A 225742-nucleotide genomic window follows, 5' to 3' on the forward strand; every position below is an offset into this window, starting at 1 on the left:
CGACGGCGGGCAGTGCGGGGGTGATCGTCTTGGGCAGGGCGAATTCACCCTGCAGCGCGGCGGGCCGCCGGCCGTAGCCGCCCGAGCGGCTCGGGGCGGAGGAACGGCTCGGGGCGGAGGAACCGAAGCGGCTGCCGCGGCCTGAACCGGCGGCGGAACCGGAGGTGAAACCGCCGGTGCGGCTGCGGGTGCGGGCGGAGCGGTTGTTCGTACGTACGGGGTTCATTCAGAACCTTCCTCGATACGGCGCGCATCAAGGAATTCCGGCAGCCGAAGAACAGCGCGGGGAATCGCAAGAACGGGCCGAATGGAATGCGAAAGCGAAGCCGTCCGCAGGGAGTCCGTGCGGGCGCCGCTATGAAAATGGGTGACGCTGGACGTGAAATCCCCGAGGTCGACTCGGGTGCAGGTCCGAAGTGGTCCGCATGCCGGAGCAGGGTCTCCGGCCGGTGATGGGCATCCCGTAGGTGAACCCACTGCGGGAGGTGCCTGCAGCTGGGGCCCGCACCCCGAAGGATGCGGGCCCCAGCTACGAAGTGCGCGTCAGCGTCAGGCGGGAACGATGTTCTCGGCCGTCGGACCCTTCTGTCCCTGCGCGATGTCGAAGGTGACCTTCTGGCCTTCAGCCAGCTCGCGGAAGCCCTGGGCGGCGATGTTCGAGAAGTGGGCGAACACGTCGGCGCCGCCACCGTCCTGCTCGATGAAGCCGAAACCCTTTGCCGCGTCGAACCACTTGACGGTGCCAGATGCCATGTCAGATCTCCTCAGGGGCAGTACACCGGCATCCGCACTGCACGGACACCGTGTCGCCGCGATGATGCCCCGCCCGGAAAACGACCGGGAAATACGAAGCACACCCATATGGCACGGAGACCGACTGGAGGCACTTGAAGTTTTGGGAACCACGACTGCAACTGAGATCGACAGTAGCATGCCGTACCGATCGGCGTACGAATAACAATTCACCATGGCCGCCGCACTAAAAACCCTCTCCACATGGACCGCTAAATCCTTGCATCGCGGTGACAGATATTGGCAGCCCGGGCTGGGCGCTTTCCCGGCAGAGGATCCGGAGACCACCTCACCGCTGTGTACAGTCGGCTCGCCCCAGCGGTTGCCGGACGTGTGGGGCGGCGTCCCCGACCGGTCAGGTGGAGTCATGACGAGTACAACCAGCGGGTCGCGACTGTCCGGCGGGGCGGCCATCGCCCCGGCGCTGTCGGTGGCCGAGCGCAAGCAGCGGATGCGGCGCCGTCTCGAGCGGCTGATCGGCATCGCCGCCACCGAAGGAAACTCGTTGCTCGCCCTGCGCAACGGCGACGAGATCTTCACTGCGATGCTGGACAGCGTCCGCGCCGCCGAACACACCGTCGACATGATGACGTTCGTGTACTGGCGCGGCGCGATAGCCCGGCAGTTCGCCCAGGCGCTGGCGGACCGGGCCCGAGCGGGCGTCCGGGTGCGGCTGCTGCTGGACGGCTTCGGCAGCCGGCTCATCGAGCAGGAGCTGCTCGATCTGATGGAGGACGCCGGGGTCGACGTCGCATGGTTCCGAAAGCCCCTCTACCTCTCCCCGCTCAAGCAGAACCACCGCTGCCACCGCAAAGTGCTCGTCGTCGACGAACAGACGGCGTTCACCGGTGGAGTCGGCATCGCCGAGGAATGGTGCGGCAACGCCCGCAACGAGAACGAGTGGCGCGACACCCACGTCCGGCTGCGCGGCCCCGCCGTGGACGGCGTAGCCGCCGCCTTCGCACAGAACTGGGCGGAGTGCCACGACACCCTGTTCGACGACCGCGACCGCTTCACCGAGCACGCACCGCAGGGCGGGGCAGTGGTGCAGGTGGTCCGGGGATCGGCCAGCATCGGCTGGCAGGACATGCAGACCCTGATGCGGGTCGCCATCGAATCCGCCCAGCAGCGCTTCCGCCTGTCCACCGCCTACTTCGCCCCGGACGCCTACTTCATCGGGCTGCTGTGCGCGGCGGCACGCCGGGGCGTCGAGGTCGAGATACTCCTGCCCGGCCCCCACACCGACAAGCGCGTCTGCCGGCTGGCCGGTCAGAACTTCTACGCAGACCTCCTCGCCTGCGGGGTGAGGATCTTCGAGTACCAGCCGACGATGATGCACGCCAAGGTCATCACCGTCGACCGGATCGCGGCACTCATCGGCTCGACCAATTTCAACCGTCGCTCCCTGGACCATGACGAAGAGGTCATGCTCGCCGTCCTGGACGAAGACTTCACCGCAACCCTGGACCGCCACTTCGACGAGGACGTGCAGGTCAGCGAGCCGATGGATCCAGCGCGCTGGAACCGCCGCTCGGCGGGGCAACGTCTGCGCGAGCTCGCGGTCACCCCCATCCGCCGGTTCCTGTGACTCCCGCACGGCGACGGAAGGCGTCCACGCTCCGGCACCTCCCCTAGCAGAGCCGGAGTTCCACCCTGCCTCCGTCCAACGGGTTCACTCCTGACGGGGACGGCCGGTGCGGGAGATGACGGCGCCGGGTAGGGCGGGATCATGCCCACCCCGGGGCACGCCGCGGGCTCCGTCTCCGTTCTCACCGAGGACGGGGACCTCGCCGCCGGTGACCTCGTGGCCAACTCCTTCATGGGCCTCATCCCCGGCAAACCGTCGAACCCGCCCTTCCCGTGCCGGAGACGGAGGCGGAGGCGGAGGCGGAGACGAGTGAACGACGGGCTACGGACGTGTGCGCGCAGCGCATGGTCGCCCCGTGGGCGGATGGACGTCGCTCGCGCTCGGGGCCCGGACTCGTCGAGTCCGGGCCCCTCCCTCATGGCGCGTCAGGCGAACGGGCCGCCGAACGGGCCGGCGGGACCGTAGTAGAGGGCCAGCTGCTCGCGGTAGCCCGCGTCGCCGAGGTGCGTGTCCCGGTGGAACTCCGGGGAGTCCTTGATCTGTTCCTTGGTGCGCTCCACGTGGATCGTCCGCTGCTCCGGGTCGATCGAGATCACGGTCCCGGCCGGCAGGAGTACTTCCTTGCCGAAGATCCACACCCCTGTATCGACGACCAGGTAGGCGTCACCGACCTCGTCGGAGTGCTTGTCGACCTTGCCGATGCTTCCGTCGACCGCCTCGACCTTGTAGCCGGTGAGATCGGTACCGGCCAGGTGGCCCGACGTCGACTTGTAACTCCACACATGCTCGGTCACGTGAGAACAACTCCTCCGGTGTGAATGAAAGGATCAGCGAACCTCTTGAACGGCGTCTGCCCCGGCTTTCCCGTTGTGCACGTACGGTTTTCCCCTCGCACCCGATCACGGGAAGAACGGACGGTTGCTCGCGGGCGTTTCGTGGTCGGCCGGCGTCCTGCGGTGGCCGTCAGCCTTCACGGCCCGGCAGGAGCTCCTTGGCCTTGGCCACGGCGAAACCCCAGCCCTGGGCCACGGTCGGTTTGCCGGGCACGGCCACTTCCTCCGGGTTGGTGAGCACGTCCAGCAGGACCGGCCCCGGCGTCTCGAAGGCCCGGCGCACGCCCTCGTGGAGCTCGGCCGGGTCGGTGATCCGGATCCCCGTCAGGCCCAGGGCCGTGGCGACCGCGGCGAAATCGGGGTTGTCGAGTTCCGTGCCGAATTCGGGCAGGCCCGCCTGTTCCTGTTCCAGCTTGACCATGCCCAGGCGGCGGTTGTCGAAGACGACGAGCTTCACCGGCAGCCGGTACGTCTTGATGGTCATGAGGTCGCCGAGCAGCATGCTCAGCCCGCCGTCCCCGCAGAGCGCGACGATCTGCCGGTCGGGTGCCCACAGCTGGGCACCGAGGGCCTGGGGCATGGCGTTGGCCATCGAGCCGAGGTTGTACGAGCCGATCAGGCGGCGGTCGCCCCGCATGGTGACGAAGCGGGAGAGCCAGACGGTGGCCATGCCGGTGTCGGAGGTGAAGACGGCGTCGGCGTCGGCGTAGGCGTCCACCGCGGCGGCCAGGGCCTCGGGGCGGATGGCGTGCTCGCGGTTGTCCAGGACGGCCCGCAGCTTCCCGGTCCAGCGGTGCTCGTGTGCGGGGTCGGCCAGCCGCTGCTGTCCCTCCTGCCAGTGGAGGAAACGGTCCCGGGCGTCGTCGAGGTGCGCGCGGTCGGGGACCGCCTTCAACAGCGGCAGCAGGGCCCGCAGCGTGGCGCCGACGTCGCCGGCCAGGCCCACGTCCACGGGGGTGCGTCGTCCCAGGTGGTCCTCGCGGGAGTCGACCTGGATCACCTTGGCGTCCTTCGGGTACCACTCCCGGTAGGGGAAGTCGGTCCCCAGCATGAAGAGCACGTCCCCGCTGTCGAGCGCGTGGGCGGCGGCGGGGTTGCCGATGAGGCCGGTCTGGCCCACCTGGAAGGCGTTGTCGTCCTCGAAGCCCTCCTTCGCCTTCAGCGTGAGCACCATGGGGGCCGCCAGCAGCTCGGCGGTCCGCAGGACCTCGGTACGGGCCTCGCGGGCGCCCTGGCCGACGAGGAGGGTCACCCGGGACGCGGCGTTCAGCAGCTCGGCGGCCCGGGCGAGGGCCGGGTCGTCGGGCCGGGTGACGGCGCGGTCCAGGGCGAACCGCGTGGGCCTGTCGTCGCTCAGCTCCTGATCGCCAAGGTCGCCGGGGACGGTCAGGACGGCCACTCCGCCCTGGGTCACGGCGGCGCGTACGGCCGATTCGAGCAGGCGCGGCATCTGGTCCGGGGAGGTGACGGTGGCCCGGTGGACGGCGACGTCGCGGAAGAGGAGGTCGTTGTCCACCTCCTGGAAGTAGTCGCTGCCGATCTCGGCGAGGGGGACCTGGCCGCAGATGGCCAGGACGGGCGTGCGGCTCTTGGCGGCGTCGTAGAGGCCGTTGAGCAGGTGCACGGATCCGGGTCCGACCGTGCCCATGCACACCCCGAGGGTCCCGGAGAGCTGGGACTGCGCCGAGGCGGCGAAGGCCGCGGCCTCCTCGTGCCGGCAGCCGATCCAGTTCAGGCCGGCGGATGTGCGGATGGCCTCGGTCAGCGGGTTCAGGGCGTCTCCGACGACGCCGAAGACGTGCTGGACGCCGAGTTCCTCGAGTGCGTCGACGATGACGTGGGCGACGGTACGTGCCACGGGACTGCCCTTCGTTAGCCGGTTCAGGCGGTGGTTCAGGGGGTGGTTCAGCGGGTGGTTCAGGGGGTGGAGTGGGTGAAGCGGCCGGGGTCGGCCGCCTTCCAGTCGGCTGCCCAGCTTTCGGGGGGCGAAGCGATCAGTTCTCCGGGGGCGAGCCAGGCGTGCAGTTCGGCGTACGAGCGGACGGTGTGCGGGTCCACCCGCTGGAGCAGCATGTGGGGGCGCAGTCCGCGCGCGTCGTCGACGCCCATGGCCGCCATGATCTGCAGCGCGCTCTTGACGGTCGCCTCCTGGTAGCGCCGTACGCGCTGCGCCTTGTCACCGACGTCCAGGGCCCGGGCGCGCCGCTCGTCCTGGGTGGCGACCCCGACGGGGCAGGTGTTGGTGTGGCAGCGCTGGGCCTGGATGCAGCCGATCGCGAACATCATGGCGCGGGCCGAGTTGGTGTAGTCGGCGCCTTGGACCAGGCGTTTGACGAGATCGCTTCCGGTGGCGATCTTTCCGGAGGCTCCGATCCGGATGCGGTCGCGCAGCCCGGAGCCGACGAGGGCGTTGTGGACGGTCATCAGGCCGTCGCCGAGCGGCAGGCCGACGTGATCGGCGAACTCCAGGGGTGCCGCGCCCGTTCCGCCCTCCGCCCCGTCGACGACGATGAAGTCGGGGGTGACGTCCGCCTCCCGCATGGCCTTGCACACGGCGAGGAACTCGCGGCGCGAGCCGACGCACAGCTTGAACCCCACGGGCTTGCCGCCGGCGAGCTCCCGCATGCGGGCCAGGAAGCGCACCAGCTCGCGCGGGGTGGAGTACACGCGGTGGAACGGCGGCGAGATGACGGTCTCCCCCTGCGGCACCCCGCGCACCTGCGCGATCTCCGCGTTCACCTTGGCACCGGGCAGGACACCGCCGATGCCCGGCTTGGCGCCCTGACTGATCTTCAGCGACACGCATTTGACCTGCGGGTGCGCGGCCTTCTCGGCGAACTGCCGCTCGTCGAAGCCCCCGTCGCCGGTACGGCACCCGAAGTATCCGGTGCCGATCTCCCATATGAGGTCGCCGCCGGGGCGCCGATGGTACTCGGACACGCCGCCTTCGCCGGTGTCGTGGGCGAAACCGCCCAGCTGTGCCCCGGTGTTGAGGGCGAGGACGGCGTTGGCGGACAGGGAGCCGAAGCTCATCGCCGAGACGTTGAGCAGGGACATGTCGTACGGCTGGGTGCAGTCGGGTCCGCCGACCCGGACCCGGGGCGGATCGGCGCGCACCGGGTGTGGGGCCATGGACGGCGTGAGGTATTCGCTGCCGGGCCGGAGGAGGTCGCGTTCGGTGCCGAACGGCTCCTCCGCGTCGGTGCCCTTGGCCCGCTCGTAGACGATGCTGCGGGTGTCTCGGTCGAAGGGGCTGCCGTCGATGTTCCGCTCGATGAAGTACTGCTGGATCTCCGGCCGCAGCGCCTCCAGGGCGAACCGGAGGTGACCGAGCAGGGGGTAGTTCCGCAGGAGGGAATGCCGGCGTTGCAGGAGGTCGTGCGAGGCCACCAGGACGAGCAGCAGCGACGGCACGGCCACGGCCCACCACCAGGGCGAGGAGGCGACGGCGGCGACCGCGGCGAGCGCCGCTGCGGCGCCGGGCAGGATCAGGGTCAGTGTCTTCAGCACACCCCGCTTGTGTCCCGAAGACCGCGCGCCAAGCCTTCCCGGGAGTGCAGGGGTCGCTCCCGCGCGTGGGAGGCGTGGTTCGTCCCGCCGCCTGCGGGGAGCGCGCGGCTCCGCCGGCGCAAGAGGTCCGGCTTTCTTTCCGCAGTGACTCATGATCCGGCCCGCGCGGGGAACACGGCCGTCACCGACCGAAAGGGGCATGGACATGCTCGGCATCACCGCCGCAGTGCTGTTCTTCATCGCGTTCCTGATCAACGCCGCCACCATCAGCACGAACGAAGTGTTCAGCTCCACCAACTTCATGCTGATCGGTCTCGCCGCGCTCGCCCTCCACGTCGCCGGCATCGGCCACGGATGGGCGGTCCGCGGACGGGGCCGGGGCCGTAGGCGCTGACCCCGTGGCATCGAGGGTAAGCAGGAGCGGGGTCCCGCGGCGCGGCGCCACGCTCGGGCGCGATCTGGTGCTCGCCGTGGGACTCGCCGGTACGACCGTGGGCGGACTGGCCGTCTTCGTCAAGGCCGCCTCGGCGGCCGGGACGCGGATGCCGGTCCTGCCGGTGGCCGCGGCGGTGGTGCTGCTGATCGGCGTGGCGTTCGCCGGATGGAGCATGTCCCCCGTCAGGCGTCGTCCCACGGCACCGCCCGACCCGGGCGTGCGGCCCGCGACGGATCCGCCGGATGTGGGACCCGACGCGCTGGACCATGGCGCGGTCGATGCCGACGGCTTCGAGCACACCGTCGCCGCTCTCTGCGTACGCGACGGCTGCACACCGGTGGAAGTGGTGGGCGGTGCGGGCGACCTGGGCGCCGACGTGATCGCCACGACCCCGGACGGGCTGCGCGTCATCGTGCAGTGCAAGCACTACGCCGAGGACAACCGGGTCGGCTCGCAGGACCTGCAGCGTTTCGGCGGGACGTGCTTCGCCGTCCACGACGCCGACGTCGCGATCATCGTCACCACCGGCTACTTCACCGCACCCGCCCTTGAGTACGCCGCCACGTGCGGCATCGTCTGTGTCGACGGCGAGGCTCTGGCGGCCTGGACCGAGCCGGGTGTGCGGCCGCCGCCCTGGGAATCGGACGCTGTCCACTCCGGCGGCTCCGCCGACGGCGCCCGGGCCGGCCGTTGAGGGGAGGTCCGACGGGCCGACAGGATCCGCGCCGCGTCGTGGCTGAACGGCGCCAGGTGGTGGTCATGGCGGCGCCCTTGGGAGGGAGCCGCCGGTCCTGGTGGTCCGACCACTGCTGATGGCGGTCTCGCTCGCCGGAACTGTCAGCCCCCGTCGGTCGCCGTGCGGGCTCGTACCTCCTGCGGGGTGAGGTAGTGGTCCGTGTACTCGAAGTCGCGCAGCGTCCCCGGCTTGTACGTTTGGAAGCCGGTCCGGACGAAGTCGTCGCCGGCCACGGCGTTCAGGAGCCAGTTCGTCATCACCCGGGTCTTCGCGGCCCCGGTGCGCAGCGCCGCCCAGTGGTAGCCGCGGGCCACGGCCTGGGCGGGCATCCCGCGCAGGTCGATGCCGAGCGGCCGGGAGACGCCGTCGCGGCCGCCGAGGTCCACGACCAGTCCGAGGTCCTTGTGGACGTAACGACGCAGCGGCGTGCCCCGCAGCGTGGCGACGACGTTGTCGGCGGCGACCCTGCCCTGGCGCTCGGCGTGCTGCGCGGTGGGCGGGCACACCGCACCGTCCCCGCCGCCGGCGAGGTCGGGCACGGCGGCCGCATCACCGAGCGCGAACGCCCCGTCCGCCCCCGGCACCCGCAGGTCCGGAGCGACGACGAGCCGGCCGCTCTTCGCGGTCTCGGCGCCCAGCGTGGCGATGAGCGGGCTCGCGGCGACGCCGGCGGTCCAGATGAGGGTGCGGCAGGGCAGCACGCGCCCGTCGGTGAGGGTGACGTCCTCGGGGCCCGCCTTGGCGACGGAGGCGCCGAGCGAGACCTCGATGCCGCGGCGGCGCAGCACGTCGAGGGCTGCCCGGCCCAGCCGGTCGCCGAGCTCGGGCATCAGCTTCGGCGCCACGTCCACGAGGTGCCAGCTGATCTCGCGCCGGTCCAGCCGGGGGTAGCGGCCTGCGGCGTTGGTGGTGAGCCGCTCCAGGGCGGCGGCCGTCTCGGTGCCCGCGTAGCCGCCGCCCACCACGACGAAGCCGAGCCGTGAGACCCGTTCCGCCGAGCCCGGTGCGGCGGCGTCGGCCAGGTCGAGCTGGGCGATCACGTGGTCGCGCAGATGGGCCGCCTCGGCCAGCGTCTTCATGCCGCGGCCGTGCTCCGCCAGGCCTGGGATGTCGAAGGTGCGGGTCACACTCCCCGGCGCGAGCACAAGGTGGTCGTACGGCTGGTCCACCAGCTCCCCGGTGATCTTCCGGATGACGCAGACCTTGGCCCGGGTGTCGACGCCCACGGCCCCGCCGGGCACGATCCGGGTCCGGTGGCGGCGGCTGCGGCGCAGCGACACCGCCACGGACTGGGGGGTGAGTACCCCGGAGGCCACCTGCGGCAGCAGGGGCAGGTAGAGCTGGTAGGAGAACGGGGTGACCAGCAGGATCTCCGCCTCCCCGGGTGACAGCGTCCGCTCCAGGCGGCGTACGCAGGAGACGCCGGCGAAGCCCGCGCCGACGACCACGATCCTCGGTCGTGCCATGTTGTCCGTCCCTTCTCAGGTGTACGGGTCCCCGGCACGCCTTCCCCGTCCTGCCGCGCCCACCCGCACGGGGCAGGCTTTTCCTTGCCTGCATGTCAGCCGGCGAAGAACTCGTCGCTCCAGGAAGCATGCGATCGCGCGCATCTGCCGGTCGAGGTACCAACGGGCCAGGGCTGTGGGGCGAGATGGATGCTGACGATCTGTACAGAATGGAACGGCCCCGGTGGGGCCGTTCCATTTCCGTCGGGCGCGGTGGCGGAGGGCTGCCCGGCTTCCTCGCGGAACCCGGTCTTCGTATCAGGTCAGGTGTTCAGGAGCCGGTTGAAGAACGACCGGTAGTGCTGCAGCGCCAGCCGCAGTTCTTCTGTCGCTACCTGCCCACCCTGGCTCCACTGCCCCTCCAACCCCTGCTTGTGGGCGGAGAAGGTACGCGCGAGGCTCTGCATCACTTCCGCCACGAGGGCGTCCGCCGACCTGACCGCTTCCTGCGGGTCGTCGACGAACCGGCCCTGTATCTCACTCCACCTCTTGTGGTACTCCGCGGCGTCCTCCGCACCCAGCAGCGGCTCGTCGGTGCCCGCCTGCGCCGGTCCGGTCCCCGCCTCGCGGTCCGTCGGGCCTTCGTCCCCGCCTTCGCGGGTCCCGTCCTCCCCGGCGGCCGCGTCCCTGGTTGCCTCCCCCGGGTACACGGGTGCCCTCGGGCCGTCGACCGCCCCTTCGCCGGATTCGGTCGTCGTGCCGGTGTCCGTACCGTCGCCCGCGGCCGGCGCCGGATGGGCTATGTCCTCCGTCGTGATGCCGGCGTCGCCGGCTCGCTCGTCACTGCTCGCGTGGTTCCGCATGTCACCGGCTCCTCTGGTCACTCAGCAGGTCGTCGAACAGGGCGCGGTAGTGCACCATCGCCCCTCGCAGTTCCTCGGTGGTCGTCTTCTGATCAGTGCTGCGCACCTTGACGTCGTGGGCAGCCCGGTAGTGCTCCAGGGTGCGGCCGTGTTCGACCGAGAGATCTCGCAGCTGACCGCGGTAGTCGTCCGTGGGATAGCCTCGCTCGCGCATCAGCCGCGAGACCAGTTCGTCAGCCTCCTCCACGGAGCCTTCCGGCCGGTCCACGAAGTGTTCCTGAACACTGCTCCATTCAACGGCGTACTGGTCGCGCCGTTCGGCAGGGAGCTCCTTGATCTCAAGCTTGTCGTGGCGTTCCTCGCGGGCTCGCAGCTCGCGTTCGGCGGCCATGCGGCCGCCCTCCGCCTCGACCGTGCGGTTGTACTCGGGGCCGAACTTGTTCTGGAGACGACGTCGGCGGGCCGCCATCCACAAGCCGACCGCGAGCGCGATCACGATGACCGCGGCGATGGCAACGATTGCTATGAGCGTGCTGGTTGACATGGTTGGCCTCCAACTCGGAGCCCTCACTGGGCGGCACTCACGCGGCTACCCCGGTCCGCCGGGGCCATTCCCGACCGGGCCCTCCCGCGAAGACTTCGAGCGCCGCCACGAACGGTGACGGGGCTCGGTTTCATTTCCCCGGTCGGCTCGTACGGGCTCAGTCGGGAGGTTCCGGCACCGTCGGCCGTTCGGTGGTGGAAGGCTGCTCCGCCGGCTCGACCGGGGGCGGCTTGTCTTCGGGACCGGCGGGGTGCGGGTCGCGAGGGACCGGATCCGGGCCTTCCGGAGTGGGCCCGGGGCCCTCGGGTTCCGGCTCGGTGGATCGTTCCATGTAGCTCACCTCGTGGTACGGCTCGTTCTCGTACGCTGCGCCTACCCAGCGGGTCATCGCTCAAGCGGTGGGGTCCGGCGGTCTTCACCTGTCGGCGAACGGACTGGTGTCGATGTGCGCGAGCAGATCGGCGGGGTGCCGGTAGACGGCGCGCGCCCCGGCCTCTTCGAGGTCACGGCGCGGAATGCCGCCACAGAGCAGCCCCACACATGCGACGTGGGCCCGGGAGCCCGCTTCCATGTCCCACACGGTGTCACCCACGAACACGGAGTCACGGGCAGTGGCGCCGACGAGGCCGAGTGCATGGTGCAGTGGTTCCGGCGCGGGCTTGCCCTCGCTCACGTCCTCGGAGCTCGCCGTCGCGGTGATGGCGTCGTCGGCGTCGACGGCCCGCCTGAGCGCGTCGAGCTCGGCGTCCGTAGCAGAGGTCACGAGCACGACCCGCCAGCCCCGTCGGTCCAGCTCGCGCAGCAGATCCGCCGCCGCGTGCAACGGGGGCAGCCGGTCGAAGTACGTGCCGTAGAGGGTGCTGTGCGCGGCATTGAGCGCGTCGTCCTCGCTCGTATCCCGGTGCTCGCCCAGCAAACGGGCAAGGAGGTCCTCGCCGGGCAGTCCGATGGCGCGGTGGATGTCGTGCATCGCGACGTCGTGGCCCGCCTGCCGCAGGGCCTCCCACCAGCAGACCACGTGCAGGTGATTGGTGTCGGCGAGGGTGCCGTCGACATCGAACAACGCGGCGCGGTTCATGTCCGCCTCCCGCAAGGCTCGGCAACCGAGCTCTCGCCTGAACCCGGCCCGTGCACTGGGGAGGCCGTTGTCACAGCTCCTCCAGAGCCGGCAGCAGCCTGGTCCGGGACCAGTCTAGGAAGGGCTCCTGCTGGCCGCCGCCGATCTGGATCAGGGCGACCTCGGTGAATCCCGCGTCGACGTAGGGGCGTACCGCATCGACGAAGGCGTCCACGTCATCGCCGCAGGGCACGGCTTCCGCGACGTCCTCGGCTCTGGTGTGCTGCGAGGCCTGGGCGAAGGCCGCGGGGCCGGGGAGTTCCGCATTGACCTTCCAGCCGCCGAGCGCCCAGCGGAACTGGTCGTGCGCGCGGGCCACCGCCGCGTCGCGGTCGGGGTCGTAGGAGACCGGGAGCTGGGCCACACACGGTTTGCCGGAGCCTCCGTAGGCGCCGAATGAGGTCAGCAGCTCCTGCTTCGGCTCGGTGGCGATGAGCAGGTCGCCGTAGTTGCCCGCGATCTCGCAGGAACGGTCTCCGGAGACGGCGATCCCGATCGGGGGCGGGTCGTCGGGGAGGTCCCAGAGCCTGGCGTTGTCGACGTCGAAGTGGGTGCCGTGGTGGGTGACGTACCCGCCGGCGAACAGGGAGCGGATGATCCCCACGGCTTCCTCGAGCATGTCCAGGCGGACGTGGGCGGCGGGCCAGCCCGCGCCGACGATGTGCTCGTTGAGGTTCTCTCCCGAGCCCAGCCCCAGCCGGAAGCGCCCCTGGGACAGGAGCTGCATCGTGGCCGCCTTCTGGGCGATCACGGCGGGGTGGTACCGGAACGTCGGGCAGGTCACGTACGTCATGAGCGGGATCCGGGAGGTCGCCTGTGCGGCGGCGCCCAGGACGCTCCACGCGTAGGGCGCGTGCCCTTGGGCCTCCAGCCAGGGGAAGGAGTGGTCGGAGATGACGGAGAAGCCGAAACCCGCCCGCTCCGCTGCCACCACGTGGTCGACCAGTTCCCGGGGCCCGGCCTGCTCGGTCATCATCGTGTACCCGATTCGCACCATATTGGGCGGCTTACCGTTTCGGCCCCTTTGAAACCTGCCCGGCTGAAACCTGCCCGGCCCCGGCAAACGAGGCGGCGGCGGGGCTCACAGGCCCAGGCGAACCAGCGCTCCGGCCGGCCTACGAGGCCCGAAGCAGCCGGTGCGCCCCGAAGGACGCCGGCGTCAGCGGTCCTCGGAGTTCTTCTCCTGCCGCTCGTCATCGGGGTGGGTCTGCTCCTCACGGCCGATGCCCGGACGGTGGCGCTTGGCACGGTGGCCTCCGGCATCCGTGTCGTCCTCCGCCGCACCCGAGCGCTGGACGACGGCGTCGTCCGCCTGCTGCCGGGCCTCACGGTCACCGCTCTCGCCCACGGCCTGGGACGGCGTGGTCCGCCGCGCGTGCTGCCTGGACTTTTCGTGGTCCGTCATCGTGTCCTCCCTCGGTGGTGCCTATGTCCCGCGGCTACCCCGTCGTATCGCCTGTAGTCCGTCGGTGGCCCCGCACCCGGTGCCCGTCGTCACCGGGCAGGCCGGGGCCGCGTCCCGGTCGCCCGCGGGCGACCGGGCCGATTCGGCGTGGCGCTCACCAGGCATGGCACGCCGACAGCGCGGGACACGCCTAGGCTGAAAGGAGAGTCACAGCGAAATCGGAGGTGCCCATGATCATCCTCGGCGTCATTCTCCTGGTCATCGGCTTCGTCGCGGGAATCAGCATCCTGTGGACCATCGGCGCCATCCTCCTCGTCATCGGAGTCATCCTCTGGATCCTGGGGGCCGTCGGGCACTCCGTCGGCGGACGCAAGCACTACTGGTAACCGCATCTGGACGCGCTGGCCGCGGGCGGGCTGCTGCAGCAACATGCACACCACCGCGCTGTGCTCGCCGTGCCGTCGCGTCCTGCGCCATCACGGGCCGCAACCCCACCGGATCGCGGCCCGGATCCGGGCGGAGGCCCCGCAAGGTCGCTCGTGTCATCGGCTCACGCCCAGGTATTTCTGGGAGCTTGGAGGGCATGGCGAAAACCGCACTTGTCATCATTGACATGCTGAACACGTACGACCATCAGGACGCGGATGACCTGGTCTCCTCCGTCGAGCAGGCCCTGCCCGCTGTGGCCCTCCTGCTGGAGGAATCGCGCCAACGCGGACTACCGGTGATCTACGTCAACGACAATTTCGGGAAGTGGCGTTCCCACCACGGGGAGATCCTCGAAGCCGCCCTCGCCGGCCCCCACGCCAACCTGGTCGAACCCGTACGGCCGGACGAGAACTCCTACTTCATCGTCAAGGCACGCCATTCCGCCTTCTACGAAACCCCCCTCGCATATCTGCTGGGAACACTGGGGGTCAGCGACCTGATCCTGTGCGGGCAGGTGACGGAGCAGTGCGTGCTGTATTCCGCACTCGACGCCCACATCAGGCACCTGTCCGTCACCGTCGCTCGCGATGCCGTCGCCCACATTCGCTCGGACCTGGCAGACGCCGCCCTGAGAATGATGGAAATCAACATGGGGGCCCGCATCGTTCTCGCGGCAGAGGCCTTCAGCTGAAGAAGCACCGCCGGCACGCTTCGGCGGTAGCGTCTCCCGCCGGAGTGGTCCTGGTCGTCCTTCTGATCGGCTGCGTTCTGGTACGGGAGTCGACGCAGGCGCCGCGAGGCCCCCCAGCCCAGCAGAACCCCGCCGCGCAACGCCGCGAGGACTCCTGGCAGACCCCCGGAGAGCATGCGCGCGATCAAAAGGACCAGGAATATCCCCACCATGAACCGGACGCGCAGGACCGGCTGATCCGTCGAGTCATTTGCGTTCGGCCGCCGACGATCAATGAGGCCCTTTCTGCGGTCTGCTGCTTCATGACGGCCTTCTTCTCCTTGAGCTGGGCCTTGATGTCGGCCTCGGTGGTCAGTACCTCGATGCTCTGGCCGAGAACGTCGCGGGGACGCCCTACCTTCTTGCTCAGCTCTGCGGGGGTGGTCGTCTCGGAAGGAATGCCGGGTGCGGGTCGAAATTGGTCGATGACCGGTGTGCCTCCTCGTTGACCTCGGCCAGGTCGGCCTCGTTGCTGTCCAGGGCCTGCTCGGGAATCGGGGCGGCGGCCCTTGCGATCCGACGCTTCCCGCCCAGTACGGTCACTGCGGCTACGGCCACCAGTACTCCGGAGATGGAGAGCGCGGCCGCTCCATGGGCAGGATCGGGCGATGGCGGTTCCTCCGCATGAGATGTGCATTCTGTGGTCCAGGCGCGCTTACCCGGCATCGCCTCAGCACCCACCCCACGAGGGAGGGCTCTGCGCAGGTTGGCGCAGCGGCAGGTCAGGGGGCCAGCCGGAGCAGCACGGCTGTTGAAACCGCGGCTCGGCGGCCTGTCGTTCGGGTGCAGTCGAAGCCAAGGCGGGATGGCCGCGGGGCAGCGGGTAGGCGTCGTGTATGAACTCAAGCGCTCTCGACGCCTCACCCGCGGGCGGGCACACCACAGCACTCGCCACCGCCTCGGCATGCTGGCTGCACACTCTGGACCGGCTCGAGCGGACAACAGCGGCCGACCCAGCCATCAGGTTGCTGCAGGGGGGAATCCGCTCACTTCCCCTGGGCAACATTCGCGATCTCCTGCGCGGCAGACCCCTGGGCCACCCGGTGCACCCCGTCCTCGTGCAGCTTCCTATTGGCTGCTGGCTGTCGGCCTCGGTCCTCGACTTCGTGCCCGGTACACAGCATGCGACAACCACCCTGACCGCCGTCGGACTGGTCGGCGTCGCCCCGGCAGCGGTCGCCGGCTGGGCGGACTGGGCGGACCTGCCACCCGAGCAGGCCCGGGTCGGCCTGGCCCACGCGGTCTCCAACCTGGCTGCGGTGGCCTGCTACACCGCGTCTTTGACGGCGCGGGTCCGCGGCCGCTCGGCTAAGGGTCGATTGTGGGCCCTGGGCGGGATGGCTGCCGTAGCCGTCAGCGGTGCGCTGGGCGGCCACGTGGCCTACCGACAGGCCGTCGGAGCCCACGCCGCAGCATGACAAGCCCCTGCGCGCCTGCTAGTGGCGTGTCAGCCCTCCTGGAATTCAAGCACCTCAGCCAACGCCGCGTCCTGTTCCTCCACGTCCCCAGCACTCCTGGCGATCACGGCATATCGCCAGGACCGGCCGTCGGGCGGTGCGTCCGCGTACAGAACCACGCCCTCGCCGCGCTCCGGGTCGAACGCCAGGCGGGAAGCGCGCAGCCGGACGAGGGCTGTTTCGAAGTCCATGGGGCTGCGCGTCCAGCCCTTCGACACCGACCATGCCGGGTGGGGCTCGGCCGATCCCGAGGTCAGTCGCGTGACCATGGCGTGGGGGGTGGTGGTCGCCGTACGACGGATGTTGCTCTCACTCGCGTACACGATGCCGTCCGTGTCCACCAGCCCGTCGAGCCCGAAGGGCCCGGCGTAGCCGTGTTCGGCCAGATGGCGGCCCAGGGCCGTGCCCCACTCCTCCAGCTCGCCGGCCACATGCGCGCAGGACGGTGGCAGTGGAGAGGCGTATCCGGTGAAGGAACCCTGAAGCGTCCGCATCGCACCGCTGAAGAGCGCGCGCGTTCCGGATGCGGTCACCTCCATCTGGATACTGACCGACTCCGCCACGTCGAGGCACTCCTCCACCACCCACAGGCCCTCGGGCCCGCCGACCGTATCGAGCCGCAGGTTCGCCCCGCCCCTCAGCTCGTCGCGGGACACGAAACGCATCCCGTGCCCTCCCGCCGAACGGTCGGGCTTCACCACCACGCCCTCGTGGTCCCGCAGGAGCTCGCGCACCACGCTTTCGGTCTCCGGGCGTCGGCACATCCGCCCCGCGGGCAGCCGCATGCCCAGTCGTCCGGCCGTCTCGCGGAAGCCGGTCTTCGTGTTGAGCAGCATGGTCATCCTCAGGGCGGCCTCGGCGGCCTCGACCGTGGGGTACGGGTGCACCGCGATGCCGATGTCGCGGGCGAACGCGATCGCCGACGCGTCGAGCGCCGTCGGCAGCAGCGCCGCACCCCGGTCACCGGCAAGAGCCCGGACCTGCTCGACGAGGCCGGCCTCACGCACCGCCCGCGCCAGCGGGACGGCTCCGGCAGGCGGAACCTCCACGACCGCCACCGAATCCGGAGGCACCCCGGTCAGGTCGTACACGTACCGCAGGAACTCCCGGCTCAGCGGCACGGGAGTGACGAACACATCTCCCGGCCGGAGCAGCCACGCCTTCCGCGGCGCCTGCTGGGCCCACGTCGTCAGGATCTGACCCTCGTCGAGATCCACCGCCAAGTCCGAGAGGAAGTTCGCGAACACGACCATGGGTACCGTCTCAGTCACCACTCTGCTCCTCCGGTCGCCGCGCAGCCGTCCACGGTCAGCGCGGGTTCACCCGCTCAGCCCCTACCCGGCGCGCTGGACGTGGAACACGAAGCCACGTCCCCCGGGAGGTCCGGGCAGCAGCTCCCTGGTTCTTGCCGCCCGGCGCGAACGGCATCGCGCGACCCGCTACGGTCGCCCTCCCAGGAACCGACCGCCGAGCACACCCCCGGCCGGAGTCCCCACGAGGCGTCGCCACCTGGAACGTGGAGCCGGTCAGGGAAACGGTTCCCACGCCTCGGGGCCGGCCCCCCTCCACTCCACGAAGTCGGGGTCGGTGAGGTCGACGTCCTCGGCGTTCTCCATCCCGGCAGCGGCGAGGAAGGCCCGAACATCTGCTGGACGGTGTGCCACTCCGATGGCGACGCCGTCATAGCGGACACGGCGCCAGCCCTGCTGGTCCGGCGGGTAGATGATCAGCTTGGCGGCCATGGGCCCAGCCTCTGCCGCACCAGCCGGATCGGCACTCCTTCGCATCCGATCGGGTGACCTTCACCGGGCGGCATCGCCTGGGCGACGTCCGCGGTCGGTCCACGCCGAACACGACCGCACCCACCACTTGTCCTTACGTCCTTCCCTGCACGACCGTAGGCAGACGGTCAAAGCCGGACAGCTCCGCGGGAACCACGGGCTTGTCGCCGAGGAGTCGCGCGGGAGGCGCCCTGCCCCGCGCGGGCCCCAAGCACGGCAGCAGCGAGGATCAGTGGTTCGGGCCGGCGGGGGTGGTGCGGGACCGGTGAGCCGGTGGGGCGATCAGCTGTTCGGCAGCGGTCAGAGGGTGGTGGACGCTGCGGTGGCCGAGCAGAACGCGCTCCGACTGCTCGCTCTCCCCGCCCAGCAACCGCCAGCTGGCGTCTATCGCTGAGTAGCTACGGTGCTCGCGGAGGGAGGCTGACGTGCGGGTCTTGTTCGTCGCGTGTCTGGTGACGATTTTTCCCGTGTTTTCAGGGCGTGGAAGCATCAGGGGCCACCGCCTGGGAATACGAGGTCCATGTCCGGAGACCACGCACGTTCCGCGAGCGCCCTCTTCCGTTCGACCCCCCGTCTCGTCGCGCCACCGCATGCCGCGAGGCACGGGCGCCGCGAAGGGCTCGGTAGGCGGCTGCGCCGCAGGATCCGCGCCTACCGCTACGTCGAATTCCTCTCCACCCACATCCCTGGCGACCCCGATCCAGGGCAGGAGTGCCTGCTCCTCGTCCACGGCCGTAAGGTCGTCGGCCAGGTCCGCTATCAGATCTGCACGGCCTGCCGCGACGGGGTGATCACCGGCGTCGACATCGACGAGTACTTCCTCTCCAGCGGCCTCGGCAACCGTGCCCTGTCGCACCTGAGGGCCCGCCACCCGGGCATCACCTGGCGCAGCACCCTGACTCTGCGGACCACACGCGACCTCCTGCGGCGCATGCGCATCCCCGCCGCCCCGGCCGACATCGCATGTGTCCACGGGCTCGCCACAACGGCATCGGTGGCAGCAGGCTGAGGCAAGGGCAGTGGTGCGGTGTCTCCTCCGGGGCCTGCTCCTCCCACGTCATGCGGTGACCAGCCCCGGGGTGCTGCGGAACCGCCACCGCTCGACCATGACGTAGCCACTAGCTCGGGAACCCTGCGGCCGCTGAGCCAGCTCGTCCTGTCGTCCTGGCCCCACGCCCCCCCCGGGGGCGCTGCGTGCCGGCCGCCATGGCAGGTCGGTTCGCGGTCCGTGCCGAGAGGGAGGGGCACTGCAGGGTCCGGCCCAGCGGTACGCCTGGCCGCGTCGGCAGACGGTATGCCCGGCCGCGACGTTGGGGGCAGGGACCCGACCCGACCCTCGTTGTCGCCACAGCGGGTTGGACCACACTGCCGTGCCTCTACGCCGGCCGGGGTGCAGGGTCAGAGAGCCAGCACGATTCCGTAGACGAGGAAGAAGAGCGCCACGAGGACCGCGACGGTGAGGATGAGCGCGAGCGGCCCTTTGGACCAGCCGCGCTTGAGCGGGCGGTACGGTCCGGCGCCGGAGGTGGTGCTCGCCTCGGCGGGAGGGGTCTCGCCGGGCGGCACCGAGCCTCCGTGATCCAGGCCAGGAGTGGTGCGGGGATCAGGATCCGGATTGTTGATACTCATGTCTGGCGGGTCCCCACAATCGGGGCAAGTATGCCCAACCGGACGGCCCCCACGATGTTGCGCTCGGTGAGCATCCCGTTTCTACGGGTGCGGCGGATCAGGACAGTCCGGCGCCCTGGACCTCCAGCCGTTGCAGCAGCTGGGGCCGGTGCAGCACCGCGATGCCTTCCAGGAGGTCGGGGTGGCGCAGCAGGGCTGCGGCTTCGCTGTCGAGGACGCTGGGGTGCGTCAGTCGTTGCAGGCTGCCGGTTTCACTGTGGTGCTCGGTGGTGGCCAGGGCCTGCTGGGCACGTGTGGCCAGGGCGGGATCGGCCAGGAGGCAGGCTGCCCAGCTGACAACGGTTTCGTCGACCCAGGTACGCCAGGCGGTGTCGGTGTCGTCCTCGCGCGGTTCGCATCCGGTGAGCCAGTCCAGCCGGTGGGATCCGCTCGGGGCGAGCAGGTGGAGGAGCTGGACGTCCACGCTGGTCGGGTAGCACAAGGATGCTGCCAGGGTGGTGGCCTGCCGGGCCTGGGCCTCGGCCAGCGCGCGGCTCAGCGCGCCCGTCGGGGGCTGGTAGGCCGCCAAGAGCCAGCGGGCGGAAGCGGCTATGAGCGCAGTCAGGTCGGAGGGCACGGGCGATCGGTCCTCAGGGGCGAGCTCCCCGGGATCGGCTTGCCGGCGGTGAGCTGTTCTGTGCGGAGCCGCGCTGCCCCGCTCGTGACCGACCAGTGTAGGCGGGAGTCACGCCGCGGGTGGTGACCCGCGTCACACCGCCCGACCGGGCTGCGTGGGGGCGGCAGCATTCGCCGGCCGCCCCCACGTGCCGGGGATCCCCGCCGGGTCGGTCAGGACTTTCCGCGGCCGGTGACGAAGTCTCGGGCCCGGTCGACCAGACCGACGCCAGGGGCGAGGAGCTTGTTCGCAGGCGGGGTGCTCGGCGCGGAGGGGTGCGGGCGGGTCGGAGCCATGGCCTTGGCCCGCCGGACCTTGCCCCCGAGCTCATCGAGCTTCTCGGCGGAGCAGGTGCGCCGCAGCATCGGGAAGAGGTTGTTCTCCTCGTCCTGCACGTGGGCGGCGACCTCGTTCATGAGCTGCTGCAGCACCGGGCTCATCTGCGCATCGCCGGTGTCCATCTTCTCCAGCTGCTTGAGGATCTTCTCGACCCGGCCGTGGTCCTCGATCTCCTTGTCAGCCAGCCGGTCACCGCCTTCGACATACTCGCGGACGGCCGGGTACAGGTACTGCTCCTCGGCAACCGAGTGCCTCACCAGCTCGATGGTGACCTCGTCGACCAGGTCACGCAGTTCCTGTCCCTCGCCGGCCATGGCCTGGATCCGGGCGAAGATCTCCTCGACCTCCCGGTGATCCGCCATCAGCTCCTCCAGCACATTCCCGCCATGTCCCATCCCTCATCTGCCTCTCACTGGTTATGGTTCAGGACCGGGCTATTCCGCCCGGCAGACAGTGATCCCCCACAGGGCAGCGCATGAGCGCCGGACCGGTCCACCCCCACCCGATCGAAGACTGTTGCCGGTCCGAATGGCTCCAGCCACGGCCCCATGGCGTTTCGGGCCGCGCGTCGCAATCGCCCCCACCCGATCACGCGATCGTCGCGGAACCTGGCAGGCAGGAGGGGTACCCAGGGGCGTGCCAGGGGGTACCAGGGGTACCTCACCCGGGTGGTACGTACGGGACCACGCAGACCAGTGTCCGCGAGCCGTCTGCGGCAGTGGCCTACGGCGAAGATCGCACCCTTGCAGTGCGAGTGGCGTCTGGGGCCCTGATACGCCTACCCCACAACCCGGCCGTCACCCGCTCCGCCCCGCAACGCTACCGGCCTCACATGCGAAGTCCTGCGGAAGGGGGTTCGCCGCCGCCGAGCCTGTTCCTGAGATTCCGCTTCTCGTGCCTCCGCTATGCATCCGGCCGCCCCCGGCGGTCCTGCTCTTCAAGGACACCGGCCACCTGTCCACCGAGCTCCACTGGACCGGCCTCGGCATCAACCACGCCAATGCGACCTTCACCGTCCCACGCTCACTGCCGCATCCGGTTGCATCGCGCAGGCGGCGGAACACGCCCTGCACCTCGGCGAACACATCTCCGTGGCCCGGCAGTTCCAGGAAGCCATGCTCACGGCGGCGACATGATCGCGACGGCGCACCTGGGCCCCGGAGACGACGTCGTCGTGTCGGCCCCGCGTGTCCCCTGACATCGCTACCAGTAGTGTCGGCGGCCGCCGACGGCGTGACCGGCCGCTCCCATGATCCAGAGAATGGCCCCGATGATGACAAGAATGATCCCTATCGTCCATAGGATCGAAATTCCGGTCAAGAAGCCGATGACGAGAAGAATGACGCCAAGGATGAGCATCACGCCCTCCATTTCGGTTGGCGGTTCATAACCAGGATAGGTGCCAGCGGTGTCGCCAGCTTGCCGGGCGGGGATCCGAGGAGCACTGTTCTCCTCGTACTCATTTTTCTGATCCGCCGCCGTCAACCTGGCCGGAATTTTCGGCAACATCAAAGCAGGGCACAAGCTCGATGTGGGCGTTGCTTCCCAGTTCTCGGCTACTACGCCACTGCTTCACCTTGATCTCTCCTCTGCCCGGACGATCGGGAACGTGGCCTTCCCGGGCCTGAGCCTGGTCATGATCGGCGGTCCACAACAGGCGCCCCTGCAGCGCAGCGTCGATTACAGGCGGTGCACGATGCGATTCCCCTTCCGGTTCCGGTCCCCCCGGCCCGCGCCCCCGAGGCGCGGCCGACGGCCGGCCTACGGTTCCTGGCTGGCGGGCACGCTCAGTGGGGCGGGCGTGACTCTGTTGCCTGACCGTGGGGACGGCGCCGTGGTTCTCGTCCTCGCCGGGGAGTTCGACAGCGGAACCATGGCGTCATTCCGCAGCGCCTTGCGCGATGCCCGCCTGGCCCGCGCCACGCGGACGATCATCGACGTGTCCGGGGTCGTCTACGCGGACTCCTGTCTGATCCGGCTCCTCGTGCATGCCCATCACCGACTCCCCCGCTTCATGGTGGCAGGCCCTCTCCCGCCTCAAGTGCGCCGACTCCTGGAACTCAGCGGAGCAGCGGCGATCCTGCGAATTACGCCGGGCATCGAAGCGGCGCGCCGGGCCTAAGGCCTCCGCTCCCCTGTCCCGTAACCGGCGGCCGCCCCTCTCTGGTCAGGCACCGCGCTACGTACGGATGCGGCCGCAGGCTCACACCCCGGCCAGAAGCGGTGCGAGCGGACACGCAGGACGGGGCCCCACGACACAGAGGCCCCCTCCGCCACCCGTCCCGCGGTCCCAGGCGTGGCCGTAGGGCTCACCGTGTCTTTGCTGCGCCCGAGTGGAGTAGAGCACCAGCTCGGCGCCGGGAATCCAGCCATTCGACGCGCAATCATCACAGCAGGGGTCCTTCGACCACTGGCTCACTCCGAGGAGCGGGGGGGCCAGCTCGTCGGCGTACCTGAGCGCACCAGCAACGAAGCCGCGGCCGTGACGGCCGGGATGGAGAGCACACCGATGACCAGCCAGCAAGACGGTAACGAGTCCTCTTCCCCTTCGAGAGAGCCGACAGAAGCCCAGGTCACACAGAGCGAAGCCGGCCAGGCTGACGAGCCATCGGCCGGAGCCGACGGCAAGACCAAGGCCAAAGAGAAGGCTGCCGCGGTCAAGGAACACACCATCGCCAAAGCCAAACAGGCCACGGCCCAGGCCCGTGAGAAGGCTGGCCGTACGACTGAGCTGGCGAAAAGCAAGGCACCCGAGCCGCTCCTGCACACAGCCGCCCAGACCGCAGAGCACGTCCGTGACGCCGCATCGCGGGCCGGACACCTCGCAGCCGACAAAACCCCCGATGCAGTCCGTGAAAAGGCTGCTCGCGCAGCGCACGCAGCAGGATCCAAGTGGACCCCACTGCTTTCAGCGGGGATCGCGCTCGTCGTCTTTCTCCTCATGCGCCGCATGCGGCGGAACCGCTGAAGCATCGAGAGGAGCCGGGCGTGGGTAATGTCGGCACAGCTCGCCGGCTGGGCCGAACTGCAGAACAGGAGCCCGCCGCTGGCGGCAGTGAGGACCATGGCCTTGACGGCGTACTGCGTGGTCTTGCCGAAGATGAGCTTCTCCCGGTCCTTGCAGCCGACGGCGCCCGCGGACCCGGATCTCGGTGCCGTTGCCTCGCCGCATGACCGTGATCATGTACGCGCCCCGCGGAAACTGAACCGCCGGAACCGCGTCGCAGCCTTCTCAAGGCTTCCGGATCACGGGGGGGCAACTCCCACGATTCCCAACGAGGGCCGCAGGGCCGCGCAACGGGCACGGGAGCCGGTACCGACGGCCAAGAGGACCTCCACGCCACCGGCCAAGATCCGGGCCTTGGTCGCCGGCGCCGACGCCGGCGACCATGGTGTAACCGTTTCAGCATCTCCGAGCTCCCGCCGCGCCTCCGGGCGGCCACCCACAGAGTGAGACCCAGCAGCCACACAGGCCGCCGAGGTCGCGGGCCACCGAGGTCGCGGTCACAGCCGACGAAGGCCGGTGGCTATGCCCCAACCACCGGAGAGGGTTCGGCGAGAAGATGGACGCGATCGGCAACAAGAACTGACCGTCGGCGCGTCCAGTCTGGAGCTCCCCCTACAGGGCGGCCCGCCCTCCTGGCGGAGGGTGCCTTTCATCAGCGGCGTGCGCAGGTCCAAGCCCTCATGCCCTGGATCTTGGCGAGTCTCCTCGCTGTCGCGATCTGCTCCGCCTTGGTGGCGAGGTCCGCGCGTGGTGCGTACTTGCGGCCCCCTGCCGCGTTCCAACTCGACTGGGTGAACTGCAATCCGCCGTAATGGCCGTTGCCGGTGTTCGCCCGCCAGTTTCCACCGGATTCACACCGTGCGATGGCGTCCCAGTCACGGTTCGGTCTGGAGTGCACCGTAGCGGCGTCAGCCTCGGAGGCATTCAGCAAAGCCACAGTCAACAAGACTGCAGAGGCCAGTAGTTGGCCGATCGTGCTCCGGCTTCGCCGGTCCTTGCGTTGACGTGACATCAGTCCTCCTTCGCTGTTGGGGGCGGGCCTGCCGCAAACAGCGGGCGGGCCCGCGAACGACCACCTTCGGGCCGTGGCCACAGCACAGCACGGACAGACTCACCTTCAGCGGCACTTACCGTCGGCGAAGGAGTAACGCCACCCGAACGGACGCTCCGCAGCCCCCTCGGGAGGTCGCCCCTGGGCAGAGAGAACCCGCCCAGAAACGTGACACGTCGAGGTGACGGCTCCAACCAGCGCGCCCCCTCCACGCCGACCCCGGCACCGCCATCGCCGTCACCGGCGAGCACAACGCCCGCAAGAGGACCCTGCTACGCACCCGCCCTCCTCGGTCTCACCCCCAGCCGCTCGCCGAACTCCGGCTCGGCGGAACCGAGTTGCTGCACCTGCCCCCGCACCAGCGCTGCATTGTCCGGCCTACCGCAGGGCGGGACCTGTTGCGCCACGCCGTCGGCGTCAACCGCGCCTGGCCTCACCGATGATCGTGACGGTCAGTCCGCTCCTGCGGACATCTCCTCGACCAACGCCACCAGTTGAGGTCCGGCAAACATCGGGCGGCGACAGTCACTTTGGCTGCAGAGGGCACGTACCCAGGAGACGCTTCACGATCCAGTCTCGATTCCGCTGACGCCTGAGGCAGTCCCTGATCCCCGCCGCAGGGACATCGTCCTGCGGCGACGTTTCGCGGCCGCCTCGCCGATCGTCCTGGCTCGCTCCGGTACGCATGGCGGCCGGGGATCGGGAAGACGTATCGTGCAGGAAGATACCATTACCCACCCAATTGGTGTATATACACCAAATCGGACGAGGGAGCGGGGATACTGTCATGAACTTCTCGGTTCGACGGAGTTCCGGCGACACCACGTGGCGCCGCCCCAGCCCGGGCTGGTTGGATCCCCGGCATCCTTTCGGGTCCATGCGGCACCAAATGGGCCACTTCCTGGAGCAGGCGACCCTCGCCCAGGCCAGTCAGGGGTGGACACCCTTGACCGAAGAGGAGGAGACCGAGGACGCGTACGTGATCAAGGCCGAGATGCCTGGTATTCCCCGCGAGAACATCACCGTGGAGATGAACGGCAACGATCTGTGCATCACCGGCGAGCTCGACAAGAGGTCCGACAAGGTGCTCACCCAGCGCAAAGGCAGGTTCTGTTACCGCGCCAGCCTGTCCGGGGGTATCGACGGCGACAAGACCGAGGCCACTCTCGACAGGGGCGTCCTGACGGTCCGGATCTCCAAGGCAGGTGAATCCAAGCCGCGCCAGATCCCCATCGCCGGCGGTGACGACCAGCGCGCCTAGGCCCAGCGCAGCAGGAAAGAAGACCGACGAGTTCAAGTGTCCTCGTCACTCCATGATGGTGATCGGAGCCCTGAAGCTGTCCTCGGTGAGCAGGTCCAAGTCGAATACTCCGTCATTGGCCTGCTGCCAGACGCGTACGTACTTGGTTCTCGCCGCCCAGGTGCCGAGGTCGGCGGTATCAGCGCTGTACTGCTGCCAGGTCGTTCCGTGCTCGTCCAAGTGATCCGGCCAGGCGTCGGGCCTGTACGCCCACACGGTGACATGGGTGACGCAGCCGATGGCCTGGCGGAACGGGTTGTCGGAGTCAGCGGCCTCGAGGGGGGCTTGCAGGGAGCCGAGGCGCCGCAACCCGAGGTAAGCGAGGGAGTACACGACGGCGCCCTCACCCGTGTCCCATCCATCGGGGCGCACCGTGACAGCGTTCCCCTGGTAGTAGGTCGCGTCGTACAGCCTCGCTCCGATCTTCAGGCCGGGGTTGTTCGGCATGTCGTACTCCCGCGCCTCCGGGCTTGCGGTCCGGTGTCTCTGCCGTCGCCGATCCCTGGGGACTGAATCGTCGAAATGCCGAGATTCGGCCGCATGCAGGGTGGTCGCTCCTCCTCGTCGGCGTGCATGGGGAAGTGGCCGAACCAGCTTCCCACGTATTGGGCACACTGCCGTGATCCGCCGACTGTCGGCCCTCGTATGTCGTATTCCGGCTCGGTCGCCAACGCACAAGTTCAAGCGCTGAATCCTGGGGCAATCCCGCCCGTCCGGCTCGTGCGCGCCTCCTCGGACCGGTGGCGTCCGACGGGACGAGAACCCCTGGAGGCGGGGCTGTTTTCCTTGCCACAGCACTCCCTCGCGAGCGATAGGGTGTAACTCGCGAGGAGGAGGCTGTCATGGGTGAAGCAGCTTCGACGACTACCCCCCGTGAGCGGTACCGCCAGCAGGTTCGTTCAGAGATCAAAAATCGGGCCTGGGAGCAGATCACTGCTGCCGGAACGTCCGCGCTCTCCCTCAACGGGATCGCCAGGCTCATGGGCCTGAGCGGCACAGGACTCTACCGATATTTCACGAGCCGCGACGAATTGCTCACAGAATTGGTTCATGACGCCTACCAGAGCCTGGTGGGGGCACTCAGGAATGCGGCTGCCCAGGGAAAAGGGGATCTTGCGGGCCTCGGACAGGCTCTGCGTATATGGGCGCTCGAAGACCCGCAGCGGTATTTCCTCGTCTACGGACCTCCGGTGCCGGGATACCGCGCCCCCGCTGACGTCGCCGCGTTGGCGGCGGAGATCATGGGCATACTCACCGATGCCTGTGCCGATGCACCGGACGCGCCCGCGAGTACGCCCGAGAACCCACTGGCGGATGGCCCTGAGCAGTCGGCAGGGCGGGCCGAGACGGCGTCGGCGCAGCGCCTGGCCATCTCCTTCCGCACCCGGCTGCACGGGGTGCTCTCCCTGGAACTCAGCGGTCACTTCGCCGGCATGGCATGCGACCCCGCCCTGCTGTACCAGGCCGAGCTGGACCTGCTCGTGTCCCACTGAGCGCGAGGCCGCCCGCAGCCCGCCCGTTCAGCTTTCAGCTCGGGTGCCGAGGAAGGGGCACTGCTGGGCCGCCGTGCGTGCAGGTGGTCGGGGGGCATCAGGCGCGGGGCGGAAGGAGGGGGCCGAGGGGGCCGAGGTCGAGGTTGAGGTCCTCCAGTGCGTAGCCATGTTCTTCGCAAAGGTCGGCGAGGCTGTCATGGAGGGCGAGGAGGGTGGCGCCGAGTTCTTCTTCCTGTTCGTCGGTGAGATCGCCGGCATCGACGCGGCGCAGGGCTTGGCGTTCGATGAGCTGGCGCAGCAGCTCAATGATGGTGAGGACAAGCTTCAGGAGGTCTTCTCCGACGGCGTCCGGGTCGGTTGTCAGGCGGTGGGCGGGGCGGGCGGGTTTGTCGTGAGGGTCGGGGGGTGCCTGGATGAGCCGGAAGGCCTGGGACAGGCTGTCACCGAGGTCTTGGACTCGGCCGGGCCGGGGGTGCGGGGGCGGGGGGTGTTCAAGGCTCATCGCGTCCGCCCTCCTGTGCCCCGGCGGGGGCGATCTCGGAGCTGACGGAGACGATGAGGGCGCGCAGGGAGATACGGACGAGGTCGATGTCGGCGATGGACAGGACGATGTCGCCGGTGAGGACGACTCCGCCGCTCAGGAGCCGGTCGAGGAGGTCGACGAGGGCGACCTGGCGGCCGGGCAGGGGCTCGCCGTGTTCGCTGACGGTCATGGTGGCGGCTCGGGGGCGTCGGTCGGGCCGGGTGCCGTCATGGCGAAGGAGTAGGGAGCCCAGGGGCCGGTGACGTCGATGCGCAGGTCGGGAAAGCGCAGGGCGGCGTCGGCGATGGCAGCCTGGAACTGCCCTGCCTGGTCGTCGGGGATGAGATAGGCGTCGTTGAAGACGTTCTCCTGGGGACCGGTGAGTCCGCCGCGCTGGGGTGCATGTCGTACACGCTGGGTGGCATGGCGGGAGGCGATGGCCTCGATGGTCTCGGCAGCCCGCTCTGCCTGCTGATAGACGGCGTCCCGGGAGTGGCGCTGGGCCCTGCGGGCCTGCAGATAGGCCTTGCCCGGGCTGGCGGCCGGGGCGGGGGCCTCGGGAGGGGGCTGGGTGGCCTCGGGCGTGAGGTAGATCTTCACCCCGTACTCGGTGTGGGCGCGCAGCTGGTCGAGACGCTGACCGAAGACGCCCTGTCGGGCAGAGAGCGCTAGCCGGGCCCGGTGGTCGTCCTGGTAGACGGTCGCCATGCGCAGGGGCAGGACGGGGGCCTGGGCGGCGACGGCCTGGACTACATCGTGATGGGTGCGCGCGACGTACTCGAGCCAGTCCAGGTCCTCGAAGTGGTTCTTGAGGGCGGTCTCGTTGAAGTCCTGTTCGGGTACGTCGCTGGCCACGAAGACGAGCGACGCGAGCGAGGGACTGGGGGCGGGATCGGTGGTGTCGGTGGTGAGCGGAAGAATCCTGAGCGGCGCCTGGCCGATGCCGTGCAGGCCGGCGAGGGCGTCGCCCAGCGGGCCCGTCCGGTGGGTGACCGCGTAGACGTACGTGAGGCTGCCGGGGGTGTTCACGAAGGGCCCTTCCGCCGTCGGCTGGCCGGTCGGCCACCCGGTTCCTCGCCCGGGACCTCTTCTTCGTCGTGCGCACCGGGTTCGAGTCGGCCACGGAGGGCGTCGAGTTCGGCACGCAGCCGACGATTCTCCTGTTCCAGCGGACTGCCCGTGTGCCGGGACGACAGGGAGGGGTCGTGCTCCCACCAGTCGATGCCCATCTCCTTGGCCTTGTCCACGGAAGCGATCAGGATGCGGAGTTTGATGGTCAGTAGCTCGATGTCGAGGAGGTTGATACGGATGTCGCCGGCGATGACGATCCCCTTGTCCAGGACTCGCTCGAGGATGTCGGCGAGGCTGGAGGTGGAGGACTGCCCGTATGGCATCGGCGCGCGGGAGGCGAAGCTTCCGGGTCGGCCGGGCAGAGGTTCGGTCACGGTGGCCCCTCATTCTTCGACTGAGGGCAGCTGCTGCCGGTACGCTGCGATCTCTTCCAGGCGGTCGATCAGCTCGTCCTCCTGGCGGTCGAAGGTCTCCTGATCGATCTCTCCGCGCAGCAGCTGCTGCTCCAGCTCCGCCAGCCCGCGCCAGATCGGAGCGGGGTCGTAGTACTCCTCCTCCGCCTGGTCGACCACGCGCTGGGCGACCCAGGTGACAGCGCGTACCGGTGCGACGGGGAGCGTCAGCAGGTGAGTCAGGAGTCCCATAGCGTTCCCCTTCCGTGGGTGTGGTGATCACTGAACGAAGCTGTAGGGGGGCAGCGGTCCAGAAAAGCGCAGGTCGACGTCGCTGCCGATCTCCCGTGCCAGGTTTGCTTCCGCGGTACTCAGGGCCTTCTTGTGCTCGTCGGGCACGAGGAGAGAGAGGTTGAGGAAGTCGCTCCCCGAGGGCGGGTGGGCCAGGTATTCGCGGGAGAAGGGGACGAGCGCCTCGGTCAGTCCGGCCGCCAAGGCCTCCTGCCGTACCTGCACCTCGCGAGCGACTATTTCGCCCAGGGCGAGCGGCAGGCCCGGATCCCGGTCTCCGCCGCGGATCCGGTCATTGAGGTCGCTCGCCTCGGGCACATCCTGAAGGATCTGCTGCAACAGGGGTGCCTCATCGGCCTGCGAGGCCCTGACGTGGTACTCGGCACACCCCTCCAGACGCCCCAGGGCCCCGAGGTAGCTCTCCGCGTTGGACTCGAGGGCCTGGCGGACCGCGAGGTCGTCGGTGGCGATGTAGCCGAATTGCAGCGGCAGGATCACCCCGTCGGCCATCAGCCGCTCTTGGACCTGTTGGTGGGCGTTCAGGTCGCGGCGTTTGGGCCGGATCTCCTCGGCGATGTCGCTGACCACCGCGCACAGGGGGCCGGCAGTGACCGTGCGCAGCGGGGAGGGATCGGAGCCGACGCCGCTTATGCCGTCCAGCTGGTGGGGGTGGTCCTTCGCGGCGATCGAGTACACGTAGAGCGGCATTGGTTACTCCTTCTCCCGCCGTACGGGACGCCGGGCGGCAGGGCGGCGCCTCCTGGGTGCCTCTTCCTCCGCCTCTTCCTCTTCTTCCGGCTCCTTGGACTTGGAGGACTTACCCGTCAGGGAATCGGTGACGGCATCAACGGCTCCGCTGATGGCTCCCTTGCTCTTCCCGCGCGCCCCTCCTTCCATCATGTTCCCCATGACGTCGGGAAGCTGGGCGGGGGCCTTGCGGCCTGCTTCCAGGTCGAGGCGGTTGCAGGCCTCCGCAAAGCGGAGGTAGGTGTCGACGCTGGCGACGACGATCCGCGCGTCAATCTTGATGAGTTCGATGCCCACCAGGGAGACGCGGACGAAGACGTCGATGACCAGCCCGCGGTCGAGGATGAGTTCCAGGACGTCGTAGAGGCTGCTCGTGCCCCCTCCTTGCCCTCGGGCGACGGGGCCACCGCCCTGCGGCACCATGGTCATGGCGCCTCCTTCCGCCGGCCGGCCTGCGCTCAGGTCGGCCGGTCGATCATGCCGCGGGTGTAGCGGCGGGTGCGTGCGTAGGAGATCAACTCGCCGTCCTCGTCCAGCGCGACCCGATAGCTGGCCATCACGCTGGTGGTGTCCGGGATGCGTTCCAGCTCCACCACTTCCACCTGCGCCTCCCAGCCGTCCTCGGTCGGCTTGAGCGAGGAGACAGAATCCGGAAGCCGACCCAGCAGTTCAGCGAGCTGCTGCGCCGCGGCACGCATCGCCGCCGCCGCGCCCGTCTTTCCGGAACGGCGCCGGGGCGCAGCGCGCCTGGGCCCTTCCCTGTCCTGCCCTTCGCCGGCGACGCGCGAAGAGCCCCGCCGGGGGCGTGCAGGTTCCGCTGCGGCCATATGGCCCTCCCTTGGGGAGACGGCCTCACAGAAACTAGAATGTCACCAAAGCCAGGTATAAGCCCCATATCGGGGCAGAAGCCTTTTCGGGGACGGCCTCCGGCCGGACCTCCTTCTCGTCGGCGGGCAGTGCGTACGCGCCGATCCACTGCCCCCGGGCGACACCACCCAGACCGAAAGCGCCCTGGCAGGGGATGATCATGGAGGACACCACCAAGATCGCGCTAGCAGCCGCTGTGGCTGGCGGATACATGCTCGGCCGAACGAAGAAGGGCCGCTTGGCCTTCACCGTGGCGACCTATCTCGCCGGTCGCCGCTTCGGGCTCGAACCCGGACAGCTGCTCAAGGAAGGCGCCTCCCGGCTCAAGGAGATGCCACAGTTCGAAGAACTTGCCGAGCAGCTGCGCGGAGAAGCTCTCGACGCCGGCAAGCAAGCGTTGGCTGTCGCGGCCAACCGGAAGCTTGCCGACCTCGCCGGCGTACTGCACGAGCGCACCCTCGAGCTCACCCGCAGCGGTCAGGACGAGGATGAGCAGGGCGAGGACGAGGACGAGGAACCGTACGAGGACGAGGAGGAGGAAGAGGGCGAGGACGAGGAGGCCTACGCCGAGCCCGAGGACGAGCCCGAGGACGAGGTCGAGGAGGAGGACGAGGAGGAAGAGGGCGAGCAGGGACCGGAGGCCGAGGAGGAGGAACCCGAGGAAGAGGAAGAGGAGGAGGAAGAGGAAGAGCCGGAGGAGGAAGAAGAGGAGGAGCCTCCCCCGCCACCGCGCCGGACTCGCACCTCGGCACGGGCACGCAGCGGCAAGACCGCGGCACCCGCCCGAAGGACCGCGCGGCGCCCCACCCCGGCGAAGAAGTCAGCACCTGCGAAGAAGGCGGCACCCGCAAAGAAGGCCGCCCCTGGAAAGAGGACGCCCGCGAAGAAGACAGCGCCCGCCAGGGAGGCCGCACCCGCGAAGAAGGCCGCGGCGAAGAAGTCCTCCCCCGCCAGGAAGACGGCGGCGAAGAAGACCGCCGGCGCCCGGCCGGCAAAGAAGGCCGCGCCCGCCAAGAAGAGCGCCCCGCGCAGGGCGGCCGCGAAGAAGACCAGCGCCCCGCCGCGCAAGCGGAGCACAGCCCAGAGCCCGGCACGCAAGAGCGCTGCCACCAAGGCCACCGCCAAGAAGACCACAGGCCGCAGCCCGGCACGCAAGACGGCCGCCAAGAAGACGGCGGCGCGCAAGCCGTCCACGCGGAGGTAGGCCATGGCAACCTCAGACCGCACAGGCTCGTCGGAGTCCCTCTCCGGGATGGACAAGCTGCTGAAGGAACTCACGGGATACCTCGCCGCCCAAGCCGACCAACTGGCCGACAAGGCGACCGACAAGCTCTCCGACGTCACCGGCCAGCTCTACGACGTCGCCGACAACAACGGCAGCCTCTCGGACGTCGCCGGCATCGGGAGCCGGATGTTGCAGGGCGACTCCCCCCTGAAAGCGTTCGCCGGCCAGAAGCTCGGCAACCTCAAGGACAAGGTCACTGAAGCGTTCGGTGGCGGCAAAGGCCGCGGCCGCAAGAGCAGTGGCGGCAAAATCGTCAACATCGTCGAGGCCCTCGACGTCGGCCTGCCGTTGCGCACGGTCTACGACCACTGGACGCAGTACGAGGACTTCAGCGGATTCACCAAAGGCGTCCGCGACGTCTCCCGCGACGACGACACCACCAGTGACTGGAAAGTCAAGGTCGGTCCCTCAACGCGAAGCTTCAAGGCAACCGTCCAGGAACAGGTACCCGACGACCGCATCGTGTGGACCTCTCAGGGCGCCAAGGGAACGACCCGCGGCTGCGTCACCTTCCACGAACTCGCCCCGTCGCTGACCCGCATCGTCATCGTCGTCGAGTACTACCCCTCAGGACTGTTCGAAAAGACCGGCAACCTGTGGCGTGCCCAGGGCCGCCGACTGCGCCTGGATCTGAAGAACTTCCTGCGCCACGCCATGCTCACCACCGACGAACCGGAAGGCTGGCGTGGCGAGATCCGCGACGGCGAGGTCGTCAAGACACACGAAGAAGCCCTCGAAGAAGAAGAGGCCGAAGAGCCGGAGGAAGGCGAGTACGAGGAAGGCGAGTACGAGGACGGCGCCTCCGAGGAGGACGAGGAGGAGGACACGGACGGCCAGGAACAGGGCGAAGACGGGGACGCCCAGTACGGCGACGAGGAACTGGAAGACGAAGAAGAGGAACCTGAGGAAGAGGAAGAAGAGGAACCTGAGGAGGAACTGGACGAGGAGGAAGGGGAGGAGGAAGAGGAGGAGGACGACGAGCCAGCTCCGCCTCGCCGACGCCGGCACCGGCAGCCCGCGTGAAGCCGTCCCTCGACAGCAGCGATCGACGCGTGTGAGGGCCGGCGGGAGATCTCCCGCCGGCCCTCACCCCCATATCACCTCGCGCACCAGCTCACCTCGGCGTGTCAGTGCTTCAGTGTGTCTTTGGCTTTCTGGGCTGCCTGCTTCGCGTCACCCAGCATCTGCTCCCTCTGCCCCTTGGCCTCCAGGCTCTCGTTCCCCACTGCTTTGCCCGTGGCTTCCTTCACCTTGCCCTTGGTCGTCTTGCCGACGTTCTTGACCTTCTTACCTGCGCCCATTTGCCTCACCTCCCGGCCGCTCGCGCTTGGCAGTGCAAGACTGCTCAGCTCCTACCCCCCGCAAGAGCAGATACGCATTTCGTGGCATTGCAGCATAAAGAGGGACGATACGGCGGCTGCACGGCCCACCCAGGTGCCCGCCGGTTCCTGTGATGTCCGGTGAGAGCCCCACGCGCCACCCCGCTGTCAGCTCGCGCTCTGGACCGCGGGCAGGATTCCTATTCGGCACGGTGGGGTTTGTGCGGGGTCAACCGCAGGTGCGCCTTTGCAGGCAGGGTCCGACCCGTGGACTGGCCGGCCCGTTCCAGCGGCCCGTCGCGCAGCGCCTGCAGGACGGGGCCGGGCTCGGCGTCGGGCGTGAGGGTGAGGGCGACATGGGCTTCGGGATGGCTCGACGAGCCGTCCATCCGTGCGTGGGCCTGGTGCACACCGGGCAGGTGCCGGGTGTCGGCGGCCAGAGCGTCGCCGAGGGCGCCCTCGCGCAGTTCCACTCCGTCCACGGGGTGGGCTCCTCCGACGGACAGGGCGCCGGGGTGAGTGCGGCGCACCTGCGCCAGCAGCCACCACACGGCGAGCAGGGTGACGATGGCCAGGACGGCGATGACTGCGGGCCACCACCATCCTTCGTCTGTCCAGCGGGTGCGGTCGGCGTCGGCGAGCAGGATGTCGTCGGGAGAGGTCAGGGGCCACCCGCCGGGTGGTGTCAGTGACCCGCGTCGGTACAGGTCGAAGCCGCCCGCCAGGATCATGAGGCCTCCGCCGAGCAGGACGATGCCTGCCAGGGCCAGCAGAACTCGATTGACTGCGGATTTTCTTTTCATCGGATCCCCTTCTGCCTTCTGCTCGGCGGCGGACGGCCCAGGCGTGACTACTTGCGACGTGGGCGTACCCGGACGTCGAGCGTCGGAGGGCGTGCGAGGGCGAGTCGGTCGAGGGCCTCTTGCAGGGCGGCCAGGAGATCGGCCTTGACGTCGACGGGGGCGCGGAATCGCACATCCGCGCGCGCCTTGACGCGGTGCTGGAAGACCCGGATCTTGGCAGCGCTGACCCCGGGGACGCGCATCGCGGCATCCCGCAGCTTCAGTTCAGCGGCCTCGCGGTCCAGTACGGCGCGCATCTGCGCGTCGGGAGTCTCAAGGGGCAGCTGGTGGCGAAGGCCCGGGCTCAGGGCCAGGATGATCAGCCAGAGGCCGATAACGGCGATGGCGGCGGCCCCGATCTGCAGCGCCGGGTCATCCAGCGGGCGGGCAGCCAGTTCGTCGGCCAGGCGTATGCGCCAGCCTGCGGCAGCCTGGCCGGCACGGACCCTGATGACGTCGAACAGGAGGGTTCCCGCCGCGCCCGCGATGATCAGGGCTGTGAGTGCCGCGGGTATACGGCGCGCGGACCAGGGGCGCCGAGCAGCCGTGCGCGGTCCGGCCGAAGGACGCTCGTCCGGCAGCCCCGACGTGCGGGAGGTGGCCTCGTCCGTCGCGGTGGGCTCCTTCTCGGCCAAGGGGTCTTGCTCGCGTTCCATGCCGGCTCTCCTTCCCGGTGGGAATGCGGTCCGGTTCACTGCACGCGGCGGCGCTCCAGGCCGTCGGCGGGAATCAGGTGCTCGATGGCAAGGGTGACTTCCGTGACGCGCATACCGGTCAGGTGAGCCACCCGCTCACTGACGTATTGCTGTAGCCGGCGGGAGACGCCGGCGAGGTCCACCGGGTAGGGCAGGTCCAGAGTCAGTCCCAACCGGGCCATGCCGCTGCTGACGGTGACCGAGGCGCGCGGACCGGCCAGTTTCGCGTGAGCGCCCGAGGTGTCCGTGGCCGTGGCCAGGGCCTCTTTCGCGGCGCGGGCCGCGATGCGGGCGACCACCTTGTCCGGGATCACCGTGGCCCCGCGTTCGGCCGCCGGCAGCGCCAACCGGGTGGGAGCTGCTGCACCGCCCTGCGGCGCAGCCTCGGGTTGCGGGGTCACTGCCGGTTCCGGGAACGCGTGAAGTCGGACAGCTCCAGGTCACCCTGCAAAATGCGGCCGATGATCAGACCCACCAGGCCCAGGAACGCCACGAGCAGGAACGCCCAGAAGCCGCCGAAGAATGCGGCGAAGCCCAGGGCCATGCCGGCAATCAGCCCCACGGTTGCTGCGCTCATTTCACTCACCTGAATTTCACATCGGTTGTTTCGCGGCCCGCTGAGTCCGGGGGCTGCGAGGAGTCACTGCACACGTCCCTCGACTTCGTCCTCGTCCTCCTCGTCGGGCAGGTGGACGTCGTCGACGGCGATGTTCACCTCGACAACTTCAAGGCCGGTCATGCGTTCGACAGCGGTGATGACGCTGGTGCGTACCTCGGCGGCGATGTCCACGATGGCTACGCCGTACTCCACGACCACGTCGAGATCGACGGCGGCCTGCCGTTCGCCCACCTCGACCTTCACGCCGCGGCTCACGCTGGGACGGCCGCCGGGGACCTTGTCGGTGACCGCCCCGAGCGTCCGGGCCATGCCGGAGCCGAGGCTGTGGATGCCCGGCACCTCGCGAGTGGCCATTCCCGCGATCTTCTCGACCACGCTGTCGGCGATGGTCGTCCGGCCCCGCGACTCGGGCGCGGTTCCGGCGCCGGTGGGGCCCGTGAGGGTCTTGCCCGCAGGACGGGACGCGCCTCCGCCTGAGGTGGGGTTGATGGTGTCCGACATGAGGGCCTCCCCAGGGTGGATGTCGGGCGCCGATGCGGCGCCCCTCATGCTTAGGACACCTCGCGTGGACATTCCTCACGCGGCTCGCGCGGGGCGGCCCGCCTACCATCGAGGAGTACGTACGCAGCCCGCAACGAGCGTCTTCGGAAGGAAGCGAGCGGCGGATGCGCAACCGGACCGACCCCTCCCCCCAGCGTGGCGCAGACCTCCCTCTGCGATCGGCAGCGCTGCCGATCGCCGGCGTCACCGCGGAGCAGGACGGTGTCGGCGCACTGGACGACGGCGTCCTGGCCATACGAGCCTCGGAAGGCGACGAAGACGCCTTCGCCGTCCTGGTCCGCCGGCACAGCAGCCGCCTGCTCGCCCTCGCCCAGCATCTGCTCGGCAACCGGGCGGACGCAGAGGACGCGGTCCAAGATGCCTTCATCAGTGCTTGGCGGCGGCTGCCGGAATTCCGGCACAGCGCCTCGTTCAGCACCTGGATGTATCGCATCGTGACGAACCGCTGCCTCAACGCTCTGCGCCGCCGGCCCCGTCCGTTGTCCCTGGACACCGTCCCCGAACCCGCTGCCGCGGATGCGAGCAGCTCACCGCCCAAGGTGGCCGAGACGGACGCGGCGACGGCCGCCCTGACCCAAGCGCTCCTGGCACTGGGCCCCGAGCTCCGGGTGTGCTGGGTGCTGCGGGAACTGCACGGCCTGCACTACGAAGAGATCGCCCACGTGGTGGGCAGCAGTGAACAAACAGTGCGCGGCAGACTCTTTCGCGCACGACGCGCTCTGATGGAGGCGATGCGCCCATGGCGCTAGACGACCCGCATCCGGCCTCCGGCGACGAGCCCGCGGGCGTGAGTGCCATAACGGCCGAAGCGCCGCTGCATTCCGACGCGGAACTGCTGGCGGGTGCGGAACTCCTGCCCTGCGGACGCCCCCTCGGCCGTGTCTGGCAACAGGCCCGCGGCGCGGGCGGCACCTCGGACCCGCACAGCAGCCGCTGTCCCCACTGCCTCGAGGCCATCGAAGGGCTGACAGCCCTGGACCGGGCGACCCGTGCTCTGCGCGCCGAGGAACAACCCGACGGGCGCAGCCTCGCCACCCGGGTCATCAACGCGGTCCGCAGCGAGGTACGGCTCGGCACCATGCTGCTGCTCGACGACGCCGGTCACGACCTGCGCATCGCCGAGAGCGCGGCCGCGAAAGTGCTGCGCCGGGCCGCCGACACCGTCGCCGGCATCCGCGCCGCCAGCTGCCGCGTGGCCGCGGCGAAGGACGACCGCGCCGTCCATGTCGTGGTCATCACGGTGGCAGCCACGCTCGACCAGCCGCTGCGAGGGCGAGCCGAGGCAGTACGCCAAGCCGTCCTCCACGCGGCCGAACACGTGCTCGGCCTCGCCGTCACCACCGTCGACGTGGAAGTCAGCGCCGTGCTGGGACACCCCCGCGTACCTGGTGACGCGTGGTCCGAACTGAGCGGACCATGAACGTCTCCCACTGCGAGAACATCCACCGAGCGGCAGCCCGGGCCGCCCTCGACGTTCCCGGCGTGGTCGCCCTCCAGCCCGCGCTCGCCGACCGGCTGGCACTCGCGGCCTCCCGCGTGTACGAAATCGTGGCCGCAGGTACCACCGGGCGCCAGCAGGCGACCGGCGTCCACTGCGAACTCACCCCGGTCGGGGCTTGGTACCTGGAGGTGCGCTGCATTTTGGACAAGGACCACCGCGTCGTCGACGTCGCCCGACGGGTCCGCGAAAGCGTGCGCACGGCCGCCACCTCCTACCTGGCCCAGCACGGCAGGGCGGCGCCCGTCACCGTCGTGGTCACCGTCACCCGCACCGTGTAGCCCGCCGGGCATGCCATCCGCGAGGGTTTCCCTTATGCGCGCTGCTTCGCCCATGCGGTCGTCGGCACCCTGGTTGGCCTGCTCGCGTTCCCGCTGTTTGAAACCGGGTAGGTGGCACACAGGGACTTACAGAGGGTTCTCCCATTGATTCGGAATTGGTCCTGCCGACGACACGAGGCGCCGGCCCGTAGCTGCGGGAGGCAAGCGTGAAGTTCACCCCGGGGCGGCACCGAAATAGATGGAGACGGGGTTGGGCGCTTGTTCGCTGGATGCGACGACCTCTCGTGGGTCGGATCCTCTTGCGACTGACAGCATGGGGTTTGCGAGTGACGGTGTGGGCCGCTCGACGGGCACTGCGCCGCAAGATGAAGCGCGTCCTGCATGGGTTACAGACGCCCGCGACACGCTCGGGCGGGGATGCCGGGTTCGATTGCGTCCGCCGGCAGGGGGCAACCGCTCGCAGCGCTGACCTCACCCGGCTCGGACCACAGTCAGCCGTGCGTGCGGTGAACGCAGGAAACGGCTTCGCCCGCTCGCGCAGGGAAGCCGTTTCGCGTATCAAAGGGACCGGCATAGGGACCGGCATACGGTTGCCGTTTCCTGCTAGTGCCTAGCACTCCTGAAGAGGCGGAAGATGCCGAGGAGGATGAGGGAGCCGACGATGGCGGCGACCCACGTCGAGATCTCGAAGAAGCCGTCGATGGAGTCAACTCCGAAAATCACCTTACCGAGCCACCCGCCGAGCAGGCCGCCCGCGATTCCTATCAATATGGTGATGATAATACCGCCCGGGTCCTTCCCGGGCATCAGCATTTTGGCGATGATGCCCGCGAACAGCCCGATAAGAATCCAAGCAATTATGCCCATAATTCCTTCCTGTCTCTTTCCGCGTCATCGCGGCGGAGCCAACGCCTGCGAGCCGCTACCCGCGTCAACACCTTCGACCACGTCCAACGACCAACGATCCGACGCCGTCAACTCAACGCATCCTTGCCCTTCTCCTTGACGCGCCGGGCATTGCCCCGGGCTTCCAGAGCGGCGCCCTTGGCGGCCAGCGTCTCCTTGCCCATGGCATGGGCTGCCTTCTTCACAGCCCTTCCCGCAACTCGTTCTATCTCAGCCTTCGCTTTCTCACCAGCGCCCATATCGTCCCCTTAAACGCCTTACGCTATGCATATGTCCGCACCGAGGGCTCCCAAACGATTCACGCGAACCCGTTCTCGGTGGCCTCAACACCAGGCGACGAGATCACAGGTCCAGGGGCGCCTTACCTGCTCGTCCCTACGGCGCGCTGCGGCCTTCATCTCCGCGTTCGACCCGCGAAAGCGCCCCGTTGCCGCCGGTAGCGCCGCTGCTGGAGCTGTACGGGTTCCACGCGGAGGTGGTGCAAGTGCCGGCCGAACGCGGCGTGCCGGTGGCGCGGGCGCCCGTCGGAAACTACGTCACGTCGCTGGACATGGCGGGTGTTCGGTGACGCTGCGCCGGGCCGGCGAGGAGGTGCTGCGGCTGCGGGACGCGCCCGTCCGGACCGCGGCGCTGCGCTGGGGTCTGTGAACGTATGGTGTCGGTGGGACTGACCAGACGGGTGCGAGGCGAGGAGATCCGGTGCGTGACGCAGAGTTCTTCCGGCGCTGGATGGCGGCCGCCGCGGCCGCGGTGGAGCGGGAGGCGGACCGGCTGACCGAGCTCGACTCCCCCATCGGCGACGCCGACCACGGGAGCAATCTGCTGCGGGGCTTCACGGCCGTGCTCGCCGCCCTGGAGGCGGAGCCGACGGCGGCGACGCCGGGCGCGGTGCTCCAGCTGGCCGGCAGGACGCTGATCTCGACGGTCGGCGGGGCATCGGGGCCGCTGTACGGGACGCTGCTGCGGCGCACGGGCAAGGCGCTCGGCGAGTCGGCCGAGGTGTCCGACGAGGAACTGCGTGAGGCCCTGTCCGAGGGGGTCGGGGCAGTGGCGCAGCTGGGCGGGGCGGCGCCCGGCGACAAGACGATGCTGGACGCGCTGGTGCCGGGGGTGGCCGCGCTGGGTACGTCGTACCGGGCGGCCGGGAGCGCGGCGGAGAACGGGGCGCTGGCGACGGTGCCGATGCAGGCGCGCAAGGGGCGGGCCAGCTATCTGGGCGAGCGGAGCATCGGCCACCAGGATCCGGGGGCGACCTCATCGGCGCTGTTGCTGGGGGCGCTGGCCGACGTGGCGGAATCGGCGGGTGCGCGATGACGGGCGGGCACGCGGCGCCTGGCACCGGCTCCCACTCCGATTCAGGCTCCGACTCTGGCTCCGGCCCGGCCCCGGTCGGCATCGTGCTGGTGTCGCACAGCGCGCGGGTCGCGGAGGCGGTGGCCGAGCTGGCGCGCGAACTGGCGGCCGGCGGACCCGTGGCCCCGGTGGCCGCGGCGGGCGGCACGGCCCTCGGCGGGCTCGGCACGAGCACGGAGCGGATCCTCGCGGCCGCCCGGGAGGTGGACCGGGGCGCCGGGGTGGGCCTGCTGGCCGACCTGGGCAGCTCGGTGCTGACGGTGAAGGCCCTGCTGATGGAGGACGAACTCCCGCCGGGGTCGCAGCTGCTGGACGCACCATTCGTCGAGGGCGCGGTGGCGGCGGTGGTGACCGCGTCCACCGGAGCCCCCCTGGCGGCGGTCGCGGCGTCCGCCGCCGACGCGTACACGTACCGCAAGACCTGACCGCAAGGCCTGGACGCCGGAGGGCGGGGACCCTGAGGGCCCGACCGCGGGCGTCGCGGGCGGGCCGACCGGCCGGGACCTTGCGGGGAGACCTCTACGGACGTCCGCGGAGGACTTCGATCTCGCGGCGCTCGCGCTTCGTCGGGCGGCCCGCTCCCCGGTCGCGGATGCCGACCACGGCGGCCTCCACAGGCGTCGGCGGCGGCGGGCTGTTGTCGATCAGGCATTCGGCGGCGACCGGTGCGCCGACCCGCTTGGACACGGGCCGCTTGACGACGACGATCCGCTCGCGCCCCGCGTGGAAGAGCCGCACCTCGTCCCCCGCGCGCACGGGCTGCGCGGGCTTGGCGCGCTCCCCGTTGACCTTCACGTGGCCCGCCCGGCAGGCGGTCGCCGCGATCGAGCGGGTCTTGGTCAGGCGCACGGACCAGATCCACGCGTCGACCCGCACCGTGCCCGTCCCAGTTCCAGTTCCCGTTCCCTCATCAGCCATGCCCCCGACTCTAGCGAGCCGGGCACGGCGGAACGGAATGAGTTTTGGCAGATGAACCAAGAAGTATGGCATCTGCCATGGAGATCAGGCCAAGAGGATTGCAAATGCGCCACTGGTGGCCCTACGTTGTCGCCCATGCAGTCCTACACCATCGGACAGGCGGCGTGTCTGCTGGGCGTCAGCCCGGACACCGCCCGCCGCTGGGCCGACGCCGGCCGGGTCGTGACCCATCGCGACGAAGGCGGCCGACGCCTGATCGACGGACGCGACCTCGCCGCGTTCTCCGTCGAGGTGGGCCAGGGTGCCCACATCGAGGACGGGGAGCCGTACACCTCGGCGCGCAATGCCTTTCCCGGCATCGTCACGGCCGTCAAACTCGGCGACGTGGCCGCCCAGGTCGAGATCCAGGCAGGTCCCCACCGTCTGGTCTCCCTGCTCACCCGTGAGGCCGTCGAGGAGCTCGGGCTGGAGGTCGGCATGCAGGCCACCGCCCGCGTGAAGTCCACCAGCGTGCACATCGACCGCACCTGATCCGGACGGCGCCGCCCGCCGTCCGGTCCACCCCCGCGGTCCCCGCACCACCCGCTCGGCATCACCGAACGTCCCCACCCGCTCCGCCCGTCACCGGCGCGGGTCACCACCGCGCGGTTCCGGCACCAGGCCGGCCGCCGACCCGACCGAGGAGCATCTGCTCATGTCCCCGATCTTGATCCGCCGTCGTACCGCCGCCGCCGCGCTGACCGCCGCCCTGCTCGTACCGCTGGCCGCCTGCGGCAAGAGCGACGACAAGAAGGCCGCTGCCGACACGACCCCCGAGCCGAAGGCCGTGAACCTCACGGTGCTGGCCGCCTCCTCCCTCACCGACGTCTTCAAGACCGCGGGCGCGGAGTACGAGAAGACCCACCCCGGCACGAAGATCACCTTCTCGTTCGCCGGCTCGCAGGAGCTCGCGGCCCAGGTCAAGCAGGGCGCCCCGGCCGACGCGCTGGTCACCGCAGACACCAAGACCATGGACGGGCTGAAGGCCGAGACCGGCGACGCCACCGTCATCGCCAAGAACCGCCTGGTCATCGCGGCCGGCAAGGCCAACCCGTTCAAGATCGACGAGCTCAAGGACCTCGCCGACACCAAGATCAAGGTCGTGCTCGCCGCGCCCGAGGTCCCGGTCGGCCGCTACAGCAAGCAGATCCTCGACGCCCAGAAAATCGAGGTGAAGCCGGTCTCCCAGGAGCCCAACGTCCGGGCCGTGCTGAGCAAGGTCGAGCTCGGCGAGGCCGACGCCGGTCTCGTCTACAAGACCGACTCCGCCAAGTCCGGCGACAAGGTCGTCACCGTGGAGATCCCGGACGACCAGAACGCCGTGGCCTCCTACCCGGCCGCCACGCTGAAGCAGTCCAAGAACGCCACGGACGCGGCCGCCTTGGTGGCCTGGCTGAGCACCCCCGAGGCGCAGAAGATCCTCCAGGACGCGGGCTTCCAGAAGGCGTAACCGCCGCACGCGCACGCCCCCTGAGGGGCTGCCTGACCGGGGGGGACAGGCAGCCCCTCTCGGCGTTCTCGCGGACAGGCCCGCGGACCCGCCTCCGGCCGCCTACGCTTCCCCCGCAGCCGACACCCCAGCCAGGAACAGCCAGGAACCCTCATGAGCAGACTCCGCAGCCGAACCGGCACGCGCAGCGGCACACGCGTCCGCACCCGGGCCCGCACCCGGCCCCCGTTGGCCCTGGCGCTCCCCGCGCTGCTCGCCGTCGCGTTCCTGTTGCTGCCGCTCATCGGCATCCTCGTCCGCACGCAGTGGGGCGAGCTCGGTGCCCACCTCACCAGCCCCGGCGTGGTGGAGGCCCTGAAGCTCTCGCTCGTCGTGTCCTTGTGGGCCCTGGCCCTCTCGCTGCTCCTCGGCGTACCGCTCGCCTGGCTGCTCGCCCGCGTCGAGTTCAAGGGCAAGGCCCTGGTCCGCTCGCTCGTCCTGCTCCCGATGGTGCTGCCGCCGACCGTCGGCGGTGTCGCCCTGCTCCTCGGCTTCGGCCGTCGCGGGCTGCTCGGGCCCTGGCTGGAAGGCACCTTCGGGATCACCCTGCCGTTCCACACCTCGGGCGCCGTCGTCGCGGCCACGTTCGTCGCCATGCCGTTCCTGGTGATCAGCCTCGAAGGCGCCCTCGGCGGTCTGAGGCAGAGCTACGAGGAGACCGCCGCCTCGCTCGGCGCCTCACCGGTCCGGGTGTTCTTCACCGTGACCCTGCCCATGGTCGCGCCCGGCCTGATCGCCGGTGCGGCGCTGACCTGGGCCCGCGCGCTGGGCGAGTTCGGGGCGACCATGACCTTCGCCGGCAACCTGCCCGGCACCACCCAGACCCTGCCGCTCCAGGTGTACCTGCTGCTGCAGGACGAGCCCGAGGCCGCCACCTCCGTCTCGCTGCTGCTCCTCGCGATCGCCATGGGCGTACTGATCGCGCTGCGCGGACGCTGGACGGGCACCCCGGTGGCCCGCGAGGCCACCGCGGCGCCGGTCCCCGAGGAGCCGCCCACCTCGTCCGACGTCCGCACCACCACCGGCGACGACGGCACCGCGGCGCCCCGCGGCAGCGGCCGCTGGCCCCTGCACGCCACCGTCACCGGTTTCAACGAGCTGACCCTCGACGCCGAACCCGGCACCACCATCGCCGTGGTCGGCGAGAACGGCGCCGGCAAGACCACCCTGCTGCGCGCCCTGCTCGGCCTCACCCCGCGCGCCCACGCCGCACTACGGCTCGGCGACACCGACGTCACCGCCCTGCCCCCGCACAAGCGCCAGGTGGCCTGGGTACCGCAGGACGGGGCGCTGTTCCCGCACCTGACGGCCGTGGCCAACACCGCGTACGGGCTGCGCGCCCGCGGGGTGCCGCGCGCGGAGGCCCGCCGCGAGGCCGGGGCCTGGCTGGACCGGCTGGGCGTCCTGCACCTCGCCGACCGCAGGCCCGCCCAGCTGTCCGGCGGCCAGGCCCAACGGGTGGCGCTGGCCCGGGCGCTGGCCGCCCGCCCCCGGCTCCTCCTCCTGGACGAACCGCTGGCCGCACTCGACCAGACCACCCGGGCCCGCGTCCGGCACACCCTGCGCACCCACCTGGCCGGCTTCGGCGGGGTCTGCCTCATCGTCACCCACGATCCCGTCGAGGCCGTCTCCCTGGCCGACCGGGTCCTCGTACTGGCCGACGGCCGGGCCCTCCAGGACGCGCCGCCCACCGAGGTGACCCGGCACCCGCGTTCGCCGTGGGTGGCCCGCATGCTCGGCCGCAACGCCTGGCCGGGCACGGCGTCGGCCGACGGGCTCACTCTCGCGGCGGGCGGCCGGCTGGTGGTCGCCGAGACGCTGCCCGAGGGGGCGGAGGCGCTGGCGATCATCGCTCCGGAGGCGGTCTCGGTGCACCGGGACCGCCCGAGCGGCAGCCCCCGTAACGTCTGGCCGGGCACCGTACGGGAGATCACGGCGGTCGGCAGCCGGCTGCGCGTGCTGATCGCCTCGGCCGCCGCGCCGGACCTGGTCGCCGAGATCACCCCCGACGCCGCGGCCGAACTGGGCATCGTGGACGGCGCCGCGGTGTGGACGAGCGTGAAGGCCACCGAGGTCACCCTGGTACGCCTCTGACGACGCGGGGCCGGGGCTCCGGATCCCAAGACTCCGGACACCAGGGCCCCGGGTCCCGGGGGCGTGCCGGGTCCGGACCGTCGTGCCCGGCGGCCGTCAGCCGGCGTCCTCCGGGGCGGCCAGGGCGAACTCGCACCACACGCACTTCCCACCGCCCCGGGGCTCCACGCCCCACTCGTCCGCGAGGCGGTCCACCAGCATCAGCCCGCGCCCCGAGACCGCCCAGTCGCCCGCCTCGCGCCGCCTCGGCAGGGCGCTGCTGCCGTCCTCGACCTCGATCCGGATCCGGCCCTGCGCCGTGAGCCGCATGCTGACGTGGCCGCCGCCGTCCGTGTGGACCAGGGCATTGGTCATCAGCTCGTCCGCCGCCAGTTCGATCTCGTCGGCCCGGTGCCGCGCACCCCAGGCGGCCACCGCCGCCCGGATCAGGTGCCGGGCCAGCGCCGGGGCCTTCGTGTCACCCGGTTCCAGCCGCTGCTGCAGCGGACCCCCACCGCGCGGGGCGGGCGTGCCTCGGCGGCGCAGGACGAGCATGGCCATGTCGTCCCCGCCGCCCGAGTCGCCGACCAGGTCGCACAGCACGTCGGCGAGTTCCTCCACGTCGATCGGGCCGCTGTGGACCGCCGCCATGAGTTCCCGCATGCCGGAGTCCGGTTCCGCGCCGGGGCGTTCGATCAGGCCGTCGGTGCACAGCAGCAGGGTGTCCCCGGGGTGCAGTTCGAGGCTGGTGACGGGGTAGCCGGAGCCGGTGCCCGGCTGCTCGCGGGCCGGCAGGCCGAGCGGCAGTCCGCCGGCCACCTGGACCCGGTGGACGCTGCCGTCGCCGCGCCGCACGACGGGGTCGAGGTGCCCGGCGCGGACCAGCCGGGCCATCCCGGTGGTGAGGTCCACCTCGGCGTAGGTACAGGTGGCGAACCGTTCCGTCTCCAGGTCGCGCAGGAAGGCCGACGCCCGGGCCATCGCCGCGCCCGGTGTGTGCCCCTCGACGATGTAGGCGCGCATCACGATGCGCAGCTGCCCCATGACGGCGGCCGCGTCCGTGTCGTGCCCCTCGACGTCGCCGATCATCACTCCGACCCGGCCCTCGCCGAGCGGGACCACGTCGTACCAGTCGCCGCCGATGTCCCGGCCCATCCGCGCGGACCGGTACCGTACGGCGATCCGCGCGCCCGGCACGTCGGGGATCCGGCGGGGCAGCATGGCCCGCTGGAGTCCCTCGGCCAGGTCGTGCTCCTGCTCGTAGAGGATGGCCCGCTGGAGGCTCTGCGCGACCCCGCTGCCGAGTGCCATCAGCAGGTTCCGCTCCTCGGTGGTGAATGCGCCGTCCCGCGTGTAGAGCAGCCCGAGTGCCCCGATGGGCCGCCCCTGGGCGATCAGCGGGAGATAGACGCCGCTGCGGACGGACAGCGGCTCGATGTACGGCCACAGGTCCGGGTAGTGCTGCTGGAACTCCTCCCGGGAGACGAGGAAGACCGACTGCATGGTGCGTACGGCCTCGCTCATCGGGAGCTGTGCGTCGATCCGCGTGTACTCGATCTCGGGTACGTACGAGCCGAGCTGGCCCTCGGCGACCAGGTGGATGCGGCCGCCGTCGACGACGCCCAGCATCACGCTGACGGCGCCGAGGTGGCCGAGGGCCTGCGGGTCCTTGAGGATGTCGGTCACATCGTTGACGGTGCGGGCGTGGGCGAGGATGGCGGTGGTGCGCTCCACGACGCCGGTCATCCGGCGCCGGCCCTCCATCTCCTCGCCGGCGGCGCCGGGCTCGCCGGGGTCGTGGGCGGCGTCGCGGAGGATCCCGATGACGCGGTACGGGCGGCCGGACGGGTCCCGCAGGATGTGCCCCTGGATGTGGGTCCAGGACGGTGAACCGTCGCGACGGCGGCTGCGGACGTAGGCCCCGTAGTGGCTTCGGCCGTCCTTGATCGCCTGCGCGACCCTGGTGTCGAGCCGCGCCTCCTCACCCGGCGAAAGGCGGGTCCGGAGGCCCCCGGGGGTTCCGTCGTACTCGTCCGGGCGCAGGTCCAGTACCTCGAGGGCGGTGGGATCGAGGTACATCCGACCACTGTCGAGGTCCCAGTCGAATGTGCCCATGCGATTGAGCGCGAGGCTTGTATCCGGCCGCGCGGGCCAGCCGACGTCGGGGTTCTCTGCCCTACGGGCCATGCAGCCAGGGTCTCACTCCCGCCCGCCGGTGTCCCTGCGGGAGGCCCGGACACGCTCCGTGTCCGGCCCGGCACGCCGGCGGGAGCCCCGGTAGCGGCCCGGCCGGCGCGGTCGCGGACGCGGCGGAACCGGCGGCCGGACGGTTCAGTGCCGTCCGCTGTCCGGCAGGGTCGCGTCATGGACCAGCAGGGCGATCTGGACCCGGTTGTCGAGGTCGAGCCGGGTCAGGATCCGGGACACGTGGGTCTTGACCGTGGGCAGCGCCAGGTGGAGCTCCCGTCCGATCTCCGCGTTGGACAGGCCCCGCCCGACGGCCAGGGCCACGTCCCGCTCGCGCCCGGCGAGCAGCGCCAGCCGGGCGCGGGCGGCGCTCGCCCGGGCGTCCTGGCCGAAGTCGCCCGCCCCCTGGTCGGTGGATACGGCGCATGTCCTGGGAATCTACGCGGGCGGGCGCGGGAGCTGGCGTCCGTGTCCCGTACCGAATACTTACGTACGAACGCGCGCAGCCCTCAGGCCGATGTCCGGCCCGGCGCCCGGCTCCTAGCGTCGGAGCACGACCTCCACCTCACCGAAGTCCCCGAAGTCCCCGCTGGCCTCCGTGACGGGGTGCGCTCTGTTTCGTCCTCGTCGTCGGCGGCGCGAGCGGCCTGCTGCACGCGTGGCTCGACTGGATGCACTTCATGGGCTTCGTCCGGTTCCTCCCACCCGACGGCTACGAGATCTACAGCTACGTCGTCATGATCGTCCTCGGCCTCGCGGTGGGCGTCGCGTGCGACACGCTCACCCGCCGTGGCCAGGCCTGAGCCCCGGGCTGCTGCCGCAGCGCCCCATGACCGTGCCTCCTCCCCCGTGCGGGGGAGGAGGCACGTCCGCGTACAGGGGGCGGTCAGCTCTCCTGGGCCGGGCCCTCAGGCTCGGGCTGCGGGGCGGTCCTGGCCGGTTCCGGCTCCGGCTGCGGAGCGACCGACGGCGGAGCGGACGGCGGCGGGGCGACCGACTGCGGGACGGACGGGGGCGGCGCCGACGGGCGCGGGGCGGGAGACGCCACGGTCGCCGGTGCCGTGGGAGAAGCCACCGCGGTGGGAGCTGCGGGTGTAGCGGGCGCGGACTTCGGCGTCGGTGACGCCGCGGCCGGCGAGGAGGGCGGCTTCGACGGTGTCTCCGAAGCCGGCTTCGAAGGCGGCTTCGACTCGGCGGACGACTGCGAGGGCGACACCGAGGGTGACTCGGCCGGGGTCTTCTTCGGCGACTCCGACGGGGACTCGGAGGGGGTCTTCTTCGGCGACTCCGACGGAGACTCCGAAGGGGACTTCGAGGGCGACTTCGACGGGGACTCCGAAGGAGACTTCGACGGGGACTCGGACGGGGACTTCGTCGGCGACTCCGAGGGCGACTTCGACGGCGTCGGCGTCGTCACGGACGCGCTCGGGGTCGGCGACGTCCCGGACGGGGTCGGCCTCGGCGACGTACCGGACGGGGTCGGCCTCGGCGACGTACCGGACGGGGTCGGTGTGATCACCGGACTCGGGGTGAGCGGCGGCGTCGGGACGGGCGGCGGCGGAATCGGCCGGTCGGGCCTGGACTTGCCCTGGTGGTCGCCCTTGGGGCGCTCGTACCACTGGTGGTCACGGTGGTCGTAGATCACGATCTTGGTGACGACGGTCGGCGCCGGAGCGATGGCCACCACCTTCGCCGGCTGGTACGAGGGCCAGGTCTGCCCGAAACGCTTCGGGGAGGCCTGGAGCGGCACCGGCGGGCCCAGCGGGTTCCCGCACGCGCAGCGCACCCGCGGCACGCCCCGGTCGTCCACCAGAACGGCCGTCCCGGCCTGGAGCACCGCCTGGTAGGGGACGAGCTTGCCGTCCCGGTAGCTGTGGTTCGTCACCCGGGTGTCCATCCGCAGCTGCACCGAGGTGAGCGAGCGGAGGTAGCCGGGAACGGCGGCCGGCTGAATGCCTTGCGCCTGGGCGAAGGCCGCGTTCTTGGCGGGATCCGCGCTCAGCGATCCGATCAGCTTCTCGACGTCACAGCTGGCGACGTTCCTGGTGCCGCCGTACACGCCCGGCGCGGAACCGCTGACGCTCCTGGTACCCACCGGACCGGTCGGGCTGGCGCTCGGGCCGACCGTGCCCTGGGGAGAGGGCGGCGGGCTCTCCGGCGGGGGCGGCGCGTCCTTCACCACCGCGGACTCCGTGAAGGGGTCGGGGCCGGTGGCGGCGACCGGCTGGAGGAACACCTCGCCGCCCGCGTTGTCGGTCTTCCCGCCGGGCCGGGTGAGGACCACGGCCAGAGCCACGACCGCCGCCACCGCGACCAGCGCGGTGACGAGCCGTGGCACGGAGCGCCACCAGGGGCCTCCCGTCGGTCCGGGGGCCGGTCCTCCTCCTCCGGGCCCACCCGGCGGTGCCGGCGGCGGTGGTGGCGGAGGGCCCTGCTGCCCGCCCGAGAGCGGGCCCGAAGGCGGCCCGGTGGGGCGTCCTGAAGACGGCGGTCGGCCGGCGGGTTGTGTGGTCACGGGCTCTTCTTCCCAGGAGGAGTGAGTTCCCCGGGGACCATTGTGTGCGCCGTCCGGGTGGTGCCCGCAAGCCGGGGATGTCACGGTGGCAGGGTGAGTCGGACGCCGGAATCGTCATCGTCGGGGGGCTCCGCGAGGGCATGGCGGGACGCCCTCGTCGCCGTCGTCGCGGGATTCGTGGTGATGGGCGCGGTCGCCGCCGCCGGGCTGATGTGCGCCGGCGCGGGCGGCCTTCCGGGCGGCGCGTTCCCGCACGTGGTCGCCGCGGTCGTGGTGATGGCTGCGGGCGGTTCGCTGGAGGTGTCGGGCGGTGCCGGTTCACTGGCGGGGGCGGAGGTGAGCCTGTCGGTGGTCCCCCTCTCGGTGAGCCTGGCCGGCGCCCTCGTGACCGGTCACCTCTTCCTGCGCCCCCTGCACAACCGGGCCGTGGCCCGGCCCCGCGAACTCGTCGGCCGCGCGGTCCCGTTGGTCGTGCTGTGGCTGCTCGCCCTGACCGGCGCCGCCTTCCTCGCCCGCGAGACCTTCGGCATCTCCACCGGCGACTCCCCCATCGGGACCATCACCGAACTCCTGGACTCCGCGCCGACGGTGGGCTTCCAGGCCGACCTGCCGGCCACGCTCCTGTACGGACTGCTGTGGATCCTCGGCCTGTTGCTGATCGCCCTGCTGGTCTCGCGGCGTGCCCCGCTGCCGGCCCGGCTGGTCCGCTTCCACACGGCGCTGCGCCCGGCCGCCTTCGCCACGATGCTCCTGCTCCTCGCCTACGTCGTCCTCGGCATCGGGGTCGGCGTGGTCGTGGCCGCCACCCAGGGCCATGCCGACCGGACCTTCGCCGTGATCCTGCTCGGGCTGCCGAACCTCGTCTGGCTCGCGCTCACCCTGGGCTTCGGCGGGGCCTGGGAGGGCAACGTCGAGGGACCCTTCGGGCTGCCGATGCCGCAGTTGCTGGACCAGGTCCTGCGCGGCTCCGACCCGTCCCGGATCGACGTGGCCGCGCTCGCGGAGCAGGACTCCCGGGCCTGGTGGCTGGTGGCGGTGGCCGCCGTCCTGCTGCTCGGTACGGGCGTACTGGCGGCCGTACGCTCCCCCGCCCATGTCCGCCCCTGGCAGCACGCCCTCCACCTGGGCGTGGCCCTGGCCCTGGCGACCCTGGCCGTCTGTCTGCTGGGCCGGATCCAGGCGCAGTTCGGTCTCTCCCTGCTGGGTATCGGTGAGGTGGACGGCCTCGGTGGCCAGGTCCAGCTCCAGCCGGTGCTGTGGCTCAATGTCGGTCTCGGGCTCCTGTGGGGCGCGGTGGCGGGATTCCTGGGCGCCCTGCTGGCCCGTCCGCTGCACCGCGGCGGGCGGGTCGACGAACCGGCCTCAGCGACCCGCGCGACACCCGAATAGCCGAACGAGGCGTACGAGCCGAACCGAACGTGCCGGACCGGCCGGGAGCGGCTCAGGCCGTCCCTCTGGAGGCCGGCAGGCGGAACACCGGCAGGGCCCATGGCGGAACCGGCGGCGGGGCGGGCAGCTCGGGCTGCGCGGACCGGACCGCGCCGCCCGCCGCCTCGTCCACCGCCCCGTCCGCCCCGTCCGCCGTCGGCGGCCCGCCGGCCTCCCCCGCCCGCCGCAGGGCTCCGGTGAACTCCAGACAGCTGTTCCACCGGTCGTCCGGCGACTTGGCCAGCGCCTTCGCCAGGACCGCGTCCACCTCCTCCGGCAGCCCGGGCCGGCGCGAGCTCAGCGGTGGCGGGGGGTCGTACTGGTGGGCCCACAGCAGGGCGATGTCGTCGTCCCGCTGGAAGGGCGGTTCCCCGGCGAGGGCCTCGTAGACGACGCACCCCAGGCTGTAGATGTCGCAGCGGCCGTCCACCGGTTTCCCGGAGATCTGTTCCGGCGCCACGTAGGTCACGGTCCCGACGAACTGCCCGTCGGTCGTGAACCCGGTCAGCGACAGCGACTTCTTCGTCAGCCCGAAGTCCGTGAGGTAGGCGTGCTCGGGGTGGTCCCGGTCCGTGCCCGGGGCGATCAGGATGTTGCCCGGTTTCACGTCCCGGTGGACCAGGTCGTGGGCGTGGGCGGCGTCCAGCGCGGAGGCCACCTGGCCGGCGATCCGCGCGGCCGTCTCCACCGGCAGCGGGCCCGTCCGGTCCAGCATCACCCGCAGGTCCGGTCCCTCGACGAGGCGCATGGCGATGTAGAGCAGTCCGTCCGCCTCCCCCGCCTCGAACACGGGCACGATGTGCGGGTGCTCGATGGTCGCGGCCACCTTCGACTCATGGGCGAACCGCTTCCTGAAGGTGTCGTTCCGGGCCAGCTCGGGGGCCAGCAGTTTCAGTGCCACCCGCCGGTCGAGGCGCAGGTCCCGGGCCTCGTAGACGACGGCCATGCCGCCGCGCCCGATCTCGCTCTCCACCAGGTACCCGGCGATCTGCTGCCCGCGCAGGTCGGTGGGGGACCCGCCCGCGCGCTCCGCCCGTTCCTCGTCCACCGTCAGTCGCCTCCGGGGTCCCGGGTGTCCACGATCCGCGTCGGGTCATGGGCCGCCGCCCGGTCGGGCTGCTTCCCGGGGGCTTCGCGCGGGATTTCGACCGCGTCGGTCGGTGGCGGTTCCCTGCGTACGGGGGGCCCGCCGCCCGGATCCGTGTCCGCGGGCGGCGGCGCGGGCGGTGGCTGCGGCGCGCGTTCGGGCGCGGACGGGCCGCCCGGGCCGGCGACGACCGCGTAGGTCGCCATGCGGTCCCCGTCGTCGTACAGCCATCGGCCCGACTTCTCGTCGTAGAGCCACACCGACTCCCCGTCGATGACCACTCCGGCCCGCAGCCCGCGCAGCGAGCGGCGGAAGGCGTCGGCGTCGATCCGTCCCGAGGCGAGCTCGTCCACGGCCCGCCGGTAGCGTTCCAGGGCCTCGGAGCCGCGGGTGAGCAGCGGCCGCGGGTCCTCGGAGCGGACCGGGGGCCGCCCCCCGGCCGTCGGCGGCGGGTGCGGCACGGCGACCAGCAGCCGCCCGTCCACCCAGGCGGACCACCCGTTGGCACACAGGACCTCCCCCCACTCCCCGCGCCGGGACAGCAGCTGCACGGGCAGGAACGGGTCCAGGGGCACGGTCGGCCGGGTGACGTCGGGGCCCTCCCAGGCGGGCAGTCCCTCCTGGGGCACCACATGGGTGGGCCGGAAGTCAGCCACCTCGCCTCCGGGTCCCAGCGGGATGCTCATGAGGCCTACTTCCGCATGATGGTCGGCTCGTGGCGGCGCAGCAGCCGGACGACCAGCACGCCGAACAGCACGGACAGGACGACGAGCATGCCCATTTCGAGGAGCCACAGGTGGGCCTCGTGATCGAACAGCGGGTCCTGGGTGATCTTGCCGGGCACGATCGCGCCGAGGTCGATGGTGCCGGCCATCGCTCCCATGGCCCACCGGGCCGGGACGAACCAGGCCAGCTGTTCGATGACGGGGACGCCGGTGAGTTTCAGCAGGGAGCCGCAGAAGACGACCTGGACGATCGTGAGGAGGACCAGCAGCGGCATGGTGACCTCCTCCTTGGTCACCAGGGCGGAGATCAGCAGGCCGAGCAGCATCGCGGTGAGGGACAGCAGGGCGACGGCGAGGGTGATCTCGAGTAGTGGTGGCATGAAGAGGCCGCGGCCGCCGGGGGCATTGATGGTGACGCCCGCGAGGCCTACGAGGGTCAGGACCACGGCCTGGGCGACGGTGATCGCGCCGAGGACGACCACCTTGGACATCAGGTAGGCGGAGCGTGACAGGCCGACGGAGCGCTCGCGCTGGTAGATGACGCGTTCCTTGACGAGTTCGCGCACCGCGTTGGCGGCGCCGATCAGGACTCCGCCCACGCACAGGATGAACAGGGCGTTCAGCGCGGTTTCGGCGTTGAGGGTGTTGCCGGCCAGTGCGCGGGTCATGGCGCCCATGACGAAGGGCAGCGCGACCATGATGATCAGGAAGGTGCGGTCGGATCTGAGCACTGCGGCGTACCGCCGGATCAGGGTGGAGAGCTGGGAGCCCCAGCTCTGGGCCTTGGGCGGCGGCTGCGCCGGGACGCCGGCGGCCCGTTCGGCCTGCGCCGTGAGGGCCGGCCGGCCGGCGGTGACGTCGACGTGGCGGCGGTGCAGCGGCGAGGCCCGGTACTCCCCGGCCCAGTCGCGGTCGCGCTGGTTCTCGAAGGCTTCGAACGCCTCGGGCCACTGGTCGAAGCCGAAGAAGTCGAGGGCCTCCCCGGGGGCGCCGTAGTACGCGATGCGCCCGCCGGGCGCCAGGACCAGGAGGCGGTCGCAGCCTTCGAGGTTGAGCACGCTGTGGGTGACGACGATGACCGTGCGGCCGTCGTCCGCGAGGTCGCGCAGCATGTTCATCACCGAGCGGTCCATGCCGGGGTCGAGTCCGGAGGTGGGCTCGTCCAGGAAGAGCAGGGAGGGCTTGGTGAGCAGTTCCAGGGCGACGGAGACGCGTTTGCGCTGGCCGCCGGAGAGGCTGTGGATGGGCTGGTCGGCGCGCTGTTCGAGGCCGAGTTCGCCGATCACCTCGTCGACCCGGGCCTGGCGCTCGGCCTTGGCGGTGTCCTGCGGGAAGCGCAGTTCGGCGGCGTACGTGAGGGCGCGCCGGACGGTGAGCTGGGAGTGCAGGATGTCGTCCTGCGGGACGAGGCCGATGCGGCTGCGCAGTTCGGCGTAGTCGCGGTAGAGGTCGCGTCCGTCGTACAGGACGGTGCCCTGGTCGGCGGGGCGCAGACCGGTCAGTGCGCCGAGCAGCGTGGACTTGCCGGCTCCGCTGGGTCCCACGACGGCGAGCAGGCATTTGGCGCCGACCGGGAAGGAAACCTGGTCGAGGAGGGTCTTACGGCCGTGGTCGACGGCGACGGTGAGGCCCTGGACATCGAGGGAGACCTCTCCGGTGTCCACGTACTCCTGGAGCTGGTCGCCGACGAGGCAGAAGACCGAGTGGCCGATGCCGACGATGTCGCCCTCGCTGACGGGGGTGGCCCGGGTCACGGCGACGCCGTTGAGGTAGGTGCCGTTGTGGCTGCCGAGGTCGACGATCTCGTAGCTGCCGTCGGCGAGGGCGTGCAGCTCGGCGTGCCGGCGGGACACGGTGAGGTCGTCGACGACGAGGTCGCTGTCGGGGGCGCGGCCGATGCGGACGGCGGTGCGGACGGGCAGCGGACGTACGGTCGTCGGCTGGCGGAAGGTGCCGGTCATGGCCGGGTTCGCGACCTGGGAGGGGCGACCGGCGCCGGGCGCGGAGGGTGGTGCGGGCGCCGGCGGCGCGGGGCCGATGACGGCGGCGCGCGGCCCGTCCTCGACGCTGCCGAAGCGCAGCTCGGTGCCGACGCCGACGCTCCACTCGTGGACGCGGTGACCGTCGGCGAAGGTGCCGTTGGTGCTGCCCTCGTCCTCGAGCGTCCAGTGGTCGCCGTCCGGGCGCAGGATCGCGTGGTGCCAGGAGACGCGGGCGTCGTCGAGGCAGATTTCGCAAAGGGGGTCCCGACCGACGTGGTAGATCCGGTCCGGATCCATCTCGGTGGCGCCCCAGTCGGTCACCAGGACGAGCTGGGGCGCGGTCGGCACACTTGGGCGCTGGACCATGACCAGATTTTCCCACGATCGCGAAGGTCCGGCACCGGCCGGGCATCGTCGCAGGTCAGAGCCCTCTTATGGGTAATGACAACGGTCCCCGTTGCAGCCTTTGCCGATCCCGCCGGGGTGCGCTTCACTTCACGCGACGGACCCGAACACACGGGCGCCGCGACGAAACGGGGGACGCCATGAGTGGGCACGACCACGCGCACGACGGCCACGGGCACGGGAACGGCAAGGGACGCGGCCACGGGTCCGCGGGCCACGACCACGGCCACGGTCCCGGCGGGCACAGCCATGGCGTGGCGGCCGATGCCGACCGGCGCTGGCTGGCGATCGCGCTCGCCCTGATCGGCGGGTTCATGGCCGTCGAGGTGGTCGTCGGCGTCATGGCCCACTCGCTGGCGCTGATCTCCGACGCGGCCCACATGCTGACCGACGCGGTCTCGATCGTCCTGGCGCTGATCGCCATGCGGCTGGCCGCGCGCCCCGCCCGCGGCGGCTTCACGTACGGCCTCAAGCGGGCGGAGATACTCTCCGCCCAGGCGAACGGGCTGACGCTGATCCTGCTGGCGGTCTGGCTGGCGTACGAAGCGGTGCGGCGGCTGATGGACCCGCCGCCGGTGGAGGGCGGGCTGGTCGTGGTGACGGCGCTCGCGGGCATCGCCGTCAACGTGGCCGCGGCCTGGTGCATCTCCCGGGCGAACCGTTCGGCGCTCGTCGTCGAGGGCGCCTACCAGCACATCCTGAACGACCTCTTCGCCTTCATCGGCACCGCGATCGCCGGTCTGATCGTGCTGACCACCGGTTTCCGGCAGGCGGACGCGATCGCCACGCTGGTCGTGGTGGTGCTGATGCTCAAGGCGGGCTACGGGCTGGTCCGCGAGTCCGGCCGGATCCTCCTGGAGGCCGCCCCGGCCCATGTGGACCCGGACGCGGTCGGCGACCGCCTCGTCGGGCACCCGCCCGTCACCGAGGTGCACGACCTGCACATCTGGACGATCACCTCGGGCCAGGCGGCACTGTCCGCGCACGTGCTGGTGGAGCCGGCGGGCGACTGCCACGCCGTCCGCCGGGACCTGGAGCAGCTGCTCGACAAGGAGTACGGGATCACGCACACCACCCTCCAGGTGGACCACGCGCAGGACTCCCTGCTCACGGTCGGCCGCGCGGGCGGGGGCCGGTCCGACGCGCACTGCGCGGACGCGCACGGTCCGGTCCACCGGCAGGGCCCGCACGCCCACTGAGCGCTGCCTCCTGACCCCTGACTTCTGACTGCAGAACCCGTACCGGTATCACTGGCCCGGGTCCGTACGGGGCATGGATGTACCCATGACGCACAAACGCAGTGCCGGACTGCTCCTCTTCCGGCGGACCGGTCCGGAGCGGGAGCCCGGTGTCGAGGTACTCCTCGGACATATGGGCGGTCCGCTCTGGGCCGGGCGGGTGGCCGGGGACTGGGCCATCCCCAAGGGTGAATACGGGCCGGAGGAGACTCCGCGGGACGCGGCTCGCCGCGAGTTCACCGAGGAGATCGGGCTGCCCCCGCCGGAGGGCGAGTACCTCCCCCTGGGCGAGGTACGCCTGACCAGCGGAAAGCTGGTGACCATCTGGGCGGTGGAGGCGGATCTCGACCCCGCGCTGATGGTGCCCGGGACCTTCTCGATGGAGTGGCCTCCGCACTCCGGGAACGTCCAGGAGTTCCCGGAGCTGGACCGGGTGGCCTGGTTTGCTCCGCCAGTGGCGCAAAACATGCTGATGCCCTCCCAACTCCCCTTTCTGGAAAGACTGTTGGAGCTCCTGAAGGTTTGACCCACACTTGCACTTGCCAACGCCCTTACCTGCATGGACATTGCACACATGACGAACGTCGTGCTGGTGGGGACCTTGGACACCAAGGGTGTGGAGTACGGCTGGCTGCGGGAGAGGCTGCTGCGCGCCGGCGTCGAAGTGGTACTGGTCGACACAGGAATCATGGGCGAACCCCGGGTGCCCGCCGACGTGCCGCGTGACGCGGTGGCCCGGGCCGCGGGAACGGAACTGTCGGAACTGCGCACGGCCGCCGACCGGGGGGCGGCCGTGACCACCATGGCGAGGGGCGCGGAGGCGACCCTCTTACGCTTGCACGCCGAAGGCAGGCTGCACGGGGTGCTCGCCATCGGCGGGAGCGGCGGCACCTCCATCGCCACCCGGGCGATGCGCGCCCTGCCGCTGGGCGTACCGAAACTGATGGTCTCGTCCATGGCGTCCGGGGACGTCCGCCCCTACGTGGGGTCCTCGGACATCACCATGATGTACAGCGTGGTGGACGTCGCGGGGATCAACAGCATCTCCGCACCGGTCCTGGCGAACGCCGTGGCGGCGATCACCGGGATGGCCCGGGCCTACGCCCGCACCACCGCGGAGGGCCACCCGCCCCGGCTGGGCGAGGGCGGCCGCCCCCTGGTCGCGGCGAGCATGGCGGGCGTGACCACGGCCGGGGTGGACGCGGCGCGCGAGCGGCTGACGGAACTCGGCTACGAGGTGCTGGTCTTCCACGTCAGCGGCACCGGCGGCCGCACCCTGGAGACCCTGGCCGGCCAGGGGATCTTCGCGGGCGTCCTCGACCTCACCCTCAGCGAGCTCGCCGACGACCTGTGCGGGGGCATCCTCACCGCGGGCCCGGACCGGCTCAGCGCCGCCGGGCGGGCCGGAATCCCGCAGGTGGTGAGCCTGGGGGCGCTGGACATGGTGAAGTTCGGCCCGCTGGAGAGCCTGCCCCGGCAGGTCCGCGACCGGGGCGTCCACGTCCACAATCCGTCCATCACGGTGACGCGTACGACCGCGGCCGAATGCGCGGAGCTCGGCCGCCGGGTCGCCGCCAAACTGCGCGCGGCGAACGGCCCCACGGCGGTCTGCGTCCCGCTCCGTGGACTGTCCACGCTCGGCGCGCCGGGCGGGCCGTACCATGACGCCGGCGCGGACCGTGCCCTGTTCGCGGCACTGCGCGAGGGGCTGCGGGGCAGTGCCACCAGGCTCTACGACTACGACACACACATCAACGATCCGGCCTTCGGGCGGGCGGCGGCCGACCGGCTGCACGCCATGATCGGGGCCCTGTCGGCCGCAGCCTGAGCCGGCCGCCGTGGTGGGGAACCGGCCACGGGGGAAACCACGTCCCAGGGGGCGTCCGGTCCGGGGAGGGCCGGTGGACGCCGGTCCGGGACCGTCGTCCGAGCGATGCGGCGGCGCCACACGGCAGGCAGGGGGCAGGAACGATGAACGACACGCGGGCGGCATGGTCGGTCCCCGGTTACACCGAGGTCCGTGAGCTCGGTTCGGGCGGCAGCGGCCGCGTGGTCCTCGCCGTCCACGACGGCACGGGCACCCCTGTCGCGGTGAAGTACCTCAGCGACCGGCTGCGCCGGGATCCGGCGTTCGTCGGGGAGTTCCGTGCCGAGGCCCGCCTCCTGGGCGGGCTGGAGTCCCCGTACGTGGTCAGGCTGTACGAGTACGTGGAGGCGTCCGGCGGCGCGGCCATCGTCATGGAGCTGGTGGACGGCATCTCCCTGCGCGCTCTGCTGAAGCAGTCCGGGCGGGCCGACGCCGAGGCCGCGCTGGTGGTCCTCAAGGGGTCCCTGCTCGGGCTCGCGGCGGCGCACCGGGCGGGCGTCGTCCACCGGGACTACAAGCCGGAGAACGTACTGGTCGCACCGGACGGCTCGTCGAAGCTGGTGGACTTCGGGATCGCGGCGAACCGGGGCAGCACGCCCGGCGTGGCCGGAACCCCCGCCTACATGGCTCCCGAACAGTGGCAGGGCCGGCCGGCCTCGCCCGCGGCCGACGTGTACGCGGCGACCGCGACCTTCTTCGAGTGCCTCACCGGCCGCAAGCCCTACGACGGGGAGAACTTCGCCGAGCTCGCCGTCCAGCACATCGAGGCGCCGGTACCGGAGACGGAAGCGCCCGAGCCCGTACGTCCGCTGATCCGGCGCGGCCTGGCGAAGGCGCCCGAGCAGCGGCCGGAGAACGCCGAGGCGTTCGTGGCCGAGCTGGAGGGCGTGGCGCTGGCGGCGTACGGGCCCGAGTGGGAGGAGCGCGGACAGCGCAAGCTGGCGGCGCTGGCCGCGCTGCTGCCGCTGCTGTTCCCCTCGGCGGGCGGCCCGGCGGCGGGTACCACCGCGTTCGCCACGACCAAGGTGCCCAGCGGTTCGGGCTGGGCTCCGGGGCGCCGCGGCTGGCTCGCGGCGGGCGTGGCGCTGGTGCTGGGCACCGTGCTGGTCCTGACGACGGACGCGATCGGCGCGGCCCCCGACGCGGCTTCGGCGGTGAGCGCCTTCGCCACGACGAGCGCGGCCCCGCCCGGCTCGGCCTCGCCGAGCGCGAACCCGAGCCCGAGCCCGACGGACTCCGCCTCCCCTTCGCCGAGTCCGAGCCCCTCGGCGTCCCCGAGCCCCTCGCCGTCCGCGTCCACGGCCCCGTCGGCCTCTCCGTCGTGGTCGACGAGCCCCACCCCGAAGCCGACGGTGAGCTGGCCGCCCACGCCGATCCCGACACCGACGCCCACACCGACGCTGAAGGTCACGGACGTCGCCGTGTCGCTCAAGACCGGCGTCTACCGGGGCGACGCGACGATTTCGGTCACCTCCCAGGGCACGGGCTCGGTCACGGTGACGGTGGAGTGGTTCCTGGGCGGCGCGCAGGGCTCCTACTCGGTCCCCGACGGCGCCGAGTCGTTCGTCGTCCCGGCCGGCTCGACGGCCACCCAGGTCAGGTCCCATACCTTCGCGCGCGACCGTGGCTGCTACGGCGGGGTCCGGGTCACCACCAAGCCCACCACCGGGAACAAGTCCGCGTCGGCCTCGCAGTACCTGCTGCGCTGCCAGGAGGTGCCCCGATGAGCGGTTCCGGCGCCCCCGAGGGCGACGACTACAGCGCCACCGTCCTCGGCAGCCACTGGTTCAGCGGTCCCCCGGACACGACCAAGAGGATGGCTCCCGAGGAGGTGGCTCCCGACCGGGTCGAGGGCTCCGTGCTCCGATTCGGGCCCGGGGTCACCGCGGCCATGCCCGCGCCGTTCCCCGTGGACGTCTCCATGGCCGTCGTACCGCCGCCCCGGCGGCGCCGCCTGGCCGGTCTGCGGCGGTACGCCCTCGCGGCGCTCGTCCTGGCAGCGGTCCTCGCGTACCTCGGGTGGCAGCGGCTCGGGCCCGGCATCGAGGTCCGGGACGTGGCCGTGCGTACCGATCCCAAGGGCCCGGCCTGTGACGCGGCGGCCGATGTGGAGGCCGTGGTGGCGACCAACGGGCGCCCGGGCGTCCTCGCCTACCGGTGGGTGCGCAGCGACGGCACCCGGTCCGAGCGGCTGACCGAGCGGGTGCCGCGCGGGCAGCGGGAGGCCCGGCTGCACCTGCTGTGGACCTTCCAGGGCAAGGGGAGCTACCCGGCGAAGGCGGAGCTGCAGCTGGTGTCGCCCGGTCGGCGCACGGCCGCAGTGGACTTCACGTACCGCTGCTCCCCGTAGCGGGCACGGCACCAGAGCCGGCCCGGGAAGGGTCATGAAGATGACGAAGCCCGTGCGGCGACGGTAGCCGAAGCGGCTGCCGCGGCCGCGCGGGAAGGCCCGCGGCCCCTTCGGGGAGTGGCCGCGGGCCGTTTCGCATTCCGCCCCCGCCGCAACCGGGGGACGGAAATCAGGGGGCTCCGGCCCGGGTCAGAACCGGGCGTGCGCGGTGATGTCCGCCTCGAACTCGCCCGTCATCGCCGGGGTCACCGTCGGGCGGCACTGCCGGACCGCTGCCAGGTAGTCCTCCGTGGTCGCGCCCAGCTGCGCGGCCGCCGCGCCCCGCGCGCCCACCGCCTCCAGGTCCCGCTCGAAGGACACCTGCGCCGCGATCCGCGCCGCGTGCTCGATGTCGGCCGGCGTGAACAGCTCGGTGGCCGCCACCAGGGCGTTCACGTCGACGTCCGCGCGGCCCGCCGTGTAGCGGGACCAGATGGCGGCGCGCGCCCCGGCGTCCGGGGTGCCGATCGGGATGAGGTAGTCGAAGCGCCCGGGCCGCAGGAAGGCCGGGTCGAGGGAGCGGATGGAGTTGGTCGCGCACACCAGCAGCCGCTCGTCGCCCTCCCGGAAGCCCGGTATCAGTTTCAGCAGCTCGTTCGTCACGCCGTGGATCCCGCCGGGCTGTGCGGGCTCGGTGCGCACCGGTGCGATCTCCTCGACCTCGTCGATGAAGACGAGTACGCGCTCCAGCTCGGCGATCCGGGCGAACGCGTCGCGCAGCGCGGCGGCCAGGTTGCCCTCGTCGGCAAGGCGGGAGGGCAGCAGTTCCACGAAGGGCCAGCCGAGCCGGGAGGCGATGGCCCGGGCGAAGGTGGTCTTGCCGGTGCCGGGCGGGCCGAAGAGGGTGATGGCGCGCGGCGGCCGCACCCCGTGCGAGGCGGCCCGCTCGGGCTCGGCGAGCGGCAGCACCACACGCCGCTCGATGAGGTCCTTCTCCTTCTCCATGCCGGCGACCTTGGTCCACAGGTCGTTCGGCAGGAAGCGGCCGCCGAGGTCGTCGAGGAGGCCCGCGGCCGGTCCGTGCAGCGGCTCGGTCTTCTCGAAGTAGGCGACGGCCGGCTGCCGGGTGTATCCGGCGTTGAGGAGGCCCTCGCCGAGCATGTCCTCCTCGGGCAGGACGTACGCGATGCGGCCGACGCGCGCGGCGATGAGCCGCCGCTCCAGTTCCACGAGCAGGGCGCTGGCCAGGCCCCGGCCGCGCCAGCCGGCGGCGATCGCGATGCGCATGACCCAGGCCCGTTCGCCGGTGACGCAGGCGAGCGCCGCGCCGATGGGGACGCCCTGGTGAACGGCGACCACACAGGGCTGGCGGTCGGTCAGCGCGCTGATGCACTCGGCGAGCGAGAAGACGGACTCCTGTCCGAGCTCGGCCGTGGTGTCGATCAGGTGGACCACCGCTGCGAGATCGCTCTCGCGGTAGTCGTGGATGAGCCAGTTCACCGGGTACCGCCCCTCGTTCGTGCTCCTGCGGCGAGGCTAGGGGCGGGGGGCCGCACGATCACGCTCCGTGGTGCACAACACCGGGTCCGGAAACCGTCCGTGGCGTCCATAGACTGGTGGGCCCTGGGGCTCGGTCGGCCACCGCGGCGTGCGTGGCGCTGGTCGCGGGGGAGCCGGGCTCTCCACGCTGCTGCTGGTCTCGTTCCTGGAGCGCGGGCCGGACCGGCGGGCCCGGCCGCGCTGGGCGGCGTACGGCTCGGGCGCGGTGGCAGGGGCGTGCGGCGGTGCCGCAGCTCCGGATAGCCGCCCATCGGCTGTCTACATCCGACATAGCGGGGCCTGTCCGGGCATGCCCCGGTCTTCACATGAGCTTCACAGGATTCACAGGGGATTCATACGGAACACCATCCTCCGGACATAGGTTCGGCGGGCAGGGTGGAAAAATGATCCACTCCACGCTCCTCCGACCGGCCCGGCGCACCCGTGCGCGGCGGGCGTCCCGGATCCTGTTCGCCATGGCCGCGATGGCCGCGCTGGTCGGCGTGGACCTGCCCGACGCCGCCGCCGGACCACCGCTCGGCGTCACCGCGTGGGCACTGCCCGGCGCCACCACCGACCGGGTGGGCGCGCTCTTCCCGGGCGGGCAGGACGGCGGACATCACTGCACCGCCGCCGTGGTGCACAGCGAGGAGGGCGATGTGGTCGCCACCGCCGCGCACTGCCTGGAGAGCCCGGACACCACCCTCTTCGCACCGGGCTACCGCGACGGCAAGGCCCCGTACGGATTCTGGAAGCTCACCGGCACGTACATCGCACCGGGCTGGACGGACCGGCAGGACCCGGACGACGACATCGCCTTCGCGACGGTGGCCCCGGTGGACGGCGGGCGGACCGGAACCGTGGAGGCCCTCGTGGGCGGTTTCCCGGTCGCCGCCGAGCAGCCGGACGACGCCAGGGTGACGATCATCGGCTACCCGCGGACCCTGGAGGCCCCGGTGCGCTGCGCGAACACCACCGGCCTGCTCTCCGCGAGCCAGCGCCGGATCGACTGCCCCGACCTCACCGGCGGCACCAGCGGCAGCCCCTGGCTGGTGAACGGGGCACTGGCCGGAGTGCTCGGCGGCTACGAGGGCGGCGGAAGCGTCCCGGAGATCTCGTACAGCGCGGTCATGGGCGACCGGGCGGTGCAGCTGTACCGGGAGGCACGGTCCTGAGGCCTTGAGGCCTGCCGAGACAGCGCTAGTGCTGTGACCGGGAAGGTTCACCGGGTCACAGCACTAGCGGCGGGCCGGGATGCGTTCCGCGTCGGGCGCCGAGGGCTGGGCGGGGAGCCGGCCGATCGACGGGCCGCGCGGGGTGGCCGACCGGATGTCCTGCATCCCGCTGCGCAGCCGGTCGCGCAGGTGGCGGCCGAGCGGGCGTTCCACGAGCCGGTGGATGAGCCAGGCGAGCAGCAGCATCGCGGCGGTCACACCGGTGACCAGGGGTACGGGCGCCACGTCGCGGCGGAAGTGATGGATGAAGGTCAGCCCGGCCATCATGTGGATCAGGTAGAGCGGGTACGTGAGCGCTCCGGCGTGCGGGAGCCAGCGCCACCGGACGCCGTCGAGGGCGCCGAGCGCTATGGCCGCCATCAGGGCGAAGCCCAGCGCGATGACCAGGTGGGCGGGCCAGGCGGGCGTCCGCTCGGTGGCGGCCCGGCCCAGGTTGGTGATCATGCGGGCGTGCACGTAGTGCTGCGCGAGGAGGAACTGGACCCCGACGACGGCCCACAGGACGGCGTTCGGCCCGAACCGGCGCATCAGGTAGAAGCCGATACCGGCGATGAAGTACGGGGACGAGGACGAGACCGCGAAGAAGGAGAGCACGCCGTTGTCGGCGGTGGGCGCCACGACGCCGGCCAGGGTCCAGGCCGCGCAGAACAGGACGCAGTTGCGGTAGGTCAGGCCGCGCATGACCACGATCGCGAACAGGACGTAGAACTTGAGCTCGACGAACAGGGTCCAGTAGGCGTCGTCGATGTTCGGAACGCCGAGGCCGGTCTGGAGCATCGACAGATTCACCAGGACGTCACTGAACGCCCTGACCTGCCTGACCTCGGACCAGGAGTACAGCACGAGGGCGGTGAAGGCGACGGCCGCCCAGTAGGCGGGGAAGAGCCGGGCGGCCCGGGACACCGCGAAGTCGCCCACCGAGCGGCCCCAGGCGCTCATGCAGATGACGAACCCGCTGACCAGGAAGAAGATCTCGACGCCGAGCCAGCCGTAGACGGCGAGGCGGTGGGCGTTCGGGAAGACGTCCGCGGGTGCTTTCCCCCAGGCGCTTTCGAGGGCGGAGTAGTGGTAGAAGAGCACGCCGAGCGCGGCGAGGACCCGCACTCCGTCGAGGACCGCCAGGCGCCCGCCGGGGACCGCTCCGGCCGACGGGCGGCCATGGCCGCCCGCCCGCGACTCTCCGGCTGAATTGCGCGAGGTCATCCCTCGACCGCCCCCTTGAATGTACGACTGTCCGATGACCGCCTTGGATCAGCGGAACCTTACAGCGCACCTCCGCGCAGCTCACACCCCCTAGGTGAGAGCGGCCGGGGCCTCGAACCAGGTCGGCTCGTCGAGCAGGGACCGGTGGATCCGGTCCAGACCGAAGGGATCCAGCGGCGGCAGCGCGTCCACCTCGAACCAGGCCACTTCGAGGGACTCGTGGTCGTTGGCCCGTGCCTCGCCGCCCGTCGCGCGGCAGCGGAAGGTGATGTCCTGGAACTGGCAGATGTCACCGTTGGGGTAGGTCATCGGCTCCGTCATCTGGACGAGGACCACGCGCTCGACGACGCAGCGCACCGCCGTCTCCTCGTACACCTCGCGCACGGCGGTCTCCGCGGGCTGCTCCCCCGGCTCGGCGATTCCGCCGACCACCGCCCACTGCCCGGTGTCGGTGCGCCGGCCGAGCAGCACCCGGCCGAGGTCGTCGAAGACGATGGCCGTGACTCCGGGCAGCAGGAGCAGCTGGTGCCCGGCGGTGGCGCGGATCCGGCGGATGAAATCGGGTGTGGTCATGCCCCGACCCTACGAGGCCGCCGGACCGAATCCCGCCTCAGGTGGCACGGCGCGAGCGGATCCGGCGGTTCAGGATCCACCCGAAGCCGCCCGCGGCCAGCAGGAGCAGTGCGTACTCCGGGAGCGGACCGACGACCGTGGCCGGGGTGCGGCCGGAGCGCAGCGGGATCTCGGCGACCAGGGCGTCCGCGGTGAACATCTCGGTCTGCGAGACGATCTTCCCGTCGGGGCGGATGACGGCGCTGACCCCGCTGGTGACCGGGACGAGGACGGTCCGGCTGTGCTCGACGGCGCGGATCCGGTCCATGGCGAGCTGCTGGTAGGTCATCTGCGTCCGGCCGAAGGTGGCGTTGTTGCTCGGTACGGCGATCACCTGGGCGCCGGCCTGGACGGTGGAGCGGACCGCGTCGTCGAAGGCCGCCTCGAAGCAGGTGACCATGCCGACACCGGTGCCGGCCATGTCGAAGACGCCGGGCTCCTTGCCGGGACCGAAGTCGCGGCGCACCCGGTCCACGTCGGAGCTGAAGAGGCGGACGACGGAGCGCATCGGGATGCGCTCGCCGAAGGGCTGGATCTTGCGCTTGTCGTAGGTCGCGGTGGGGCCCTTGACCGGGTCCCACAGGATCATCGTGTTGCGCAGCGGGCCCGTCTCCGGGGCCACCACGGCGCCGATGGCGACGGGCACGCCGATGGCCTTGACGGCCTGGTCGATGACGTCGTGGGCGTCGGCCTCGGCGTACGGGTCGAGGTCGGAGGAGTTCTCCGGCCACACGACGAAGTCGGGCTTCGGGGCGCGGCTGGCCTTGACGTCCTCGGCGAGCTGGACGGTGCGCCGGGCGTGGTTGTCGAGGACGGCCCGGCGCTGGGAGTTGAAGTCGAGGCCGAGACGGGGCACGTTGCCCTGGATGACGGCGACCACGGCGGTGCCGTCCTCGGCCGCGTCGGAGACCAGCGGGCGGGCGGCGAGGCCCACGCCGATCGGGGCGGCGACGGTGAGCGCGGTCAGCGCGGCGGTGGTGCGGCCGGGGTGGCGGCGGGCCGTGCGCAGGGCCTCGTAGAGGCCGAATCCGCAGAGGGCGACGCCGAAGGAGAGCAGGGGGGTGCCGCCGAGGGCGGCGAGCGGTGTGAAGACGCCGTCGGCCTGTCCGAAGGCGAGCTTGCCCCAGGGGAAGCCGCCGAAGGGGGCCCGGGCCCGCAGCGCCTCGCCCGCGACCCAGACGGCGGCGGCGAACAGCGGCCAGGCCGGGAGCCGGCTGACCAGGGCGATACCGAGGCCGGTGAGGCCGATGAAGAGTGCTTCGAGGGTGGTCAGTGCCAGCCAGGGCACCGGGCCGACCTCCTCACCGGTCCAGACGAGGAGCGGCAGCAGGTAGCCGAGCCCGGCGAGGAGCCCGAGGCCGAAGCCGGCCCGGGCGCGGCGGCCGTGGAGGCAGCCGGCGAGCAGGGCGAGGGCGAAGGGGGCCAGCCACCACAGCGGGCGGGGCGGGAAGCTGAGGTAGAGCAGCACGCCCGAGAGGGCGGCGAGCAGGGCACGCAGCAGCCACGGTCCCTTCCGCTTCGCGGCGGACCGGGCGGTCGCGGGGGGCGTGGCCGCCTCGGCCGGGGGCCCGTCGGCGGACTGCGAGGGCTCGTTCCCCGTCGCGCGGGTGACACTGCTGCTCATCTGGCGGAGTGTACGTCCCCGCGCCTCGCGGAGCGGTAGGCGCCCGGCCGCCCTCCGCAGGACACCTCTACCGGGCGAGGGCGCGCAGGTGGGCGCGGATGACGCGGACGGCGCTCTCGGCGTCGTCGACGGTGACGGTGAACCGCTTGCCGTCGGCGAGGACGACGGCCAGGCCCTCGCCGCGCCGGACGATGATCGCGGTGCCCTTCTCGGGGCGCCAGCGGTGGCCCCAGCCTCCCCATTGCTGCGGGGTGATGCTGGGGACGAACTCGGCGGAGGTGACCTGTGTGAGCCGGATCTTGCGGCGGGGCACCCCTATGTGGCCGCAGCGCACTTCCATGGCCTCGGCGTCGACGGTGACGGCGACGTGCACGAAGGCCAGGGTGCCGTAGAGGATCAGCAGCCCGGCGGCGAGGCAGCCGATCACGGACATGAGCAGCGGGATGATGCCGGCGGTCCAGGCGTAGTCGACGGCGAGTTCGATACCGAGCGCCAGACACGCCGCACCGACGGCGGCGAGCAGCCACTGCACGCGGTTGGAGGCGCGGCCCGCCCAGAGCGGACCCGGAGGGTGACCCGTCATGAGTAGCAGCGTACTCACGTTCCGCTTGCCCGCCACCGCCCCTCGCCCACTCGGTGCAGCGCGGCTCCCGCACGGCGGACGAGGAGGGCGGCCAGCACCGTTCCGTCGGGGCGCCGGATGCGGGCTCCCCGGTACGGGACCGCCCGCGCCCGCAGCGCGTCGCCGAGGCCGAGCCGGTCGAGGGCGGTCTGGGCGGTGGGGTGGATGCCGAAGGCGGTTCCGTGGCGTTCGAGCGCGGTACGCCGTTCGAGGACGGTCGCCTCGCAGCCCGCACGGCGCAGGCCAACGGCGGTGGCGAGTCCGCCGACCCCCGCGCCGACGATCACGGCCGTGCCCCCCTCCGCGCCCCGGTCCCCGCCCGCTCGGCGTTTCGCTCATGGCCTGCCCCTTCACCTTCGCCACACGTCGACAACCACCACAGATCTGGTACTACATCTGTGGTACCACGGTTGTGGTTAAGGTGGCGACGTGAATCAGGACCGGAGGGACCGGCTGCGCGACGCGGCCATCGCCGTACTGGCGCAGGAGGGCGGGCGCGGGCTGACGCACCGGGCCGTCGACGCGGCCGCCGCCGTGCCGACGGGCACCGCCAAGAACTACTTCCCGACCCGCGACGCCCTGCTGCGGGCCGCGGCCGAACGCTGCGCGGAGCAGTACCGGGCGCTGGCGCAGACCCTGGCGGGGGCCGGGCAGGAGCAAGCGCCGGGAGCGGAGTCCGGACCGGGGTCCGGACCCGGACCGGGACTCGGACCGGGGCCTGCCGACGCGGCGCAGCTCGCCGCTCTGCTCGCGGGGCTGCTGCGCGACACGGCCGGGCCCGGCCGCATCCGCATGCTGGCCTATCTGGAGCTCCAGGCCGAGGCGGCGCGGCGGCCCTGGCTGGCCGCGCTGCTGGACCCGGCCGCGGCGGCGGATTTCACGGCGCACGCGTACCTGCTGCGCGCGGCCGGACTGGCGGCGGGGCCCGAGCGGGCCCGCGCGCTGACCCTCGCCCTGCACGGCGCCATCCCCCACCTGCTGACCGGAGCGCCGGCGACCCTGGCGGCGGCCGGCCTGGACGACCTGGACCGCTTCACGCGCGAACTGCTGGCGTCCGTGTGCGAGGAGGAGGACCGGTGATCACCCGGCTGGACCGGGCCGTGGGAGCCGTCATCGGCTCGGCCGCGGGAGACGCACTGGGCGCGCCGTACGAGTTCGGGGCGGCGGGGGAACTGAGCGCGCGCGGCACGGAGATGGCCGGGGGCGGCGGCTGGGACCCCGGCGAGGCCACGGACGACACCCAGATGGCCGTCCTCGTCGCGGAGTCGCTGCTGGAGTGCGGCGGTCTCGAACTCCCCGACATCTTCGGCCGGTTCCAGCGCTGGGCGGCCGGGCAGCCGAAGGACATCGGGCTGCAGACCGAGGACGTGCTGACCAACGGCGAGTCCTGGGAGCTCGCCGCGGCCCTGCACTTCCAGATCAACGCACGGGCGGCGGGCAACGGTTCCCTGATGCGGGCCGCCACCCCGGCGGTCTACTTCGCCCCCGCCGGGCGGGAGGGGACCATGGAAGCCGCCCGGCGGATCGCGGCCCTGACGCACGGCGACCGGGCCGCCTGGGAGGGGACGGCGATCCTGCACGAGCTCGTCCGCGTCGCCCTGGAAGGGGCCGACCCGCTGGCCGCCCTCCCCGCGGCGCTCGCCGCGGTGCATCCGGACCACCGCGAGCGCTACGGTCGCGTGCTCGCCCCCGACTGGCATCCGGAGCAGGCCACCGAGTTCAACGGAGCGGTGTGGCCCTGTCTGGGTTCGGCCGTGTGGGCACTGCGGACCACCACCGGCTTCGCCGAGGCGGTACGGGCCGCCGTGGACCTGGGCGGGGACACCGACACGGTGGCCGCGGTGACGGGTGCCCTGGCCGGGGCCCGGTACGGCCAGAGGGCGGTGCCGGCCCACTGGACGGCGGCGCTGCACGTGCCGCTGCCCGGGTTCGGGGACCGGGTCCTGGACGCGGACGGCCTGCGTACGCTGGCTCAGCGGCTCGCGGCGGCCGGCTCCCGCTGAAGTTCCAGGCGCCGCCCCCGGAAGGACGCGCGCAGCCGCCGGTCGTGCGTGACGAGGACCAGGGTGCCGCCGAAGTGGGCCAGGGCCGCCTCCAGCTCCTCCGCCACGGCCGGGGCCAGGTGGTTCGTGGGCTCGTCCAGCAGCAGCAGGTCGAGGGGCCGCGCCACCAGCCGGGCGAGCTCCAGCTTGCGGCGCAGGCCCGCCGAGAGCGCGCGTACGGGCCGGGTGAGGTCGTCCGGGGCGAGCAGTCCGTCGTCCGCCACCCGGTCGGCGTACTCCTGGCCGAACACCTCGGCGACGGAGCGCGGTTCGCGCTGCCACGGGTCATCCTGCCGGAGCAGTCCGACCCGCGGCGGCGTCCGTACGCTGCCCACGGCGGGCTCCAGTTCACCCGCGAGCAGGTGCAACAGGGTGGACTTCCCGGCGCCGTTGGGTCCGGTCACCAGGAGCCGCTCCCCCGGCGGCAGAGTGAGCGAGACGGGCGCGAGCCGTCCCGGCAGGGCCGCACCGGCGATCTCCACCACTCCCGCCGAGCCCTCGGTGAACCGGCCGGTGAAGACCAGCGGCCGCGGGGGCGGGGCGACCGGGCGCTCGGTCAGCCGGTGCAGCCGTTCGCGGGCGGCGCGGACACGGCTCGCGGCGCCGTGGGTCCGGGACCGGGCACGGAAGGCACCGGCTCCGCTGAAGCCGCGCGGCAGCTTCCGCGGGATCGCGGCGAACCGCCCGATGTTGGTGTCGGCGAGCCGCTCGGCGTCCCGCACCTCCTCGCGCCACTGCTCGTACTCCCGCTCCCGGCGCGCCCGTTCGGCGGCGCGAGCCGTGCGGTAGCCCGCGTAGCCGTTGCCGTGCCGGCGTACCGTCCGGCCGTCCTGGTCCACTTCGAGGACGGCTGTCGTGACGCGGTCGAGGAAGAGCCGGTCGTGGGTGACGGCGACGACGGTGCCGCGGTGGGCGAGCAGACGGTCCTCCAGCCAGGCGACCGCCTCGTCGTCGAGGTCGTTGGTGGGTTCGTCGAGCAGCAGGAGTTCCGGCTCGGCGGCGAGGGCCGCCGCGAGGGCGAGCCGGGAGCGCTGACCGCCGGACAGGGTGCCGAGCGGGCGGTCCGGGTCGAGCTCGGCGCGTTCGCCGAGGCGGCGCAGGGTGGCGGCGACGCGCCGTTCGGCATCGCGGCCGCCGCGCGCCTCGTAGGCGGCCAGGAGGTCTCCATACGCGGCGAGTTCCTCGGGCCCGGCCCGGTGGAGCAGCGATTCCGCGGCGCGGATGCGGCGTTCCAGGGCGCGCAGGTCCGCGAGGGCGAGGCCGACGGCCTCGCCGACGCGGGCGGTCGGCGGGAGGTCGAGGGTCTGCGCGAGGTACCCGAGGCCGCCGGGGGCGGTGACGGCGACCTCTCCGTGGTCGGGGCGTTCCCGGCCGGCGAGCAGCCGGAGCAGGGTGGACTTGCCGGAGCCGTTGTCGCCGACGACGCCGACCCGCTCGCCGGGCCGGACCGTACAGCTGACGCGGTCCAGGACGACGCGGGTGTCGTAGCTCTTGGTGACCTCGGACAGGACGATCCGGGTGGTGGCGAGTGGAGCACGCAAGGGCGATCCCCCTTCGGAGCACTGCGAGACGGACCGTTCCGTCTCGCTACGTGGACAACCGTAGATCAGGTGCGGATCTCATGCAAGACGATTCGTCTCGCGGGGGGTGGGTCGGGCGGTCGACCTCAGTCAGCCGACGGGCGCGCCCTGGCCCGCGAGCAGCCTGCCTTCGGCGTACGCGAGCGCGGCGGCGGGCAGGGTCCCCTCGCGCCCGCTGCGCAGCACGGTCAGTCCGCCCGTGGGCGGCAGGCCGGGCTCGGGCCGCAGGCCGAGGCGCCGCAGCGCCTGGACCGCGACGGGTTCGGCGGAACCGTGGTAGACCAGCCCCGCCCCCTGGGTCCGCGCGGCGAGGGCGGCCCGGATGGGGCCTTCGACCAGTTCGTAGTGCGTGCAGCCGAGCACCACGTCGGTGACGTCGGCCGGGGTGAGCGCGGCGGCCGCGGCTACGGCTGCCGTCACGGCGGCGTCGTCGGCCGTCTCCACCGCGTCGGCGAGGCCGGGGCAGGGCACCTCGGTGACCCGGGCCCCGGCGGCGAAGTCGCGGATGAGCCCGCGCTGGTAGGGACTGCCGGTGGTGGCGGGGGTGGCCCAGATCGCCACCCGGCCGCCGGCGGCCGCGGCGGGCTTGATCGCCGGCACGGTCCCGACGACCGGGATGGCCGGCTCCAGCTCCGCCCGCACGACGTCCAGGGCGTGCACGCTGGCGGTGTTGCAGGCGACGATCAGCGCGTCCGGGCGGTGCGCGGCGGCGGCCCGGGCGACGGCGAGTGCCCGCTCGGCGAGGTCGGCGGGGGTCCGTGGGCCCCAGGGCATCCCGTCGGGGTCGGAGGACACGACCAGATCCGCGTCCGGCCGCAGCCGCCGCACCACCGCGGCCGCCGCGAGGAGGCCGATTCCGGAGTCCATGAGCGCGATCTTCACCCGGCCACCTTAGTCGACCCCCGCCCCGGCAGAACCGAAAGCCCCCGGAGCGCCGGGGCGCGCGACGCACCAGCCGCATCCGGCACGCGGAGACAGCGAGCCGTCACACCCTGCCCGAAAGGCCGGCGCACCTGGGGCGCCCGGGTACGCGAAAGGCGAGCCGGGGCCCGGTAGCGGGAGGACGGCAAAGCCGTCACATCCGGTCCGGAAGGCCGCACTCCGGCCGAAGGGCCGTCACACGCAGGCCGGGAATCCGCCGCACCGAGGCCGGGAGGCCACCCCGGGCCGGAAGGCCCACGCACCCCGGCCAGGAGGCCATCGCAGCCGGGCCAGGAGGCCACCGCACACGCGCCGCGAAGCCGCCGCACCCGGAGGGGCCGGGTACGGGACACGTACGCCCCGGCCCGGCACACTGCCGGCATGGGCCTCCTCACCGCCGCCTGCGCGGCCTACGCCTCCCTCGCCGCCTGGCTCTGGCTCACCCTCGCCCAGGGCATGTTCTGGCGGACCGACGTCCGCCTCCCGCCGCGTACGGCCCCCGCCCGCTGGCCGTCCGTCGCGATCGTCGTCCCGGCCCGGGACGAGGCCGAGGTGCTGCCACGGAGCCTGCCCTCACTGATCGCCCAGGACTATCCCGGCGAGGCCGAGGTGATCCTCGTCGACGACGGCAGCACCGACGGCACGGGCGAGCTCGCGCGCCGGCTCGCCCGCGAACACCCCGGACTCCCCCTCACCGTCGCCTCCCCCGGCGACCCCGCACCCGGCTGGACCGGCAAGCTCTGGGCGCTCCGGCACGGCATCGGGATCGCCCGCACCGCGCACGCCACCGAGCCCGACTTCCTCCTCCTCACCGACGCCGACATCGCACATGAACCCGACAGTCTGCGCGAATTGGTCGCCGCCGCCACCTCCGCGGACCTCGACCTCGTCTCCCAGATGGCCCGCCTGCGGGTGGTCGGCCTCTGGGAGCGCCTCGTCGTACCGGCCTTCGTGTACTTCTTCGCCCAGCTCTACCCCTTCCGCCGGATCAACCGGCCCTCCACCCGGACCGCGGCGGCCGCCGGCGGCTGCGTACTGCTGCGCACCACGGCCGCCGTGCAGGCCGGGGTCCCCGACTCCATCCGCCAGGCGGTCATCGACGACGTGTCCCTCGCCCGCGCGGTGCAGCGCTCCGGCGGCCGGATCTGGCTGGGACTCGCGGAGCGGGTGGACAGCGTGCGCCCGTACCCCGTGCTCGCGGACCTGTGGCGAATGGTCTCGCGCAGCGCCTACGCGCAACTGCGCCACCAGCCCCTCCTGCTGGCCGGGACGGTGGCCGGGCTGGTGCTCGTCTACCTCGTGCCCCCCGCCACCCTGTCGACGGGGATCGCGGCCGGGCGTCCGGACATCGCCTGGGCGGGCGGCCTCGCCTGGCTGCTGATGACCGGCACCTACCTGCCGATGCTCCGGTACTACCGCCAGCCCGCCGCACTCGCTCCGCTGCTTCCGTTCACCGCGCTGCTGTACCTCCTGATGACCGTCGACTCGGCCGTGCAGCACTACCGGGGCCGCGGGGCGTCCTGGAAGGGCCGGACCTATGCCCGTCCCAGTGAATCCTGAAACGGCGAACTGCCGCCCGGAACAGAGTCATCCGAGGTCACCGCGTTGTGACACTGCGTCAGCACGAAGTCGGTGCAACACCCGACCGGTGAGTACGAGTACGAACAAGATGGGGCGGAAGTGATGAATCGTGCACGTGAACGTCAAGTGAAAGGTGATGCCCTGACCTGCGAATATGCAGGTCAGCGCGGGGTTGACGACACCTCGCTATGGACCCGGTGAAGTCGTGGGCTTAACTTAGGTCCCATGACCTCCCCCCGCTCCACTTATGGCGGCGGTTACTACTCCGCGCCCTCCTTCCCGGACACCCCCATCTACGACTCCCTCGTCGCCGAACGCGGCACCCCGCAGATCGCCCCGATCCGCGTCCCGGCCGCCTACGAGTCCCCGAGTGCCGGATACTCGAGCGGCGGGTACCTGCCGGCTCTCGCATCGTCGATGCCGGCGCTGCCGCCGGCTCAGCCCCAGCAGCAACAGACCTCGGGGTACGGATACCCGTACCAGCAGCAGTCGGCCCCGCAGCCGATGCCGCTGCAGCAGGCCCCGGCCCCGTACATCCCGCAGCAGCAGCCGATGGCGGCCCGCGGCGGATACGTGCCGCAGCCCCAGCCGCAGCAGCCCCGTCCGGTCGCCATGGCCACCGGGTACGAGGCGATGCGACCGGCCGCGCCGCGTCCGATGCAGGTGCCCGCACCGGTGCCGGCCGCCTCGTACGAGGACCCGTACGGCCGCCCCTACCAGGGACGCGGCTACTGAGGGGGCTCTGAGACGCGGGGCAGCGGAAGGGCTGGCAGGATGCCCTCATGTCGAACTTGCACGTCCAGGCGCTCCACATCCATCCCGTCAAATCGGTAGCGGGGACCGCTCCCGACGAGGTGGCCGTGGAGCCCTGGGGTCTGTCCGGGGACCGGCGCTGGGCGCTGATCGATCCCGAGGGCACGGTCATCACCCAACGCCGCCATCCACGCCTCGCCCTCGCCACGGCCCGTCCCGCGGGCGGCGGCCGGATCGCGGTGACGGCGCCGGGTATGGCGGAGCTGTTCGTGGAGGTGCCCGAGCCGGGTCCGCTGGAGCCGGCGATGCTGTTCGGGAAGAAGGTCGAGACCGTGACCGCGGCGACCACCGCGGCCGACTGGTTCAGCGCGTACCTCGGGGAGCCGGTACGGCTGGTGCACATGGATGATCCGGCGGTACGCCGTCCCGTGGATCCGGACTACGCCCTGCCGGGCGAGATGGTGAGCCTCGCCGACGGCTATCCGCTGCTGATCGCCACGCTCGCCTCGCTGGACGCGCTCAACTCGCTGATCGCACAGGGGGACCATCCTGAGGAAGGCCCCCTGCCGATGAACCGTTTCCGCCCCAATGTGGTGGTTTCCGGGGCCGAGGCGTGGGCGGAGGGCGGCTGGCTCCGCATCGCGATCGGCGATGCCGTCTTCCGCGGTGCGCGCGAATGCGGCCGGTGTGTCGTCACCACCACCGACCAGGAGACGGCGCAGCGGGGCAAGGAGCCGCTGAAGACCCTGGCCAGGCACCGGCGGATCGGCAAATCGCTCGCGTTCGGGCGGCTCCTGGTACCGGTGCGGCTGGGTACGGTGCGCGTCGGCGACGAGGTGCGTGTCCTCGAGTGACGCGTCCGGTGGCGTCCTGGGGCAGGTGGGACATGAGGCGCGGGTGGGTGGTCGCGGACCGGCGACCGGCCGCCCGGATTGACACCTTCGAGGGGCTCCGCGCCCGCGCTGGAACCAACTGGCACGACCAAGCCGTTGGATCAGTCAGGACAGAGGCGCAGACAGGCGGAGACTGGCACAGGTTGGGGGAGCCGGACCGTGCGGACAGCAATGGGAGTGTGGCGTTGGCGGCGCAATCCGCTGCGCCGGCCGACCGATCTTTTCGAGGCGTGGGTGGCGTTCGCCGCGCTGGTGTGCGTCCTGGTGGTGGCTCCGGCCATCGGCTGGGTCGCGGGCCTGCAGGTGGACGGTACCCTTCAGCAGGCCGCGCACGAGCAGCGGCAGGAGCGTCATCTCGTCCCGGCGGTGGTCCTGCAGCCCGCCCCGGAGTCGGCGGCGGCCGCGGGCGCGAGCGCTTCGGCGAGCGCCTCGGCCGACACGTCGGCGCAGCGGACGGCCCCGCACCGGACACAGATCGTGGCCTCGTGGACCGCGCCGGACGGCAGCAGCCATCAGGGCACGGTGCCGGCCGCGGAGGAACCGCCGCGGCCCGGCGAGCGGTTCCGGATCTGGACCGACGCGCGCGGCCGGCTGGTGGGGCAGCCGCTCGACCCGTCCGCGGCCGTGTTCCACGCGGGGATGGCGGGACTGGCCGCCGCGATCTGCGTGGCCACGCTGGTGGAGACGGTCCGGCGGCTGGTCGTACGGCGGCTCATGCATCGGCGGTACATACGTCTGGACCGGGCCTGGGCGGCGGCGGGACCGGACTGGGGCCGAGCGGGCGCGGGCAGCTGACCTGGCAGCTCATCGGCTCCGCGCGCGCTACGGTGGAGCGGCCGGATCGGTCGCTCCAGTGACTTCGGTGGCTGCGGTGACGTCAGACTTCAGTGGCATCGGTCGTATCGGCAGCGCGAGTACGAGGGTGGGGGCACGACAGCACCATGGTTCAGGGCACGGTCCAGGTGACGCACGGCGGGACTTCGCGGTGGCGGCGCCGCTCCGGTGAGTATCCGACGCTGACCGCCGCGCTCGCCGTGGCGGGCGACGGGGACGTGCTGACCATCGCCCCCGGCACCTACCGCGAGAACCTGGTGCTGGACCATGCCGTCACCCTGCGCGGGCCCGAGGCCGGGGCGGGGTCGGTGCGGATCGCCCCGCTCGACGGGGTCGCGCTGACCGTGCGCGCCTCGGCCGTGGTCCAGGACCTGTATCTGGAGGGCCAGGACCGGGCGGCGCCCGCGCTGCTGGTGGAGGAAGGCTGCCCCGAGCTCACCGATCTGCGGGTGAGCACCCACTCCGCCGCCGGCATCGAGGTACGCGGCTCCGGAGCCCGCCCCCTGGTGCGGCGCTGCACGGTGGAGAATCCGGCCGGCGTCGGCATCGCCGTACTGGACGGTGGTGGCGGGGTGTTCGAGGAGTGCGAGGTCGTGTCCGCCGGGCAGAACGGCGTCTCGGTGCGCGGCGGCGGCCGGCCCCGGCTGGAGCGCTGCAGGATCCACCACGCCACGGGCGCGGGCATCGGGGTCACCGGCGAGGGCTCGGGGCTGGAGGCGTTGGGCTGCGAGGTGTACGAGGTCAAGGGCGCCGGGGTGCAGATCGCCGCGCGCGCCACGGCCCGGCTCACCGACTGCTCGGTGCACCGCACCTCGGCCGACGGGGTCACGCTCGACACCGACGCGGTGCTCACCCTGACCGGCTGCGACATCCACGACATCCCGGAGAACGCGGTCGATCTGCGGTGCCGTTCGGTGCTCACCCTCAGCCGCACCACCGTGCGCCGGTTCGGCCGCAACGGCCTGTCCGTGTGGGACCCGGGCACCCGGGTGGACGCCGAGTCCTGCGAGATCCACGACAGTACGGGTGACTATCCGGCGGTGTGGATCAGTGACGGGGCCACCGTCTCCCTCGACTCCTGCCGGGTGCACGACGTGCCGGACGCGCTGTTCGTGCTGGACCGCGGATCGCGCGTCGACGTGGTCGACAGCGATCTGTCCCAGGTGCGCAACACCGCCGTGTCCGTGAGTGACGGAGCCACGGCGCAGCTCGACGACTGCCGGATCCGCGAGGCGTCGACCGGGGCCTGGTTCCGCGACCACGGCAGCGGCGGCACGCTCTCCGGCTGCACCATCGACGCCGTGCAGACCGGTGTGATCGTCACCAAGGGCGCCGACCCCACGCTGGAGCGGTGCACGGTCACCTCCCCCGCCGAGGCCGGTTTCTACGTGTCGGCCGGTGGCCGGGGCACCTTCACGGCCTGCCGGGTGACGGGCAGTTCCGGCTTCGGCTTCCACGTCATGGACGGCTGCCGCACCACGCTGACGCGCTGCCACACCGAGCGCTGCGCCCGCGGGGGCTACGAGGTCCCCGAGGACGGGCCGACCGCCGAGGAGTGCACCGGCGACGAGTCGGGCGCCCGTCTCGCGGACCGGGCCGCCCCCGGCGGCGCGCCCGCCGGGGCGCGTGCGGGTATCCGTACGACCACCGGGAAGCGGAGCCCCGTGGCGCAGCCGGCGCAGACGCCGCCTTCCGTACCGCGGCCCACCGACGGGGCGGAGGACGGCCCGGCCGCCGCCGCGCGGGATTCCGGCGAGATGCTGGGCCGGCTCGACGCGCTGGTGGGCCTGGACAGCGTCAAACGCGAGGTGCGGGCGCTCACCGACATGATCGAGGTGGGCCGTCGGCGGCAGCAGGCGGGCCTGAAGGCCGCCTCGGTGCGCCGGCACCTCGTCTTCACCGGCTCCCCCGGCACCGGCAAGACCACGGTCGCCCGGCTGTACGGGGAGATCCTGGCCTCGCTCGGGGTGCTGGAGCGCGGGCACCTGGTCGAGGTGTCCCGGGTGGACCTGGTCGGCGAGCACATCGGCTCCACGGCGATCCGTACGCAGGAGGCCTTCGACCGGGCGCGCGGCGGGGTGCTGTTCATCGACGAGGCGTACGCGCTGGCGCCGGAGGACTCGGGCCGGGACTTCGGGCGCGAGGCGATCGACACGCTGGTGAAGCTGATGGAGGACCACCGGGACGCGGTGGTCGTGATCGTCGCCGGGTACACGGCGGAGATGGAGCGCTTCCTGACGGTGAATCCGGGCGTGGCCTCGCGGTTCTCCCGGACCATCACCTTCGGCGACTACGGGCCCGGGGAACTGCTGCGGATCGTGGAACAGCAGGCGGAGGAGCACGAGTACCGGCTCGGGGACGGCACGTCACAGGCGTTGCTGACGTACTTCACGGAACTGCCCAAGGGCCCGGCCTTCGGCAACGGACGTACGGCCCGCCAGACCTTCGAGTCGATGGTGGAGCGGCACGCGGGCCGGGTGGCCCAGCTCGCGGAGCCCAGCACGGACGAGCTCACCCTGCTCTTCCCGGCGGATCTGCCGGCACTGCCGGATCTGCCGGCGCTGCCGGTCCAGCCCACTCCTTGCTGACCACGACCCGCTGAGCCGGTACCTCGGCGCGTGCGGCGGCGGCCAACCGGGCGAGCAGGGCATCACGTTCGGCGGCGAAGGCCGGATCGGCCTGGTAGTCGGAGTGGCCCAGGATCGGGGCGGGCAGCGGATGGCGGGCGCTGCGCCCGTAGGCGAGCGGGTCGGCGAGCGGGCCGCGGTCCACGTCCGGCTCCGCGCCCGGCAGCGCCGGCCCGCCGATAGGGTCGGTGGCCCGCCAGAGGTTGCGCCAGCAGTCGACCTCGCGGTGCAGGGCGGTCAGCGGCGCCGGGCCGAAGTATGCGGGGAACCAGCGGCCGTAGAGGCGGCCGAGCGGGGATCCGTAGGTGAGCAGGGCGACCCGGCGGCGGGCGGGCGGCGGCAGTTGCCAGACGGCTGCCGCGGCGAGCACGCTGCCCTGGGAGTGGCCGGAGATGACCAGACGGCCGCCGGTGCGGCCGGTCCAGCCGGCCATCCGCCAGGTCAGGTCCGGTACGGCCCGCTCGGCGTAGCAGGGCGGAGCGAAGGGGTGGGCGGCGCGCGGCCAGAAGGTGCCGACGTCCCACAGGATCCCTATGGTCCGGCGGGCGGCGGGGTCCCGGTAGGCGCGGCGGCCCCAGGTGATGAAGGCGGCGATGCCCAGGCCGATGAGCCAGGACCCGGCGTCCTGGGCGGTGCGGGCGGTGGCTTCCAGCAGCGGGACGGTCCCCCGGGCGGCCTCGCCCGGGACCTTTCCGCTGAACCAGGCCCCGGCCAGCGCGCCCGCGCCCAGTACCAGGGTGATCCCGGAGACGGCCGCCACGAACCAGGGCGCGGAGTCGGTCAGCGCGGCCGCGGTCCGCGCCCCGGCGATCCGGCGGCTGCGGGCGAGGTCCGGTCCCTCCCCCGGGTACTCGGCGGCCACGGCGGCGGCGAGCCGGCCCCGCGCCCGGGCTCCGAGCACCGCGAACCAGCCCGCGAGCAGCGCCAGTACGAGGAGCAGCGGGGGCAGTACGGCGGCCTGCCAGGACAGCAGGACCGGCGGCCCGGCCAGCGGGGCGCCCGGCGTGCCGGGCGTGGCTCCCCCGTCCAGCCAGTCGGCGACGCGCTGCGCGACGCCGCCGGACATCACCCCGCCGAGCGCGCAGCCGAGCATGGCGACGGCGGGCCCGCCGAGGCCGTACAGGGCCGTCGCCGGATCGGGGGCCCTGCGGTACAGGTGGCGGGCGACGGCGGCGAGGGCGAGCACGCAGACCCCCTGACCCAGCATGAGCACGCCGAAGGCCAGGTCCCCGGGGAGCCGTCCGGTGGCGGTCCAGCCCGGGCGCGACCAGCAGGCGTGTACGAGGACGGCGGCGAGCAGGGCGAGGGCGGCGCCGGGCAGCAGGGTGACGGCGGCCCGGTCGAGCCGGTGGTCGGCCCGGTCCTCGGTGCGGCCGCGCCGGCAGACGACCCAGGCCACGGTGACGGCCCCGGCGGCGAGCAGGACGTGTGTGAGCGTGCCGAGGGCCGCGAGGACGGGTGCGCCGGCCCGGCGGTCGTGGCGGGCGGTCGGCACGGAGACGGCCACCGCCACGGTGAGCAGCCCGGCGGCGGTGTGCGCGGCGCGCAGCCGGGCCACGAGCCGGCGGCCGTACCAGAATCCGGGGCGCCCGAGCGCGGGCACGGGGGCCGACGCGGTGTCCGGATCGGCGGCGCCGGCGGGCGGGGGCTGGGACTCGTAGGCGCTCCAGGTGCGGTTCGACAGGTACCAGAGCAGCCCGGTCAGCGCGGCGGGGACCAGGGCCCCGAGGGCGAGGCGCCGCCCGGGCTGGGCCCACCAGCCTCCTCCGGGCGCGAGGAAGCCCAGCCAGGAGCGGAATCGGGAGCCGGCGCAGGTCCCGGAGCCCGCGCACTGCCAGGCGAGGAGGTCGAGCGCGACCTCGCAGGCGGCGGCGATGAGCAGCACGGTCAGGCTGAGGGCGAGGACCCGTACGAGGACCCCGTACGTGCGGACGGCGCGCGGCGCGGGGTCGGTGGCGGGCGTGGCCGGCCGGGCCCAGTGGGCGAGGTTGGCCACCATGAAGGGCAGGAGCAGCAGCCACAGGGCGCGGGCGCTGTTGCCGGAGGTGAGCCGGGACCAGCAGTAGGCCTCGGGGACGGGCCGCCCGGCGTACCGCTCGGGGTGGGCCTCGGCGTCGGCGTCCTCGGTGCGGCGGAAGACGGCGGCGGTGGAGTCGCCGGTGACCCGGACGGTGCGCGGGTCGCCGAGCAGCTCGCCGGGGGCGGCGCCGGCGACTCCGTGGACCAGGAGTTCGAGGGCGAGGGGGGTGTCGGGCGGGGAGGGGTCGGGCTGGGGGCGGTCGGGCACAGCGGCCTCCGCTCGCGGGGCGGGATCGGCGCGGATCCAGCATCCCGCGCGGCGGACCCGCTGCCCAGGTCCCGCGCGGGGATCGGCAGAGATCGGACGAGGTCCGGACGAGGTCCGAACAGGGGCGGACAGGGCCGGGCGGGTTCACTCGAGATCGGTCCGGATCGGTCGGGATCGCTACGGACTTCTCACGGGGACGGGGCTATGGTGGCGCGCACGCCTGTTCAGCACCTCACCCCAGGGGGTACCGCCCATGGCTCGCCGACTCCGACCGGTGGGGATCGACTTCATCGACCACGCGCCGGTCCGGCTGGTCCTCGCCACCGACACCGTGGCGCCGCCCGAGGCCGTGTACCAGGCGCTGGCCGAGGAAGTGGAGGGCTGGACCGACTGGTTCGGGGCGGTGACACTGGCCCGCCCCACGTACGGGGGCGCGGGCCGCGAGATCAAGCTGCGGGGCGGGGTGCGCTTCCAGGAGACCATCATGGCCGCGGATCCCGAGCGGCGCTACGCGTACCGGGTCGACACCACCAACGTCCCCGGGGTGCGGGCCCTGTTGGAGGAGTGGCGGCTGACCCCGGCCGGTACCGGCACGCATGTCCGCTGGACCTTCGCGGCCGACGGGCCGACCCCGTTCCGCCTCGGCCTGGCCGCCGCCCGTCCGGGCCTGGGCCGCTCCTTCCGCACCGCGGTCCGAGCCCTCGACCGGCGGCTCACCGCCCGGCGCGGGGCCGGTCAGTGACCGGGGCCACCGCCGCCCCCGACACGCGGTGGACCTCGGCCAGTTCTCCGTAGCCGCCCGCGCTCCGGACGGCCGTGCGGAACTCCTGCAGCGTCGTCCCCGGCCCGTCGGCGAAGTGGACCACCGCGCGGCGTGCGCAGCACCAGCCACGGGACCAGACGTCCTCGGCGGCGACCCGGCCGGCCGCGGGACGATCGCGGACGCCGGTGCGCCGGTCGCCGTCCCCGGTCTCCTCATGGAACCGGCGCTGCCCGCCGAGAGAGACGGCCGGGACGGCGCGGACCTCGTCGGAGCGCCGGCAGCTCGGGCACTCCAGAGGAGATCCCCCCGCGCCCGGCTCGGCTCTCCTCCCCGGGCAGGTCACCCGGACCGGTCGTCCGGGCCCGTGTGCGCGCGTCCCGTTCGGGTCTGCTGTCCTCGATGCCCGCCATGTCACCCCCCGGCGGTACGTGTTCCGAGTCCGCCGAGCGTAGCCAGGCAACCCCGCTGCCACCAGGGCGTTTTCGTCACGGGCCCGTCACGGCGGCGCCCGCCCCCGGGGGTCGTCAGGCGGCCGGTTCGCGCCAGACACCCGTCGTCAGCAGCGTGTCGATGGTCTTCGCGTACGGGGCGATGTCGAGCCGCTGCGCCGCCAGCCACTCGTCGGAGTAGTACTTGTCCAGGTAGCGGTCGCCCGGGTCGCACAGCAGGGTGACGACGCTGCCCGTGCGGCCTTCGGCCACCATCTCCGAGATGATCTTCAGGGCGCTCCACAGGCCGGTGCCGGTCGAGCCGCCCGCCTTGCGCCCTATGGCCGTCTCCAGCGCGCGGCAGGCGGCGACGCTCGCCGCGTCCGGGACCTTCATCATCCGGTCGATGGCCCCGGGCACGAAGCTCGGCTCCATCCGCGGCCGGCCGATGCCCTCGATGCGCGAGCCGCAATCGCTGCTCGCGTCCGGGTCGTTGTTGGTCCAGCCGTCGAAGAAACAGGAGTTCTCCGGGTCCGGCACGCAGATGCGGGTGTCGTGCTGCATGTAGTGCACGTAGCGCGCTATGGTCGCCGACGTGCCGCCGGTGCCGGCGGTCGCCACGATCCAGGCGGGCTCGGGGTACCGCTCCAGGCGCAGCTGCTGGTACATCGATTCGGCGATGTTGTTGTTGCCGCGCCAGTCGGTGGCCCGCTCCGCGTACGTGAACTGGTCCATGTAGTGCCCGCCCGTCCGGGCGGCGAGCTCGGCCGACTCCTCGTACATCTTCATGGGGTCGTCGACGAAGTGGCATGCGCCGCCGTGGAATTCGATGAGGCGGCACTTCTCCGGGCTGGTCGTGCGCGGCATGACGGCGATGAAGGGGACGCCGATCAGCTTGGCGAAGTACGCCTCGGAGACGGCGGTGGAGCCGGACGAGGCCTCGATGACCGGGCGGCCGGGGCGCACCCAGCCGTTGCAGAGCGCGTAGAGGAACAGCGAGCGCGCGAGGCGGTGCTTGAGGGAGCCCGTCGGGTGGGTGGACTCGTCCTTGAGGTAGAGGTCGATGCCCCACGCCTCAGGGAGCGGGAAGCGCAGCAGATGGGTGTCGGCGGAGCGGTTGGCGTCGGCCTGGACCTTGCGGACGGCCTCCTTCAGCCAGGCCCGGTAGTCCGCGTCGCTGCGATCGACGTCGACGGTCGTGGCAGTCGTACCGGTGGTACCGGTGGTTCTGGTAGTGCCGGTGGTGCTCATGTGCCGCGCTCCTTCGTGGGTGAACTTCGCCCCCCTTCTTCGCAATGTACCCCTCCCACCTGCACAAACGTTCGCTTTGGGGATCCATGCGAATCCCTTTCGATCGCGTTCGGTTGCACTGTGCGGCACCGTGGGTGACCCTGGTGGAGCATTACCGAGGGTGCAGCACCCGTAACACTCATGTCGGGGAGTCGCAGCCGTGATCACTCATTCCCGCAGGCACTGCGTCGTCGAACTGCAGGCCTTGCCGTCGCGGATCGGCCAAATCCGCAGAATCGTTTCTGCACAACTGCGCCACTGGGAGCTCGACCCGCTCATAGACCGGGCCGCGCTCGGTGTGACGGAGCTGCTCAGCAACGTCCACCGCCATGCGCAGCCGGACAAGACCTGCACCGTGGAGATCGAACTCCGTCTCGGGCGACTGACGGTCTCGGTCATCGACAGCGATCCGCGGCTGCCGGTCGTCCACCGGACGCGGGCGGAGACGCTGGAGACCTGCGGACGCGGGCTCGCCCTGGTGGAGGCGCTCAGCGAGGCCTGGGGGGCGCGCGAGCGGCCCGACGGCCCCGGGAAGGCGGTGTGGTTCTCGCTCACGGCGGCCCCGGCCAGGGAGACGCCGGTACGGCCGGCTCCCCTCAAGGCCTCGCCCGTACGGGAACCCGCGCGCGCGGTGCTCCTGGCCGTCGATCCGGCGGCCGTCGCGACGGGCCTGCCGGTGGCATCGCCGGTCGGCGCCCGGCCCGGGTGACCGACCGCCCGGGCCCCGGCCCGATCGGCAGGAACGGCCCGGACATGACGGCCGGGCCGGACGGTCCCGGCCTGACCGGCAGGACACCCTCTAGGCCAGGGCTCCCAGCGGGTCGTCGAGCACCGGCTGCCACGCCAGCTCCGCCGCGCCGACCAGGCTGTTGTGGTCCAGGGTGCACGGCAGGATCGGTACCCCGCCGCTGCGTCCCCACAGGCTGCGGTCCGCGACCACCGCGCGCAGCCGTTCCGGGTCGGCGTGCAGCAGCTCCCGGTGCAGCCCGCCCAGGATGATCCGGTCCGGGTTGAGGATGTTCACCAGGCCCGCGAGGCCGAGCCCGAGCCGGTCGATCAGCTCCTCCGTGGCCGCCCGTACCGCCGGTTCCGCAGGCTCGTCGCGCAGCAGGTCGCGGGCCTGCTGGAGCAGCGACACCTCGGGGCCGGGGCTGCGGCCCGCCGCGGTGAGGAAGGCCAGCGGGTCCGCCTCCACGTCCAGGCAGCCGCGGCTGCCGCAGTGGCAGGCCCGTCCCTCGGGGTTCACGGTGAGGTGGCCGACCTCCAGGGCCAGGCCCGAACTGCCGCTGTGCAGGCGGCCGTCCAGCACCAGCGCCCCGCCGACCCCGCGGTGCCCGGTGGCCACGCACAGCAGGTGCTGGGCGCTGCGCCCCGCGCCGTGCCGGTGCTCGGCCAGGGCCGCGAGGTTGACGTCGTTGCCCGTCAGGGCCGGGCCGTCGATCCCGGCCGCCTTCACGCACTCCGCGAAGATCGCCCGTACGGGAGAGCCGGCCGGCCAGGCCAGGTGCAGGGGGTTCAGCGCCGTACCGTCCGGCTCCGCGACCGCCGAGGGGACCGCGAGACCCGCGCCGACGCAGCGGCGGCCGCTCTGTGCGAGCAGTTCCGCGCCCGCCTCCACGACCGCGCCGAGCACCTGCGCCGGATCGGCGGAGACGGTGACCTTGCCGGGGGCGGTGGCCACGATGCGGCCGCCGAGGCCGACCAGGGCGGCGCGGAAGCCGTCCGAGTGCACCTGGGCGGCCAGCGCCACCGGGCCGTCCTCGGCCACCGAGAGCCGGTGCGAGGGGCGGCCCTGGGCTCCGCCGGTCCCTCCGGCTCCGCCCGGGCGGGAGTCGACACGGATCAGCCCGAGGGCCTCCAGCTCGGCGGCGACCGCTCCGGCGGTGGCGCGGGTGACCCCGAGCTCGGCCGTCAGCACGGCGCGGGTCGGGGCACGGCCGGTGTGGACGAGCTCCAGCGCCGGCCCGAGCGCGCCGCGACCCCGTTCCAGCCTGGTCCGCGCAGCCGCACCGGACGCGGATGACGTGGTCACATCCCCCACCCGCGGCGGGGCCCCGTTGCCGTTCATGGCAACGATCCTCGCATGATCGGAGGGCGCCGGGTGCCGCTGCTCAGCCCAGTCCGCCGACCCGGAGTGTGATGTTCAGCCGCCCGGTCAGCCCGAGCTCCCGCGGGCCCGTGCCCGGCAGGACCTTCGGCACCCCGTGATAGGCCAGCCGGCTCGCCTCCCCGAAGACGAAGAGATCCCCGCTGCGCAGCTCGACGTCCCGGTACGGGCGCCCGCGCGAGGCGGTGTTCCCGAAGCGGAAGACGCAGGTGTCTCCGAGGCTGAGCGAGACCACCGGCGCGGTGGACCTCTCCTCGGCGTCGCGGTGCATGCCCATGCGGGAGTCGCCGGAGTAGAAGTTGATCAGCGCGATGTCGTAAGCCGGCCCGGACCCTGGACCGGACCCGGGACCGGACACGGACCCGGGCCCTGGCTCCGGCGGGTCCCCGTACGCCGCGGTCACCGCCTCCCGCCCCAGCTCGGCGAGCCAGGGCGGCATCGGCTTGACCGGTGCCCCGTCGCCGTCGACGGCGGTCCGCGCGTACCCGTACGGGTACCAGTGCAGGCCGAGGCACACCTGGCGGGCGGTCATCACCCCACCGCCCGGGGTGCGTACGGTGCGCAGGCCGGCGGGCGGCCGGGCCCACGCGCGGCAGGCGGCCAGCAACTCGTCCTGGCGCCCCGCCCCGAGCCAGTCCGGCACGTGCACGGCGCCGGGGGCGATCACGGTCCGCTCGCGCGGGAAGAGTTCCCCGTCCATACTCTCCATTGTCGCGGGCGGGCTGGTAGGACTCAGGGTATGGAGATCACCGAACATGTGAAGACCCTCGCCCTCGAAGGCGAGCTGCTCGCCGAGGTGGCCGAACGCGCCGGTACGGAATCCGCGGTCCCCACCTGCCCGGGGTGGCGCGTGACCGACCTGCTGCGGCACACCGGCTCGGTGCACCGCTGGGCCACCGCGTACGTCGCGGACCGGCGGCTGGAGCCGGTGGGCTTCCCGGACGCGCCGGAGCTGGTCGGCGGCGAGCTGCTGGCCTGGTTCCGGGAGGGTCACGCGGACCTGGTACGGACCCTGAACGAGGCACCGGCCGATGTGCAGTGCTGGACCTTCCTGCCGACGGCCCCGCCCTCGCCGGTGGCGTTCTGGGCCCGGCGGCAGGCGCACGAAACCGCCGTGCACCGGATGGACGCGGAGGCCGCGCTCGGTGTGGTCTTCTCCGCGGTGGAGCCGGAGTTCGCGGAGGACGGGGTGGACGAGCTGCTGACCGGTTTCCACTCCCGCCCGCGCAGCCGGGTGCGGACCGCCGAGCCCAAGGTGGTGCGGGTGCGGGCCGCCGACACGGGCGCGGTGTGGACCGTACACCTGTCGGCGGAGCCGGCCCGTACGGTGCCGGGCGACACGGGCGAGGCGGCCGACTGCGAACTGACCGGCGAGGCGGCCTGGCTGTACGAGGCCCTCTGGAACCGGACCCCGCTGGCGGGTCCGGGGGTGACGGGCGACCTGGCACTGGCCCGGCTGTGGACGGACACGGCCGGAATCTGACCCGGTCGGGGCGGGCGCGGCGCGGGGGGGCTTGTGACGGGCAGTGCACGCTGTGACACTCCATGCATGGAGCGACGCACGCAGGCGGACCGGGACGCGATCACCATCGAGATCGGCTACGCCTTCGTCAGTGCCTGCTTCGCGGCCGCCCTCGCCTTCGGCGTCGTGTACGGGCCCGCGTTCGCGTTCTCCCTCTCCCCGTCGACGCGCCGCACCCTGGCCGTGGCGGGCGTGATCCTGGCGGCGGCCGTCTTCCTGCTCCGGGTCACCCACGTGCTGCTCGGATTCGCCCGCCGTCCCGAGAACGACGGGCGCTGACCATGGGCACGGCGACGTGGCGTCGGTAAGGTCATGCCCTCGACGATCACGGGGGTATGCGATGCGGTTGGCTTCGAAGGCGGTAGGTGCGGCGCTTCTCGCGGTGGCGCTGGCGGGGTTCACGGTCTCCTGCGACCTGGCGCCGGCCGCGCCGCCCACCGTGTCCGCACCCCCGGACGGGGGCGCGCTGGGCCCGTCGGACCCGAGCCCGTCGGCGCCCTCGCCGACCGGGGAGCCGATACCCCCCGAGAACCGGCCCGAAAAGGTCCGGGACGCCTTCGCAAGACTCCAGGCGACGCTCGACGACGCGTGTGTTCCGGGCAACTGCGCGTACGTGCTCGGCCGGCTCGACGACGAACTCCACCGCATGGACCGTGCGATGAAGGCCGATCCGAAGGGCCCGGGCCACTTCCCCGAGCCGATCGCCCTGATCGCGAAGCTCGACGGGGAACTCGGCGGCGACCGGAGCACGGCGAACCTGGAGAAGCACAAGGCGCTGCTGATCGACACCCGCGACAGGATCAACACCTGGATGCAGGGCCACCCCGACGACTACCGCTGACGCGGCATCCGCGAAATTCGGGTGCCGGGTCCGGGGCGGCCCGCCAGGATGACGGGCATGACCGGTGAGACGCGCGGGGGGAGTCGGCAGGGCACGGGTGAGGCGGGGCGCCCGCTCGCCTTGGTCACGGGGGCGGGGCGTTCGGCGGGGATCGCGTCGTCCGTCGTGCTGGACCTGGCCCGGGCCGGGTGGGACGTGGCCTTCACCTACTGGACCCCGTACGACGCGCGGATGAGCTGGGGCGCGGAGTCCGGTGCGCCCGAGGAGCTGCGGGCCGCGGTGACCTCCTTGGGCGCGAGAGCGCACGCGGTCGAGGCGGACCTGAGCGACCCGGCCGTGCCGGCGCAGCTCTTCGACGGCGTCGAGCAGGCGCTGGGGAACGTCACCGCGCTGGTGCTCTGCCATTGCGAGTCGGTCGATTCGAGCCTGCTCGACACCACGGTGGAGAGCTTCGACCTGCACTTCGCGGTCAATGCGCGGGCCGCCTGGCTGCTGATCCGGGAGTACGGGCTGCGGTTCCGCGGCCGGCACGGCAGCGGGCGGATCGTCAGCCTGACCAGTGACCACACCGCCGGCAACCTGCCGTACGGGGCGAGCAAGGGTGCGCTGGACCGGATCACGACGGCCGCCGCGCACGAGCTCGCCCACCTGGGAGTGACCTGCAACGCGATCGATCCCGGGCCGACCGACACCGGGTGGATGGGCGAGGAGCAGAAGGCGGACCTGATCCGTTCGACTCCCCTGGGACGCCTCGGTGTGCCGCAGGACTGCGCGAACCTCGTCACGTTCCTCTGCTCTGCCGAGGGGGGTTGGATCAACGCCCAGCTCCTGCGGAGCGACGGCGGTTCGGGTGGGCCGAGCACCTGAGAGCCCGGCTCACGGGCGCTGCCTGTCCCTGTCCCACGGCCCTCAGCCGAGGGTGGCCGCGTACGTGGTCTGGGTGCGGTACTTCCATGTCGGGACCGCGTTCCAGGGGTTGGGCATGACGGTGCTGGTCGCGTACGCGTAGCCCGCGCCGCGGTCGAAGGCCGTGCGCAGGGTGGCGCGCATGGCCTCGGGGTCGGGGACGTCGTGGACCAGGTGCCAGAACGCCGTGCCGCTCGGGTCGAGTTCGGCGCCGGAGCGGTAGCCGGAGAGGTGGTCGAAGACGTTGCCGCCGAGCCAGCCGGCGCCGGTGTACGCGGCGTAGGTGTCCTCGAACGTGACGAAGACGTCCGCGGTGCGGTGGCCCGGCTCCAGGTAGCAGTCGGCTATGGCGGTGCCGGGGTTGTTGACGACGAGGTCGGGGGCGGCCGGGTCGGCGGCGTCCATCGCCTCCTGGACGTAGTGGCGCAGCTCGGCGTAGTAGTCGCGGGTGGCGTTGGCGGGGCCGCAGTCGCGGCTGACGACGTCGAAGAAGATGCCGTCGACGTGGAGGCGGCCGTCGGGGGTCTTGAGGTAGTTGTCGACGGAGGCCTTGGCCGCGGCGATGTCGCGGTTGCCGTGGTCGGTGTGGACGTAGCCGAGCACCCGGGTCTTCTCGCCGGTGGAGGTGGTACGGGTACGCAGCGCGTCGGCGCGGGCCCGCCAGGGGGCGTCGAACGGGGAGTCGCCGTTGCCCGGGTTCAGCACGACCACCGAGGGGGCCGGTGCGGTGGCGATGAGGTCGGTCAGCATGGGGTCGTTCGCCCAGACGTAGGCGGGGACGGCGATCTCCAGGCCCCGCACGCCCGGCGTCCGGGGGGTGGGAGGCGCGTCGGGCACCGGCGGGGCGGCCTGCTGGGGCGCGTCACGTGCCGCGGCGATGATGGCGGGCGCCGATGCGGCCAGTAAGGCAGTGACCAGGGCGGCGTACAAGGCCTTCACGGCGCGAGGCATGAACGTTCCTTCGGCGGCGGCAGGGGCGACCCGAGGAACACTAGACGGGCGGCCCATCGTTCAAGGCTGAACCGCCCGCATTCATATGAGGAACAGAAGAGCGAGTCGTCCCCTCATCATGTGAATCTCCTGGATGTCCCGGACCTCCTGGACCCCCTGGGCCACCTGGACCACCTGGACCACCTGGACCTTCTGGGCGTCGGCACGACGGCGCCCGCCCGTCATACGGCCGGCAGTCCGACCCCGTGCGCGAGCTGGTCGGCGGCGTGCGCGAAGAAGGCGGCGCGGTCCTCGACGACCCGGTTGAACTGGCCGAACAGTTCGAAGGACACCAGCCCGACCAACTGGGCCCAGGAGGCGACCAGAGCGGCGGTGACCGCCGGGGGCAGGCCCACGGCGAAGTCGGCGGTCATCCGGTCGGCCTCGGGGCGCAGGGCGGGCGGCAGCGGCGGGAGGGCGAGGCCGGGGCCCTCGTACGCGGTGCGGAGGATGCCGATGAAGGTGTTGGCGACGCGGGAAGCCGGACCCACGGTGTCGATCGGGGCGCTGTAGCCGGGAACCGGGGAACCGTAGATGAGTGCGTACTCGTGCGGGTGCTCCAGCGCCCAGGTACGGACGGACTCGCAGACCGTGATCCAGCGGGCGCGGGGCGGGGCCCCTGCGGCGCGGGCGTGGGCGTCGGCCGTCTCGGCGGCCGCTCCGACGCTGTCGTACGCGTCGATGATGAGGGCGGTGAGCAGTTCGTCCCGGCTGGGGAAGTATCGGTAGAGGGCGGAGGAGACCATGCCCAGCTCGCGGGCGACGGCGCGCAGGGAGAGTTTGGCGGCGCCCTCGGCCGCGAGCATGCGGCGCGCCTCGTCCTTGATGGCGGCGGTGACCTCGATGCGGGCCCGTTCCCTGGCCCCTCGCACGGTGTTCATGCGGTCAGTCTGCCACGCGGACAGAGCACTGCCCAGGAAATGGACTGCCGCTCCATTTCGAGAGCACCGCTCTTGCTTTGGCGCACCGATCCGTGCACACTGCTCTCAAGCGAGAGCAGTGCTCTCTCAAAGCGGAATGCGGCCCCGGAGGTCACGATGAACGCGCCCACCCCCTACTACGCCCAGGCGACCCCGTTCGAGACCCGCTTCAACGCGCTCTTCGGCAAGCTGGCCCGCTTCGGCATCAGCCTGGCGGGCAGCGCCGAGCTGTCGGTACGCGGCCGCAAGTCCGGCGAGATGCAGCGGATCCCGGTCAACCCGCACACCTACCAGGGCGCCCAGTACCTGGTCTCGGCCCGCGGCCACTCCCAGTGGGTCCGCAACATGCGGGTGGCCGGCGGCGGCGAGCTGCGCGTGGGGCGCAAGGTGCGCGCGTTCACCGTCACGGAGATCACCGACCCGGCGCAGAAGGCCGACATCCTGCGCACCTACCTGGAGAAGTGGGGCTGGGAGGTCAACCGGTTCTTCCAGGGGGTCACCGCCAAGTCCTCCGACGCCGAACTGCAGGCGGCCGCCGGCGACCACCCGGTCTTCCGGATCACGCTGTCCGGCTGACGTGTCCGGCCGGTCCGCCCCGGGGAGGTTCAGGCCGTGCCGCCGGTCGGAACCGCCGGCACGGCCCGGTCCGCACGGCTGGCCGTACCCGTACCCGCCGGCCGCCGTGCCTCCTCCGCCCCGCCCCGCGCACGACGGGATCCAGTGCTGTGGCCGGGAAGGTTTGCCGGGTCGCGTCGTCCGGTGCATGGGGTATCAGGTCCGCAGGGCCTGGGGAAGCATCGCAAGGCGGAGGACCGCGGCTCGTACTGGACGTACTTGCGCGGTCCGACAACGCGGCGAGGTGCCGTGCCGGGCGTCGTGACCCGGTGAACCTTCCCGGTCACGGCACTAGCCCTGGCCACCGCCGCTGCGGGCAGCCGCCTGCCGGGCGTCCATCAGGTGCAGCGCCTTGCGGGCCAGCGGGTACGTACGCACCAGGTCGGCCAGCGTCGTCGAACCCCGCGTGATCCGGGCGAACGCCCGCCACGCCGGGCCGAAGCCGGTGATCGCCGCGTGCAGCATCCGCGGCCGGACCTCGAAGAGGTTCAGCATCCGCTTGCCGACCCCCATCTCCACGCCCAGCCCGGCCTTCACCGCGAACGCGTAGTTGAGGGCCTGGCGGCGCGCGTCCACGGCGTCCAGCGCCTCGGAGATCTTCACCGCCCACTCCCCCGCCAGCCGCCCCGAGCGCAGCGCGAAGGAGATGCCCTCCCGGGTCCACGGCTCCAGCAGTCCGGCCGCGTCGCCCGCCACCAGCACCCGGCCGCGCGAGAGCGGCGAATCGGGCTTGCGGCAGCGGGTCAGGTGCCCGGAGGAGACGGCCGGTTCGAAGCCGGCGAGTCCGAGCCGGGCGATGAAGTCGTCCAGGTAGCGCTTGGTCGCGGCGCCCTGGCCCTTGGCCGAGATGACCCCGACGGTCAGGGTGTCGCCCTTGGGGAAGACCCAGCCGTAACTGCCGGGCAGCGGACCCCAGTCGATCAGCACCCGTCCCTTCCAGTCCTCCGCGACCGTCTCGGGGACGGGGATCTCCGCCTCCAGGCCCAGGTCCACCTGGTCCATCTCCACCCCGACGTGCGCGCCGATCCTGCTCGCGCTGCCGTCCGCGCCGACCACCGCGCGGGCCAGCACGGTCTCCCCGTCGGCGAGCACCACGGCGACGGTGCGCCGGTCGGGAACGGCCGCCCCGTGCTGTTCGACTCGGGCCACGGCCGTACCCGTACGGACGGTGGCGCCGGCCTTCTCCGCCTCGGCGACCAGCCCGGCGTCGAACTCCGGCCGGTTGATGAGCCCGAACAGCATGTGCTTCGAGCGCCGGGTGCGGGTCAGCTTCCCGTCCATCGAGAAGGTGACCGCGTGGATGCGGTCCTTGAAAGGCAGCACGAAGCCCGGGGGCAGGGCGTCGCGCGAGGGGCCGATGATGCCGCCGCCGCAGGTCTTGTAGCGGGGAAGTTCGGCCTTCTCCAGCAGCAGGACGCGCCGCCCGGCCGTCGCCGCCGCGTAGGCGGCCGAGGACCCGGCAGGTCCCGCCCCGACCACGACCACGTCCCACACCTCGCCGGTCTCCCCGGCCGCCTCGTCGCCCGCCTCGTCGCCCGCCCGCTGGGCGTCCCGCCCCGTGCCCGTGCCCGTGCCCACGCCTGCGTCTGCGCCTGCGCCTGCGCCCGCGCCCGCGTCCATGCCCGCTCCTGCGTCCATGCCCGCGCCTGTGCCTGCGCCTGCTTCTGCGTCGCGTACGTCGTCGTCGCTGCTCACGATGTGTTGCTGCTCCTGATCACCCGGTTGCTCCGATGCCGGGGAAATCCTACGGCGAGACACCGGCCCGTCCCGCTGTGCGAGGATCAAGACTGTCTTTCGCCGTACCCGGCATACGCACACCCCGCGGATGCGGGCGGCGTACACGGAGAACAACGTCGCACCCAAAAGGAGCGTGCCCATGTCCCAGAATCCGATCGCCGAGACCGTCGCCTCGCTGATGCCCCGCGCCAAGCAGGAGCTGACCGAGCTGGTGGCCTTCCAGTCGGTGGCGGACTGGGCGCAGTTCCCCAAGAGCGAGAGCGAGGCCGCCGCGAACTGGGTGGCCGACGCCCTGCGCGTCGAGGGTTTCCAGGACGTGGCGCTGCTCGACACCCCCGACGGCACCCAGTCGGTGTACGGCTTCCTGCCCGGCCCCGAGGGCGCGCCGACCGTGCTGCTCTACGCGCACTACGACGTCCAGCCGCCGCTCGACGACGCGGCCTGGACCTCCCCCGCCTTCGAGCTGACCGAGCGCGACGGCCGCTGGTACGGGCGCGGCGCGGCCGACTGCAAGGGCGGGTTCATCATGCACCTGCTGGCGCTGCGCGCGCTGAAGGCCAACGGCGGTGTGCCGGTGAGCGTGAAGGTGATCGTCGAGGGCTCGGAGGAGCAGGGCACCGGCGGCCTCCAGCAGTACGCCGAGGCGCATCCCGAGCTGCTGGCCGCCGACACCATCGTCATCGGCGACGCGGGTAACTTCCGCCTCGGCCTGCCGACGGTGACGGCCACCCTGCGCGGCATGTGCCTGGTCAAGGTGAAGATCGACACGCTGGGCGGCAACCTGCACTCGGGCATGTTCGGCGGCGCCGCTCCCGACGCGCTGGCCGCGCTGATCCGCGTACTCGACTCGCTGCGCGCGGCGGACGGTTCGACGACCGTGGACGGGCTGGCCTCGGACGAGGTGTGGGACGGCCTGCAGTACCCGGAGGCGGACTTCCGCGCCGACGCGAGGGTCCTGGACGGTGTCGAGCTCATCGGCGAGGGCACGATCGCGGACCGGCTGTGGGCCCGCCCGGCCGTGACGGTCCTCGGCATCGACTGCCCGCCGGTGGTCGGCGCGACGCCGTCGGTGCACGCGAGCGCCGGCGCCCTGATCAGCCTGCGGGTGCCGCCGGGCGTGGACACCGCTGCGGCCGTCAAGCTGCTGCAGGCCCACCTGGAGGCGCACACCCCGTGGAAGGCGCGCCTCGAACTCGAGGTCGTCGGCCAGGGCCAGCCGTTCCAGGCGGACACGGACAGCCCGGCGTACGCGTCGATGCGCACGGCCCTGGAGGCCGCCTACCCCGGCCAGGAGATGCAGATCAGCGGCATGGGTGGCTCGATCCCGCTGTGCAACACGCTGACCTCGCTCTACCCGGACGCGGAGATGCTGCTGATCGGGCTGAGCGAGCCGGAGGCGCAGATCCACGCGGTCAACGAGAGCGTGTCGCCGCAGGAGCTGGAGCGCCTGTCGGTGGCGGAGGCCCTCTTCCTCGTCAACTACGCGGAGTCCAAGCGCGCCTGACCCCGGCGGGGGCGGTGCCGGCCGACCGCATCGGGTACGCCCAGGGTGCACTTCACAGTGCGCCCTGGGCGTACTGCGCTCCCGGCGAACTCGGCGCCGTACGGGGCCCGGCCGGCCGTACGTTGGCCGTATGGATCTTGTCGAAGTGCTCCCGAACCGGCTCCACATGCTCCGCTTCCCCGTCGGCCAGGCCTACCTATGGCAGGACGGGGCAGCCCTCACCCTGATCGACGCGGGCCATGCCGGGTCCGCCGACGGGATCGAGCAGGCGATACGTTCCCTCGGGCTGGCGCCCGAGCGGTTGGAGCGGATCGTCCTCACCCACTGCCACGGCGACCATGTCGGGGCGGCGGGTGAGCTCGCCGCCCGCCGGGGCGCGCAGGTGCTCGCGCACCGCTTGGACGCGCCGGTGGTCCGGGGCGAGCGGCCCGTTCCCGAACCGGTGCTGCTCGACTGGGAGATCCCGCTGTACGCGCACGCCCTGACCGCCGTCCCCGAAGCCCCTCCCACTCCGGTCGACCGCGAGCTGGAGGACGGGGACGCGCTGGGCTTCGGGGACGGGGCGTACGTGGTGCACGCGCCGGGCCATACGGACGGCAGCATCGGGATCCACCTTCCGCGCCACGGCGTGCTGTTCACGGGTGACTGCGTCGCGGCCGTGGGCCCGCTGATGCTGGGCGTCTTCAACGTGGACCGCGCCCGGGCGATCGAGACCTTCCGGCGCCTGGCCGCGCTCGCCCCCTCGACCGCCTGCTTCGGACACGGCGATCCACTGACGGAGAACACGGCGGAGGCCCTCGCGAAGGCGGCGAAGGAGGCGGCCGCTTCCGGCTGAGGTCCGCTCCTGGGGCCGCCCGCACGCTGCCGGCGGCCCCTGGGGTCAGCCCAGCCTGGGTGGTTCCCAGGCGTGGTGCCGGAGGATCATGCGCACGGCGGTGCGGGAGGGAGTCAGCCGCATCGCCGTGTTGCGCAGGGCGACGGCCATCGGATGGGTGAGCTGCCCGCCCAGCCGTCCGGCGTGCCGTGCGTCGACGGTGGCGACGCGCCGCGCGAGGCTCTCGAAGGCTTGGTCGCCGCCGCCCTGCGTCCGGCGGGGCGGGCGGATCAGCCGGTGGGGACGCCGGCCTCCAGGTAGAGGGGACGGCCGCGTTCGCGGGCGCGCAGGGCCCAGCGCAGGCGTTCGTAGCGGTGCTGCGGCAGCAGACCGGCGGCCTCGGCCTCCGTGACGAAGCGCCAGGCCCGCAGTTCGGGGCCGGGCAGCCGGAGCCGGGCCGCCGCCTCGTCCGAGAGGCGGCCGCCGTCGAAGAGCAGGCGCAGCCCGCCGTAGCCGGGCGGCTGGGGCGGCTCCCAGTCGACCACCAGCAGCCCGGGCGTCCGTTCCAGTACGACGCCCAGTTCCTCCGCGACCTCCCGTACGCCGGCGGCCGCGGGCGCCTCGCCCGCTTCGACGACTCCGCCCGGGAACTCCCAGCCCGCCTTGTACGTCGGATCCACCAGCAGTACCCGGTCCTGCTCGTCGAAGAGCAGCACCCCGGCCGCCACCGTCTCCCGGGTGGGCTCCGGGGTCTGCACGATGTCGCAGACCTTCGCCGTCTCGGAGCGCACCGCCTCGGCTATGCGCTCCGCCGTCTCCCGCGGGGTCAGCACCCCGTTGTCGATGACGTGCGCGTCGCCGGTCAGCCAGCCGAGGGCCTGCTGGTAGACCGGGATGTGGTCGTACGCCCACTGCCGGACCCGGAGCTCGACCTCCGCGGGCTCCCCGAGTTCCTGCCGGGTGGCGATCCGCTCCCGAAGGATCGTTTCCGCAGGAGCGAGCACCACATGCCGCACCGGGATCCGCCGAGCCGCCAGCCCGCCGAAGATCTCGTCCCGGTACTCCTGGCGCAGCAGCGTCATCGGCACGACGAGCACCCCGCCCAGTTCGGCGAGCATCGCCGCGGCCGTGTCCACCACCAGCCGCCGCCAGCTCGGGAGGTCCTGGTAGTCGGTGACCTCCGCCAGTCGTTTGGGCGGCAGCAGCACGCGCAGCGCGTCGCCGATGAACTCCGGGTCGAACAGGGTGCTGTCCGGCAGGATTCCGGTCAGTTCGCGGGCCGTGCTGGTCTTTCCGGCGCTGAAGGTGCCGTTGATCCAGACAATCACGTCTACCCCTTTCCCCATGGCTCGTCCGGAGCCCCCAGTGGCTTGCCCGCCCCAGCCTGCCACGAAAACCTCACGATCGGCCCAGTGCTTATCCTCAAGGTCACAGCCCCGCACGTGAGCCCCGGAGGATTCGCCACCGTGCCCCACAACCGCCGCCCGTCCGAGCCCCGCTACGGCAACCGGCCGACCATGAAGGACGTGGCGTCCCAGGCGGGCGTCGGCCTGAAGACGGTGTCGCGCGTGGTCAACGGTGAGCCAGGGGTGACCCCCGAGACCGAACGACGGGTCCAGCAGGCCATCGAGGCCCTCGGCTTCCGGCGCAACGACAGTGCGCGCGTGCTGCGCAAGGGCCGTACCGCCACCGTGGGCCTGGTCCTGGAGGATCTCGCCGACCCCTTCTACGGCCCGCTGAACCGGGCGGTGGAGGAGGTGGCCCGCGCGCACGGGGCGCTGCTCATCAACGGCTCCAGCGCCGAGGACCCGGACCGGGAGCGGGAGTTGGCGCTGGCGCTGTGCGCCCGCCGGGTGGACGGGCTGATCGTGATCCCGGCCGGGGACGACCACCGCTACCTGGAGCCGGAGATGCGGGCCGGTGTGTCCACGGTGTTCGTGGACCGCCCGGCCGGGCGGATCGAGGCGGACGTGGTGCTGTCGGACAGCTTCGGCGGTGCCCGGGGCGGGGTGGCCCACCTGATCGCGGGCGGCCACCGCCGGATCGGTTTCATCGGCGACCAGCCCCGCATCCACACGGTGGCCGAGCGCCTGCGCGGCTACCGCGCGGCGATGGCGGAGGCGGGCCTGCCGGTGGCGGAATCCTGGATCTCGCTCGGGTCCACGGCCCCGGCACGGGTCGCGGCGGCGGCCGGGGCGATGCTCACGGGCCCGGACCCGGTGACCGCCGTCTTCGCGGGCAACAACCGGGTGACGGTGACCGTCGTACGGGTCCTCGCGGCGCACGGCCGGCCGGTGGCGCTGGTCGGCTTCGACGACTTCGAGCTGGCCGATCTGCTCCGCCCGGGCGTGACGGTGGTCGCCCAGGACCCGGCGGCCCTGGGCCGGGTGGCCACGGACCGCCTGTTCCAGCGCCTGGCGGGCGCGGACCTGACCCCGACCCGCATCGAACTCCCGACCCGGCTGATCCCCCGCGGCTCGGGCGAACTCCCGCCGGCCGGCTGAGCCTTCACCGGATGAGGCTCCGCAGCACGGGAACGGCCCCGCCGGCGGCGGTCAGCCCGGCGAGCACGCAGAGCGCGGCGCCGGTGCCGCCGAAGAAGGTCAGGCCGCCGGCGGTGAGGCCGATCAGGATCGCCGCGAGCAGCACGACGGCGGTGTGCAGGGACAGGAACGGCTCGGGGTCCGTCGGGTTCTGAGGTGTGGTCATGGCCCGATTCCAGCGGATGGGCCGGACCGTCGCCGCACGGACGGAACGGATCGGCGGCCATCGCGATCACTGCCGAACCCGCCCGGACGTCCCGGGGCGTTCGCTGCTGTTCCGAAAAGTCCGGGACCGTTCGGGGGCCGCACTCTAGCCTGGTATTCCGCACGGTCCAGGGGGCGCAGATGGGTTCGGACGGCAACTTCGAGGAGGAACTGAGCCGCCTCGCGGGTGACTTGCGTCAACTCCGCATCGAACGCGGCAATCCCTCCTACCGGAAGCTGGAGGCCCGCGCGGCGAAGTCCCGGACCGGACTGCGACTGCCGGTGGCCACGCAGAGCGATGCGTTCCGGGGAAAGCGGCTGCTGGGCCTCGACACGCTGATGGCGCTGGTGCGGATCCTGTACGCGTACGACGAGTACGGCCGGGAAGTCGCCGTTCCGCCGCACAACTCCCCGCGGCTGGAGCCCTGGCGCACACGCTGGCGCACCCTGGCGGCCCTCCAGCCCCCCGCCCCGGACCGGATCCGGGACCTTTTGCCCCGGGGGAACCTTCAGGCGCCCCGGAGCTCTGCCCCGCCGCCGCCCGCACCCACCGGCGCCCACGGCTTCGTCCTGGCCCATACGCTGACCGCCGGCGCCCTCGACAACTGGGGAGCGGTGTTCTCGCCCGACGGACGGCTCGTCGCCACCACCAGGCGGGGCGGAGTGGTGCAGCTGTGGGAACCTGTCCGCGGCCGGGCCGTGGGCGCGCTCGACGCCGGACCGGCGAGCGTCCTCGCCATGGCCTTCTCGCCCGACAGCCGCATGCTGGCCACCGTGGGCGTCGACAGCACGCCGAGGCTGTGGGACCCGGTGACGCTCACCCGGGTCGGGCCGCCCATGGCCGGGCACGAGGAGGCCGTCCGCGCGGTGGCCTTCTCGGCCGACGGCCGCTTACTGATCACCGCCTCCGACGACGAGACCGTACGGCGCTGGGACACGGCCACGGGCGAGCCGGACGGAACGCCGCTGATCGGGCACTTCGGCGAGGTCGGGAGTGTGGTCTGCCTCCCCGACGGCGGCCTGATGGCCGCGCTCAAGGGCAAGCACGTGATCCGGCTGTGGGATCTCGTGGCTGGTGCGAGCGTCGGCGAGCCGCTCACCGGGCACGTCGGCGAGGTCCTCGGGATGGCCTTCTCCCAGGACGGCCGGCTCCTCGCCACCGCCGGTCAGGACGGGACACGGCTCTGGGACACCCCCACCGGCGCGGCCGTCGGCGGTCCGCTCCAGGGGCCGGACCCCGTGACCTGGGGCGCCGCCTTCTCCCGGGACGGCCGGCTCCTTGCCACCGCCTGTGACGACGGCGCCGTGCGGCTGTGGGACCCCGCCACCGGTGCTCCCGTCGGTGAGCCGCTGGTGGGGAACGACTGGTCGCTCCACGACGTCGCGTTCTCGTTCGACGGCCGGATGCTGGCCGCCTGTGGTGACGGCGACACCGTGGTGATCTACCACCGGGACCCGGCCGAGGCAGGCCCCGTACCGCCCCTCGGAGCCCGGTCCGTGGCCGCGGCGCTGCGCCGGGGGCACGCGGTGCCGCTCCCCGCCCTGTCGAGCACGAACGGGACGCCGCTGCGCCGGCTCGCGTTCGCGCCCGACGGCGACCGGCTCCTCGTCCACACCGCGGACCGGAGGGTCCTGACCTGGGATCCGGAGACCGGCGACCCGCTGCCCGAGACTCTGGCGCTGCCCGCCGACGGCCCGTGGGGGCTGGGGTTCCCGGACGAAGGCGGTGCGGCACGGCTGTGGAGCCGGGACACCGCGGGGCCCGAGCCGCTCCGCAGTCCCCTGTCCCTGGTCCAGCACGTGGCGTTCACGCCCGACGGGCGGCGAATGGTCATGACCGGCGGACGTGGCAACTGGGCGATCAGCCGGACCGCGGCCGGCGGTTCCGAGGCGATCGCCGACCCGGCGCCGGAACGTCTCGCCGTGTCCGTCTCCCCTGACGGGCGGAGTCTCGCCGTCGCCGAAGGCGAGACCGTGAACGTGTTCGACCTGACCACGCTGGTTCCGGTCGAGCGCGACCTGGGCGGCCACGCGGCGGAGGTCCGCGCCATGGCCTTCTCCCCCGACGGCCGCCTGCTGGCCACCGGCGACATCAGCGGCATCGTCCGGCTGTGGGACCTCGCCGCCCGGCCGCCGCACAGCCGCCAGGTGCTCGCGCACACCGGGGCAGTCCACGACCTGGCCTTCTCCCACGACGGCAGGTTCCTCGCCGGAGCGGCGTCGGACGGCACCGCGCAGCTGTGGGACGTCCGCACCGCCGAGCCCGCGGTCGGGCTGCCACTGACGGGACACTCCGGCACCGTCCGGGGAGTGGCCTTCTCCCCTGACGGGAGCCTGCTCGCCACCGCCGGCGACGACGGCACCGTGCGCCGGTGGGTGCTGCCCGACCCGTACGCGCCGACGGCCCGGGCCCGGTGAAGTCGGGGCCGGGCCGGGCCGTGCGCGTGGGTGGGGTCAGGCGGTGGCCGTCAGGGTGGCCGAGCGGCGCGGGATGGCGAAGGCGTCCAGTTCCGCGCGGGTCAGGCCGGTGAGGGCGGTGACCTCGTCGGTGCCCACCGCGCCGCAGTCGAGCCCGCGGACCAGGTAGCCGGCCAGGGCCTTGGCGGTGGCCGGCTCGTCCATCACGTCGCCCTCGATCTTGGCGACGTACGCCTTCAGGCGCGCGGCGGCGGCCTCCAGGCCCTCACGGTAGAAGGTGAAGACGGCCGCGTAGCGGGTCGGCAGGTGCGCCGGGTGCATGTCCCAGCCCTGGTAGTAGGCACGGGCCAGGGCACGGCGGGTCAGGCCGTAGTGCAGTTGCCAGGCCTCGTGGACGTGCTCGGTGGTGCCGATCGGCAGGACGTTGGTCGAGCCGTCGGAGACGCGTACGCCGGTGCCGGCGGCCGCGACCTGCATGATCGCCTTCGCGTGGTCGGCGGCGGGGTGGTCGCTCGACTGGTACGCGGCGGAGACGCCGACGCAGGCGCTGTAGTCGAAGGTGCCGTAGTGCAGGCCGGTGGCGCGGCCCTTGGAGGCCTCGATCATCCGGGCGACGGTGGCGGTGCCGTCGGAGGCGACGATGGACTGGCTGGTCTCGATCTGGATCTCGAATCCGATCCGGCCCGGGCGCAGGCCCCGGGTGGTCTCGAAGGCCTCCAGCAGCTTGACGAAGGCGCTGACCTGCTCGGCGTAGGTGACCTTCGGGAGGGTCAGGACGAGTCCCTCGGGGAGGCCGCCGTGCTCCAGCAGGCCGGAGAGGAAGATGTCGGTGGTGCGGATGCCGCGGTCGCGGACGTTGGACTCCATGCACTTCATGCGGATGCCCATGTACGGCGCGTTGGTGCCGTTGGAGAAGGCCTCCGACACGAGGCGGGCGGCGCGGGCCGCGGCCTGGTCCTCCTCCTCGTCGGAGCGCACGCCGAAGCCGTCCTCGAAGTCGACGCGCAGGTCCTCGACGGGCTCGCTGAGCAGCTTGGCGCGGACGCGGTCGTAGACGGGTACGGCCAGCTCGTCGGAGATGCCGAGCACCTTGGCGAAGGTGGCGGCGTCCGGGGCGTGCTCGTCGAGGGCGGCGAGGGCCTGGTCGCCCCAGGAGCGGATGGTGTCCGCGGCGAAGACGTCACCGGGTACGTAGACCGTGTGGATGGGCTGCCGGGTGCCGGGGTCGCCCGGGTAGTGGCGCGCGAGTTCCGCGTCCACCGGCGCGAGGGAGGCGCTGATGCCCTCGCTGACCGCGCCTGCGAGGCTCGTCGCCACCTTCTCCTGCTGACCCATCGTGCACTCTCCTCTTTTCCGCTTCACGGAAGCTTAGATCCGCATAGCAGAATTTAGTCACGGGGTTCCGCTCAGTCAATGGTCCCCCCTCCGTCCTGGGCAAACGACTCGGGGCCACGCGGTGACAAACACCACACAGCCCCGGAGTCGAAGAGTACGCAGGTCAGCAGCTACGGAGCCGGATCAGGCCGGGGCCGGGGCCTCCCGCAGGCGGGGAACGAGGACGGCCGTGACGAGGGCCGCGGCCGGCCACACCGCCAGCCCCCAGCCCACCGCCGCGTAGACGGCTCTGCCGTCGCCCGCCAGGATGCCGGCGAACACCACCGCGTTGAACAGCCCGGACTCCGTACCGAGCCAGGCCACCCAGGGGTCCCGCCGGGCCATCGCCCCCACCAGCCCGCGGACGAAGTGGGAGAGGAACAGCAGCACGAACCCCGAAAGGAGCAGGACCAGCACCCCCACCCACCACGGGGCCGGCGGCCAGAACAGCAGCAGCACACCGATGAGGACACCGGCCGTCAGCGCCGCCGCGACCCCCCGGCTCTCCTCTTCGGCGACGTCGGCGGAACTCCTGGAGACGAGGAACGCCAGCAGGCAGGCGAGCAGCGCGGCCCCGAGCGTCCCGAGCGTCAGCGAGCCCCATTCACCCAGGAAGACGAGTTGGGTGTACACCCCGGCGGCGGCGAGCAGCGAGCCCCACAGGAGCCGCGGCCGGGTTCCTGGTACCGACGACGCCGGAATCGGGTGGCGGGTCCCGGCGCGCACGTCGGGGGCGGGCGGAGGCGGATCGGCGCCCAGCGCGGTCTCGCTGTCGCGCCCGGGCGCCGGATCGGCGACCGTCCGGGAGCGGGACCGGGAGCGGGCACCGGTCGCCCCCTTGCGCAACCGGTCGATCACCTGTTGCGCATCGGCCGGCCGCGCCGCGGGATCCTTGGCCAGCAGCTCCAGCACCAGCCGTTCCAGCTCCTCGGGCACCGCGGGCCGGAGGTCCCGGATCGGGGCGGGCTCACCGGTGAGGTGCTGCGAAAGCACCGACAGCCCGGAGCCGGTGAACGGCGGCCGGCCGGCCAGCAGTTCGTACAGCATGCAGCCGAGGGAGTACAGGTCGCTGCGGCCGTCGATGCGACGGTCGCCGCGCGCCTGTTCCGGGGACATGTAGGCCGGCGTGCCGATGGCCGCGCCGGTGGCCGTCAGACCGGTCCCGGTCTCCTCCGCGAAGCGGGCGATACCGAAGTCACAGATGGTGACGTCGGCCTCGGCGGGCCCGTGGACCATGATGTTGGCCGGCTTGATGTCCCGGTGGACCACACCGGCCCGGTGTGCCGCGGCCAGGCCCTCGCAGATCTGGACCGCCCACCGGACCACGGCGGCGGGGTCCACACCCGAGCGGTGGTCGCGCAGCACGGCGGTCAGGGGCCGCCCCCGCACCAGCTCCATCACGAGGAAGAGCACCGGGCTGCCGTCGACCTCGACCTCGCCGTGGTCGTGGACGGTCACGATCCGGGGATGGGTCAGGCCCGCAGCCGTGCGGGCCTCTTTGCGGAACCGCTCCTCCAGGAGGTGGTCACCGGCCACGCCCCGGGAGATCACCTTGACCGCGACCTCCCGGTCGAGCCGCAGGTCCCGGGCCTGCCACACCTCGCCCATCCCACCGGCCCCGAGCCTGCGCTCCAGCCGGTATCGCCCCTCCAGTAACGCGCCCCGCATCGGAAGAACTCCCTCCCCGCTACCTGGCCCTCCCCGGGCCGATCGCAGCCTACGCCCCTCCCGCGACCTCGCGAGATGGGTTGGAGGAGAGGTCCCCCGCCCCGGGGACGAAGAGGCCGCGACGACGACGAGGGCCTCCCGGTCCGGCGTGGACGTCACCGTCCGCACCGGCCCCGGAAGGCCCTCGCTCGTTCGTGCACCCGGTACGCGTCGCGTCGTCGTTCCCGGGGTCGGGGCGACCAGGCCGTCTCTTCCGGATCTCGCCTGACCCGCGCCGCCTGGCACCGGCTTCACCGGCAAGGCCCGAAAGAGACGACCTAGCCCTTGCGCGCCTTGATCTCGTCCGTCAGCTGCGGGACGACGGCGAAGAGGTCGCCGACGACGCCGTAGTCGACGAGGTCGAAGATCGGGGCCTCGGCGTCCTTGTTGATGGCCACGATGGTCTTCGAGGTCTGCATGCCGGCCCGGTGCTGGATCGCGCCCGAGATACCGGAGGCGATGTACAGCTGCGGGGAGACCGACTTGCCGGTCTGGCCGACCTGGTTGGAGTGCGGGTACCAGCCGGCGTCCACGGCGGCGCGCGAGGCGCCGACGGCCGCACCGAGGGAGTCCGCGAGGTCCTCGATGATGTGGAAGTTCTCGGCACCGTTGACGCCACGGCCGCCGGAGACGACGATCGCGGCCTCGGTCAGCTCGGGTCGGCCGGTCGACTCGCGGGGGGTGCGACCGGTGACCTTGGTGCCGGTGGCCAGGGCGCCGAAGGTGACGGCGAGCGCCTCGACGGCGCCGGCGGCCGGAGCGGCCTCGACCGGGGCCGAGTTCGGCTTCACGGTGATGACCGGAGTGCCCTTGGAGACGCGGGACTTGGTGGTGAACGACGCGGCGAAGGCGGACTGCGTCGCGACCGGACCCTCGTCACCCGCCTCCAGGTCGATGGCGTCGGTGATGATGCCCGAGCCGATACGGACGGCCAGGCGGGCGGCGATCTCCTTGCCCTCGGCGGAGGACGGGACGAGCACGGCGGCCGGGGAAACGGCCTCGTACGCGGCCTGGAGCGCGTCCACCTTCGGTACCACGAGGTACTCGGTGAACTCGGGGGCGTCGGCGGTGAGGACCTTGACCGCGCCGTGCTCGGCGAGCACCGCGGCGGTGGCGTCGGCACCGGCGCCCAGGGCGACGGCGACGGGCTCGCCGATGCGGCGGGCCAGCGTCAGCAGCTCGAGGGTGGGCTTGCGGACGGCACCGTCCACGTGGTCGACGTAGACGAGAACTTCAGCCATGGGACTGCTCTCCTGCGATTGCGAAGTGTCTGGGGGCTAAGAGGGGGGGCCGAGGTTCTTAGATGAACTTCTGGCCGGCCAGGAACTCGGCCAGCTGCTTGCCGCCCTCGCCCTCGTCCTTGACGATCGTGCCGGCGGTGCGGGCCGGGCGCTGCGCCGCGGAGTCGACCGCGGTCCAGGAGCCCTCGAGGCCGACCTCGTCGGACTCCAGGTCCAGGTCGGACAGGTCCCAGGACTCGACCGGCTTCTTCTTGGCGGCCATGATGCCCTTGAAGGACGGGTAGCGGGCCTCGCCCGACTGGTCCGTCACCGAGACGAGCGCGGGGAGGGAGGCCTCCAGCTGCTCGCTCGCGGTGTCGCCGTCGCGGCGGCCGGTCACGGTGCCGTCCTCGACCTTGACCTCGGAGAGCAGGGTGACCTGCGGGACGCCCAGGCGCTCGGCCAGGATCGCCGGCAGCACACCCATGGTGCCGTCGGTCGACGCCATGCCGGTGATGACCAGGTCGTAGCCGGCCTTCTCGATCGCCTTGGCGAGCACCAGCGAGGTGCCCATGACGTCGCTGCCGTGCAGGTCGTCGTCCTCGACGTGGATGGCCTTGTCGGCGCCCATCGAGAGCGCCTTGCGCAGCGCGTCCTTGGCGTCCTCGGGGCCCACCGTCAGGACGGTGATCTCGGCATCGTCGGCCTCGTCGGCGATCTGCAGCGCCTGCTCGACGGCGTACTCGTCGAGCTCCGACAGCAGGCCGTCGACGTCGTCACGGTTGACGGTCAAGTCCTCGGTGAACTGCCGGTCGCCCGTGGCGTCGGGCACGTACTTCACACAGACAACGATCCTCAGGCTCACGCCGGCTCTCCTACCGCATCGTCTTTTCTGGTACCGCCTTATGCAGGCAGCATAGGCGCCTTGTCGGGCGGATCCCGGTCGGGGCGGCCCGCGCTCCGAAGGGAATGTTACTCGTCAGTACACCGTGGGTCCCGCCAAGTCGCAAGGCCGGTGAGCTGTGATCTGCCCAACGCCACCCGACCCTTCCAAGCAGGGACGATTCAGTCGCGCAACGCGTTGAAGCGCCCCTGGTGGTACAGCAGGGGGCGGCCTTCCCCGGCCGGATCCCCGACGACCGCCTCAGCGATGATCACACGATGTTCGCCGGCGGGCACACGTGCGACCACCCGGCAGACCAGCCACGCCAGTACGCCGTCCAGCACCGGCACGCCGTGCGGGCCGGCGGCCCAGCCGGTCGGCGGGCCGAAGCGGTCGGCTCCGCTGCGGGCGAACAGACCCGCCAGCTCGCGTTGGTGCTCGCCGAGTATGTGGACGCCGAGGTACTCGCTGTCGCGCACCGCGGGCCAGCTGGAGGCTCCGGTGGAGATCGTGAAGGACAGCAGCGGCGGATCGGCGGAGACGGAGTTGAGCGAGGTGGCGGTGAACCCCACCGGGCGGCCGCCGTCCTGGGCGGTGATCACGGCGACCCCCGCGGCGTGCTGCCGGAAGACCGAGCGCAGCAGGTCGGGCGAGCCGGTACGGACCGTGCCGGTGGCCGCTGCGGCGCCGGAACGGGGGGAAAGAGGGGAACGGGGGGACGGAGCCGTGGGGACGACCGGGACCGTCGGGACTGTCGGAGCAGTCATCAGGGTTCTGCCTTCTGCCGCGGGACACGCGGGCGCTGTCAGGGATCGGGGGCCGGGCTGTTCAGTGGCCCCGACAGCGCGCGCTCGCGTGGCGGACGAGGTCCACATGGACCCGTCCGTAGAGCAGGAGTTCATACCGCATACGGCCAGCGTGGCGATCTCCCGTGGACGCAGTCAAGCGAGATCGGACAGATGTCAGGCGCGTCACGCTGTGTGCGGGCGCGCGCACCGGCGCCCCCGGGCCCGCCGCGTCGGTCCGCCCGCCGGCCGGGCCGCTCGTCATACGGCGGCCCCGAGGGCGGCGATCACGTCCACCTTGCGCGGCATTCCGGCCGCCCGCCGCACGATCCGGCCCGCCGAGTCCAGGACCAGCACGGTCGGGGTCTTCTCGATCCCGAGGGCGCGCACCAGTTCGAGCCGCTCCTCCGCGTCGATCTCGATGTGCGCCACCCCGTCCACCATCGCGGCGACCTCGGCGAGGATCCGCCGCGTGGCCCGGCAGGGCTGGCAGAAGGCGCTGGAGAACTGCACCAGGCTGGCCCGCTCCCCCGGCTCCGCTCCCAGTTCGGCCGCGCCCAGCCGGGTCCGCGCGTCTTCCTGCCCGGGCACCCCGCGCTCCCCTCGCCGTATTAGTCCCTGTACATCATCCTCGTACGCTCGTCCGTGGATCGGAGCGCCCCACGGGCCCGCGACATTCCCGGCGTGATGAGAATCTCCCCTGGCAGGGGCTTCTGGACTGGCCAGCGGGCCGCGTATGGGGCACGATCCCCATGGTCGCGTACCTACGCTTCCGTAACTTCCGGCCGGGAGCACCTCCCCAGGCAGAAAGCGGGGTCTCCCCACCATGGCTGAGCTCGTCTATCCTCCCGTGATCGGCGCCGCGCACGGACTCTTCCGCGCGCTGGACATCCGTATCGACATGAAGGGCACCGAGAACATCCCCCGCAAGGGCGGTGCGGTCCTGGTGTCGAACCACATCGGATACCTCGACTTCATCTTCGCCGGCCTGACGGCGCGGCCGCAGAAGCGCCTGGTCCGTTTCATGGCCAAGGAGTCGGTGTTCCGGCACAAGGTGTCCGGTCCGCTGATGCGCGCGATGAAGCACATCCCCGTCGACCGCAAGCAGGGTGAGGCCGCGTACCAGCACGCCCTGGACTCACTGCGGGCCGGCGAGATCATCGGCGTCTTCCCCGAGGCGACGATCTCCCAGTCCTTCACGCTCAAGAGCTTCAAGTCGGGTGCCGCGCGCATGGCGCAGGAGGCCGGGGTCCCGCTGATCCCGGTGGCGCTGTGGGGTACCCAGCGACTGTGGACCAAGGGCCGCCCGAAGAACCTCAAGCGCAGCCACATCCCGGTGACGATGCGCGTGGGCGAGCCCGTGGAGGCCCCGGCCGACCAGTACGCCGGCGCCATCACCCGCCGGGTGCGCGAGCGCGTGCAGGAGCTGCTGGACGCCGCGCAGCGCGCCTACCCGGACAAGCCGAAGGGCGCCGACGACTCGTGGTGGCTCCCGGCCCACCTGGGCGGCACGGCGCCGACGGCGGCCGAGGTCCGCGACGCCGGCTGATCCCCTGCGCCCATGACGCCGGCCTCCCGGACCAGCACCGGGTCCTGGAGGCCGAGGCAGTAGCCCGGCTACCCGGTACTCAGTTCCGGGCGCCGGTGGGGGGGCTCGCACGGAGCGGCGAAGCACTGCCACACCCCGCCGTCGTCGCTCCTGCCGGGGCGGTGCCGGCCCTTCTTGTCGTGGCCGTCCCACTTGTCGTGGTCCCGCTTGCCGTGGTGGTCCCACTCGTCGTGGCCGTCCGTTCCCGGACCGGTGCTGCCCGGGGGTTCGCACGGGGCGGCGAAGCACTGCCACTGCTGCCGCCCGTCCGGGACGTGCACCCCGCCGCCGGTGCCGTCCGCCACGGCCCGGTGCGGCGCCGTCGGGGTGGCGGCGAAGGCGGTCGTGGGCAGGAGCGCGCCTCCCGCGGCGATGGCCGTCGAGGCTACGAGCAGGGCGACGCGTCGGGGACGAAAGGGGAGGGTCATGGCCGTTCTCCTCGTGAAGGAAGCCGGAGTGGTCCCCTCCAGTACGCCTCGCCAGGCGCGTCCCGTCATGCCGCTGGATCTCGTGGCTTGACGGATCGAAGAGCCAGCGCCTCAGCTCGGGTTGTCGGCGTGCGTCAAGGTCTCCCAGGCCTCGAAGGTTCTCGGTGCCCGCAAGTTTCCTGTCAGGCCCCCGCCGACTCCCCCTCCCGCCTGCGGCGGCGGTGGGCCGCGACCCGCGCCCGCGTGGCACAACCGCCGGAGCAGTAGCGGCGCACGCTCCCCGGCCCGGTGGCGAGGAAGAACCGCCCACAGTCCGCCGCGGCGCAGGCGCCCCAGGCGATCCGCCCGTACTCCGTGAGCAGTTGGGCGAGCGCGAGGGCGCCCGAGGCCAGGAACCAGTCGCCCCAGCCGGCCTCCTCGCCCCGGTCGACGTGCAGGTGCCAGGGGTGGCCGTCATGCCGGGTCAGGCGGGGGCGGGTGCCGTACTCCGCGAACAGCGCGTTGAGGGCCTCGGCGGCGCGGTCTTCGTCGCCCTCCCCGAGCACCTCCCCCATCCGCCGGGCGGCGGCGCGCAGTTCGGCCGCACTCGCCTCGGGGAACGCCTCCTCCGTGAGGTCGGCGGGACGCTCCCCGTGCCCGGCCAGCAGCTCCGCGAGATCGGCGCGCGGCAGTTCGGGAGCCGCCCGGACCGCTTCGGCGAGGTCGACCAGCCGCCGTGCCGCCGAGAAGCCGTCCCGCGAGTCGCCCATCCCCACATCCTTTCGCCCTACACACAGATGACGTAACGTCTTGTCCGTCTATCGCGTTACAGGATACCGGGGAGGGGTCCCATGGGCGGTTTCGGGCGGTACCTGGGGGCGGCACTGGCCGCGCGCATCGCCTCGGAGGGCATGGGCATGGCCGTGGTGCTGCTGGCCCTGGAGCGCACCGGGAGCGCGGCCCACGGGGCGTTCGTCCTGACGGCCTGGCTGGCCCCACACGTCCTGGCGGCCCCGCTCGCGGGCGCCGCGGCGGCCCGGGCCCGCCGGCCGCGGCTGTTCCACGCCGGCGCCCTGGCCGGGTTCGCGACGGCCGTCGCGGCGCTGACCGTCCTGCTGGGCCGGGCCCCCGTACCGCTGGTGCTGGCCGTGGCGGCGCTCGGCGGCTCCTGCGGCCCGATGGTGACGGGCGGACTGTCCAGCCTGATCACCGGCCTGGTTCCGGCGGGACCCGGCCGGGACCGGGCGTACGGCTGGGACGCCGCGACCTACAACGCGGCGGCCGTCACCGCGCCGGCGGCGGTCGGCCTGGTCGCGGCGCTGGGCTCGGCCGGGCCCGCCATGGCCGTCCTGGCGGCTTCCGGAGCCCTGGCGGCCGCGCTGGCGGCCACCCTCCCGTACGAGGACCAGGGCGCGGGCCCGGTCCCGGGCGCACCCCGGGCCGGGCTGGGCGCGGGGCTCGCGGCCCTGTGGCGGGTCCGGGAGCTGCGGGCGGTCACCTCGGCCACGACCCTGGGCTTCGTGGGCATCGGCTCGCTCACCACCGTCTCGGTGCTGCTGGCCGCGGAGCTCGGCAGCCCGGGCGGCGGCGGCGTACTGATGACGGCCTTCGCGGTGGGCGCGCTGGGCGGCTCGCTCACGCTGGGCCGCATCACGTCCGTGGAGTCCGGCCGGCTGGTGCGGTGGGCGCTGGCCGGGACCGGGGCGGCCCTCGCGGCGGCCGCGTTCGCCCCGTCGGTGGCCGTGACGGCGGCGCTGTTCGCGCTCGCCGGCGTGTGCGACGGGCCGCTGCTGACGGCCACGCTGCGGATCCGCGCGCGGTACGCGCCGGACGGGGTGCGGACCCAGGTGTTCACCCTGGGCGCGGGGCTGAAGGTGACGGCGGCGTCGACCGGGGCGGCCCTGGTGGGGGTCGCGGCCGACGCGCCCGCGGCGGCGCTGCTGACCGGGATCGCCGGACTGCTGCTCGCCTCGGCACTGCTGCACGCCCTGACGGCGGTGCGGGAGCCCGGGCGGCCCGGACGGCCCGCCCGCACCGGGGCTACAGAGCCGTCGGCAGGTTCCGCCACAACTGCGGCCGGTCCGCGGACTCCTGAAGGGCCTTGAGCGCGGCCGGGTGCGGGGCGGCGTAGAGCTCGGGGTAGTCGATCTCGCCGAGTTCCGGGCGTACGGGGAAGGCCAGCCGTTCCCGGTCGAGGTCGAACCGGGCGTCCACGCCGGGCTTGTTGCCGCGCGGGTCGATGCGGGACCAGCGCGCGCTGCCGGGCAGCCGCAGGGCGACCAGACCGTGCACGACGGGGTTCGTTCCGTCGTCGTCGGCGAGGCGCTGGTAGCACAGGGCTCCCGCGATGCCCTGGGCGCGCAGCAGGGCGACGAGGGCGTGGGCTTTGGCATAGCAGATGCCGTTGCGCGTGGTGAGCACGTCGGACGCGCGCCAGGCGACGCGCGGGTCGCCGGAATCGCCCGAGTGCGGGATGGTGTCGCGGACGAACTCGAAGGCGGCCTTGGCGTATGAATATGCGTCGCCGCTGGCGGACCACAGGGTGTCGGCGGTTTCCTGCACGACCGGATTCCAGTGGTCGATCGCCTCATCGGACGCCAAGTAGGCGTGAATATCGGGGCTCTGTTGGATCAGCTGCATGGCCGGAGCATAGGCAAACCCCCGACCGCAAATCAATAGATTTACGGTCGAGGGTATAGCTATGCAGATCTTTGTGAGTGCCCGCTAGCGCGCCAGCTCTTCCTTCAGTGCCTGGAGGAAGCCGTCCACGTCCTCTTCCTGGGTGTCGAAACCGCACATCCAGCGGACGTCACCCGCGGCCTCGTCCCAGAAGTAGAAGCGGTAACGCTTCTGCAGCCGTCGCGAGACCTCGTGGGGCAGCCGCGCGAACACCGCGTTCGCCTGCACCGGGTAGAGGATCTCCACGCCGTCCGTCTCGCGCACGCCGGCGGCGAGCCGCTGCGCCATCGCGTTGGCGTGCCGCGCGTTGCGCAGCCACAGGTCCTTGGCGAGCAAGGCCTCCAGCTGCACCGACACGAAGCGCATCTTGGACGCGAGCTGCATCGACATCTTGCGGATGTGCTTCATCTGCCGGACCGCGTCCGGGTTGAGCACCACCACGGCCTCGCCGAACATCATGCCGTTCTTCGTGCCGCCGTACGACAGCACGTCCACGCCCACCGCGTTCGTGAAGGCGCGCATCGGCACGTCGAGGGAGGCCGCGGCGTTGGCTATCCGGGCACCGTCGAGGTGGACCTTCATGCCGAGGCCGTGGGCGTGCTCGCAGATCGCCCGGATCTCGTCCGGGGTGTAGACCGTGCCCAGCTCGGTGTTCTGGGTGATCGACACGACCTGCGGCATCGCCCGGTGCTCGTCCTCGAAGCCCCAGGCCTCCTGGTCGATCAGCTCGGGGGTGAGCTTGCCGTCCGGGGTCGGTACGGCGAGCAGCTTGAGGCCCGCCATCCGCTCCGGCGCGCCGCCCTCGTCCACGTTGATGTGGGCGCTCTTGGCGCAGATCACGGCACCCCAGCGGTCCGTCATCGCCTGGAGGGCGGTGACGTTCGCGCCGGTGCCGTTGAAGACCGGGAAGGCTTCCGCGTACGGCCCGAAGTGGCTGCGTATGACCTTCTGCAGGTGCTCGGTGTAGTCGTCCTCGCCGTAGGCGACCTGGTGGCCGCCATTGGCGAGCGCGACGGCGGCCAGGACCTCCGGATGCACACCCGCGTAGTTGTCGCTCGCGAACCCGCGCACCGCCGGGTCGTGGTGGCGCCGGGCGTCGGTCTTGCCTGCCTCGGTTCTCACGGTTGCGGAGTGAGCCACAGACGCTGTCCGTTCACATCGATGGCGGGCCGCTCCCAGACGCCGGCGATGGCCTCGGCCAGCTCCGTCACGTCGGTGAAGCCCGCGAACTTCGCATTGGGACGCTCGGCGCGCATCGCCTCGTGCACCAGTGCCTTGATGACCAGGATCGCAGCTGCCGCGCCGGGGCCCTCGTCACCCCCCGCCTTGCGGAAGGAGTCCGCCATGGCCAGGGTCCAGGCCTCGGCCGCCGCCTTGCCCGCGTTGTACGCGGCGTTGTTGGCGACCGGCTTGTGCGCCCCGGACTGACTGATCAGCACGTAGCGCCCGCGGTCGCTGCGCAGCAGCCCGTCGTGGAAGGCCAGCGAGGTGTGCTGGACCGTGCGGATGAGGAGCTTCTCCAGGAAGGTCCAGTCCGCGAGGTCCGTATCGGTGAAGGTCTTGCTGCCGCGCCAGCCGCCGACGAGGTGCACCAGGCCGTCGATCCGGCCGAACTCCTTCTCGGTCTGCTCGGCCCAGGCCTTGGTGGCGTCCAGGTCGAGCAGGTCCACGGTGTCACCGGTGATGGTGGCGCCACCGTGGGCGTAGCGCGCCGCGTCCACGGCCTCCGCGAGGCGCGCCGGATCGGCGTCGGACGCGATGACCACCGCACCCGCCTCGGCGAGGCGGAGCAGGGTGGCGCGGCCGGCGGGCCCGCCGGCCCCGGCCACCGCCACCACCGCTCCGTGCAGCTTTCCGTTGCCGTTCCCGGAGCCGTTCATCTGTGCAGCCTCCTGTGGGCGAGTGCTCACGCGGCGACTCGCTCGGCCTGCTCTGCGTTCAGGGCGGTGATGCCCTTGGTTGCGGCGATCGTGCCCTTGAGCTTCTTGGCGAGCGCCTCAAAGAACATGCTGAGCGGAAACTCGTCCGGAAGCACGTCGTCCACGAGCTTGCGCGGCGGCTGCGTCAGGTCCAGGGCGTCGGCGCCCTTGGCCCACTTGGAACCCGGGTGCGGGGCGAGGTAGGTGGAGACCAGCTCGTACGCCTTGAACCAGTGCACGAGCTTCGGGCGGTCGATGCCGGCCCGGTACAGGTCCTCGATCTCGCCGCACAGCTGGTTGGTGACCTGCGGGGCGCGCATCCAGTCGATCTTCAGCTTGTTGTCCGTCCAGCGCACGACGTCGTGCTTGTGGAGGTAGGCGAAGAGCAGCTGGCCACCGAGGCCGTCGTAGTTGCGGTTGCGGTCGCCGGAGACCGGGAAGCGGAACATCCGGTCGAAGAGGACGGCGTACTGCACGTCACGGCCGTGCTCGTTGCCCTCGGACTCCAGCTTCACGGCCTCCTTGAAGGCGGTGAGGTCGCAGCGCAGCTCTTCCAGTCCGTACATCCAGAACGGCTGGCGCTGCTTGATCATGAAGGGGTCGAACGGCAGGTCGCCGTGGCTGTGGGTGCGGTCGTGGACCATGTCCCACAGGACGAAGGCCTTCTCGCAGCGCTCCTGGTCCTCGACCATGCGGGCGATGTCCTCGGGCAGGTCGATGCCCAGGATGTCGACGGCGGCCTCGGTCACCTTGCGGTAGCGGGCGGCCTCGCGGTCGCAGAAGATGCCGCCCCAGGTGAAGCGCTCGGGGGCCTCGCGCACGGCGATGGTCTCCGGGAAGAGCACGGCGGAGTGGGTGTCGTAGCCCGGCGTGAAGTCCTCGAAGGTGATGCCGAGGAAGAGCGGGTTGTCGTACCGGGTGCGCTCCAGCTCGGCGAGCCACTCGGGCCACACCATCTTGAGCACGACGGCTTCCAGGTTGCGGTCCAGGTTGCCGTTCTGGGTGTACATGGGGAAGACGACGAGGTGCTGGAGGCCGTCGGCGCGCTCGGCGGCCGGGTGGAAGGCCAGCAGGGAGTCGAGGAAGTCCGGCACCTTGAAGTCGTCGGCGGCCCACTTGCGCAGGTCGGCGACGAGGGCCTGGTGGTACGCGGCCGCGTGCGGGAGCAGCGGCGACAGCGTCTCGACCGCCGTGATCACGCGTTCCACCGCGGCCAGGACGGTGGCACGGCCGTGCGCGCCCTCGACCTCGAAGTCGATGGAGCCGTCCTTGGCCTGCCAGGGCCGGATCTCCTCCACGGCGGCCTTGAGCTCGGGCCACGCGGGGTGGTCGACCACCCGCGCTCCAGCGGTTATCACGGCGCCGCCGGTACCGGGCACAAGAGTTTCCGTCATGTCACTTCCTCCACAGGAGAACCTCACGTATGGGCAGCGTATGCGTGCGAGGCTCTCCCCCTCAAGAGGGAACTCGGGAAATTATCCTGCGTCACCCCCCATTTCACCGGAAGTCTTCCCGTTCGTCAGCGCGGAACCGACCACTCCGCCCAATTGCGCCAAGGCTTCTCGGCCAACGGCCGGGAAGCGGGCCGGGCCTGGGCGGGCGGAGCCCGACGGGCAACAGAGGCGCACATCACACATCCGTCACGCGCCCCGGAAGTACGGAATAACCTTTTCGCCCCATTGCCTGAGGGTCTCCAGGCAAGCCTCCTGCTCCACCGTGCCCATCTGGATCAGGCACATGATCTCGTCGGCGCCCGCCTCCCTGAGCCGCTCGGCGTACGCGATGGCGTCGTCGGCGGTCCCGTAGGCATGGTCGGCGTTGAAGGTGGCCGTCCCGGCCGGCCGGACCGGGATGTCCAGCTCGTGCAGCCGGGCCACCACCTGCTCGGCGGCCCTGCGCATCTCCGCGGCCTCGTCGGCGCCCGCCACCACGGCCTCGTCCGGCACCCCGGCCCCGCCGTACCAGTGGCCGATGGACTGGGCGAAGAACCGCTGCCCGCGGGTGCCGATCCGGCGCGCCTCGTCCCGGTCGTCGAGCACGATGGTCGGGCAGAGCACGGAGAAGTGGTCGTTGACCACGGTCGACACGAACCGGCTCCCGTCGCGCCCCGCGATCGCGGCGTCGTAGACGGACCTCATCCGCGCGATGGACTCGGGGCCGGCGAAGCCCATCACCAGCGCCCCGATCCCCAGCTCGGCCGCCTGGACCAGGGTCTCGCCCCGGCTGCACGCCAGGAACAGCGGCGGGTGCGGGGTCTGCCGCGGCCGCGGCAGGATCGGGTGCGGGTCGATGTCGATCAGCTCGCCGTGGTACTCCAGCTCCTCCTCCTGCCAGGCGCTGCCGATGATCCGCAGGGCCTCCTCGACCTCGGCCGTGGTGCGGCCCCGGTCCACCCCGCACAGCGAGGTCTCCTGCTCGGTGCCCCCGCGCCCGGCCCCGAGGTCCAGGCGCCCGCCCGAGAGCAGGTCGAGCATGGCGGCCCGCTCCGCGACCCGCACCGGGTGGTTGAAGTTGAACGGCATGCACACGACGCCGTGACCGATGCGTATGGTGTTCGTCCTGGCCGCGACCCAGGTCAGGAAGATCTCGGGGGCACTCATGTGGGCGTACCACTTGAGCGAGTGGTGCTCGACCGCCCAGATCCGGTCGAATCCCATGCGTTCGGCGAGCACGGCCTGCTCGACGCAGTCACGGATGAGCCGGTGCTCCCGTTCCACCGTCGGGTCGGCAAGCTGAGCTTCGAAGATCACGGAGAATTTCACTGTGCCTCCAGGGTTGCGTCGCGTACCCGGTCTCACTTCAATTCGAAATATGACTAGTAGTCAGGAGTCGAAGAAGCAAGAGCTGCCGCCGACCGCGTGGGCCGTTCTGGGTCTGCTCTCCTTCCCCGGCGAACGGACCGGATACGAGCTGAAGAAGTGGGCGGACTCCTCCCTGCGCTTCTTCTACTGGTCACCGGCCATCAGCCAGATCTACGCGGAGCTGCGCCGTCTGGAGGAACTGGGCTACGCGGCCTCAGCGCGCTCGGGACCCGAGGAGGCGCGGGCCAAGCGGCGCTACGCCATCACCGACGCGGGGCGGGGCGCGCTGGCCGGCTGGGCCGCCGACACCGGCGAGGCCGGTCCCCCCGTGCTCAAGCACGGGCTGCTGCTGCGGATCTGGCTCGGCCACCTGGCCGAGCCGCAGCGGCTGCGCGCCATGGTCGGCGAGCACCTGGAGCGCACCCGGGGCGAACTGGCCGCCGTACGGGAGGCCATGGAGCACGCGAGCGGCGTACCGGAATGGACCTTCCCGACCCTCGCGCTGCGCTGGAGCGAACGGCAGCACCTGGCCGAGCTGGAGCTCGCCGAAGCCCTCCTCGCCGACCTGGACGGGCTGGCGGAGGCCCAGGAGGACCCGGGCCGTCAAGCCGATGGGGACGCGCCCACGCCCGGGTGACGCGACAGGCGCGGCACCGGTCCCGGTGGGGCGCACAACCCTGGCGGGAAGCGGCCGGGGCGCTCCTGCGGGGCCTTGCACGCCCGGTCCCTTCGCACCCGCGGCGCACTAGCATGCGACCTCAATCGCGCGCGGCCGGTCGGGACACCGAAGCCGCGTGGGGAGCCGCCGTCGACGGAAGCGAGAGAACCTTGACTTTCCTCACCATCGGTCACCGCGGGGTCATGGGTGTCGAACCGGAGAACACCCTGCGGTCGTACCTCCGAGCGGAACGTTGCGGCATGGACGTCATCGCTCTGGATCTGCGCCTGAGCAAGGACGGAGCCCTCGTCGCCGTGCACGACCCCGAGGTGGACCGGACCACCGACGGCTCGGGGGCCGTCGCCGATCTGACCCTGGCCGAGCTGCGCGAGCTGGACGCCGGTCAGGGCGAGCACGTGCCGGTCCTGGAGGAGGTCCTGGACGCGGTCCGGGTGCCCCTCCAGGCCTTCGTCGCCGACCTGGCCACCGCCTCGGTGCTCGCGGAGCTGATCCTGCGCCACGACCTGACCTCCCGGGTGGAGGTGGCCTCCGCCCAGGAGGCGGTGCTCGCCGAGACGGCCCGGCTGGTGCCGGGCGTACGGACCGTCCTGTACGCGGCCTCCCCCGACGGCGGAGCCGGGTCCGTCGTGGACCGGGCCCTGGCCGTGGGCGCCGCGACGGTCGCCGTGGACATCCACCGGCTGAGCCTGGAGACGGTGGAGGCGGCGCACGCGGCGGGCCTGCGCGTGACGGGCCGGGCGGTCGACACCCTGGACCTGCTGCGGCTCGCGCGGGCGCTCGGACTGGACGGCGCCGCCACGGACTTCCCCGAGATCCGCAGCACCGGACGCTTCACCGCCTGACGACGGCGGCCCGGCTCCGGACTCAGCTCCGGATACGGCTACTGCTACTGCTCCGGATACGGCTCCGGCTCCGGCTCCGGCTCAGAGCGACTTGACCAGCAGCTCGAAGGCCAGGTCGTCGCGGAGCGGGACGCCGAAGCGCTCGTCGCCGTAGGGAAAGGGGCTCAGCTCGCCGGTGCGCCGGTAGCCGCGGCGCACGTAGTACGCGATGAGCTCCTCCCGTACGTGCACCACCGTCATCCGCATCTCCCTGGCGCCCCACGTCTCGCGGGCGCGGCGCTCGGCCTCGGCCAGGATCTCCTTGCCGAGGCCCGCGCCCTGGAGGCCGGGGCGGACGGCGAACATCCCGAAGTAGACGTGGTCGTCCCGGTGTTCGAGCTGGCAGCAGGCGACGAGCTCGCCCGCGCGCTCGACGACGAGCAGGACCCCGTCCGGAGCGGCGATGACGGCACGGACCCCGTCCGGGTCGGTGCGCTGCCCGTCCAGGTAGTCGGCCTCGGTGGTCCAGCCGGCCCGGCTCGCGTCCCCGCGGTAGGCGGACTCGACGAGTTCCACCAGCTCCGGCACGTCCGCCTCGACGGCGCTTCGGAAACTCAGGGCGGCGGGCTGGGCGGTCGACATCGGGCGCTCCGTTCAGTGCGGCGGCATATGACATGCCTGGAAGGCAGGGAGAGCGTATCCCGGGGCCGCGTGAGGGTGGTGTGAGAGGGGCATCTCTCCCCGTGACGCCGACGAACCGGGAGGTTCCGCCGTGCACGGTTCCGCCACGTCCCTCACCCCCTCCGTCTCCTCCTGGCTGCTGGTGCTGCTGTGTGCGGTGAGCGGTGCGTACTGCCTGCACCGGGCGCGGGGTTCGGACGGCGGCGCCGCCGGGGAGGCGGTGATGGGATTCGGGATGGCGCTGATGGCCGTGCCCCTCGGCGGGCGCGGCGAGGGGTGGCGGGCGCCCGTGCTGGGTATGGTCTTCTGCGGCGCGGCCCTGCACGCCCTGTGGCTGCTGCGGGGCGGAGCGCACCACGCGCACCACCTGGTGGGCTCGCTGACGATGGTCTACATGACCCTGCCGGCCGGGCCCGGGCAGGAGCACGGGCCGGAGCACGCCCAGGCGGCCGGGCCGCCCCTGCTGACGGGTGCGCTGCTCCTCTACTACGCCGGGTACGTGATGCTCGGCGGGACCCGGCTGATCACCGCGGGCGACGCCGTGTCCCAGCGGCCGGCCGCCGGCTGGGGCGGACCCGCCGAACTCGTCCGCGCCTGCCGACTCGCCATGGGAATGGGGATGTTGGCCATGCTGCTCACGATGTGACGGCGCCGGCGGACGTGTCCTGCGTCACCCTTCGCGCGCGGACGTACCCGCAGGTAGTCCCTCGCTCATAGGCTGGCGGCCATGATGGTCCCCGCCGTTCTCCTGCTGCTCGGCGCCCTGACCGCGGTGCTCGCCCCCCGTCTGCTGGCCCGGGCCCGATGGCCCGAGCGTGAGCCGGTCGTCGCCCTGTGGGTGTGGCAGTGCGTGGTCGGCGCCGTGCTCCTGTGCTTCGGACTGTCGATGCTGCTGAGCGCGGCGGCCGCGTGGCAGGAGGTCCGGGGCCGGCTGTTCGCCTCCGCCCCGCACGGGGTGGTCGACGCCTACGCCCTGGGCGCGGCCGGCGGGCCCTGGGCCGCCGTCACCGCGCTCGCACTGGCGGGCGGCGGGCTGTGGACCGGGGCGATGCTGACCGGTGAGGTGCTGCGGGCACGGGCCCGGCGGCGTGCGCAGGGCAGCGAACTGTTGGTACGGGCCCCGCTGCTGCCCGGGGAGGACCCGGCGGGCGCGCGGCTCGTCGTCCTGGAGGGTCCCCGGCCGGACGCCTGGTGGCTGCCGGGGGCCGCCCCGCAGCTGGTGGTCACGACGGCGGCGCTGGGCCGGCTGAAGGGCAGCCAGCTGGACGCGGTGCTGGCGCACGAGCAGGGGCACGCGGCGGCCCGGCACGACTGGCTGCTGCACTGTTCGCGGGCGCTGGCCCGGGGCTTCCCGCAGGTGCCGGTCTTCGCGGCGTTCGAGGCGGAGATGCACCGGCTGGTGGAGATGGCCGCCGACGACGTGGCCTCCCGGCGGTTCGGACGGCTGACGATCGCGCTGGCGCTGGTCGGACTCAACGAGGACCGGGGGGTGTTCGGGACCTCCTCGCCCGAGCACGCGCACGTTCCTCAGCGGGTGCGCCGGCTGTTGTCGGCGGCGCCCCGGCTCTCCCCGGGACGCCGGCTGCGGCTGACGGCGCTGGCCACGCTGGTCCCGGCGATCCCGCTGCTGGTGGCCTTCGTACCGGGGCTGAGCGCGCTCGCCCAGTAGGTGCGCTCCGGCGTTGCCCGGCGCCGTCCCACGCCGCCCGGCTGGCGACGGTGCAAGGATCTCCCCATGCGGAACGATCACTTGCGGTGGACGGGCATCGGCTGCGCCCTGCTGGCGGCGGTCCTGACGGCGCTGGTGGTCGCGCAGTGGCGGCCGCTGCTCGCCTACGACGAACGGGTCGCCCGGGATCTCCACGCCCACGCCGTCACCCACCCCGGGGTCACGCACCTGATGCAGGTGCTCAGCGACCGGGTGTGGGACCCCTGGACCATGCGGGCGCTGGCGGCGCTCGCCTGCGTGCTGCTGTGGTGGCGGGGCGACCGGGGGCGGGCGCTGCGGGTGGCCCTGGTGACGCTGGCGGCTTCGGCACTGCAACAGGGGCTGAAGGTACTGGTGGGGCGCGAGCGTCCGGTGTGGCCGGATCCGGTGGACTCGGCGCAGTACGCGGCCTACCCGTCCGGCCACGCCCTGACGGCGACGGTGGTGTGCGGACTACTCCTGTGGCTGCTCCCCCGCCCGGCCCGGGGCCGGGAGCCGGCCGTCCGGGTGCCGGTCGCCCGGGTGGTGGCCGCCTGGGCGGTGGCCGTGGTCTCGGTGCTCGGGGTCGGCTTCACCCGCGTGTACCTCGGGGTGCATTGGCCGTCGGACGTGCTGGCGGGCTGGCTCCTGGGAGTGGCCCTGGTGGCTCTCGCGACGTCCGTGCCCGTCCGCGAACGCGGCGGCGACCCGGTGGAGCGGTGAGGGTACGCCGTGCCTGCCCTGGATGATCCCCCGTGTCACCCAGAGCAGGCGACCCCGTGCGCTGAGTATATTGGCCAGGAGCCAGTCAACGCAGGAGTAAGCATGTCCCCGCGCAGCGCATCGGTCAATGAAGAATTGCGCAGACGTTCCCGGGAGCGGCTGCTGCAGTCCACGGTCGAACTCGTGGCCGAGCGCGGCTACGAGGCCACGACGCTCGGCGACATCGCCGACCGGGCGGGCTCGGCACGCGGCCTGGTCTCGTACTACTTCCCGGGCAAACGGCAGTTGCTGCAGTCCGCGGTGCACCGGCTGATGCACCGCACCCTGTACGCCGCGCTGGAGCGCGAGCCCCGCAGCGAGTGCGGGCGCGAGCGGCTCGCGCGTGCCGTCGACGCGGTCCTGGGCCTCGCCCGGGACGAACCCCTGCTGATGCGCACGCACATGGCGGGCATCCTCACGGCCGAGGGCTTCGTGCAGTGCCCCGAGCAGCAACGGCTGGCGGAGCTGCTGCGGGACACCGTCGTCCGGTACGGCTCGGCGGACCCGGACACGGACTATCCGCTGCTGCGGGCCCTGCTGATGGGCGCGGTCGTGGCGATCCTGCTGCCCGGCGCCCCGATGCCGGCACAGCGGCTGCGGGAGGAGCTGTTCCAGCGCTACGGGCTGGACTGGGAGCTCGGCGTTCCGCCGGACGGCGGGCCGCCCGGCGGAACGTTTCCCTCACCCCCTTCGCACCCCTGGCGCCCGCCGCACCCCTGAGGTCAGTGGTACTCGGGCTGGGTCTGCACGTTGAGCCGGTCCATCCGCACCCATCTGGCGCTGTCGGTACGCCGGTCGTCGAGCCGCAGCACGTCGAGGCCCTTGACGATGTCGTTCGAGTAGATGTGGCCGTTGTAGTAGTACGCCGACCAGGACCCGCCGAGTCCGAGCTGGTCCGTCGTCAGCGGTCCGCGCTCGAAGTAGGCGATCTCCCTGGGCCGGGCGGAGTCGGTGAACTCCCATACGGAGACGCCGCCCTGGTACCAGGCCTGCACCATGATGTCGCGGCCGCCGCCGACCGGGACCAGCGAGCCGTTGTGGGCCACGCAGTTCTCGGTGTCGGCCTGGTGGCGCGGGATCTTGAAGTAGCCGCGGAAGGCGAGTTTGCGCTGGTCCCCGTGGCCGGTGATGTCGTAGATCCCGTCGGCGCCGCGGTCGGGACCGGTCGCCTCGTTGCAGGTGGCGCCGCCACCGCCGCCGAGTTCGTCGGTGAACACCACTTTGTTCGCACGCTCGTTGAAGGTGGCCGAGTGCCAGAACGAGAAGTTCACGTTGTCCTGGACCCGGTCGATGACCCGCGGCTGCTCGGGCCTGCTGATGTCGAAGAGGATGCCGTCACCCATGCAGGCGCCGGCGGCCAGGTTCTTCGACGGCAGCACGGTGATGTCGTGGCAGCCGGTGGTCTTGGAGACGCCGGGGTTGGTGGGCGCGCCCGGGTTGCCGCCGTCGGGGAAGAGGACCGGGAAGGCGACGACCGCGGCCTTCGTCGGCGCCTTCTTCGGGACCTTCACGACCGAGATGCCGTCGTGCGGCGGCTTGCAGTCGGGGAAGGCCTCGTTCGGGGAGTACGAGGCGACGTAGAGGTAGATGTCGCGGTCGCCCGGCACCAGGGTGTGGGTGTGTGAACCGCAGGCGGTCTCGACGGACTTGATGTACTTGGGGTTCTTCTTGTCCTTGATGTCGAAGATCTTGATGCCCTCCCACGAGGACTTCTCCGTGGCGGGCTGCGAGACGCTGTTGCAGGAGTCGTCGCTGCGTGAGGAGTCGGTGGAGAGGAAGAGCAGGTCACCGTGGACGGAGATGTCGTTCTGGCCGCCGGGGCAGAGCACCTGGGTGACCGTCTTCGGCGCCTTCGGGTTCGCGATGTCGTAGATGGTGAAGCCGCTGTAGCTGCCCGCGTAGGCGTACCTGCCTTGGAAGGCCAGGTCGGTGTTGATCCCCGCGGGGTCGCTGCTGGGGATGTTGGCCAGGTGTGTGACGTTGGCGCTGTGCACGATCTCGTCCTGGCCGGGGATGTCGCCCGGGGCGAGCTCCCGGCCCTCGGTGAGGCCGGTGCCGTGCTGATGCGCACTGCCGGGCGCCAAGTCGCCCGGGTCTGGGGTGGCGGCCGCCGGTCCGGCCGCCAGGAGCGTGGTGAGGAGCCCGGCCGCGGCGACGGCCACCCCCACCCTCCTGTTCCGTAACCGCCTGCTGTGTAGCGAGGTCACTGTGCCCTCCCTTGAGAGCCCGATCGGCTCCGCCCGCGAGGGAGCGGAACCAGGACCCCGGCAGTATCTTCCCTTCATGGACATGGCAAAAGACCTCAGGGGCCGCCCCCGGTCCTTACCGGCACCGCCCGTCCGGTTCGCCGCCGTGGTGGCGGCGGCCGCCGGCCTCCTGCTGACGCTCTCCGGCTGCCAGGGGGACCAGGGGCCGGACCGGGCCGACGACGGACGGGCCGCGGTGCTCGCGCCGGGCAGGCCGGGCGAGAAGGCCCGTCACCTCACCCCCGAAGAGGCCGCGAAGGCGAAACCGGACGACAGTCCGAACGCCGCCGACCACGCCTACGTGTCGCGCATGATCGAACACCACCGGCAGGCCCTGACGATGAGCGCGCTGGCCCCGGAGCGGGCCTCGGCGGACGGGGTCAAACAGCTGGCGGAGCGGATCACCGCGGCCCAGAAGCCCGAAATCGGCGCGATGGAGAAGTGGTTGGCCCTCCATCCGGCGCCGGCGGCGGGCTCCGGCGGGCACGGGCAGGGCCACGACCACACCGCGATGCCGGGCATGGCGACCGAGCGGCAGCTGGCGGATCTGACCGCGGCCAGGGGGACCGACTTCGACCGGCTCTTCCTGAAGCTGATGACCGCCCACCACGAGGGCGCCGTGTCGATGGCCGGCGAGGCGCTGGCGGGCGGGAACAACGTGGCGGTGGAGGAGATGGCCACCGAGGTGGTGGCCACGCAGAGCGCCGAGATCCACCGGATGCGCACGATGGGCTGACTCCGCGGGGGGCCGGTGTCATGCTGGGACCACCTGCGGGAGGAGCTCCGCCGTGCTTCGAGTCGCCGTTGTCGGATCGGGCCCCAGCGGGGTCTACGCGGCCCAGACGCTGGTGCAGCAGCGCGAGGTGCCCGGGGTACGGGTGGACGTGCTGGACCGGCTCCCCGCCCCCTACGGGCTCGTCCGGTACGGGGTCGCCCCGGACCACGAGAAGATCAAGTCGCTCCAGGGCAGCCTGCGCACCGTGCTGGAGGACGAGCGGATCCGTTTCCTCGGAAACGTGGAGGTCGGCGGGGAGGCGCTGCCCACGGACCGGCTGCTGGAGCTGTACCACGCGGTGGTGTACTGCGTGGGCGCGGCCCGCGACCGGCTGCTGGGGATCCCGGGCGAGGAGCTGACCGGGGTGCATTCCGCGACGGCCTTCGTGTCCTGGTACAGCGGGCACCCGGACGCCGCCGCCGAGGCCTTCGACCTGCCCGGTACGGATGCGGCGGTGGTGGTCGGGGCGGGCAACGTGGCGGTGGACGTGACGCGGATCCTGGCCCGGGGCACGGCCGAACTGACGCCGACGGACATGCCGCAGCCGGCGCTCGGCGCGCTCGCGGAGAGCGGGGTGCGCGAGGTGGCGATGGTGGCCCGGCGCGGTCCCTCGCAGGGCAGGTTCACCACCAAGGAGCTGCGTGAACTGGGCACCCTGCCGGGCGTGGACATCTGGGCCGACCCGGCCGAACTGGCCCTCGACCCCGTGTACGCCGACCCGGAGGCGGCCGCCGCCCTGCCGGCGGTGGCCCGGCGGAACCTGGAGGTGCTGCGCGGCTGGTCGGGGGCCCGCCCGGACGCGGGGCCGCGCCGGATCGCGCTGCGGTTCTACCTGCGGCCGGTGGAGATCCTGGGCGGGCGGGACGGCCGGGTCACCGGGATGCGCTTCGAGCGCACCGCCCCGGACGGCCGGGGCGGGGTGACCGGGACGGGCGTGCACGAGGACATCGAGGCGCAGTTGGTGCTGCGCTCGGTGGGGTACAAGGGCGTTCCCCTCGCCGGGCTGCCCTTCGACCCCGCGAAGGGTACGGTCCCGCACGCGGCGGGCCGGGTGCTGCGCGCGGGCCGGGCCTCGGTCGGCGAGTACGTGGCGGGCTGGATCAAGCGCGGCCCGACCGGGGTGATCGGCACGAACCGGCCCTGCGCCAAGGAGACCGTGTCCTCCCTGCTCCAGGACGCGGGGGCACTGGCCCGGCGTGACCTCCCCGGGGACCCGCTGGACGCCCTGCGGGCGGCGGGTCTGCGCCCGGTGCGGTGGCCGGGCTGGCTGGCCATCGAGGCGGCCGAGGCCGATCTGGGGCGCTCCCTGGGCCGCCGCTCGGTGAAGATCCCGGACTGGCAGGGCCTGTTGGACGCGGCGGGCCCGGGCCGGATGTAGGACGTCTCCTACGCACGTGCTTCCGGGTGGCCCTACGGCCGGAACGCCCTCGGGCGGGAGTGTCGCCTGGCCGGCCCGCGCGCGCGGGCCGATCATGTCGCGGGAGCGAAGGCCCGGAGCGGTATGCGGATGGAGCGGCACGGCACCGAACGGATTGCGCCGGTCATGGAGCGGGTGGCGGCCCCGGGTCCTCGGGGTGGCGACGGCGGCGCTGCTGGTTTCGACACCCTCGTACGCCGCGGCGGCGGCCGGGGCGGCCGTAACCGGCCGGAACTGCCCTCCGCAGCACTGGCGTGACGGTGACCGCCGAGAACACGGCCACGCCCGTGACCGCCGGTGAGATCGCCTGACCCGCCCCTCACGGACCCGGTCGGCGCCCAGCGCGCCGGCGAAATGCCGGGCCACCGCCGAGCCGCCCCGTCGCGCGCGCCGCGGCTCAGGACGCGAGCCGGGCCGCCTCGGCCGCGGCCGCCGCGAGGACGCTGTCGAGGAGGCCGGGGAAGAGCGCCTCCAGTTCCTCCCGGCGCAGGGCGTTGAGCTTGGTGGTGCCGCGGTAGGCCTGGCGCACGACGCCGCTCTCGCGCAGGACGCGGAAGTGGTGGGTGGTCGTGGACTTGGTGACCGGCAGGTCGAAGTACGAGCAGGACAGGTCCTCGGCCGAGGCGGCCAGGTCCAGGACGATGGACAGCCGGACCGGGTCGGAGAGCGCGTGCAGCACGCCCTCCAGGCGGATCTCGCCCGCCTCGGGGTGGGCGAGGGTGCGGGGGGCGTCCCGTTCCGTCATGTCCCTGCTCCACTCGCTCGATCGGTCCGCTGCGGATGCTGCGTGGCCCCATGGTACGAGAGTCGTCGAAGAAGGCGGGGTCGGTCGGGGAAACCGGCGGTACGGCTCCGGGGCGGGCGCCGCCGGAGCCGTACCCGCGTCACCAGGAGCGGTGGTACTGCTCGGGCGTACGGATCTCCCCGCCCAGCTCGTTGGCGGCGCGGCGGGCCCAGTACGGGTCGCGGAGCAGTTCCCGGCCCAGCAGGACGGCGTCGGCCTCCCCGTTGGCGAGGATCTTCTCGGCCTGCTCCGGTTCGGTGATCAGGCCGACGGCGGCCACGGGAAGGGCGGTCCCGGCCTTGACCCGGGCCGCGAAGGGGACCTGGAAGCCGGGGCCGACGGGGATCTGCGCGTGCGGCGCGAGGCCGCCGGTGGAGACGTCGAGCAGGTCCACCCCGTGTTCCAGCAGCAGGTCCGCCAGCCGGACCGTCTCCTCGGCGGTCCAGCCCTCGTCCTCCAGCCAGTCGGTGGCGGAGATCCGGAAGAACAGCGGGAGTTCCTCGGGCCACACCGCCCGTACGGCGTCCACGACCTCGAGGGCGAAGCGGGTGCGGTTCTCGAAGGAGCCGCCGTACTCGTCGGTGCGCTTGTTGCTGAACGGGGAGAGGAACTCGCCGATGAGGTAGCCGTGGGCGCCGTGGATCTCGACGACCTCGTAGCCCGCGGCCAGTGAGCGCTCGGCGGCGGCCGCGAACTGGCCGGTGATCTCCCGGATCTCCTCGACCGTCAGCTCGTGCGGCACCGGGTGGTCCTCGGAGAACGCCAGCGCGCTCGGGGCGAGCGGCTGCCAGCCGTGCGCCTCGGGCCCGACCGGCCGTCCGCCCTTCCAGGTGCGGTCGGTGGAGGCCTTGCGGCCGGCATGTGCGATCTGGATGCCGGGGACGGCGCCCTGGGCCTTGACGAAGGAGGTGATCCGGCGCAGCGCCTCGACCTGGGTGTCGTTCCAGATGCCGAGGTCGTAGGGCGAGATCCGGCCTTCCGGGGAGACCGCGGTGGCCTCCTGGACGATCAGCCCGGTACCGCCGGTGGCGCGGGCGGCGTAGTGCGCGAAGTGCCAGTCGCCGGCCACGCCCGCGTTCGGGCCGAACGCCTCGGCGCTGTACTGGCACATCGGGGCCATCCACACCCGGTTCGGGATGGTGACGGAGCGGAGCGTGTAGGGCGCGAACAGGGCGGCGAAGGCGGCGGGTGCAGCACTCATCAGGCTCTCCAGATACGACCGGGCATGCCGGGGATCGATCAAGTACGAGAGATACCGTACTACGAATTTCCTCGTACTACGAGACCTCTCGTACAAGCTCGTCGAGTTCCGCGCGCAGCGCCCCCGCCAGGGCCGCCAGATCCGGGACGGCCTCCGCGTCGGCGACCAGTCCGTAGTGGACCGTCCCCTTGTACGTGGAGACCGCGACGGCCAGGGTCTGCCCCCGGGCCAGCGGGGCGAGCGGGTACACCTCGCGGACCGGGCTGCCGCCCAGGGTGAAGGTGAAGCCCGGCAGCGGCACGCTGGTGACCAGGATGTCGAAGAGCAGCCGGGCGGCCTGGGCCACGAGCGGGCCGCCGAGCCGGTGGCCGAGCGGATGGACGTGGTCGGCGAGCAGGGCGACGGCCCCGGCGCCGCGGGCGGGTCCGGCGTCCTTGTTGCGGTCCATGGCGGCGCGCACGCTGTCCAGGCGGCGCAGCGGATCGGATTCGGCGAGCGGCAGCCGGAGCAGATAACCGGAGAGCCGGTTCCCGGCGCCCCCCGAGCCTCCGGGCCCGCGGCGGCGGGACACCGGGATCAGCGCGCGCGGGCCCGCGCCCCAGGGCTCGGGATCGCCCCGCTCCGCCAGCCAGCGCCGCAGCGCGCCCGCGACCAGGGCGATCAGCACGTCGTTGACGGTGCCGCCGGCACCCTTGCGGACGAGGTTGACCTCGTCCAGGTCGAGCGCGAGGCCGGCCACCGCACGGGCGCCCGAGCCGGTGGAGCCCGCGGTGAGGGCCGCCGGAACCCCGAGCGGCAGTCCGGCGCGGGCCACGGCGGCGCCGATCTCCAGGGCCTGGCCGACGTCCTGGACCCGGGCCGCCAGCGCTCCGGGGAGACGGCGCAGGACGGAGCCGCCCCGCTGCTCGGGGACCGGGCGCACGGGCGGCCGGGGGGCCGTCGCCTCGTCGAACAGGGTGGCCGCGAGGGCCAGCGCGCCCAGGCCGTCGGCGAGGGCGTGATGGAACTTGAAGAGCACCGCGAAGGAGTCCGGATCGGGTCCGGCCAGCACGTGCGCCTCCCACGGAGGCAGCGCCCGGTCCAGCGGCCGGGCCATCAGCGGTCCGGCGGCGGCGTGCGGGACGGCCTCGTCGGTACGGACGAGGAACACGTGTCGGGCCGGGTCGAAGCCGGGGTCCGGCGACCAGGCGGCCGCGCCGACCGGCAGCAGCACGTCGCGGATCCGGCGGCGCAGGCGCGGCACGGCCGCGCAGCGGGCGGTGAGCAGGCGGGCGGCTCGCTCGGCGGCGCCGGGCCCGGCCGCCCGGAAGACGGCGAGGGCACCCAGGTGCATGGGGTGGTCGGCGGATTCGATCCGCCAGAAGGCGAGGTCGAGCGGGGACAGGTGCTCGGTGGCCACATACGTCCTCTCGCGTGCGGCGGCAGTGACCTGAAGTCAATCCATTACGGACACCCACATGCAAGCGGCAACCATTTCCGGGCGGTAAATGATCGGTATTGATCTGCTCATCAGCAGCCCCGCACCGTCCGCCGGGTCACTGTCACCGGGTGGGTGCAGACTGGCCGAAAAGATACTCCGCAGGGAACGCCCGCCGAGGGCGCCGAGGTCCGGAGGTGCCGGCCATGGCCGACGCAGTACTGCTCGTGGGAACCCGCAAAGGACTCTTCATCGGCCGCCGCCGGGGCGATGCGCCCTGGGAGTTCGACGGGCCCCATTTCAACGCCCAGGCCGTCTACGCGGTCGCCGTCGACCGGCGGGGTCCGGCGCCCCGGCTGCTGGTCGGCGGGGACAGCTCGCACTGGGGGCCGTCCGTCTTCAGCTCCGACGACCTCGGGGCGACCTGGCGCGAGCCCGCCGCGCCGGCCGTGAAGTTCCCCCAGGACACCGGGGCCTCCCTGGAGCGGGTCTGGCAGCTGCAGCCGGCCGGCCCCGAGGCCCCGGACGTGGTCTACGCGGGGACGGAACCGGCCGCGCTGTTCCGCTCGACCGACCGGGGCGACTCCTTCGAGCTGGTCCGCCCGCTGTGGGAGCACCCGAGCCGCGGGAAGTGGGTACCGGGCGGCGGCGGTGAGGGCCTGCACACGGTGATCACCGACCCGCGCGACCCGGACGCCGTGACCGTGGCCGTGTCCACCGCCGGGGTGTTCCGGACCCGGGACGGAGGGGCCAGCTGGGCGCCGTCCAACACAGGGGTCTCGGCGGTGTTCCTGCCGGACCCGAACCCGGAGTTCGGCCAGTGCGTGCACAAGATCGCCCAGGACGCCGGGGACACGGACCGGCTCTACCTGCAGAACCACTGGGGCGTCTACCGCAGCGACGACGCGGGCGGCCGGTGGACCGACATCGGCGGCGGCCTGCCCTCCGACTTCGGATTCGCGGTCGCGGCCCATCCGCACCGGCCGGACACCGCCTACGTCTTCCCGCTCAACGCCGACTCCGACCGGGTCCCGGCCGAGCACCGGTGCCGGGTCTTCCGCACCCGGGACGCGGGCGCCACCTGGGAGCCGCTGGCGCGCGGGCTCCCGGCCGGGGACCACTACGGCACGGTGCTCCGGGACGCGCTGTGCACGGACGACGCGGACCCGGCGGGCATCTACTTCGGCAACCGCAACGGAGAGGTGTACGCCAGCCACGACGACGGCGAGAGCTGGCAACTGCTCGCCGAGCACCTGCCGGACGTCCTGTGTGTGCGGGCGGCCACGTTCGGCCAGTAGAGTGATCCACCGTGGCAGCACGACCGTTGAACGAGATCGTCGAGCCGGGCTGGGCCCGTGCTCTGGAGCCGGTGGCGGGGCAGATCGCCGCCATGGGCGACTTCCTGCGCGCCGAGATCGCGGCGGGAAGGACGTACGTACCGGCCGGGGCCAATGTGCTGCGCGCCTTCCAACAGCCCTTCGACGAGGTCAAGGTACTGATCGTCGGGCAGGACCCCTATCCCACACCGGGACACGCGGTGGGCCTGTCCTTCTCGGTCGCCCCCGACGTACGGCCGGTACCGCCGAGCCTCGACAACATCTTCCTGGAGATGCACCGGGACATCGGCACCGGCCGCCCGGCGAACGGCGACCTCACGCCGTGGACCCGGCAGGGCGTCCTGCTGCTCAACAGGTCGCTCACGACCGCGCCCCGGCGCTCCAACGCGCACCAGGGCAAGGGCTGGGAAGCCGTCACCGACCAGGCCATCCGGGCCCTGGCCGCGCGCGGCAAGCCGCTGGTCTCCATCCTCTGGGGACGGGCGGCCCGCAACCTGCGGCCGCTGCTCGGCGAACTGCCCGTCGTGGAGTCCTCGCACCCCTCCCCCAAGTCGGCCGACTACGGGTTCTTCGGCTCCCGGCCGTTCAGCCGGACGAACGAGCTGCTGGTGGGCCAGGGTTCACAGCCTGTGGACTGGCGCTTGCCGTCAGTCAGTTGAACGTATCTGATATTCACCGGATAAATACGGACAGATGCCTCGCGAGAAGGCCCTGCCCGAACACCTTGTTCCGATAAGCCAGTAGCATGCGGCGCCATGAGCTCCCCCACTGGGCCCGCAAATGGCCTGCCCGTACGAATGCCGCGACCCCGCCAGACCGGACGGCACCGCCGGCCCGAGCCCGCGGTGGCGCCCGAGGGCGCGCCCGCGCTGGTGCTCGCCGTGCCCGGTGCCCCCTCGGCCGCCTCGCGAGGGCTCGCGGAAGAGATCATCAGCATCGGCCGCTCCGAGCTGCCGGGCCTCGACGCCCGGATCGGCTTCCTCGAAGGTGACGACGCCACCGAGTTCCCGTCCCTGTCCGGCGTGCTGACCGCCGTCGCGACCGAGCGTGTCGCGCGCGCGGAGTTCGCCCGCGCGGCCGGCCACGAGGTGCCCGTGCCGACCGGCCCGGACGCCGTGGTCGTGCCGCTGCTGGCCGGCCCCGACAGCGATCTGCTCCGCCGGATCCGCCAGGCACTGATGGACTCCTCGGCCGCGGCCGAGCTGGCCGACGTGCTCGGCCCGCACCCGCTGCTCGCCGAGGGCCTGCACGTGCGGCTGTCCGAGGCGGGCCTGGCCCGCGCCGACCGCGCCCGGCTCTTCACCGTGACCACCGCCGCCGACGGCATCGTCCTGGCCACCACCGGTGGCGAGGAGGCCGTACAGGCCGCCGGGATCACGGGCATGCTGCTCGCCGCCCGGCTCGCCGTGCCCGTCATGGCCGCCGCGCTCGACCAGGAGGGCTCGGTGGCCGCGGTCGCCGAGCAGCTGCGCCGCGAGGGCTCCACGCTGCTCGCGCTCGCCCCGTACCTGATCGGCCCGGAGGCCGCCGACGGGCTCCTCGACACCGCCTGCAAGGAGGCCGACTGCGCCACCGCCGAGGTGCTCGGCGCCTACGGCGCGCTCGGCAAGCTGGCCGTCGCGCAGTACGCCGCGGCGCTCGGGATCGCCCAGGACGCCGCCGCACACTGACCCGCCCGTACGACGTGAGGGGCCCCCGGGGGCCACGGGAGACCGTGGCCGCCGGGGGCCTTTCGCGTGCCCCACGCGCCCGTGTCAGCCGAGGACCACGCAGGTGGCCGCGGGCACGGCCAGCGAGCCGGCCCGGTGCGGCTGCCCGGTCAGCGGGTCCACCTCGAACCAGGTGACGTCCCCCGAGCGCTCGTTGGCCGCGTAGAGCCGGTTCCCCGAGGGGTCGACGGCGAGATCGCGCGGCCATGCGCCGCCGCAGTCCACGGCGCCGGTGAGCCGCGGCTTCCCGGGGCCGTCGGCGAGGGAGAGGGTGACGATCGTGTCGGCCCCCCGGACGGCCGCCCAGACGAATCCGCCGTCGGGTGAGGCGACGATCGCCGAGGGGTAGGCCCGTACGGCCCCTGAGACGCCCCCGGAAGCCACCGGAACCTCGCCGACCGGTTCCAGTCGCCCGGACGCCCCGTTCCAGCGGCAGACGGTCACCTGCGGCTCCAGCTCGTGCAGGACGTACGCCACCGCGCCCTCGGGATGGAAGGCGAGGTGGCGGGGACCGGTCCCGGCGCCCAGCGCGGTCTCGGCGTGCACCCGCAGCGCCCCGGTGGCCGGGTCGAGCGCGCAGACCCGTACCGAGTCGGTGCCGAGGTCCACGCTGAGCACCCAGCGGCCGGTCGGGTCGGGCAGCACCTGATGGGCGTGCGGGCCCTCCTGCCGGTCGGCGTCGGGGCCGGAACCCTGGTGCGGCAGGACGTGGGAGGGGCCGCCCGGGCGGCCGTCGGCGGCGAGCGGGAGGCTGCTGACGCTGCCGGAGGTGTAGTTGGCGGTGAGCAGCCTGCGCCCGGCCACGCTGAGGTGGGTGGGCCCGGAGCCCCCGACGCGCACGGGTGCGCCGAGCGGGGCGAGGCCGCCGGCGGTGGGCCGGAAGGCCGCCGCCTCGCCCCGCTCGGTCTCGCTCACCGCGTAGAGGACGCCGGTGTCCCGGGCGAGGGCGAGGTACGACGGATCCTCGGCGGTGGCGACCGAGAGCGGGGTCAGCGCCCCGGTCTTCGGATCCACGGCCGCGATGGTCACACCGCGGCCGCCCCCCGAGGTGAAGGAGCCGATGTAGGCCCGGTGTTCGCCGCTTCGGTCCTTGCTGTCCGCGCCGCCCACAGGAAACCCCTCTCACCGCTTTCGGATCCGTCCGGAGCCGACGGTAACAGAAGGTCTAGACCAAATCCCGTCCTTGGGCCCGCTCCTGCGCGCCGGGGTGGTGGACGTAGGCCGTACTGCTGCTGCGGTCCTCGTAGGTGCGGTGGAAGACGGGGGTCGCGGAGCCGGAGATCGGCGGCACGATCCAGGACCAGTCCGCGCCCACCTCGCGCCCCTTGCGCTCCTCCCGTTCCATGTGGGACAGGAAGCGCCGGGACTCGGAGTGGTGATCGGCGATCGTGACCCCGGCGCGGTCGAAGGAGTGCAGGACGGCCCGGTTCAGTTCGACGAGCGCGCGGTCCTTCCAGAGGGACCGGTCGCTGGAGGTGTCCAGGCCCAGGCGGCGGGCGACGGCGGGCAGCAGGTTGTACCGGTCGGTGTCCGCGAGGTTGCGGGCGCCGATCTCGGTGCCCATGTACCAGCCGTTGAACGGCGCGGCCGGGTAGTGGATGCCGCCGATCTCCAGGCACATGTTGGAGATGGCGGGTACGGCGTGCCAGCGCAGCCCCCAGTCCGCCCAGCCATTGCCGTCGGGGTGGTCGATCGGCACCTCCAGGACGGCGTCGGCGGGGGTGTCGAACCAGCGGGGTTTGTCGTCGACGCCCTGGACCACCAGCGGCAGGAGGTCGAAGGGGGTGCCGGGGCCGCCGGACCAGCCGAGCTGGAGGAGGGCCTCGGTGAGCGGGGCGTTGCGTGCGTCGCCGACGGTTATCGACGGGTGGTCGCCGTAGCCCGCGTATCTGACGAGCTGCTCGTTCCAGATCAGCGGGCCGGGCCGGTCCGGGGTATCCGGGGCGAAGACCGTGATCGTGGGCCTGACCCTGCCCCGGTTGGTGGCCTCGCGCAGGTGGTCGAAGCATTCGGCGGCGATGTCGTCGGCGTCGGTGAGCCCGCGGCGGTCGCGGACCCGCAGCGAATTCCAGTAGAGGCGGCCTATGCAGCGGTTACTGTTGCGCCAGGCCACTCGCGCCCCGTGGACCAGTTCCTCGGGGGTGTGCACATAACTGCCGGTCTCGGCGAGCTCGGCTCTCACGGCGGCGAGCCGGGCGCGCGGATCGCCGGCCTCCGCGTTCTCCCGGTGGAAGAGTCGGATGAACTCCTCGGCCGCTTCCCACACCTGAGCGGTGGTGGAGCGCTGTTGAAGAATTTCCATTCCGGGCGGTTACCCCCTGTCCGACCAGATCCACCCTGTAGGTGCCGGATGAATGTGCAATAAACAATTACCCGTTGTACATGCCGCAGGTCAGCGTGGGGTGATGGGCCATGAGGGAGCACTCCTCCGGGTGATCCCTCATGGATCGGGCTGCGGCAGGGCACGCGGGGGCGTACGATCCGGCTCATTGCGGGAGTTGGCCGTGCGCCGGGCCAGCCGTACGCCGGGGCGTGCGCCGGGTCAGCGGCAGGAGCGGCTCATGTAGAGCGCCTGCTCGCCGGCCGCCGGGGTGCCGCCGTACAGCGCGGTGTCGAGGCCACAGAAGGTGAATCCCATGCGCCGGTAGGCGTGCACCGCAGGGGCGTTGACCGAGCTGACCTCCAACCACAGGTGCTCCGCGCCCCGTTCGCGGGCGAACCGCTCGGCGCACTCCATCAGGGCGCGGCCGATACCGCGGCCCCGGTGACCGGGCGAGACCTCGATGTCCTCGATGGTCAGCCGCCGGTTCCAGGGGGTGTAGCCGACGGCGGCGAACCCGCAGAGGAGGTCACCGTCGAGGGCCACGAACGTCCGCGCGTCGGCGTCCGAGTCCTTCCCACCGCCGAAGACCTGCTCGTCGTGCTCCTCCGGCGGGAACACCTTGTGCACGGGCGGGTCCACGGGGACCTCGCGGAGCAGGAAGCCGGAGCCGGCGCCGTCGCCCGAGCCGGGGTCACTCACCTCGAAGACCGTGGCGGTGGTGAAGGAGCTGTCCAGGGCCTCGATGGCACCCGCGTCCTCGGGACGGGCGAGGCGGTAGACGATTCCGTCGGCTGAGCCGTGTGCGGTGGTCATGAGATCCACCGTACGCAAAAAATCCCCCGGCCGAATTGGCTGCCGAGGGAGAAGAGAGCGTATATTCAGTGGTTCACGACTTCGCCTGAAATGAAGTCGTGAAGAGGCTTACGAGGACACCGTATCGCGGCAGGAGTGCAATTGTCAACCGAGGAATTCCGGAAAGAGCAGCAATTCGTCACCGGGCTCTACGAGCGCCTCGACGGTCTGCGTGACCAGGCCGAACGGGCGCTCGAAGGGGCGCTGCGCGATGTCGGTACCGGGTTTCAGGCGCGGCTGGAGCGGGACGTCCTCGTCGCCGAGCAGTCCGGTCTGCTTTCCGCCCTGAATGCGGGCGAGAACGGCCTCTGTTTCGGCCGTCTGGAGTTCTCCGACGGCCGGGACCACCACATCGGCCGGCTCGGAATCCGGGCCGACGACGCGGAACGCACTCCGCTCGTCCTGGACTGGCGCGCGGACGTGGCCCGCCCCTTCTACCTCGCCACCGGTCACACCCCGATGGGGCTGCGCCGCCGGCGGCACATCAGCAGCCGGGGACGCGTGGTCACCGCCCTGCACGACGAGATCCTCGACCTGACCGACGCCGAGCGCACCGGCCACGAGGGCGCGGACGCGGACGCCGTGCTGCTCGCCGCGCTCGACGCGGCCCGGACCGGCCGGATGCACGACATCGTCCGCACCATCCAGGCCGAGCAGGACCGGATCATCCGCTCCACCCACCGCGGGGTGCTGGTCGTCGAGGGCGGTCCCGGCACCGGCAAGACCGCGGTCGCGCTGCACCGCGCCGCTTATCTGCTGTACGCCCACCGGGAGCTGCTCGCCAAGCGCGGTGTGCTGATCGTCGGACCGGGCCCGGCCTTCCTCGGCTACATCGGCGGAGTGCTCCCGGCCCTCGGCGAGACGGGCGTGCTGCTGGCCACCCAGGGTGAACTCTTCCCCGGCGTGCACGCCACCGGCACCGACCGCCCCGGGGCCGCCGCGGTGAAGGGGCGGGCCTCGATGGCGGAGGTCCTCGCCCGGGTGGTGGCCGACCGGCAGTGCCTGCCGGAGCACGTCCCCGCGGACACCGGCGAGGAGTACGACACCGTCCCCGAGCCGGCCCTGGAGATCGACCACGAGGAGTACGGGACCCTGCTGCTGGACCGCACCATGGCGTACGAGGCGCGGGACCGGGCCCGGGCCACGGGGCTGCCGCACAACCAGGCGCGGCCCTCCTTCGCCTTCCCGATCATCGACGCGCTCACCGCGCAGCTCGCCGACCGGCTGGGGGCCGATCCGTACGGCGGGCCGAACCTGCTGGGCTCGGACGACATCGCCCAGCTCGGCAAGGAGATCGCGACGAGCGCCGCCGTGCACGCGGCGATCGATTCGCTGTGGCCCTCCCTCACCCCCCAGCGCCTGATCGCCGACTTCCTGGCGGAGCCCACCCACCTGCCCGCCCACGAGGCCGACCTGATCCGGCGCGCGCCCTCGGTCCGGCCGGACTGGACCCCGGCCGACGTGCCGCTCCTGGACGAGGCGGCCGAGCTGCTCGGCGAGGACGACACGGCCCGGCGGGCCGCCGAGGAGCGGGACCGGCAGCGGCGCATCGCCTACGCGCAGGGCGTGCTGGACCTGTCCGAGGGCTCCCAGTCGTACGAGTTCGAGGACGAGGAGAACGAGTTCCTCGCGGCCCACGACATCATCGACGCGGAGCGGATGGCCGAGCGCCACGAGGAGGCCGACCACCGCAGCGCCGCCGAGCGGGCCGCGGCCGACCGGACCTGGGCCTTCGGGCACGTCATCGTGGACGAGGCGCAGGAGCTGTCGGCGATGGCGTGGCGGCTGCTGATGCGGCGCTGCCCGACCCGGTCGATGACGCTGGTCGGCGATCCGGCGCAGACGGCCGACGAGGCGGGTTGCGGCTCGTGGGAGCGGATCCTGTCGCCGTACGTGGGCGAGCGCTGGGAGCTGGTCCGGCTGGGGGTCAACTACCGCACGCCGGCCGAGATCATGGAGGTGGCGGCGGCCGTGCTGCGGACGCGCGATCCCGGCTTCGAACCGCCGCGTTCGGTACGGGCCACCGGGGTGCGGCCGTGGGCGCACGCGACCGGCGACCTGGCGGCGGCGACCCGGGAGGCCGTGGCGCGGGAGCTGCCGGCCGAGGGGCGGCTCGCGGTGATCGCGCCGCGGGCGCGGCACGCGGCGCTGGCCGCCGTACTGCCGGGGGTACGCGCGGGCGCGGAGCCGGACCTGACCGGGGAGGTGGTTCTGCTGGACCCGCGCCAGGCCAAGGGGCTGGAGTTCGACACGGTGATCGTCGTGGAACCGGACGAGTTCCGGCCGAGCGACCTGTACGTGGCGCTGACCCGGGCCACCCAGACCCTCGGGGTGGTGCACACCGCCGGCCGGCTGCCGGCGGGGCTGGCGGACACCCCGGAGGGGCTCCTCAGGCGCTGATGACCAGCGGCGCCCGGGGGTCGGTGCGCAGCGGGGTCGCCAGTGCCACGAGGGTGTGCTCCAGGCCGTGGAGGTGGGCGAGGGCCGGCTCCGCGGCGGCGGGCCGGGGGTGCGGCACGGTGGCGATCCCGGGGGTTCCGTGCGGGGCGGTCAGGGCCTCCACCGCGGCCTCGACGCGCCAGCAGGCGGCGGCCAGCCGGGCGTCGTGCGAGGCCTGCGGGTCGGCGGCGACGGCGACCAGCCCGCGCACGTCGCGGGCGCAGTCGTCGAGCAGCGCGAGCACCTGGCGGGCCCGGACCTTGCGGGCGCGCAGCGGGCTCAGCGGGTGGACGAGCGGCGCGAGCGCCATCCGGACCCGGCCCAGCAGCAGCTCCAGCTCGGCGGCGTGCGGGGCGGGGTCGGCGTCCGGGTCGCCCGCGAGGCGGTCCAGGGCGGCCGCGGTGGAGGCGCGTACGCAGTGCAGGGCGCGCTGGATCCACGCGTCGTTGGCGGCGTGGGTGGTGACCGGAAGGATGAGCACGACGGCGAGGGCGGCGCCGAGCGCGCCGATGGCGGTCTCCTGGAAGCGCAGGAGCAGCAGTCCGGGGTGCAGGACGCCGAGCAGGCCGTAGAGCAGGCCTGCCATGACGGTGACGAAGAACATCATCCAGGAGTACGAGGGCGCGGCCGTGTAGAAGATCCCGAAGACGCATACGGCGACCAGAACAGCGGTGGGCGCGGGCGCGCCGTGCAGGGGTACGGCGATCAGCAGCCCGGCGGCGATTCCGACGACGGTGCCGAGGACGCGGCGGAAGCCCCGTACGAGGGTCTCGCCCCGGGAGGCGGTGTTCACGAAGATCCACCAGGAGGTGCCGACGGCCCAGTACCAGCGGTCGTCGGAGAGCGCCTGGCCGATGCCGAGCGCGAAGGCGCAGGCGGCGGTGGCCTGGAAGGCCTGCCGGGTGGTCGGCCGCGCGAGCCCGGTTCCGGGCAGGCCGGGCGGGGCCGCGGGGGGCGGGGTGCGCCGCTCGATGGGCCACAGCAGGAAGCGCACGCCACCGGCGGCGAGGAGGGCCAGGCCGACGGCGGCGTACAGCTCGGGCAGCTGCGCGGGCCGGGCGTGCAGGAACTGGGTGACGAAGAACATCATGAAGCCGAAGATCCCGAGGGCGTGCCCGCGCGGGCCGAAGCGGCGGGCGTACACCCCGGCGAAGACGACGGCCAGGAAGGCGGCGTCCCGGGCGAGCGGCACCCCGTGCAGGGCGGTGGCGAGGGCCAGGACGGGGAATCCGGCGACGGGCAGCAGGGCGGTGGTCAGGCGCTGGGCCCGGACGTCCGCGTCGAGCACGGTGAAGAGGGCGAGCAGGGCCGCCAGTCCCCCGGCGATGGAGGCGGTCAGGGAGAGACCGCACACCTCGGCGAGGGCGACGGCGGCGGCGACGCCGATCACCGCGCGGGCCGAGTTCCGCAGTCTCATACGCCCCGGATCCGGAGCCACGAACATCCTCTTCACGGCGGTGTGCCGCCCCCCTTGCAGTGCTGCGCGCCGGCCCGGCGCCGCCCGGGGGTGGTGGGCGGCGGACGGGCACGGCGAAGGCGCCGCGCTCCGGAACCGGCTTCGTTGCCGTCCGGCGCTGCGCGGCGCCGTAAGTACATGGATAGGACACAGATAAGCATCCGGGAGCCCACTGGCTCAACCGAGGTGCCGGGCACTGGGCCATTGGTACACCGACTGGACGGATTTATCGGCCACAGTCCTGGCCAACGGACCAGCCCGGCGGGCGCGCTCGTCGTCCCGGGCACCACCCCGACGGGCCCGGCGCACCGGCCGGGCCGTGCCGTCGTGGCTGACTCTCGTCCACGTGACCACGCGCTGTTATCGTGCAGCGACCCGCGGGGCGTACGGAAGGGGACCGACGTTGGCGCGTACGGCGGAGTCCAGGGAGGCCGAGGCGTTCAGCCGGGCCGCTGTGGCGGTCTTCCGGCTGAACGGACGGTTCACGGCGGCCCTCGACCGGCTCGCGCTCGCCTCGGGGCTCAGCGCCGCGCGCTGGCAGATACTCAGTACGGTGACGGACGAATCACTGTCCGTGTCCGCCGTGGCCCGGCGGGTGGGGACCACCCGGCAGAGCGTGCAGCGCATAGCGGACCTGTTGGTGCGGCAGGGACTCGCGGTCTACCTGGACAATCCGGCGCACCGGCGGGCCAAGCTGCTCACCGCCACCGAGCAGGGCGCGGCCGCGAAACGGGAGATCGACTCCTGTCTCGCCGGGCTGGCGCGGCAGCTGTGCGAGGGCCTCGGCGGCGCGGACGAGGTGCAGCGCACGGCCGAGGTGCTGCGGGGCCTGTCCGGCGCGTTGTCGTCGATCGGATCCGGCGACTCTCGGTGAGGCCCGCGCACGGGTCCACCGCTATACGGACAAGCTGGCCTGAAACTGCCCATGTTTTTTCCAAGAGTTGACTGCGCCGAGGAACGCTCTTTGCGGTACCGTTCGCGCCTGACGCGGGGTTTCAAGGCCGGGGGACCTTTTGAATCGGTTTGTCTTCAGAGTGCTGGGGCCGCTGCTCGTCCAGACCGATGACGGTCAGCTGCGCATCAACGGCCGGCGCCAGTCCGCGGTCCTGTCGATGCTGCTGCTCTACGCCGACCGGATCGTGTCGGTGGACACCCTGGTGGACGCCGTCTGGCCGGAATCTCCCCCGGCGACGGCCCGCAACCAGATCGCCATCTGCGTGGCCACCCTCCGCAAAACCTTCAAGCAGGCCGGGGTGACCGATCTGCTGATCACCTCTCCTCCGGGCTACCTGCTGGCCAAGGGAGAGCACCGGATCGACGTCCAGGAGTTCATGGAGCGGGCCGAGCAGGGGCGGGACGCCGCCCGGCACGGACGGACCGAAGAGGCGTGCGCGCAGTTCGAGGAGGCGCTCAGCATCTGGCGGGGCTCCGCGCTGGACGGGCCCTCCGGCTCCCGGCTGGAGGCGGAGACCACCAGGCTGGAGCAGATGCGGCTCGCGCTGATGGAGGAACGCGCCGGTCTGATGCTCCAGCTGGGCCGGCACCGCGCGCTCACCGGTGAGCTCACCGAGCTGGTGGCCCGGCACCCCCTGCGCGAGCAGTGCCGCGAACACCTCATGCTGGCCCTGTACCGGTCGGGGCAGCGGGCCGAGGCCCTCGAAGTGTTCCTGCACGGCCGCCGGTTACTCACCGAGCAGCTCGGGATCGAACCGGGTCCCGGACTGCGCCAGCTGCACGAACTGATCCTGCGCGACTCCCCCGAACTGACCCGGCCCCCCGCCACGGCGGCGCCCGCGCCGGCGGCCCTGAGCACCATCCCGGCACAACTTCCCGCGGACGTCATGGCGTTCACCGGCCGGCAGCGGGAGATGACCTCCCTGGACCGGCTCCTGAAGGAGCCCTACAACCCGCACACCCCGGCGCTGGCGACCATCGTCGGCGTGGGCGGGGTGGGCAAGACCGCACTCGCGGTGCACTGGGCGAGCCAGGTCGCCGACCAGTTCCCGGACGGCCAGCTCTTCGCCGATCTGCGCGGGTACGACGAGGAGCACGCCCCGGTGTCCCCCGCCGCCGTGCTCGACCGCTTCCTGCGCGCCCTCGGGATCGGCGCGCCCCAGATACCGGCGGATCCCGACGAGCGGGGCTCGCTGTTCCGGAGCCTGCTCAGCACCCGCAAGACACTGATCGTCCTGGACAACGTACGCTCCTTCCACCAGCTCAGACCCCTGCTCCCGGGTGGCGGACGCAGCGTGGTGCTGGCCACCAGCCGGGAGAGCCTGGGCGATCTGACCGGGGACTACACGGCACTGACCCTGCGGCTGCGGATGCTGGAGCCGACCGAGGCGACGGCGCTGCTGATCAAACTGGCCGGGGCCGACCGGTTCGGCAGCGACCCGGTGGCGGTGGAACAGCTCGGCGCCCTGTGCGACTGCCTTCCGCTCGCGCTGCGGATCGCCGGCGCGCGGCTGGCGGCCAAACCCAATCTGAGCGTACGGAGCCTGGTGGCGCGGCTGCGCGACCACCGCTCCCGCCTCGACGTGCTGAGCCCGGGCGAGGGCGGGGTGCGCGCCGGCTTCCGGCTCACCTACCGGGACCTGCCGCCGGAGACGGCCCGGATGTACCGCAGGCTCGGCCTGCTGCGCACGGCGGACTTCGCCGCCTGGGCGGGGGCGGCCGTACTGGACACCGATGTGTGGCACGCGGAGGAACTGATCGACCACCTGGTCGACGCGCAGCTGCTGGAGGTGGCCGACGCCGAGCCGGGGCGGGCCGCCCGCTACCGGTTCCAGGACCTGCTGCGGCTGTTCGCCCGCGAGCGGGCGGAGTCGGACGAGCCGGAGGGAGAGACCGACGCCGCGCTGGAGCGGGCCTTCGCGTCCTGGCTCTGGCTGGCCGAGGAGGCGCACCGGCGGATCGACGGGCGCCAGTTCCCGGTGGGCCGGCCGCCGGCACCGGCCCCGCGCTTCCTGCCGGAGCTGGCCGACGAGCTGCTGGCCACGCCGATGGACTGGTTCGAGTCGGAGCGCACGGCCGTCACGGACCTGGTGGCGCACGCGGCGGAGACGGGCCGGGCGCGGTTCGCGTGGACGCTGACCGAGAGCGCGGTCCCCCACTTCGAGACGAAGAACTACCTGGAGGACTGGCAGCGCTGCGCCGAGCAGGCGCTGGCCTCGGCCCGGCGCACCGGCGACGCACCGGGCGAGGCGACGATGCTGCGGCTGCTGGGGTCGCTGGCGATCTACCAGCGGCGCTACGAGCAGGCCGAGGGCTGGAACATGGCCGCGCTGCGGCTGCTGCGCAACACCGGTGACGTGGGCGGGGCGGCGCTCGCCCAGCGGAACCTGGCCATGTGCGCGCGGTTCCAGGGGGACTGGGAGCGGGCCCTGGAGTACTGCGAGGCGGCCCTCAGCGGTTTCCACGCGTCGGGCGACATCGGGAACGAGGCCCATCTGCTCGGCTTCCAGGCGCAGATCGAGCTGGACCGGGGCAACGTGGGCGGCGCGCTGCCGCTCGCGGAGCAGGCGGTGGCGCTGAGCCGGCGTACCGGATCGGTGCGGGCGGAGGCGCAGAGCGTGTACCGGCTGGCCGAGGTCCGGCTGCGCGCGGGAGATCTGGGCGAGGCCGCGGAGGCCTTCGGCGCGGTACTGCGGCTGACCCGGGGCGAGGGCGACCGGGTCGGGGAGGCGCACGCGCTGCGGGGACTGGGGCAGACGCAGTGGAGCCAGGGCCTGCTGTCGGCGGCCGGAGCGACGCTGCAGCAGGCCCTGGAGATCACGGATGAGCTGGCGGACCGTTTCCTGTACGCGCGGGTGGAGACCGATCTGGGATGTGTGGAGGCGATCGGCGGCCGCCCGGCGCAGGCGGCGGAGAGGTTCCGGCGGGCGCGGGCCGCGTTCGGCGAGGTCGGTGCGCAGCCCTGGCGGGCGCAGGCGGACCGGCTGCTGACGGCGGTCCAGGGCGCGGCGTGCGAGCCGGGCGGTGGGAGCGCCGGTGAGCTGCCGCATCGTTCCTTCACGGCGGCGGAATTGACCTTGCTGCTGACGCACCCGGAGGGCGACTAGTGCTGTGAGTTCGCCTGTCCCCTGCCGGCGACGGTGATCTGCGCGGTTCTGGGCGTGCCGCTGGAGGACGAGCCACGCTTCCACCGCTGGATCGAGACCGCCCTGGACGCCCGCCCTGCCGGCGCAACCAGATCTTCCGCGGACCGCGGGACATCCTGGTCGACATCGGCGGCATCCGCGACCGACCCGGCGGGAGGGGGCAGGCCGCGAACCGCCGGCGGCCGGGCAGGAGCGCGGCGGGTCAGCCCCAGGGCATGTCGCCGTGCTTGCCGGCGGAGCCGGGGTGCGGGGGGACCAGCGGCTTGACGACGCCCCAGGGCATGTCGTCGTCCGCCTGCGTGGTGGTGTGCGTGTCCGCCAGGACGGCCGGCGCTCCCCCCGCGGCGACGAACACCCCCGCAAGAACGACCAGGCAGGCCGCCGCCGTCGTGTTCGCCGTCTTCACCGTCCGCGTGCTGCGCATCTGGGAATCCCCTCTCGGTGGAGCATCACTGCCGCTCGCTGCGGCACGAATGGAACAGTAGGGACGCCTCCTTTTCCTTCCGTGTTCCATCGATTTCGTGACCCGGGCCGCCCTCGAAATCGCCACGATATCGAGGAGACAACGCGCTCCACTAGCTTCGTCCAGAGATTCTTCTCCATGAATCACGGATGGGGCGGTACATGGAATTCCGAGTGCTCGGGCCAGTAGAGGTACGGCGGGACGGCCGCCGGGTCGCGTTCTCCGGGGCGAAGCTGCACACCGTGCTCGCGGCGCTCCTCGTGGCCCGTGAAGAGGTGATCTCCGACGAACGGCTGTGCCGGCTGCTGTGGGGCTGGGCACCGCCGGCCACCGTCAGCGCACAGCTCTACACCTATGTTTCCCGCTTGCGCAAGATTCTCGGCGAGGATGTTCTGATCGATCGCCGGCCGCCCGGATATGCCATGAGCATCGGTAATGCGACCCTTGACCTGAGCGAATTCGAGAAGCTGGCGCTCGACGGCCGCGAGGCACTGATCGCCGAGGACTTCGAAAAGGCCGGTGAGCTGCTGCGCGGCGCCCTGGCCCGGTGGAACGGCCTGCCCTTCGCCAACGCCACGGAATACCTCGCCGACGCCGAGGCGCCGCGGCTCACCGAGGCCCGGGCGGTCACGCTGGAGCACCGCATCGCGGCCGATCTCGCGCTGGGCCGGCACGAGCAGATCACCGGCGAGCTCACCGGCCTGGTCGCCGAGTTCCCGCTGCGCGAGCGCATCCGGTGCCAGCTGATGACCGCCCTGTGCCGGTCGGGGCGGCAGGCGGACGCCATCCACCTCTACCACCACGGCCGCGCGGTGCTCGCCGACGAGCTGGGCGTGAACCCCGGTGAGGAGCTCCAGGCCACCTACCGGGCGCTGCTGGAGGGCACGCTGGACCGGCAGCCGCGCTCCGCCCCCGCCGTCCTGGCCCGCCCCCGGCGGGACGCGTCCGGCCGCCCCGACGGCGCCCCGGCCATGCTGCCCCCCGACACCGTCGACTTCACCGGCCGGAAGCCCGAACTGGAGCTGCTGTGCCGTGCGCTGGCCCCCGATGCGCAGGGCTCCGGGCGGCCCCGCCGGGTCCTGGTCACCGGTATGGCCGGGCTCGGCAAGACCGCCCTGGCCGTCCACGCGGCCCACCGCTGCCGGCAGCACTTCCCCGACGGGCAGTTGTACGCCGACCTGCGCGCGCCCGACGGCACTCCCCGGCACCCCTCCCGGGTGCTGCGCGGGCTGCTGCGCGCGCTGGGGCCGATGGACGGCGTACCGGCCACCGAGGACCAGGAGCAGCTGGTCCGGCTCTACCGGGAGCGGACCCGGGGCCGGCAGCTGCTGATCGTGCTGGACAACGCCTCCGGGGCGGCCCAGTTGGGGCCGCTGCTGCCCAACACCCCGGAGCCGGCGGTCCTGGTGACCGGGCGGACCGCCCTGCCCACCGTGGCCGGTGCGCACACCGTGGCCCTCGCTCCCCTGGCGCCCCGGGACTCGCTGGAGCTGCTCTCGGCCGCGGCCGGTGCCGCCCGGGTGGCCTCGGCACCCGGTGCGGCGTCCGCGATCGTCGAGCACTGCGCCGGTCTGCCGCTGGCCCTGCGGATCGCCGGGACCCGGATCGCCGCCCGGCCGCACTCCACCCCGGACCGGCTGGCCCGCCGGCTGGCGGATCCCGTCACCCGGCTGCGGGAGCTGCACTCGGGCGATCTGGACGTGCACAGCTCGCTGCTGCCGTCCTGGCGGGCGCTGGACCCCTGGGTGCGGGCGGTGTTCCCGGCGCTGGCCGCGCTGGGCCCGCAGCCGTTCCCGGCCGCGGACGCGGCGATGGCGCTGAGCCTGCCGGAGACCGAGGCCGAGCGGCTGCTGGAGGCGCTCGCCGACGCGGCCCTGCTGGAGGTCAGCGGCGCGGACGAGTGGGGCCAGCCGTGCTACCTGTTCCATCCCCTCGTACGGCTCTTCGCGCTCTCCCTGGGCGAAGGGGCCGCGCCCGGCCACGGGACCGCCGCCGCCACCGCCGCCACCCCCGCCCGGACGGAACATAACCGGCGGCTAACTCGCCGCCCCTAGCCTCGCCCTGCCCCGCAGCAGGGCGCTCCGGCCCGTCACCACCTCAGGCAAGCACCAGCCAACGGCCCGTAACACCGAATGGAGTTGGACCATGACCGAGCTCCTGCCCGCTCGCGCGGACAGTGCCGCGTCCTTCCCGATGACCGAGACGCAGCAGGCACTGATGATCGGGCGAGGTGAAGCAGTCGAGCTGGGCGGTATCGGCTGCTACGGATACTTCGAATGGGAGCGTGCGGACCTCGACCCCGAGCGTTTCGCCGCCGCCTGGCGCAAGGTGGTCGCCCGCCACGACATGCTCCGCGCGATCGGCCGCACGGACGGCACCCAGTGGGTGCCGGCCGACCCGCTGCCCTTCGAGATACCGGTCGTGGACCTGAGCGGGCTGTCCGCCGACGCCTCGCGGGAGCGGCTCGCCGCGCTGCGGGACGAGATGAGCCACGTGGTCTTCCCGGTGGGCAGCTGGCCGTTGTTCGACCTGCGGATCATCCGGCTGGGCGGTCCGGGGAACCTGAGCCGGGTCCACCTCGGGATCGACCTGCAGGTGCTGGACGCCTCCAGTGCCTTCCAGGTGCTCTTCCCCGAGCTGGTCGACCTGTACGAGAACCCGGACACCGAGCTCCCGGAGCCCGGTATCAGCTTCGCGGAGTACGCCCGCTGGCGCGCGGACGCCCTGCCGCACACCGAGGCCTTCCGTGCCGCCCGCGACTACTGGGTGGAGCGCGTCCCCACCCTGCCGCCGGCCCCCTCGCTGCCCACGGGCGGCTCCGCCGGCGGCGGGCGCGAGGTGCGCTTCGACCGGCGCGAGCACCGCCTCTCCCCCTCGGACTGGCAGCGCTTCTCGGCACGGGCGCGCGAAGCGGGGCTGACGCCGTCGGTCCTGCTCACGGCCGCTTTCGCCGAGGTGGTCCGGTGCTGGGCGGAGGAGTCCGACTTCACCATCAACTACCCGGTCTTCCAGCGTCCGGCGGTGCACCCCGACATCACCGGCGTCCTCGGTGACTTCACCAACGCCGTGATGCTCGCCGCCGACGGTTCGGGCGCGACCTTCCTGGACCGGGCGCACGCCCTGCGCGACCAGCTCGCCCGCGACGCGGAGCACGGTGCCTTCAACGGCGTCCGGGTGCTGCGCGAGCTGACCCGGCTGCACGGGGTGGGCGCGCAGGCCGGCATGCCGGTGGTCGTGACCAGCCTCCTCGACTACCCGGTACGCAGGCCCGTCACGGACCTGGGCCGGGAGGTGTACTCGATCTCGCAGACCCCGCAGGTCTCGCTCGACGTACAGCTGCGCGAACTGGCCGGTGAGCTGCGCGTCATCTGGGACTTCGTCGACGGGGCGTTCGCGCCCGGCTTCGTCGACGCGGCCTTCGGCGTGTACGTGGACCTCCTGGAGCGGCTCACGCGGGACCCGGAGTCCCTGCACGCCCGGCGCTTCGACCTGATCCCGGCGGCTGAGCGGACGCTGCGCCGCCAGGTCAACGACACCGCCGGGCAGATCCCGTACACCACCTTGCACGAGCTGTTCGCCCAGCAGGTGGAGCGCACCCCCGGTGCCGAGGCCGTGGTGGACGCCTCCGGGCGGCGCCTGACCTACGCCGAGCTGGCCTCGTACGCCTGGCGGATCGGGCACACGCTGCGGGACCACGGGGCGGCCCCGGGCGAGCTGGTCGCCGTGGTGATGGAGAAGGGCTGGGAGCAGTACGCCGCGGTGTACGGGATCCTCGCCTCCGGCGCCGCCTATCTGCCGCTGGACCCGTCCGTGCCGCCGGAGCGGCTGCGCCGCCTGCTCACCGAGGCCAAGGTGGACCGGATCCTCACCCAGTCCTGGCTGGACTCCCGGATCAGCTGGCCCCCCACGGCCCGACGCTACCGGGTGGACAAGGACTTCGAGTCCGGGACCGGCACCCGGCCCGAGACCGCGCAGACCCCGGCGGACCTCGCGTACACGATCTTCACTTCGGGCTCGACCGGTGAGCCGAAGGGCGTGATGGTCGACCACATCGGCGTGGTCAACCTGATCCGCGATGTCGCGGCACGCTTCGAGGTCGGTGCGCGGGACCGGCTGCTGGCCATCTCCGGGCTGCACTTCGACGCCTCGGTCTACGACGTGTTCGGGGTGCTGACGCAGGGCGGGACCGTGGTGCTGCCGCCGCCGTTCGAGCATGCCGAGCCCGACGTCTGGGCCGATCTGGTCCAGACCGAGCAGGTCACCCTGTGGAACTCCGTGCCCGTCCTGATGGAACTGCTGGTCGGCGAGGCCGAGGTGCGCGAGCAGCGCGGCGGCGGCCGGCCGCTGGAGTCCCTGCGGCTGTCCGTGCTCTCCGGCGACTGGATCCCGCTGACGCTGCCCGACCGGCTGCGGGCGCAGAGCCCCCGGATCCAGGTGGTGGGTTCGGGCGGGCCGACCGAGACGATCTGCTGGTCGCTGTTCCAGCCGATCGGCGAGGTCGACCCGTCCTGGACGAGCATCCCGTACGGCAAGCCGATCACCAACCAGCGCTACTACATCGTCGATTCGGCCGCCTACGAGCGCCCGCTCGGGGTGGTCGGCGAGATGGCCGTGGCCAGCGACGTCGGGCTCGCGCGCGGCTACTGGAACGACGCCGAGCGCACCGCGAACCGCTTCGTGCACCTTCCGGAGAGCGGCGAACGCGCCTACCTGACCGGTGACCTGGGACGGTACCTGCCGGACGGCAGTATCGAGATCCTGGGCCGGGACGACTTCCAGGTGAAGATCCAGGGCCACCGGATCGAGCTCGGCGAGATCGAGGCGGTGCTGCGCCAGGACGCCGAGGTCGAGGCGGCCGTGGTGGTGGCCCCGGCCAGCGCGCACGGGGTGCGGCGGCTGCACGCCTTCGTCGTGGCCGGAGCCGAGGCGGCCGGGCCGGTGCTGGAGCGGCTCGCCGCGCAGCTTCCCGGCTACATGGTGCCGGCCGCGCTGACCGCGCTGCCGGAGCTGCCGCTGACCCGCAACGGCAAGGTGGACCGGCTGCTGCTGGCCTCCTCCGCCGGGCTGCAGCAGCAGTCCGCCGACGAGGCGGCCGTACGGGATGCCGGGGACGGTCCGGGCAGCGCGCTGGAGCTCGTGCTGTGCGCGGCGGTCGCCGACATCCTCGGCCTCGACGGGGTGGCGCCCGGTGACAACTTCTTCAGCCTGGGGGGCGATTCGCTCAGCGGTACCCGCCTGGCCGGTCTGCTCAAGGAGCTGCTGGGGGTGCCGGTGCCGGTGAAGACCGTGTTCCAGAACCCGCTGATCTCCGAGCTGGCCGGGAAGATCGCCGCGGACGAGCAGCACGGCGCGGAGGCGGTCGCGGCCGCCGAGGCCTTCGGCGAGCTGGAGGCCGACGAGACGACACCGCCGATGCGGACGGCTGAGGACACGAGCGGGTTCAGCACGGCCATCACGGACGATTCCGAGAGGGGACAGTCATGAGTCTCACCCTGCCCGCGCCCGTCACCGAGCCGGATCTGCCCGCGGCATCCGGCCGCGGCCCCGCGCCCGATCCCGACCTGGTCGATTTCGCCGCGCACGCCGGCACCCGGCTCAGAGAGCGCGATTCCGTCCTGTACGACCTGCTGGCCCGGGAGTCGGCGCGCCAGCGCGACACCCTGATGATGGTCGCCGCGTCCAGCGTCGCCGATCCCTCGGTCCTGGCCTGCGAGGGCAGCGCGCTCGGCAACCTGACCGCCGAGGGCTTCCCCGGGAACCGCTACCACGCCGGCTGCGGGGTCGCCGACGAGATCGAGCGCCTCGCGATCGACCGGGCGTGCGCGGCGTTCGGGGCGCAGGACGCGATCGTGCAGCCGCACTCCGGTTCCTCCGCCAACCTCGCCGTGATCACGGCGCTGCTGAGCCCGGGCGACAGCCTGCTGGGGCTGGACCTGGACTGCGGGGGCCACCTCACCCACGGCTCCCCCGCCTCGGTGACCGGCCGCTACTACCGCGCCCACGGCTACCGGGTGACACCGGAGGGGCTGCTCGACTACGACCAGATCCGCGAACTGGCCCTGGAGCACCGCCCGAAGCTGATCGTCTGCGGGGCGAGCGCCTACCCCCGCAGCATCGACTTCGCCCGTTTCCGGGAGATCGCGGACGAGGCCAACGCCTATCTGCTGGCCGACATCTCGCACATCGCGGGACTGGTCGCGGCCGGCCTGCACCAGAGCCCCGTCGACCACGCCCACGTGACCACCACCAGCACCTACAAGCAGCTGTACGGCCCGCGCGGCGGGCTGATCCTGCTCGGCCGGGAGGCCCGCAAGGCCGGACCGGAGCGCGGCACCCTGGCCGCGACCCTGCGCCGCGCCGTGTTCCCCTTCACCCAGGGCACCCCCGACCTGGCGTCGGTGGCGGCCAAGGCGCGGGCCCTGGACTTCGTGGCGAGCCCGGACTTCGCCGAGGTCGCCAAGCGGCTGGCCGACGGGGCGCAGGCGATCGCCGAACGGCTCCTGGACCGGGGGTTCCGGCTGGTCACCGGCGGTACGGACACCCATATGGTGCTGCTCGACCTGCGGGCCACCGGGGTCACCGGGGACGTCGCCGAGCAGGCCCTGGAGTCCTGCGGGATCGTCGTCAACCGCAACCGGGTCCCCGGCGACACCACGCCGGTCCGGGTGACCGGCGGACTGCGGCTCGGCACCAACACGCTGGCCGCGCGCGGGATGGACCACGCGGTGGCCGCCGAGTGCGCCGACCTGGTCGCCGACGTCCTCACGGCGCTGCGCGCGCAGGGCGGCGTACTGCCGGACGCGCTGCGCGACCGGGTGCGCACCCGGGTGTCCGAGCTGTGCGCCGCCCACCCCCTGCCGGGGTATCTGCCGTGACCTTCAGCGGCTTCCCGCCCTCGGCACTGCGCCTGTACGAGGACCTCGCGGCCGACAACAGCAAGGAGGCGGGGCGGCTGCGCCACCGCGAGCGGTACGAGCGTGACGTACGTGCGCCGATGGACGAGCTGGCCGCTGAACTGGACGCGTATTTCAAGGAGTCGACCCGAGCGGGCGAGGTGCGGGTGCCCGGCCCGGTCCGGGCCACCCGGATGTCCCACGACAAGTCCCCGTACGCGGGCCGGCTACGGGACCAGGAGTTCACCCTGGGCGGCGACCGGCTCAAGTCCCGGCCGCGGGGGTCCCGGCGGACCACCCGCGGCTGGGGCTGCTGCGCCACCGCACGATCGACGCGGGGCGCCGCCACGGTCCGGACGCCGGGCTGCACACGGCGCGCGCCGGGGAGCTGGTGCGGGAGACCTGGCAGCTGGTGCGCCCGCTGCTGGACTGGGTGGCGGCCCGCGAACTCACCCCACAGCCCCGCGAGCGAGGAGTTGACGTACCGTCATGACCATCGGGAGTTCCGACACGTTCGACACGGCCGATCTGCGCAGCGACACGGTGACCCGGCCGGGTCCCGGGATGCGGGCCGCGATGGCCGCGGCCGAGGTCGGCGACGACCTGTTCGGGGAGGACCCGACCGTCCGCGCGCTGGAGGACCGGCTCGCCGGGCTGTTCGGCTTCTCCGGGGCCCTGTTCACCCCCTCCGGGGTGATGGCCAACCAGATCGCCCTCCAGCTCCTCGTCGGTCCCGGCGAGGAGCTGGTGTGCGACGCCGAGGCGCACGTCCTGGCGCACGAGGAGGCCTCCCCGGCCCGCTACGGCGGGATCCAGACGCGCACGGTGTCGGCGGAGCGGGGGGTGATCACCGCGGAGCTGCTGGCCGGGGTGGTCCGGCGGGGGAATCCGTACACGCTCGGCACCCGTGCGGTCGAGGTGGAGCAGACCCACACCCGGGCCGGCGGTACCGTCCATCCGCTGGAGACGCTGCGTGCCGTACGGGAACTGACGGCCGGCGCGGGCCTGGCGGTCCACATGGACGGGGCCCGGATCTGGAACGCGATGGCCGCGACGGGCACTTCGGCGCACCAGTACGGGCGGACGGCCGATTCGCTGTCCGTGTGCCTGTCGAAGGGCCTGGGCGCGCCGGTCGGGTCGGTGCTCCTGCTGCCGGCCGAAAAGCTGCCGCGGGCCCGGAAGCTGCGGCACGGTCTGGGCGGCGGCATGCGCCAGTCGGGCATCCTGGCGGCTGCGGGACTGTACGCCCTGGACCACCACGTGGAGCGGATCGCCGAGGACCACGCCAACGCCGCGCTGCTGGCGGCGGGGATGCGGGACGCGGGGTTCACCGTGCGCCCGCCGGAGACCAACATCGTCCTCATCGAGGTTCCCGGCGCCGACGAGGTCGTCGCACGGGCCGCGCAGGAAGGAGTGCTGGTGACCGCGCCCGGCCCGGAGACGGTCCGGCTGGTCACTCATCTGGACGCAGGGGAAAAGGCGTGCCGGCGGGCCCTCGGGGTGCTGGTCGCCGTGATGACCGATGTCGTCGCCGGGGCGCGGGACACCGCGGCCGCGGGACGTTCGTAAGAAGCGGAAGAGAGCGAAGTAGCAGCATGAGTTTAGAAGTACGGCCCGCCACGGCGGATCTGTGGGACGACATCCGCCAGGTGCTCCAGCCGAAGAAGAGCGCGCACACGTGCTGGTGCATGGCGTGGCGGCTGTCCACGGGCGACTACGGGCGGCTCACTGCGGACGAGCGGGGCGAGCACCTGCGCGGCCTGATGGAGAAGGCCGATCCGCCGCCCGGGGTCCTCGGGTTCCTGGACGGCGAGGTGGCGGGCTGGTGCAACGTGGCCCCGCGCCGCCAGCTCGACCGGCTGACCTCCTCGAAGACGATCACACCGGTGGACGATCTGCCGGTGTGGTCGGTGACCTGCTTCGTCGTGCGCAAGGACTTCCGTGGCAAGGGGGTCGCCTCGGGCCTGCTGGAGGGGGCCGTGGAGCACGCGCGCGCCCACGGTGCGCCCGCCGTCGAGGGGTATCCGGTGGATCCGGAGGGCGGCCGGGTCAATCCGACCCTCGCCTATGTCGGGACGATGGACATGTTCGAGCGGGCGGGCTTCCGCCGGGTCCACCGCACCGAGGCCAAGAGCGACAAGCGGCACCGCTGGGTCATGCGGCGCGACCTGGTCTGACCGTCCTGGTCGTACGAGGAAGGGGCTCCCGCGGTGCGGGGGCCCCTTCCTCGTGGGCGGCGGTCAGGGCGTGTGCGCCGCGATGTCCCAGAGGTGGGCGGGGCGCCCGCAGCGCATGGCCTCCCAGGCCGCGCGCCGGTAGCAGGCCGCCACCAGGCCGTCGCGGACCAGGCCCGAGGCGCCGTGCAGATGGACCGCGTCACGGGTCACGTCGAGGGTGGTCTCCGCCGTGAGGGCGATCAGTCCGGCGGCCTCCCCCGCGGTGAGCCGGTCCTCGTCGAGGTCCCGGGCCGCGTCGCCCACGGCCCAGCGCACGGCGTCGAGGCGGGCCAGCAGGCCCGCCACGCGCAGCCTGGGGCCCTGGTGCTTGACCAGGGCCTGGCCGAACTGCTGCCGGCCGCGGATCCGGGAGACGACCGCGGTCAGGGCGGCCGCCGTGATCCCGGCCAGCAGCGAGGCCTGGTGGACGGCGGCGCGCAGCCCCACGCGGGCGAGGGCCCGTTCGGCGGCGAGGCCGCTCAGCAGCACCGCCTCGGCAGGCAGCCGTACCTCGTCGAAGACGGCACTGGCCACGGCTCCCCCGCCGTGGTCGCGCAGCGGGCGGACCTGGACGCCCTCGGTGGGCAGCGGTACGAGTGCCACGCACGGGCCGTCGGGGCCGCCGGCCAGGACCAGCAGGGCGCCCGGGCCGACTCCGGCGGCGAAGGGGCCACCGGTTCCGGTGAGGACGACGGCGCCGGTGTCCGGGTCCGGCTTCCAGGTGATGCCCGGCGGTACGGTGCCGCGCGGATCGGGCAGCCGGCCCGGCACGGCGAGTTCCAGTTCTCCGGTGCGTACCCGGTCCAGGAGGCTGTCGGCGGCTTCGGGGGCCAGCGGGCCGAGGCCGGAGATCAGGTCCAGGGCGAGGAGGGTGTCGGTCAGCGGGACGGGCTGCATCGCGTTGCCCGCCTCCTCGCACACCATGGCGATGACCGCCTGGCCGAGGTCGAGGCCGTCGTGGCCGATGGGCAGGGCGAACTCCCACGCGCCGACCTGGGTCAGCGCCTCCCAGGCGCCGGCCGGGGTGTCCCCGTCGACCTCCAGGCCCTGGCGTACGGTGAGCCGGAGCTGGCGGAAGAGCGAGTCCTCGTCCTCCCGCTCCCGCCAGCGCTCGGACGCCGCCGCCGTGCCCTGGCCGCCCGTGCCGTTGCCGCCTACCGCCTGTGATGTCACGGCCGTACCTCCGCCCCTGAGTCGAGACGCAGCCGGGCCAGCGTCTCCAGCATCATTTCGGCGGTGCCGCCCGATATCCGCATTCCCGGGGCTTCGCGCAACGCCGCGTCGAGTGGGTGTGCCACCCCGTCGACCTCGGGGTCGTCGAGGGTCATGCTGCGGTCGCCGTCCAGTTCCGCGGCCCACCAGGCCACCTCGGCGGCGAGCTCGGTGGTGTACCACTTGGCGGCGGCGGCCTCGTCCTCGTTGAGTTCGCCCCGGTCGAGGCGGGTGAGGACGCGGCGGACCAGTGTGCCCGCCGCGAGCAGCCGGGCGTTCAGTTTGGCCAGGCCGATCTGGTCGTGCTGGCCGGCCTCCAGCCGGTCGGTGTGGACCTCCAGCCGTTCCACGGCGGCCCGGTACCAGCGCAGCGCCTTGACGTAGTAGTCGAGTCCGGTGCGCTCGAAGGCGAGCGTCTTGACGACGATCGCCCAGCCCTGGCCCGTCTCTCCGACCACGTCGTCGGCCGTCACGGCCACGCCGTCGAGGGTGACCTCGTGGAAGGCGTCGTCGCCCATGCCGGGGATCTGCCGGATGGTGACCCCGGGCTGGGCGAGGGGGACGAGGAACAGGCTGAAGGCGTCGTCCTCGCCGCGGGCCAGGCACAGCCCGTAGTCGGCGAGCCGGGCGAAGAGCGAGTGGACCTTGGTGCCGTACAGCTTGTAACCGCCCTTGCCGTCGGAAACGGCGCGGGTGGAGAGGATGTTGAGGTCGGAGCCGGCCTGGGGTTCGCTGAACAGCACGCAGCCGAAGGCGGTGCCGGCGGCGAAGCCGGGCAGGTGCCGGGCCTTCATCGCCGGGCTCGCGACATTGAGCAGGGTGGATCCGACGATCTGCACGGTGAGGGTGTGCAGCAGGTCGGGGACGTCGTGCATGGCCAGTTCCTCGACCAGTACGGCGGCCGCGACCTGGCTGATGCCGCGGCCGCCGTACTCCTCGGGCCACTGGGGCGCGAGGAGGCCCCGCTCGCCCAGGGCCCGGTGGATGGGCCGGGGGTCGCGGGTGCGCCGGGCCTCGGCCACGGGGGCCGAGACCAGGATGTCGTGGATGTCCTCGCGCAGGGCCCGCATGGGGGTGCGGGGCACGTCGGCTCCGCTCCGTACGAGCCCGCAGTCCGCGGGCGCGCGGTAGAACTCGGTGGTGAGCACGGGCAACTCCCTAGGTGGTGAGCGGGGATGCGGGCGCGGCGACGGCCCGGTCCAGCACGTCCTCGATTCCGGTGAGCAGCCCTCGCACGTCCTCGGGCGTGGCCGCGTGGCGGTTGTACTCGGCGGTGCCGCCGATCGCGCCGTCCCGTTCCACGAGGCCGATGCAGGCGAGGGCGGCGGCCGGGTCGGGGCTGTAGAGCTCCAGGTGCCGGGCGGGGGGTCCGGGCAGCTGGCCGACCTCGATGCCCGGCAGGTCCAGGGGGACCGAGGGGTAGTTGTGGAGGGCGAACAGGACGTTGTACGGCGGGGGCGTTCCGCCGCCGAACAGGACGTCCACGGGCAGGCGTTGGTGGGCGAGGGCTTCGGCCACCGCGGGCCGGGCACGGTGCAGCAGTTCCCGGAAGGTGGGGCCGCCCGCGAGGTCGAGCCGGATCGGTACCACGGTGGTGAACTGCCCGACGGCGCCTTCGAGCGCTCCGGCGAAGCGGCCGGCCGCAGGGGTGCCGATCACCACGGAGGTGCGGCCGTCCCGGCGGGCCAGTACGACGGCCAGCGCGGCGAGCAGGGTCATGAACGGGGTGGCTCCCTCGGCCGCGCCCAGCTCCAGCCCGGCGTCGACCGGCCCGCGGGCGAGCCGTACGGGCAGGTGGCCGCGTTCGAATCCGCCGGGCGCCCGGGGTGCGGGCGGGTCGGCCGCGAAATGCGCCCGGCGGCGGGCGAGTTCGGCGGAGCCGTCGGGTCCGGCGAGCCACCTGTGCTGCCAGTCGGCGTAGTCGGGGAACTGGAGCTCGGGCGGGACCGGCCCGCCCGGGCCCTCGCCCTCGCGGTAGCCGGCGGCCAGGTCCCCGAGGAAGATCCCGGAGGACCAGCCGTCGAAGACCGCGAGGTGGGAGGCGAGGATCAGGACGTGCTCGTCGGGGGCGAGCCGCAGCAGCCGGAACGCGCTGGTGCGGCCGCTCTCCAGGTCGAGGACGGTGGAGGCGCTCTCGGTGCTCTGCAGGGCCACGCGTTCGGCGGCGGCCTGCGGGGTGAAGCCCGAGAGGTCGGCCCGGGTGAGCCGCAGCACCGGTTCCTCGTCCACGTGCAGCCTCGGCTGGCCGGCGGTGGAGACGGTGAGCCGGGTGCGCAGTGCCTCGTGGCGGCGCAGCACCCCGGTGAGGGCCTCGGTGAGCCGCCGCGGGTCGAGCGGGCCGGTCAGCCGCAGGGCATGCGAGCCGGTGGCGACGGCCGGGTGGGTGCGCTCGCGGCGCCAGAGCCGGGACTGGAGGGCTGTCGGGGGGACCGGCCCCGCGCCGGAGCGCGGGGCCGGGTGGGCGGGTACGGGCTGCCGGGCGGCCAGCATCAGGCGGGCGAGTTCGCGCTTCGCCTCGGGGAGCGCGGCGAGCGCTCCTTCGAACCCGGCCGGGTCGGCCATCAGGGACCGTCCGGGTGCTGGAGGGAGCCGAGGAGGGCGGCGGCCTCGTCGTCGCTCATGTTCTCGATCTGCTCGAAGACCGCGAGCAGCCGGTCCTGTTCGCCGGCGGCCTCGGCCTTGGCGGCGCGGACCAGTTCGGCCAGTCCCGCGACGGTCGGCCGGCCGAAGAAGTCGGCGAGGGCGATGTCGATGCCGAAGAGGGCGCGGACCCGGGAGACCACGATGGTGGCCTGCAGGGAGCTGCCGCCGAGGGCGAAGAAGTCGCCCTCCACGTCCGGGTTCTGCCATTCGAGCAGCGGGGTGAGGATGTCCCGGCAGATCTGCTCCTCGACGGCGTCCCGCGGCGGGGTGCCGCCTTCGCCCGACTGCTCGGTGGGCTGGGGCAGTGCGGCGGTGTCGACCTTGCCGTGCGGGGTGAGGGGCAGTTCGTCCAGGACGACGACGACCGGCACCATGTAGCCGGGCAGCCGGCCGGCCGCGTAGGCGCGCAGACCCTCGGCGTCGGCGACCTCCGAGGCGTACGAGCCCACCTGTTCGACGGTGACGTAAGCGGCCAGCATCCGCTCGCCGCCCGCGGCGGGCTGGGCCACCACCACGGCCTGCTGCACGGAGGGATGCCCGGTGAGCACGGCCTCGACCTCGCCGGGCTCGATGCGGTGGCCGCGCACCTTGAGCTGGCGGTCGGTGCGGCCGAGGAAGTCCAGGTTGCCGCCGGGCAGCCAGCGGACCAGGTCGCCGGTGCGGTAGAGGCGGGCGGTCTCGGGGCCGTCCGCGTAGGGGTTGTCGGCGAAGCGGTCGGCGGTGAGGTCGGGGCGGCCCAGGTAGCCGCGGGCGACGCCGGGGCCGGCGACGCAGAGTTCACCGGGTACGCCGGGCGGGACCGGGCGCAGCCGCTCGTCGAGGACGAACGCCTGGTGGCCCGGCATGGGGCGGCCGATCGGCGGGTTGCGGTCGTAGCTGCCGGTGCAGTCCATGAGGGTGACGGCGACGGTCGCCTCGGTGGGGCCGTACCCGTTGACGAACCTGCGCTCCCCCGCGGTCCATTCGGCGACCAGCCGGCCGGGGAAGGCCTCGCCGCCCACCGAGACCAGACGCAGGTCCGGCAGGGCGGCCTGGTCGAGCAACGGCAGGAGGGCGGGCGGGAGTTCCGCGACGGTGACGGCGTCCTCGCGCATCCGCGTCTGGAGCAGGGCCGGGTCGCGGCGCTCGTCGTCGGTGGCGATGACGAGCGAGCCGCCCGCCAGCAGGGTGGTGAAGATCTCGAAGACGGAGACGTCGAAGGTGAGCGGGGCGAACTGCAGGACCCGGTCCTCGGCCCGGATCTCGTAGGCCTTGGCGATGGTGCGGGAGAAGTGGGTGACCGAGCGGTGCTCGATCATGACCCCCTTGGGGGTTCCGCTGCTGCCCGAGGTGTAGAGCACGTAGGCCAGGTCGCCGGGGGTGGCGGTCGGCGCGAGGGAGGGGACCTCCCGGACGGGGGCCGCCGTTCCGGTGGTCACCAGCTCCAGCGGTACGGGCAGCTGCGCGGCCTCGTCGACGAGCGCGTGGCGGACCTTGGCGTCGGCGAGGACCGTACGGGTCCGCTCGGCCGGGGCGGCCGGGTCGACCGGGATGTAGTGGGCGCCCGCCTTGAGCACGCCGAGGACTCCGGCGACGGCGGCCGGGCCGCGGGACACGCACACCGCGACGGGGTCGCCGTGGCGGACGCCGCGGTCGCGCAGCCGGTGGGCGATGGCCTCGGACCAGCGGTCGAGGGCGGCGTAGTCGAGCCGGGTGGAGCCGTGGCGGACGGCGACGGCGTCGGGGTGGATCGTGGCCCGCTCGCGGAACGCGCGGTCCAGGGTGGTGGTCCAGGCGGCCTCGTCGACGGGGCCGCCGCGGGACAGCTCGCGGGCGTGCCGGGAGGCGGCCGGCTCCTCGACCAGGCTGATGTCGCCCACCTGGAGGTCGGGGTTCTCGGCGACCTGCTCCAGGACCTGGCGGAAGGCGGCGAGCAGGGCGCTCGCCGTGCCGTGCCGGTAGAGGGAGGTGTTGTATTCGAGGGAGAGTTCCAGGCCGTCGTTCTCGCCGACCAGGAAGCTCATGTCGAACTTCGCGGCGCCGTCGTGCAGTTGGTCCATGGTGAATTCGACGTCCGCGGCCTGGGCCCGGTGGGTGCCCCAGCGGCCCAGCGAGGTGAACTCGATCTGGAAGAGCGGGTGGCGCAGCGGGTCGCGCACCGGGCGGACGGCCTCGACGACCTGCTCGAAGGGCAGCTCGCTGTTGGTGAAGGAGTCCATGACGGAGGACGCGGTGCGGGTGACCAGCTCGCGGAAGGTGAGCTGGTCGGTGACCTCGGTCCGCAGGGTGATCATCTGGACGAAGCAGCCGATGACCTGCTCCAGGTCGGGGTGCGGCCGGGAGGCGCTCGCCGTGCCGACGACGACGTCCTCGGTGCGGGTCCAGTGCCGCAGCAGCGCGTTGAAGGCGGCGAGCAGGGTGGTGAAGACGGTGGTGCTGTTGGCGTCGGCGAGCTCGGTGAGGCGGTCCAGCAGCTTCTGGTCCAGGGTCAGTTTCAGACCGCGGCCGTCGCCGCGGGTCTCAGGGCCGCGCGGGTGGTCGGGCAGGACCTCGGTGGCGACGGCGCCGGCCAGGATCTGGCGCCACTTGGCCGCGAGCGCCCGGCCGTGCTCGTCGTTCTCCAGCTTGGCCCGCTGCCAGGCCGCGAAGTCGGCGTACTCGACGGCGAGTCCGGGGGCTTCGGGGCGCTTGCCCGCGGCGGCCGCCGCGTAGCTGGAGGTCAGTTCCTCGGTGAAGATCCGGGTCGAGCCCGGGTCCCAGGCGATGTGGTGGACGACCCAGAGCAGGACGTGGCGCTCCGCGGCGAGGCGTACGAGGTGGGCGCGGACGGGCGGGCCGGCGGCCAGGTCGAAGGGGGCGGCGGCGCAGCTCGCGGTGAGCTCGGCGAGTTCGCGGTCCGCGTCCTCGCTGCCCGACAGGTCGGTGCTCTGGACGCCGAGCACGAAGGAGGGGACGGGTTCCTGCCAGGGGACTCCGTCGATCTCGACGAGTTTGCTGTGCAGCACCTGGTGGCGGGCGACGACGGCGTTGAGCGCCTCGTGCAGGGCGGCCCGGTCGAGGGGGCCGCCCAGGCCTATGGCCAGGGCTATGTTGTTGCGGGCCTTGCCGGCGCCGAGCTTGTCGACGAACCACATCTGCTCCTGCTGGAAGGAGGAGCGGGACCGCGGCCCGTGGTCGGTGCGCCGCAGTTCGATGCGGCGGCCCACGCCGGCCGTCATCTGGTTGCGCATCCGTCCCAGCAGCCGGGAGCGCTGTCCCTGGGGCAGACGGCCGAGCCGTTCGGCGAGATCAGACATGGGTTCCTCCGTTGCGGTGCAGGTCGGCGAGGAGAGCGGCGAGCCGGTCGGGCAGGTGCTTGGCGAAGTAGTGGCGGCCCCCGGGGATCACGGCGAGGCGTACGTCGGCCGCGTACCGGCCCCAGGCGCGGTAGCCGTTCTCGTAGCCCTCGGTGGCGTCGTCGGCGTCGCCGATGATGCAGGTGAGCGGGGTGGCCAGGGGGCGGTCGTAGCCGCCCGGGGTGCGGGCGAAGAAGCGGGCGGCCTCGGTCATGTCGTGGCGGACCATCCGCAGGACCGCGGTGAGGTCGCTGTCGTCGAGGACGCCGTCGAAGCCGTCCATGGTGGTCAGGTACGCGACGAGGTCGTCGTCGCCGGAGACGCGTTCCATCTCCAGGGCGTACTCGGGGTCCTCCTCGGGGAGGGCCGCGGCGAGGTCCAGGGCGATCGGGCGCTGCCCCAGCCGTTCCAGTACGTGGGTGGTCTCCAGGGCGGTGACGACCCCGGCGCAGTGGCCGTAGACGGCGTACGGTCCCCGCACGGTGCGGGCGATCTCCTCGGCGGCGAGTTCCGCGAACTCGGGGACCGGGAGCATCGGGCCGGGCCGCAGCGGGTCGTGTCCGGGCGGGGAGACGGCCAGGAGTTCGATGTGCGGCGGGAGCTGGGCCGCGAGGGGCTGGTAGGCGATGGCGTCGCCGCCGCCGTGCGGGAAGCAAACGAGGGTCAGCGTGGTGGTGCCGGCGGGGCGTTCGGGGGTGAGCCGGTGCAGCAGGCTGTGCGCCCGGGTTCCGGCACCGCCGAGTTCGGCGCTGCGGGCGGCGAGTCCGGCCGGGGTCGGGTTGCTGAAGAGGTCGACGACGCGCAGGGCGGCGGCTCCGCCGTCGGGCAGGGCGGTGGCGACGGCGCGGACCGCGCGCACGGCGGCGAAGGAGTCCCCGCCGAGGGCGAAGAAGTCGTCACCGGGGGCCACTTCGGCCACGCCGAGCACCTCGGCCCAGACGGCGGCGATCCGCAGCGCGACGGGGTCACCGTCCGCGGGCGCGGCGGCGGGCCGGTCCGGGGCGGCGGCGGGGAGCGGGCCGGGCAGGGCGCCCCGGTCGACCTTGCCGTTGGGGCTGAGCGGCAGCCCCTCCAGCAGGACCAGTTCGGCGGGGACGCAGTGCGGGGGCAGGACGGCGGCGAGGGCGGTGCGCAGGGCGGCGGTGTCCAGGTCGGCGCCCTCCTCGGGCACCACGTAGCCGACGAGGCGGTCGGAGCCGGCTGCGGAGCGGCGGGCGGCCACGACGGCCTCGCGGACGCCGGGGCGCTCGCGCAGCGCGCTCTCGACCTCGCCGGGCTCGATGCGGAGCCCGTTGAGCTTGATCCGGAAGTCGGTGCGGCCGAGGAGTTCGATGGTGCCGTCGGCGCCGTAGCGGGCCAGGTCGCCGGTCCGGTAGAGGCGTTCGGTGCGGCCGGGTGCCAGCTCGACGTGGACGAACTTCTCCTCGGTGAGCTCGGGCCGGTTCAGGTAGCCGCGGGCCAGTCCGGCACCGCCGAGGTGGAGTTCGCCGGGGACGCCGACGGGGACGAGGCGGTCGTGCGGGTCGAGGATGTAGGTGAGCTGGTTGGCCATGGGCCGCCCGTACGGGAGCTTCGTCCACTCGGGATCGACCCGGCCGACGGGGAACTCGACCGAATGGATCGAGGCTTCGGTCGCTCCGCCGAGCGCCACGAAGGACAGGCCGGGGGCGAAGGCGCGGATCCGGTCGGGCTGGGTGACGGGGATCCAGTCGCCGCCGAGGAACGCGGTGCGCAGCTTCGGCAGTCGGGGCCCGCCGGCGTGTTCGAGCTGGTCGGTCAGGAGGCCGAGGAGGGCGGGGGCGGAGTTCCAGACGGTGACGCCGTGCCGCTCGACGAGGTCGGCCCAGTGCGCCGGGTCCTTGGCGGCGGCCGGGTCGGGCAGGACGAGCGTGCCGCCCGCGGCCAGGATGCCGAGGGTCTCGTAGACGCTCATGTCGAAGCTGGGCGAGGACAGGGCGAGGACCGAGTCGCCGGGCCCGATGCCGTACGAGCGGTTGAGGTCGAGGATGTTGTTGACGACGCCCCGGTGTTCCAGGGCGATGCCCTTGGGGGTACCGGTGGAGCCCGAGGTGAAGATCACGTAGGCCAGGTCCCGGGAGGTGACGGGGACGGCCGGCCGGGTGGCGGGCAGCTCGGCGAGCGCGGCCCGGTCGGTGTCGAGGAGCACCTGCGCGGTGCCGTCGGGGACGGGCAGCCGGCCGATCAGCTCCGCGTCGCAGACGACGATGGGCGGCGCGGAGTCCCGCAGCAGCAGGGCCAGGCGCTCGGCCGGGTAGTCCGGGTCGAGGGGGACGTAGGCCCCGCCGGCCTTGAGGACGGCGAGGATCGCGGTGACCAGTCCGGGGCCGCGGCGCAGGCACAGGGCCACGGTCCGGTCGGGGCCCGCCCCGGCTTCGACGAGCCGGTGCGCGAGCCGGTTGGCGCGCTCCTCCAGCTCCCGGTAGGTGACGCTCCAGCCGCCGAGTCCGCCGAGGATCACGGCGGGCGCGTCGGGCCGCCGGTCGGCGTGCTGCTCGAACAGCTCGTGCAGGCAGGCGTCCTGGGGGAAGGGGGCGCGGGTGGCGTTCCAGTCGTCCAGGGCGGCCCGGCGCTCGGCGTCGGTGAGCAGCGGCAGGGCGGACAGCGGGGCGTCGGGGCGGTCGAGCGCCCCTTCGAGGGTGGTGAGGAAGTGGCCGAGCAGCCGGTCCACGGTCACGGCGTCGAACAGGGCGGTGGGGTATTCCACGAGGGCGCGGACGGCGGTGCCGGTGTCGTGGACGCTGATCATGAGGTCGTACTTGGTGGCGTGCGAGGAGAAGTCGATGGGCTCGGTGGTGACGCCCGCGAGGCCCGGGGCGGTGTCCGGGGTCTCGTCGAGGAGGAACATCACGGAGGTGAGCGGCGGCCTGCTGGGGTCGCGGGGCAGTCCGAGGGCGTCGACGATCAGGTCGAAGGGCAGTTCCTGGTGCGCGTACGCCTGGAGGGTGGTGTGGCGGGTGGCGCGGACCAGTTCGGCGAAGCCGGGGTCGCCGCCGGTTCTGATGCGCAGCGGCAGAGTGTTGACGAAGAAGCCGATGAGCTCGCCGAAGGCCGGGTGGTCGCGGCCGGAGACCGAGGTGCCGACGACGATGTCCTCCTGGCCGGTCCAGCGGCGCAGGGTGGCGGCGAAGCCGGCCAGCATCGTCATGTAGAGGGTGGCGCCCTCGGACTTGCCGAACTCCCGCAGCCGGGCGATGAGCCGGGGCGGGAGGTCGATGTAGCGGGAGGCGCCGGCGTGGCCGAAGACGGGCGGTCTGGGCCGGTCGGTGGGCAGGTCCACCGGGGTGGCTCCGCCGAGCTCCTCGCGCCAGAAGGAGGTGAGGTTCTCCAGCCGGTCCCCGCTGACGCGGCGGCGCTGCCAGGTGGCGAAGTCGGCGTACTGGAGGGCGAGCGGGGCCGCTGCCTCGGCGGGCGCCCCGGTGCGGGCGGCGTAGGCGCGCTCCAGTTCGGTGTAGAGGACCCGCATGGACCAGCCGTCGGTGACGATGTGGTGCAGGTTGAGGACGAGGACGTGGTCCTCGGGGCCGATCCGGCCGAGCCGGGCCCGCAGCGGGACGGCGCCGGCCAGGTCGAAGGGGGCGCCCGCGTCGGCGTCGTAGAAGGGCCGGGCCGCCTCCTCGTCGGGCAGTTCGGTCAGCGGCAGGGGCAGCCGGTAGCCGTCCACCACGCGGGGGACGGCCTCGGTGGCGCCCTCCTGGTAGGTGTAGACGGTCCGCAGCACCTCGTGGCGGTCCACGATGTCCTGGAGCGCCGCGTGCAGGGCGGGGACGTCGAGCGGGCCGCGGATGCGGGTGGCGACCGGCACGTTGTAGGCGGGGCTGCCGGGCTGCAGCTGGTCGATGAACCAGAGGCGGCGCTGTGCGAAGGAGAGCACGGGCGCTTCGGCGGGGTCGCGGGGTGCCGGCTCAGGGTCCTCGCGTACGGCGGCGCGCCCGCCGCCTCGGCCGGTCAGGGCCTGGAACAGTGCCCGGCGGGACTTGGGCAGTGCGGCTATGCGTTCGGCGAGGGACTCGCTCACCTTGAGCCTCCGTGCGTCTTCGGGAGTCGGGAGAGGGATACGGCGAGGTGGCGCCGCGGGGTGCGCGGCGCGGACGTGCAGGGTGCCAGCTGTTCGGCCCCGCCGGGCGTTTGAGGCGCGGGGTCCGGGGCGGAGCCCCGGCGGCGGCCCTGCACCCGCGTGCTGGGAGCGGATGCCGATCGACGTGGCACCCGCTCCCGATGGCCTGGACCGGTCAGGCGGTGATCTTGGAGGCCTCGCCGGCTTCGGCGGCCTCGGCGGGCTGCTCGGCGGCGCCGCCGCCCGGCATTTCCTTGATCTTGGCCACCGGACCGGTCAGCAGGGTCAGACCTCCGACGATGGTCACGGTGCCGGCGACCGCGAGACCTGCGGTGAGGCCGACGCCTTCGCCGAGGGCGCCGCCCGCGAAGTAGCCCAGCGACAGGGCGCCGTAGACCGCGGAGAGGGCGGTGCCGCTGACGCGGCCCATCTGCTCGTTCGGGGTGACACCCTGCACGAGGCTGAGGACGTGGATGTCGAACATCGGGGAGACGAAGCCGATGACGGCCTGGACCACGATCAGTCCGACGAAGCCGCCGATCGCGCCGCCCGTCGGAACCAGGATGTAGCCGGCGCCGAGCACGACCGCGGTGATGACCAGGAGGCGGCCCACCGAGAGGCTCTTGGAGACCACCTCGGAGAGCACCGCGCCGACGATGACGAAGACCGACATGACGGCGAAGGCGACACCGACCTGGCCGGGGCTCAGGTCCAGGACCTTGTACGCGTAGACGATCAGCAGGGCGTCGCCCATCGCGGCACCGAGGTTGACCACGACGTTGGCGGTGAACAGGCCGCGCAGGACCGGGTTGCCGAAGAGGGTCTTCATGCCCTCCTTCATCTCCGCCTTCGCGGAGGCCTTGCGCTCCTCGGTCCGCTCGCGGGTGTCCCGGTGGCGGATGACGAGGAGGGCGATCAGCGAGACGAGGAAGGTGAAGGCGTCGGCGGTGACGGCGCGTGCGGCGCCGAGCAGCTGGATGAGGGCGCCGCCGGCGCCGGCCCCGACCGCTTCCGCGACGCTCCGGCTGATCTGCAGTTTGGTATTGCCCTCGATGAGGTTCTCGGTACCGATGAGCTGGGGCAGCCAGGACTGGTACGAGACCTCGAAGAAGGTGGTGAGGCAGCCGGTGATGGCGGCCACGATGTAGATGTGCGCCATGCTGACGGAGTCGAGGGCGAATGCGAGCGGAATCGTGCCGAGGGCCAGGAACCGGCCCAGGTCGGCGACGATCATCACCGTGCGCCGCGAGACCCGGTCGGCCACCAGCCCGGCGATCGGGGCGAGCAGCAGGAAGGGGAGGAAACGCAGCGCGCCCAGCACGCCGACCTCCAGGGCCCCGCCGTCCAGGACCACGACCGCGAGGGTCGGAAGGGCCAGGAGGGAGATCTTGTCGCCGAAGTTGCTGACGGTCTGCCCGAACCACAGGCGATTGAAATCGGAATGCCGACCGAGTGCCATGTCGACGCCCTTTTCTGATTGGGTACGGAATTGTCGGACGGCACTGACGCTATGGTCCGGGAGTTAGACCCCGGTTATGGATTCCGGGACTATAGACCGCTTGTAGACATGCGATGAGTTCAGCTGGAGAACCGTGCGATGTCGGCGCTCTCGCGGGCGATTCCGGCCGCCACGGCGGGGGTGTGGGGCTCGGCCCCGGGGAAGGGTTCGACCGTCACCGGCGCCCCGCGGCGGCCTCCGGACCAGGTGCCGACGGCGAGGCCGTCGACCAGCACGGTGGCGCGGATCTGCCCGCCGCCGGGCCACACCCGGCGTTCGTGTGCGGCGGGTACGGACAGGTCCCGGCTGCGGTAGCCGACGAGGTAGTTGTCGTAGGCCGGCAGCAGGCGCACGTCGGGCTCGCCCGGGGTGGGCACCGGCTCGGGCCCGGTTTCCCGTACGGCGGCCCACGCGTTCTTGCCCGTGGTGGCCTTGAGACCCGACCAGTGGACGAAGTCCAGGGCGTCGGAGGGGCCGTACGCCGCGCGGTAGCGGCGCGCGAGTTCGCGTTCGGCAGCGGCTGCGGTGAAGGGCAGGGGTCCGGTGACGGGCAGCCAGTCGTCGAGGAGGACGAAGGTGGCCTCGCCGCCCCGCTGCGGTCCGTGGCAGATGCGGCCGTTCAGGGCGGCCCGGCGGATCAGGTGGAAGGCGGACTGCCCCTTCGGCTCCACCCCGAGGGTGGTGAGCCGGTCGGTGAGCTGGGCGCGGGTCAACGGCCCCTCGCCGTCGATCGCTTCGGTGATGAGGCGTTCCGAGCGCGCGCACAGGGACTCGTCGAGGCCCAGTTCGCGCAGCCGCCGGGCGGCGAGCGCGAGGTAGACGGGCCCGAAGAGGGCCAGCAGCCAGCGGGCGTCGGCGGCCGGCACCAGCTGGAGGGTGCCGCGCATGAACCAGCCACGGACGACGCTGCGTTCGGTGTCGGTGGCCCGGCGCACCGCGTCCCGGGTCAGCCCGCGGGCCCGTACCCGGAGCCCGAGCTCCGCCGCGGGAAGGTCCTGCGCCTGGACGGCGAGCACCCGGTCGAGGACGGCGGCGACCGATTCCTCCCGGACCTCGCCCCCGATCGCCTGTGCGCGCGCCCTGAGCAGCCGGTCGGTCGTACGTCGTTCCACGTGTCCAGTCTTTCAGCCGAGCGGCCGTGGCCGCATCTTCTTCCTCTCCTTCCTCGCGGGGAGGACCGCCGCGGCTCCGAACGACGCCGAGGCCCTGCGCCGGGCGGCGTGGGCCGTACCCGCAAAGTAGCGCCGGCCGCCCGGAGGACAGGCGGGACTTTGCGGACACGGCCCAGGAGCCGCCCGGCGCAGAGCCGGGCCGGAGCGTACGGCCGTCAGCGCTTGCGGCGCAGCACCGCGTAGTAGCCGGGCAGCCGCAGCGCGTCGGAGTCGGACCGGGGGTCGATCGCGTGCAGTTCGATCGCCTCGTCCTCGACGACCTCCCACGCGTCCGCGCCGAACGCCTCGGCCAGTTCGGGCCGGGTGAAGCGGTGCGAGTGCCGGACACCGGCCGCCTCCAGCGGGCCGACCAGGTCCTCCGCGCGGCCGCGCTTGCCGCCGACGAAGCCGAGGTAGCCGAAGGAGTTGCTGGAGTAGTCGGGCTCGTGCACGATCAGCGTGCCCTCGGCGCCCAGCAGCCGGCCGGCGACGGCGGCGAGCCGGGCCCGGGCCTCGCTGTCCAGGACGTGGAAGACACCGCGGACGAAGATGTTGTACGGCCCCTCCCCCAGGACCGCGGCCTGCTCGGCGTCGGTCATGTCGATCGCCAGGTAGTCGACGTTCGGCACGCCCTCGGCCTCGCGCTTGGCGTGGTCGATCGCGCTGACCGATACGTCGACGCCGATGACGGAAGGGTGGTGCGGGGCGAGTTCGCGGCTGTAGCGGCCGTTGCCGCAGCCCAGGTCGATGACCGGCAGGTCGCTGCGGAAGTGGCGCTGCGCCTGGTCCAGCAGCCACTGGAACTCCTCGCCGCTGTCGGCGTCCCAGATGACGTCGCCGCCGCGTCCGGTGCGCCGGATCCCGGCCCAGTACCGCTCCCAGGCGTCGCCGGTGTCGCGCTCCTCGGTCTTGCCGGGGGCGGCGCCGTCCTCACCGGGCGGCGGGGAGTGGCGCTCCCAGATCTCGTCCTCGGCGAGGGCCTCCAGCAGGGAGGTGAACTCCTCGAACATGGCGTCGATGAGTCCGTCGGGGTAGACGGCGGGCAGGAAGTCCCAGTTGAAGGTGAGGCCGTCGGGCTTCTCGAAGACCTGGAAGTCGAGGGAGACCTGCGGGGTCTGGGAGATGCCGTAGACCGGGGCGCCCAGCTCGGTCTCCTCGTACTGCGGCGGGTGGCCGGCCAGGCTGGTCATCACGACGGGCATGGCCGGGGCGAGGGAGCCGCGCAGCTTGGTCAGCTCGCGCAGCACCTGCACCCCGCTGAAGTAGCGGTGCTCCAGGTCGGCCCAGAGCCGGCGCTGGACGGCCTGGGCCCGTCCGGCGAAGGTGCTCTCCGTCTGCTCGACGGCCAGCAGCAGGGTGGTCGTGGTGTCCGCGAGCAGCGAGTTGACCTGCGGGTGCAGCGGAAGGCGGTTGAACAGCGGGAAGTTGATGGTGAAGCGGGCCTGACCGGCGGCCCTGCCGAGGATCTCGGCGTAGGCGGCGGCCAGCACCCCGGAGGGGGTCACCTCGCGGGCGTGCGCGCGCTCCTGGATCCGGCTCCACCGCTCCGGGGCGACGACGTGGCTGCGGCGCTCGAAGCGGACCGGCAGCTCGGGGGCGTCGGCCGGGCGCGTGGGCAGTCCGGGGGCGGGCGGGAGGGTGGCGAGGCGGTCGCGCCAGTACCACTCGGAGCGGCGGTAGAGCTCGCTGTCGCGCAGCGAGTTCCCGACGGCGAGGACGTAGTCGCGGAAGGTCAGCTCCAGCGGGGCGAGTTCCGCGCCGGGTTCCACGTAGTAGGTGACCAGGTCCGGGATGAGGACCTGGAAGTAGCTCCAGGCGTCGGCGACGAGGAAGTCCAGGCAGAGGTGGATCCGGGCACGGCCGCCGCCGAGCAGGCTGATCCGTACGTCGAACAGCGGCCAGGCGTCGGCGTCGAGGACCTGGTGGGAGAGCCGCTCGCGCAGCGCGGCCAGCTCGGCCCGGCGGGACTCCTCGTCGAGGCCGCCGAAGTCGGTGACGGGGATCTCGTACGCCGGGATCTCCTCGAAGACCTGCTGGGTGCCGTCGGGCAGGACGCGGGTGCGCAGTGCGTCGTGGCGTTCGACGAGCCGGCGCCAGGCGCCCTCGAAGCGCGCCACGTCGAGCTGCTCGCTCTCCCACTCGAAGTAGCCGTGGCAGCCGACGTTGCCCAGTTCCACGAGCCCGCCGCGGCCGATCCACAGGGCCTGCTGGCTCTCGGTGAGCGGGAAGGGCTCGAAGCGGGCGGCGGGGTCCGGGACGATCGCGGGAAGACCGCCGAAGGAGCCGCGGCCGCCCGTTCGTTCGGTGGTGACGAGGGTGGCGAGCTCGGCGACGGTGGGGCAGGTGGAGAGGTCGGAGAGGCTGAGCTCGACGCCGTAGCGGCGGCGGATCTCGTCGATCAGCTGGAAGGCGAGCAGCGAATGCCCGCCCAGCTCGAAGAAGTTGTCGTGGATGCCGACGCCGTCGGTGCGGAACGCCTCGGCCCACAGCCGGCTGAGCCCGTCCTCGACCTCGTTGCGGGGGGCCTCGTAGCCGGTGCCGACCGCGTCGCGGCCCTCCGGGGGCTCGGGCAGGCTGCGCCGGTCGACCTTGCCGTTGGGCAGGCGCGGGAGGGCGGGCAGCACGACGACGGTGGCGGGGACCATGTAGTAGGGCAGGGTGCGGGCGACATCGGCGCGCACGGCGGCGGAGTCCGGTTCGGCCGCGCCGGCCGGGGACACGTAGGCGATGAGCCGCTTGTCCCCGGGACCGCGCTCCTGGGTGACGACGACGGCCTCGGCGATGTCGTCGAGGCGGGCGATGTGCGTCTCGACCTCGCCGAGCTCCACGCGGAAGCCGCGGATCTTCACCTGGGAGTCGGAGCGGCCGAGGAGTTCGACGGCGCCGTCCTCGCGGCGGCGGGCGAGGTCGCCGGTGTCGTAGAGCACCGGGTGCGGGTCGCCGGGGAGGAAGTTGGGGTGGAACTTCGCGGCGGTGAGTTCGGGGCGGCCGTGGTAGCCGGCCGCGACCCCGGCGCCGGAGACGTGCAGCCGGCCGACCTCGCCCTCGGCCACCGGGCTGCCGTCCTCGTCCAGGAGGTGGACGCGGAGGTTGGCGATGGGCACGCCGACCGGGACCTGGCGGCTGGCGCGGACCTCCTCGGAGGTGGCCTGGCTGGTGAAGTCGATGCCGGCCCCGAGGTCGAGGCAGGACAGGACGTTGGTGGTCTCGGTGGTGCCGTAGGTCATCACGACCCGGAACGGGGTGTCGGCCGGCGGCCAGCTGTGGACGCGCTCGGCGGTGGTCACCAGGATCCGCAGCGCGGTGTCCCCGGGCCAGTCCAGGCCCCAGGCGGGCTCGGCCAGGGCGGCCACCAGCATGGTGTGGGTGATGCCCTCGCCGACGAGCCAGTCGCGGATCTGCTCGGGGGTCTGTGCCTGCCCGGCCTCGGGGATGTGGATCGCCGCGCCCGCGGGCAGGTAGGCGAGCCACTCCATGATCTGGACGGCGAAGCCGGGGGTGGACATCCAGGAGGCGCGGTCGCCGGGCCGGACCCCGTAGGCGCGGGTGGTCCAGTGCACGAGGTTGGTGAGCGCACCGTGCCGTTCCAGGACGGCCTTGGGGGTGCCGGTGGAGCCGGAGGTGTAGATGAGGTGGCTGACGGTGTCGGGGCCGGTCACGACGGCGGGCGCGGTGTCCGGGAGGTCCTGTCCGGCGGTGGCGACCTCGGCCTGCGGCACGTCCTGCGGTATCCGGCGGCCGAGGCCGGCCGGGGTGAGGACGAGCAGCGGGGCGGCGTCGGCGATCATCGCGGCGAGCCGGTCGTCGGGGTTGACCGGGTCGAGGGCGACGATCGCGGCGCCCGTCTTGAGGATGGCGAGGGAGCCGATGACGTACTCGGCGCTACGGGGGTAGCAGAGGCCGATCCGGGTCCCGGCGGCGGCTCCGCGGGCGATCAGCGCGTGCGCCAGCCGGTTGGTGGCGGCCTCCAGTTCGGCGTAGGTCCAGCTGCGGCCGCCCTGCGCGAGGGCGGTGGCCCGGGGGGTGCGAGCGGCCTGTTCGGCGAGGAGCTGCGGATACCCCGTGGCGGGGAAGGCGGCGTCCGAACGGTTGAAGTCGACGAGTGCGGTGGTCACAGTGCGGGCCCTTTCTTACTTCGCGAAGGCTCGGCTGCGCAGCAGCCGCACGGGGAGACTGTTGATCCCCCAGGTGAAGTTGGAGGAGTTGAAGGTGACGGGTCCGGCCAGTTCGAAGCCGTCCAGCACGCCGAGCATCTCGGTGAGCAGGGCGCCGAGTTCGAAGCGGGCGAGCCGCGCGCCGAGGCACAGGTGGCGGCCGTGCCCGAAGGCGACGTGCCGGTTGGGGCGGCGGTCGACCCGGAAGGCGTGCGGGTCGGCGAAGACGTCCTCGTCGCGGTTGGCCGAGACGTTCCACAGCGTCACCCGGGCGCCCTCGGCCACCGGGATCCCGTTGATCTCGGTGTCGCGTACGGCGGTGCGCAGGGCGTGCACCCCGGGGGTGGTCCAGCGCAGGATCTCCTCGACGGCCGGGGCGATGCCGCCCTGGCCGAGGCCGCGCAGCAGCCGCCACTGGTCGGGGTGTTCGGCGAACATGTGGACCGCGCCGGCCGCCGAGTAGCGGGTGGTCTCGTTGGCCCCGGAGAGGACCCCGTTGAGGTTGAAGACGATCTCGTGGTCGCTGAGCGGGCGTTCGGTGCCGTCGCCCTCGTCCACGAGGGTGTCGTGGGCGATCTGGCTGACCAGGTCGTCGCCGGGGCGGACCCGGCGTTCGGCGAGCAGCTCGATGAAATAGAGGAAGATCTCCGAGTGCGCGTTGGTGCGTACCTCGTCGTCCGGGGAGTCGAAGGCGTCGGTGGTCAGTGCCCCGATCCAGGCCCAGTCGGCGCGCGGGATGCCCATCATGGCGCAAACGACCCGGTTGGGCAGTTGCTTGGCGAGGTCGATGAAGTCCAGTTCGTCGCGTTCGGCGGCCTCGGTCACCAGCTCGCCGACCACCTTCTCGACCATCGCCTCCAGGCGCGGCATCTGCTGCGGTCCGAAGGCCTGGTGGAGGGCCCGCTTGAGCCGGGTGTGGTGGGGGACGTCGGAGACGATGAGCATGCGCTGGGCGACGGCGGCGACGGCCGCCGGGTCGCTGCCCAGCCGCATCCCGCGGGCCGAGCTGAAGGTGTCGCTGTCGGCGTACACCTTCATGATGTCGCGGTGCCGGCTCAGCACCCAGAAGCCGCCGTCGTCGCTGCCGGGCTCGGGGTGCCAGTGGACGGGCGAGTGGGCGCGCAGCCAGGTGAAGGTCGGCCAGAAGTCGTTGCGGCCGAAGGGGCCCGGGTCGAGCAGGTCGATCTCCATCTCAGGCTCCTCGCAGGCTGAGCGGGCGGGTGTCGGGCCATCGGGCGTCCACGAAGCCGGCGCATTCGTCCTCGGTGCCGTCGAACCCGGCCGGCGTCCAGCCGTCGGGGGTCTCACGTGTGGCGGGGTACAGCGCGTACTGCCCCTCGTGGTTCACGAGGACCTGGTGGGTGGTGGGCACGGTGTCCTCCGGACTCGGGCGGGTGGGGACGGCCGGGCGCTCAGGCGCCGGTCGCGGTCGCGGTGGGGGCGGGGGCCGGGGCCGGCGCATCGGCGCCCTCAGCCCGCAGCAGGGTGGTCAGGTGGTCCAGTACGGGCCGCGGGCGGCGCAGTACGGCGTGGTGGCCGCCCGCGGCGGTGTGCCGGGTGAAGGCGGCGGTGGTGATCTCGGCCCAGCCGTCCAGGTCGGCGGAGCTGACGGTCTCGTCGCCGTCGGCCCCCCAGGCGTGGACGGGCACGCCGAGGCGGACGCCCGGCTTGTGGACGTAGCTCAGGGACAGCTGGGCGTCCTTGCGGAGCATGGCGACCATCAGGGCGCGGGTGTCCTCGTCGAGCAGTTCTGGGTCGAGGCCGGCCGTGTCGAAGAGCTTGTCCAGCTCCTCGCCGTCGTCGACGATGCCGCGGCCGGCGCCGTCCCAGTGGCCGGGGGCCCGGCAGCCGCTGACCACCAGGGTCCGCGGGGCGACCCGGCGGGAGACCTCGTAGCCGAGGAGGCCGCCGAAGCTGTGGCCGAAGACGATCAGCGGCCGGCCGGTGGCAAGGATGTCCCGCAGTTCCGCGGCGATGGCCTCGACGGCCTCGTCGAAGGTGTCCGGCATCGGGTCCCGCCAGCGGTTCTCCCGGCCCGGCAGCTGTACTCCGTACACCTGGGCGGTGCCGACCAGTTCGGGCTGCCAGGAGCGGAACTGCTGGCAGCCGGCCCCGGCGGGGGGCAGGCACAGCAGCACGGGCAGGGTCCGGTCGGCGGGGTCGTCCGTCCAGGTGGAGATCCAGGCGCCCATGGCTCAGCCCCCTTCGGCGGGTGCGTCGGCCGGGGCGGCGGAGGCCTCCCGCTCGGCGGAGAGCCGGTCGAGTTCGGCGGCGAAGTGCCGGGCCGTCGGCTCGGCCAGCAGCGCGCCGAGGCCGACGCGCAGTCCGGTGACGCGGCGCAGTTCCGACACCGCGCGGGCGGCGGCCAGGGAGTGGCCGCCCAGCTCGAAGAAGTCCGCGTCGGGGCCGGGGATCTCGGTGGCGAGCACGTCGGCCCAGACGGCCATCACGATGCGCTCGCTCGTGGTCGGGCCGGCGCCCGGGGTCATCACCGGTGCGCCGGGCGTCCGTTCCGGCGCCGTCAGGGCCGTGGCCAGCGCCTCGCGGTCGGCCTTTCCGGTGCTGAGGGTCGGGATCCGGTCGAGCACCCGTACGGTGCTGGGCACCGCAGCGGCGGGCAGCTGCTTGCGGCAGCGTTCCACGACCAGGCCGGCGAGGCCCGCCGGGTCGGCGCCGGGGGCCGCGACCACGGCGAGGCCGAGGGTCTGCCCCGAGGCGAGCGGGCAGCAGGCGGCGGCGACGACCTCGGGGAGTTCGGCGGCGATCCGCTCCACCTCGCCCAGTTCGATGCGGTGGCCGCGGATCTTCACCTGGTCGTCGCGGCGGCCCCGGTACTCCAGTTCGCCGCCGGGCCGGCGGATCACCACGTCGCCGGTGCGGTACATGCGGGTGCCGCCGCCCTGGAAGGGATCGGGCAGGAAGCGGCTCGCGGTGAGCCCGGGGCGGCCCCGGTAGCCGCGCGCCACGGCGGGGCCGCCGAGGTAGAGCTCGCCCTCGGTGCCGGCGGGCACCGGGCGGAGCTCCTCGTCCAGGACGTACGCCCGGTAGCCGGGCAGCGGTCGTCCGATGGTGGTCACGTCGTCCCCTCGTCGGCTGTCGGCCCAGGTCGCGGCGATGGTCACCTCCGTCGGTCCGTACACGTTGAGCAGCCGGCGGCCGTGGGCGAACCGCTCGGCCAGGGCGGCCGGGCAGGCCTCCCCGGCGACCACGACCACCTCTGCGGTGTCGATCCCGGCGCCGTGGGCGGCGAGCAGCGACGGGGTGAGGGAGACGGTGCGCAGGCCGGCGGGCAGGGGTTCGCGGCCCTCGGCGGCGGCCTGGCGCAGGCCGTCCAGGGAGAGGTCGGTGAGGGCGACCCCCTGACCGTGCGTCAGGTAGAGCAGGGTGCACCAGAGCCAGCCGTCGAAGGCGGGCGAGACGGCGTTGAGGCCGAGGCCGCCGGGGGGCAGGCCGAGGGTGGCGAGGGCGTCGACGAAGGTGTCCAGGCCCCGGTAGGTGACCTCGACCCCTTTGGGGCGGCCGGTGGTTCCGGAGGTGTAGACGAGGTACGCGCAGCTGTCGGGGGCGGGTACGGACACGGCGAGCGCGCCGGGGGCGCTGCGGCGGACGTCGGCGGGGGCGAGCAGGGCGATCCCGCCGGGCTCCAGGCCGGTGGGTACCTCGGGAGCGACCAGGACGGCGGCCCCGGCGTCGCGCAGGACGCGGCCGAGGCGCTCGACGGGATGCGCGGGATCCAGGGGGACGGCGGTCCCGCCGAGGCTCCAGACGGCGAGCAGGGCGGGCACGCTCTCCCGGGACCGACCGAGCAGCAGCCCGACGGAGGTCTCCGGTCCGACTCCGGCCCCGGCGAGCGCGGTGGCGTACCGGGCGGTGCGGGCGGTGAGCGCCGCGTAGGTGAGGGTGCCGTCGAAGGCCTTGACGGCGGTCTCGTTCGGCTGTTCGCGGGTCCACCGCTCCAGGCGGGCGAACAGCGGCGGGAGTGCCCCGTCGGCCCGTCCGGCGGGGCCCGGTAGGGCCCGTGCCGCCCGGGGCGGTGCGTCGTCGGCCGGTACGCCCGGGGCGGCGGCCCCGGCGGACTCGGCGTGCCGGTCGGTCATCCGTCGTTCCTCTCGGTGTCCGCCGGGCGGGTGGCCGCGGTGGCCCGCAGGCGCGGGCCGACCACCTGGCCTCCCGTGCCCTGCGGGAGCTGCATCGACTTGGTCTCCAGGAAGGCCTCCAGCCCGGCGGCGCCGCATTCGCGCCCGATCCCGGACTGCTTGAACCCGCCGAACGGGGCGGCCGGGTTGAACTGGCCGCCGTTCACGTCGACCAGGCCGGAGCGGAAGCGCCGGGCGATCCGTTCGGCGCGGGCGCCGTCGCCGGACCAGACCGCGCCGTGCAGCCCGTAGCGGGTCCCGTTGACGATCCGGACCGCCTGGTCCTCGTCGTCGTAGGGGATGACCGAGAGCACCGGCCCGAAGATCTCCTCCTGGCCGATCGTGCTCAGCGGGTCCACGTCGGCGAAGATCGTCGGCTGGACGTAGTAGCCGGTGTCCAGGCTGGCGGGCCGGTCGGGGCCGCCGCGGACCAGCCGGCCGGCGCCGTCGTCGATGCCGCGCCGGATGTGGCCGGTGACGCGGGCGTGCGCGGCGGCGGAGACCAGGGGGCCGAGGTCGGTCGCGGGGTCGCGCGGGTCGCCGGTCACGTACCCGGCCATGGCCTCGCCGGCGAGCTGTACGGCCTCGTCCTGGCGGTCCCTCGGTACCAGCAGCCGGCTCCACTGCAGGCAGGTCTGGCCCGTGTTGAAGAGCATCTGGTCGACGGTGGCGGCCACGGACGCGGCCAGGTCGGCGTCGTCGAGGACGAGGCTCGCGTTCTTCCCGCCGAGTTCGAGGTGGACGCGCTTGACGGTGTCGGCGCCGAGCGCGGAGACCTCGCGGCCGGCCCGGGTGGAACCGGTCAGGGAGACCACGTCGATCAGCGGGTGGGTGACGAGCGCGGTGCCGACGGCGGCGCCGGTGCCGACGACCATGTTGAAGACGCCGGGCGGCAGATCGGCCTCGGCGATCGCCTCGGCGAGCAGCCGGGCGTGCAGCGGGGTGATCTCGCTCGGCTTGTGCACGACCGTGCAGCCGGCCGCGAGCGCGGGGAGGATCTTCTGCACGGTGAGCAGCAGCGGGGTGTTCCACGGGGTGATGCACGCGGCCACCCCGGCGGCCTCGCGCACGACGAGCGAATGGCCGACGCGCTCCTCGAAGGCGTAGGAGGCGGCGGTCTCGACACAGTGCGCCGCCATGCCGAGGGAGAGCCCGACATGGGTCTGGCGGGCCATCCGGGCGGGCGCCCCGACCTCGGCGGTGATGGTCTCGGCGAAGCGTTCGGCGCGGACCTCCATGGCCTGGACGACCCGGCGGAGCAGGGCCGTACGTTCGCGCACCGGGGTGGCGGCCCAGCGCGGGAAGGCGGCCGCCGCGGCGCGCGCGGCGAGGTCGGCGTCCCGGGCGGTGCCCGCGGGCACGGTGGCCAGGGCGCGCTCGGTGGCGGGGTCGGTGACGACCAGGCGGCCGTCGGCGTCGGAGGCGACCCAGGCGCCGCCGATCCACTGGTCGGTGTAACGGGGCGGCAGGGGGGCCGCGTCGGGCTCGGCCCCGGCGGGTCTGGAGTCCTGTGGCTCGGTCGGCACGGTCAGCACGGTCACGGTGGGGTCCTCACTCGGTCGCGGGATCACGGGCTCGCTGAACAGCTGGGTCGGTGTCACGCGGTCGCCTGGTCGGCCGCGCGGGCCAGGGCGGCCGTGGCCCGGTTGTCGGGCCTGGCCCGCCGCACGGGGCGGGCCAGGGCGGTCGTACGGGCGTCCGGGCTCCAGGCGGGGGTCCCGGCGGGAGTCCCGGCCCGGCGGACCGCCGGCCGCAGCGCGCGGACGGTGGCGGGCGGGGCTCCGGTCACGGCGGAGACGGGGGCGGGGGCGGAGGCGGCCCTGGCGCGCGCCGCGGCCGGGATCAGGGTGTCCAGCAGCCGCTGGGTCTCGTGGCCGGGTGCCACGGCCAGCTCGTCGCGCATCCGGCGGGCGCACAGCTCGTACCAGCGCCGGACGCAGGCGAGTTCACCGCGCCGGCCGTGTGCGGTCATCAGCGCGCGGTAGGTCTCCTCGTGATGGCGGTCGATCTCCAGGGTGCGCTTGCAGACCTCGATCAGCTCCACGAAGTCCTCGCGCGCCTCGGCGTCGGCGCGCAGCACTCCCAGGGCCCGCAGCGCGAGCGCCCTGAGGTACTCGCGCTGTTCGACGACCCAGTCGGCGCTCTCGCCCCGCAGGAACTCGCCGCCGTAGAGACCGATCGCCGCCCGCAGCCGGGTGCGGGCGAGCGGGGCGTCGCCGGCCGCTGCGGCGCGCAGGCCGGTGTGCACCAGCTCCTGGAAGCGGTCGAGGTCGGACCACAGCCCGGTGATGTGCAGGACATAGCCGAAGTCCCGGTAGACCAGCCGGATCCCGGAGTCGCCGGGGCGGTCGGGGTGGGCGTCGAGCACCCGGCGCAGTGCGTGGGCGGCGACCTTCAGGGAGCTGCCCGCGGCGGCGTCGGCGCCGGGCCACAGGGAGGCGTAGAGCCGGTCCCGGGTGAGCATCTGGCCCCGGTGGACCACGAGGTACTGGAACAGGCCACGGGCCTTGCCGGCCCGCCAGCGCTGGACGGGGACGCCGTTGACGGTCAGCTCGAAGTCGCCCAGGAAGCGGACCCGTACCGCCGGCCCCGCCGTCCCGTTCGCTGCGGTGGTCATCGCGTCCTCCCGGTGGTTTTCAGCCTGCCGCTCTGCCTGCGAGGAGTGTGTCCGGGAGGTCTACGACGGCCCTACAACGGCCGGATCCGAGCTGTGTAGAGCGGTGATAGGGCGTTTTTCGACACTGATGAGCACGACCACCCGAACCGCCGAATCCGAAATGAGGGCTGTTTCATGACCAGCAGCGACACCCGGCTTCAGAAGGTCGTCATCCTGGGCGGCGGCACGGCCGGCTGGATGACGGCCGCATACCTCGGAAAGGCGCTGCAGGGAACGGTCGACATCACCGTGCTCGAAGCGCCGACGATCCCGCGCATCGGTGTCGGCGAGGCCACCGTGCCCAACCTGCAGCGCTCCTTCTTCGACTACCTGGGCATCGCCGAGGACGAGTGGATGCGGGAGTGCAACGCGAGCTTCAAGATGGCCGTGCGCTTCGTCAACTGGCGGACCGACGGGCAGGGCGAGTCGACGGCCCGCGAGCTGCCGGGCGGCGGTCCGGACCACTTCTACCACCCGTTCGGGCTGCTCCCCGACTACGACCAGACCCCGTTGTCGCACTACTGGTTCAAGCGCAAGTACGAGGGCCGCACCACCGAGCCGTTCGACTACGCCTGCTTCCGCGAGCCCCCGGTGATGGACGCGATGAAGGCCCCGCGCTGGCTCGACGGCCGGCCGGCCACCCGGTACGCCTGGCACTTCGACGCCCAGCTGGTGGCCGACTTCCTGCGCCGGTTCAGCACCGAGAAGCAGGGCGTGAACCACGTGCAGGACGAGATGGTGCGGGTCGAGCAGGACGAGCGCGGCTACGTGACCACGCTGCACACCAAGGGCGGACTGGCCCTGGACGCCGATCTGTTCGTGGACTGCTCGGGCTTCCGCGGCCTGCTGATCAACCAGGCGATGGAGGAGCCCTTCATCGACATGAGCGACCACCTGCTGTGCGACAGCGCGGTGGCGACGGCCGTCCCGCACGACGACGAGGCGAACGGTGTGGAGCCGTACACCTCGGCGATCGCCATGTCGTCCGGCTGGGCCTGGAAGATCCCCATGCTGGGGCGCTTCGGCACCGGCTACGTGTACTCCAGCAAGTTCACCGACCAGGACACCGCCACCCGCGAGTTCGCGGACATGTGGGGCCTGGACCCCGAGGTGACGAAGTTCAACCACATCCGTTTCCGCGTCGGCCGCAACCGCCGGGCGTGGGTGAAGAATGTCGTCAGCATCGGCCTGTCCTCCTGCTTCCTGGAGCCGCTGGAGTCGACGGGCATCTACTTCATCACCGCCGCGATCTACCAGCTGGCCAAGCACTTCCCGGACAAGACCTTCAACGACGGTCTGATCAACAGCTTCAACCACGAGATCGAGGTGATGTTCGACGACACCCGCGACTTCATCCAGGCGCACTTCTTCTACGCGCCGCGCAACGACACGCCGTTCTGGCAGGCCAACAAGAAGCTGACCCTCCCCGACAACATCCAGCAGAAGATCTCCGCCTACAAGGCCGGCCTGCCCATCAACTCGCCGATCACCGACGAGTCGACGTACTACGGCAACTTCGAGGCCGAGTTCCGCAACTTCTGGACCAACGGCAGCTACTACTGCATCTTCGCGGGCCTCGGCCTGGAGCCGGACGCCCCGCTGCCCTCCCTGGCGCACCGGCCGGACTCGGTGGCCAGTGCCGAACCCCTCTTCGACACGGTCAAGCGCCAGCAGCAGAACCTGCTGGAGACGCTGCCCAGCGCCTACGACTACCTGCGCCAGCTGCACGGCGCGTAAGGCCCACCGCTCCCACGGCCCGGCAGTACGGCTCTCCCGCCGGCTGCCGGGCCGCAGTTGCTTCAGCCACCTCAGGAGTCAGACATGCCCCACCGCTCCGTGCCCCATCCCGCAGCACCGGACGAGTCGGCCGGGGTCCAGCCGGCGGACCTCCGTCCCTTCATGGCCGCCTTCCCGACCGGGGTGTCCGTCGTCACCACCCTGGATTCCGATTCCGTGCCGCACGGCCTGACCTGCACCTCCCTCGCGAGCGTCGCCCTCGAACCGGCGACGCTCGTGGTGTGCATACGGGCGGCGAGCCCGACCCTCGCGGTGCTGCTCGCCGAGGGCCACTTCGCCCTCAACCTGCTGCACGAGCGGGCCCGCGGCACCTCGGACCTGTTCGCCTCCGGGGCGCCCGACCGCTTCGACCGCGTCGAGTGGCGGCTGCCGCTGGGGGCGGGCGGACCGCACCTGACGGCGGACGCCCACGCCGTCGCGGACTGCGCCGTGGTCAGAACCGTCGGCTTCGGGGACCACACGGCCGTCTTCGCCGAAGTCCGGCGGGTGACCGTGCGCGACGACCGGCAGCCGCTGCTCTACGGGCTGCGCCGCTACGCCCCCTGGTCCGCGGCGGCCGCGGCTCCCCAGCCGGCCGCACAGCCGGCCCCGCACCGCGACCTGCCCGCAGCCCTGCGTCCCGCCGCGCCCGAAGGAGGTACCCGTGTCGTCCGTTGACCCGCTGCCCGCCCTGCTGATCGCCGTTCCGGTGGTGATCCTGGCCAGTCAGGTGGGGGCCGCCGTCTGCCGCCGGTTCGGCCAGCCCCCGGTGGTGGGCGAGATCGCCACCGGCATCCTGCTGGGCCCCTCGCTGCTGGGCTGGCTCTGGCCGCAGGCCCAGCACACGCTCTTCCCGCCGTCCGTGCTGCCGTACACCTCGGTGCTCGGGCAGCTCGGGCTGCTCGCGTTCATGTTCCTGGTCGGACTGGAGCTGGACCTCAAAAGCCTGCGCGGTCACACCCGGGTCGCGGTGGCGGTGAGCCAGGCGGGCATGCTGCTGCCGCTGGCCCTGGGCGCACTGCTCGCCCTCGCCATGTACGGCGGGTTCGCCCCCGAGGGGGTGGGCCGGATGCCGTTCACCCTGTTCATGGCCGTGGCCATGGCCATCACCGCGTTCCCGGTCCTCGCCCGGATCCTCATCGACCGGGGCCTGTACGGGACTCCGCTCGGCGCCCTCGCCATGGCCTGCGCGGCCGTGGACGACGTCGTCGCGTGGTGCCTGCTGGCCCTGGTGGTGGCCCTCTCCACGGCCGGGTCCCCGATGGAGGCGGCCACCACGGCCGGACTCGCCGTGGCCTTCACGCTGGTGATGCTGTACGCGGTGCGGCCGCTGCTGGCCCGCTGGTCGGCCCGCGCCGACCGGGCCGGCGACGCGGCGGTGCTGGTGGCGCTCTTCAGCGGACTGAGCCTGTCCGCGCTGGCCACCGACCGGATCGGCGTGCACGCGCTGTTCGGGGCGTTCCTGTTCGGGGTGGTCACCCCGCGCACCGGGCAGCGCATCGAGGCCTCGGCGGCCCGGCTGCGCGCGTTCACGGTGCCCGTGCTGCTGCCGCTGTTCTTCGTGCACACGGGGCTGCGTACGGACATCGGGGGCCTGACGGCCTCGCCCGGGCTGTGGCTCTGGACGGCCGCGATCCTCTTCGTCGCCTTCCTCGGCAAGTGGGGCGGCGCAGCCGGCGCGGCGCGCGCGTGCGGAAGACCGTGGCGGGAGGCCCTGTCGATCGGCGCCCTGATGAACTGCCGGGGACTGACCGAGCTGGTGGTGCTCAATGTCGGCCTGGAACTCGGCGTCATCGGGCCGAAGTTGTTCACCATGCTGGTGCTGATGGCGCTGGTGACGACGGCGATCACCAGCCCCGCCCTGACCCGGCTGCGCGCCGGGAAGGAGGTGGGCGGCCGGGCCCCGGCGCAGGCCGAGCCCGAGAACGCCCTCTCCGGGCCCTGACGGGCGGGCCGCCGGGACCGGAGGGTGTCCGCCCCAGTCGCACCACGGCTGTTCAGGCGCCCTCCGGCCCGGTCGGTACGCACAGCACCGGGATCGGCGACAGGTGCAGGAGCTTGTGCGGGGTGGAGCCGAGCAGCGCACCGCGCATCGGGCTGTCGCCCCAGCTGCCGACGATGATGACGCGGGCGCGGTGGCGCTCGGCGGCGTCCAGCAGGGCCTGCGCGGGCTTCTCGTCGGCCACCTCGACCGTGGAGGGCACCCCGGCCGCGTCGGCCTCCTCGACGGCGTGCGCCAGCGCACTGCGGCCCGCCTGGCGGACGGCTTCGCGGTGGGCGCGGGACTCCTCGCCGGTGGCGCCCGGGGCGGCCGCGCCGTAGACGAGGACGAGGGGCTCGCCGAAGGCCGTGGCCACCTCCAGCGCCACTTCCAGGGCCCGTTCCGCGCCGGGTGATTCGTCGTATCCGAGGACCACGGACATCGGGGGCTCCCTAGGGGGTGGACCGGTGCTTCCCGGCATGGACGAGTTCCGGGTCGACGACGCCGCGGCGCTCCTGCCAGAACCTGCCGTCCCGGACCCGCCAGAAGCACATGACGGCCACGCCCACGAGCGCGATGCCGATGCCGATGACCAGCGGCGGGCCGAGCCCGAACCAGGAGACACCGCTGGCGGAGTTCTCCGGCTCGGACATGTCCCCGATCGACTCGACCAGCAGCCAGGTCAGCAGGCCGGCTCCGACCACAGGGCCGAGTCCGATCAGCAGGAAGTTGTGCAGGTTCTCGAAGAGGTGGCGGCGGTAGTAGATGGCGCAGGCCAGGCCGGTGAGCGCGTAGTAGAAGGCGATGAGCAGGGAGAGCGCGGTGAGCGAGTCCAGGAGCGCGTTCTCGCTGATCTGGTTGACCACGAGGTACCAGCCGATGGCGATGGCGGCCACCCACCACGTGCTCACGTCCGGGGTGCGGAACCTCGGGTGGATGTGGGCGAGCCGGTGCGGCAGTGCGTGCCGGCGGGCCATGGACAGGGCGGTGCGGGAGGCGGGGATGATCGTGGTCTGGGTGGAGGCGAGCGCCGAGGTGCAGACGGCGAGGAGCACCATCCAGTCCCAGCCACCCATGACCTCGTGGGCGAGGACCGCGAAGATGGCCTCCTCCTCGGCCGCGTTCTCGGCGAGGTAGACGGTGCCCGCGTAGGCGACGACCGCGAAGCCCACGGACAGGTAGGTGACCAGGAGGATCACGGTCGACCAGATGCCCGCCCGGCCGGGCGCGGTGGCGGAGTTCTCCACCTCTTCGGTGAGGTTGACCGCGGACTCCCAGCCCCAGTACATGAACACGCCGAGCAGCAGCCCGCCGGTGAGGGCGGCGCCGCCGGCGCCGAAGGGGTTGAGCCAGCTGCGTGACGGCTCGATCGAGTCCAGGGTGCTGGTGTCGGCGTAGACGCGGTAGATGGCGACCACGGCGAAGGCCAGCAGGAAGAAGACCTGGGCGAGGATGAGGATGTCCTGGAGGTGGGCAGAGAGTTCGGTGCCGATGACGCAGATGCCGGTCATGACCAGGATCACCACGACGGTGAGGATCTGCCGGATCCAGGCGTTGGCGGCCCAGCTGTCGAGTCCGAAGGCGAGCAGGCCGAAGTGCACGGCGACGTCCGCGAGTGAGCCGATGACGAGGACGCCGGTCATGGCGATGGCCCAGCCGCCGAGCCAGCCCGCCCAGGGACCCATGGCCCGGGTGACCCACGAGAAGGTCGTCCCGCAGTCCTGGTCGACCTTGTTGAGGTAGTAGAACGCGGCGGCGATGAGCAGCATCGGAACGAAGGAGGCCAGCATCACGCCCGGTGCGTAGATCCCGACCAGCGCCACGATCGGCCCGAGGACGGCGGCCAGGGAGTAGGCGGGCGAGGTGGAGTTCAGTCCGATGACGAGCGCGTCGAGGAATCCGATCGCGTTGGCCTTGAGCCTCGCGTCCAGGCCCTCCGGTCCGGCGCCCGCACTGCCGTCGTCCGTGTAGGAGTCGTGACCCATGTACGAATGGTCACGCAGACGGCACCACCGCGCGAGGCGAGGCGGCCGGGGTCGGGGCCGGGGTCCGGGCCTCGGTCGGAGCTCCGGTCAGGGACGGGTGTTCCAGCCGGCGATCACCGGAAAGCCGTGCTCCGTGGAGAGCACGCTGACGGTGCCGGTGCGCAGCAGGAACAGCCGGCCGTGCGCGGGCTCCAGCCGCAGGTAGCGGGCGGTGAGGACGCGCAGGAAGTGGCCGTGGGCGACGAGCACCACGTTGCCGCCGTCCGCGCGGAGCACGGGGGCGACGCGGGCCAGGGCCCGGTCGGCGCGGGCGCCCACCTGGGCGGCGCTCTCGCCGGGGTGCTCGGCGTCGCCGGGCGGAACGCCATGGGTCCACAGGGACCAGTCCGGGACGGTCTCCTGGATCTCCGCGGTGGTGATTCCCTCGTAGCCGCCGTAGTCCCATTCGTACAGGTCGGGGTCGGCCTGCCCGCCGGTGAGCCCGGCGAGCTCGGCGGTGGCGACGGCCCGGCGCAGCGGGCTGGTCAGGACCAGGGCCGGCTGCCGGTCCCGGAAGAAGGGGGCCAGCGAGATGGCCTCCTCGACCCCGCTCGCGGTCAGCGGCAGATCGGTGCGTCCCGTGTGGCGCCCGTTCGCGCTCCAGGCGGTCTCGCCGTGCCTCACCAGCAACAGGTCACTCATCCTTCGGACCCTATGCCTCCGGCATGTCGGCGCCGGGGCACCCGGGCGGGCGTGTCACTGTCGGGCGTCATGAACGAGAACCGGGAGGCCGGGCGGACGGCCGGTTCGCCGCTGCTCCCACCGCACATGCCCGCGCTGATGGTCGTACTGACCGGGGTGACCGGGATCGTGGAGGCGGCGAGCCTGCTGGCGCTCGGACCGGCCTTCACGGCGATGCAGACGGGCAACGTGCTGTTCCTGGCCTTCGGCGCGGCCGGGGCGGGGCGGCTGGAGACGCTCGCTCCCGGGATCTCCCTGGCCGCGTTCATCGTCGGGGTGGTCTGCGGATCGCATCTGGAGTCCGTGACCGAGATCCGCGGCGGGCGCTGGTTCGTCATCGGCCTCATCGCCGAGGCGGGGCTCATCCTGGCCGCCGCGGGGATCGGCTGGGGGCTGGCTCCGCAGTACGGATCCCCGGCCCCGCGGCATCTGGCGGCGACGGCGGTGCTGGCCCTGGCGATGGGACTGCGCAACACCACGATCATGCGGGCGAACGTGCCGGGCGTACCGACGACGCTGGTCACCCGGTCCATGACCGCCTTCCTGGGAGCTTCGGCCATGGGGCGGGAGAACGCGTACGGGTTCGGGACGGCCGGCTGGAGGCTGCGCGGCCTTTCCGTGCTGGCCATGTTCGCCGGCGGGTTCCTCGGGGCGCTGCTGCTGCGGGCCGGCTGGACCGTGGGCTGGCTGCTGCTGCCGGCCGCCGTGACGGTGCTGGTCGTGGGCCTGCTCTACCGGAGCCAGCCCGGGCTGCACACCGACCAGGCCCCTGGCCGGGAACGATCGGGGTGAACGGGGCCATTGGTACAGTCGTGGCGTGGCGGTGGACGAGCTCGACACCAGAATCCTGCGTCTGCTGATCGAGCAGCCGCGCACCAGTGTCCGCGAGTACGCCCGGATCCTCGGCGTGGCGCGCGGCACCCTGCAGGCACGGCTGGACCGGCTGGAGCGCACGGGCGTGATCACCGGAACCGGGCCGGTGCTCTCCCCCGCCGCACTGGGCCATCCGGTGCTGGCCTTCGTGCACATCGAGGTCACCCAGGGGCATCTGGACGAGGTGGGTGACGCGCTGGCCGCCGTGCCCGAGATCATCGAGGCCTTCTCGATCACCGGCGGCGGGGACCTGCTGACCCGTGTGGCGGCCCGCGACAACGGGCACCTGGAGGACGTGATCCAGCGGCTGATCCAGCTCCCGGGCGTGGTCCGCACGCGTACGGAGGTGGCGCTGCGCGAGCGGGTGCCGCACCGGCTGCTGCCGCTGGTCGAATCCGTGGGCCGAAATGCCGGCAAAACCTGACAGGATTACCGAGACAGGACACGAGCGGCAGGACGGGCCCCACGGATGATCACCGTCATATTCGATCTCGACGGCACCCTCGTGGACAGCGAGCCGAACTACTACGAGTCCGGGCGGCGCACCCTTGAGCGGCACGGCGTCCCCGATTTCACGTGGGAGCAGCACTCCCGCTTCATCGGCATCGGCACCCTGGAGACCCTGGAGATCCTGCGGGAGCGGTACGGGATCCGGGCACCGGTCGAGCAGCTGCTCGCCGAGCAGAACGCCGCCTACCTGGAGCTGGCCCGCACCCGGACCGAGGTCTTCCCGCAGATGCGGAAGCTGGTCGAGCGGCTGCGCACCGAGGGCGCGGCGATGGCGGTGGCCTCCGGCTCCTCGCTCGAGGCGATCGACGCGGTGCTGTCGGGCACCGGGCTGGACGCACTGTTGAGGACGGTGGTCTCCGCCGAGGAGGTCGCGCACGGCAAGCCCGCTCCGGACGTGTTCCTGGAGGCGGCCCGCCGGCTGGGCGCCGAGCCCGCCGACTGCGTGGTCGTCGAGGACGCGGCGCCCGGGGCCCGGGCCGCGCACGCCGCGGGCATGGCCTGCGTGGCGGTCCCGTACACCATGGACATCGCGGGGGACCCGGCCTTCGCCTCCGCCGGCCTCCTCTTCCCGGGCGGCCACCGGGAGTTCAGCGCGGACGCGGCGTACGACTGGCTGGCCGCACGCCGGACCGCATAGCTCCTCCGGTGGATGGATCCCGCTCGGGGGTGGTGCCGAACGGGCCCGGCGGGCGGATCTCAGGTTTCGGGACGGGCCAGGCGGCCGAGCAGGGCCACCGCGTCGGCGATGGGCACCGGCCGGAAGGACTGCGCGGCCTGCTCGACGGCGGCGATCGCCCGCGGGGCCAGCTCGGCGCCGGCGTCGGTGACGCGCAGCCGTTCGGCGCGGGTGTCGGCCGGGTCGACCGCACGCCCGACGAGCCCTTTGTGTTCCAGGGTGCGCAGGACCTGGGAGGTCATCTTGACGTCGGTACCGGCCTGGCGGGCGACGGCCAGCTGGGGGCGACGCTGGGCGGGCGCGCGGTACCGGCCGGGACCTCGGTATGGACCAGCCCCTGGTCGATGCACCGCGACGCCCGGTGGTTCCCGGATCCGGAGGCCTTCCGCCCCGAGCGGTGGGACGCGGACGCCCCGCATCCGGTGCCCGAACACGCCTGGTTCCCCTTCGGCGGCGGCCCGCGGGCCTGCCTGGGAGCGCGGTTCGCACTGGTGGAGGCCGCGCTCGTACTCGCCGTACTGGCGCAGCGGTTCCACCTCGACAGCGGCAGCGAACGGGCCGGGGTCTTCCCGGGGCTCACCCTGCAGCCGACCGGACCGGTCCTGGCGACCCTGCGCCGTACCGGCAGCGGCACCAGCACGGGGAGCGGCACGGACGAGGCGAAGGCCCGTTGAGCCACCGGGTTCCCTGGGGCTCCGCGCCAGACCCCGCTCCTCGAACGCCGGAGGGGCTGAACCATGCTTTCGAGACGGCAGGTCCAGTGGGCGAGACACCATTGACCCCTCCCCGGCCAGGTGGCTAGGTTTCGCCGCATGTTGCGTTCAGCCATGCTCACCACGCGCGGTCACATCGACCTGCTGCGGGTGGCCTCCGCCGCGTGTCGCCGCGGCTGCTGACGCCCTTTTCCTGATCTGTCACGAGCGCCGCGCGCTCTTTCCCGGCGTGCCCGCACACCTCTGAACCCCTCCCCCGCCCGGCCCCTTCCGGCCGTGCCGGTGCGAGGGCGCTCGGTGTGCGCGCTGCCGCCCGCCTCGCCGCCCTCCTTTCGTGGAGCCTCCATGAGCACCAGCATCAGCCATGCCCCGCCGGACCGGTCGCCCGCGCCGACCTCCGCGCGGCCCGCCGCCCCCGAGCTCGTGGCCGTCGTGGCGACCTCCGCGCGGCGTCGTCCCGTACCCCGCTGGATCCGCCGGACCGCGGGCCCGCTGCTGCTGCTCGCGCTGTGGCAACTGGCCAGCACGCTCGGGTGGTTGCCGGCCGACACGCTCGCACCACCGTCCACCATCGCGTCCGCCGGGGCGGATCTGATCGGGGACGGGACACTGCCCGGGGCGATGGCCGTGTCCCTGCAGCGCGTCGCGATCGGGCTGGTGATCGGGGGTACGGCGGGCACGGTGCTCGCGCTGCTGTCCGGACTGTCGCGGCTCGGCGAGGACCTGATCGACGCGAGCGTGCAGATGCTCCGCACGGTGCCCTGGGTGGGTCTCATCCCGCTGTTCATCATCTGGATGGGCATCGGCGAGGCGCCGAAGGTCGCCCTGATCGCGCTCGGGACCGCCTTCCACCTGTACCTGAACGTGTACGCGGGGATCCGCGGGGTGGACGAGCAACTGATCGAGGCGGGCGGGGCGCTGGGGCTCGGACGGTGGGGCCTGGTGCGGCACGTCGTGCTGCCCGGCGCGCTCCCCGGCTTCATGACCGGCCTGCGGTACTCGCTCGCGACCGCCTGGCTGGCCCTGGTCTTCGGGGAGTCCATCAATGCCGACGCCGGGATCGGCTTCCTGATGAACCAGGCGCGCGAGTTCTTCCGTACCGACGTGATCGTCGTCTGCCTCGTCGTCTACGCCTTCCTCGGCCTGACCGCCGACCTCCTCGTCCGTACTCTCGAAAGGCTGCTGCTGCAATGGCGACCGACGTTCACGGGGCAGTAGCCACCACCGCCGCTGCCGTCGAGGTCACCGGGCTGACCCGGTCCTTCGACGGGCGGCCCGTCATCGACGGGCTCGATCTGACCCTGCGCGCGGGGGAGTTCACCGTCCTGCTCGGGCGCAGCGGCTGCGGCAAATCCACCCTGCTGCGGATCCTGGCGGGCCTGGACCGGGAGATCGAGGGCGAGGTACTGGTACCGGAGCGGCGGGCGGTGGCCTTCCAGGCGCCGCGGCTGATGCCCTGGAAGCGGGTCTGGCACAACGTCCTGCTCGGGCTGCCGGGCCGGCCCGAGCGCGAGCGCGCCGAGCGGGCGCTGGCCGAGGTCGGGCTGGAGCACCGTATGGACGCCTGGCCCAAGACCCTGTCCGGAGGTGAGGCCCAACGGGCCTCGCTGGCCCGGGCGCTGGTGCGCGAACCGGATCTGCTCCTGCTGGACGAGCCGTTCGGCGCCCTGGACGCGCTGACCCGGATCAAGGCCCAGGAGCTGGTGGCCCGGCTGTGGCAGCGGCGCGGCTGCGCGGTGCTGCTGGTGACGCACGACGTCGACGAGGCGGTGCTGCTGGCCGACCGGATCCTGGTGATGAGCGAGGGGCGCATCGCCCACGACACCCGGGTTCCGCTGGAGCGGCCTCGCTCGGTCGGCGCTCCGGGGTTCGCGGCGCTCCGCACCCGGCTGCTCGCCGAACTCGGCGTCTTCTGAACACCTTTCACCCCGTCAAGAGAACGAAGAGACACGACATGAGACGCCATTCCCTGCCCCTGCTCGCCACCCTCGTCCCGCTGTCCCTGGCCCTGACCGCCTGCGGCGCCGGCTCCGCCGCCGACAGCGGCGCGGCGGCGGCCGGGAGCGGTGCCAAGGTCACGCTCAGCGTCGGGGACCAGAAGGGCGGCAACGAGTCGCTGCTGAAGGCCGCCGGGGAGCTGGAGAACCTCGACTACACCATCAAGTGGTCCACCTTCACCTCCGGTCCGCCGCTGCTGGAGGCCGTCAACGCCAAGGCCGTGGACATCGGCGGCGTGGGCAACACCCCGCCCGTGTTCGCCGCGGCCGCCAAGTCGAAGATCACCGTGGTGGCCGCCACGCACGGCTCCTCCGCGGGCGAGGCGATCCTCGTGCCGAAGGGGTCCGCCCTCCGGTCCGCCGGCGACCTGCGCGGCAAGAAGATCGCGGTGGCGCAGGGCAGTTCGGCCCACTTCCAGCTCATCGCCAGCCTGGAACAGGCCGGCCTGGGGCCCACCGACGTGACGGTCAACTTCCTCCAGCCCGCCGACGCGCTGGCCGCCTTCAACAGCGGCTCGGTCGACGCCTGGGCGGTCTGGGACCCGTACACCTCCCAGGTGCTGCGCACCGGAGCCCGGATCCTGACCTCCGGCGAGGGGCTCGTCAACGGGCTCGGCTTCCAGGTCGCGGCGCCCGCCGCCCTGGAGGACGCGGGCAAGAGCAAGGCCATCGGCGACTACCTGAAGCGGCTGCAGCGCGCCCAGGACTGGGTGTTCAAGCACCCGGAGGAGTGGGCGAAGGTCTGGGCGAAGGAGACGGGGCTGCCGTACGAGGTGGCCCTGGACGCGGTCCGGCGCAGCAACGGCACCCGTGTGCCGGTCGCCGTCGACGACGCTGCCGTGGTCTCCGAGCAGAAGATCGCCGATACCTTCACCGAGCTGAAGCTGATCCCGGGCAAGGTCGTCTTCAAGGACTTCGTCGACCCCCGTTTCAACGGCGGCCTGCCGCCGTCCACCACCGCCCCGCGTAGGTACGGGAAGGACTCCTGATGACCGTCCGCCTGCACTGGTTCCTGCCCACCGGCGGCGACGGCCGCACCCTGGTCGACCGGCACGCCTACGCGCACAACACGTCCGCGCCCGGGGTGCGCGAGCCCGACATCGAGTACCTCGCGCAGATCGCCAAGGCGGCCGAACGGCTCGGCTTCGAGGCGGTGCTGACCCCGACGGGCACCTGGTGCGAGGACGCCTGGCTGACGACGGTGGCGCTCTCGCAGCACACCGAGCGGCTGAAGTTCCTGGTGGCCTTCCGGCCCGGGGTGATCTCGCCGACGCTCGCCGCCCAGATGGCCGCGACCTACCAGCGGATCACCCGCGGCCGGCTGCTGCTCAATGTGGTGACGGGCGGCGACTCGGCCGAGCAGCGGCGGTTCGGCGACCACCTCGACCACGACCGCCGCTACGAGCGCACCTCCGAGTTCCTCTCCGTCGTACGGGGCGCCTGGCGCGGGGAGCCGTACGACTTCCGGGGCGAGCACTACCGGATCGACGGCGGGCTCACCGCGCTGCCGCCGGACCCGCTGCCGGAGATCTTCTTCGGTGGGTCCTCGGCGGCGGCCGGGCCGGTCGCGGCCGAGCACGCCGATGTGTACCTGACCTGGGGCGAGCCGCCGCAGCAGGTGAAGGAGAAGATCGACTGGATCCGTTCGCTGGCGGAGGAGCGTGGGCGGACGGTGCGGTTCGGCATCCGGCTGCACACCATTTCGCGCGACTCGGCGAAGGAGGCCTGGGGCGCGGCGGACCGGCTGCTCGGGGAGCTGTCGGACGCGGACATCGCCCGCGCGCAGTCCCTGCTGGGCACGAGCGAGTCGGTGGGTCAGCAGCGGATGCTGGCCCTGCACGGCGGCTCCCGGGACGGGCTGGAGATCTCGCCGAACCTGTGGGCGGGGGTGGGGCTCGTCCGCGGCGGCGCCGGTACGGCCCTGGTCGGCAGTCACGGCGACGTGGCGGACCGGATCGAGGAGTACCACGCGCTCGGGAACGAGAACTTCGTCCTGTCGGGCTACCCGCACCTGGAGGAGGCCTACTGGTTCGGCGAGGGGGTGACCCCGGAGCTGGCCTCGCGCGGCCTGCTGGCGCCGTCGGCCGTGTCCGCGGCCCGGGAAGATCCGGCGGCCGCCGCGAGTTGGTAGAACCGTGAACGACATGACGTGGGGCGTGGACGCACCGGTGGACGTGCCGGTCGACGTGGACGTGGTGGCCGACGTGGACGTGGTGGTCATCGGCGCCGGGCAGGCCGGCCTGTCCAGCGCCTACCACCTGACCCGGGCGGGGCTCGACCACGTGGTCCTCGACCATGCGCCCCGCCCGGGCGGCGCCTGGCAGTTCCGCTGGCCCTCGCTCACGTACGGCAAGGTCCACGGCATGCACGCCCTGCCCGGCATGGAGCTGACGGGCGCCGACCCGCTGCGGCCGTCGTCGCAGGTCATCGGGGAGTACTTCGCCGCCTACGAGGACCGCTTCGGCCTGCGCGTACGCCGGCCCGTGGACGTGTCCGCCGTCCGCGAGGGGGAAGCGGGGCGGCTGCGCGTGGAGACCTCGGCCGGCATCTGGTCGGCCCGGGCCCTGGTCAACGCCACCGGCACCTGGGACCGGCCGTTCTGGCCGCGCTACCCGGGCCAGGAGATCTTCCGCGGCCGGCAGCTGCACACCGCGAACTACCCGGGGCCGCAGGAGTTCGCGGGGGCACGAGTGATCGTCGTCGGCGGCGGCACCTCAGCGGTGCAGCACCTGCTGGAGATCGCCGAGGTGGCGGCGGGGACCACCTGGGTGACCCGGCGGCCCCCGGTCTTCCGCGACGGGAGCTTCGGCGAGGCCGAGGGCCGGGCCGCGGTGGCCCGGGTGGACGAGCGCGTGCGCCGGGGCCTGCCGCCGCAGAGCGTGGTCAGCGTGACGGGACTCCCGCTGAACGACGCCGTCCGGGCCGGTCTGGCCTCGGGCGTGCTGGCCCGGCGGCCCGTCTTCGACCGGCTCACCGCCACGGGCGCCGTCTGGGCCGACGGGAGCCACGTGGACGCGGACGTCATCCTGTGGGCCACCGGATTCCGGGCGGCCGTCGACCATCTCGCCCCGCTGCGTCTGCGCGAGCCGGGCGGAGGCATCCGGGTCGAGGGGACCCGGGCCGTCCGCGACGAGCGGATCCACCTGGTGGGCTACGGCCCGTCGGCGTCGACCATCGGCGCCAACCGCGCGGGCGGTGCCGCGGTCCGCGAGATCCGCCGGCTCCTGAGCCGTGAACGGGCCGGCGCCCCGGTCCGGGTCCCGGTCACGGTCCCCGCGGCCTGAGCCCGGCGGCGGCCCTCAGCCGGCCTGGGCCTCCGGTTCCCCGAGAGGGATGATCCGGTCCGGGGCGCCGCCGGCCGCTCGGGCCTCACGGGTCGGGTACACCCAGCCCGCCCCGTCCCGTACGGCCAGAACGGGATCGGTCCAGCTCTCGGCGGCCGCAGCGGCCTTCGCTTCCGCCTCCATGCGCGCCCGGATGTGCTTGCCGATGGACTCCGCGTCGAATGCCGGCCCGTCGCTCGCTTCGGCACTCGCGTCGTCCTTCGCTTCAGCCTTCGTTTTCGCTCTCCATGGCCATTTCACGGTTCGCCCCTCGGTCCACACTTCCGGCAGGCCGCCGATCGTAGAACCGCTGCCGGGGCCGGTGCCCGTCATTTCCCGGCGGGACCGGCCTGACCTGTGCGGGAGTCGGCGCCCGCGCGGATCCGGTTGAACTGCGCGACGTGCTTCCTGTGTTCCTCGTACGTCGCCGAGAAGCGGGTGTCCCCCGGCTTGACGGTGACGAAGAACAGCCAGTCGCCGGGCGTCGGGGCGACGGCGGCCGCCATCGCCTCCAGTCCCGGGCTGTCGATCGGCGTGGGTGGCAGTCCCTGGCGTGCGTAGGTGTTGAAGGGGCTGTCGATCCGGGTGTCGCTCAGTTTGGTGTCCACGGTGCTGCGGTTCAGCGCGTAGTTGATGGTGGAGTCCATCTGGAGCGGCATCGACTTCGCCAGCCGGTTGTGCACCACCCGTGCGACCTTGCCCATGTCGGCGCGGCCCTCGGCCTCCGCCTCGATGATGCTCGCCAGGGTGGCCGTCTGGTACGGGGTCATCCCGTGGGCCTTGCCGCCGTCGGCGACGGCCCGGGTGGCGAGCTTCTGGTTCGCCGTCCGCACCATGTGCGTGAGGAGGGCGGCCGGGGTGGACTTCGAGGTCACCGGGTACGTCGCCGGGAAGAGGTAGCCCTCCGGATTGCCCTTGGCCTCCGCGGGCAGGGCCAGCCCGGCGGTCGCGACCGCCGCCTTCGTGGAGCCCGGCGGGAGCTTCAGCTCGCGGTCGACCGCGGCGTACACCTGCGGGGCCCGCCATCCCTCGGGGATGACCAGCCGGCGCGGCGTTTCCGGCACGTCGCCACCGCGCAGTATCGGGATCAGGGCTGCCGCACCGAGGGCGAACAGTGTGCCGAGGAAGAGCGCCAGCCGGCCCCGGCGGGTCAGCCGGGAACGGCGCTGCGGCGGCCGGTACTCATGGCGCATACGGGAACGCTAACCGGCGATTCGTAGTATTTCCCGCACCGGACCCGTGTGCCGGTCGTACGGTCACACATTTACCGGAGCCAGCTGGACGCCCTCGGGCGGTTCGGGCGCCAGCGCGGCGTCCCGGTCCCGGCGGACCAGGGCCGCGTACCGGCCGTCCGCCTTCAGCAGCTCCTCATGGGTGCCGCGCTCGGCGATGCGCCCGGAGTCCAGGACGACGATCTGGTCGGCGTCGCGGACGGTGGAGAGGCGGTGCGCGATGGTGATGGTCGTGCGGCCCGCGGAGAGGTTGTCGATGGCCCGCTGGACGGCGTGCTCGGTGCGGGTGTCCAGGGCGCTGGTGGCTTCGTCGAGGATCAGCACCGGCGGGTCCCGCAGGATGGTGCGCGCGATGGCCAGACGCTGCTTCTCACCGCCGGAGAACCGGTAGCCGCGCTCGCCGACCAGGGTGTCGTACCCGTCGGGCAGGGAGGCGATGTGGTCGTGGATCTGAGCCGCGCGGGCCGCCTCGGCGATCTCCTCATCGGTGGCGTCCGGCTTGGCGAAGCGCAGGTTGTCGGCGACCGAGGCATGGAAGAGGTAGGTCTCCTGGGAGACCACGCCGATGGAGCGGGCCAGCGAGTCGAAGTCGAGGTCGCGCACGTCCACCCCGTCGAGGGCGACCCGTCCACCGGTGACGTCGTACAGCCGGGGCACCAGGTAGCTGAGCGTGCTCTTGCCGGAGCCGGTCGGGCCGACGACAGCCAGGGAGCCGCCGGCGGGAACGGTGATGTCGATCCCCGAGAGGGTCGGACCGTTCTTGGTGTCGTACGTGAAGTGCACGTCCTCCAGGGTGACCTCGCCCTTGGCCCGGTCCAGCCGCACCGCGTCGGCGCGCTCGGTGATGTCCACCGGGAGGTCGAGGTACTCGAAGATGCGGGCGAACAGCGCGAGGGAGGTCTGTATCTGCACGCCGGTCGACAGCAGGCTCACGGCGGGCCGGAACAGGCCCTGCTGGAGCGTGACGAAGGCGACGAGAGTGCCGACGGAGAGTGAGGGGGCGCCCGTCTGGAGGGCTATGCCGGCCGCCCAGTAGATGAGGGCGGGCATCGCGGCCATGACGATGCCGATGGTGGACATCCGCCAGCGCCCGGCCATGCTGGAGCGCACCTCCAGGCCGACGAGCTTCTCGGACTCGGCGGAGAAGGCGGAGGTGAGGGACTCGGAGCGGCCCATGGTGCGGCCGAGCAGGATGCCGCTGACCGAGAGCGACTCGGTGACCGTCGCGGCCATGGCGGCCATCTGCTTCTGTCGCTTCATCGTGATCTTCTTGCGCTCCCGGCCGACCCGCCGGCTGATCCACACGAAGACGGGGAGCAGGAGGAGCGAGACGAGGGTGAGCCGCCAGTCGAGCGCGAGCATGGCGACCACGGAGGCGATGACGGCCGTCAGGTTCGAGACGAGCGAGGTCGCGGTGGAGGTGACGGTGGCCTGCATCCCGCCGATGTCGTTGGCGATGCGGGACTGCACCTCTCCGGTGCGGGTCCGGGTGAAGAAGGCCAGCGGCATCCGCTGGAGCTGCGCGTAGACGGCGGTGCGCAGGTCGTGCATGACGCGCTGGCCGACGGTGGTGGAGATCAGGGTCTGGAGCACGCCGAAGACGCTGGTGACGACGGCGGTGAGGATCATGCCGAGCGCGAGCAGGCTGAGCAGCCCGGTGCGGCCCTGCGGGATCGCGACGTCGAGTATCTCCCGGAGCATGAACGGCGAGGCGACGCCGACCAGCGAGGAGGCGCCGACCAGCAGGCCGACGACGGCGAGCCGGCCGCGGTAGGGCCGGAACAGCCCCACGATGCGGCGCAGCTCACGCGGCTGCTCCGCCGGGGCGGGCCGGGCGGGGTCGATGGGGTCTTTCGATGGGATCCACTTCGGTTCGTCGTGCGGCATGGGCACCCTCTCGGGGGTCAGGAGTCAGGGTCTGGGTCCTCGCGGTGTCCCCTTCGGTGAAGTCGGGGCCATTGGAGCATAGGTCATTGTTACCTATACTCACAATGAACGGCATCCTGATATCGTTCCCGCATGAGCTCCGCCTCCGACACCGCCTCTGCTTCGGCCTCCGCTTCGGCCTCCGACACCGATCGCCTCCTCGCCGAACAGCTCCTGCGCCTGACGCGCAGGCTGCACCGGATCCAGAAGCGCCACATGGTGCCGCTCGGGATCACTCCCGCCCAGAGTCGTTTGCTGCGCCTCGTCTCGCACTACGAGGGCGAGCAGGCACCCCGGATGGCGGATCTCGCCGCGCGCCTGGAAGTCGTGCCGCGCGCGGTGACCACCCTCGTGGACGGCCTGGAGGCCGCCGAGTGCGTACGGCGCGCGCCCGACCCCGCGAACCGCCGCGTCATACGGATCGAGCTCACCGACACCGGCCGCGCCACGCTGCGCCGTCTGCGCAACGCGCGAACCGACGCGGCGGAGGAGATCCTGGCTCCGTTGACCGCCGACCAGCGCGAAGTGCTCGGCGGTCTGCTGAACGCCCTGTCGGACGCCCCGGCGGAGCACACCTGCTGACTAGGCCACCCGTGGCCTCGACGACGCGAGGGGTCGCAGATGCCGCTGCTGGAACCGGAGCCGGGGGCCCTGCGCCCGCGCAGCATCGGCGGCCCCGCCCCCGACCGGCTCCCCGGGCACCGGGCCGGCGGCACGCCCGAGCCGCTGCGCACCGAGCTGACCGGGCTGCTGGGCCCCGAGAAGGTGCTGTGGAAGGTCTCCGACCTGGTCCGCTACGCCTCCGACGCCTCCCCCTACCGGTTCGTGCCCCAGGTCGTGGTGATCGCCGAGGACATCGACGACGTCTCGGCGGTGCTCTCGTACGCGCACGGCCGCCGGCGCGACGTCGTCTTCCGCGCCGCCGGGACCTCGCTCAACGGCCAGGCCCAGGGTGAGGACATCCTGGTCGACGTACGCCGCCACTGGGCCGGGATCGAGGTGCTGGAGGAGGGCAGGCGGGCCCGGATCCGGCCCGGCACCACCGTGGCCCGGGCCAACGCGTCCCTCGCCCGGCACGGCCGGATCCTCGGCCCCGACCCGGCCAGCGCCGTCGCCTGCACCCTCGGCGGGGTCGTCGCCAACAACGCCTCCGGCATGACGGCGGGCACCACCCGCAATTCCTACCGCACACTCTCCTCCCTCACCTTCGTCCTGCCCGGCGGCACCGTCGTGGACACCGCCGACCCGCTGGCCGACGAGGAGCTGTCGCGCGCCGAACCGGCCCTGTGCCACGGGCTGATGGAGATCAAGCGGGAGATCGAGACCGATCCCGCGCTGGTGGCCCGGATCCGGGCCAAGTACGAGATCAAGAACACCACCGGCTACCGTCTCGACGCCTTCCTGGACGGCACCACCCCCGTCGAGATCCTGCGGGGGCTCATGGTCGGCTCGGAGGGCACCCTCGGCTTCATCTCCGAGGTCGTCTTCGACACCCTCCCGCTGGACCGCGAAGTCTGCTCGGCCCTGCTGTTCTTCCGCTCGCTGCCCGCGGCGGCCGCGGCCGTGCCGCTCTTCAACGAGGCGGGCGCCGTCGCCGTCGAGCTGATGGACGGCAACACCCTGCGCGCCTGCGTCGGCGTCACCGGCGTGCCCGCCGACTGGGCGGACCTGCCCCGGGAGACCACGGCCCTGCTCGTGGAGTTCCGGGCTCCGGACAAGGCCGGCCGGGACGCCTGCGCGCAGCGCGCCGCCCGCATCCTCGACGGCCTCGATCTGGTCGCCCCGGCGGCTTCGGTCACCAATTCCTTCACCGGCGACCCGAAGACCGTGGGCGGCTACTGGCAGGCCCGCAGGGCCTTCGTCACCGCCGTCGGCGGAGCTCGCGCCCGGGGCACCACCTTGATCACCGAGGACTTCGCGGTGCCGCCGTCCCGGCTGGCCGAGGCCTGCCAGGCGCTCCTCGCGCTCCAGGCGGAGCACGGTTTCGACGCGGCCGTCGCCGGTCACGCGGCCCACGGCAACCTGCACTTCATGCTCGCCTTCGACGCCGCCGACCCCGCCGACGTCGAGCGGTACGGGGCCTTCATGGAGGCCTTCTGCCGCCTCATCGTGGAGCGGTTCGACGGTTCCCTGAAGGCCGAGCACTCCACGGGCCGCAACATGGCCCCCTTCCTGGAGCTGGAATGGGGCCCCGCGGCCACCGCACTGATGTGGCGCACCAAGCGGCTCGTCGACCCGCAGGGGGTGCTCGCCCCGCGCATCCTCCTCGACCGCGACCCGCGGGCCCATCTGCGCGGCCTGAAGACCATTCCGCAGGTGGAGGCGGTGGCCGACCCCTGTATCGAGTGCGGATTCTGCGAACCGACCTGCCCCAGCGGGGACCTGACGACCACTCCGCGCCAGCGGATCGTGCTGCGCCGCGAGATGATGCGCCAGCAGCCCGGCTCCCCTGTGCTGGACGGCCTGCTCGCCGCCTACGGCTACGACGCGGTGGACACCTGCGCGGGCGACTCCACCTGCAAGCTCGCCTGCCCGGTGGGCATCGACACCGGGGCGCTGATGAAGGACTTCCGCCACCGCCGGCACGGCCCGCGCGAGGAGGCCGCCGCCGCGCTGGCCGCCCGTCGGTTCGGGGCCGCCGAGTCCGCCGCCCGGCTGGCGGTCGCCGCCGCCGGCCGGATCCCCTCCGGGGCCCGCGACCGGCTGCTCGGGGCGGTCACCGGGGCCGCGCGCAAGGCCGTACGCCCGGACCTGGTTCCGCAATGGCCGGCGCTGATCCCGGGCGCCGCCGCCCGTCGCCTGCCGCCGACCCGGCGGGTGGGCGCCGCGGCCGTGTACTACCCGGCCTGCGTCAACCGGATCTTCGGCGGCCCGGCGGGCCGGCCCGGACCCTCCCTGCCCCAGGCCGTGGTGGCCGTGTCGGAGCGGGCCGGGCGGCCCGTCTGGATCCCCGGCGACGTCGGCGGCACCTGCTGCGCGACGATCTGGCACTCCAAGGGCTACGAGGCCGGCACCCGGGTGATGGCCAACCGGATCGTCGAGGCGGCGTGGGGCTGGACGGCCGGCGGACTGCTGCCGCTGGTCGTGGACGCCTCCTCCTGCACGCTGGGCATCGCGCGCGAGGTCGTCCCCTACCTGACGTCGGAGAACCGGGCCCTCCACGCGGAGCTACGGATCCTCGACTCGATCGTGTGGGCCGCCGAGGAGCTGCTGCCGCGCCTGGAGGTCCGGCGCAGGGTGGGCTCGGCCGTGCTCCACCCCACCTGCTCGATGCGGCACTTGGGCGACGAGGACCGGCTGCGGGCGGTCGCCGAGGCGTGCGCCGAGGAGGTGGTGGTCCCCGGCGACGCGGGCTGCTGCGCCTTCGCGGGCGACCGGGGGATGCTGCACCCGGAACTGACGGCCTCGGCGACGGCGCGCGAGGCGGCGGAGGTGACCGCGCGGGCCTTCGACGCGCACCTGTCGGCGAACCGGATGTGCGAGGTGGGCATGGACCGGGCGACGGGGCGGAGCTACTATTCGGCGCTGCTCGAACTGGAGCACGCCACCCGCCCGTGAGCGCCGGGGCGTGCGACCCCCGTGACCAGGCGTCATGTCGTCCCCCGCGGCCGTAAACCTGCTGGCCGCAGCGTGCGTCCCGCGTAAAATCGATTGCCCGGCGCCGGTCCTGAAGGCGAACCTTGCACGGTTTGAACCACTCGACCAGTCATGGGGCGTCATGCAGATCAGCGATCTTCCGTATCCGGATCCAGGGGTACCCGACGCTCGTTCCGGCCCCCGGTTCCTGCTGTGGCTGGGACGCGGTCAGCTCGGCGGACAGCTCAAGAGCCTGTGCTGGGGGATGCTGCACTTCACCGGTGTCGCCGCGCTGCCGTACGCCGTCGGCTTCGGCGTCGACGCGGTCGTCGGCCGTGAGCCGAACGGACTGCTGCTCGTCGGCCTGCTCCTCCTGGTCATCGGCGTCGCCATCTCGGTCGGCGACGCCATGCTCCACCGCACGGCCGTCACCAACTGGATCACCGCCGCGGCACGGGTGCAGCAGCTGCTGGCGCGCAAGACGGCCGAGCTGGGGTCCGCCCTCACCCGGCGGGTCGCCGCGGGTGAAGTGGTCTCGGTGTCCACGGGTGACGTGGAGAAGATCGGATGGTTCGTCGAGGCGGTCTCGCGTTTCCTCGCGGCCGTCTTCTCCGTCGTCCTCGTCTGCATCGGGCTGCTGTTCTACTCCCCCGAGCTCGGGGTGGTCGTGGCCATCGGCGTGCCGCTGATCGCCCTGGCCTCGCTGCCGCTGCTGCCGCGCGCCACCAAGCGCGCCGACATCCAGCGGGAGAAGGCGGGCAAGGCCACCGAGCTGGCCTCCGACACCGTCGCGGGCCTGCGCGTGCTGCGCGGCATCGGCGGTGAGGAGCTGTTCCTCGGCCGCTACCGCGAGGCCTCGCAGGAGGTCCGCAAGGCGGCCGTGCGCAGCGCACGGATGTGGGCGCTGATCTCCGCGATCCAGGTGCTGCTCCCGGGCGTGCTGATGATCACGGTGGTCTGGTACGGCGCCACGCTCGTCTCGGACGGGCGCATCGCGGTGGGTGAACTCGTCGCGGCGTTCAGCGCGGTGGCGACCCTGCTCTACCCGCTGCGGCACTTCCAGGAGATCGCCATGGCGTACTCCTTCTCGCGTCCCTCCGCCCAGCGGGCCGCCCGGGTGCTGTCACTGACCCGGACGGAATCCGGCGCCGCGCGTCCCGTGCGCACCGGGCCGGTGGAGGCACCGGCCGCGGGCGGGGACCTGTACGACCCGCGGACCGGTCTGCTGGCCCCCGCGGGGCGGTTCACCGCCGTCGTGTGCGGGGACCCGGACCTGGCCGGGCGGCTCGCCGAACGCCTGGGCGGTCATCCGGCGGACGGGGACCCGGCGCCGGACACCGGGGCCGGTGCGGGGGCCGACGAGGGGGCCGGTTCCGGGGCCGGCGCGGCCGGGGCGCCGTCCGTGCTCCTCGGCGGAGTCGCGCTGGACGAGCTCGAACTGGACACCGCGCGCACCCTGGTCCTCGTACAGGACAAGGATCCGGTGCTGCTGTCCGGGACCCTGCGGGAGCTGTTCGACGTACCGGCCTCCGGAGCGGTCGAGTCCGGTGCGGCTCTGGGCGCGGCCCAGTGCGGGGACGTCCTGGACGCGCTGCTGCAGTCGGCGCCGGACGGGGTCGAGGACCCGATGGACGCCCGGATCACCGAGCGCGGCCGGTCCCTGTCGGGCGGCCAGCGCCAGCGGCTCGCCCTGGCGCGGTCCCTGGCCACCGATCCGGAGGTGCTCGTGCTCGACGAGCCGACCTCCGCGGTCGACTCGCACACCGAGGCGCGGATCGCGGACGGGATCGCGGCCCTGCGCGCCGGGCGGACCACGGTGGTGCTGGCGTCCTCGCCGCTGCTGCTGGACCGCGCGGACCGGGTCGTGCTCATCGACGGCGGCACGGTGGCGGCCGTCGGTACCCACCGCGAGCTGCTGCAGCGCGAGCCGCGCTACCGGGCGGTCGTCACCCGCGAGACCGACGAGGAGCAGCGGCTCGGCGGGCTGGAACTGACAGAGCTGGAAGAAGCACTCACAGAGATCGAGGAATCCGCATGATCGGCGTGGCGCCGCCGGAGTACGACCCGGCGGCCCCCGAGTCGGCCGCGACCTTGCCCGTGGGCACGTCGGCGACCGTACGGGGCTATGTGCGCGGCCTCTTCCGGCGCCACCGGCGGGCCTTCGTGGCGCTGGTGGGCGTCAACGCGGCCGCGGTGATCGCCTCCATGGTCGGCCCGTACCTGCTGGGCCGGATCGTGGACGACCTGTCGGCGGGGGCGCGCGAGCTGCATCTGGAGCGGGTGGCGCTGCTGTTCGCGCTGGCGCTGGCGGTCCAGACGTTCTTCACCCGGCTGGTCCGGCTGCGCGGGGCGATGCTCGGCGAGGAGATGCTGGCCGATCTGCGCGAGGACTTCCTGGTGCGGTCGGTGGGTCTGCCGCCGGGTGTGCTGGAGCGGGCCGGTACCGGCGATCTGCTGTCGCGGATCACCACCGACATCGACCGTCTCGCGAACGCCATGCGCGAGGCCGTACCGCAGCTCGCCATCGGTGTGGTGTGGGCGGGGCTGCTGTTCGGGGCGCTCACGGTGACCGCGCCGCCGCTGGCGCTGGCCGCGCTGGTGGCGCTGCCGGTGCTGGTGATCGGCTGTCGCTGGTACTTCCGGCGGGCGCCGTCGGCGTACCGCTCGGAGGCGGCCGGCTACGCGGCGGTCTCGGCCGTGCTCACCGAGACGGTGGACGCGGGCCGCACGGTCGAGGCGCACCGCCTCGGGCCGGAGCGGATCGCGCTGTCGGAGCGGCGGATCTCGCAGTGGGTCGCGTGGGAGCGGTACACGCTCTTCCTGCGGACGGTCCTCTTCCCCGTCATCAATGTCACCTTCGTGACGATCCTCGGCTCGGTGCTGCTGATCGGCGGCTTCTGCGTGATGCGGGGCTGGATGTCGGTGGGGCAGCTGACCACGGGCGCGCTCCTGGCGCAGATGCTGGTCGATCCGATCGGTCTGATCCTGCGCTGGTACGACGAGTTGCAGGTCGCCCAGGTCTCGCTCGGCCGCCTGGTGGGGGTACGGGAGATCGAACCGGACGCCGGGGACGCGAAGGTGGCGCCCGAGGGCAGGGACGTGCGGGCCCAGGAGGTCCACTTCGGCTACCGGGAGGGCGTGGACGTCCTGCACCAGGTGTCGATGTCCGTGCCGCCGGGCACCCGGATGGCGCTGGTCGGTCCCTCGGGGGCGGGCAAGTCCACCCTGGGACGGCTGCTCGCGGGCATCTACGCGCCCCGCAGCGGCGAGGTCACCCTCGGCGGGGCGCGGCTGTCGCGGATGCCGGCGGAGCGGGTGCGGGAGCACGTGGCCCTGGTCAACCAGGAGCACCACGTGTTCGTGGGCACGCTGCGGGACAATCTCCTCCTCGCGCGGACGGGCGCCGGTGACACCGAGTTGTGGGCGGCACTGGCGGCCGTGGACGCCGACGGCTGGGCGCGGGCCATGGAGGCCGGCCTGGACACCGAGGTCGGCTCCGGCAGCACGGCAGCACTGACCCCGGCGCAGGCGCAGCAGATCGCGCTCGCCCGGCTGGTGCTGGCCGACCCGCACACCCTGGTGCTGGACGAGGCGACCTCGTTGCTGGACCCGCGTGCGGCACGGCACTTGGAGCGCTCGCTGGCCCGGGTCCTGGACGGCCGTACGGTCATCGCCATCGCCCACCGGCTGCACACCGCGCACGACGCGGACGTGATCGCGGTGGTCGAGGGCGGCCGGATCAGCGAACTCGGCTCGCACGACGAGCTGGTCGCGGCCGACGGGGCGTACGCGGCCCTGTGGCGGTCCTGGCACGGCTGATCCGGGCCGCGAAAGCACCGGGCGGCGGAGGTGAACGGTCCCCTCCGCCGCCCGGTCCCGTTTCAGAAGAAGCCGAGGGCCGTGGCGCCGCCGAAGCCGCCCAGCAGGACGAAGACCGGCATGAGGACCTTCAGCTCCACCCAGCTGCCGGCGCGGAACCGCATCGCCTTCGGCGGACCGAGCGGGTACCAGCGCTTGCCGGCGATCGGCAGCGGCCACAGGACCGGGCAGCCGGAGACGGTGAGCGCGTCGCCGATGTCGTGGACCAGGGCCCCGAGCACGATCGGCAGGCCGAGCCAGAGGTACTCCTGGCCCGCTCCGGTGAACAGCCAGTTCGCGCCGTTGCCGGGCTGGTCGAGCACCCCGGCCAGGATCCACGCGCTGGTCGCGCCGAGGAGCCAGACCAGGACGTCGCTGGACATCCGGGCGGCCCGCCACAGCAGGCCTTCGACCGCCAGCACCAGGTGCACGAAGAGCAGGGCGAGCACACCCCAGCGGTCGGCGGTGACGGCGAGCAGGGAGGCCCCGCCTCCGATGAGGACGGCCCAGAGCCAGGTGTGCGTCAGGGTGCGGTGGCCGCCGGTGCGGCGGGCGTCCTTCTTGGAGCGGGTGCCCTTGTAGACGGCGTAGGAGATCTTGTCGACCACCTCGCACACGCCTTTGGAGAGCGGGCCGAAGGCGCGCGAGATCGTCGCCGACTTGTGATCGAGGTCGGGGGCGAGGGCCGCCCCGGCGCAGATCAGCGCGCCGACGACGAGGACCGGCCAGGGCATGGGGTGTCCGGCGGCCGCGGTGGCCGCGCCCACCCCCAGCCAGGCCGCTGCCCCGGACAGTGAGTGCGCCGGACCCATCATGGTCGTTTCCCGCCCCGCTGGTGTGTGGTCGGGCCCGGTCGACTGTTTCGTTCGGGCCTCATCGACGGCACAGCGTACCGTCGGCGATCTTCGTTCCGTCCGCCGGTTCCCTGATCCGGGGGGAAGCCAGGCAAGATGGGGGGTGTGACCCTCATTGATCAGCTCCCGCCGAACGCCGACCCCGATGCCCTCTTCGAGGCTTTCTCCTCGTGGGCGGAGGACCAGGGCATCACCCTGTACCCGGCTCAGGAGGAGGCGCTGATCGAGGTCGTCTCCGGAGCGAACGTCATCCTGTCCACCCCGACCGGCTCCGGCAAGAGCCTGGTCGCGGCCGGGGCGCACTTCACCGCCCTGGCCCAGGACAAGGTGACCTTCTACACCGCCCCGATCAAGGCGCTGGTGTCGGAGAAGTTCTTCGACCTGTGCAAGCTCTTCGGCACCGAGAACGTCGGCATGCTCACCGGCGACGCCTCCGTGAACGCGGACGCCCCGGTGATCTGCTGCACCGCCGAGGTGCTGGCCTCCATCGCCCTGCGCGACGGCAAGCACGCGGACATCGGCCAGGTCGTGATGGACGAGTTCCACTTCTATGCCGAGCCGGACCGCGGCTGGGCCTGGCAGATCCCGCTGCTGGAGCTGCCGCAGGCACAGTTCATCCTGATGTCGGCGACGCTCGGCGACATGAAGCGGTTCGAGGAGGACCTGACCCGGCGCACCGGCCGGCCCACCTCGGTGGTCCGTTCCGCGACCCGGCCCGTCCCGCTCTCGTACGAGTACGTCACCACCCCGATCACCGACACGATCACCGAGCTGCTGGAGACCCGGCAGGCCCCGGTCTACATCGTGCACTTCACCCAGGCCCAGGCGGTCGAGCGGGCGCAGTCGCTCATGAGCATCAACATGTGCACGCGCGAGGAGAAGGACAAGATCGCCGAGCTCATCGGCAACTTCCGCTTCACCACCAAGTTCGGCCAGAACCTCTCCCGCTACGTCCGGCACGGCATCGGTGTGCACCACGCCGGCATGCTGCCCAAGTACCGCCGCCTGGTGGAGAAGCTCGCGCAGGCCGGTCTGCTGAAGGTCATCTGCGGTACGGACACCCTCGGCGTCGGCGTCAACGTCCCGATCCGCACGGTGCTGTTCACCGCGCTCACCAAGTACGACGGCAACCGCGTCCGCACGCTGCGCGCCCGGGAGTTCCACCAGATCGCGGGGCGCGCCGGCCGGGCCGGCTTCGACACCGCGGGCTATGTGGTCGCGCAGGCCCCCGAGCACGTCATCGAGAACGAGAAGGCGCTCGCGAAGGCGGGCGACGATCCGAAGAAGCGCCGCAAGGTGGTGCGCAAGAAGGCTCCCGAGGGCTTCGTCGCCTGGTCGGACACCACGTTCGAGAAGCTGATCGCCGCCGATCCGGAGGCGCTGACCTCGCGCTTCAAGGTCACCAACATCATGCTGCTGTCGGTCATCGCCCGGCCGGGCGACGCCTTCCAGGCGATGCGCCACCTGCTGGAGGACAACCACGAGCCCCGCAAGGCCCAGCTGCGGCACATCCGCCGGGCCATCGCGATCTACCGCTCGCTGCTGGACGGCGGTGTGGTCGAGAAGCTCGACACCCCGGACGCGGAGGGCCGCACCATCCGGCTGACCGTCGACCTCCAGCAGGACTTCGCGCTCAACCAGCCGCTGTCCACCTTCGCCCTGGCCTCCTTCGACCTGCTGGACCCGGAGTCCCCCTCCTACGCGCTGGACATGGTCTCCGTCGTGGAGTCCACGCTGGACGACCCGCGGCAGATCCTCGCCGCCCAGCAGAACAAGGAACGCGGCATCCAGGTCGGCCAGATGAAGGCCGACGGGATCGAGTACGAGGAGCGGATGGAGCGGCTCCAGGACGTCACCTATCCCAAGCCGCTCGAAGAGCTGCTCTCGCACGCCTACGACGTGTACGCCAAGAGTCACCCGTGGGTGCGCGACCACCCGGTCTCCCCGAAGTCGATCATCCGCGACATGTACGAGCGCGCGATGACCTTCACCGAGTTCACCTCCTTCTACGAGCTGGCCCGCACCGAGGGCATCGTGCTGCGCTACCTGGCGAGCGCCTTCAAGGCGCTGGACCACACCATCCCCGACGACCTCAAGTCCGAGGACCTCGAGGACCTGATCGCCTGGCTCGGCGAGCTGGTCCGCCAGGTCGACTCCAGCCTGCTGGACGAGTGGGAGCAGCTGGCGAACCCGGAGGTGGAGACGGCGGAGCAGGCCCAGGAGAAGGCCGACCAGGTCAAGCCGGTCACCGCGAACTCGCGCGCCTTCCGTGTCCTGGTCCGCAACGCCATGTTCCGCCGGGTGGAGCTGGCCGCCCTCGACCACGTCAACGTGCTGGGCGAGCTGGACTCCGAATCCGGCTGGGACGCGGATGCCTGGGGCGAGGCCCTGGACGGGTACTGGGACGAGTACGACGACCTGGGCACCGGACCCGATGCCCGCGGCCCGAAGCTCCTGCAGATCGAGGAGGACCCGGCGCACGGCCTGTGGCGCGTCCGCCAGACCTTCGCGGACCCCAACGGGGACCATGGCTGGGGCATCAGCGCCGAGGTCGACCTGGCCGCCTCCGACGAGGAGGGCCGGGCCGTCATCCGGGTCACCTCGGTCGGCGAGCTCGGAGCGCTCTGACCGTCCGCCGTATCCCGCCGTACCCGCCCGACCCACCGGACCCGACCGTGGAGATCCTCTGATGACGAACCCCGCCGAGAGACTGGTCGATCTGCTCGATCTGGAGCAGATCGAGGTCAACATCTTCCGCGGCGCCAGCCCGCAGGAGTCCCTCCAGCGGGTCTTCGGCGGGCAGGTCGCCGGCCAGGCGCTGGTGGCCGCAGGACGCACCGTGGAGAGCGACCGCCCGGTCCACTCGCTGCACGCGTACTTCCTGCGCCCCGGCATCCCCGGGGTGCCGATCGTGTACCAGGTGGAGCGGGTGCGCGACGGGCGGTCCTTCACCACGCGCCGGGTCACCGCGGTCCAGCAGGGCAAGACGATCTTCAATCTCACCGCCTCCTTCCATCATCCGGAGGAGGGCGGCATCGAGCACCAGCTCCCTCCTCACCACGTCCCTCACCCGGACACGCTCCCCAAGGTCGCGGACGAGATCCGCGAGCACCTGGGGGCGCTGCCGGAGGCGCTGGAGCGGATGGCCCGCCGCCAGCCCTTCGACATCCGGTACGTCAACCGGCTCCGCTGGACTCCCGAGGAGCTCAAGGGATCCGATCCCCGCAGCGCGGTGTGGATGCGCGCGGTCGGTCCGCTGGGCGACGACCCTCTCATCCACACCTGCGCCCTCACCTACGCAAGTGACATGACCCTCCTCGACGCCGTGCGCATCCCGGTCGAACCCCTGTGGGGCATGCGCGGTTTCGACATGGCCTCGCTGGACCACGCCATGTGGTTCCACCGGCCGTTCCGGGCGGACGAGTGGTTCCTGTACGACCAGGAGTCGCCCATCGCGCACGGCGGCCGGGGCCTGGCCCGGGGCCGCATCTACGACGTGGAGGGCAGGCTGCTGGTCTCCGTGGTCCAGGAGGGCCTCTTCCGTCCGTACCCCGCCAAGCCGTCCGAGCCCGCCCCGGAGAACTGAGCACACCCATGCCCACCCCTGCCGTCCCCTGCCCCTGCGGGCTGCCCGCCGCCTACCCGGAGTGCTGCGGTCCCTTCCACGCCGGTGCTCGCTCGGCACCCACCGCCGAGCGGCTGATGCGCTCACGGTTCAGCGCCTTCGCCGTCGGCGACACCGCCTACCTGCTGCGCTCCTGGCACCCCGCCACCCGTCCGGACCGCCTCGACCTGGATCCCGAACAGCGCTGGGAGCGGCTGGAGATCCTCGCCACCGAACGCGGCGGGATGTTCGAGACGGAGGGCTCGGTGGAGTTCCGCGCCCACTACCGCGAAGGCCGGCACACCGGCTCGCTGCACGAGCACAGCAGCTTCTCCCGCGAGGCCGGGGCCTGGGTCTACGTCGGCCCCCTCTCCCCCGTCGACTTCGACTGACCCCGCGCCCCGGCCAGGGCGAAGTCCAGGCTGGTGCGGTACCAGTGGACCTCGTCCGGCGGGCCGGCCGTCAGCAGGCCCGCCGCCACCGCGGTCGCCGCCGGCACCTGCGGGTGCCCGTACGGCGGGGGCGGACCGAGGGCGGCCAGGACGATCCGCTCCGCCGGGTCGGGCACGGCCTCCAGCAGCTCCCCCTCGGGGAGTACGGAAGCCAGCACGGCGGCGCGCTCCCACGGGTCGGCCGTTCGTCTCAGCAGCAGCCCGACATGCCGCCCGCGCCACTTGCGCGGCCGCAGATCCGCCTTGGCCGCCATCAGCTCCCGGTCCGCCGGGGGCGCGATCCCACGCAGCATTCCCGGCTCCCGCGCGGCGAAGCTCCGTAGCTCCGCGGTCAGATAGAGCCACACCACGGCCCGGTACCGGTTGATCCGGTATCCGACCGGGGTCACATGCCCGCAGCGCGCGAGCCGGGTGAACCGGCTCGGGCCGACCCCCACCACCTCGGCCGCGGCCTGCGCCCCGGCCACCGTCTCGACCCGCTCGCGCAGCGCGCCCGGCGGCCCCGCCACCGACCTGACCCGGTCAAGCTCGGCCCGTGCGTAGCGCGCGGCCCCCGCGAGCGTGCGCGGCCCGGCCCGCACGAGCCCCAGCTGGACGGCCCTGGCGAACTCGCTCCGGCTCAGCCCCAGTTCCCCCGCGGCCTGCACGCCGCCCACCAGCACGTCCGCAGCCCCGCCAGCCGTAGCCCCGCCAGCCGTAGCCCCGCCGGCCGTAGCCCCGGCGGCCGCATCGCCGCCGACCGCATCGCCGCCGGTCACAGCGTCCCGAAGTGCGGTCCCCATCTGCGTCATCTCGGTCCTCCCCCACGAGCAATGATTACTCTGTGTGAAGACCGTAACTCAGCGCAACGGCACCCGCGAGGCCTGTGGATAACTTCCCGAGCCCCGCCCGGGCCGGCCCGGCTCAGCCGCCGGTGATGCGCCGCTCCGCCACACCCAGGTGCTCGCCCACCCGGTTGACCAGCAGCGTCATCTCGTAGGCGACCTGACCGATGTCGGACTCGGCGGCGCTCAGCACACACAGGCTGCTGCCCGCGCCCGCCGCCATGACGAAGAGCGCTCCCTCGTCGTACTCGACCATCGTCTGGCGCACCTCACCGGCCCGGAAGTGGCGGCCGGACCCCTTGGCAAGGCTCTGCAGACCGGCCGCGACAGCCGCCAGGTGTTCGGCGTCCTCCCGCGCCAGCCCCGCGCTCGCCCCCGTGACCAGGCCGTCGTTGGACAGCACCACCGCGTGCCGCACCTGCTGGACCCTGCGCGTCAGGTCGTCCAGCAGCCAGTCCAGTTGCTTGTCCAGTGCCATTCCCAGCCCCTCCCCGTTGACGTCGGCCACTTGGCCGCGCCCCACCCCGCGTACTTGTGCCGCAAGCCTTCCCCACCAGGGCCTTTCGGGCAAGGAGGATGTCCCCATGGCGAAGAAGATGACTCAAGAGGAATGGCGGGCGTTCGTCTCGCACTCGACGCGCACCGGAAAGCTCTCCACCGTGCGTGAGGACGGAAGTCCGCACATCGCTCCCATTTGGTTCGTACTCGACGGCGATTCCTTCGTTTTCAACACCGGAAAGGACACCATCAAGGGACGCAACCTCGCCCGCGACGGCCGGGTCGCGCTCTGCGTGGACGACGACCGGCCGCCCTTCTCCTTCGTCGTCCTCCAGGGCCGCGCCGAGATCAGCGGGTACGCCGACGGCGCCGACGAACTGCTCACGTGGGCAACCCGGATCGGCGCCCGCTACATGGGCGAGGAGCAGGCCGAGTCCTTCGGACGCCGCAACGCCGTCCCGACCGAACTCCTCGTCAGGGTCCCGATCGACAAGGTGATCGCCCTCGCCGGCATCGCCGAATGACGGTCCCCTGACCCCCGATGCCGCCGACCGGGCCCGGTTCACACGGAATCGGCCTGCGGCTCCACCGAGTCCAGCAGCCGGGCGGTGTGCACCCGCCCGGCGTACTCGACCAGCCTGATCAGCACTTCCTTCCCCGAGTCCCGGTCCCGCGCGTCACACAGCACCACCGGTGTCCCCTGCTCCAGGTCCAGGGCGCGCGAGACGTCGTGCGCCCCGAACCGCCGTGCGTCCGTGAAGCAGTTGACGGCCACCACGAAGGGGATGCGCCGGTGCTCGAAGTAGTCCACCGCCGGAAAGCAGTCCTCCAGCCGCCGCGTGTCGGCGAGTACCACCGCGCCCAGCGCACCCTGCGACAGCTCGTCCCACAGGAACCAGAACCGGTCCTGGCCCGGCGTGCCGAACAGGTACAGGGACAGCCCGGACCGGATGGTGATCCGCCCGAAGTCCATGGCCACCGTCGTGGTCGTCTTCTGGTCCACGCCGCCCGTGTCGTCGACCAGTTCACCCGCCTCGCTCAGCTGTTCCTCCGTCCGCAGCGGCCGGATCTCGCTGACCGCGCCCACCAGCGTGGTCTTGCCCACCCCGAACCCGCCCGCGACCAGGATCTTCAGTGCGAGTGCGGCCAGTTCGGGGTCCTCCTCGGGACCGGGATCCGCGCCCGGGGCCGGTCCGGCAGATCGGTCGTCATGCTGTCCCATCAAAGCGCTCTCAATCCCTCGATGACTTCACGCAGAATCCGCTCGTCCGGCAGTTGTGCGGGTGGTACGGGCCGGCTGACCTTGACGTGCCCGCCCTCCAGCAGGTCCCCGAGCAGCACCCGCACCACCCCCACGGGCAGGTCCGCGTCGGCGGCGAGTTCGGCCACCGACTGGGTCTCGGACCGGCAGAGTCCGAGCAGTGCCCGGTGTTCGGGGCCCAGCAGGGACTCGGCCGCCTCGTCCGTACCCCCCGGATCGACCGCGACCAGCGCGATCAGGTCGAAGCGGACCCCGTGGGGTCCCGGCTTCGTACGCCCGCCGGTCATGGCGTACGGACGGACGAGCGGGCCTGCGTCGGCGTCGTACCACTGGCCGTTCATGTGCCGGACCGCCGCCCTCAGCCGGCGGCCGGCGGGCGCGCCGCGAACCGGGGCGGGGTGTAGAGGTGCTCGCCGACCCGCTTCACCAGCCGGGCCATCTCGTAGGCGATCAGGCCGATGTCGGCGCTGGCGGCGCTGAGCACGGCCAGGCAGGAACCGTCGCCGGCGGCCGCGACGAAGAGGAAGCCCTCGTCCATCTCGACCATCGTCTGGCGCACGCCCCCGGCGTGGAAGTGCCGGCCCGCGCCCTTGGCCAGGCTGTGGAAGCCGGAGGCCACCGCGGCCAGGTGCTCGGCGTCCTCCCGGCTGAGTGCGCTGGAGGCGCCGACCGCCAGGCCGTCGTTGGAGAGGACCACGGCGTGCCGGACCTCGCGGACCCGGAGCACCAGGTCGTCGAGCAGCCAGTCCAGTTCGCCGGACCTGCGGCCGCCGTCGAGGTCGATCCTTTGGTGTTCGATCATCACACTTCTCCTTCGCTGCCTGCGTGAGGGGAGTTCTCCTGGGCGCCGCGGACCCAGCCGGCCCGGTAGGCCGCCATCCGGTCCCGGGCCTGCTCCGGGCTGCGGCCCGGCGGCTCCTGGGGGAGGCGGGATGCGGCCGGGGCCTTCGGGGCGGGGGCCTCCCGAAGCTGCGGGACGAGGCTGGCCTGGCGCACCCGGCGCGGCAGTTCCGTCACCGAGGCCGGGGACACCGCGGCCGTCTGGGTACGGGCGCCCGCCCCGCCGGGGGCGCGCGGCCGGAGCGAAGCCACCGGGGCCGGGCGCGGCTCCTCGCCTACGGGGGCCGTCGGGGCCGGAGCCGGAGCCGGGGGCTGCGCGCCCTCCCGTACGACGGTCATGGCGGGCGGGTGTTCCGCCTTCGCGCCCGCCTTCGGTGCGGCGGCGGAGGACCGGGCGGAGGACGGGGACGGGGCCCGGGCCGGAGCGGGAGCCGATGGCGCCGGGCGGGGCGCCGGGTCGGATTCCGGGGCCGTGGCGGAGCCTGGAGCCGTGGCGGAGCCCGGGGCCGAGCCGTGGACGGAGGCAGCGGCAGGGGCTCCGGCGGGGGCGCCGGCCGTGATCGCGCCCTGGAGCATGGAGTTGGGCAGGAGCACCACCGCGGTGGTGCCGCCGTAGGGCGACGTGCGCAGGTGCACCTTCACTCCGTGGCGGGCCGAGAGGCGGCTGACCACGAAGAGCCCGAGCCGGTCGCTGTCGAAGAGGTCGAGGGATTCGGACTGCTCGATGCGGCGGTTTGCGTCGCCGAGGGTGTCGGGGCCCATACCGAGTCCGCGGTCCTCTACCTCCAGGACGTAGCCGGTGCCGACGGGCTCGCCGCTGACCCGGACCTTGGTGTGCGGCGGGGAGAACTGGGCCGCGTTCTCGATGAGTTCGGCGAGCAGATGGGTGAGGTCGGCGACCGCGCCCCCGACCACGGCGGCTTCCGCGAGCTGCCGGACCTCGATCCGCGGATAGTCCTCGATCTCGGAGACGGCGGCCCGCACGACGTTCGTGAGGGGGACCGGCATCCGCCAGGCCCGGCCCGGGGTGGCGCCCGACAGGATGATCAGGCTTTCCGCGTGCCGGCGCATCCGCGTGGTCAGGTGGTCGAGGCGGAAGAGGTCACCGAGCTCGTTCGGGTCGTCGGCGCGCCGCTCCATCGAGTCGAGCAGGGTGAGCTGCTTGTGTACGAGGACCTGGCTGCGGCGGGCGAGGTTGACGAAGACCCCGGAGATGCCGCTGGCGAGTTCCGCCCGTTCGACGGCGGCGCTGAGCGCGGCCCGGTGGACGGTGTGGAGCGCCTCGCCGACCTGGGTGATCTCGTCCTCGGCGGGCGGCCCGGGCGGGGTCTCGGCAGCGACGTCGATCTCCTGGCCGGCGCGCAGCCGTTCCATCGCCTGCGGGAGTTTGCGGTGGGCGATCTCCAGGGCGGTGTTGCGCAGCGAGACGAGTTCGACGACCAGCGCCCGGCCGATCCGGACCGAGATGACGAGGGAGGCGGCGACGGCCGCCAGGCCCAGCAGCACGGCGGCCCCGGCCGGGGTCAGCGCCCCTTCGGCGAACGGGTCGGCCCGGCCGGCGGCCGCGGCGTGTGCGGCCGCCTCGACCTCCCGCATCGAGGAGGCGATGCCGTTGTGGGCGGCCTCCCATCCGGCGGGCACCCCGCGGCTCTCCTTGGAGGTGCCTGCGGCCAGCGCCCGGTCCTCGGCTCCGGTGAGGTCGGCGTAGGCGGCGCTCTTGGCGGCGGACTGCCAGACGGCCTCCTGCGCGGCGGGGAGGTCACGGGCGGCGGACTCGGTGAGCGCGCGGCGGGACTCGACGGCGCCGGTCAGCTGCCGAAGCGTTTCGGCGGTGCGCGGGCCGGGGGCGGCGAGCAGCGCATCCTCCCGGGACAGCAGTTCCGCGGCACGGGCGAATTCCAGCAGGACCCGGGCGTCAGGGCCGAGTTCGGCCTTCTCCCCGCCGGTCAGGGCGCCGCCCACGGCGAAGGCGGCGTCGACCACGCGGGTGTAGATGGTGTAGGCGGCCTCGGGGGTGGCACGGCGGTCGGTGATGTCCTTGCGCGACGGTCCCAGGCTTTCGGCGGCGGCTACGAACGCCTCCAGCCGGACCACGATGTCGGAGCGGTAGTCGCCGGAGTCGGCGACGGTGTGCTGGTCACCGAGGCGCAGCCGCTGCACGGCGGCGTCGGTCCGGCGGGCCTGCTGGTCGAGGGCGCCCGGGTCGGAGGCGGGGTCGGCGAGCAGACGGACGGCGGCGCGCCGTTCGGCCTGGAGCTCGGTGACGGCGGCGGCGACGGGGGTGCGTATCTCGGTGTCGACCTGGTGGACGCGGCTGAGCCGGGCCATGTCCTGGGCGGTGTTGACGGTGGCGAAGGCCCAGAGGGCGAGGAGCGAGACGACCGGGACCATCAGCAGCGAGACGATCTTCGCGCGGACGGTGGCGGGGCGCAGCCGCAACCGCGGCCGGGGTCCGCTCGCGCGCGCGGCGGGCGGGTGGGGCCGCCGGTCCCGGAGCTCCGCCGGTTCCTCGGCCGGCGGCCCGGCGTGGGCCCGGCGGCCGCGTGCCGGGGGCGCGGGCAGCCGCGGCGCCGCTGCTTCCGGTTTCCTGCGGGGTGTTCGCATGGGCTCCTCGTTCCGGGCGGTGCCTACGGGTGCGGTGGGGCGGATGTGTCAGGTGAGGCGGGGTGGGGCGGTGAGCTGGGTGGGGCGGTGAGGCAGCAGCGGTGCGGTGCCGCGGGATCGGCCCGGTGCACGGACTGCCGGTGCGCGCGATCAGTGCACGGTCACGGTGTGCTCCCCCAGGTGCCGGGCCGAAGCGGAGGCGGCGCGCTCGTCGACCGTCGGGGACAGCGCGACGAAGGCGGCGGTGATGAACAGGTAGGAGCCCAGCCCGACGGCGAGCGGGAAGATGAACTGCATGGCCGTGGCGCCGGGCAGGGCCGCCTCCGAGGGGCTGACGCTGACGGCGACGGCCATCATTCCCGTGTAGTGCATGCTGCTGACGGCGGCGCCCATGACGAGCGAGGCGACGGCGACCGCCACCGGTGACTTGATGTTGAGTGCGGCCCACAGGGCGGCGGTCGCCGCGATCACGGCGATGGCGACGGAGAGTCCGACGGTGAGCGGATCGTAGGAGACGTCGCCGTGCAGACGCAGGGCCGCCATGCCCAGGTAGTGCATGCTGGCGACGCCGAGTCCGGTGGTCAGGCCGCCCAGTACGAGGGACCGGCCGCGCTCCTTGCCGTAGCCGACGGCGAAGACTCCGGCGCCGACGACCAGCACGGCGACGAGCAGGCTGAGGATCGTGAGCGGCACGTCGTAGTGGATCTCGGTGCCCGTGACCTCGAAGCCGAGCATGGCGACGAAGTGCATGGTCCAGATGCCGGTGCCGATGGCGGAGGCCGCGGTGAGGAGCCAGTTGCGGCGGGAGGCGCCGGTCGTGGCGAGCGCGCGGACGGTGCAGCGCAGCCCAAGGGCGGCGCCGATCGACGCCATCACATATGACAGCGCGGGTGTCAGCCACCCATAGGCGGCGTGGTCCAGATGTCCCAGGTGTCCCATGGCCACGGGACGCTAGTCCGGGTGAGGGCACGAACAGGGGGCGCATTTCGAAAGCCGCTGGAACTGCTGGAATATGACAGAGCTACGTTCATCTCCGATCGCACCACGTGCCACCTTGCGCACGGTCCGCAGGGACACGGGCCGGAGCCGGTGGGGGATCATGGGCACATGGGCGACGACCACACACACGTGCAGGAGTTCTTCGGGGCGCGCGCGGCCGACTGGGACCGCAAGTTTCCCGGGGACGGACCCGCGTTCACCACCGCCGTGGCCGAATTCGGACTGCGGCCCGGGGACCGGGTGCTCGATGCGGGCTGCGGCACCGGGCGGGCCATGACCGCGCTGCGCGCCGCCGTCGGACCCGCCGGGACCGTGCTCGGCGTGGACCTCACCCCGCAGATGCTGGCCGCCGCGCGGCGGGCGGGGCGGGACGCCGAGGGTGCGCTGCTGCTCGCCGACGTGGCCCGCCTGCCGCTGCGCGACGAGGTGCTCGACGCGGTGTTCGCCGCCGGGCTCATCGCCCACCTGCCCGACCCGGGGGCGAACCTGCGCGAGCTCGCCCGCGTGGTCCGCCCCGGCGGCGGGCTCGCACTCTTCCACCCGATCGGGCGAGCGGCTCTCGCCGCGCGTCACGGCCGCGAGCTGACCCCGGAGGACATGCGGGCCGAGCACAACCTCGGCCCGCTGCTGAGCGGTTCGGGCTGGGACATGACCTCGTACGCCGATGACGACGACCGATTCCTGGTGCTGGCCGTCCGCCAGCCCTGAACAACCCGTACGTCGGCCCCATGCCCGGGGTCCGCGGAGGTGACCGGGATCAGGCCGGAGGCTGGGCCTCGGCTCCGGCGGGCCGGCGGGGATGCGGAACGGGGCAGCCGCCCGAGCCGGGCACGGGGAACGTGCCGAGCTCACCCACGTCGTAGCCGTCCGGGTAACCCTTGATCTCCGGGTTCTGGCGGGCGTAGTGCGGGGACCGGCGCGGGGGCAGGAGCCGGACCGCGCGGCCGCGCAGCCACAGGGCGCCCTGGACGAGGCGCCGGACCGGGGCGCGCGGGGGCTCGTACCGGAAGGCGCCCAGCAGCGACTCGTCCAGGAGGGCCAGACTCGCGCGCCGCACGGCGGGGGCGACCGGCGCCGGGTACCAGGAGGCCATGAGGTCGAGGGTGGCGTCGGCGACCCTGCGGGCGCCTTCGTCCCAGCCGAAGTGGGCCTCCTCGTAGGTGTCGAGGGTGGCTTCGAACTCCTCGTAGGAGCCCGGGATGTCCGTGATGCCCAGGTGGCGGCCGAGGGTGGCGTAGTAGTTCGCGCAGGCCCGGCGCTCGTGGTGGGTCAGCGGACGCCAGCCGTAGGCGTCCAGCCAGCGCGCCGGAATCACCACGAAGGTGCTCAGGACGTACCGCATGTCCTCGTTCGAGATGTCGTAGCTGCGGTGCATCTGGTTGACACGGCGGATGGCGGTGCGCGCGGTATCGCTCTCGAAGCCGTGCTCGACGACCGCGTCCAGGAGCAGCGCGGTGTCGTCGTAGCGCTTCTGGGTCCGGTCGGTGAATTCGGCCGTCTCGGCCAGCAGGCCACCGATGCTCGGGACGGCGTAGGTCCGGAACAGGGCGAGTTCCAGGGCGCGGGTGAAGTCCCAGGGGAACTCGTAGGTGGCGCTGAGCCGGTAGATGGCGAGGAAATCCTTGTCGGGATCGAGACGGAGGATCTCCCTCAGCCGATCGTAACGCTGCACCAGGTGTCCCTTTCTGTGGCGGGTTCCCAACTCTACGTGCAGGTAGCAGCCTTGGAAATCGTGTCCCGCAAGCTCTCGACGGGCGGGTTACCCGCTGGTTAAGGTGCGCCGACGAGAGAGCTACCAGGAGGCCAGGTGTCCGACGACGAGGGTGGCGGCTCGCTGTATGTGCTGACCGCCGTGCTGCTGACCCCGGCGCAGTTCCCCAGCATCCTGGGCGACGACTTCCCCGAGGCCTGCTCCCTGCTGGGCGTGACTGCGAACCGGGAGGGGTACGGGCTGGTGCTCGGCCAGGACGAGGAGGGCGCGCGCTGGACGGTCGTCGTGGACGACGTCTCGCTCGTCGCGACGGCCATCGCCTCCTGGGACTGCGGGATGGAGTACGACCTGTCCCCCGACGAGCGGACGATCGTGGTCTCGCTGGCGGGCTGGCCTCTGGAGTTGTCGGTGGCCGCGTCGGGAATCCCGGAGCCGCACGATCCTGAGCAGGGAGCGGACGGTACGGGGCGGGTCCCGCTCGCCCCGCCCTCGGCGGACGCCTGGGGTCCGGTGCAGCGGCGGATGGGCGCGGACCAGATCGCGCGGGAGTGGGCGGACTGGCGGGAGCGCGTGGCCACGGACGGCGGGGCGGCGGCCGCCGCGCACCCCGGGCTCGCGCGGGCGCTGGAGGAGGCCGCGGCGTACACGAAGACCCCGCCACCGCCCGGCCGGGTGCGGTCCTCGTTCGCCGGCGAGGGGGCCCGGACGCTGCGGGTGGACGGGCCCGGCTGGTCGCTCGTGGCGCGCACCGGCGAGGCGGCCTTCGTCCTGCTGGACGAGGAACCGGGCGAGGTGCTCACGGTCCCTCACGAGGGGGACTCGGAACAGCCGGACCTGCCGGCCCTGCTGACGGCGCTGGACCGCATCGCGGTCCGCCCGTCGTGAACACGAGCCGGAGCGGGCGACGGCGGTGACGGCTGCAACGGCGTTGGCGAATAGCGGCGGCGACAGCAGCGGCCCTGATGCACGACCCATACCGGGCGGTTAGTCGGTAACCAGCCTCCGGGCGCGGACTGCCCCGGCCTCCCCTGAAGAGAAAAGAATCGGCCAAGAAGGCCGGAAATCGCTCTGGATCCCCCTCCTCCGGAATGATCGAATCGGCCAGTCAAGCGGCTCAAAGGTGCGCACCTCGCACCTGCGGCCCATTTCACGACGGAGGCCATTCTTGAATTCCATGTCCTACCTGGACCTGCACCGGGAAGTCTCGCAGGACATCGACGCGGAGATCGACACCGCGCTGGAGCGGCTCGGCCCGGTGGCGAGCACGACCAGGAACTCAGTGGCCAAGCTCTTGGAGCAGCGCAAACTGAGACATCCCCTCTCGGTGCTGCCGCTCCTCACGCACGCCATAGAGACCGGTAATCCGAGGCCGGCCATTCCGCTGTCCGCCGTCCACCTGCTGTGGTGGACCTCAGCCTGCTACCTCGACGACCTGGCGGACGCCAACGGCGCCTCCATCTCCGGCGAGCTCACCGAGAACGAAGCACTGCTCGCATCCGTCATCACGGGAAACTCGCTCCCCATCCAGATCCTCCTCGCGCAAGACCTCCCGGAGTCGGCGCGCAGCGCGCTGATAACCGAGATCCTGAACGGCTGGATCATCGGCGTCGACGGCCAGATCGACGACATGCGCGGGGACGTCTGCAGCGCCTCGCGGAAATCGGTGGTCGAGACATACCGCGGCAAGTCCGGCGCACCCTTCGGAATGATCACGGCAATGGCCGCGATATTCTCGGGAACAACGGCCGAGAAGGTGGAGCTGTGGCGTGAATTCGGCTACGTCTTCGGCATCCTTTGGCAAATATTCAACGACCAGGAAGACATCCTGTCCGGCCGCAACGAGGACCTGCTCAACGGCACGGTCACCTATCTCCTCGCCTCCGTCATCGAGGACGCCTCGCCCGATTCCCGGGACCGCATCCTGGGCCTGTGCGCTACTGCCGGGCGCTCGCAGCAGGCCAGAGCGGAACTCGCGGCACTGCTGCGGACACCCGCCACCCTCGACCGGTACCGGGCGGAGATCGACGCGTTCCGCGCCGAGGGGCACCGGATCCTGGACGAACTGGGCGGCGACGAGACCTACTCGCCGGTGCTCCGGCACCTCGTGGACCACGCGTCCCAGATGCTGCTCGAAGCGGACCTCGGCCTGGCCGTCGTGAGCGGCGCCGCCTGACCCGGCCGCCGCCCGGGCGGGCCACACCTTCCGGGCGTCACCGCCACCGTGCGGGTACGCGCCCTCATTCCGCCCCGCTGCCGTGCCTGCCGGGCTCCGCACCGAAGCCGGAGCCCGGCCGCCCCGCCGGGCGACCGCACGGCGGCCGCGGTCAGCGGCCGATCTGTTTCCTGGATATACCCCGCAGCCGACGCCGCTGAGAGGAGTCCAGCAGGAGGTAGGCGGCGACCGGCACGCCGATCAGGACCAGCAGTCCCGCCCAGAACCCCACGGTCCAGAACAGCACGACGGCTGCCACGACTCCGGCAACCGCGATCTTTCCGCTCGTGGACATCTGCGGACACCTCCTTCTGCCGCCGACCAACTCCTACCCACTCAACGTGCCGTCGAGACCACGCGTTCCCCGACACCCGAACAGTCTTCGAAGTGACCCGGGTCATGGCGACGCCCACATCGCCGGGCACCCTCGGTGAGGTACCTTCGGCCACTCCGTACCTGGTAGTCAAGGTTGAGGAATGCGTGCTCTCCGAGATCTCTGGCCTCATCCACCACCACTCCGCCGTGTTCCTTCCCACCGACCCGGAGGACGACTGGACGCCGGACCGGAGCACACTGGCCCGTGCCCGTGCGGCCCTGGCCGCGGCGTGGGCGGACGGGGAGACGCCGGTGCTCCGCCGGGTCCGCGCCCGCAGGACGGAGGCGGGCACCGGCCGCCGGATCCGGCTGGGCCGGGAGGGGCGCTGGTGGCCGTACCGCCGCGAGGCGGGCCGGTGGATCCCGTCGGGGCCGTCCGCCCCGGACCCGGTCCTGGCGCTGGAGGCCGATCCCGCCCCATGAGGTTTCGGCCCGCGCGGGCCGCGTACCGCCGGCGCCCTGGCCGACGTACGGCTTGCCGGGACCCGGTACCGGGACGACGATGGGGACGCTCCGCAGCTCCGCAACTCCGTACCGCGGCACCACGGGAGGGTGACATGGGCGATCCGTCGGTGGCGCTGCCGGGCGGGGCCGATGCGGCCGCCCGCACGCGCGAACTACGGCGGGCCCATGCCGCGTTCACCCGGGACGGGCGGGTCGAGGGCCCGGTCCGGGCGGTCATCGCGCGGTCCTGGCGGCGGTGCGCGCGGGCCCGGCTCAGCCCGGAGTGCGCGCCCCGGGTGGAGCTTGCGGAGGGGGAGCTGCGCTCGTACCGCGAGGAGCACCCGCTGGCCCGGGTGATGCCGCTGTTCCGGGATCTCGTCGGGGCGTTCGCCGCGCACGGGGCGCATCTGCTGGCCGTGTGCGACGCGCGGGGCAGCCTGCTGTGGGTGGAGGGCGAACCGGGCACCCTGCGGAGGGCCGAGGGCCTCGGCTTCGTCCCGGGTGCGCGCTGGGCGGAGTCGGCGATGGGGACCAACGCACCCGGGACGGCGGTCGCGACGGGCGAACCCGTGCAGGTCTTCGGGGCCGAGCACTTCAGCCGCCGGGTGCACCCGTGGACCTGTGCGGCGGCCCCGGTACGGGACCCCCGGACCGGCAGGCTGCTGGGCGCGGTGGACATCACCGGGGGCGACGGCCTGGCCCACCCGCACTCCCTCGGCTTCGTGCAGGCGGTGGCCCGGGCGGCGGAAGCCCAGCTGACCCTGCTCGAACCGGATCCGCCGGCCGCCCGCGACACGCTCGCCGCCCTCGGCCAGGACGAGGCGCTGCTGGTCACCGCCGGTCGCACGCTCCGGCTGGGGCGGCGGCACAGCGAGATCATGGCGCTGCTCGCGCACCATCCCGAGGGCTTGTCGGGCGAGGAGCTCGCGATCGCCCTGTACGAGGACGAGTCGGTGTCACCGGTGACGTTGCGCGCCGAGATCTCCCGGCTGCGCGCTCTGCTGGGGCCGTCGGCGCCGCTTTCGCGCCCGTATCGCACGGCCGGTCCGCTGGACGCGGATTTCACCGCTCTGACACGGCAGTTGGCAGCCGGGGCGGTGTCCGCGGCCCTCCACCACTACCCCGGCCCCCTGCTGCCGGCCTCGACCGCGCCCGGCATCGTCCGGCTGCGGCGCCGGATCGAGGACCAGGCGAGGGCGGCCGTGATCGCGCGCGCGGATGCCGGGCTGCTGACCGACTGGGTGTGCGGCCCGTGGGGCGCGGACGACCCGCAGGCGTGGCGGGCGCTGGCGGCGGCGCTGCCGCCGGAGCGCAGGCCGGCCGCGCTGGCCCGCGTACGTGCCCTGGACCGGGAGCTCGGCGTGCGCCCGGACCCTGACCCCGGTGGACGGCGGCGTGCAACGTATCCGCAACCTGCCCGCTCCTAGCCTCCACCCGAGCGCTGTCCGACGGCGGCCGGCGCCCGGCAACGGGAGGACACCATGGCCCGCTACGCAGCGCCCGGTACCGAGGGGGCGCTCATGTCGTACGCGCCCCGCTACGACCACTTCATCGGCGGCGAGTACGCTCCGCCCGCCCGCGGGCGGTACTTCGAGAACCCCTCCCCCGTCAACGGCCAGGTCTTCACGGAGGTCGCCCGGGGCACGGCCGAGGACGTGGAGCGGGCGCTGGACGCGGCCCACGCGGCGGCGCCCGCGTGGGGGCGCACCTCGGTCACCGAGCGGTCGTCGATCCTGCTGCGCATCGCGGACCGGATGGAGCAGAACCTGGAGGCCCTCGCGGTCGCGGAGACGTGGGAGAACGGCAAGCCGGTGCGGGAGACCCTGGCGGCCGACCTGCCCCTGGCCATCGACCAGTTCCGGTACTTCGCGGGGGCGCTGCGCGCGCAGGAGGGCGCGCTGAGCCAGCTCGACGACGACACCGTCGCCTACCACTTCCACGAGCCGCTGGGCGTGGTCGGACAGATCATTCCGTGGAACTTCCCGATCCTGATGGCGGTGTGGAAGCTGGCCCCGGCGCTGGCGGCGGGCAACACGGTGGTCCTCAAGCCGGCCGAGCAGACCCCGGCCTCCGTCCACTACTGGCTGAGCCTGGTGGCGGACCTGCTGCCGCCGGGCGTGGTCAACATCGTCAACGGCTTCGGGGAGGAGGCGGGCAAGCCGCTCGCGTCCAGTCCCCGGGTGGCGAAGATCGCCTTCACCGGGGAGACCGCCACCGGCCGGCTGATCATGCAGTACGCGGCCGAGCATCTGAAGCCGGTCACCCTGGAACTCGGCGGCAAGAGCCCGAACCTCTTCTTCGACGACATCTGGTCGACGGACGACGACCTGCGCGACAAGGCCCTGGAGGGCTTCACCATGTTCGCCCTCAACCAGGGCGAGGTGTGCACGAGCCCGTCGCGCGCGCTGATCGAGCGGGGCCGGTACGGGGACTTCCTCGACGCGGCGGTGGCCCGCACCGAACTGATCGTGCCGGGACACCCGCTGGACACCGACACGATGATCGGGGCGCAGGCCTCGGAGGAGCAGCTGAAGAAGGTCCTGTCGTACGTGGAGATCGGCCAGCGGGAGGGCGCGAAGATCCTGACGGGCGGCGAGCGCCGGGAACTGGAGGGCGATCTCGCGGGCGGCTTCTACGTCCAGCCGACCATCTTCGAGGGCGACAACCGCATGCGGATCTTCCAGGAGGAGATCTTCGGTCCGGTGGTGTCGGTGACGTCCTTCCAGGACTTCGACGACGCCGTACGGATCGCGAACGACACGGCGTACGGCCTGGGCGCGGGCGTCTGGACCCGGGACATCAACACCGCGTACCGCGCGGGCCGCGCGATCCAGGCGGGCCGCGTCTGGACGAACTGCTACCACGCCTACCCGGCACACGCCGCCTTCGGCGGATACAAGCAGTCTGGCATCGGCCGCGAGACCCACAAGATGATGCTGGAGCACTACCAGCAGACGAAGAACTTTTTAGTAAGTTATTCACCAAAGAAGATCGGCTTCTTCTAAGAAGTTGATCGTCGGGGTCGGCATCGGGGCCTCGGTGTTCCAGCAGTTCGTCGGCATCAACGTGATCTTCTACTACTCGTCCTTCCTGTGGCAGTCGGTGGGCATCGACGAGAGCAACTCGCTGCTGATCAGCCTCTCCACCTCGATTGTTTCGCCTTCTCCTGGGGCGTGGTGGTCTGGGTGCTGCTCGGCGAGATGTTCCCGAACGCGATCCGCGCACTCGCCCTGTCGGTGGCCGCCTCGGCCCAGTGGATCGCCAACTGGGCAATCACCGTCACCTTCCCGGACCTCGCCGACTGGAACCTGTCGGCGACCTACGTCATCTACGCCGTGTTCGCCTTGCTGTCCACCCCGTTCGTGGTGTTCTGCATCAAGGAGACCAAGGGCAAAACCCTGGAGGAAATGGGCTAACGCCGCTCACCCGGCTGGCCGGGCTAAATCCGACCATGCTGGATGACCAGTTGATCGGCCAGCTGGCGGACCGGGCCAAGGCCGACGGGACCAACCTCACAGGCCAGGGCGGGCTGCGGGCCCTCGGGCCTGGGCATGGCCAACCGGCTCGTCAATCAGCTGCAGCCGGGTCCCCCGTTGCGAACGGATAGCTGTCCGTCAACGCAGGAGGGCCGCTGATCAATTCCTCAAGCCCGAACGGCGGCAGGGGGACGGTGGGCATCAAGGGCCGGACCGTGCCGTTGCTCAGGAGCAGCGGCAGCGGGTGGCCCCGGTTGATCGTCTCGAAGTGCGGGCTGTCCGGGATCTGGGCCACGAGCGCGGTGACAAATCCCTGAACGCGGATGGGACCGCCGCTGCGGCATGGGAAGACTTCATCTCGGAAGCGCCTTGCTGATCATGCCTGATGGGGTCCTAGAGAAACCCCCATCATCGCAAGCCACAAGGAACTTCTTCGTTTCCGGAGGAACTATCCACAGGCATCGAGCCGGTGGCTCCGGGCTCAGCAGTTCGATCAGAGGCAGATGCTGGGAGGGGCCGCGTTCGGGCCAATGTTGCGAACCCAGGTGTTGGCCGTGCCACCGGTGCCGGTGCCGGTGGTGTTGTCGCGGCAGTCGAGCATGCCGCTGCCGCGGGCGACGTTGAAGCTGATGGTGTTGCCCCCGTTGCCGCCGGCATCGATGCGGATGCCGTCGCCCGCGTTGCCGGTGGCGATGTTCCGGGAGATGACGGAGTTCGCGAGGGAGTTCGCTGCCACGCTGATGCCGTGGCCGACGGTGCTTGATTCGGAGTTTCTGATGGTGTTGCCGGTGATGGTGACGTTGGTGTTGGGCGAGAGGCCAAAGGCGTTGGCCCGAACGCCCAGGAAGCCCCTCTCAATCAGATTGGAGGTGATCCTCAAGTTCGTATTGCTGTCGCCGAAGAAGATCCCGGGGGCGCCAAAGTTGTCCCGGATGATGTTGCTCCCTACGGCGACGTTGCTGGACTTGAAGATGAACGCAAAGGCCCTGTCCTCCAAGGATGTGTTTCTGTTTACTCTGACATTATCGACTCCTCCGGGTGCCAGTGCGTCCAGAAGGACACCAGAGTTCTCGTTACCGGAAAAGGTGTTATCTTCGATGTCCGCGTTCTTCAAGCCCGCATCCGAGTAGACTCCATTGCCGCTTGCGGAACCGGGTTCATTGTTCTGGCGGATACAGTTCTGTTCAACCTCGGAAAGGATTGCGCCGCTGGAGTTGAAATAGACTCCGAACACATTACCCTGGATCAAGTTCTGCCGCACTTGGTGGCCCGAGTGTGCCGCACTCATGACAATGCCATAACTGGAGGTATTGTTCTGAACGGTGAAGCGGGAGAACCTGATGCCGTTCTCCGCCAAGCGGACAGTGCCTGAACCGTCCGCCGACTGAATGATTGCCTGACTAGTCGGATCCGGAGCTCCGACCTGGCGGCACGCTGTCCCTCTGGGGGCGGCGGCCGGTCCGACCAACCGCAAGTTCGCCTTGTTCACGGTGACAACCTCATTGTATGTGCCGGCGCAGACCCTGATCTCGTCTCCCGGCGAGGCCGCGGTAATCGCTGCCTGGATCGTGGTGAAAGCCGCCCCCGGGCATTGCGCTCCGTTGTCATCCACAACAAGTACGACCTGAGCTGCCTGGCTGGGCACTACCGGGAAGGCTGTAGCCGCTGCCACGCACACCACGACAAGAATGGTCTTCTTCATGGTCTTCTCCTTGACTCTCGGCGCAGACCGCGATCCGGTCGTGCGGCAGTACAGTCGGCTAGTGCTGTGACCTGGCAGCCGGACTGGTGAATTAGCTTCCATTTGCCGGACTCCATCAGTTACGTAAACTGAACGAAGCCCGGGGCAAGCACACGCTGATTGCGAAGCTAGGCGGGGTCACACTGGGTGTGCAAGCGGTAGTACTCCGTACGCGTCGCTGGGAGCTCCCCACACGATCACGGTTGGGCTCGCTTGAGGCGTCGCCCGTAGATGAGGGCCGCAGGCGATGGAGACGAAGGCGTCGTAGAGTTCGGTGCGGCGTTCCCAGCGGACGGCGAGTCCTTTGAACTGGTGGAATAGGGCGAAGGCCTGCTCCACGACATAGCGGAGCTTGCCCATCTCCTTCGTGCTGGTCGTGGTCGCGCGGTACGGTCAGCCCGCGGCACGGCTCTCAGTGAAGGGCGCCCGATCCACCGGGCGCCATTCACGTTTCGGCGCCACGAGGTGAAATCCCAGTCCGGGGGACCGGTGGAAGCCCGGACAAAGTCGCGCAGCTCCCTCAGGGTGCCGGCCGAGTAGATACCCTCCATGCGCTCCCGGATCACGTCCCGCCTGAAGCGCCCCGTCGAACCGGGCTGCTCGGAGCGCGGCCCGGTTCAGCCGGAACACGGCGTGAGCCTCCCGCCACCTCGGCCACCATCAGCCGTTCCTGCCGGGCGCGGGGTGCCGCGCGTTCTGTGGGCGCCTGACGAGCTGGCTTACGGCGCACTCGCGGGCACGGTCCTGCTGCCGGATCGGATCCGCACCCGGAGCCGCCGGTGCCGTGGAGGGCCGGGCCTCCGTTGAATCTGCGCAGCTGCACACACCTGTTGTGGCGGCGGAGCAGCGGTGCGGGCGGGTCCGGTGGCGCGGACGTCCTGCCGTCGCCTGCCACCCGCCTCCCCGAAGGGGACGTGAGGCCCGTAACCGGAGCGGGGCCCACCAGACAGAGGACCTGCCCCCCTCCTGCGACAGTGACGCGAGGTACGACGGGGCATGCCCTTGCCCGCCCAGGAACGGGGCCGTCGAAATTCCTGAAGCGTGTGGCGATGTTGATCTCGTCGACCTCCATGTCCGCCGCCCTCCCCCGAACCCTCCACAGCGAGCCGGAACGCGACCCCCTCACCCTGTGGGAGGCATCAGTCATCGCCACCTACCACGTGGCGATGAACCGAAAGGCGGGCACCACCGCCTTGCTCGTTCCCCACCTAGTCGCCGAACAACTGCTTGCATGCGCCTCCCCCGATATGCCGGTCCAGCGCCTTGCTCCCGACGGCAGCGCGCTCCCCGCAGAGGTGCTGCTCGAGCAGTGGGACCACGAGGGCCTCAGCCCCTCTTGACCAGCCTCGTCGTCAGCTCGCCAGCCACGGCGCGGTCAGGTCTCGGGCGGTCCGGCCGGGCCTCGGGGAGTCCGACGCTCCGACGGTGATGACGCCAAGTCGGCCCTCCGCAAGAGAGTGGTCCTCCAAGGGCCGTTCGCGGGCCCCTCGACCGTAGTGTGACCGTATTCCTCCATGTCGTAGGGGCCGTGGGGCTGGCCGATCTCCAAGGACAATCCGTCGCCCGGTGTGTGGAAGCGGATGGGGCCAAGACCGTCCATGTGCAACCACATGT

Annotated in this window: 208 protein-coding genes and 6 pseudogenes; 98 read left to right on the top strand and 116 right to left on the bottom strand. The window is 72.5% G+C overall.

Annotated features, from left to right (window positions below):
• A pseudogene (locus tag ACZ573_RS19985) lies at nt 1-226 on the bottom strand (DEAD/DEAH box helicase); the annotation flags it as partial.
• Between the two features lie 323 nt (nt 227-549).
• The gene (locus tag ACZ573_RS19990; RefSeq protein ID WP_301373038.1) at nt 550-753 is read right to left on the bottom strand and encodes a cold-shock protein; all 204 of its coding nucleotides are present in this window, start codon (nt 751-753) and stop codon (nt 550-552) included.
• Between the two features lie 406 nt (nt 754-1159).
• Between ACZ573_RS19990 and ACZ573_RS19995 the strand changes: the two genes are divergently transcribed.
• The gene (locus tag ACZ573_RS19995; RefSeq protein WP_471305783.1) at nt 1160-2380 is read left to right on the top strand and encodes a phospholipase D-like domain-containing protein; all 1221 of its coding nucleotides are present in this window, start codon (nt 1160-1162) and stop codon (nt 2378-2380) included.
• A 425-nt stretch (nt 2381-2805) separates the two neighbouring features.
• Here the strand turns inward: ACZ573_RS19995 and ACZ573_RS20000 are convergent, their stop codons facing one another.
• The 3 genes from ACZ573_RS20000 to ACZ573_RS20010 form a co-directional block, all read right to left on the bottom strand.
• Nucleotides 2806-3174, bottom strand: coding sequence for a PRC-barrel domain-containing protein (locus ACZ573_RS20000; protein WP_471305786.1), 369 nt, complete (start codon nt 3172-3174; stop codon nt 2806-2808).
• Between the two features lie 169 nt (nt 3175-3343).
• A complete protein-coding gene (locus tag ACZ573_RS20005; RefSeq protein ID WP_471305789.1) occupies nt 3344-5071 on the bottom strand; it encodes a thiamine pyrophosphate-dependent enzyme in 1728 nt (575 codons plus the stop codon).
• A gap of 59 nt (nt 5072-5130) precedes the next feature.
• Nucleotides 5131-6723: an FMN-binding glutamate synthase family protein gene (locus tag ACZ573_RS20010; protein ID WP_471305792.1), complete on the bottom strand. Its 1593-nt coding sequence runs from the start codon at nt 6721-6723 to the stop codon at nt 5131-5133.
• A 205-nt stretch (nt 6724-6928) separates the two neighbouring features.
• On the opposite strand from ACZ573_RS20010, the gene ACZ573_RS20015 reads away from it, so the two are divergent.
• Both ACZ573_RS20015 and ACZ573_RS20020 read left to right on the top strand, forming a co-directional pair.
• The gene (locus tag ACZ573_RS20015) at nt 6929-7117 is read left to right on the top strand and encodes a hypothetical protein (RefSeq protein WP_471305795.1); all 189 of its coding nucleotides are present in this window, start codon (nt 6929-6931) and stop codon (nt 7115-7117) included.
• A 4-nt stretch (nt 7118-7121) separates the two neighbouring features.
• The gene (locus ACZ573_RS20020; protein ID WP_471305798.1) at nt 7122-7853 is read left to right on the top strand and encodes a restriction endonuclease; all 732 of its coding nucleotides are present in this window, start codon (nt 7122-7124) and stop codon (nt 7851-7853) included.
• Between the two features lie 143 nt (nt 7854-7996).
• On the opposite strand, the gene ACZ573_RS20025 is transcribed toward ACZ573_RS20020, so the two are convergent.
• From ACZ573_RS20025 to ACZ573_RS20050, 6 genes are all read right to left on the bottom strand, one after another.
• Nucleotides 7997-9361 carry an NAD(P)/FAD-dependent oxidoreductase gene (locus ACZ573_RS20025; protein WP_471305800.1) on the bottom strand — a complete coding sequence of 455 codons (1365 nt, stop codon included), beginning with the start codon at nt 9359-9361 and terminating at the stop codon, nt 7997-7999.
• 302 nt (nt 9362-9663) lie between these two features.
• The gene (locus ACZ573_RS20030; RefSeq protein WP_471305803.1) at nt 9664-10203 is read right to left on the bottom strand and encodes a hypothetical protein; all 540 of its coding nucleotides are present in this window, start codon (nt 10201-10203) and stop codon (nt 9664-9666) included.
• A gap of 1 nt (nt 10204) precedes the next feature.
• A complete protein-coding gene (locus ACZ573_RS20035) occupies nt 10205-10747 on the bottom strand; it encodes a hypothetical protein (RefSeq protein ID WP_471305806.1) in 543 nt (180 codons plus the stop codon).
• Between the two features lie 415 nt (nt 10748-11162).
• A complete protein-coding gene (locus tag ACZ573_RS20040; RefSeq protein ID WP_471305809.1) occupies nt 11163-11825 on the bottom strand; it encodes an HAD family hydrolase in 663 nt (220 codons plus the stop codon).
• A gap of 70 nt (nt 11826-11895) precedes the next feature.
• Nucleotides 11896-12861: an LLM class F420-dependent oxidoreductase gene (locus tag ACZ573_RS20045; RefSeq protein WP_471305812.1), complete on the bottom strand. Its 966-nt coding sequence runs from the start codon at nt 12859-12861 to the stop codon at nt 11896-11898.
• A 162-nt stretch (nt 12862-13023) separates the two neighbouring features.
• A complete protein-coding gene (locus tag ACZ573_RS20050) occupies nt 13024-13269 on the bottom strand; it encodes a hypothetical protein (RefSeq protein ID WP_471305815.1) in 246 nt (81 codons plus the stop codon).
• Between the two features lie 230 nt (nt 13270-13499).
• Between ACZ573_RS20050 and ACZ573_RS20055 the strand changes: the two genes are divergently transcribed.
• Together ACZ573_RS20055 and ACZ573_RS20060 are read left to right on the top strand one after the other, a co-directional pair.
• Nucleotides 13500-13655: a DUF6131 family protein gene (locus tag ACZ573_RS20055; RefSeq protein ID WP_471305817.1), complete on the top strand. Its 156-nt coding sequence runs from the start codon at nt 13500-13502 to the stop codon at nt 13653-13655.
• Nucleotides 13656-13852: 197 nt separating this feature from the next.
• On the top strand, nt 13853-14389 hold the full coding sequence (locus ACZ573_RS20060; RefSeq protein WP_471305820.1) for a cysteine hydrolase family protein: 537 nt from the start codon (nt 13853-13855) through the stop codon (nt 14387-14389).
• A gap of 405 nt (nt 14390-14794) precedes the next feature.
• Here ACZ573_RS20060 and ACZ573_RS20065 read toward each other — a convergent pair whose 3' ends face one another.
• Complete coding sequence (locus ACZ573_RS20065; RefSeq protein ID WP_471305823.1) at nt 14795-14986, bottom strand: hypothetical protein; 192 nt, start codon at nt 14984-14986, stop codon at nt 14795-14797.
• A 278-nt stretch (nt 14987-15264) separates the two neighbouring features.
• Between ACZ573_RS20065 and ACZ573_RS20070 the strand changes: the two genes are divergently transcribed.
• Entirely contained in the window at nt 15265-15846 is a 582-nt protein-coding gene (locus tag ACZ573_RS20070; RefSeq protein ID WP_471305826.1) for a DUF2231 domain-containing protein, read from the top strand.
• A gap of 29 nt (nt 15847-15875) precedes the next feature.
• Here the strand turns inward: ACZ573_RS20070 and ACZ573_RS20075 are convergent, their stop codons facing one another.
• Entirely contained in the window at nt 15876-17156 is a 1281-nt protein-coding gene (locus ACZ573_RS20075; protein WP_471305828.1) for a preATP grasp domain-containing protein, read from the bottom strand.
• 255 nt (nt 17157-17411) lie between these two features.
• The gene (locus ACZ573_RS20080; protein WP_125539589.1) at nt 17412-17627 is read right to left on the bottom strand and encodes a hypothetical protein; all 216 of its coding nucleotides are present in this window, start codon (nt 17625-17627) and stop codon (nt 17412-17414) included.
• Between the two features lie 559 nt (nt 17628-18186).
• On the opposite strand from ACZ573_RS20080, the gene ACZ573_RS20085 reads away from it, so the two are divergent.
• Nucleotides 18187-18675 carry a hypothetical protein gene (locus ACZ573_RS20085; RefSeq protein ID WP_471305831.1) on the top strand — a complete coding sequence of 163 codons (489 nt, stop codon included), beginning with the start codon at nt 18187-18189 and terminating at the stop codon, nt 18673-18675.
• 389 nt (nt 18676-19064) lie between these two features.
• Here ACZ573_RS20085 and ACZ573_RS20090 read toward each other — a convergent pair whose 3' ends face one another.
• The 4 genes from ACZ573_RS20090 to ACZ573_RS20105 all read right to left on the bottom strand — a co-directional run bounded on the left by ACZ573_RS20090 (nt 19065) and on the right by ACZ573_RS20105 (nt 21648).
• On the bottom strand, nt 19065-19295 hold the full coding sequence (locus ACZ573_RS20090) for a DUF6480 family protein (protein WP_471305834.1): 231 nt from the start codon (nt 19293-19295) through the stop codon (nt 19065-19067).
• A gap of 97 nt (nt 19296-19392) precedes the next feature.
• On the bottom strand, nt 19393-19911 hold the full coding sequence (locus ACZ573_RS20095) for a hypothetical protein (protein WP_471305837.1): 519 nt from the start codon (nt 19909-19911) through the stop codon (nt 19393-19395).
• Between the two features lie 212 nt (nt 19912-20123).
• Entirely contained in the window at nt 20124-20684 is a 561-nt protein-coding gene (locus ACZ573_RS20100) for a hemerythrin domain-containing protein (protein ID WP_471305840.1), read from the bottom strand.
• A gap of 808 nt (nt 20685-21492) precedes the next feature.
• Nucleotides 21493-21648: a DUF6131 family protein gene (locus ACZ573_RS20105; RefSeq protein WP_471306375.1), complete on the bottom strand. Its 156-nt coding sequence runs from the start codon at nt 21646-21648 to the stop codon at nt 21493-21495.
• A gap of 442 nt (nt 21649-22090) precedes the next feature.
• Between ACZ573_RS20105 and ACZ573_RS20110 the strand changes: the two genes are divergently transcribed.
• Entirely contained in the window at nt 22091-22411 is a 321-nt protein-coding gene (locus ACZ573_RS20110; RefSeq protein ID WP_471305843.1) for an STAS domain-containing protein, read from the top strand.
• A 387-nt stretch (nt 22412-22798) separates the two neighbouring features.
• On the top strand, nt 22799-23257 hold the full coding sequence (locus ACZ573_RS20115; RefSeq protein WP_471305845.1) for a DUF3618 domain-containing protein: 459 nt from the start codon (nt 22799-22801) through the stop codon (nt 23255-23257).
• A gap of 691 nt (nt 23258-23948) precedes the next feature.
• Here the strand turns inward: ACZ573_RS20115 and ACZ573_RS20120 are convergent.
• A complete protein-coding gene (locus tag ACZ573_RS20120; RefSeq protein WP_471305848.1) occupies nt 23949-24308 on the bottom strand; it encodes a transglycosylase family protein in 360 nt (119 codons plus the stop codon).
• 916 nt (nt 24309-25224) lie between these two features.
• On the opposite strand from ACZ573_RS20120, the gene ACZ573_RS20125 reads away from it, so the two are divergent.
• On the top strand, nt 25225-25608 hold the full coding sequence (locus ACZ573_RS20125) for an Hsp20/alpha crystallin family protein (RefSeq protein ID WP_471305851.1): 384 nt from the start codon (nt 25225-25227) through the stop codon (nt 25606-25608).
• Between the two features lie 45 nt (nt 25609-25653).
• Here ACZ573_RS20125 and ACZ573_RS20130 read toward each other — a convergent pair whose 3' ends face one another.
• Nucleotides 25654-26094 carry a hypothetical protein gene (locus ACZ573_RS20130; protein ID WP_471305854.1) on the bottom strand — a complete coding sequence of 147 codons (441 nt, stop codon included), beginning with the start codon at nt 26092-26094 and terminating at the stop codon, nt 25654-25656.
• A gap of 395 nt (nt 26095-26489) precedes the next feature.
• On the opposite strand from ACZ573_RS20130, the gene ACZ573_RS20135 reads away from it, so the two are divergent.
• The gene (locus ACZ573_RS20135; protein WP_471305856.1) at nt 26490-27140 is read left to right on the top strand and encodes a TetR/AcrR family transcriptional regulator; all 651 of its coding nucleotides are present in this window, start codon (nt 26490-26492) and stop codon (nt 27138-27140) included.
• Between the two features lie 97 nt (nt 27141-27237).
• Here ACZ573_RS20135 and ACZ573_RS20140 read toward each other — a convergent pair whose 3' ends face one another.
• From ACZ573_RS20140 to ACZ573_RS20175, 8 genes are read right to left on the bottom strand one after another with little or no spacing between them, the layout of a single operon-like run.
• Entirely contained in the window at nt 27238-27642 is a 405-nt protein-coding gene (locus tag ACZ573_RS20140; RefSeq protein WP_471305858.1) for a gas vesicle protein K, read from the bottom strand.
• Nucleotides 27632-27853 (bottom strand): gas vesicle protein, encoded by a 222-nt coding sequence (locus ACZ573_RS20145; RefSeq protein WP_266479387.1) that lies wholly within the window; start codon nt 27851-27853, stop codon nt 27632-27634. Before ACZ573_RS20145 ends, ACZ573_RS20140 begins: the two co-directional genes overlap by 11 nt.
• Complete coding sequence (locus ACZ573_RS20150; RefSeq protein WP_471305862.1) at nt 27850-28692, bottom strand: GvpL/GvpF family gas vesicle protein; 843 nt, start codon at nt 28690-28692, stop codon at nt 27850-27852. Before ACZ573_RS20150 ends, ACZ573_RS20145 begins: the two co-directional genes overlap by 4 nt.
• Nucleotides 28689-29108 (bottom strand): gas vesicle protein, encoded by a 420-nt coding sequence (locus tag ACZ573_RS20155; protein ID WP_471305864.1) that lies wholly within the window; start codon nt 29106-29108, stop codon nt 28689-28691. Before ACZ573_RS20155 ends, ACZ573_RS20150 begins: the two co-directional genes overlap by 4 nt.
• 9 nt (nt 29109-29117) lie before the next feature.
• Nucleotides 29118-29378, bottom strand: coding sequence for a gas vesicle protein GvpG (locus tag ACZ573_RS20160; protein ID WP_471305867.1), 261 nt, complete (start codon nt 29376-29378; stop codon nt 29118-29120).
• A 27-nt stretch (nt 29379-29405) separates the two neighbouring features.
• Nucleotides 29406-30125 (bottom strand): GvpL/GvpF family gas vesicle protein, encoded by a 720-nt coding sequence (locus ACZ573_RS20165; protein WP_471305871.1) that lies wholly within the window; start codon nt 30123-30125, stop codon nt 29406-29408.
• Between the two features lie 3 nt (nt 30126-30128).
• Entirely contained in the window at nt 30129-30593 is a 465-nt protein-coding gene (locus ACZ573_RS20170; RefSeq protein ID WP_471305874.1) for a gas vesicle structural protein GvpA, read from the bottom strand.
• Between the two features lie 29 nt (nt 30594-30622).
• Nucleotides 30623-30991, bottom strand: a complete 369-nt coding sequence (locus ACZ573_RS20175; RefSeq protein ID WP_471305876.1) for a gas vesicle protein GvpO — start codon at nt 30989-30991, stop codon at nt 30623-30625.
• A gap of 200 nt (nt 30992-31191) precedes the next feature.
• On the opposite strand from ACZ573_RS20175, the gene ACZ573_RS20180 reads away from it, so the two are divergent.
• Entirely contained in the window at nt 31192-32235 is a 1044-nt protein-coding gene (locus tag ACZ573_RS20180) for a histone protein (RefSeq protein WP_471305879.1), read from the top strand.
• A gap of 3 nt (nt 32236-32238) precedes the next feature.
• Entirely contained in the window at nt 32239-33339 is a 1101-nt protein-coding gene (locus ACZ573_RS20185; protein WP_471305882.1) for an SRPBCC family protein, read from the top strand.
• A gap of 104 nt (nt 33340-33443) precedes the next feature.
• Here ACZ573_RS20185 and ACZ573_RS20190 read toward each other — a convergent pair whose 3' ends face one another.
• From ACZ573_RS20190 to ACZ573_RS20215, 6 genes are all read right to left on the bottom strand, one after another.
• Nucleotides 33444-33617 carry a CsbD family protein gene (locus ACZ573_RS20190; protein ID WP_471305885.1) on the bottom strand — a complete coding sequence of 58 codons (174 nt, stop codon included), beginning with the start codon at nt 33615-33617 and terminating at the stop codon, nt 33444-33446.
• Between the two features lie 218 nt (nt 33618-33835).
• Entirely contained in the window at nt 33836-34438 is a 603-nt protein-coding gene (locus tag ACZ573_RS20195) for an Asp23/Gls24 family envelope stress response protein (protein WP_471305888.1), read from the bottom strand.
• Between the two features lie 47 nt (nt 34439-34485).
• Nucleotides 34486-35133, bottom strand: a complete 648-nt coding sequence (locus ACZ573_RS20200; RefSeq protein WP_471305890.1) for a DUF6286 domain-containing protein — start codon at nt 35131-35133, stop codon at nt 34486-34488.
• A gap of 35 nt (nt 35134-35168) precedes the next feature.
• Entirely contained in the window at nt 35169-35573 is a 405-nt protein-coding gene (locus ACZ573_RS20205; protein WP_471305893.1) for an Asp23/Gls24 family envelope stress response protein, read from the bottom strand.
• A complete protein-coding gene (locus ACZ573_RS20210; protein ID WP_079407354.1) occupies nt 35570-35749 on the bottom strand; it encodes a hypothetical protein in 180 nt (59 codons plus the stop codon). Before ACZ573_RS20210 ends, ACZ573_RS20205 begins: the two co-directional genes overlap by 4 nt.
• Before the next feature lie 63 nt (nt 35750-35812).
• Nucleotides 35813-36292, bottom strand: a complete 480-nt coding sequence (locus ACZ573_RS20215; RefSeq protein WP_471305896.1) for an Asp23/Gls24 family envelope stress response protein — start codon at nt 36290-36292, stop codon at nt 35813-35815.
• A gap of 164 nt (nt 36293-36456) precedes the next feature.
• Here ACZ573_RS20215 and ACZ573_RS20220 point away from each other — a divergent pair, with 164 nt between their 5' ends.
• From ACZ573_RS20220 to ACZ573_RS20230, 3 genes are read left to right on the top strand one after another with little or no spacing between them, the layout of a single operon-like run.
• On the top strand, nt 36457-37101 hold the full coding sequence (locus ACZ573_RS20220; protein WP_471305899.1) for an RNA polymerase sigma factor: 645 nt from the start codon (nt 36457-36459) through the stop codon (nt 37099-37101).
• Nucleotides 37092-37772 (top strand): Asp23/Gls24 family envelope stress response protein, encoded by a 681-nt coding sequence (locus ACZ573_RS20225; protein ID WP_471305902.1) that lies wholly within the window; start codon nt 37092-37094, stop codon nt 37770-37772. The genes ACZ573_RS20220 and ACZ573_RS20225 overlap by 10 nt, the downstream gene beginning before the upstream one ends.
• Complete coding sequence (locus ACZ573_RS20230; RefSeq protein WP_471305905.1) at nt 37769-38131, top strand: hypothetical protein; 363 nt, start codon at nt 37769-37771, stop codon at nt 38129-38131. The genes ACZ573_RS20225 and ACZ573_RS20230 overlap by 4 nt, the downstream gene beginning before the upstream one ends.
• Before the next feature lie 603 nt (nt 38132-38734).
• On the opposite strand, the gene ACZ573_RS20235 is transcribed toward ACZ573_RS20230, so the two are convergent.
• Nucleotides 38735-38998, bottom strand: coding sequence for a GlsB/YeaQ/YmgE family stress response membrane protein (locus ACZ573_RS20235; protein ID WP_471305908.1), 264 nt, complete (start codon nt 38996-38998; stop codon nt 38735-38737).
• Nucleotides 38999-39479: 481 nt separating this feature from the next.
• Here ACZ573_RS20235 and ACZ573_RS20240 point away from each other — a divergent pair.
• From ACZ573_RS20240 to ACZ573_RS20250, 3 genes and pseudogenes are all read left to right on the top strand, one after another.
• Nucleotides 39480-39685 (top strand): annotated as a pseudogene (locus ACZ573_RS20240) (dihydroxyacetone kinase subunit DhaK); the annotation flags it as partial.
• A gap of 51 nt (nt 39686-39736) precedes the next feature.
• Nucleotides 39737-40351 carry a dihydroxyacetone kinase subunit DhaL gene (gene dhaL, locus ACZ573_RS20245; RefSeq protein ID WP_471305911.1) on the top strand — a complete coding sequence of 205 codons (615 nt, stop codon included), beginning with the start codon at nt 39737-39739 and terminating at the stop codon, nt 40349-40351.
• An 89-nt stretch (nt 40352-40440) separates the two neighbouring features.
• Complete coding sequence (locus ACZ573_RS20250; RefSeq protein ID WP_471305914.1) at nt 40441-40815, top strand: PTS-dependent dihydroxyacetone kinase phosphotransferase subunit DhaM; 375 nt, start codon at nt 40441-40443, stop codon at nt 40813-40815.
• Between the two features lie 94 nt (nt 40816-40909).
• On the opposite strand, the gene ACZ573_RS20255 is transcribed toward ACZ573_RS20250, so the two are convergent.
• On the bottom strand, nt 40910-41308 hold the full coding sequence (locus tag ACZ573_RS20255; protein WP_471305917.1) for an RNA-binding S4 domain-containing protein: 399 nt from the start codon (nt 41306-41308) through the stop codon (nt 40910-40912).
• A 135-nt stretch (nt 41309-41443) separates the two neighbouring features.
• Between ACZ573_RS20255 and ACZ573_RS20260 the strand changes: the two genes are divergently transcribed.
• The 3 genes from ACZ573_RS20260 to ACZ573_RS20270 all read left to right on the top strand — a co-directional run bounded on the left by ACZ573_RS20260 (nt 41444) and on the right by ACZ573_RS20270 (nt 44930).
• On the top strand, nt 41444-41839 hold the full coding sequence (locus ACZ573_RS20260) for a TOBE domain-containing protein (protein WP_471305921.1): 396 nt from the start codon (nt 41444-41446) through the stop codon (nt 41837-41839).
• A gap of 163 nt (nt 41840-42002) precedes the next feature.
• On the top strand, nt 42003-42797 hold the full coding sequence (gene modA / locus ACZ573_RS20265) for a molybdate ABC transporter substrate-binding protein (RefSeq protein WP_471305924.1): 795 nt from the start codon (nt 42003-42005) through the stop codon (nt 42795-42797).
• 153 nt (nt 42798-42950) lie between these two features.
• A complete protein-coding gene (locus ACZ573_RS20270) occupies nt 42951-44930 on the top strand; it encodes an ABC transporter permease (RefSeq protein WP_471305927.1) in 1980 nt (659 codons plus the stop codon).
• Between the two features lie 96 nt (nt 44931-45026).
• Here the strand turns inward: ACZ573_RS20270 and ACZ573_RS20275 are convergent, their stop codons facing one another.
• Nucleotides 45027-47024, bottom strand: a complete 1998-nt coding sequence (locus tag ACZ573_RS20275; protein WP_471305930.1) for a SpoIIE family protein phosphatase — start codon at nt 47022-47024, stop codon at nt 45027-45029.
• Nucleotides 47025-47240: 216 nt separating this feature from the next.
• A pseudogene (locus ACZ573_RS20280) lies at nt 47241-47486 on the bottom strand (response regulator transcription factor); the annotation flags it as partial.
• 290 nt (nt 47487-47776) lie between these two features.
• Between ACZ573_RS20280 and ACZ573_RS20285 the strand changes: the two are divergent.
• Nucleotides 47777-47899 carry a hypothetical protein gene (locus ACZ573_RS20285; RefSeq protein ID WP_471305933.1) on the top strand — a complete coding sequence of 41 codons (123 nt, stop codon included), beginning with the start codon at nt 47777-47779 and terminating at the stop codon, nt 47897-47899.
• Nucleotides 47900-48375: 476 nt separating this feature from the next.
• Here the strand turns inward: ACZ573_RS20285 and ACZ573_RS20290 are convergent.
• Nucleotides 48376-49611 (bottom strand): annotated as a pseudogene (locus ACZ573_RS20290) (DUF6777 domain-containing protein); the annotation flags it as partial.
• A 93-nt stretch (nt 49612-49704) separates the two neighbouring features.
• On the opposite strand from ACZ573_RS20290, the gene ACZ573_RS20295 reads away from it, so the two are divergent.
• A complete protein-coding gene (locus ACZ573_RS20295) occupies nt 49705-51000 on the top strand; it encodes a streptophobe family protein (protein ID WP_471305938.1) in 1296 nt (431 codons plus the stop codon).
• A 52-nt stretch (nt 51001-51052) separates the two neighbouring features.
• Here the strand turns inward: ACZ573_RS20295 and ACZ573_RS20300 are convergent, their stop codons facing one another.
• Genes ACZ573_RS20300 through ACZ573_RS20310 form a run of 3 tightly spaced genes read right to left on the bottom strand, consistent with a single transcriptional unit; the run spans nt 51053 to nt 55199 of the window.
• On the bottom strand, nt 51053-52087 hold the full coding sequence (locus ACZ573_RS20300) for a serine/threonine-protein kinase (RefSeq protein ID WP_471305941.1): 1035 nt from the start codon (nt 52085-52087) through the stop codon (nt 51053-51055).
• Nucleotides 52088-52089: 2 nt separating this feature from the next.
• Nucleotides 52090-52812 (bottom strand): hypothetical protein, encoded by a 723-nt coding sequence (locus ACZ573_RS20305; protein WP_471305944.1) that lies wholly within the window; start codon nt 52810-52812, stop codon nt 52090-52092.
• A gap of 5 nt (nt 52813-52817) precedes the next feature.
• Nucleotides 52818-55199, bottom strand: coding sequence for an ABC transporter ATP-binding protein/permease (locus tag ACZ573_RS20310; RefSeq protein WP_471305947.1), 2382 nt, complete (start codon nt 55197-55199; stop codon nt 52818-52820).
• A gap of 179 nt (nt 55200-55378) precedes the next feature.
• Between ACZ573_RS20310 and ACZ573_RS20315 the strand changes: the two genes are divergently transcribed.
• The 5 genes from ACZ573_RS20315 (at nt 55379) to ACZ573_RS20335 (ending at nt 60693) form a co-directional block, all read left to right on the top strand.
• Nucleotides 55379-56437 (top strand): cation diffusion facilitator family transporter, encoded by a 1059-nt coding sequence (locus tag ACZ573_RS20315; RefSeq protein ID WP_471305950.1) that lies wholly within the window; start codon nt 55379-55381, stop codon nt 56435-56437.
• 85 nt (nt 56438-56522) lie between these two features.
• A complete protein-coding gene (locus tag ACZ573_RS20320; protein ID WP_471305953.1) occupies nt 56523-57002 on the top strand; it encodes an NUDIX hydrolase in 480 nt (159 codons plus the stop codon).
• Between the two features lie 48 nt (nt 57003-57050).
• A complete protein-coding gene (locus ACZ573_RS20325; RefSeq protein ID WP_471305956.1) occupies nt 57051-58304 on the top strand; it encodes a Tm-1-like ATP-binding domain-containing protein in 1254 nt (417 codons plus the stop codon).
• Nucleotides 58305-58447: 143 nt separating this feature from the next.
• A complete protein-coding gene (locus ACZ573_RS20330; RefSeq protein WP_471305959.1) occupies nt 58448-60070 on the top strand; it encodes a serine/threonine-protein kinase in 1623 nt (540 codons plus the stop codon).
• On the top strand, nt 60067-60693 hold the full coding sequence (locus ACZ573_RS20335) for a hypothetical protein (protein ID WP_471305962.1): 627 nt from the start codon (nt 60067-60069) through the stop codon (nt 60691-60693). The genes ACZ573_RS20330 and ACZ573_RS20335 overlap by 4 nt, the downstream gene beginning before the upstream one ends.
• A 189-nt stretch (nt 60694-60882) precedes the next feature.
• Here ACZ573_RS20335 and ACZ573_RS20340 read toward each other — a convergent pair whose 3' ends face one another.
• Nucleotides 60883-62172 carry an ATP-binding protein gene (locus ACZ573_RS20340; protein WP_373042335.1) on the bottom strand — a complete coding sequence of 430 codons (1290 nt, stop codon included), beginning with the start codon at nt 62170-62172 and terminating at the stop codon, nt 60883-60885.
• A gap of 443 nt (nt 62173-62615) precedes the next feature.
• Here ACZ573_RS20340 and ACZ573_RS20345 point away from each other — a divergent pair, with 443 nt between their 5' ends.
• Entirely contained in the window at nt 62616-63386 is a 771-nt protein-coding gene (locus ACZ573_RS20345) for a trypsin-like serine peptidase (RefSeq protein ID WP_471305965.1), read from the top strand.
• Between the two features lie 63 nt (nt 63387-63449).
• On the opposite strand, the gene ACZ573_RS20350 is transcribed toward ACZ573_RS20345, so the two are convergent.
• The 5 genes and pseudogenes from ACZ573_RS20350 to ACZ573_RS20370 form a co-directional block, all read right to left on the bottom strand.
• Entirely contained in the window at nt 63450-64649 is a 1200-nt protein-coding gene (locus ACZ573_RS20350) for an acyltransferase family protein (RefSeq protein ID WP_471305968.1), read from the bottom strand.
• 90 nt (nt 64650-64739) lie between these two features.
• Nucleotides 64740-65222 carry an NUDIX hydrolase gene (locus tag ACZ573_RS20355; protein WP_471305972.1) on the bottom strand — a complete coding sequence of 161 codons (483 nt, stop codon included), beginning with the start codon at nt 65220-65222 and terminating at the stop codon, nt 64740-64742.
• 37 nt (nt 65223-65259) lie between these two features.
• Nucleotides 65260-66885, bottom strand: a complete 1626-nt coding sequence (gene lnt, locus ACZ573_RS20360; RefSeq protein ID WP_471305975.1) for an apolipoprotein N-acyltransferase — start codon at nt 66883-66885, stop codon at nt 65260-65262.
• A gap of 67 nt (nt 66886-66952) precedes the next feature.
• Nucleotides 66953-67468 (bottom strand): hypothetical protein, encoded by a 516-nt coding sequence (locus ACZ573_RS20365; protein WP_471305978.1) that lies wholly within the window; start codon nt 67466-67468, stop codon nt 66953-66955.
• Nucleotides 67469-67539: 71 nt separating this feature from the next.
• A pseudogene (locus ACZ573_RS20370) lies at nt 67540-67791 on the bottom strand (FAD-dependent oxidoreductase); the annotation flags it as partial.
• Nucleotides 67792-67936: 145 nt separating this feature from the next.
• Between ACZ573_RS20370 and ACZ573_RS20375 the strand changes: the two are divergent.
• Nucleotides 67937-68587, top strand: coding sequence for a TetR/AcrR family transcriptional regulator (locus tag ACZ573_RS20375; protein ID WP_471305981.1), 651 nt, complete (start codon nt 67937-67939; stop codon nt 68585-68587).
• Complete coding sequence (locus ACZ573_RS20380) at nt 68587-69510, top strand: ADP-ribosylglycohydrolase family protein (protein ID WP_471306378.1); 924 nt, start codon at nt 68587-68589, stop codon at nt 69508-69510. The genes ACZ573_RS20375 and ACZ573_RS20380 overlap by 1 nt, the downstream gene beginning before the upstream one ends.
• Here the strand turns inward: ACZ573_RS20380 and ACZ573_RS20385 are convergent.
• Together ACZ573_RS20385 and ACZ573_RS20390 are read right to left on the bottom strand one after the other, a co-directional pair.
• Complete coding sequence (locus ACZ573_RS20385; protein WP_471305984.1) at nt 69480-71090, bottom strand: ABC-F family ATP-binding cassette domain-containing protein; 1611 nt, start codon at nt 71088-71090, stop codon at nt 69480-69482. The genes ACZ573_RS20380 and ACZ573_RS20385 overlap by 31 nt on opposite strands.
• A 129-nt stretch (nt 71091-71219) precedes the next feature.
• On the bottom strand, nt 71220-72011 hold the full coding sequence (locus ACZ573_RS20390) for a glutamate racemase (protein WP_471305987.1): 792 nt from the start codon (nt 72009-72011) through the stop codon (nt 71220-71222).
• A 420-nt stretch (nt 72012-72431) separates the two neighbouring features.
• Between ACZ573_RS20390 and ACZ573_RS20395 the strand changes: the two genes are divergently transcribed.
• The 5 genes from ACZ573_RS20395 to ACZ573_RS20415 all read left to right on the top strand — a co-directional run bounded on the left by ACZ573_RS20395 (nt 72432) and on the right by ACZ573_RS20415 (nt 78699).
• A complete protein-coding gene (locus ACZ573_RS20395) occupies nt 72432-73610 on the top strand; it encodes a glycosyltransferase (protein ID WP_471305990.1) in 1179 nt (392 codons plus the stop codon).
• A gap of 246 nt (nt 73611-73856) precedes the next feature.
• Nucleotides 73857-74366 carry a DUF6643 family protein gene (locus tag ACZ573_RS20400; protein WP_471305993.1) on the top strand — a complete coding sequence of 170 codons (510 nt, stop codon included), beginning with the start codon at nt 73857-73859 and terminating at the stop codon, nt 74364-74366.
• A gap of 47 nt (nt 74367-74413) precedes the next feature.
• Complete coding sequence (locus ACZ573_RS20405) at nt 74414-75238, top strand: MOSC domain-containing protein (RefSeq protein ID WP_471305995.1); 825 nt, start codon at nt 74414-74416, stop codon at nt 75236-75238.
• 198 nt (nt 75239-75436) lie between these two features.
• The gene (locus ACZ573_RS20410) at nt 75437-76072 is read left to right on the top strand and encodes an Rv1733c family protein (protein WP_471305998.1); all 636 of its coding nucleotides are present in this window, start codon (nt 75437-75439) and stop codon (nt 76070-76072) included.
• Nucleotides 76073-76218: 146 nt separating this feature from the next.
• A complete protein-coding gene (locus ACZ573_RS20415) occupies nt 76219-78699 on the top strand; it encodes a right-handed parallel beta-helix repeat-containing protein (protein ID WP_471306002.1) in 2481 nt (826 codons plus the stop codon).
• On the opposite strand, the gene ACZ573_RS20420 is transcribed toward ACZ573_RS20415, so the two are convergent.
• Nucleotides 78623-81025, bottom strand: coding sequence for a hypothetical protein (locus ACZ573_RS20420; RefSeq protein WP_471306005.1), 2403 nt, complete (start codon nt 81023-81025; stop codon nt 78623-78625). The genes ACZ573_RS20415 and ACZ573_RS20420 overlap by 77 nt on opposite strands.
• Before the next feature lie 253 nt (nt 81026-81278).
• Here ACZ573_RS20420 and ACZ573_RS20425 point away from each other — a divergent pair, with 253 nt between their 5' ends.
• On the top strand, nt 81279-81767 hold the full coding sequence (locus tag ACZ573_RS20425; RefSeq protein WP_471306007.1) for an SRPBCC family protein: 489 nt from the start codon (nt 81279-81281) through the stop codon (nt 81765-81767).
• On the opposite strand, the gene ACZ573_RS20430 is transcribed toward ACZ573_RS20425, so the two are convergent.
• Nucleotides 81739-82131, bottom strand: coding sequence for a hypothetical protein (locus ACZ573_RS20430; protein ID WP_471306010.1), 393 nt, complete (start codon nt 82129-82131; stop codon nt 81739-81741). The two genes, ACZ573_RS20425 and ACZ573_RS20430, sit on opposite strands and share 29 nt — an antisense overlap.
• A gap of 181 nt (nt 82132-82312) precedes the next feature.
• A complete protein-coding gene (locus ACZ573_RS20435) occupies nt 82313-83467 on the bottom strand; it encodes a PLP-dependent cysteine synthase family protein (RefSeq protein ID WP_471306013.1) in 1155 nt (384 codons plus the stop codon).
• A gap of 199 nt (nt 83468-83666) precedes the next feature.
• On the opposite strand from ACZ573_RS20435, the gene ACZ573_RS20440 reads away from it, so the two are divergent.
• Nucleotides 83667-84215 carry an ATP-binding protein gene (locus tag ACZ573_RS20440; RefSeq protein ID WP_471306016.1) on the top strand — a complete coding sequence of 183 codons (549 nt, stop codon included), beginning with the start codon at nt 83667-83669 and terminating at the stop codon, nt 84213-84215.
• Between the two features lie 90 nt (nt 84216-84305).
• Here ACZ573_RS20440 and ACZ573_RS20445 read toward each other — a convergent pair whose 3' ends face one another.
• Both ACZ573_RS20445 and ACZ573_RS20450 read right to left on the bottom strand, forming a co-directional pair.
• A complete protein-coding gene (locus tag ACZ573_RS20445; protein WP_301372977.1) occupies nt 84306-85574 on the bottom strand; it encodes an ROK family protein in 1269 nt (422 codons plus the stop codon).
• A 43-nt stretch (nt 85575-85617) separates the two neighbouring features.
• Nucleotides 85618-86313 (bottom strand): alpha-ketoglutarate-dependent dioxygenase AlkB family protein, encoded by a 696-nt coding sequence (locus tag ACZ573_RS20450; RefSeq protein ID WP_471306020.1) that lies wholly within the window; start codon nt 86311-86313, stop codon nt 85618-85620.
• Between the two features lie 39 nt (nt 86314-86352).
• Between ACZ573_RS20450 and ACZ573_RS20455 the strand changes: the two genes are divergently transcribed.
• The 4 genes from ACZ573_RS20455 (at nt 86353) to ACZ573_RS20470 (ending at nt 88843) form a co-directional block, all read left to right on the top strand.
• Nucleotides 86353-87096 carry a maleylpyruvate isomerase family mycothiol-dependent enzyme gene (locus tag ACZ573_RS20455; protein WP_471306022.1) on the top strand — a complete coding sequence of 248 codons (744 nt, stop codon included), beginning with the start codon at nt 86353-86355 and terminating at the stop codon, nt 87094-87096.
• Between the two features lie 66 nt (nt 87097-87162).
• Nucleotides 87163-87414: a DUF6332 family protein gene (locus tag ACZ573_RS20460; protein ID WP_471306025.1), complete on the top strand. Its 252-nt coding sequence runs from the start codon at nt 87163-87165 to the stop codon at nt 87412-87414.
• 61 nt (nt 87415-87475) lie between these two features.
• Entirely contained in the window at nt 87476-87976 is a 501-nt protein-coding gene (locus ACZ573_RS20465) for a hypothetical protein (RefSeq protein ID WP_471306030.1), read from the top strand.
• Between the two features lie 57 nt (nt 87977-88033).
• Nucleotides 88034-88843 (top strand): SDR family oxidoreductase, encoded by an 810-nt coding sequence (locus tag ACZ573_RS20470; protein ID WP_471306033.1) that lies wholly within the window; start codon nt 88034-88036, stop codon nt 88841-88843.
• A gap of 42 nt (nt 88844-88885) precedes the next feature.
• Here the strand turns inward: ACZ573_RS20470 and ACZ573_RS20475 are convergent, their stop codons facing one another.
• Together ACZ573_RS20475 and ACZ573_RS20480 are read right to left on the bottom strand one after the other, a co-directional pair.
• Nucleotides 88886-89833, bottom strand: coding sequence for a spherulation-specific family 4 protein (locus tag ACZ573_RS20475; protein ID WP_471306035.1), 948 nt, complete (start codon nt 89831-89833; stop codon nt 88886-88888).
• 221 nt (nt 89834-90054) lie between these two features.
• Nucleotides 90055-90753 (bottom strand): TetR/AcrR family transcriptional regulator, encoded by a 699-nt coding sequence (locus ACZ573_RS20480; RefSeq protein WP_471306038.1) that lies wholly within the window; start codon nt 90751-90753, stop codon nt 90055-90057.
• Nucleotides 90754-90909: 156 nt separating this feature from the next.
• Between ACZ573_RS20480 and ACZ573_RS20485 the strand changes: the two genes are divergently transcribed.
• On the top strand, nt 90910-91368 hold the full coding sequence (locus tag ACZ573_RS20485; RefSeq protein ID WP_471306041.1) for a nitroreductase/quinone reductase family protein: 459 nt from the start codon (nt 90910-90912) through the stop codon (nt 91366-91368).
• A gap of 330 nt (nt 91369-91698) precedes the next feature.
• On the opposite strand, the gene ACZ573_RS20490 is transcribed toward ACZ573_RS20485, so the two are convergent.
• Nucleotides 91699-92901 (bottom strand): geranylgeranyl reductase family protein, encoded by a 1203-nt coding sequence (locus tag ACZ573_RS20490; RefSeq protein ID WP_471306381.1) that lies wholly within the window; start codon nt 92899-92901, stop codon nt 91699-91701.
• Nucleotides 92902-93283: 382 nt separating this feature from the next.
• Between ACZ573_RS20490 and ACZ573_RS20495 the strand changes: the two genes are divergently transcribed.
• Both ACZ573_RS20495 and ACZ573_RS20500 read left to right on the top strand, forming a co-directional pair.
• Nucleotides 93284-94648, top strand: a complete 1365-nt coding sequence (locus ACZ573_RS20495) for a M20/M25/M40 family metallo-hydrolase (protein ID WP_471306043.1) — start codon at nt 93284-93286, stop codon at nt 94646-94648.
• 130 nt (nt 94649-94778) lie between these two features.
• Nucleotides 94779-95483 (top strand): MBL fold metallo-hydrolase, encoded by a 705-nt coding sequence (locus ACZ573_RS20500; protein ID WP_471306046.1) that lies wholly within the window; start codon nt 94779-94781, stop codon nt 95481-95483.
• A gap of 269 nt (nt 95484-95752) precedes the next feature.
• On the opposite strand, the gene ACZ573_RS20505 is transcribed toward ACZ573_RS20500, so the two are convergent.
• Nucleotides 95753-96790, bottom strand: a complete 1038-nt coding sequence (locus ACZ573_RS20505) for an NUDIX hydrolase (protein WP_471306049.1) — start codon at nt 96788-96790, stop codon at nt 95753-95755.
• Nucleotides 96791-96979: 189 nt separating this feature from the next.
• Between ACZ573_RS20505 and ACZ573_RS20510 the strand changes: the two genes are divergently transcribed.
• Nucleotides 96980-97966 carry a LacI family DNA-binding transcriptional regulator gene (locus ACZ573_RS20510; protein WP_471306383.1) on the top strand — a complete coding sequence of 329 codons (987 nt, stop codon included), beginning with the start codon at nt 96980-96982 and terminating at the stop codon, nt 97964-97966.
• Nucleotides 97967-97970: 4 nt separating this feature from the next.
• Here the strand turns inward: ACZ573_RS20510 and ACZ573_RS20515 are convergent, their stop codons facing one another.
• On the bottom strand, nt 97971-98171 hold the full coding sequence (locus ACZ573_RS20515; protein WP_471306053.1) for a hypothetical protein: 201 nt from the start codon (nt 98169-98171) through the stop codon (nt 97971-97973).
• Nucleotides 98172-98350: 179 nt separating this feature from the next.
• Between ACZ573_RS20515 and ACZ573_RS20520 the strand changes: the two genes are divergently transcribed.
• Nucleotides 98351-100627, top strand: a complete 2277-nt coding sequence (locus ACZ573_RS20520; protein WP_471306056.1) for a WD40 repeat domain-containing protein — start codon at nt 98351-98353, stop codon at nt 100625-100627.
• A 36-nt stretch (nt 100628-100663) separates the two neighbouring features.
• Here ACZ573_RS20520 and ACZ573_RS20525 read toward each other — a convergent pair whose 3' ends face one another.
• The 6 genes from ACZ573_RS20525 to ACZ573_RS20550 all read right to left on the bottom strand — a co-directional run bounded on the left by ACZ573_RS20525 (nt 100664) and on the right by ACZ573_RS20550 (nt 107187).
• The gene (locus ACZ573_RS20525; RefSeq protein ID WP_471306058.1) at nt 100664-101962 is read right to left on the bottom strand and encodes a DUF6986 family protein; all 1299 of its coding nucleotides are present in this window, start codon (nt 101960-101962) and stop codon (nt 100664-100666) included.
• Nucleotides 101963-102145: 183 nt separating this feature from the next.
• Nucleotides 102146-103669, bottom strand: a complete 1524-nt coding sequence (locus tag ACZ573_RS20530) for a serine/threonine-protein kinase (protein WP_471306061.1) — start codon at nt 103667-103669, stop codon at nt 102146-102148.
• 317 nt (nt 103670-103986) lie between these two features.
• A complete protein-coding gene (locus ACZ573_RS20535) occupies nt 103987-104949 on the bottom strand; it encodes an electron transfer flavoprotein subunit alpha/FixB family protein (protein WP_202202861.1) in 963 nt (320 codons plus the stop codon).
• Between the two features lie 58 nt (nt 104950-105007).
• Nucleotides 105008-105793 (bottom strand): electron transfer flavoprotein subunit beta/FixA family protein, encoded by a 786-nt coding sequence (locus tag ACZ573_RS20540; RefSeq protein ID WP_030012969.1) that lies wholly within the window; start codon nt 105791-105793, stop codon nt 105008-105010.
• A gap of 200 nt (nt 105794-105993) precedes the next feature.
• A complete protein-coding gene (locus tag ACZ573_RS20545) occupies nt 105994-106578 on the bottom strand; it encodes a flavin reductase family protein (RefSeq protein WP_471306064.1) in 585 nt (194 codons plus the stop codon).
• A gap of 279 nt (nt 106579-106857) precedes the next feature.
• The gene (locus ACZ573_RS20550) at nt 106858-107187 is read right to left on the bottom strand and encodes a thioredoxin family protein (protein ID WP_351160729.1); all 330 of its coding nucleotides are present in this window, start codon (nt 107185-107187) and stop codon (nt 106858-106860) included.
• Between the two features lie 235 nt (nt 107188-107422).
• Here ACZ573_RS20550 and ACZ573_RS20555 point away from each other — a divergent pair, with 235 nt between their 5' ends.
• Nucleotides 107423-108145 (top strand): lysophospholipid acyltransferase family protein, encoded by a 723-nt coding sequence (locus tag ACZ573_RS20555; protein WP_471306067.1) that lies wholly within the window; start codon nt 107423-107425, stop codon nt 108143-108145.
• A gap of 68 nt (nt 108146-108213) precedes the next feature.
• Here ACZ573_RS20555 and ACZ573_RS20560 read toward each other — a convergent pair whose 3' ends face one another.
• Nucleotides 108214-108612, bottom strand: a complete 399-nt coding sequence (locus ACZ573_RS20560; protein ID WP_471306070.1) for a hypothetical protein — start codon at nt 108610-108612, stop codon at nt 108214-108216.
• Between the two features lie 182 nt (nt 108613-108794).
• Nucleotides 108795-109361: a CGNR zinc finger domain-containing protein gene (locus ACZ573_RS20565; protein ID WP_471306073.1), complete on the bottom strand. Its 567-nt coding sequence runs from the start codon at nt 109359-109361 to the stop codon at nt 108795-108797.
• Between the two features lie 81 nt (nt 109362-109442).
• On the opposite strand from ACZ573_RS20565, the gene ACZ573_RS20570 reads away from it, so the two are divergent.
• A complete protein-coding gene (locus ACZ573_RS20570; protein ID WP_471306076.1) occupies nt 109443-110696 on the top strand; it encodes an MFS transporter in 1254 nt (417 codons plus the stop codon).
• Here the strand turns inward: ACZ573_RS20570 and ACZ573_RS20575 are convergent.
• From ACZ573_RS20575 to ACZ573_RS20595, 5 genes are all read right to left on the bottom strand, one after another.
• Nucleotides 110632-111231 carry a transglutaminase-like domain-containing protein gene (locus ACZ573_RS20575; RefSeq protein ID WP_471306079.1) on the bottom strand — a complete coding sequence of 200 codons (600 nt, stop codon included), beginning with the start codon at nt 111229-111231 and terminating at the stop codon, nt 110632-110634. The two genes, ACZ573_RS20570 and ACZ573_RS20575, sit on opposite strands and share 65 nt — an antisense overlap.
• Nucleotides 111232-111315: 84 nt before the next feature.
• Complete coding sequence (locus tag ACZ573_RS20580; protein ID WP_051773584.1) at nt 111316-112410, bottom strand: threonine aldolase family protein; 1095 nt, start codon at nt 112408-112410, stop codon at nt 111316-111318.
• Nucleotides 112389-113150: an SDR family NAD(P)-dependent oxidoreductase gene (locus ACZ573_RS20585; protein WP_030010776.1), complete on the bottom strand. Its 762-nt coding sequence runs from the start codon at nt 113148-113150 to the stop codon at nt 112389-112391. The genes ACZ573_RS20580 and ACZ573_RS20585 overlap by 22 nt, the downstream gene beginning before the upstream one ends.
• Nucleotides 113151-113176: 26 nt before the next feature.
• Nucleotides 113177-114583: a DUF6421 family protein gene (locus tag ACZ573_RS20590; protein ID WP_471306082.1), complete on the bottom strand. Its 1407-nt coding sequence runs from the start codon at nt 114581-114583 to the stop codon at nt 113177-113179.
• A 246-nt stretch (nt 114584-114829) separates the two neighbouring features.
• On the bottom strand, nt 114830-115951 hold the full coding sequence (locus tag ACZ573_RS20595) for an LLM class flavin-dependent oxidoreductase (protein WP_471306085.1): 1122 nt from the start codon (nt 115949-115951) through the stop codon (nt 114830-114832).
• A gap of 49 nt (nt 115952-116000) precedes the next feature.
• Here ACZ573_RS20595 and ACZ573_RS20600 point away from each other — a divergent pair, with 49 nt between their 5' ends.
• Both ACZ573_RS20600 and ACZ573_RS20605 read left to right on the top strand, forming a co-directional pair.
• On the top strand, nt 116001-116627 hold the full coding sequence (locus ACZ573_RS20600; RefSeq protein WP_471306088.1) for a PadR family transcriptional regulator: 627 nt from the start codon (nt 116001-116003) through the stop codon (nt 116625-116627).
• Between the two features lie 191 nt (nt 116628-116818).
• Complete coding sequence (locus ACZ573_RS20605; RefSeq protein ID WP_471306091.1) at nt 116819-117511, top strand: glycerophosphodiester phosphodiesterase; 693 nt, start codon at nt 116819-116821, stop codon at nt 117509-117511.
• 81 nt (nt 117512-117592) lie between these two features.
• Here ACZ573_RS20605 and ACZ573_RS20610 read toward each other — a convergent pair whose 3' ends face one another.
• Nucleotides 117593-118132, bottom strand: a complete 540-nt coding sequence (locus ACZ573_RS20610) for a GNAT family N-acetyltransferase (protein ID WP_471306094.1) — start codon at nt 118130-118132, stop codon at nt 117593-117595.
• A 130-nt stretch (nt 118133-118262) separates the two neighbouring features.
• On the opposite strand from ACZ573_RS20610, the gene ACZ573_RS20615 reads away from it, so the two are divergent.
• From ACZ573_RS20615 to ACZ573_RS20630, 4 genes are all read left to right on the top strand, one after another.
• Nucleotides 118263-118817 (top strand): DUF5134 domain-containing protein, encoded by a 555-nt coding sequence (locus ACZ573_RS20615; protein ID WP_471306097.1) that lies wholly within the window; start codon nt 118263-118265, stop codon nt 118815-118817.
• Between the two features lie 81 nt (nt 118818-118898).
• Complete coding sequence (locus ACZ573_RS20620) at nt 118899-119840, top strand: M56 family metallopeptidase (RefSeq protein ID WP_471306100.1); 942 nt, start codon at nt 118899-118901, stop codon at nt 119838-119840.
• A gap of 66 nt (nt 119841-119906) precedes the next feature.
• Nucleotides 119907-120581, top strand: a complete 675-nt coding sequence (locus tag ACZ573_RS20625; protein ID WP_471306104.1) for a phosphatase PAP2 family protein — start codon at nt 119907-119909, stop codon at nt 120579-120581.
• A 102-nt stretch (nt 120582-120683) separates the two neighbouring features.
• On the top strand, nt 120684-121340 hold the full coding sequence (locus ACZ573_RS20630; RefSeq protein ID WP_471306107.1) for a TetR/AcrR family transcriptional regulator: 657 nt from the start codon (nt 120684-120686) through the stop codon (nt 121338-121340).
• Between the two features lie 2 nt (nt 121341-121342).
• Here the strand turns inward: ACZ573_RS20630 and ACZ573_RS20635 are convergent, their stop codons facing one another.
• Complete coding sequence (locus ACZ573_RS20635; protein WP_471306110.1) at nt 121343-122827, bottom strand: LVIVD repeat-containing protein; 1485 nt, start codon at nt 122825-122827, stop codon at nt 121343-121345.
• Between the two features lie 82 nt (nt 122828-122909).
• Between ACZ573_RS20635 and ACZ573_RS20640 the strand changes: the two genes are divergently transcribed.
• Nucleotides 122910-123602 carry a DUF305 domain-containing protein gene (locus tag ACZ573_RS20640; RefSeq protein ID WP_471306386.1) on the top strand — a complete coding sequence of 231 codons (693 nt, stop codon included), beginning with the start codon at nt 122910-122912 and terminating at the stop codon, nt 123600-123602.
• Nucleotides 123603-123654: 52 nt separating this feature from the next.
• Nucleotides 123655-125019 carry an FAD-dependent oxidoreductase gene (locus ACZ573_RS20645; RefSeq protein ID WP_471306113.1) on the top strand — a complete coding sequence of 455 codons (1365 nt, stop codon included), beginning with the start codon at nt 123655-123657 and terminating at the stop codon, nt 125017-125019.
• A gap of 436 nt (nt 125020-125455) precedes the next feature.
• On the opposite strand, the gene ACZ573_RS20650 is transcribed toward ACZ573_RS20645, so the two are convergent.
• The 3 genes from ACZ573_RS20650 to ACZ573_RS20660 form a co-directional block, all read right to left on the bottom strand.
• Nucleotides 125456-125803 carry an ArsR/SmtB family transcription factor gene (locus ACZ573_RS20650; RefSeq protein ID WP_471306117.1) on the bottom strand — a complete coding sequence of 116 codons (348 nt, stop codon included), beginning with the start codon at nt 125801-125803 and terminating at the stop codon, nt 125456-125458.
• Between the two features lie 139 nt (nt 125804-125942).
• Nucleotides 125943-127043, bottom strand: coding sequence for an NADH:flavin oxidoreductase/NADH oxidase (locus tag ACZ573_RS20655; RefSeq protein WP_471306120.1), 1101 nt, complete (start codon nt 127041-127043; stop codon nt 125943-125945).
• A 76-nt stretch (nt 127044-127119) separates the two neighbouring features.
• Nucleotides 127120-128442 carry a wax ester/triacylglycerol synthase family O-acyltransferase gene (locus ACZ573_RS20660; protein WP_471306123.1) on the bottom strand — a complete coding sequence of 441 codons (1323 nt, stop codon included), beginning with the start codon at nt 128440-128442 and terminating at the stop codon, nt 127120-127122.
• A 224-nt stretch (nt 128443-128666) separates the two neighbouring features.
• On the opposite strand from ACZ573_RS20660, the gene ACZ573_RS20665 reads away from it, so the two are divergent.
• From ACZ573_RS20665 to ACZ573_RS20675, 3 genes are all read left to right on the top strand, one after another.
• Nucleotides 128667-129758: a WD40/YVTN/BNR-like repeat-containing protein gene (locus ACZ573_RS20665; RefSeq protein ID WP_351156698.1), complete on the top strand. Its 1092-nt coding sequence runs from the start codon at nt 128667-128669 to the stop codon at nt 129756-129758.
• Nucleotides 129759-129769: 11 nt separating this feature from the next.
• A complete protein-coding gene (locus ACZ573_RS20670) occupies nt 129770-130456 on the top strand; it encodes a uracil-DNA glycosylase (protein ID WP_030012774.1) in 687 nt (228 codons plus the stop codon).
• 96 nt (nt 130457-130552) lie between these two features.
• Nucleotides 130553-131467 carry a sirohydrochlorin chelatase gene (locus ACZ573_RS20675; RefSeq protein ID WP_471306126.1) on the top strand — a complete coding sequence of 305 codons (915 nt, stop codon included), beginning with the start codon at nt 130553-130555 and terminating at the stop codon, nt 131465-131467.
• An 84-nt stretch (nt 131468-131551) separates the two neighbouring features.
• On the opposite strand, the gene ACZ573_RS20680 is transcribed toward ACZ573_RS20675, so the two are convergent.
• The 3 genes from ACZ573_RS20680 to ACZ573_RS20690 all read right to left on the bottom strand — a co-directional run bounded on the left by ACZ573_RS20680 (nt 131552) and on the right by ACZ573_RS20690 (nt 134642).
• Nucleotides 131552-132616 carry a lactonase family protein gene (locus tag ACZ573_RS20680; RefSeq protein WP_471306129.1) on the bottom strand — a complete coding sequence of 355 codons (1065 nt, stop codon included), beginning with the start codon at nt 132614-132616 and terminating at the stop codon, nt 131552-131554.
• A 55-nt stretch (nt 132617-132671) separates the two neighbouring features.
• Nucleotides 132672-133808, bottom strand: a complete 1137-nt coding sequence (locus ACZ573_RS20685; RefSeq protein ID WP_471306131.1) for a nitric oxide synthase oxygenase — start codon at nt 133806-133808, stop codon at nt 132672-132674.
• A gap of 240 nt (nt 133809-134048) precedes the next feature.
• Nucleotides 134049-134642, bottom strand: a complete 594-nt coding sequence (locus ACZ573_RS20690) for a GNAT family N-acetyltransferase (protein WP_471306135.1) — start codon at nt 134640-134642, stop codon at nt 134049-134051.
• A 141-nt stretch (nt 134643-134783) separates the two neighbouring features.
• On the opposite strand from ACZ573_RS20690, the gene ACZ573_RS20695 reads away from it, so the two are divergent.
• Nucleotides 134784-137081, top strand: coding sequence for a HelD family protein (locus tag ACZ573_RS20695; protein WP_471306138.1), 2298 nt, complete (start codon nt 134784-134786; stop codon nt 137079-137081).
• Here ACZ573_RS20695 and ACZ573_RS20700 read toward each other — a convergent pair.
• Nucleotides 137071-138564 carry an FUSC family protein gene (locus ACZ573_RS20700; RefSeq protein ID WP_471306389.1) on the bottom strand — a complete coding sequence of 498 codons (1494 nt, stop codon included), beginning with the start codon at nt 138562-138564 and terminating at the stop codon, nt 137071-137073. The two genes, ACZ573_RS20695 and ACZ573_RS20700, sit on opposite strands and share 11 nt — an antisense overlap.
• Before the next feature lie 415 nt (nt 138565-138979).
• On the opposite strand from ACZ573_RS20700, the gene ACZ573_RS20705 reads away from it, so the two are divergent.
• A complete protein-coding gene (locus tag ACZ573_RS20705; protein ID WP_471306143.1) occupies nt 138980-139450 on the top strand; it encodes a MarR family winged helix-turn-helix transcriptional regulator in 471 nt (156 codons plus the stop codon).
• 160 nt (nt 139451-139610) lie between these two features.
• The gene (locus ACZ573_RS20710; RefSeq protein ID WP_471306145.1) at nt 139611-142637 is read left to right on the top strand and encodes an AfsR/SARP family transcriptional regulator; all 3027 of its coding nucleotides are present in this window, start codon (nt 139611-139613) and stop codon (nt 142635-142637) included.
• Nucleotides 142638-142878: 241 nt separating this feature from the next.
• Here the strand turns inward: ACZ573_RS20710 and ACZ573_RS20715 are convergent, their stop codons facing one another.
• Entirely contained in the window at nt 142879-143100 is a 222-nt protein-coding gene (locus ACZ573_RS20715) for a hypothetical protein (RefSeq protein ID WP_471306150.1), read from the bottom strand.
• A gap of 200 nt (nt 143101-143300) precedes the next feature.
• Here ACZ573_RS20715 and ACZ573_RS20720 point away from each other — a divergent pair, with 200 nt between their 5' ends.
• The 5 genes from ACZ573_RS20720 (at nt 143301) to ACZ573_RS20740 (ending at nt 152209) form a co-directional block, all read left to right on the top strand.
• Entirely contained in the window at nt 143301-145193 is a 1893-nt protein-coding gene (locus ACZ573_RS20720) for an AfsR/SARP family transcriptional regulator (RefSeq protein ID WP_471306153.1), read from the top strand.
• Nucleotides 145194-145284: 91 nt separating this feature from the next.
• Nucleotides 145285-148623, top strand: a complete 3339-nt coding sequence (locus ACZ573_RS20725) for a non-ribosomal peptide synthetase (RefSeq protein ID WP_471306157.1) — start codon at nt 145285-145287, stop codon at nt 148621-148623.
• A complete protein-coding gene (locus tag ACZ573_RS20730; protein ID WP_471306160.1) occupies nt 148620-150014 on the top strand; it encodes a serine hydroxymethyltransferase in 1395 nt (464 codons plus the stop codon). Before ACZ573_RS20725 ends, ACZ573_RS20730 begins: the two co-directional genes overlap by 4 nt.
• 507 nt (nt 150015-150521) lie before the next feature.
• On the top strand, nt 150522-151601 hold the full coding sequence (locus tag ACZ573_RS20735) for a threonine aldolase family protein (RefSeq protein ID WP_471306163.1): 1080 nt from the start codon (nt 150522-150524) through the stop codon (nt 151599-151601).
• Nucleotides 151602-151627: 26 nt separating this feature from the next.
• Complete coding sequence (locus ACZ573_RS20740; RefSeq protein WP_030713495.1) at nt 151628-152209, top strand: GNAT family N-acetyltransferase; 582 nt, start codon at nt 151628-151630, stop codon at nt 152207-152209.
• A 63-nt stretch (nt 152210-152272) separates the two neighbouring features.
• On the opposite strand, the gene ACZ573_RS20745 is transcribed toward ACZ573_RS20740, so the two are convergent.
• From ACZ573_RS20745 to ACZ573_RS20810, 14 genes are all read right to left on the bottom strand, one after another.
• Nucleotides 152273-153421, bottom strand: coding sequence for an acyl-CoA dehydrogenase family protein (locus ACZ573_RS20745; RefSeq protein ID WP_471306166.1), 1149 nt, complete (start codon nt 153419-153421; stop codon nt 152273-152275).
• A complete protein-coding gene (locus ACZ573_RS20750) occupies nt 153418-154608 on the bottom strand; it encodes an acyl-CoA dehydrogenase family protein (protein WP_266388124.1) in 1191 nt (396 codons plus the stop codon). The genes ACZ573_RS20745 and ACZ573_RS20750 overlap by 4 nt, the downstream gene beginning before the upstream one ends.
• Before the next feature lie 10 nt (nt 154609-154618).
• On the bottom strand, nt 154619-156022 hold the full coding sequence (locus tag ACZ573_RS20755; protein WP_471306171.1) for a condensation domain-containing protein: 1404 nt from the start codon (nt 156020-156022) through the stop codon (nt 154619-154621).
• Nucleotides 156022-159378 (bottom strand): non-ribosomal peptide synthetase, encoded by a 3357-nt coding sequence (locus tag ACZ573_RS20760; RefSeq protein WP_471306174.1) that lies wholly within the window; start codon nt 159376-159378, stop codon nt 156022-156024. Before ACZ573_RS20760 ends, ACZ573_RS20755 begins: the two co-directional genes overlap by 1 nt.
• Nucleotides 159371-163453, bottom strand: coding sequence for a non-ribosomal peptide synthetase (locus ACZ573_RS20765; protein ID WP_471306176.1), 4083 nt, complete (start codon nt 163451-163453; stop codon nt 159371-159373). Before ACZ573_RS20765 ends, ACZ573_RS20760 begins: the two co-directional genes overlap by 8 nt.
• Nucleotides 163454-163667: 214 nt before the next feature.
• On the bottom strand, nt 163668-164951 hold the full coding sequence (locus ACZ573_RS20770) for an MFS transporter (RefSeq protein ID WP_471306179.1): 1284 nt from the start codon (nt 164949-164951) through the stop codon (nt 163668-163670).
• Between the two features lie 119 nt (nt 164952-165070).
• Nucleotides 165071-166102 carry a winged helix DNA-binding domain-containing protein gene (locus ACZ573_RS20775; RefSeq protein ID WP_471306181.1) on the bottom strand — a complete coding sequence of 344 codons (1032 nt, stop codon included), beginning with the start codon at nt 166100-166102 and terminating at the stop codon, nt 165071-165073.
• Nucleotides 166103-166317: 215 nt separating this feature from the next.
• On the bottom strand, nt 166318-170256 hold the full coding sequence (locus ACZ573_RS20780) for an amino acid adenylation domain-containing protein (RefSeq protein ID WP_471306183.1): 3939 nt from the start codon (nt 170254-170256) through the stop codon (nt 166318-166320).
• A 15-nt stretch (nt 170257-170271) separates the two neighbouring features.
• Nucleotides 170272-171486, bottom strand: a complete 1215-nt coding sequence (locus ACZ573_RS20785) for a cytochrome P450 (protein ID WP_471306186.1) — start codon at nt 171484-171486, stop codon at nt 170272-170274.
• 1 nt (nt 171487) lies between these two features.
• Nucleotides 171488-171757: an MbtH family protein gene (locus tag ACZ573_RS20790; RefSeq protein ID WP_471306188.1), complete on the bottom strand. Its 270-nt coding sequence runs from the start codon at nt 171755-171757 to the stop codon at nt 171488-171490.
• Nucleotides 171708-172487 (bottom strand): thioesterase II family protein, encoded by a 780-nt coding sequence (locus ACZ573_RS20795; protein ID WP_471306190.1) that lies wholly within the window; start codon nt 172485-172487, stop codon nt 171708-171710. The genes ACZ573_RS20790 and ACZ573_RS20795 overlap by 50 nt, the downstream gene beginning before the upstream one ends.
• A 3-nt stretch (nt 172488-172490) precedes the next feature.
• Nucleotides 172491-174392, bottom strand: a complete 1902-nt coding sequence (locus tag ACZ573_RS20800) for a non-ribosomal peptide synthetase (RefSeq protein WP_471306196.1) — start codon at nt 174390-174392, stop codon at nt 172491-172493.
• Nucleotides 174389-175900 (bottom strand): aldehyde dehydrogenase family protein, encoded by a 1512-nt coding sequence (locus ACZ573_RS20805; protein ID WP_471306392.1) that lies wholly within the window; start codon nt 175898-175900, stop codon nt 174389-174391. The genes ACZ573_RS20800 and ACZ573_RS20805 overlap by 4 nt, the downstream gene beginning before the upstream one ends.
• A gap of 128 nt (nt 175901-176028) precedes the next feature.
• Complete coding sequence (locus tag ACZ573_RS20810) at nt 176029-177048, bottom strand: AfsR/SARP family transcriptional regulator (RefSeq protein ID WP_471306199.1); 1020 nt, start codon at nt 177046-177048, stop codon at nt 176029-176031.
• Between the two features lie 174 nt (nt 177049-177222).
• On the opposite strand from ACZ573_RS20810, the gene ACZ573_RS20815 reads away from it, so the two are divergent.
• The 3 genes from ACZ573_RS20815 to ACZ573_RS20825 all read left to right on the top strand — a co-directional run bounded on the left by ACZ573_RS20815 (nt 177223) and on the right by ACZ573_RS20825 (nt 180808).
• On the top strand, nt 177223-178824 hold the full coding sequence (locus tag ACZ573_RS20815) for a tryptophan halogenase family protein (protein WP_382548385.1): 1602 nt from the start codon (nt 177223-177225) through the stop codon (nt 178822-178824).
• A gap of 84 nt (nt 178825-178908) precedes the next feature.
• Nucleotides 178909-179541: a flavin reductase family protein gene (locus ACZ573_RS20820; RefSeq protein ID WP_351156766.1), complete on the top strand. Its 633-nt coding sequence runs from the start codon at nt 178909-178911 to the stop codon at nt 179539-179541.
• Complete coding sequence (locus ACZ573_RS20825) at nt 179528-180808, top strand: cation:proton antiporter domain-containing protein (protein WP_471306206.1); 1281 nt, start codon at nt 179528-179530, stop codon at nt 180806-180808. Before ACZ573_RS20820 ends, ACZ573_RS20825 begins: the two co-directional genes overlap by 14 nt.
• Before the next feature lie 52 nt (nt 180809-180860).
• On the opposite strand, the gene ACZ573_RS20830 is transcribed toward ACZ573_RS20825, so the two are convergent.
• The 3 genes from ACZ573_RS20830 to ACZ573_RS20840 form a co-directional block, all read right to left on the bottom strand.
• On the bottom strand, nt 180861-181286 hold the full coding sequence (locus tag ACZ573_RS20830) for a universal stress protein (RefSeq protein WP_301372903.1): 426 nt from the start codon (nt 181284-181286) through the stop codon (nt 180861-180863).
• Between the two features lie 10 nt (nt 181287-181296).
• Nucleotides 181297-182829 carry an APC family permease gene (locus ACZ573_RS20835; protein WP_471306212.1) on the bottom strand — a complete coding sequence of 511 codons (1533 nt, stop codon included), beginning with the start codon at nt 182827-182829 and terminating at the stop codon, nt 181297-181299.
• An 87-nt stretch (nt 182830-182916) separates the two neighbouring features.
• Complete coding sequence (locus tag ACZ573_RS20840; RefSeq protein ID WP_471306215.1) at nt 182917-183510, bottom strand: histidine phosphatase family protein; 594 nt, start codon at nt 183508-183510, stop codon at nt 182917-182919.
• A 69-nt stretch (nt 183511-183579) separates the two neighbouring features.
• On the opposite strand from ACZ573_RS20840, the gene ACZ573_RS20845 reads away from it, so the two are divergent.
• Genes ACZ573_RS20845 through ACZ573_RS20855 form a run of 3 tightly spaced genes read left to right on the top strand, consistent with a single transcriptional unit; the run spans nt 183580 to nt 185569 of the window.
• Nucleotides 183580-184341 (top strand): YoaK family protein, encoded by a 762-nt coding sequence (locus tag ACZ573_RS20845; RefSeq protein WP_471306218.1) that lies wholly within the window; start codon nt 183580-183582, stop codon nt 184339-184341.
• Nucleotides 184342-184366: 25 nt separating this feature from the next.
• Nucleotides 184367-184846 (top strand): Lrp/AsnC family transcriptional regulator, encoded by a 480-nt coding sequence (locus ACZ573_RS20850; RefSeq protein WP_301372899.1) that lies wholly within the window; start codon nt 184367-184369, stop codon nt 184844-184846.
• 45 nt (nt 184847-184891) lie between these two features.
• Complete coding sequence (locus ACZ573_RS20855) at nt 184892-185569, top strand: HAD family hydrolase (RefSeq protein ID WP_471306221.1); 678 nt, start codon at nt 184892-184894, stop codon at nt 185567-185569.
• 59 nt (nt 185570-185628) lie between these two features.
• Here ACZ573_RS20855 and ACZ573_RS20860 read toward each other — a convergent pair whose 3' ends face one another.
• Nucleotides 185629-185850, bottom strand: coding sequence for a hypothetical protein (locus tag ACZ573_RS20860; RefSeq protein WP_471306224.1), 222 nt, complete (start codon nt 185848-185850; stop codon nt 185629-185631).
• Nucleotides 185851-185952: 102 nt separating this feature from the next.
• On the opposite strand from ACZ573_RS20860, the gene ACZ573_RS20865 reads away from it, so the two are divergent.
• From ACZ573_RS20865 to ACZ573_RS20895, 7 genes are all read left to right on the top strand, one after another.
• Entirely contained in the window at nt 185953-186282 is a 330-nt protein-coding gene (locus tag ACZ573_RS20865) for a cytochrome P450 (protein ID WP_471306227.1), read from the top strand.
• A gap of 153 nt (nt 186283-186435) precedes the next feature.
• Nucleotides 186436-186504 (top strand): putative leader peptide, encoded by a 69-nt coding sequence (locus ACZ573_RS20870; RefSeq protein WP_351286961.1) that lies wholly within the window; start codon nt 186436-186438, stop codon nt 186502-186504.
• Between the two features lie 162 nt (nt 186505-186666).
• Nucleotides 186667-187539: an ABC transporter permease gene (locus ACZ573_RS20875; RefSeq protein WP_471306228.1), complete on the top strand. Its 873-nt coding sequence runs from the start codon at nt 186667-186669 to the stop codon at nt 187537-187539.
• A complete protein-coding gene (locus ACZ573_RS20880; RefSeq protein WP_471306231.1) occupies nt 187512-188237 on the top strand; it encodes an ABC transporter ATP-binding protein in 726 nt (241 codons plus the stop codon). The genes ACZ573_RS20875 and ACZ573_RS20880 overlap by 28 nt, the downstream gene beginning before the upstream one ends.
• Before the next feature lie 38 nt (nt 188238-188275).
• On the top strand, nt 188276-189307 hold the full coding sequence (locus tag ACZ573_RS20885) for an ABC transporter substrate-binding protein (RefSeq protein ID WP_471306234.1): 1032 nt from the start codon (nt 188276-188278) through the stop codon (nt 189305-189307).
• Nucleotides 189307-190449 carry an LLM class flavin-dependent oxidoreductase gene (locus ACZ573_RS20890; RefSeq protein ID WP_471306237.1) on the top strand — a complete coding sequence of 381 codons (1143 nt, stop codon included), beginning with the start codon at nt 189307-189309 and terminating at the stop codon, nt 190447-190449. Before ACZ573_RS20885 ends, ACZ573_RS20890 begins: the two co-directional genes overlap by 1 nt.
• Before the next feature lie 13 nt (nt 190450-190462).
• A complete protein-coding gene (locus ACZ573_RS20895) occupies nt 190463-191602 on the top strand; it encodes an FAD-dependent oxidoreductase (protein ID WP_471306395.1) in 1140 nt (379 codons plus the stop codon).
• Between the two features lie 15 nt (nt 191603-191617).
• Here ACZ573_RS20895 and ACZ573_RS20900 read toward each other — a convergent pair whose 3' ends face one another.
• The 3 genes from ACZ573_RS20900 to ACZ573_RS20910 all read right to left on the bottom strand — a co-directional run bounded on the left by ACZ573_RS20900 (nt 191618) and on the right by ACZ573_RS20910 (nt 194760).
• The gene (locus tag ACZ573_RS20900; RefSeq protein WP_471306241.1) at nt 191618-191974 is read right to left on the bottom strand and encodes a hypothetical protein; all 357 of its coding nucleotides are present in this window, start codon (nt 191972-191974) and stop codon (nt 191618-191620) included.
• Complete coding sequence (gene mltG / locus ACZ573_RS20905; protein WP_471306244.1) at nt 191971-192834, bottom strand: endolytic transglycosylase MltG; 864 nt, start codon at nt 192832-192834, stop codon at nt 191971-191973. Before mltG ends, ACZ573_RS20900 begins: the two co-directional genes overlap by 4 nt.
• Before the next feature lie 63 nt (nt 192835-192897).
• On the bottom strand, nt 192898-194760 hold the full coding sequence (locus ACZ573_RS20910) for an ABC transporter ATP-binding protein (RefSeq protein ID WP_471306248.1): 1863 nt from the start codon (nt 194758-194760) through the stop codon (nt 192898-192900).
• Nucleotides 194761-194892: 132 nt separating this feature from the next.
• Between ACZ573_RS20910 and ACZ573_RS20915 the strand changes: the two genes are divergently transcribed.
• The 4 genes from ACZ573_RS20915 (at nt 194893) to ACZ573_RS20930 (ending at nt 202194) form a co-directional block, all read left to right on the top strand.
• Nucleotides 194893-195381, top strand: a complete 489-nt coding sequence (locus ACZ573_RS20915; protein ID WP_471306250.1) for a MarR family winged helix-turn-helix transcriptional regulator — start codon at nt 194893-194895, stop codon at nt 195379-195381.
• Between the two features lie 39 nt (nt 195382-195420).
• Nucleotides 195421-198357 (top strand): FAD-binding and (Fe-S)-binding domain-containing protein, encoded by a 2937-nt coding sequence (locus tag ACZ573_RS20920; protein ID WP_471306252.1) that lies wholly within the window; start codon nt 195421-195423, stop codon nt 198355-198357.
• Between the two features lie 160 nt (nt 198358-198517).
• Nucleotides 198518-200413: an ABC transporter ATP-binding protein gene (locus ACZ573_RS20925; RefSeq protein WP_471306255.1), complete on the top strand. Its 1896-nt coding sequence runs from the start codon at nt 198518-198520 to the stop codon at nt 200411-200413.
• A complete protein-coding gene (locus ACZ573_RS20930) occupies nt 200410-202194 on the top strand; it encodes an ABC transporter ATP-binding protein (RefSeq protein WP_471306258.1) in 1785 nt (594 codons plus the stop codon). Before ACZ573_RS20925 ends, ACZ573_RS20930 begins: the two co-directional genes overlap by 4 nt.
• Nucleotides 202195-202256: 62 nt before the next feature.
• On the opposite strand, the gene ACZ573_RS20935 is transcribed toward ACZ573_RS20930, so the two are convergent.
• Complete coding sequence (locus tag ACZ573_RS20935) at nt 202257-203048, bottom strand: metal-dependent hydrolase (RefSeq protein WP_471306261.1); 792 nt, start codon at nt 203046-203048, stop codon at nt 202257-202259.
• Between the two features lie 144 nt (nt 203049-203192).
• Here ACZ573_RS20935 and ACZ573_RS20940 point away from each other — a divergent pair, with 144 nt between their 5' ends.
• The 3 genes from ACZ573_RS20940 to ACZ573_RS20950 all read left to right on the top strand — a co-directional run bounded on the left by ACZ573_RS20940 (nt 203193) and on the right by ACZ573_RS20950 (nt 207083).
• Nucleotides 203193-205715, top strand: coding sequence for a DEAD/DEAH box helicase (locus ACZ573_RS20940; protein WP_471306262.1), 2523 nt, complete (start codon nt 203193-203195; stop codon nt 205713-205715).
• A 61-nt stretch (nt 205716-205776) separates the two neighbouring features.
• Nucleotides 205777-206673: an acyl-CoA thioesterase gene (locus tag ACZ573_RS20945; protein ID WP_150256098.1), complete on the top strand. Its 897-nt coding sequence runs from the start codon at nt 205777-205779 to the stop codon at nt 206671-206673.
• An 8-nt stretch (nt 206674-206681) separates the two neighbouring features.
• Nucleotides 206682-207083, top strand: a complete 402-nt coding sequence (locus ACZ573_RS20950; RefSeq protein ID WP_471306266.1) for a YchJ family protein — start codon at nt 206682-206684, stop codon at nt 207081-207083.
• Here ACZ573_RS20950 and ACZ573_RS20955 read toward each other — a convergent pair.
• Nucleotides 207047-207799 (bottom strand): DUF6397 family protein, encoded by a 753-nt coding sequence (locus ACZ573_RS20955; RefSeq protein ID WP_471306270.1) that lies wholly within the window; start codon nt 207797-207799, stop codon nt 207047-207049. The two genes, ACZ573_RS20950 and ACZ573_RS20955, sit on opposite strands and share 37 nt — an antisense overlap.
• A gap of 247 nt (nt 207800-208046) precedes the next feature.
• On the bottom strand, nt 208047-208445 hold the full coding sequence (locus tag ACZ573_RS20960) for a roadblock/LC7 domain-containing protein (RefSeq protein ID WP_189734290.1): 399 nt from the start codon (nt 208443-208445) through the stop codon (nt 208047-208049).
• A gap of 106 nt (nt 208446-208551) precedes the next feature.
• Between ACZ573_RS20960 and ACZ573_RS20965 the strand changes: the two genes are divergently transcribed.
• Nucleotides 208552-208989, top strand: coding sequence for a PPOX class F420-dependent oxidoreductase (locus ACZ573_RS20965; RefSeq protein WP_471306273.1), 438 nt, complete (start codon nt 208552-208554; stop codon nt 208987-208989).
• A 38-nt stretch (nt 208990-209027) separates the two neighbouring features.
• Here the strand turns inward: ACZ573_RS20965 and ACZ573_RS20970 are convergent, their stop codons facing one another.
• From ACZ573_RS20970 to ACZ573_RS20990, 5 genes are all read right to left on the bottom strand, one after another.
• Nucleotides 209028-209690: a GTP-binding protein gene (locus ACZ573_RS20970; RefSeq protein ID WP_471306276.1), complete on the bottom strand. Its 663-nt coding sequence runs from the start codon at nt 209688-209690 to the stop codon at nt 209028-209030.
• Complete coding sequence (locus ACZ573_RS20975) at nt 209687-210067, bottom strand: DUF742 domain-containing protein (protein ID WP_471306282.1); 381 nt, start codon at nt 210065-210067, stop codon at nt 209687-209689. Before ACZ573_RS20975 ends, ACZ573_RS20970 begins: the two co-directional genes overlap by 4 nt.
• 17 nt (nt 210068-210084) lie before the next feature.
• A complete protein-coding gene (locus ACZ573_RS20980) occupies nt 210085-210528 on the bottom strand; it encodes a roadblock/LC7 domain-containing protein (RefSeq protein WP_161289274.1) in 444 nt (147 codons plus the stop codon).
• Nucleotides 210528-213170 carry a sensor histidine kinase gene (locus ACZ573_RS20985; RefSeq protein ID WP_471306285.1) on the bottom strand — a complete coding sequence of 881 codons (2643 nt, stop codon included), beginning with the start codon at nt 213168-213170 and terminating at the stop codon, nt 210528-210530. The genes ACZ573_RS20980 and ACZ573_RS20985 overlap by 1 nt, the downstream gene beginning before the upstream one ends.
• Nucleotides 213171-213320: 150 nt before the next feature.
• Nucleotides 213321-214100 carry an MHYT domain-containing protein gene (locus ACZ573_RS20990; RefSeq protein ID WP_471306399.1) on the bottom strand — a complete coding sequence of 260 codons (780 nt, stop codon included), beginning with the start codon at nt 214098-214100 and terminating at the stop codon, nt 213321-213323.
• A 177-nt stretch (nt 214101-214277) separates the two neighbouring features.
• Between ACZ573_RS20990 and ACZ573_RS20995 the strand changes: the two genes are divergently transcribed.
• Entirely contained in the window at nt 214278-214877 is a 600-nt protein-coding gene (locus ACZ573_RS20995) for a class I SAM-dependent methyltransferase (RefSeq protein WP_471306289.1), read from the top strand.
• 49 nt (nt 214878-214926) lie between these two features.
• On the opposite strand, the gene ACZ573_RS21000 is transcribed toward ACZ573_RS20995, so the two are convergent.
• Nucleotides 214927-215844 carry an oxygenase MpaB family protein gene (locus ACZ573_RS21000; protein WP_471306402.1) on the bottom strand — a complete coding sequence of 306 codons (918 nt, stop codon included), beginning with the start codon at nt 215842-215844 and terminating at the stop codon, nt 214927-214929.
• Nucleotides 215845-215976: 132 nt separating this feature from the next.
• Between ACZ573_RS21000 and ACZ573_RS21005 the strand changes: the two genes are divergently transcribed.
• Nucleotides 215977-216765, top strand: coding sequence for a hypothetical protein (locus ACZ573_RS21005; protein ID WP_471306292.1), 789 nt, complete (start codon nt 215977-215979; stop codon nt 216763-216765).
• A 289-nt stretch (nt 216766-217054) separates the two neighbouring features.
• Nucleotides 217055-218053 (top strand): polyprenyl synthetase family protein, encoded by a 999-nt coding sequence (locus ACZ573_RS21010; RefSeq protein WP_471306295.1) that lies wholly within the window; start codon nt 217055-217057, stop codon nt 218051-218053.
• A gap of 151 nt (nt 218054-218204) precedes the next feature.
• On the opposite strand, the gene ACZ573_RS21015 is transcribed toward ACZ573_RS21010, so the two are convergent.
• Nucleotides 218205-218387, bottom strand: a complete 183-nt coding sequence (locus tag ACZ573_RS21015) for a hypothetical protein (protein ID WP_384841611.1) — start codon at nt 218385-218387, stop codon at nt 218205-218207.
• A 185-nt stretch (nt 218388-218572) separates the two neighbouring features.
• Between ACZ573_RS21015 and ACZ573_RS21020 the strand changes: the two genes are divergently transcribed.
• The 4 genes and pseudogenes from ACZ573_RS21020 to ACZ573_RS21035 all read left to right on the top strand — a co-directional run.
• The gene (locus ACZ573_RS21020) at nt 218573-218890 is read left to right on the top strand and encodes a hypothetical protein (RefSeq protein WP_471306301.1); all 318 of its coding nucleotides are present in this window, start codon (nt 218573-218575) and stop codon (nt 218888-218890) included.
• 134 nt (nt 218891-219024) lie between these two features.
• Nucleotides 219025-220338 (top strand): GAF domain-containing protein, encoded by a 1314-nt coding sequence (locus ACZ573_RS21025; protein WP_471306304.1) that lies wholly within the window; start codon nt 219025-219027, stop codon nt 220336-220338.
• A 54-nt stretch (nt 220339-220392) separates the two neighbouring features.
• Entirely contained in the window at nt 220393-221916 is a 1524-nt protein-coding gene (gene exaC / locus ACZ573_RS21030; protein WP_471306308.1) for an acetaldehyde dehydrogenase ExaC, read from the top strand.
• A 1-nt stretch (nt 221917) separates the two neighbouring features.
• Nucleotides 221918-222327, top strand: a pseudogene (locus ACZ573_RS21035) (MFS transporter); the annotation flags it as partial.
• A 151-nt stretch (nt 222328-222478) separates the two neighbouring features.
• On the opposite strand, the gene ACZ573_RS21040 reads toward ACZ573_RS21035, so the two are convergent.
• On the bottom strand, nt 222479-222682 hold the full coding sequence (locus ACZ573_RS21040; RefSeq protein ID WP_471306411.1) for a hypothetical protein: 204 nt from the start codon (nt 222680-222682) through the stop codon (nt 222479-222481).
• A 198-nt stretch (nt 222683-222880) separates the two neighbouring features.
• A complete protein-coding gene (locus tag ACZ573_RS21045) occupies nt 222881-224089 on the bottom strand; it encodes a right-handed parallel beta-helix repeat-containing protein (RefSeq protein WP_471306311.1) in 1209 nt (402 codons plus the stop codon).
• A 1088-nt stretch (nt 224090-225177) separates the two neighbouring features.
• Between ACZ573_RS21045 and ACZ573_RS21050 the strand changes: the two genes are divergently transcribed.
• Complete coding sequence (locus tag ACZ573_RS21050) at nt 225178-225468, top strand: hypothetical protein (protein WP_471306314.1); 291 nt, start codon at nt 225178-225180, stop codon at nt 225466-225468.
• The last annotated feature ends 274 nt before the right edge of the window (nt 225469-225742 follow it).

It is taken from the genome of Streptomyces sp. NPDC040545 (assembly GCF_055595065.1).

Coding starts and splice junctions, on each gene's coding strand:
- ACZ573_RS20725 (WP_471306157.1), top strand. CDS start 145,285: ATGACCGAGCTCCTGCCCGCTCGCGCGGACAGTGCCGCGTCCTTCCCG.
- ACZ573_RS20760 (WP_471306174.1), bottom strand. CDS start 159,378: ATGTCTGATCTCGCCGAACGGCTCGGCCGTCTGCCCCAGGGACAGCGC.
- ACZ573_RS20480 (WP_471306038.1), bottom strand. CDS start 90,753: ATGAACACCGTGCGAGGGGCCAGGGAACGGGCCCGCATCGAGGTCACC.
- ACZ573_RS20120 (WP_471305848.1), bottom strand. CDS start 24,308: ATGTCACGTCAACGCAAGGACCGGCGAAGCCGGAGCACGATCGGCCAA.
- ACZ573_RS20235 (WP_471305908.1), bottom strand. CDS start 38,998: ATGGGCATAATTGCTTGGATTCTTATCGGGCTGTTCGCGGGCATCATC.
- ACZ573_RS20230 (WP_471305905.1), top strand. CDS start 37,769: ATGAACGTCTCCCACTGCGAGAACATCCACCGAGCGGCAGCCCGGGCC.
- ACZ573_RS20620 (WP_471306100.1), top strand. CDS start 118,899: ATGATGGTCCCCGCCGTTCTCCTGCTGCTCGGCGCCCTGACCGCGGTG.
- ACZ573_RS21045 (WP_471306311.1), bottom strand. CDS start 224,089: ATGAAGAAGACCATTCTTGTCGTGGTGTGCGTGGCAGCGGCTACAGCC.
- ACZ573_RS20860 (WP_471306224.1), bottom strand. CDS start 185,850: ATGACCTCCCAGGTCCTGCGCACCCTGGAACACAAAGGGCTCGTCGGG.
- ACZ573_RS20220 (WP_471305899.1), top strand. CDS start 36,457: ATGCGCAACCGGACCGACCCCTCCCCCCAGCGTGGCGCAGACCTCCCT.
- ACZ573_RS20820 (WP_351156766.1), top strand. CDS start 178,909: ATGCCCCACCGCTCCGTGCCCCATCCCGCAGCACCGGACGAGTCGGCC.
- ACZ573_RS20535 (WP_202202861.1), bottom strand. CDS start 104,949: ATGGCTGAAGTTCTCGTCTACGTCGACCACGTGGACGGTGCCGTCCGC.
- ACZ573_RS20740 (WP_030713495.1), top strand. CDS start 151,628: ATGAGTTTAGAAGTACGGCCCGCCACGGCGGATCTGTGGGACGACATC.
- ACZ573_RS20325 (WP_471305956.1), top strand. CDS start 57,051: ATGACGAACGTCGTGCTGGTGGGGACCTTGGACACCAAGGGTGTGGAG.
- ACZ573_RS20890 (WP_471306237.1), top strand. CDS start 189,307: ATGACCGTCCGCCTGCACTGGTTCCTGCCCACCGGCGGCGACGGCCGC.
- lnt (WP_471305975.1), bottom strand. CDS start 66,885: ATGAGCAGCAGTGTCACCCGCGCGACGGGGAACGAGCCCTCGCAGTCC.
- ACZ573_RS20200 (WP_471305890.1), bottom strand. CDS start 35,133: ATGGAACGCGAGCAAGACCCCTTGGCCGAGAAGGAGCCCACCGCGACG.
- ACZ573_RS21010 (WP_471306295.1), top strand. CDS start 217,055: ATGTCCTACCTGGACCTGCACCGGGAAGTCTCGCAGGACATCGACGCG.
- ACZ573_RS20600 (WP_471306088.1), top strand. CDS start 116,001: ATGACTAGTAGTCAGGAGTCGAAGAAGCAAGAGCTGCCGCCGACCGCG.
- ACZ573_RS20460 (WP_471306025.1), top strand. CDS start 87,163: ATGGAGCGACGCACGCAGGCGGACCGGGACGCGATCACCATCGAGATC.
- ACZ573_RS20730 (WP_471306160.1), top strand. CDS start 148,620: ATGAGTCTCACCCTGCCCGCGCCCGTCACCGAGCCGGATCTGCCCGCG.
- ACZ573_RS20195 (WP_471305888.1), bottom strand. CDS start 34,438: ATGAAAAGAAAATCCGCAGTCAATCGAGTTCTGCTGGCCCTGGCAGGC.
- ACZ573_RS21025 (WP_471306304.1), top strand. CDS start 219,025: ATGGGCGATCCGTCGGTGGCGCTGCCGGGCGGGGCCGATGCGGCCGCC.
- ACZ573_RS20350 (WP_471305968.1), bottom strand. CDS start 64,649: ATGACCTCGCGCAATTCAGCCGGAGAGTCGCGGGCGGGCGGCCATGGC.
- ACZ573_RS20085 (WP_471305831.1), top strand. CDS start 18,187: ATGTCCGGAGACCACGCACGTTCCGCGAGCGCCCTCTTCCGTTCGACC.
- ACZ573_RS20285 (WP_471305933.1), top strand. CDS start 47,777: ATGGGCTTCGTCCGGTTCCTCCCACCCGACGGCTACGAGATCTACAGC.
- ACZ573_RS20795 (WP_471306190.1), bottom strand. CDS start 172,487: ATGGGCGCCTGGATCTCCACCTGGACGGACGACCCCGCCGACCGGACC.
- ACZ573_RS20665 (WP_351156698.1), top strand. CDS start 128,667: ATGGCCGACGCAGTACTGCTCGTGGGAACCCGCAAAGGACTCTTCATC.
- ACZ573_RS20770 (WP_471306179.1), bottom strand. CDS start 164,951: ATGGCACTCGGTCGGCATTCCGATTTCAATCGCCTGTGGTTCGGGCAG.
- ACZ573_RS20545 (WP_471306064.1), bottom strand. CDS start 106,578: ATGACTGCTCCGACAGTCCCGACGGTCCCGGTCGTCCCCACGGCTCCG.
- ACZ573_RS20330 (WP_471305959.1), top strand. CDS start 58,448: ATGAACGACACGCGGGCGGCATGGTCGGTCCCCGGTTACACCGAGGTC.
- ACZ573_RS20210 (WP_079407354.1), bottom strand. CDS start 35,749: ATGAGCGCAGCAACCGTGGGGCTGATTGCCGGCATGGCCCTGGGCTTC.
- ACZ573_RS20255 (WP_471305917.1), bottom strand. CDS start 41,308: ATGGCTGATGAGGGAACGGGAACTGGAACTGGGACGGGCACGGTGCGG.
- ACZ573_RS20655 (WP_471306120.1), bottom strand. CDS start 127,043: ATGAGTGCTGCACCCGCCGCCTTCGCCGCCCTGTTCGCGCCCTACACG.
- ACZ573_RS20685 (WP_471306131.1), bottom strand. CDS start 133,808: ATGGAAATTCTTCAACAGCGCTCCACCACCGCTCAGGTGTGGGAAGCG.
- ACZ573_RS20015 (WP_471305795.1), top strand. CDS start 6,929: ATGCTCGGCATCACCGCCGCAGTGCTGTTCTTCATCGCGTTCCTGATC.
- ACZ573_RS20875 (WP_471306228.1), top strand. CDS start 186,667: ATGAGCACCAGCATCAGCCATGCCCCGCCGGACCGGTCGCCCGCGCCG.
- ACZ573_RS20320 (WP_471305953.1), top strand. CDS start 56,523: ATGACGCACAAACGCAGTGCCGGACTGCTCCTCTTCCGGCGGACCGGT.
- ACZ573_RS20830 (WP_301372903.1), bottom strand. CDS start 181,286: ATGTCCGTGGTCCTCGGATACGACGAATCACCCGGCGCGGAACGGGCC.
- ACZ573_RS20930 (WP_471306258.1), top strand. CDS start 200,410: ATGATCGGCGTGGCGCCGCCGGAGTACGACCCGGCGGCCCCCGAGTCG.
- ACZ573_RS20920 (WP_471306252.1), top strand. CDS start 195,421: ATGCCGCTGCTGGAACCGGAGCCGGGGGCCCTGCGCCCGCGCAGCATC.
- ACZ573_RS21015 (WP_384841611.1), bottom strand. CDS start 218,387: ATGTCCACGAGCGGAAAGATCGCGGTTGCCGGAGTCGTGGCAGCCGTC.
- mltG (WP_471306244.1), bottom strand. CDS start 192,834: ATGCGCCATGAGTACCGGCCGCCGCAGCGCCGTTCCCGGCTGACCCGC.
- ACZ573_RS20800 (WP_471306196.1), bottom strand. CDS start 174,392: ATGACCGACCGGCACGCCGAGTCCGCCGGGGCCGCCGCCCCGGGCGTA.
- ACZ573_RS20700 (WP_471306389.1), bottom strand. CDS start 138,564: ATGTTCGTGGCTCCGGATCCGGGGCGTATGAGACTGCGGAACTCGGCC.
- ACZ573_RS20950 (WP_471306266.1), top strand. CDS start 206,682: ATGCCCACCCCTGCCGTCCCCTGCCCCTGCGGGCTGCCCGCCGCCTAC.
- ACZ573_RS20650 (WP_471306117.1), bottom strand. CDS start 125,803: ATGACGGAACGGGACGCCCCCCGCACCCTCGCCCACCCCGAGGCGGGC.
- ACZ573_RS20720 (WP_471306153.1), top strand. CDS start 143,301: ATGGAATTCCGAGTGCTCGGGCCAGTAGAGGTACGGCGGGACGGCCGC.
- ACZ573_RS20625 (WP_471306104.1), top strand. CDS start 119,907: ATGCGGAACGATCACTTGCGGTGGACGGGCATCGGCTGCGCCCTGCTG.
- ACZ573_RS20070 (WP_471305826.1), top strand. CDS start 15,265: ATGAACTCAAGCGCTCTCGACGCCTCACCCGCGGGCGGGCACACCACA.
- ACZ573_RS20925 (WP_471306255.1), top strand. CDS start 198,518: ATGCAGATCAGCGATCTTCCGTATCCGGATCCAGGGGTACCCGACGCT.
- ACZ573_RS20640 (WP_471306386.1), top strand. CDS start 122,910: ATGGCAAAAGACCTCAGGGGCCGCCCCCGGTCCTTACCGGCACCGCCC.
- ACZ573_RS20190 (WP_471305885.1), bottom strand. CDS start 33,617: ATGGGCGCAGGTAAGAAGGTCAAGAACGTCGGCAAGACGACCAAGGGC.
- ACZ573_RS19995 (WP_471305783.1), top strand. CDS start 1,160: ATGACGAGTACAACCAGCGGGTCGCGACTGTCCGGCGGGGCGGCCATC.
- ACZ573_RS20115 (WP_471305845.1), top strand. CDS start 22,799: ATGACCAGCCAGCAAGACGGTAACGAGTCCTCTTCCCCTTCGAGAGAG.
- ACZ573_RS20140 (WP_471305858.1), bottom strand. CDS start 27,642: ATGAGCCTTGAACACCCCCCGCCCCCGCACCCCCGGCCCGGCCGAGTC.
- ACZ573_RS21050 (WP_471306314.1), top strand. CDS start 225,178: ATGTTGATCTCGTCGACCTCCATGTCCGCCGCCCTCCCCCGAACCCTC.
- ACZ573_RS20405 (WP_471305995.1), top strand. CDS start 74,414: ATGTCGAACTTGCACGTCCAGGCGCTCCACATCCATCCCGTCAAATCG.
- ACZ573_RS20690 (WP_471306135.1), bottom strand. CDS start 134,642: ATGACCACCGCACACGGCTCAGCCGACGGAATCGTCTACCGCCTCGCC.
- ACZ573_RS20445 (WP_301372977.1), bottom strand. CDS start 85,574: ATGAACGGCAACGGGGCCCCGCCGCGGGTGGGGGATGTGACCACGTCA.
- ACZ573_RS20475 (WP_471306035.1), bottom strand. CDS start 89,833: ATGCCTCGCGCCGTGAAGGCCTTGTACGCCGCCCTGGTCACTGCCTTA.
- ACZ573_RS20060 (WP_471305820.1), top strand. CDS start 13,853: ATGGCGAAAACCGCACTTGTCATCATTGACATGCTGAACACGTACGAC.
- ACZ573_RS20855 (WP_471306221.1), top strand. CDS start 184,892: ATGATCACCGTCATATTCGATCTCGACGGCACCCTCGTGGACAGCGAG.
- ACZ573_RS20985 (WP_471306285.1), bottom strand. CDS start 213,170: ATGCGAACACCCCGCAGGAAACCGGAAGCAGCGGCGCCGCGGCTGCCC.
- ACZ573_RS20455 (WP_471306022.1), top strand. CDS start 86,353: ATGGAGATCACCGAACATGTGAAGACCCTCGCCCTCGAAGGCGAGCTG.
- ACZ573_RS20215 (WP_471305896.1), bottom strand. CDS start 36,292: ATGTCGGACACCATCAACCCCACCTCAGGCGGAGGCGCGTCCCGTCCT.
- ACZ573_RS20470 (WP_471306033.1), top strand. CDS start 88,034: ATGACCGGTGAGACGCGCGGGGGGAGTCGGCAGGGCACGGGTGAGGCG.
- ACZ573_RS20570 (WP_471306076.1), top strand. CDS start 109,443: ATGGGCGGTTTCGGGCGGTACCTGGGGGCGGCACTGGCCGCGCGCATC.
- modA (WP_471305924.1), top strand. CDS start 42,003: ATGTCCCCGATCTTGATCCGCCGTCGTACCGCCGCCGCCGCGCTGACC.
- ACZ573_RS20515 (WP_471306053.1), bottom strand. CDS start 98,171: ATGACCACACCTCAGAACCCGACGGACCCCGAGCCGTTCCTGTCCCTG.
- ACZ573_RS20555 (WP_471306067.1), top strand. CDS start 107,423: ATGGCTGAGCTCGTCTATCCTCCCGTGATCGGCGCCGCGCACGGACTC.
- ACZ573_RS20030 (WP_471305803.1), bottom strand. CDS start 10,203: ATGCGGAACCACGCGAGCAGTGACGAGCGAGCCGGCGACGCCGGCATC.
- ACZ573_RS20145 (WP_266479387.1), bottom strand. CDS start 27,853: ATGACCGTCAGCGAACACGGCGAGCCCCTGCCCGGCCGCCAGGTCGCC.
- ACZ573_RS20105 (WP_471306375.1), bottom strand. CDS start 21,648: ATGCTCATCCTTGGCGTCATTCTTCTCGTCATCGGCTTCTTGACCGGA.
- ACZ573_RS20310 (WP_471305947.1), bottom strand. CDS start 55,199: ATGGTCCAGCGCCCAAGTGTGCCGACCGCGCCCCAGCTCGTCCTGGTG.
- ACZ573_RS20865 (WP_471306227.1), top strand. CDS start 185,953: ATGCACCGCGACGCCCGGTGGTTCCCGGATCCGGAGGCCTTCCGCCCC.
- ACZ573_RS20425 (WP_471306007.1), top strand. CDS start 81,279: ATGGCTCGCCGACTCCGACCGGTGGGGATCGACTTCATCGACCACGCG.
- ACZ573_RS20840 (WP_471306215.1), bottom strand. CDS start 183,510: ATGAGTGACCTGTTGCTGGTGAGGCACGGCGAGACCGCCTGGAGCGCG.
- ACZ573_RS20590 (WP_471306082.1), bottom strand. CDS start 114,583: ATGACGGAAACTCTTGTGCCCGGTACCGGCGGCGCCGTGATAACCGCT.
- ACZ573_RS20055 (WP_471305817.1), top strand. CDS start 13,500: ATGATCATCCTCGGCGTCATTCTCCTGGTCATCGGCTTCGTCGCGGGA.
- ACZ573_RS20495 (WP_471306043.1), top strand. CDS start 93,284: ATGTCCCAGAATCCGATCGCCGAGACCGTCGCCTCGCTGATGCCCCGC.
- ACZ573_RS20185 (WP_471305882.1), top strand. CDS start 32,239: ATGGCAACCTCAGACCGCACAGGCTCGTCGGAGTCCCTCTCCGGGATG.
- ACZ573_RS20675 (WP_471306126.1), top strand. CDS start 130,553: ATGAGCTCCCCCACTGGGCCCGCAAATGGCCTGCCCGTACGAATGCCG.
- ACZ573_RS20450 (WP_471306020.1), bottom strand. CDS start 86,313: ATGGACGGGGAACTCTTCCCGCGCGAGCGGACCGTGATCGCCCCCGGC.
- ACZ573_RS20575 (WP_471306079.1), bottom strand. CDS start 111,231: ATGCAGCTGATCCAACAGAGCCCCGATATTCACGCCTACTTGGCGTCC.
- ACZ573_RS20895 (WP_471306395.1), top strand. CDS start 190,463: ATGACGTGGGGCGTGGACGCACCGGTGGACGTGCCGGTCGACGTGGAC.
- ACZ573_RS20130 (WP_471305854.1), bottom strand. CDS start 26,094: ATGCCGAACAACCCCGGCCTGAAGATCGGAGCGAGGCTGTACGACGCG.
- ACZ573_RS20810 (WP_471306199.1), bottom strand. CDS start 177,048: ATGACCACCGCAGCGAACGGGACGGCGGGGCCGGCGGTACGGGTCCGC.
- ACZ573_RS20365 (WP_471305978.1), bottom strand. CDS start 67,468: ATGACGGGTCACCCTCCGGGTCCGCTCTGGGCGGGCCGCGCCTCCAAC.
- ACZ573_RS20485 (WP_471306041.1), top strand. CDS start 90,910: ATGAACGCGCCCACCCCCTACTACGCCCAGGCGACCCCGTTCGAGACC.
- ACZ573_RS20500 (WP_471306046.1), top strand. CDS start 94,779: ATGGATCTTGTCGAAGTGCTCCCGAACCGGCTCCACATGCTCCGCTTC.
- ACZ573_RS20530 (WP_471306061.1), bottom strand. CDS start 103,669: ATGCGGGGCGCGTTACTGGAGGGGCGATACCGGCTGGAGCGCAGGCTC.
- ACZ573_RS20915 (WP_471306250.1), top strand. CDS start 194,893: ATGAGCTCCGCCTCCGACACCGCCTCTGCTTCGGCCTCCGCTTCGGCC.
- ACZ573_RS20585 (WP_030010776.1), bottom strand. CDS start 113,150: ATGAACGGCTCCGGGAACGGCAACGGAAAGCTGCACGGAGCGGTGGTG.
- ACZ573_RS20335 (WP_471305962.1), top strand. CDS start 60,067: ATGAGCGGTTCCGGCGCCCCCGAGGGCGACGACTACAGCGCCACCGTC.
- ACZ573_RS20135 (WP_471305856.1), top strand. CDS start 26,490: ATGGGTGAAGCAGCTTCGACGACTACCCCCCGTGAGCGGTACCGCCAG.
- ACZ573_RS20885 (WP_471306234.1), top strand. CDS start 188,276: ATGAGACGCCATTCCCTGCCCCTGCTCGCCACCCTCGTCCCGCTGTCC.
- ACZ573_RS20945 (WP_150256098.1), top strand. CDS start 205,777: ATGACGAACCCCGCCGAGAGACTGGTCGATCTGCTCGATCTGGAGCAG.
- ACZ573_RS20225 (WP_471305902.1), top strand. CDS start 37,092: ATGGCGCTAGACGACCCGCATCCGGCCTCCGGCGACGAGCCCGCGGGC.
- ACZ573_RS20025 (WP_471305800.1), bottom strand. CDS start 9,361: ATGGCACGACCGAGGATCGTGGTCGTCGGCGCGGGCTTCGCCGGCGTC.
- ACZ573_RS20395 (WP_471305990.1), top strand. CDS start 72,432: ATGGGCCTCCTCACCGCCGCCTGCGCGGCCTACGCCTCCCTCGCCGCC.
- ACZ573_RS20435 (WP_471306013.1), bottom strand. CDS start 83,467: ATGAGCACCACCGGCACTACCAGAACCACCGGTACCACCGGTACGACT.
- ACZ573_RS20050 (WP_471305815.1), bottom strand. CDS start 13,269: ATGACGGACCACGAAAAGTCCAGGCAGCACGCGCGGCGGACCACGCCG.
- ACZ573_RS19990 (WP_301373038.1), bottom strand. CDS start 753: ATGGCATCTGGCACCGTCAAGTGGTTCGACGCGGCAAAGGGTTTCGGC.
- ACZ573_RS20090 (WP_471305834.1), bottom strand. CDS start 19,295: ATGAGTATCAACAATCCGGATCCTGATCCCCGCACCACTCCTGGCCTG.
- ACZ573_RS20560 (WP_471306070.1), bottom strand. CDS start 108,612: ATGACCCTCCCCTTTCGTCCCCGACGCGTCGCCCTGCTCGTAGCCTCG.
- ACZ573_RS20815 (WP_382548385.1), top strand. CDS start 177,223: ATGACCAGCAGCGACACCCGGCTTCAGAAGGTCGTCATCCTGGGCGGC.
- ACZ573_RS20995 (WP_471306289.1), top strand. CDS start 214,278: ATGGGCGACGACCACACACACGTGCAGGAGTTCTTCGGGGCGCGCGCG.
- ACZ573_RS20100 (WP_471305840.1), bottom strand. CDS start 20,684: ATGGGACATGGCGGGAATGTGCTGGAGGAGCTGATGGCGGATCACCGG.
- ACZ573_RS20270 (WP_471305927.1), top strand. CDS start 42,951: ATGAGCAGACTCCGCAGCCGAACCGGCACGCGCAGCGGCACACGCGTC.
- ACZ573_RS20715 (WP_471306150.1), bottom strand. CDS start 143,100: ATGCGCAGCACGCGGACGGTGAAGACGGCGAACACGACGGCGGCGGCC.
- ACZ573_RS20835 (WP_471306212.1), bottom strand. CDS start 182,829: ATGGGTCACGACTCCTACACGGACGACGGCAGTGCGGGCGCCGGACCG.
- ACZ573_RS20510 (WP_471306383.1), top strand. CDS start 96,980: ATGAAGGACGTGGCGTCCCAGGCGGGCGTCGGCCTGAAGACGGTGTCG.
- ACZ573_RS20610 (WP_471306094.1), bottom strand. CDS start 118,132: ATGTCGACCGCCCAGCCCGCCGCCCTGAGTTTCCGAAGCGCCGTCGAG.
- ACZ573_RS20165 (WP_471305871.1), bottom strand. CDS start 30,125: ATGCCGCTCTACGTGTACTCGATCGCCGCGAAGGACCACCCCCACCAG.
- ACZ573_RS20880 (WP_471306231.1), top strand. CDS start 187,512: ATGGCGACCGACGTTCACGGGGCAGTAGCCACCACCGCCGCTGCCGTC.
- ACZ573_RS20040 (WP_471305809.1), bottom strand. CDS start 11,825: ATGAACCGCGCCGCGTTGTTCGATGTCGACGGCACCCTCGCCGACACC.
- ACZ573_RS20790 (WP_471306188.1), bottom strand. CDS start 171,757: ATGCGCCGGCCCCGGCCCCCGCCCCCACCGCGACCGCGACCGGCGCCT.
- ACZ573_RS20305 (WP_471305944.1), bottom strand. CDS start 52,812: ATGAGCATCCCGCTGGGACCCGGAGGCGAGGTGGCTGACTTCCGGCCC.
- ACZ573_RS20035 (WP_471305806.1), bottom strand. CDS start 10,747: ATGTCAACCAGCACGCTCATAGCAATCGTTGCCATCGCCGCGGTCATC.
- ACZ573_RS20935 (WP_471306261.1), bottom strand. CDS start 203,048: ATGATGGGTCCGGCGCACTCACTGTCCGGGGCAGCGGCCTGGCTGGGG.
- ACZ573_RS20910 (WP_471306248.1), bottom strand. CDS start 194,760: ATGCCGCACGACGAACCGAAGTGGATCCCATCGAAAGACCCCATCGAC.
- ACZ573_RS20315 (WP_471305950.1), top strand. CDS start 55,379: ATGAGTGGGCACGACCACGCGCACGACGGCCACGGGCACGGGAACGGC.
- ACZ573_RS20170 (WP_471305874.1), bottom strand. CDS start 30,593: ATGACCATGGTGCCGCAGGGCGGTGGCCCCGTCGCCCGAGGGCAAGGA.
- ACZ573_RS20785 (WP_471306186.1), bottom strand. CDS start 171,486: ATGGAGATCGACCTGCTCGACCCGGGCCCCTTCGGCCGCAACGACTTC.
- ACZ573_RS20975 (WP_471306282.1), bottom strand. CDS start 210,067: ATGAACGGCCAGTGGTACGACGCCGACGCAGGCCCGCTCGTCCGTCCG.
- ACZ573_RS20345 (WP_471305965.1), top strand. CDS start 62,616: ATGATCCACTCCACGCTCCTCCGACCGGCCCGGCGCACCCGTGCGCGG.
- exaC (WP_471306308.1), top strand. CDS start 220,393: ATGGCCCGCTACGCAGCGCCCGGTACCGAGGGGGCGCTCATGTCGTAC.
- ACZ573_RS20355 (WP_471305972.1), bottom strand. CDS start 65,222: ATGACCACACCCGATTTCATCCGCCGGATCCGCGCCACCGCCGGGCAC.
- ACZ573_RS20980 (WP_161289274.1), bottom strand. CDS start 210,528: ATGATCGAACACCAAAGGATCGACCTCGACGGCGGCCGCAGGTCCGGC.
- ACZ573_RS20175 (WP_471305876.1), bottom strand. CDS start 30,991: ATGGCCGCAGCGGAACCTGCACGCCCCCGGCGGGGCTCTTCGCGCGTC.
- ACZ573_RS20160 (WP_471305867.1), bottom strand. CDS start 29,378: ATGGGACTCCTGACTCACCTGCTGACGCTCCCCGTCGCACCGGTACGC.
- ACZ573_RS20275 (WP_471305930.1), bottom strand. CDS start 47,024: ATGGGCACATTCGACTGGGACCTCGACAGTGGTCGGATGTACCTCGAT.
- ACZ573_RS20045 (WP_471305812.1), bottom strand. CDS start 12,861: ATGGTGCGAATCGGGTACACGATGATGACCGAGCAGGCCGGGCCCCGG.
- ACZ573_RS20080 (WP_125539589.1), bottom strand. CDS start 17,627: ATGGCCGCCAAGCTGATCATCTACCCGCCGGACCAGCAGGGCTGGCGC.
- ACZ573_RS20735 (WP_471306163.1), top strand. CDS start 150,522: ATGACCATCGGGAGTTCCGACACGTTCGACACGGCCGATCTGCGCAGC.
- ACZ573_RS20630 (WP_471306107.1), top strand. CDS start 120,684: ATGTCCCCGCGCAGCGCATCGGTCAATGAAGAATTGCGCAGACGTTCC.
- ACZ573_RS20260 (WP_471305921.1), top strand. CDS start 41,444: ATGCAGTCCTACACCATCGGACAGGCGGCGTGTCTGCTGGGCGTCAGC.
- ACZ573_RS20755 (WP_471306171.1), bottom strand. CDS start 156,022: ATGGCCGACCCGGCCGGGTTCGAAGGAGCGCTCGCCGCGCTCCCCGAG.
- ACZ573_RS20965 (WP_471306273.1), top strand. CDS start 208,552: ATGGCGAAGAAGATGACTCAAGAGGAATGGCGGGCGTTCGTCTCGCAC.
- ACZ573_RS20845 (WP_471306218.1), top strand. CDS start 183,580: ATGAACGAGAACCGGGAGGCCGGGCGGACGGCCGGTTCGCCGCTGCTC.
- ACZ573_RS20125 (WP_471305851.1), top strand. CDS start 25,225: ATGCGGCACCAAATGGGCCACTTCCTGGAGCAGGCGACCCTCGCCCAG.
- ACZ573_RS20565 (WP_471306073.1), bottom strand. CDS start 109,361: ATGGGCGACTCGCGGGACGGCTTCTCGGCGGCACGGCGGCTGGTCGAC.
- ACZ573_RS20960 (WP_189734290.1), bottom strand. CDS start 208,445: ATGGCACTGGACAAGCAACTGGACTGGCTGCTGGACGACCTGACGCGC.
- ACZ573_RS20415 (WP_471306002.1), top strand. CDS start 76,219: ATGGTTCAGGGCACGGTCCAGGTGACGCACGGCGGGACTTCGCGGTGG.
- ACZ573_RS20180 (WP_471305879.1), top strand. CDS start 31,192: ATGGAGGACACCACCAAGATCGCGCTAGCAGCCGCTGTGGCTGGCGGA.
- ACZ573_RS20400 (WP_471305993.1), top strand. CDS start 73,857: ATGACCTCCCCCCGCTCCACTTATGGCGGCGGTTACTACTCCGCGCCC.
- ACZ573_RS20900 (WP_471306241.1), bottom strand. CDS start 191,974: ATGACGGGCACCGGCCCCGGCAGCGGTTCTACGATCGGCGGCCTGCCG.
- ACZ573_RS20465 (WP_471306030.1), top strand. CDS start 87,476: ATGCGGTTGGCTTCGAAGGCGGTAGGTGCGGCGCTTCTCGCGGTGGCG.
- ACZ573_RS20520 (WP_471306056.1), top strand. CDS start 98,351: ATGGGTTCGGACGGCAACTTCGAGGAGGAACTGAGCCGCCTCGCGGGT.
- ACZ573_RS20525 (WP_471306058.1), bottom strand. CDS start 101,962: ATGGGTCAGCAGGAGAAGGTGGCGACGAGCCTCGCAGGCGCGGTCAGC.